We start from the raw sequence: 222,837 nt of genomic DNA, 5'->3' as shown, positions 1-222,837 counted from the left end.
CCCTGCCGCCGGTCTGTACTGGTGTGAAGCAATCTTCTGCACGAATGACAGGTCAACAACGATGGGTTCTAGGGCTGACCTCCTTGGGGTCGGTCATGGTCGCGTTGGACACCCTCGTGGTCGCTGCTGCCCTGACCACGATCCGGAGCGACCTCGGCGCGTCCGCCGAGCAGCTCGAATGGACGGTCAACGCCTATGGGTTGAGTTTTGCGATGCTTCTGATGACGGCCGCCGCGATCGGCGACCGTCTGGGCCGGCGGCGTATGTACGCCGCTGGGCTGGCTTTGTTCACCGCAGCGTCTATCGCGTGCGCGCTGGCCACGACGCTGCCGCTCCTGATCGCGGCCCGGGCCGTGCAGGGTGTCGGCGCGGCGATGGTGATGCCGTTGGCGATGGGCCTGCTCGGTGCGGCGTTCCCGCCCGAGCGACGCGGTCAGGCGATCGGCGTGTTCAGCGGCGTGACCGGTATCGCCGTACTCGGTGGACCGCTGATCGGCGGCGCGGTGACCGAAGGGCTGTCGTGGCAGTGGATCTTCTGGATCAACGTGCCGATCGGCGTGGTCGCGATCGCGTTGGTGCTGGCGAAGATCCCGGAAAGCACCGGGCCCGCGCGGCGGTTGGACCTGATCGGCGCGGTGCTGATCAGCCTCGCCGTACTCGGGCTGGTCTGGGGCACGGTCCGCGGCGAGTCGGCGGACTGGACGAGTGCCGAAGTACTCACGGCGTTCGCGATCGGGGTCGTGATGCTGGTGGCGTTCGGGTTGTGGGAACGGCGGACCGACCACGCGATGGTGCCGCTGGCGTTCTTCCGCAACCGGACCTTCACGGCGTCGAACTCGGCCGGCTTCTTCCTCACCGCTGCGCTGATCAGCGCAGTCTTCTTCCTGTCGCAGTACATGCAGGCCGAGCTCGGATCGGCGCCGTTCAAGGCCGGACTCCAACTGCTGCCGTGGACGGCGACGTTGTTCATCGTCGGGCCGATCGCCGGCCGGCTGGTCGATCGCATCGGTGAGCGTCCGCTGGTCATCATCGGTATGGCGTTGCAAACGATCGGCATGCTTTGGCTGAGCCGAGGCGCCGATCAGTACTACGAACTCGTCGCCCCGCTGATGATCTGCGGCTGCGGGATCTCGTTGGCGATGCCTGCGGCGCAGAGCGCGGCGATGTCGTCGCTACCGCGAGAAGCCGTCGGAATCGCGTCCGGCATCTACAGCATGAACCGTCAGCTCGGCGGCGCGGCCGGGGTCGCCGTACTCGGGTCCGTCTTCACGGCGGCCGGCGGCTACACGGGTAACGGATTCGAGCGGGCGCTCGCGGGCGGCGGCGTACTGTCGTTGCTCGGCGCGCTCTCGGGCTTCGCGATCGCGGCGCGGCGACGTCGGACCGGAACCGATGACCGGGTCGACGACTTGGTGGTGGAAGGAGTCTGATGAACCTCGAGGAGGAGTTCGCACAGCACCGGGGCGGGCTGGTGGCGCACTGCTACCGAATGCTCGGCTCGCTGCACGACGCCGAGGACGCGGTCCAGGAGACGTACCTGCGCGCCTGGCGGGGTCATGCGGACTTCGAGCACCGTTCGACGATCCGCACCTGGCTGTACCGGATCGCCACGAACGTGTGCCTGAACCTCCTGCAGCACAGCAGCCGGCGGGTCGTCCCGTCGGCGCTGGGTGCCCCGGGCAACGACCCGGAGGACCTGCACGCGCAAGCGCTCGAGGTGCCGTGGCTGGAACCGTTCCCGGATCAGTTGCTCGGGGCGGATCCGGCCACGGTGGTCGGCGACCGCCAGAGCTTGCGTCTGGCAATGGTTGCGGCGATGCAGCATCTCCCGCCGCGGCAACGTGCAGTACTGATCCTGCGCGAAGTGCTCACCTGGCCGGCTGCGGACGTCGCATCGTTGCTCGACACAACTACCGCCGCCGTGAACAGTTCGCTGCAGCGGGCGCGCGCCGAGCTCGCCCGGCTGAAGCCTCGTGAGGACGAACTGCGAGAGCCGCCCGAGCCGTTGCGGCGGGCTCTGCTCGACCAGTTCCAGGCGGCGATGGAGAGCAAGGATCTCGTCGTACTGGAAGGGCTGTTCACCGAGGACGCGCAGTGGGAGATGCCGCCGATCCCGACCTGGTTCAGCGGGCGTGCCGACGTACTGCGGTTGCTCGACTCGAAGCTGCGGCCCGGTCCGGATCAACGGGTCCTGGTCGAGACCTCGGCGAACGGTCAGCCTGCGTTCGCGCTCTACATCCGCGGCACCGACGACCAGTACCACGCGCACTCGATCAAGGCGCTGACGGTGACTTCCGCGGGCATCTCGTCGGTGCTCGGCTTCCACCAACCTGCTTTGTTTCCGGCCTTCGGGCTGCCTCTGATCCACAGGAGCTGATTTCGATGTCATTGGCAACTACTCTGCGGGAGCTGCACGTTCCCGGTACTCCGCTCGTCGTACCGAACGCCTGGGACGCGGCGTCGGCGCGGGTCATCGAGGCGGCCGGTTTCGGCGCGGTCGCCACCAGCAGCAACGCCACGGCGGCGATCCTCGGGTACGACGACGGTGAGCACGCGCCGGTCGACGACGTACTCGCCGCTGCGACGCACATCGCGCGCTCGGTGTCCGTGCCGGTCACGGTCGACTTCGAACGCGGGTACCGGCTGGCACCTGCCGAACTGGTCGAACGCTTCCTCGCCACCGGCGCCGTCGGCCTCAACCTCGAGGACTCCGATCCGGCGACCGGAGAGATGGTCGATCCGGCCGAGCAGGCCGACTTCCTCGCCGCGGTTCGGGCCGCGGCCGGCGATGCACTCGTCATCAACGCCCGGATCGATGCCTTCATCCGCAAGGCCGGTTCGGCGGAGGAACAGTTACAGACCGCGCTCGATCGCGCGGACCGCTATCTCGCCGCCGGCGCCGATTGTGTGTACCCGATCGGGGCCGGCGAACTCGACCTGATCAGCACGCTGACGACGCAGATCGACGGCCCGGTGAACGTCGCGTACGGGCAAGGCGCACACTCGATCGCCGACTACACAGCCCGAGGAGTGGCCCGGATCAGCTTCGGCCCGATGTTCCAGCGGCACCTGTACGGCGTGTTCGCGGGCGCCGTACTGCCCGCGCTGCAAGCCGACCGGAATCCGTTTGCCGGTTGATCACCCCTTGTGTGGGATCCCCACGATCGGGTAATAACGGCGGTGGTAGGACAAGGCAACCATCGATAGAAACGGGGAAAGACGATGGGCATGTTCGACAACATGAAGGACAAGGCCGCCGATCTCGTCAACGAGCACGGTGAGCAGGTCGGCGAAGGCCTCGACAAGGCCGGCGACTTCGTCGACGAGAAGACCGGCGGCAAGTACGGCGACAAGATCGACCAAGGCACGGATCTCGCCAAGGACCAACTGGACAACCTCGACGGCGAGAACGACGACATCCCGGACGACCAGTCCTGACGAACCCGGTCCGTTCGAGGGGGATTCATCCCCCTCGAACGGCGGGTCAGCGCCAGACGACGGCTTCGATCTCGCGGCGCTGTTCGGAGAACAGGCCGTTGTCGGCGGCCTTCGTCAATAGCTCGCGCAGGTCCGCCTCGAAGGCGGGCAGCTGCACGCCGAGCTGATGCGGCGTCGAGCTCGACAGCGAGAACACCGCGGCGACGACATCGTCCACGGTGCGCTCCTCGATTTCGTTGCCACCGACGACTACCCGCGTCGGCCCGCGGTACCCGGCGGCGCGCATCACCGTCTCCTCCCCCGGACGCGTCCCGGCGGGCAACACGCTCTTGCCGGCACGCCGTACCGGACCGAGGTAGCGCGCCACCAGTCCCTCGATCGCCTTCCACGGCGGGCGCGGATGCGGCAGATCGTCCGCTCCGTCGAGCCCACGATGGGTGGTCGCACCCACATGGACCCACGCACCGTCGGGCTCGAGCATGCTGCGCACCCGGTCCGCGACCAGCGCCTGATCCATCCAGTGGAACGACTGCGCGAACGACACCACCCGGAACGTCCCGAGCTCCCCCGGCAGCTCTTCCGCGCGCATCTGCTGCCATTTCACAGTGCTCAACTTCTGCTCAGCAGCCCGCGACGCAGCCACCTCGACCATCTCACCGTCCGCATCCAGCCCGACCGCTTCCGCGAAGTACGGCGCCAACAGCAACGTCAGCGAACCCGGACCACAGCCGACGTCCAGCAACCGCCCGCGACCGTCCAGTCCCAGCGCGTCCCTGATCGCCTCGCCCAACGCCACCGGGTAAGCCATCCGCCCCACCGCGTAGTGCCGAGCACTCCCGGCATACAAGCTCGCATCCCACTGCCAGTCCCAGTCGTTGTCCACCGGCCGAGGCTACCGACCGCGCCGAACGAGGCGCACACTCTTTATGGGGGAAGGAGGGGGCTCATGTGGTCATCGGACGGATGGGATGTGCGCACCCGGCTCGGAGTACTGATACCGCACGGCGACGTAGGACCCGAGTCAGAACTGCAGGCCATGGCACCGGACGGTGTCTGCATCCACTCGGCCCGAGTTCCGTTCGGCGCGATGGCGGCCGGCGGAGCGATGGATCCGACGATCCCGCTGGCACCCGTACAGGCCTTCGTCGAACCACCCGCGATCGACGACGCCACGGCTCTGCTGGCCGCCGCACCGATCAATGCCATCGGCATCGGCTTCACCAGTTCGTCGTACGTCGGCGGGCCTGACGGCGAACGCAAGGTAGTCGATCGCTTGACTGAACGCGCCGGTATGCCGGTTGTGGCTCCGTGTGCAGCCGCTGTCGCCGGGCTCGGTGCGCTAGGCATCGATCGCATCGCGTTGTTCGACCCACCGTGGTTCGACGCCGAACTGGACCGCTACGGAGCGGAGTACTTCCGGTCCCAAGGCCTGGAAGTCGTCAGCCACGCATCCTGCGAACTACCGAGCAACCAACGCAGCATCAACCCTTCGGAACTCTTCACCTGGATCGTCCGGCACACCCCCGCAGACGCACATGCGGTCTTCATCGGAGGCAACGGCTTCCGTGCCGTCGGCGTCATCGCCGCCCTGGAAGAGGATCTGCGGATTCCGGTGGTGACAGCGAACTCCGCACTGCTCTGGGGCCTGCTCCAAGCTGCTCGTAGCGCAGCGCGCCCGACCGCCTACGGCCAACTCTTCGCAGTGATGTAGGCAACGACACTCAGCGAACACTCAGCTGGTGGGCAGAAACGCCGGAAGGGGTGCATTTGAAGGGATTTGCGTCGTAGGCTGCTCATCCAAGGGGATGGTGGGGCGCTGCAGGGGGTGCTGCATGATGCTGGATTTCGGCCTGGGCTCGGGGATGGGAAAGTGACTTCGCTGCGGCGGATCCTGATCTGGATTTCGGGAGCCTCCGCAGGGCTGGGGGCTGCGCTGGCCGCGACGATTCCGTTCGAGAACGCGGAGCTGATCGACATCTCGCGTCGTGGTGGTACGGCGGGGGCACATCACGTAGCCGTCGATCTCGCAGAGCCGGCGTCGTGGCCGGTGGTTGACGACGACTTCCAGCAACGGATAGCGACCTGCGATCCGGAACTGGTGATCTTCATCCACAACGCCGGCACACTGACGCCACTCGGATCGGCCGATCACGTCGACACCGCGCAGTACACGCGTAACGTACTGCTCAACTCGGCATCCGCCCAGGTGCTCGGGCACTCGTTCCTGCGCGCGGTGTCCGGCCGGCAGTGCGAGCAGCACCTGATCATGATCTCGTCCGGCGCGGCGATGCGGCCGCACGAAGGTGAGGCGAGCTACTGCGCAGGCAAGGCGGGGATCGACCAGTGGGTGCGCACGGTCGGGTTGGAGCAGCGGCGCCGAAGTCCAGGCTGTCGGGTGATCTCCGTGTCACCCGGCGCACTCGACACCGACATGCAGGCCGAGCTCCGGGCCTCCAATCCCTTCGAAGTCCCGGACTCGACCCGCTTCCGCGAGATGGAGGCGCTCGGCCAACTCTCGAAACCCGAGAACGTTGCCCGCATCATCTGGTCGCTTCTCGACCGCGACCTGGAGAGCGGCGCCGTCCTACACGTTCACGACCTGATCTGATAGCTCAGCGGAACACCTGCGCTGAGTGACACCTGCTGGCGCTGATCGCCGTGCCGAATCACCACGGTCGTGTCCCGATCCGCTGTCAGTACGGCGTTTGCAGCGGCCGGAGACCAGTCCAGGTCGACGCCGACGCCGCCACGCGCACGCAGGCCGGTGATTGCGCCTTCGGCCCACTCGGCCGGAAGCGCGGGAAAGATCTCTAGCTCGTCCGTGTGACTCTGCAGCAGCATCTCCGCGATCCCGGCGGTAGCGCCGAAGTTCCCGTCGATCTGGAAGGGCGGGTGCGCGCAGAAAAGGTTCGGGTACAGGCCGGAACCGTCACCGACGTAGTCCGTCCCGGAGTCGCCGGCGGGCTTGAGCAGCTCGCGGACGAGGCGGTGTGCGGCCGCGCCGTCACGCAGTCTGGCCCAGAGCGAGATCCGCCAGGCGAGCGACCAGCCGGTGCTCTTGTCGCCGCGGAGCTCGAGCGTACGGGCTGCGGCTCGCGCAAGTTCCGGCGTACCGTCCGGGGTGATCTGGTCGCCGGGGTGCAGGCCGATGAGGTGAGAGGTGTGCCGGTGGTGCGGCTCGGCTTCGGGCAGGTCCTCGAGCCACTCCTGTAGTTGCCCTCGGCCACCAATTTGCGGGTCGGGAATGCGCTTGCGGGCGTTCGCCACATCGTCGATGAGCGGGTCGGTCAGATCGAGCTCGTTCGCCGTTCGGGTGCACCGGTCGAACAGATCGGCGATGAGCGACAGGTCCATCGTCGAGGAGGTCGTGACCGAGGCGGGGCTGCCGTCCGCGGCGATGTACTCGTTCTCCGGTGAGGTGGACGGCGCGGTGCCGAGGGTGCCGTCCGGGAGCTCGATCAGCCAGTCGAGGCAGAACTCGGCGGCGCCCCGCAGTACCGGCCAGACGTCCTGGAGGTACTCACGGTCGCCGGTGAACGCGAAGTGGTCCCAGAGGTGGCGGCACATCCAGACGCCGGCCATCGGCCAGTTCGCCCATTTCGGGTTGCCGTCGACAGGCGCGGTCCAGCACCACGCGTCGGCGTTGTGGTGCGCGGCCCAGCCCTTGGCGCCGTACAGGTCCTCGGCGGTACGACGTCCTGCTGCGGCGAGGTTCTTGACGTACGTGAGCAGCGGCTCGTGGCACTCGGACAGAGACGTGGTCTCGGCCGGCCAGTAGTTCATCTCCGTGTTGATGTTCACCGTGTAGTTGCTGCTCCACGGCGGCTGGAGGTGCTCGTTCCAAATGCCTTGCAGGTTGGTCGGCAGGCCGCCGGCGCGGGAGCTGGCGATCATCAGGTAGCGGCCGAAGTTGTAGATCAGCGCGGCGAGGCCGGGATCGTCGGACGCATCCGCGAGCCGACGGTCGGTGGTCAGGTCCGCGGTCGACGGCAGCGTGAGGATCGAACGCCGGAAGAGACTCTGATAGTCGGAGACGTGCTCATCGTTCAGCTCTTCCGATCGGTCCAGCGCGTTGAGTACGGTGGCGTCGGCGGCCTCTCGGCATTCGGGTGCTGTGCGGGTCGGCGCGGTGTGCGGGCCTTCGTAGCCGGTGGCGGTCGAGAGCACGAGCAGGAGTTGCGTCGAGTTGCTGATCGTCAGCGCCTCGTCGGTCGACGTGGTGGATCCGTCGGTGCGGGCGCGGAGTACGACGGCCGCGTTCATCCCACGGTCGTCGCCGTCGGAGTACTCGATCTCCATACCGGCCCTGCCGTGCGGCGGCGGGACGGACGACGGGCAGGCGGCAAGCAGCGCCAGACCGTTGTCGCCGACTGCCTGCGTGGTTGCGCGGAGCTGCGAGGACAGGCGGATCGTCACGTCGAGTGGCTGCGAGGCGCCAAGACGTAGGATCAATGCCTGCGCCGGCGCGCTGACAAAGACCTCCTGCCAGACCTCGACTCCCGCGACCTCGTACTCGGACCGCGCGACCGCGGTGTCCAGATCAAGCCGGCGCTGGTACTTCGTAACCTCGCCGTCGACGCGGAAGTCGAGCAGCAGGTCGCCGAGCGGGAGATAGGCCTGCGAGTGCCCGCTGTGGAACCCGTGCGCGAGTTCCTCGGCCGTGCGTACGTCGCCCGTCGCCAGCGCGGCGCGGATCCGGTCCACCGCAGCGGCGCCGACCTCGCCGACCGGCGTGGCCAGGCGGCGGGTGGTGTCGGGGCTGCCGGACCAGAGGGTCTCGTCGTTCAGCGCGATCCGGTCGTGGCCGGGGCCGCCGAACGCCATCGCGCCGATCCGGCCGTTGCCGAGCGGCAGCGCCTCCAGCCAGTTTGCCGCCGGGGCGTCGTACGTCAGTTCGGTGGCCGCCGCAGTCATCCGATCTCTCATGCGCTGATCCTCCCCCGAGCGCGTGCCGCCACGCGACGGGGGTCCAACTGGCGGTCAGGGCCTGCCTAAGCCGCCTTGGCGAACTGCGTTGCGTACAGGTCGGCGTACAGGCCGCCTGCGGCGAGGAGTTCGTCGTGGGTGCCGCGTTCGCGGATGCGGCCCTCGTCGAGGACGAGGATGACGTCGGCGTTGCGGATCGTCGACAGCCGGTGCGCGATGACGAGCGACGTACGGCCGACCAGCGCGTTGGCCAGTGCGGCCTGGACCGCGGCCTCCGACTCGGAGTCGAGGTGGGCGGTCGCCTCGTCGAGGATGACGATCGACGGGGACTTGAGCAGCAGCCGGGCAATCGCGAGGCGCTGGCGCTCACCACCGGACAGCCGGTAGCCGCGATCGCCGACCACGGTGTCGAGGCCGTCGGGCAGGCTGTTGACGAGCGTCGCGATCTGCGCGCCTTCGAGCGCCTGCCGCAGTTCGTCGTCGGTGGCATCCGGGCGGGCCAGGAGCAGGTTGGCGCGGATCGTGTCGTGGTACATGTGCGAGTCCTGGGTGACGACGCCGATCGCCGCGCGGAGCGAGCTCTGCGTGACTTCGCGTACGTCGTGACCGCCGACGAGGACGGCTCCGCCGGTTGCGTCGTACATGCGGGAGACGAGCGAGGACAGCGTCGACTTGCCGGCACCGGACGGGCCGACGACGGCGACCAGTTGGCCGGGCTCGACGGTGAACGTGACGTCCTTGAGGACCTCTTCACCGGTCTCGGCCGACAGCGTCGCGACCGACTCGAGCGAAGCGAGCGATACCTCCTGGGCGGACGGGTAGTGGAACGACACGTGGTCGAACTCGATCGACGGCTCGACGGTCGGCGGCAGCTCGCGCGCATCCTTGCGATCGGCAACCATCGGCGGGAGGTCGAGGACCTCGAGCACCCGCTCGAAGCTGACCAGTGTGGTCATCACATCGACCTGGATGTTGGACAGCGCGGTCAGCGGGCCGTACAGGCGGTTCAGGTACGCCGTCAGGGCAACGACCGTACCGATGCCGAGGGCACCTTCTACCGCGAAGACGCCGCCGACGCCGTACACGAGGGCGACCGCGAGAGCGGCGACCAAGGTGAGCGAGACGCGAAAGATGCTGCCGTACATGGCCGTGGTGACGCCGATGTCGCGGACGCGGGCAGCCTTGCCGGCGAAGTCACGCGACGAGTCCTGGGTCCGGCCGAAGACCTTGGCCAGCACCGCACCAGCGACGTTGAAGCGCTCGGTCATCGTCTGGGCCATCGTGGCGTTGAGCTTGTACGTCTCGGCGGTTGCCTCACGCAACTTGCCGGCGAGGAGCCGGGCCGGGATGACGAACAGGGGCATGACGACGAGGGCGAGCAGGGTGATCTGCCACGACATCACGAACATCGCGGCGAGGACGAGGGCGACGCTGAGCAGGTTGCTGACGACGTTCGACAGCGTCGAGGTGAAGGCCTGCTGGGCGCCGAGGACGTCACCGTTGAGCCGCTGGATCAGGGCGCCGGTCTGCGTCCGGCTGAAGAAGGCGACAGGCAGTTGCTGCACGTGATCGAAGACGGCGGTGCGGAGGTCGTAGACGAGACCCTCACCGATGCGAGCGGAGAACCAGCGCTCGCCGAGGGTGATCGCGCTGTTCGCGACCGCCAGCATGGCGACGACGAAGGCGAGCCAGACGACGACCTGGGCGTGGCCCGGGACGATCCCCTTGTCGATGATCGCGCGGAACAGCAGCGGGGTGACCGCACCGGTCCCGGCGTCGAACGCGACGAGTACGAGGAAGAAGGCAAGGTAGCCGCGGTACGGACGGGCAAACCCGAGAATCCGCCGGAGCGTGCCGGCGGACAGCTTGTGGTGACGAACGGAGGAGTCTTTCATCAGCGAGCGCATCGCACGCCCGCCGCCGCCTCCCCCGCCGGGAAGTCCAGAAATCTGTGACATACAGACCCTTTCGGCAGGGAACAGTTATACTGAGGTTAACTCACTATGAGACAACCTCACAAGATCCCTCCTTGTTCCCTGGCATGCGCGACGGCCCTACGGGCCGCGCGCCACTAGGTTCTGTCTGGTGATCCAGCGCCGTAGCGAGGAGGTGCTCGGTGCGGTGCATCGGCGCGCGGGGGCGAAGGGGTCGATGCGGAGCATCGTTCCCTTTGCACCCGTGCGGCGAGGTGCCGTGCCGAGTGCCCCGCAGTAGGCGCTGGATCACCAGACAGGACCTAAGCTCTGCTCATGCATGGGCCGGATGATGCTGCGGAACAGATCGCCGCGTTGCTGGACGGGATTGTCCGGCGGCAGCGGCGGGCTTCGCGGGAGGGTTTCGGGGAGAGCGTCACCCACGGGCAGTTCCGCGTACTGCGGACGCTCGACCGCGCGGACCGGGCCCTCCGCCTGAGCGAACTGGCCGCCCAGCTCGGCATCGTCCCGCGCTCAGCCACCTCCGTCGTCGACGACCTCGAAGCGGCCGGCCTGGTCGAACGCCAACCGGACCCCCACGACCGCCGCGCCACCCTCGTCGACCTCACCCCCAACGGCCGCCAGATCCTCAACACCCTCCGCGAGAAGCGCCGGGACGTCATGGTCAGCCAGTTGTCCCGCCTCACCCCCGAGGAGCAGCAGGTCCTCGCCCACCTCCTCCAACGCCTCGCCAACGACTGAGCCGCGCCCCAACCAGCCCTACCGCCGCCGCCCCTCGCCGCCCGGCCCCCTCGGCCCATCCAGCCCTACCGCCGACGCCCCGCCCCTCGGCGCATCCAGCCCTACCGCCGACACCCCGCCTCTCACCCCATCCAGCCCTACCCCCGCCGCCCCGCCGCTCGACGCCCCCGCCTTGCCGTCGCCGCCCCCGGCGGACGTCTCAGGGGTCAACCCCGGAGTTTGCCGGTTCTACCCCCTCCATACGGGGTGCGAAGCGGCAAGCTCCGGGGTTGACCCCTGAGACGAACGGGTGCGGGGCCGCGCTGTACCGGCGATCGAGGCGCTCGGCCGGCGCGGCTACACCCCGGCAGGCGCCGTACTGATGTCAGGCACCGTGGCCTCGCTCGCGATCAACCTGACGGCTGCCGAGGAGCGGCATCGCCCGTACTTCGAGGGTCCGCATCGCCGCGAACTCGAGAAGGTCTACGCCCTGCTCGCCACCGACGAGCTGCTGCTCGCGGCACACCAGGAGCTCCCGCAGATCAGCTCCGAGGCGTACTTCCGAATGGTGATGACCGGCTGCATCCGCGGGCTCGTCTCTGCTGCCCCGCCGAAGCGCTCAGTGATGGACGTCCTCACCAGCCTCGGTCTGGAGTAGCCGCACCGAGCTGCGCGAGTACGGCGTACCCAGGGGCTAGTTGCCTGCGGCGAAGGCTCTGGTGGTGGCCAGGTTGTAGAGGAACGTGTTGACCGGTGTGGGGACGCCTGCCTCGTTGCCCAGGCGGACTACCGCGCCGGTCCAGGCATCGAGCTCGGAAGGGCGGGCGGCGATGAGGTCGCGTTGGAGGGAGGTGGTGCCGTCGGCTGGGAGGCCGTCGATCCAGGCGAGGGTGCGGGGTACGACGTCCTCGGCGAGGTGGATGCCTCGGGCAACGGCGACGTCGCGGATCTCGGTGGTGGCGTCGGTGAGGAGTTGCCGGGCGGCCGGGTGGGTGCGGAGTACGCCGTAGCCGGCGCCGGTCGCGGTGCCGAGGCCGCCGCTCGGGACGACCGAGAGGAACTTGGTCCAGAGCGCGGCCCAGATGTCCTCCGAAACAACGGCTTGCAGCCCGGCGGAGGCGAAGGCCTCCTGGAGCGAGTCAGCGCGCGAGGACTGCCGGTTGTCCCACTCGGCGAACGTCAGCTTGCCGCTGCCGAGGTGCCGGATGATCCCCGGGCCGTCGACGTACGCGATAACCTCGGCCGCACCGGGCAGTACCGCGTCCCGCCCGAACGACTCGGCGACCTGGTCCGGTGCCTCCACGCCGTTCTGCACCGTGACGATCGCAGTATCCGGACCGACGAGCGGCTGGATCGAGTCGACCGCCTCGGACAACTGCCAGGTCTTCACGCTGACCAGAACGTAGTCGACCACGCCGAGCTCGGCCGGCTCGCTCGTGGCCTGCACCGGCAACTGGAGATCGCCGGCAGGGCTACGCACGACCAACCCGTCCGACCTCAGCGCCTCGAGGTGCTTGCCCCGCGCCACGAACCCGACGTCCTGCCCCGCCGCGGCCAGCCGCGCGCCGAAGTACCCACCGACGCCGCCCGCGCCGACGATCCCGATCCTCACAAGCTGCTCCCTTGTTACCGGTTTAACTGGTAACACAAATGATAGGCTACGACCATGAACACGCGCTTCACCTGGGTCGCCGGCCGGCCGTCTGTCGACTTCACCGCGACAGTGGGCAAGCGGGAGCAGGCACCGTTCGAGCGCATGCCGGAGCCGGCGGATCTCGCTCGCTGGTTCCGCGAGGCGGGTCTCACCAACGACGAGGTGCCGGTCTCGCGTCGCACGCGTGAACAAGCAATCCAGCTCCGCGAGGCGCTCTACCGGCTCTTCACCGGCGCGACGCTCCCCGCCGACCTCGAGGTGGTCAACCAGTGGAGCAGCCGCCCACTCGCCGGCCCGCGCCTGACCCCGGACCGCCGCGTGGCCACTGACCTGACCGACGTCCCGGAGCTGCTCACCAGGCTGGCGCGGGACGCCGTCGACCTGCTCACCGGACCGCTGGCCGAGCGGATCCGGGTCTGCGCATCCGACGATTGTTCCTTGCTCTTCGTCGACACGAGCCGCGCCGGACAACGCCGGTGGTGCTCGATGAACACCTGCGGCGCCCGCGCCAAGATGGCGACGTACCGCGCGACGGATTGAGAAGTTCGCGCAATCCACCAGGGCGTGAGCAGTCCGGCTGGTTGATTGTCGGCATGCGTACACCGACTACCACTCCGGCGCAGGCGGCCGGAATGATCCGCCGGGATCAAGAACTCCTGCTGAGCCGGGTCGACGGAAAGAGCGCGGACGAACTGCGGGCGCCGTACGACGTGACCGCCGGCCCGCTCGGGGACTTCTGCGACTCCTTGCACGACCTGGTCGCCCACGTGCTGATGTGGGACGAGATCAACCTCGCCGTACTGCGGGATGCCAAAGCAGGCCGGTTGCACTGGAGCCTCGACCCCCGCTGGGAGACCGCCGAGATCGGCCGAGCGCTCAACCTGGGTGGCGTCGAAGCGGGACGGCGGATCCCGTCCGAGCTGGTTCTCCACAGGTTCGACAGCGTTGGCGCCGCGATGCTGGCCGAGATCGAGCAGTACGACGACCAGGGGTGGGCCGACCCAACGACCGGTGCCGGGTTCGACGGCGGGATCGGGGCCCTGGCTGAATACGTATCCACGACGCCGGACGGGTTCATGTTCGCCCACGCGGCCCGCCATCTGCAGCCGGTCTCCGCATGAACCGGGAGCTGATCGAGAGCCCGGAGTACGGCTCGGAAACCGACGCGCTCCTGAAAGTGCTGGCCGACGCGCCCGAGATCGACGGTTCCTACGAGGCATTGCTTCTGGATCGGGAAGACCTGCCGGATCCCGCGCTGGCCGGCCATCCCGACCCCCGCGTTTCGTTGGACGACCTGACGATCGAACTACCGGGACGCGCACTGGAGGCGCGGGTCTACCGGTACGCGACGCAGCCGCGGCCGATCGTGCTCTGGCTGCACGGCGGCGGTTTCATCGGCGGTCACCTACGCGACATCGAGTATGCGACCTCCGGGATCGCTGCCAACGGCAACGTCACCGTTGTCTCGCTCAACTATCGCCTGGCACCCGAAAACCCCTATCCAGCAGGACTTCACGACACCTACGAGACCCTGCAGTGGATCCGCGAACACACAACCGAGCTCAACGGCGACGGCCGGATCGTCATCGGCGGTCAAAGTGCGGGCGCAGCACTTGCCGCCGGCACCTGCCTGCTGGCGCGGGACGAAGGCACCCCACTCCCCGATCGCCAGATCCTCTGCTACCCAACCCTGGACCTACACCCTGACGCAGACTGGCACGAGTGGTACTTCGCCACGACCGATAACGAGATCCCCGCGACCGCCGTACCACTCCAGGCAGAATCGCTCGCGGGCCTCCCACCGACCCTCATGCTTGCCGCCGGCCGGGACTCCCTGCGACCGGACGCCCTCGCCTACGCCGGCCGTCTCGCAGAGGCCGGTATACCAACCAGGCTGGTCGAGTACGCCGACACCATGCACGCGTTCCTCAACTTCCCCGCCGCACTGTCGGCTGGGCGTCATGCGGTCGAGCTGATCGGCGCAGATCTCCGTTCGACGTTCAGTGCACCCCGCGCATGAGTCGCCGGATGGCAGGCGTCGCCAGCGCGAGCAGCCCGCCCAATACCAGCGCGACCCCGCCGATCACACCGAAGTACGGCGTCTCGTGCTCGGCGCTGTAGAGCTTCGCGAGTACGCCGGACATCGCCGTACCGAGCGCGACCGAGAGGAAGAACAGGGCGACCATCTGGGTGCGGAACGCCTCGGGTGCGAGCTTTGTCGACAAGGAGAGACCGACCGGCGAAAGCAGTAGCTCGGCGATCGTGAAGACCAGCAGGATGCCGGTGAGTCCGAGCAGCGGCGCGCTGTTCGGACCGCCGCCGGCCATGGTCAGGAACAGCAGGAAGGCAACGCCCATGATCGCCAGCCCGGCGCTGAACTTGATCGGCGTCGACGGCTGGCGGGGCCCGAGTTTCGTCCACAGCGCGGCGAACACGCCGGACAGGATGATCACCATCACCGGGTTGATCGACTGCACGAACGACACCGGCATCTCCCAGCCGAAGATGTTCCGGTCGAGCCGTTGGTCGGAGTAGACGGTCACCACGGTGAACTGCTGCTGATAGAGCGACCAGAACGCCGCACTCGCGATGAACAACGGGATGAACGCGAGCACCCGGCTCCGTTCGACCTCGGTCAGCCGGCCGCTGCCGAGAATGACGACGAAGTAGGCGATCGCCGCGAGCGCGCTGATGACCGCGACCGCGAGCGCGTACCGTCCGGCCGGCAGGATGCCGGAGATCAGGATCCCGACGACGACCACCAGCGCCACCGCGGCGCCGATGAGCACCCGGCGCAGCGCGTCGGCGGTCAGCGGGTTCGGCACCCGGCGGGCCTCGTCGCTCAGGCGACGACGGCCGGCGCCGTACTGGACCAGGCCGAGGAACATCCCCGCCGCGGCCAGGCCGAAGCCGTAGTGGAAGCCGACGTTCTTCTGCAGCAGGCCGGTCAGCAGAGGTCCGGCGAAGGCACCGAGATTGATGCCGAGGTAGAACAGGGAGAATCCGGCGTCACGGCGGTCGTCGTCCTCGCTGTACAGCGTCCCGACCAGCGAGGTGGCGTTCGCCTTCACGCCGCCGCTGCCGGTGGCGATCAGCACCAGCCCGACCGCGACCCCGCCCAGGCCGGGGATCAATGCCAGTGCGATATGACCGGCCATCACCACGACCGCGGCGTAGAACAGCGTGCGCTCCGGACCGAGCACCCGGTCGGCCAGCCAGGCGCCGAGGATCGTGGAGAGGTAGACGAGTCCGCCGTACGCGCCGACGATGCTGGTCGCCGTACCTTCGTCGATGCCGAGGCCGCCGCGCTCGGCGGTGTAGTACAGATAGATGAGCAGGATGCCCTGCATGCCGTAGAACGAGAAGCGTTCCCAGAGTTCGACGCCGAAGAGGTTGGCCAGGACGGGCGGTTGACCGAAGAACGTGCGTTGCGGTTGTTCGGTCTCCGGGCTGGTCACGACAAGACTCTCCTCGGTGATTGGCTCAGGTGATCAACGTCAGTGCTCGGCGCGGTGGGTGAAGAAGCGCGCGGGGTTGCCGGCGGCCCGTGGGTTCGAGGCGATCCAGGTCGCGAACCAGTCGGGATGGCGGCGCTCGAGTTCGTCGAGATAGGCACGCCGTACGTCGACCATCGCCTGCCGACGGTCTGCACCGAGGGCCCGCTGGAGCTGGGTGAAGCTCCGCCGCCAGGCCAGGCACAGTTCCTCGTCGCTCAGCTCGCCGACGCTGCGTACGACGGCGGCGAGGTACTTCGGCATCGGCCAGTCCTCCGCCGTACGGCCGTCGGACTGGACCACCTGCAGCAGCTCGGACGATGCCGCGGGCAACTTTATCGGCCGGCGTCGCTGTACCTCACGAGGGGGCCGGTCGGGCGTCCCGGAGCGCAGCCAGCTGACGACGGGCGGGGAGGCGCCGACGACGAGGAGCATGAGCGCAACAGTCCGGGCTCCGACGGCGGCGGCGTACCCGCAGACCGCGAGCACGAACAGTCCGCCGACCACGGCCCAGCGCGGGACGAGGTAGACGAGGTCGCCGGACGGCAGGTCGCGGCCCAGGCCGATACTCAGGCAGACCGCTCCCGCCGTGAACGCGGCGACCATGAACGCGACCAGGTTCGTCGACGGGGAGACGAACACCAGCGACGCAACGACTCCGATCGCGGCCAGCAGTCCCACGGCTGCCCGCCAGATGCGCGAATACCGCAGCTCGACGTCCACCATGTTCTTCCCAGTGCCCCATCGCCCGATCGTCCAACCAGACGTTCCAGTCCCAGTGTTACTCGCCAGTGCCCATCAATGAAGACACCGTGTCCAAAGTCCTGAAGTAGTTCTGCAACCGGTTGCACTATCGTGGGTCTATGTCGCCACGTTTGCAGCGGGTGCCGGGGGTCACGATCGGGGATATCGCTGCCGCAGCTCGGGTCTCGCGGTCGACGGTGTCGCGGGCGTTCACGCGGCCGCAGCTGCTCAGTGCGGAGACCGTCGATCACGTCCGCGCGGTCGCGGTCCGGCTCGGGTACGTCGGAAACCAGGCGGCGCGGGCGCTGTCGACGGGGCGGTTCGGGAACATCGCGGTCGTCGTACCGGATATCGCGAACCCGTTCTTCCCGCCGCTGGTTCGCAGCCTGCAGTCGGCAGCGGAGACGGCCGACCTAGCGGTGTTCCTCGGCGACTCGGACGAGTCTGCGGAGCGGGAGGCGAAGCTGATCGCCCGGCTCGCGCCGCAGGTGGAGGGGTTCGTGCTGGCGTCGCCGCGGCTGTCCGAGGAGCTGATCCGCGAGCTCGCCGCCACTCGTCCGGTTGTCTTGGTGAATCGCGATCTCGAGGGCATTCCCCGCGTGCTGATCGACTCTTCCGGCGGGATGACCGAGGCGGTGATGCTGCTGAAGAAGCTCGGTCACACGCGGATCGCGTACTTGGCCGGCCCGCGAGACTCATGGTCCGACCAGCAGCGCCGGGAAGTTCTGACGTCTGCCGCGTCGGGATTGACCGTGGAGGTGATCGAGGTCGGCCGCCCGAGCTACGCGGCCGGACGGGACTCGGTGTCGGCGGTCGTACGGTCCGGTGCGACGGCCGCGATCGCGTTCGACGATGTGGTCTCACAGGGCGTGCTGGCCGGGCTCGAGCTGCGCGGCATCTCGGTGCCTTCGGACTTCAGCCTCGTCGGCTGCGACGACACCCTCGCCGCGCTCACGACCCCGGCGCTCACCAGCGTCTCAGCGGGCGCGGCAACCGCTGGTACGGCGGCCGCCAAGCTCCTGATCCAGCTGCTGGAGGACCCGACCGCGGAGTGCATCACGATCGCGACCCACCTGGTGATCAGAGCGACGACGGCCGCGGTGACGCGTTGACGTGCAACCGGTTGCATGCTGGAATCACGAGATGACTCGGATCGCCATCGCCGGAGCTGCCCATCCGCACGTGGCCTATGCGACCGCGGAGGTTGACGCCGTCGACTCCCTCGAACTGGTCGCGGTAGCGGATCCGAGCCGGGAGATCGCCGAGCGGTGGGCTGCGCCGTACGACGCGAAGGTGTTCACGGACCACCAGCAGATGCTGCGCGAGGTCGAGCCCGACATCGTCATGGTCGCCGGCATCTACGGCGACCGCGGTCAGGCAGTTGTCGATGCCTTGAACGCCGGTTGCCACGTCATCGCCGACAAGCCGCTCTGCACGACCCTCGAAGACCTCGACGCGATCACCGAAGCCGTGCGACGGACCGGCCGTCACGTCACGCTCCTGCTGGAGAAGCGCTACTACCCCGTCACGCTCGCGGCCCTCGAGATCTCCAGTCAGCTCGGCACGATCCACGGCGTGACCGCATCCGGTCCGCACAAGCTCAACCGCCCGACGCGCCCGGACTGGTTCTTCGACCGAGCGCGGTACGGCGGCTTGCTGAACGATCTCGCCGTACACGACATCGACGCCGGACTGCTCTTCACCGGCCTGACCAGTGGGACCGTGAGCGGCTTCGTGGTGGACAGCTCGTACGGCGTGGCGACGCTGAGCGGACCCGGTGCGCTGATCACCGCCGGTGTGGACTGGATGAATCCGGCCGGCTCGCCGATGCACGGCGACTACCGGATGAAGCTCGTCGGCACCGATGGCACGGCCGAGCTGCTGTGGGCGCGCAACCGTCTCGTCGTCACCACGACCAACCTCGCACCACACGACGTACCGCTGCCGGCCGGCCATCGTCCTGCCGAGCTCCCGCTGCAGGCGCTTGCTGCAGGCAACGAACCGGAGATCACCACGAGTCGCGGTCTGCTCGCTACCCGCTTGGCCCTGCTCGCACAACAGTCCGCCGAGACCGGCGGCGTACCGCTCCCTTGGACGACTCCCTGATCACCTGATCCCCTGATCGAAGAGAGGTCTCATGCGTTTCGCCCTGATCGGTGCCGGCGCGATCGGCACTGTGCACGCTCGCCTCATCGAAGCCCTCGGCACCGAAGCCGAACTGGTCGCGGTCGTCGACCAGAACCTCGACCGCGCCGGCAAGCTCGTCGAGCCGTACGGCGGCCACGCCTACTCCACCCAGGCCGAGGCGTACGCCGATTCTTCCGTCGACGCCGTGGCGATCTGTCTGCCGAGCGCGCTGCACGCGGACAATGCCATCGAGGCGTTGCAGGCCGGCAAACACGTGATCGTCGAGAAGCCCGTGGACATCACGCTCGAGGCCGCGGACCGGCTGATCGAGGCGCAGCGTGCGACGGGTCTCACCGTCTCGGTGATCAGCCAGCGTCGCTTCCAGCCGCCGGTGACCCAGATCCGTACGGCGATCGACGCCGGCGCGCTCGGCCGCGTGACGTCAGGGATCTCCGAGTCGGCGTTCTTCCGGCCGCAGTCGTACTACGACGGCGACGACTGGCGAGGCACGCTCGCGATCGACGGCGGCGGCGCGCTGATGAACCAAGGCATTCACGCGCTCGATCTGCTGGTGTGGATGCTCGGGCGGCCGGTCCAGGTCAGCGCCCAGACCGGCATGCTCGCCCACTCCGGGATCGAGGTCGAGGATCTGGCCGGCGCTTCGATCCTGTTCGAGAGCGGGGCGATCGGGCTGCTGCTCGCCAGCACTGCGGCGTACCCCGGTCGTCCGGTGCGGCTGACGATCCACGGCGATCAAGGTACGGCGGTGCTCGACGACGATCAGCTCGCGTACTTCGCCTCGGCTGAGGGCGGTGAGCCTGAGGCGCCGGTGCTGGAAGGACCGGACGATTGGGGTCCGGTGGAGCTTGCCCACCTCGCGCAGTACCGCGACTTCATCGATGCCGTTCGTGACGGGCGCGCGCCGGCCGTGTCGTTGGAGGCTGGGCGTCGCTCGTTGGCGACGGTGCTCGCCGTGTACGAATCCGCCCGCCTCGGGCGTCCCGTTGAGCTGAAGGAGAACTGATGCGCATCGCCTTGGTCGGGACGGAGAACAGCCACGCGGACCACATCGTCCGTGCCTTGAACGTGGACCAGATCTCGGACGCGCGCGTGGTCGCCCTGGTCGGCGACGACGAGAAGACCCGCAAGCTCGCGGCCCTTGGCGGAATCGCTGACGTCGTACCCACGTCGGGCGAGCTGATCGGCTCGGTCGACGCGCTGATCGTGACCAACCGCGACGGCGCGGTGCACCGCGAGCTCGCCGTACCGTTCCTCGAGGCAGGCACGCCGGTCTGGGTGGACAAGCCGCTTGCGGCCAGTACGGCGGATGCGCGGGCGATCCTCGACGCGGCGCGGCTGGGCGGCGCGCTCGTGACGTCGTACTCCGCTGTGCGGTGGGTCGCGGATGCTGATGTGCTTGCGGAGGCTCAGGTCGGCGAGGTCCAGACAGTCACGGTGACGGGGCCGGCTGATCCGGACAGCGAGTACAGCGGGATCTTCTTCTACGGCATCCACATCGCTGACCTCGCGCAGCGGCTGGCGCCTGGTGAACCCGGGCCGGTTTCGGTCGAACACGTCGGTTCGACTGTGGTGGCGCGGTATCTGTGCAACGGCGTTCTCGTGACGCTGCAGTTCGTGAAGCCGACGGATGACGGGCGGGTGCCGTTCCACGCCACGGTCGTCGGGCGGACCGGGTTGGTGAGCCAAGCGGTGGAGTTGGACGCGGAGTACGTCGTACCCGGTCTGAAGGTTTTCCTGAAGATGCTCGAGACCGGTGAGCGGCCGCTGGACGACGCGACCTTGCTGGCGCCGATCACGGTCCTCTCGCAGTTGTGACGCGGGGCAGCACAGGTACAGCCCGTCGTAGCCCTCACCCGGTCGCGGGCTGCGGCGTTCCATCGGTATGAACAAGTACGAGCGACGAGTGGCCGGAGCGGACTGGGACGCGGTGACGGCCGAGGTGAACGATCTCGGCTGCGCGCTGCTTCCCCAGTTGCTGACGCCGACCGAGGCTGCCCGGATCGCGGCCCTGTACGACGACGTCTCGCGCTTCCGCGCCACGATCGACATGGCGCGGCACCGGTTCGGGGAAGGCCAGTACCGGTACTTCGACCATCCGTTTCCTGACGCCGTCGAGGCGTTGCGGCAGGCGCTGTACCCGCGGCTGCTGCCGATCGCGCGCGATTGGTATTCGAAGCTGGGCCGCTCGGCGGAATGGCCCGACACGCTCGACGAGTGGCTCGACATCTGCCACGCAGCCGGGCAGACGCGGCCTACACCGATCCTCTTGCGATATGGCGCGGGCGACTGGAACGCGCTGCATCGCGACCTGTACGGCGACAAGGTGTTCCCGCTCCAGGTCGTCATCAACCTGAACGACCCCGGCGTAGACCACACCGGCGGCGAATTCCTCCTGGTCGAACAACGCCCGAGAGCCCAGTCCCGAGGCACCGCCACCCTCATCCCCCAAGGCCACGGCCTCCTCTTCACAACCCGGGACCGCCCAGTGAAGTCCACCCGAGGCTGGTCCGCCTCCCCCGTCCGCCACGGCGTCTCCCCCATCAAATCCGGCCAACGCCACACCCTCGGCCTCGTCTTCCACGACGCCAAGTAAAGGAACACCGCTCTGCGGCGACTCGTCCGCTGTGATGGGTCTACGGGTGGGTGGTGTCGCCGGTCAGATCCACGGGGTCGGCGATCATCCAGAAGAAGATCGGTACGTCTGACTCGGCGTTTAGCTTCGCCATCGTGGCCTCTACGGGTGCCGTCGACCACAACGAGACGCTGATTCCGGAGTAGTCGTGATTCGGGCCAGTCGAACTCACGACGTCCCTGTGATCGGCCAGGACTTGCCGTGCCACCGGATCAAGGTCGGCCAGCGAGTAAGTAGCGGCATGGAAGGTCACCGGCACCGGCTGCGCAGCGGCCAGACTTTGTAGCTCGGGCGGCGGCGGACCCTTCCAGTACACCGCCACAGCCTCAGGGTCCCGCAGAATCACAACACCGCCTGCATTCGCATTCGGATTCTCCGAGATCCAGTCGCCCACGGTGTGGGCTGCGGTGGACGCCGGCGTCGGCATCAGCTCCACCGGCACCGAGCCCGAAATCGCCTTCTTCGGGCGACATACACCACCGTCCGCTCCATCCCGAGCCATCAGCTACCGCCCTCCTGCACCAACGCGACGAAAGCCGCATATTCAGTATCACGCCTTCGACGCTGGCCCGATGGCGAGTGGACCATCTCGACAGGAGGTGTTGGGTGTTAGGACCTCGGCAGCCGCGTGCCCAGGCGGGATGTCGGCGGCAGTGGGCGTATACGTCCTGTCGAGACTGTCCCTGAACGGCTCGGCGGATGGGATCAGCCGTGGAGGGTGGGGCGGTAGGTGAGTTCTTGGGTACGGGCGTCGAAGGTGTGGGATTCGAGGAGTTCTAGATCGAAGTCGGCGGCGCCGCCGAAGACGGGCTCTACGCCGGTTTGGCCGGCGATGACCGGGAAGATGGTCAGTTGGACGCGGTCTACCAGGCCGGCCGCCATGAGGGCCCGGTTGAGGGAGAGGCTGCCGTGGGATCGGAGGGGGACGTCGGACTCCTCCTTGAGGCGGGTGATCAGCTCGATGGCGTCGCCGGTTACGACGGTTGCATCGGGCCAGTCGAAGGGGCCTTCGAGGGTTGACGACACGACCGTGGTGGGCATGGGGCGCATTCGCCCGTTCACCGGGTCGAGGTCCTCGGAGGGGATCTTGCTCGGGCCGAACATCTGCATCATCAACCGGAACGTGTCGGCTCCGAACACCATCCGCTGCGGCTCGTCGTACTGCGCGATCCGCCGCTCCAGGAACTCCGGGCCCTGCTTGCCCCAGTACGGACCCCAGTCGGCGTTGTCGTACGACGCGAATCCGTCGAGGCTGGCGAAGACGTCAAAGGTGTAGCTCGCGGTCATCTTGTTCTCCCCTTGAATGCTCTCGGCAACCCCCACGGGCAGCCATCCACCCCTGCGTCGAACACGTCGCCCCTGATTCGACACCAACCACGCAGGTCAGGACCACCCATGCAGCCGACGTCGAAAAGTCGATCGCTCCGGACCGCTAACGACAGCAGCGTGCGTCAGGTGGTTAGTTCGGTGCAGATGTCCCAGGCGGACTGGCGGAGGAGAGAGGCGGTGGTGGGGTCCAGGCCTTTGACGGGGGTCTCGATGCCTACCGGGTCCTCCTGCAGGAGGGCGATCAGGAACACGCAGGCCGCCAAGTAGCTGCCAGCCAGGGCTGGGTGGCTGTTGTCCGGGTCATGGAGGACGGGTTCGTCGTGGGTGGCCAGGAAGCGTTCCCAGACCGGGCCGACCGGGATCAACGCAGCCCCGAGCTCCACGGCCGCCTCGCCGTACGCGTCGGTCAGAGCCTTCTGGGTCTCCGGGGCGTTGCGCCGCGCCCAAGTCAGGTAGAACGCCGTACGCGCGCCAGCCGCGGTGATCGCGGCATCGAAGTCACGGGCGCTGTCGCGGAAGCGGGCCGGGCTCTTGATCGGTAGCGTGCTCTGCTCCTGCAGTACGACGGTGTCGAAACCGCCGCTCGCGATCGCCTCGAGGGCCTTGCCCGCGTTGAGGTGTTGCCGCAGCGAGGCGCCGCCTGCCGAGATCAGCTTGTGCTCGATCTCGATCCCCCGCGCCGCGGCCAGGCCGTTGATCAACCCGGGCAGGTTGTTCCGCGACGTGAAGCTGTTACCCACAAAGAGAATCCGCACACGACGTGACGTTACTATGCCCGGATGACGTCTGGGCTGCGGATCGTGCCGGTGACCGACGACGCCACTCTGCTGGACTGGCAGCGGGTGCACAACGAGATCATCCCGACGGCGCCGTTGTCGGTCGACGACATCCGCGAGCGGCTGACGCGGAACGTGCTCGAGGTCGCGTACGACGGTGACGTGCTGGTCGGCTGCTCGACCGTACGGCCGCCGTCGGAGGAGACCGCAGCGGTGACGGTGATCGCGCGGGTGCTCCCGGCGTACCGACGGCGTGGATTCGGCGACGCGATCTATCAGCACTGTCTGCAACGCGGGCAACGACTGGGCGACACCTTCGAGACGCAGATCCTGGCGAGCAATGAGGACGGGCTGCGGTTCGCGAAGGCGCACGGGTTCGTCGAAGTCGAGACGTACCTGCTGCCCGGCGACACGATTCCTTTTGTCGAACTACGGTTGGGCGAGTGACGATGCGCTTTTCGATCAATATTCCGAACTTCGGGGATTTCGCCGACGCACACACGGTCGCGCGAGTGGCGGCTGCCGCGGAGGAGGCCGGCTGGGACGGGCTCTTCCTGTGGGACCACGTCGTGCACAGCAAGGAGCAGCGACGCGGGCAGCCGTTCGGGGATCCATGGATGCTGATGACGGCGGCCGCGCTGGCGACGTCACGGATCAAGCTCGGCCCGCTGGTCACGCCGGTCGCGCGTCGGCGGCCCGAGCAGCTCGCGCGGCAGGTAGCCACGCTGGACTTGATGAGCAACGGGCGGGTCATCTTCGGCGCGGGTCTCGGCGGTCCGATCGCGGACGAGTTCGGCAGCTTCGGCGACACGACCGATGCGAAGGTGCTGGCCGAGCGGCTCGACGAGGGACTCGATCTGCTGTCGGCGTATTGGGCCGGCGAGCGGGTCAACCACTCCGGAAAGCACTACCAGGTTGACGATGTGGAGATGCTGCCGGCAACGGTTCAGAGCCCGCGGCCGCCGGTGTGGATCGCGGGTTATTGGCCGAAGAAGGCCCCGATGCGGCGCGCCGCGCGCTGGGACGGCGCCGTACCGCTGTTCACGAGCGCCAACCACGGCGAAGCCCCGCCGGTCGACGAGCTGCGGGAGCTGGTTGCCTTCATCGAGGAGCAGCGCGAAGACCGGAGTACGCCGTACGACGTGATCGTCGGCGGGATCAGCCCGGCCGACGCGGCCCGGTCCCGCGCGATCATCGAGCCGCTCGCCGAGGCGGGCGCGACCTGGTGGGACGAGCGGCAGCTGATCCGCGGCAAGGAGTTCTACCGCCTCGAACCGGTCATGCGCCGGATCGAGCAAGGCCCGCCGAGCCTCAGCTGATCCGTACGGCGGCCCGCATCGCCTCGAGCGCCTTCAGTACGCCGGGCAGCGCCTCCGCCGGGATGTCCGCGGTGATCGCGTCGGCGACCTCGTCGAAGATCGGCTTGATCGCGGGAACGAGCTCGCGACCGGCAGACGTCAGGGCCACCGTGATGGTACGCCGGTCGTCCGCGGCCGGCAGGCGGTCGAGGTAGCCCTTCTCCACGAGGCGGTCGACCAGTCGCGTCATCCCGGCGGTGTCGGTCCCGAGCAGATCGGCAAGCTTGCGCGGACTCGTCGTACCGCCGGAGACGTGCAGGAGTACTCCGGCTTGCTGCGACGTCAGACCCAGCTCGCCGAAGCGCTGGTCGAGTGCCGTCCGGACCCCGCGGGCCACCTGGGTCACCAAACTGGTCAGCACGAGCCGTGGACCCGGCATCTCCGGCCTCCTTCAGCATTGCTGTCGCGACAGCTACTGTCTAGACTGCTACCCCGGGCTGATCAAGGGGGTTCGATGAAGGTACGCGATGACGTGGCCGAGTTCTTCGACCGGTTCGCCACAACGAGCGACGGAGCAGGGTTCCATCCCACCCTGCTCACGCTGGACCCGGTGTCGGTGACACCGGTGACCCGCGAGCAGGTGGTTGCCAGTCTGCCCAGACGCAAGGAGTTCTTCGCCGGGCTGGGCATCACCGGAATGACCCTGGACTCGCTCGACGAGTCGCCTGTCGACGACCAACACACGCTGGTGCGGTCGACCTGGCGGCTCGAGCGCACCCCGTCGTCGAGCGTCCCGGAGGGCACGATCTTCACGTCGACCTACCTTCTCCGCAAGGTAGACGGCGAGTGGCAGATCGTGGTCTACCTGAATCATCAGGACCTGAGGACGCTCATTTCGGCGTAAGTTGAGAAGCTTGGTGGTATGAACGACGAGCACCCGTCCTGCTGCGCGCCCTCCCGCGATGAGGCGTCCCCTCCTCCGCCGGTTCCGGTGGGGCGCGGCGAGCACAGGATCGAGCAGGTAGTGCTCGAGGGCGGCTCGTTCTCGATGGGCAACACGAACGGTGACGAGAACGTCGGCGACGGCGAGACACCGGTCCACACGGTCGAGCTCTCGCCGTACAGCATCGATGCGACGAGCGTGACGAATGCGGACTTCGCCCGGTTCGTCGACGCGACCGGCTACCGGACCGAGGCCGAGATCTACGGGTACTCCGCCGTGTTCCATCTCGCCCTCGCCGCCGAGCCCGAGGAGCTGATGGGGCCTGCGTCCGGTACGCCGTGGTGGGCCGGCGTCCGCGGCGCCGACTGGAGGCACCCGGGTGGCTCGCGCTCCGACCTGGACGGCCTCGACGACCATCCCGTCGTCCATGTGAGTTGGAACGACGCGGTCGCGTACTGCAAGTGGGCGCAGCGTCGGCTGCCGACGGAGGCCGAGTGGGAGCACGCGTCCCGCGGCGGCCTCGACGGTGCGCGGTACCCGTGGGGCGACGAACTGATCGACGACGAATGGCGCTGCAACATCTGGCAGGGCGACTTCCCACGGACGAACACCGAGGAGGACGGCTTCCTCACGACGGCCCCCGTCCACACCTTCCAGCCGAACGGCTACGGGATCTGGCAGATGGTCGGGAACGTGTGGGAGTGGTGCGGGGACTGGTTCGGCCCGCGGTACTACAAGTTCTCCCCCGCCGAGAACCCGACCGGACCGTCGCTCGGTGCGGCGCGGGTGATCCGCGGCGGCTCGTACTTGTGCCACGACTCGTACTGCAACCGCTACCGCAACGCGGCCCGCTCGTCGAACACGCCCGAGTCCTCGATGGGGAACGCCGGCTTCCGTACGGTCGGTCTCACGCGTCCTGAGTGACTGCCGGCTTGCGCAATCCCGGCGTACTCGCGGCAACAGCGGCCACAGCTGCGACGCAGAGCAAGGCACCGGATGCGAGGGACGCGACCGGTGAGGTGAGTTGTGCGACCACGCCGCCGCGGAGGTTGCCGAGGTCAGGACCGGCCTGGCCGACGATCTGCTCGGCGGCGCTGACCCGGCCGAGCAACTCGGACGGCGTGTGCAGCTGAACGATCGTGCTGCGCGACACGACGGCGACCGTATCCGCGGCGCCGGCGAACGCCAGCCAGACCAAGGCCAACCACGGGATCGACGAGAACGCGAACAGCAGCAAGGCGATCCCCCAGGCCGCCGAACCGCACAGCATCACGACGCCGTGACGGGGCAGGCGCGTGAACGATCCCGAGAACAGCGAGGCGGCGACCCCGCCGACGGCGATCGCGGTCAGGAACAACCCCAGCGTCCGCGGATTGTTGCCGAACCGCTCGGCATTGATCACCGGGAAGAGGCTGATCGGCATCGACAGAACGGTCGCCGCCAGATCCGTGATCAACGCTCCGCGGATCACCGGCGTCGACGCCACGAACGTCAACCCGTCCCACACGCCACGCAGCCCCGGCTTGGCGGTCCCCTCGATCTGCATCCGGGGAAGTCCGAGTACGCCGTACAGCGCGGCGAGAAAGCTGAGCGCGTCGATGGAGTAGCAGACGCCGACACCCCACGCGCCGATGATCACGCCGCCCAGCGCCGGGCCGAGCAGCATCGCGCCCTGGAACCCGATCCGGTTGAGCGCGATCCCGGCGGCTAGCTGGTCGCGGGAGAGCAGCTGCGGCAGGACGGTCCGCGCAACCGGGCCGGCGGTCGCGCCGAACGATGCCTGTACGGCGATGAGCCCGAGGAGCACGCCGACGGGAACTCGGCCGAACGGCAACTGGCTCGCCATGACGGTTGCTGTGAGCAACTGCCCGCAGGTCGTGATCAGGTAGATCCGGCGGCGTTCGAGCCGGTCGACGAGGGTGCCCGCGAACAGGCCGAGCACGATCAACGGCAACGCCTGCGCCAGGCCGACGGCACCGGTCCAGGCCGGGCTCGACGTCTGGTCCCAGACCTGGAACATGACCGCGACGAACGTCAACTGCCCGCCGAAACCGGACAGCACCTGCCCGATCCACAAGCGCCGGTACGCCGTGACCCGCAGCGGGCCGAGGTCGATGAGCGCATGCTTCACCGGTCGGACTCCTGGAGCTTCTCGGTGATGCGGTCGTGGAAGCTCTTGCGGGCCAGGGCCTGCTCGATGTCGCGGACCACCTGTGTCATCGGATACGGCAGCTCGGCCTCGAGCTCGGCGATGGCGGTCTCGGTCGCCTGCCACTCGGCCGTCAGGAGCTCGACGAGCTTCTTCGACTTGGCCGTGAGCGTGACCTTCTTGCTGCGCGCGTCCGCGCCCGGCACGGTCCGGACCAGGCCGGCCGTGCGCATCGCGGAGACCTTCTGGCTGAGCGCCGAGTGGGTCCGGCCGATCGTATCGGCAAGCTCGGTGATCGTCATCGGGCCCTTGAGGTGCAGCTGGATCAGCTCGCGCACGTAGCTCGGCTTCAGGCCCTTGATCTCCCGATCGGTGTAGATCCGCCCGATCTCGGCATCCATCCGGCCCAGCAACTCGTGCAGCGGCCGCCACAGACTCTGCTCGGTAGGGTCGTCCATGCGGTGATCATAACAGCACTTATATAAGTACTGTTACTTCTGGTCGCGTCAAACCATCGCGTGCTGGTCACCGACCCGCGAGGCGGTCATAGCGCTCCGCCAGGTGAGCGAACGACTGGTCGCGCTCCATGCTCTTCGGATGCGGTCCGCTGGGAGAAGGTTGACAGCCGGAGGGCGGCGAAGGCGGCGGAGAGGATGCTGATCAGGGCGAGTACCGCGAAGCCGTAGCGGGTGTCGGTGTGGCCGGTGACGAGGGACGCGATGAGCATGACGACGATCGTTGCCGCGAGGCCGTAGCCGTTGGCGATCCCGAACGCGTGACCGACTCGCGACTCGTCGACCGAGGTCATGAGCAACGAGCGGGTCGCGATCCGCGCCTGACCGAAGAGGAACGCGCCGAGCAGCACCAGAGCCATCAGCGCGGGCACACCGAACAACGGCTGAAGCACCAACAGACCGCTACACACCAGGAAGCCACCGGTCGCGAGCCTCAGATCACCCAACCGCGCCGCCGACCGCCGGTAGACCGCGGCAGCAAGCAGGAACCCAGCGCCGCCGACTGCATCAACCACGCCAAGCACGGCCGGCCCGCGATGCCACTCCCCGATCAGCAACACAGGAAGCAAGGCGTTGAAGACAGTAACCACAACAAGTCCTTGCCCGAAGAGCAAAGCGAGAGGCGCAAGCGGTAGACCGTTCAGTCTCACCTCATGCTTGATTGCCTGCGGCAACTCTCTTACGGGCCGGCGTTTCGCTCCGACTGCGAGGACCAGGGTGGCCGACAGGGCGAAAGTCAGGGCATTGAAGGTGAAAAGGGGTTGGGGGCCGAAGTACTGGAGGGCTATGCCGCCCAGTGACGCCGAGAGGAGCATGCCGGATTGGAGGGCTATTTCGTAGTGAGCGTTGAAGGGGCGGAGATCCGCGGTGGGGACGCGTTCGCGGATCAGGGCGGCGCTGGCCGGGGCGAACTGGGCGGCGATGATCGCCAGGATGAAGTTGGTGGCGTAGACGAGGGGCTGTTGCGAGACGCCTAGGGCCAGTCCGACGGGAAGTGCGAGGGCGGCTACGGCGCTGATCACATCACAGGTCACCCACAGGCGACGCCGGTCGAAGCGGTCGGCCAGGCGACCGAAGTACGGCGAGAGGACTGCCTGCGGTACTGCGACGGCGATGAACAGCCACCCCACGTCGAGCATCGAACCCTGCGCGCGGACGAGCAGCAGCGCGGCGCCGAGGAGCTGGATGTTGTTGCCGAGGGACGTGATGAACGCTGCGGGCAGAAGCAGGCGGGTTCTCGAAGTCACGGCATCCACGGTGTCAGCAAAACCTGCCAATCTCTGGCAGTGATTCTTTTACGCTACGCCAGTTGCGTAAATCGCGGGCGGCGCGCTAGTCTCATTTCGACACCGCAGTAGCGAAAAGAGGATGGCGATGGTGGGACGAGGGCGGCCGCGCGACGCCGGCGTCGAGGGGCGGGTGCTCGAGGCCGCCATGACCGAGATGCGCGCCCGTGGGTACGACGGCATGTCGGTCGACCGCGTCGCCGAGCGGGCCGGGGTCGCGAAGACCACGATCTACCGGCGCTGGCCGAGCAAGGCGGAGCTGGTGGTCGCGATGATCGCCGGACTGCGCAGCGCCGTACCGTTCGAGCCGAGCGGTGACGCGCGACGTGATCTCACCGAGCTCGTCACCGGCATCGCCGCGACCCTCGAGGTCATCCCGACCACGCTGGTCGCCGACCTCACCGCCGCGGCCGCCCGCGAACCGCGCGTCGGCGACAGCGTCCGCGCTCTCTGGGCCGAGCGCCACGCGGCCGTCACTGCAGTCATCGCCCAAGCCCAGTCGGAAGGGCTGCTGCTCGCGCACGCCGATCCCGGTGTCGTCGTCGACCAGCTCGTCGGACCGCTGTATTACCGGCTCCTCATCACGGGTGAGCCAATCGATCCCGCCTACGTGAGGGCGCTGGTGCACAGCACCCTCGGACCGGAGAACAAGTCATGAAGAAGTTCCTCGTTGCCCTCGGCAGCGTTCTCGTCCTGCTGGCCGGCTACACCGTCTATACGGTGGTCAGGCCGTTCACCTTGCACACCGAGCTCGACATCGATGCGTCACCGGAGCAGGTCTGGAAGGTGCTCACGGACCGCCAGACCTACCCCGAGTGGAACCCGTTCATCGTCTCCTCGACCGGCGACCTGAAGGTCGGGAACAAGATCACCAACGTGCTTCGCGACACCAAGGGCAGCGAAACGAAGTTCACCCCGACGCTGCTGGCAGTCGTCCCCGACCAGGAGCTGCGCTGGGTCGGGAAGGTGCCGCCGGGCGCATTGTTCACCGGCGAGCACTCGTTCCGGTTGACCGCATTGCCGGGCGGCCGCACGCACCTGGTCCAGGAAGAGAAGTTCACCGGCGCGGCGATCCCGTTTACCCAGTCGATGCTGAAGAACACCATCAAGCCGCAGTTCGACGCCATGAACCGCGCGATCGCCGCACGCGCCGAGGGCGCACCGAGGAACGGATAGATCGGCAGCTCGACAGGAGCTATCGGGTCGTTGGACCCAGTTCCCCGCTTGCGCGGGACGGGAGATGGCCGCAGTGGACATATACGTCCTGTCGAGATGGCCTAGCTGAAGGACGCGGTGGTTGCCTGGGAGACGAGGAGTTCGGGGCGAGTGGTGGGGCCGACGGACCAGATGTCCAGGGTGTGGGCCGGGTTGGGGAGTGAGTAGAGGATCGTGGAGTTGCCTTGCCAAACGGGTTGGTCGTCGATGGAGCGGGTTTCCGGCGGGTGTGTGATCTGGTGGGTGGCGAGGTCGAGTACGGCGAGACGCCAGCTACCGGCGGCAACCTTTTGTTTGAACGCGATTCGGCGGCCGTCGGGTGAGAGGGACGGACACTCGACGTTCTCGGCGATCGCAGTTCCGCGGTATGCGCGGTAGTCGGCCTCCATCAGGTACGTCTTCCCCTTGCTGCCGAGGGTCAGGTAGAAACGGTTGCTGTCGGCAGCGAACGTGATCCCCCAATAGTTCACGTCCGAGGCGAAGTACCGCTTGCCGTGGACGAAGACCGCGAGCTCTTCGATGGTCTTGACCAGGCGCCCGGTGTCCACTTCGTACAGACCGGTCCGGGTCGAGAAGCCGGTGGCGGCGTATGAGTCGCCGGTGACGAACAACGTCCAGTTCACGATCCGCCCGTCAGGCGACACCCGGGCGCGACTCGGTGTCCCGGGCAACGTTTCGCGGTGGCGCTCGTGCAGGTTCGCGTCGAGGACGATCATGTCGGTCAGTGGGGGTAACGAACCGGGCTTCAAGCGCAAGCAGATCGCCGTACTGCGGGCCGCGGCGAACCGGTCGCAGCGCAACTCCCCCACGCGCCGAGCCGCGCCTGGATCACCCACGGGCACGGCGGCCAGCTTGCCGGTGTCCGGTCCTTCGGCGAGGTTGCGGAAGTAGAGCGTTCTCGCGTCGAGCGTCATCGGTTGATCGGTGACGACCGGTACGGCGTTCTCGGTCGCGCCGCCGGTGCGGGCGTGGACGACGTACGTGATCGCGCCGCCGAGGAGCGTGATGACGGCGATCGCGGCCAGGAGGAGTCGGCGGCTCATCGGCGTACCTCCAGGGGTTTGAGGACGGCAGCGGCGATGGTGACTGCCAGGAGGGCGAGGGTGATGGTGAGGATTGCGGGGCGGAGGTCCCAGAGGGTCCAGAGGAGGCCGACCATGACGGCGGCGGCCATCCGGGCTAGGGCTTGGCCGGTTTGCAGGACTGCCAGGCCGCTGGCGCGGAGGTGTTCGGGGAGAAGTGGACCGACCGCTGCAGGGAGTACGCCGTCGGTCGCGGCGTAGAAGGCGCCGTGGAGGGCGAGCACGAGCCACCAGGTGCCTGTCGGGCCGCAGATGAGCAGTAAGGCGAGGATCAGGGCAAGGTGGCCGGCGAGAAAGACCTTCCAGCGTCCGATGCGGTCGCCGAGGCGGCCGAGTGGGATGGCGAGGAGCAGGAACGTGCCGGCGGTGCCGAGTGGAAGAAGCGGGAACAGGCTGGTGGTGATGTCCCAACGGCGCTGTACCGCTAGGTAGACGAAGGAGTCGGTGATCGTCAACAGACCGAGCGCTGCCGCCCACAGGCAGCACCGCCGGAAGTCGCGATCACGCAGTAATCCGAAGACGGGCAGCTGAGTTGGTGCAGGTGAGGGTTGTGGGGTGCGGTCGCGGACAAGTGTGGTGAGGAGGATGACCGCGCAGGCTGCCAGGCAGAAGCTGGTGACGAAGACTGAGTTGTAGTCATTGAGGCTGGCCCATAACACCGCCGTGGCTACTAACGGACCCAGGAAGGCGCCGACTGTGTCGAGGGCTCGGTGGACGCCGAAGGAGCGGCCCATCGTTTCGGGCGGACCGCTCAACGAGATGAGTGCATCCCTGGGCGCAGTGCGGATTCCCTTGCCGGCGCGGTCGATTGCCAGGACCGCGCCGATGGCGGGCACCGTGGAACCGGCTGCCAGGAACCCGAGCTTCGAGGTCGCGGAGAGCGCGTAGCCGATGCCGGCGACGGTCTTCAACCGTCGCCAGCGATCGGCCACATGTCCGCCGACCAGTCGCAGTACCGCGGTCGCTCCGGCGTACAGACCGTCGAGCAGACCGAACTGCAGTGGGTTCAGCCCGAGCCCGAAGACCAAGTACAGCGGGAGGATCGCGGTCACCATCTCGGCCGACACATCGGTCACCAAACTGACGATGCCGAGGGCAACAACATTCCCAGGAACTCGCCGGAGCGGTGTCCGCAGCGGGCCGACGGACGCGAGGTACATCAGTGGCAGGTGTACGTCGGGCTGCTGTCCAGGACCTTCCCGTCCAGACCGATCAGCTGGCTGGTGAACGTGGTGTCGGTCATCGACAGCTTCAGCACCCCGAAGTCCGAGATGATCTTGGCCGTCGCCGGGTGCGCGGCATGCACTGGATACAGCGGCGCCCCACCCATCCCGCCGATGATCTGCACCGGTCCGCTCGGATCCGGGTTGCCGTTGGCGTTCTGAGGCAGGAACCGTTCGTAATGATGGTCGTGCCCGTTCAGCACGAGGTCGGCGTGAGCCGACACCAGCGTCTGCCACAGCGGCGCGGCGTCGGGGTTGTCGCCGTGGTCACCCGAGCTGAAGCGCGGGTGGTGGTAGTACGCCGCGATGCAGCCCTTCGTGTTCTTCGCGAGGTCCTGCTTCAGCCAGGTCAGCTGCGCCGGCTCGCGGAGATCCGCTTCCTTCACGAAGTCGTTCGAGTCGAGCGCGATGAAGTGCCAGTTGCCGAGGTCCCAGCTGTAGTAGTTCTTGCCCTGCGGCGTGGCAATCGACCCGAAGTACTTGTGGTATCCCTCGTACGGCACATCGTCGTACGTCTCGTGGTTGCCCGGGATCGGATGCGTGATGTCCTTGAACTTCCCCCACGTCTTCGCGTAGTACTTCTGGAAGTCGGCCAGATGCGCGTCGTCGTACTGGTTGTCGCCGATCGTCAGCACCGCGGCCGGCTTGATCGCCTCGACCAGCTTCGCCGTCTTCGGATGGATGCAGCTCGAGTCGGACGCCGTACACCGATCCGCGATGTCGCCGGCCGCCGCGAGCACGAAGCCGCCCGTCCCGCCCGCACTCGTCGTGACGGTGACCGCCGCGCTCGCCGCAGACACATTGCCGGCCAGGTCCTTCGCCCGTACCGAGTAGCGGTACGACGTGTTCGCGCTCAGCCCGGTGTCGTTGTACTGCGTACCCGGCGTCGACGCGACCACGACGCCATCACGCAGTACGTCGTACCCGCTCACTCCCACGTTGTCGGTCGAGGCGGACCAACTCAGCGCGACCGAGGTCGCCGTGGCACCGGTGCTCTTCAACCCGGTCGGCACCGAAGGCGCCTGCGTGTCGCCGCTCGAGTCCGAGGTCCCGTAGACCTCCAACTCCCACAGCGAATAGCCGTACGACGTCGCGCGTTGCGTGCCGACCAGGCGGAGATAGCGGCCGTGGGCCTGCAGGCCGGTCAGGTCGTCGGTCGCGCCGTTGCCATTCGCAACCTCCTTGACCGAACTGAACGTGGTCCCGTCGTCGGAGACCTCGATCCGGTACGCCTTCGCGTACGCGGCCTCCCAACTGAGCTTCACCCGGCCGATGGCGGCCGGCTGGCCGAGATCGACCCGGATCCACTGCGGATCGGAACCTTCGGCACTGGCCCAGCGGGTCGACGCGCTGCCGTCGACCGCCTTGGATGCGGCGAGCGTGTCGCCTTCGGTGCTTGAGGCAATGACCGGTTTGCCCTGCGAGAGCAGGGTATCGGCGTTCGTGCGGGCATCGGCCGCGGATCCGCCGAGAGCGGCGAGCAGACCGATCGGGAGCACCAGCGCAAGCAGGCGCAGTCTCATGACGTACCTCCGGGGGCGCGGAGCAGAATTGTTAGGAAGGTTACCTAACAGTTGCCGGGAGGTAAACCCCTGGAGTTCGTTATGCACTGGACGCATCAACTGATGGCACAAGATTCATTGGACGGATGAACCGTCGGCTGGTTGAGTCGACGGCATGGATATGCGCGGATTGGGACGAGCAGGGATCGAGGTCAGCCCGGTCGGATTCGGGTGCTGGGCGATCGGCGGTCCGTTCAGCAACCCGGCCGGCGAACCGCTGGGTTGGGGCGAGGTCGACGACGACGAGTCGGTGCGGGCGATCCGGCGGGCGGTCGAGCTCGGAGTGACCTTCTTCGACACCGCCGACGTGTACGGCGCGGGCCACAGCGAGCGCGTGCTCGGCAAGGCTCTCGCCGGGATGCGCGACCAGGTGGTCATCGCCACCAAGTGGGGCAACACGTTCGACGAGTCGACCAGCGTCATGCACCACCAGGACACGACACCTGAATACGTACACAAAGCCGTGCGGGCCTCGCTCGACCGGCTCGGGACCGACTATCTCGACCTGTACCAGCTGCACTTCGACACGACCGACGAGATCGCGTTGCCGCTGCGCGAGGCCTGCGAGGAGCTCGTGCGCGAAGGGCTGATCCGCAGCTACGCGTGGAGCACGGACACGCTGCACAGCGCGGAGCTCTTTGCGCAGGGCAAGCACTGCGCCGCCGTACAGCACGAGGCGAGCGTTCTGCACGACGCGCCGGACTTCTTCGCGCTGTGCGAGCGCGAGGATCTGGCGAGCATCAACCGGACTCCGCTCGGGATGGGCATCCTCGGCCGCCGCGATGCGAGCAGGCCGGCGACCGGCGCCGACATCCGCACGCTGCCGCCGTCCTGGCTGCGGTACTTCGCCGAAGGCGGCGTACCGGCTCCCGAGTGGTGGGACAAGGTGTCCGCGATCCGCGAACTGCTGGAGAGCGACGGCCGGACGCTGGCCCAGGGCGCCCTCGCGTGGCTGTGGGCGCGAAGCCCGAAGACGGTGCCGATCCCCGGCTTCCGGACGGTCGCGCAGGCCGAGGAGAACGCCGGCGCGATGGCGTTCGGGCCGCTCGGAAGTGACCAATTGACGGAGATTGCTGCCCTGATCGAGAACTAGTCGCCCCTGCCCTCGGCCCGGAAACCGCTCAGCGACGGTTCCGGGCCGAGGTCTTGTCACGAGCGAGGTTTATCGATATACCTCTGCGCAACAACTTCCCGCTGCGTGACGAGGTGGACCGTGGTGTCAGACGACAGGCTTGGTGGTGCCGCGCTGGATCAGCCGCGCCGGCGCGATCAGTTCCTGTGGTTCGCCGCCCGGACCGCCGTTGATCTGCGCCATCAGCAGCGCGACGATCGAGTCCGCCATCTCGTCGTGCCCGGGGTTGACGCTGGACAGCGCCGGGACCAGGTACGGCGCCTCGTCGATGTCGTCGAAGCCGATCAGCTGGACGTCCTCGGGCACCCGCAGATCCGCATCGGCCAGGGCCCGGAGCGCGCCCAGGGCCACAACATCGGTCAGTGCGAACACCGCGTCGAAGGCTATGCCGCGATCGAGCAGCGACCGGATCGCGTCGTACCCCTGCTGCATCGTGAAATGGCAGCGGACCGTCAGCTCCGGATCGATCGGTACGCCGGCGTCGGCGTGCGCGAGCCCGTATCCCTCGGCGCGCAGGGCCGGCATGTTCGCGGTCCAGTCGGGGTTGCCGCCGAGCATCGCGATGCGCCGGGCGCCGGTGGCGAGCAGGTGGGCGGTCGCCTGCCGGGCGCCGTCGACGTTGTCCATCATCACGTGGTCGTACTTCGACGGCAGCGCCCGCTCGCCGATCATCACCACGGGCGCGTCGTTGCGGAGCTGGGTCAGCTCGGCCGGGTCGCTGTCGACCACGCTGAGGACGAGCCCGTCGTACATCCGCAGGCGGGAGAACGCGACAGCGTCCGCCTCCCCCTCGCGGCTGGCACCGGTGCGCTCCATCACGATGCGCAGCCCGTGCGCCTCGAACCGGTCCGCGAGCCGGCCGGCCAGCTGGGCGAAGTACGGACGCTCGAGCTCCGGGACCGCGAGACCGACCACTCCGGTCCGGCCGGCACGCAGGTGCCGGGCAGCCAGATTGACCTGGTACCCGAGGTCGCTGATCGCGGCCAGGACCCGTTCGCGCGTCGCGGCGCCGACCCGCGGCCGCCCGTTGATCACGTTCGAAACGGTCATCGTGGACACCCCCGCGGACCGCGCGACATCGGCCATCGTCACCGCGGTCGTGGCAGGCCTCTGTCCTTCCCCACCCCACCGCCCCGGTCGCTTCATGCATCCACCTTACGTAAAAGGAGTCTTCGATGAGACTGCGCCGTACCCTAGCCGCAGTTGCGGCAGTCGCGCTCGCCCTTCCGCTCGCCGCCTGCGGCGGATCCTCCGGGAGCAGCGGCAGCAGCGACGGGAAGCTGACGTTCTTCTCCTGGGACGGACAGGACACGATGAAACCGGTGATCGACAAGTTCCAGCAGGAGAATCCGGGTATCAAGATCGAGTTCTCCAACGCCCCGCCGGTCGCGGAGTACATCTCCACGCTGCAGTCCCGGATCCTGTCGGGTACGGCGGCCGACGTGTTCGCGATCGCGGCCGAGAACAAGACCAACCTGATCAACGGCAAGCATGTCGTGGATCTGAAGGACAAGCCGTTCCTGAAGAACGTGCCGAAGTTCAACCAGACCACGTACGGCGGTCAGGACGGCGCGGTGTACGGCCTGTCGGTCGCGTCGTGGGGCGCGGGAGTCCTTTACAACAAGGACTTGCTGGCCAAGGCGGGCGCCAACGCGATCCCCCAGACCTGGGACGAGTTCCTTGCCCTGTGCCACAAGCTGAAGAACGCCGGCGTCACGCCGTACCTCGAATCCGTCCAGGCGATGTCGACTCCGCTGGCCGCCTTCCTCGGCGCGGAGAGCGCGGCGGACGGCAACTCGATGGACAGCAAGATCTTCGACGGGTCGGCGAAGTTCAAGGACTACTGGGTCGAGCCGCTGACGCAGTGGTCGCGGTTGTGGACCGAGGGCCTGGTGACCCCCGCGGTCGTCGGCCTGACCGGTGACCAGGTCCGGACCGAGTTCGCCAACGGCAAGGTCGCGATGATGATCGCCGGCCCGTGGGACATCCCCGGCGTTCGCAAGGCCGCGCCGAAGCTGAAGATCGAGATGGCGCCGATCCCGGGGATCGCCGGTCGCCCGGCGTACCTGGCGGGTGCGGCGAGCCCGGGCTACGCGATCAATTCGAAGGCGAAGAACCCGGCCGCCGCGGAGAAGTTCCTCGCCTACCTGGACACGCCGGAGGCGATGGCCCTGTACCAGAAGGCCACCGGCGCGATCACGGTGACGACCGACTTCCAGCCCGCGCTCGACCCGGCGTTGCAGCCGATCGTGAAGGACGTCCGGGCCGGGAACATCTACCTGCCGCAGATCGCCTGGAAACGGGCGGAGGACATCCTGAACGTCGAGGCGACCGCGCAGCTGCAGCTGCTGGTCCAGGGCAAGGCTACCCCTGAGCAGGTCGCGACCGCCCTCGACACCAAGCTCGCGAGTACGTCGTGAGCACTCCCCTGCTCACTCGGACCGAGGCCCCCTCACCGGCTCCGGTCCGAGCTGAACGGTCGACCTGGGCGAGGGCGCGCGATGCGTCCGCGAACCAGCTGTTCCTCGTGCCGGTCGCACTCGTCTTCATCGTGCTGCTGGTGATCCCGCTGACACAGACGTTCTACTGGAGTTTCACCGACTTCACCGGCTACTCCGCGGACGTGAAGTTCGTCGGGCTGTCCAACTATCACAAGGTGCTCACGGACCCGTCGATGCTGGCGGGTCTCGGGTTCACGCTGGCGTACACGATCGGTACGGCGGTGCTCATCACGGCCTGCGCGATCCCGCTGGCCGTCGTACTGAACAAGAAGTTCTTCGGGCGGAACTTCGTCCGGTCGGTGTTCTTCTTCCCGGCGATCCCGAGTATCGCGATCCTGGGTCTGGTCTGGGGCTACATCCTGTCACCGCTCGGCTCCGGTGTACTGAACTCGGTGTTGCAGAGTCTGTTCCACGCCGGGCCGTACCCGTGGCTGTCGGACGACACGCTCGCGCGGCTGTCGGTGATCGTGGTTGCGGTCTGGGGCGGCGCGGGATGGCATGCGATGTTGTATCTCGCCTATTTGCAGTCGATCCCGGCGGATTACTACGAGGTGGCAACTATCGACGGTGCGTCGGCGCGGCAACAGTTCTTCCATCTGACGCTGCCGTTGCTCACCCCGGCGATTGTCATCAGCAACTTCTTGCTGATGACCGGCGGTCTCAAGGTGTTCGATCTCCCGTTCACGCTGACCAAGGGCGGGCCGGGGTACTCGACGTACACGATCACGCAGTCGATCATCACCAGCGGTGTCGCGCAGGGGCGGTACGGACTGGCCTCGGCGCTGGCGGTGCTGTTCACGTTCGCGGTCGCGCTGGTGGCGGTCGCGCAGTTGTGGGCCTCGCGCCGGATCGAACGGAGGGTGCTGTGAAGCAACGACGTTCCCCGATCACGAGTGTGGTGATGATCGCGCTCGCGTGTCTGGTCGGCGTACCGCTGTATTACATCGTCGTCAACACGTTCAAGACGCAGCAGGAGATGGCGAAGTCCCCGTTGGCCCTGCCAACGAGCCTGTTCCTGGACAACTACCAGCGGATCTTCGAGACCGTGCCGCTGGGGCGGAGCTTCCTGAACACGCTGGTCGTGACGATCGCCGCGCTCCTGGTCCAGCTGTTCGTCGGCTCGACCGCGGCGTACGCGATGGCGATGCGGGCCAGCCGGTTCAACCGGATCTTCGGCGCACTGCTGCTGCTCGGGTTCATCGTGCCGGGCCAGTCGACGTTGATCCCGCTGTACCGGCTGCTCGTCGGCGCCGAACTGGTCGACACGCTGCGCGGGCTGGTCATCATCTACTCCGGCGGCGCGATCTTCTGCTACTTCCTGATCCAGGCGTACATCAGCCGGCTGCCGTTCGAGATCATCGAGGCCGCCCGGATCGACGGCGCCGGGCCGTTCCAGATCTACTGGCGGATCGTGCTGCCGTTGATCCGGCCGATCCTGGTCACGGTCGGGATCTTCCAGACGATGGGGATCTGGAACGACTTCATCACCCCGAACGTCTTCCTCAGCTCACCGGAGAAGTCCACGCTGGTCCTGCAGGTCTATCGCTCGGTCGGCGAGTTCTCCACCGACTGGCCGGCCTTCATGACGATGAGCGTGCTCGTGCTGGTCCCGATGGTCGTGTTCTTCGTCCTCACCCAACGCCACATCGTCAGCGGCCTGCTCGCAGGAAGCGTGAAATCGTGACCCTTCTGTACACCGACCCGGTCCATCTGGCCCCGACCGATCCGTCGTTGATCGCAGGGCCGGACGGGTCCTGGTGGATGTTCTACACCCAGCGCCGTGCTCGCGAACCCGACGGCGGTCACCGCTGGGTCCACGGCACCGACATCGGCGTGGCGCGCTCGTCCGACGGCCTGACCTGGGAGTACGCCGGTGTTGCCGAGGGCATCGATCCGCATCCGGGCCGGAACACGCTCTGGGCACCCGAGGTGATCCGCGCGGGCGATCGCTTCCACATGTTCACCAGCTACATCCCCGGCGTACCGGACCAATGGGCAGGGCATCCGCGGACGATCCTGCATCACACCTCGACGGACCTGACCCACTGGCGGTACGACGGTGTGCTGCCGCTGTCGTCGGACCGGGTCATCGACGCGTGCGCCTATGAACTGCCCGAAGGCGGCTGGCGGCTCTGGTACAAGGACGAGGCGGCCGGCTCGACCACCTGGTCTGTCGACTCGCCTGATCTGACCCAGTGGTCGGCGCCGGTGCAGGCGATCGGCGGGGACCCGCACGAAGGGCCGAACGTGTTCCGGCTCGGTGAGTTCTACTGGATGATCACCGACGACTGGCGTGGACAGGCGGTGCACCGGTCGGTGGACCTGACGGACTGGGAGCCGGCCGGGCGGATTCTTGACGAGACCGCCCTCGGCTTCGGCCATCATGCTGATGTCGTCGTGGAACGGGACGAAGGATGGATCTTCTACTTCACGCATCGGCGGTTCGGATTCGCCGACGGCGTGCTGGATCCACACCGGCTGACCGACGTCCACGTCGCCGTACTGCGGGCTGAAGGCAACCGACTCGTATGCGACCGAAACGCTCCGGTCGCACCGAACTATCTAGCTCAAGGAGAAATCCGTTGTCCATAGCATCTACTGCCCGGGTCGTCATCGATCTCGACGTACCCGGTCCGACCATCAGCCGGCACCTGTACGGGCACTTCGCCGAGCATCTCGGGCGATGTATCTACGGCGGCTTCTACGTCGGCGAGGACTCCCCGATCCCGAACGAGGGCGGTATCCGGCTCGACGTGGTCGAAGCGCTGCGGGCGCTGGCCATCCCGAACCTGCGCTGGCCGGGCGGGTGTTTCGCGGACGAGTACCACTGGAAGGACGGGATCGGGCCGAAGGCGGACCGGCCGTCGATGGTCAACACGCATTGGGGCAACGTCGAGGAGAACAACCACTTCGGCACCCACGAGTTCATGGCGTTGTGCGAACTGCTCGGCGCAGCGCCGTACGTGAACGGGAATGTCGGCAGCGGGACCGTGCGGGAGATGAGCGAGTGGGTCGAGTACCTGACCCGCAACGGCGACAGCCCGATGGTCCGCGAGCGCAAGGCGAACGGCCGCGACGAGCCGTGGAAGGTCCCGTTCTGGGGTATCGGCAACGAGACCTGGGGCTGCGGCGGCAACATGCGGGCCGACGCATACGCCGATCTGGCCCGGCAGTACGCGACGTTCCTCCGCGATCACGGCGACAACAAGCTGTATCGGATCGCGGCCGGTGCGTCCGACGACGACCTGGCGTGGACCGAGGCGTTGCTCAAGGCGGTCAGCTGCCTCGGTTGCGAGCGGGGTCCGAAGAACCTGTTCCAGGCGATCTCGTTCCACTACTACACGGTCGCGGGGACGTGGGATCAGAAGGGCAGCGCAACCGGCTTCAGTCTCGACGAGTACTACGACACGATCCGCAAGGCGCAGGACATCGACCGGGTCATCCGCGGGCACTCCGCGCTGATGGACGCCTACGACCCGGAACGCAAGCTCGGTCTGGTGCTGGACGAGTGGGGCACGTGGTGGGACGTCGAGCCGGGCACCAACCCGGGCTTCCTGTACCAGCAGAACGCGATGCGGGACGCGCTGGTGGCGAGCCTGCACTTCGACGTGTTCCACAAGCATGCGGAGCGGCTGGTGATGGCGAACATCGCACAGACCGTGAATGTCCTGCAGGCGATGCTGCTGACCGACGACGAAGGCGGGCTGGTGCGGACGCCGACGTACCACGTGTTCGAGATGAACAAGGGGCATCACGACGCGACCGCCGTACCGGTGCATGTGGTCGAGCAGCCGACGTACGAGTCGATGGAGCTGGTATCGGCGTCCGCGTCGGTGAAGGACGGGCGGGCGCTGGTATCGGTCAGCAATCTCGACCCGACAGCATCGCTGGACGTCGTGCTGGATCTGCGCGGTGCCGACGTACGGGAGTCGGTCGGACGGTTGCTGACGGCATCGAAGCCGCAGGCCTACAACACGGTCAGCGATCCGGACGCGGTGGCTCCGGCTCCGCTCACGGTGGAACCGGAGCCGCGCGGGCTACGGGTGACGTTGCCGAGGCATTCTTTTGCGACGGTCAGCTTGGCTTTGTGACCGGGATCTGGAACTCGTGCACCCAGTTCGCCGGGTTGTCCGGGTCGAACTGGAGCGTGACCTCGCGCGCGTACCCCTGGCTGCGATAGCCGTTGTCCTCGATCCATTGCGCCAGCGTCTGCATGCTGCGCTCGGCCTCCATCATGTCGCCGTTGTGGACGATGGTGGCCGCCTGCGTGATCTCGGGCAGCTCGAGGACGTCGACGTCGGCCGCGGTCCTTCCGTCAGCGCCGGCGTCGACGGGTACGGCGGCGTGGACGCGGACCGTCTCGCCGTCGGCCTGCTCGTAGTACGCGACCGGTGAGCCGCACGGGTTGATACCGGCCATCCCGAGTCGTTCGAAGAGCTGGCCGAACAGCGGTTGCAGGACGGGACCGATGTCCTCACCGTCGTAGCTCGGTGAGATCGCGGACAGCTCCGCGACCCGTGTCGGGGCAATGCGTTTGAGGACGACGTCGTCGGTAGGCATGTGACCTTCCTTCTCGATGAGTCGGAGCCTCGCCTCGACGCTGGTCAACCGGGCGGTACTGCGGGCGAGCTCGTCCTCGAGCTGGGCCTGCCGCAACCGAAGCATGCCGCGCAGTTCCTCGGCCGACAGCTTCGCGTCGACGATCTCGCCGACCTGCTGCAGGGTGAAACCAAGGTCCTTGAGCGCGACGATCCGGTTCAGCCGGCCGAACTGCTCGGCCGAGTAGAACCGGTACCCGGTCACCTCGTCGACGACGGCCGGGCGCAACAGCCCGAGCGCGTCGTAGTGCCGCAGCATCCGCGCCGACACCTGACCGAACGCGGCGAAGTCTCCGATAGTGAACATGCCACGACCTTCCGGCTTGACACAGTGTCAAGGTCAAGCCCCGAGCGTACGGCGGTACCTCCCGGGCGTGCTGCCCGTTGCCGAGCGGAACGCCTTGCTGAACGCCGACTCCGAGCGGTACCCGACCCGGCCGGCGACGGTTGCCACCGTCTGGTCGGCGTCGGTCAGCAGATCGGCGGCCACCATCATCCGCAGCTGTGTCACGAAAGCGGCGACGCTGATCGGGGTCAGCCGGGCGAAGTGCCGGACGAAGGTTGCCCTGGACATCGACGCGGTCGCGGCCAGCCGCTCGAGGGTCCAGTCGGCGCCGGGATCGTCGAGGACCGCCTCGACGGCGGCTGCGATCCGCGGTTCGGCCAGTGCGGTCCAGGGGGCTGCGCCAGGCAGTCCGCCGCGACGGAGCATCATCGCGAGCAGCGCGGCACACAGCGAGTCCAGGATCGCCGCCGTACCCCGGCCTTCTTCGCGGGCCTCGGCGCGCAGCAACTCGGCGAGCGTCCGGACCGATTCATCGGTGCCGAACGACACGACCAGCGGATCGGGCAGGCTGCGCAGGAGCAGTACGCCGGAGCCGGATGCGACCGTGTAGTGGCCGCAGAAGATGTCCGTTGTCACCTCGCCGGACGGGCTGTTCACGGTGTCGAACGCCGTACCCGGTGTCTCGACGGACGCCCGCGGCCGGCCCGCGCCCGACGTACGGATGATGTGCGCCGGACTGTCGGACAGCAGGACCGCGTCGCCTGCTGTCAACTGGATCTCGCGGTCGGGCAACTCCAGCGTGCACTCACCGTCGAGGATGAAGTGGAACGCGGCCTCGTCGTCGGCGTACGCGGGAACCTTCATCTCGGTGTCGGCCGCGAACAGGCAGCGCTTGTCGACGGTGGCCCCGATGCGGGCCGGCCCGATGAGATGGCTGATCAGATCCATGAGACGCCTCAGCAGGAAATTGAGCTCTTATCGACTGTTCCGTCTCAAGAATAGGTCGCAGACTCAAGGACATGACTTCCAACCTGACGGCAGATGTCGTCGTGATCGGTTTCGGCAAGGGCGGGAAGGTGACGGCCGCCGCACTCGGCCGGGCCGGTCGTCGGGTGATCCTGATCGAACGCTCCGACCAGATGTACGGCGGGACCTGCCCGAACGTCGGCTGCGTGCCGACCAAGCAACTGGTCCACCACTCCAGCAAGCGGCGGCCGGACGACTCGCCCGAAGAGTGGTTCGAGCGGTCGATCGCCGAGGTCAAGGCGCTGACGTCGACGTTCCGGGCCGGGAACTACAACGCGCTGAACGAGGCCGAGAACATCACCGTGCTCACCGGTACGGCGTCCTTCGTCGACGAGCACACCGTCGCGGTCGGCGACGTACGGATCGTCGCCGAGACCATCCTGATCAACACCGGATCGGAGTCGGTGATCCCGAATATCCCGGGTCTGCGCGAGAGCCCGCGGACCGTCACCAACGTCGACCTGATCCACACCGCGCACCTGCCCGGTCGGCTCGCCGTCATCGGCGGCGGGTACCAGGGCATCGAGTTCGCCTCGATCTACCGCCGGTTCGGGACGCAGGTCACGGTGCTCGAGTCGTCGGACCGGATCCTCGGCCGCGAGGACGACGACGTCGCGGCTGTGGCGGCGGACATCCTGACCGGCGAGGGTGTGGAGATCGTCGCCGGTGCCGAAGTACTGGAGATCCGCGACGAGGACACCGTCGTCTACCGCAAGGGCGGTCGCGAGCACACGCTCACGGTCGACGCGATCCTGGCCGCGACCGGACGGGCGCCTGCCATCGCTGAGTTGAAGCTCGAGAACGCCGGTGTCCGTACGACGGCGGGCGGGGCGGTCGAGGTCGACTCGTACTTGCGGACCAGCCAGCCGCACATCTTCGCGCTGGGTGATGTGAACGGCGGACCGCAGTTCACCTACATCTCGCTCGATGACAGCCGGATCGTGGTGGATCAGTTGCTCGGGAGCGGGAAGCGATCGACGGCCGATCGGGTCGCCGTACCGCAGACGCTGTTCATGTCGCCGCCGCTGGCGACCGTCGGGCTGACCGAGAAGGCCGCGCGTTCGGCGGGGTACCGGGTTCGGATCGGGATGGAGAACGTCGCGGACATCGTCGCCATGCCGCGCGCGTACATCGTCGAGGAGACCCGCGGCGCGATGAAGTTCGTGATCGACGCTGAGACCGACCAGATCCTCGGGGCGGCGCTGCTCAGCGTGGACGCGCAGGAGCTGATCAACGTGGTCACGCTCGCGATGCGGCACCGCATCACGGCCGCCGAACTGCGCGACTCGATCTACACGCACCCGTCCTCGACCGAGGCCTTCAACGAGGTCCTCGGCGCCGTGATCCGCGCCGACGGCGTCCGCTGAGCCCGATGGCGGGTTGTTTCGTCGATGGCGGCTTGTAGCGCGTCAGCGACGGAACAACCCGCCATCGGTGCCTCAGACCGTCAGGAGGAGGGGACGCGGGTGCGGCGGTCGCGGATCGCGGCGACCGCCACGGCCGCAACGATGAGGGCCGCGCCGCCGGCGCCGAAGCCGGTGACCAGGTTGCCGCGGCTGCTCAGCCGGGCGTCGCACTGCATCGGCGTGATGCCCTTGTCGGGCTGGAAGACCGAGCCGCAGCCGTCACCGCCGACATGCACCGGCCGAACAGCGAACACCGCCCCGACGACCAGCAGGAGAAGACCCACCGCGCCGAGGACCTTGCTCAGCACCGGCCGTCCTCTCGGGGCGCGGCAGCAAGGATCGACCACTGTTGCCTGGCCGGATCCCATCTATGCATGCTCACGCTCCCTGGCAGCTCGGTAAGATTTGATCAAATCTAACGCAGCTAGCAGTCAGGTCTGAAGTTCAGCCGGCCCGCCCGGCGGAATCTTCACCGATTTCTAACGCTCACCTATCTAGTTGAAACGTGCCGCGGGGCGATGCGGTTCAACCGTCGAGGACAGCAACCAGAGAGCCGCTCGCGCGACCGTGGGCGACGTCTGCGAGAGCTTCGTCGACCTTGTCGAACGGGACGACCGTCGTGTGCGCTCTGACCGGCAGGCGGGCCACGAGGCGGAACAGTTCCTCGCCGTCGCGTCGGGTGTTGGAGGTGACGCTGCGGAGGTCGCGCTCGTGGAAGAGGTGCCGCTCGTAGTTCAGCACCGGTACGTCCGACAGATAGATGCCGGCGACCGCCACAGTCCCACCCGGCTTCAGCGCTTCAAGCGCCTGCGGAACCACGTCACCGGCCGGCGCGAACACAATCGCCGAATCCAGCGCCACCGGAGGCCGGTCGCCGACATAGGCCGCACCCAACTCGCGGGCAAGCGCGCGGTTCTTCTCACCACGGGTCACCACGAACAGCTCGGCCCCCTGCGCGCTCGCAAGCTGCGCCGTCAGATGCGCGCTGGACCCAAACCCGTAGATCCCCAGACGCCCGCCGGGTGGCAAATTCGCGCGAACCAGGGCGCGGTAGCCGATGATCCCAGCACACAGCAACGGCGCGAGCTCCTCCGCAGGCCGGTCGGTCGGCAGCGCATACGCGTAGTCCTCAGGCACCACGACGTACTCCGCGAACCCACCATCGGCATCCCACCCGGTATACGTCGAACGCGCGCAGAGATTCTCGCTACCTGCCCGACAGAACTCACACACCCCACAAGTCCCCCGCAACCAAGCAACCCCCACCCGATCCCCAACGGCAAACCGCTCACCCGTCGCGAAGCCCTCGCCAGCCGCGACTTGGTCGGCCGTGCCTCGGCGGTCCGTCGTGCCTCGGGCGACCACCGTGCCAACGGCCTGGTGGCCGGGTACGACGCCGGGACGTTTCGGCTGGAGGTCGCCTTCGGTGAGGTGCAGGTCGGTGCGGCAGATCCCGCAGGCCTCGACCTTCACCAGAACCTCACCAGGCCCGGGTTCCGGCACCGTACGCCGCACCTTCCGCAGCGGACCACCGTCGATCGGACCGGGCCGCTCGACAACCCACGCCTGCATCATGCCTCCATCATCCGACCAGACATCATCCGACCTGCCATCAGACGCGACCACCAGGCGCCCGGCCATCAGGCGACCGGCCATCAGGTGACGCGGCGGAGGGCTTGTTCTCGGCGGTCGGTGAGTTTTGAGCCGGATTCGTGGCGGGCTGTGCGGCGCAGTACGGCGGGGGCGAGGAGGAGGCCGGCGACAGCCCAGATGCCGAGGACGGCGGCGGTTTCGAGGTGACGCCAGGAGTTGGCGAGCTCGACGGTCACTGCGTCGGATGGGAGGAGTGCGGAGCGCATGCCGAGACCCATCCAGTAGATCGGGGTGAGCTGGCCGATGAACTGGAGCCAGCCAGGCAGCGCGGTGATCGGGTAGAAGATGCCGGAGATCGCGATCAGGGCGAGCATCGGCAGCTGGATCAGGCCCTGGGAACGCGCGGTGGTTAGCAACGAGCCGAGGACCGCGCCGATCGGCAGCGTCGCGACCAGGCCCAGTAGCAGGACCCACACCAACGTGAACCAGTGCGCCGACCCGAGTGCGATCCCGTCGACGATGATCAGGCCGGGGATCAGCAGGATCGCCAGATCGACCAGCAGCCCGCCCGCGACCGAGACGAGCTTGCCGATGAGGTAGCAGACCATACCGTTTGGTATGGCCTTCGCACGGAGCAGCGTCCCGTCGGCGCGATCGGCCGTGAGGAGTTGACTCATGCTGACCATGCCCATCGCGGCGTTCATGCCGAGGATGCTCGGCAGTGCGAGTGCACCGAGCAGGAGGCCGGTCGAGCCGAAGTCGCGATGCCTGAGGAAGAACAGCGCGATCAGCATCAGGACCGGCCAGAGGAAGTGGCTGGTCAGCTCGGCCGGGTTCGTGAACGACTGCCGCAGCTCGATCAGCCCGCGCTGCCAACCGGGTCGGAATCTCATCGGTGCTCCTGTCGAACCAGGGCCAGATAGGCGTCTTCCAGCGAGCCGACGTCGGCCGCCGCGATCAGCTGGGAGGCAGTACCGGACGCGATGATGCGGCCCGCGGCGAGGACGAGGATGCGGTGCGCGAGCTTGCGCGCCTCGTCGAGATCGTGAGTGGTCAGCAGGATCGTCGTACCCTGATCGACCGCGAGCCCCCGGACCAGCTCGTGGAACTCGTACCGCGCCTCCGGATCGAACCCGGCCGTCGGCTCGTCGAGGAACAGTATGTCGGGGCGACCAACGATCCCGATCGCGACATCGAGCCGCCGGCGCTGGCCTCCTGACAGCGTCCTGATCTTCTGCTTTGCCTGCGCGGCGAGCCCGACCGCGTCGAGCAGTTCGTCCGCCGGCCACGGTGTCGCGTACGGCGCGTAGTACGAACCGAGATGGTGCAGGAGCTCGCGCACGCGCCAGTTGCCGTGGTCGCGCCAGGACTGCAGCACGATGCCGACCCGCGACCGCCACCGTTCATCACCCGCGGCCGGATCGACGCCGAGCACCTCGACCCGGCCCGCCGAACGGAGCCGGAAGCCTTCGAGGATCTCGATCGTCGTGCTCTTGCCCGCGCCGTTGGGGCCGAGCAACGCGATCACCTCGCCGGCACCCGCGTCGAACGAGACGTCATGTAGGACCTCGGTGTCGCCGTACCGCATCCGGAGGCCATCCACTGTTAGAACCATGGCACGGAAGCTACGTTGCGTTCACCAAATCGGCAATCGTCATCGACGGACCTCAGCTCGTAAAACCCTGTAGTACATGGCATTCTGTGCAATGAGGCTGCAAGAGAATGCAATACGTTGCAATGACCTGACGGTAAACGCGCGGAGGTACGGGATGCCCGGAGGCAGGCTGAGTCATCAGGACCGGCTCGACATCGCGGCCGGACTCGCCGACGGATTCGGGTACGCCGAGATCGCGCGGCAACTGCAGCGGCCGACGTCGACGATCAGCCGCGAGGTCGCGCGCAACGGCGGCGCGGGTGGCTATCGGGCGGATCATGCGCACTACGCAACGGCCTCGCGGGCACGACGACGCCGGCCGGACGCGGATCGTCGTACGGCGGGCTCGAGCCGGCTCGGCGATCCGCGGGCGGCGTACGTCGAGCGGTTCGCGGAGATGATGGTGGACGGCGGACTCCCGCGGATGGCGTCGCGGGTGCTCGCACTGCTCTATACATCGGACTCGCGCACGCTCGCGGCAGCCGATCTCGTCCGGGAGTTGCGGGTGAGCCCGGCGTCGATCTCGAAGGCGATCGGATACCTCGAACGGGTGGGCATGGTTCATCGCGAGCCTGACCCGGAGCGTCGGCTCCAGCACTACGTGATCGCCGAGGACGTCTGGCTGATGGCGTGGGAGATCAGCGCGCGGACCAACTTCAACTGGGCCGAGACCGCGGCCGAGGGCGTCGCCCTGGTCGGGCGCGACACCCCGGCAGGCGAGCGGCTGACGCAGATGGCCGAGTTCTTCCAGCGACTCAGCGAGGACATGTCCGGCGGCGCGGGCTTCCAGGACTGTCTCGCGGTTCTCGCTGTCCTCTGGAAGGCAGACCGGCTGCTAACCCCCGACGAGCTCGCGACCAAGTTGGACTGGCCTGTCGAGCGTGTGACTGATGCGGTCGACTATGCCGTCAAGGCAGCAGCTTCCGAAGCAGGCGGCGAGTGAGGTAGCCGTCGGCGAGGCCCAGCTCGACGAGGTCGTCGAAGATGCCCTGGTTGGCGTTTGCCGCACGGATGCCCGCGTCGAGGATCCGGTTGGAGCGGCTGAGCTGCGCGACGAGCGCGGTGTGGCGCAGGTGCTTCGACAGCAGGCGGGACGTGCGGCGACGGTACGGCGTACCCGCGTCCGAGTCGCCTGTCCGCAGCGCGTCCGCGATCGAGCGGCCCGCGAGCAACCCGGTCGCGACGGCGTAATAGATGCCTTCACCGGTCATCGGGTTGATCAGACCGGCCGCGTCGCCGGCGAGCAGCACCGGTCCGCTCTGCGGTCGCCAGGACCAGCCGGCGAGCGGCAGGTGATGGCCCCACCACGACTCGCCGCCGTCGGTCGCTCCCGGCAGGAGCGTCTCGAGGTTCTTGAGCAGGTCGGCTCGCGTGGGGCGGGTGCCGGCGAGGAGTTCGCCGTACCCGACGTTCGACCAGCCGTCGCCGCGATCGAAGGACCACGCGTACGACGGCTGCCGGCCGGGACCGTACGCGATCACCTGACTCGCCGCCCGCGCGGCCGGCGTCGGCGCATAGCCGCGGATCGCGAGCGCGACCGGACCGGGCTTCGTCCCGAGCTCCTGCCGTACGACGGAATGGGCGCCGTCCGCGCCGACCACGAACCGGCCGTGCAGGTCGTCGTCGACCGTGACGGACTGCCGCTGGATCGCGAGGCCGCGGACCCGTCGCCGGATCAAATGAGCCCCGGCCGCTTGCGCCGCCTCGACGAGCCGCTGGTCGAACACCATCCGCGGCACCACCCAGGTCGGGCGCGACATCTCGCGATCCACGCCGGCGCTCCCGCGGTTCAGCACAAACCGCCGTACCGGGGTCCAGTCGTCGAGGATCCCCTTGACGCCGACGTCCGCGAGTAGATCGAGTACGTGCGGCGCGATCCCGTCACCGCATGCCTTGTCCCGCGGAAAGTCGTGCCGATCGACCAGCAGCACCGACAGAGTCGGATCCGCCCCCAACGCCCCCAGCGCGGCCGCGGCTCCCGCCGGGCCGGCGCCCACAATCACCAGATCCCACACAGGATCAGTCTCGCAGCTTACGTCCCGGGGCGACGGCCGGGCTTGTTGCTGCGGCGAGGAGCACGGCGTATGCGGGGAGTGTGGGGCGTGATCTGGCCGGACGGGGTCACCGGGCGGGCCTCCTCCGGATCGACGACCTTGAGGGGTGGCGGGACGAAGACCGGAATGGTCTCTTCCTCATCCTGCGGGGCCACCGGCGGAGGAGGTGGCGGAGCGGGCTGGGCGCGCGCGGCCGACTCCTTGCTCACTCGCGGCCGCGGTGCCAGTAACACCGTCGGAGCCGGGACGGGTCGGCGGCGATGCGGCAACTCGGTGCGCAGTTCGATGCCGAGCGCATCGATCAGTTTGCTGCAGGCAACGATCGAGAGCGCGACGGCGAGCACCGAGCAGGCGGCGAAGAGGACGGACTGGCCACCGGACGACCAGTTCGACGGGTCGGTGCGGGACATCGCGGCGATCATCGCCACCACGATCGAGTTGGTGATGCCGAGGGCGATTGCCAAGCCGACAGTACAAAGAAGCACTCGCCGCTCGAGCCCGACGTCGTCGGCCGCGGCCACGAGTCCCGCGATCAGACCGGCGAGCACCGGCACCGTATAGACGAGTGCCAGCGTGAGGCCGGGGCTTGCGACGAGATAGAAGACGTCGAACACCACGGCGGTGCCGGTCAGCGCGGCCGCGAAGCACACCACCAACGGCGGGTACGCGCGCAGTACCGAGACCGCGTCCGCGGGCACGGTCTTGAACATGCGCAAGGCCAACAGCAACTACGTATCCCCTCGTCCTCTCCCATTGTGCCGCCACCCGCCACCGACGGAGAGGTTCAGCGACCCGCGAGTCTAGAGTTGACCTACTGCTGGATCCGGAGTTTGCCGAGGTGGGAGCTTCTGGCCGTCGAAGCGACCGAGGTCGCCAGGTCCGGCTGGGCGATGACCTCGTGCAGGTGACGTACGTGTCCCGTCGTACAGGTGGTGCGCCGGTCCGCCGCAGTTCTCTGTGGCGACGGACCGACGGCACCTGGCGTCTCTACTACGATCAGGGCACGGTTGCTGCGGGCAACTCTTAGGCCGCGGCCTGGACCGGGGCGAGTTTGTCCCGCAGGTCGTCGAGGATCCGGCGCAGGACCCGCGATACCTGCATCTGGCTGACGCCGATGTCGTTGCCGATCTCCGACTGCGTCCAGCCTTCGATGAAGCGCAGTTGAAGGATCCGGCGGTCACGCTCGCCCAGATCGGCGAGCACAGGCTCCAGCATCTCGACCGTTTCCAGCTGATCGATGCTCGCGTCATCGTCGTCGGCGACCACGTCGGCCAGCGTCAGTTCGGCGTCGGCCTCGGCGGGACGGTCCAGCGACAACACGTTGAAACAGCCCTTCGCCGCGAGCGCCTGCTCGACCTCGATCACCTCGACCTCGAGGTGCTCGGCGATCTCCGCCGGCGTCGGCTCGCGGTTCAGCTGCTGCTCGAGCTCCGGCAGCTTGGTTGCGATCGTTCCCTGCATCTCCTGCAGCCGGCGCGGGATCCGGACCGTCCAGGCGCAGTCGCGGAAGTACCGCTTGACCTCGCCGCGGATGGTCGGGATGGCGAACCCGATGAACGGGGTCTCCGCCTCGAGCCGGTAGTGGTGGGCTGCTTTCACCAGCCCCAGGTACGCGACCTGCTCCAGGTCGTCGGCCTCGGCGCCCCGCCCGCGGAAACGGCGCGCGATGCCCTGTGCCATTTCCAGGTTGAGCTCGACGACCTGTTCGAGAAGTTCCTGCCGTTCGCCTTCGGCGGTACTGGCAGCCCGGCGTTCCATCAGCTCCCGGGTGGCTGCTTCACGTGCGGCCCGATCGGCCGGAGTGGCGCAGCGGGTGGAAACCCGCTCCATGATGCTCGTAACCATTGGTATGACCTCGCGACTGTCTCGTCACGGCGTGGCACTTCGCTGAACCACGGTCATGCCTGCAAGAGAGACCGTACCCCGCCTGGTTGCTTCTCATGCGCGGACTTAGAAACCGTCACTGATCGCGACCGGACACGCCGTCCAACGGGTGTTTGACCGCGACACGGTCACTCGAAGTAAGGGAGCGGACACGTGACCCAAAAGTGTGTACGATGCAGATGCAAGGCCAAATGCACGTGCATATGCCAAGGACGTATGGAAGGTGCAGCTGATGACTGCGATCTACAACGGCATGCCCGGCGACTCGAACAGCGAGCTGATCTGGAAGAAGAGCCAGCGAAGCGGCCCTAACGGCAACTGTGTCGAGGTTGCGAAGCTCTCGGACGGCGGTGTGGCGGTGCGCAACTCGCGCTTCACCGACGGCCCGGCCCTGGTGTTCACCAAGGCCGAGATCGAGGCGTTCCTCGGCGGCGTTCAGGACGGCGAGTTCGACTACCTCGCCTGAGCATCACAGAGCAGTACTGGGCAACACGAAAAGCAAGGGCCCCTTCGCCAGGCGAGTGACGAAGGGGCCCTTTCGTATGCCCTCAGATCGGTCTGAAGGCCGGTACGGCGACTGTGGTCACCAGGTCGGTCGGCGGCTGCGCAGATCCGGCTCTGCGCGGCCGGGACAAGACATGGAAACGCCAGGGCCGACTCTCCGGCGAGAGTCAGCCCTGGCGTGTCTGAGGGGCGAGTACGGAACTACTGGACGGTGAGCGGCCAGAGCTGTTCGCTCGGCAGCTCGGATGCCTTCCCGGTGGCCGCATTGTCAACGGTGATTCGCAATCCGGTGAACTTCGGCGTCATCACCCGCTGGTACCGCGATGCGCGGTCCGGCTCGGCGACGTACTCGGCGATCAGGTGGTCGCCCAGCCAGATCCGCACCATTTTCCGTCCTCCTACTGCTCTGTCGGTGGTCATGGAGCCAGGCTCACGATGGGGTCGCCGTCGAGTTGGCGAACACCGCGCAACCAGCCCTCGAAGGCCCAGCGCTGTTGCTCGGGGCAACGCGCAACCAGATCCTGGATCTCCCGCTCCGTCAGCTCCTCGGGCGCGCGGCCGTCGACCATGCCGGCGGTCTGCTCCACAACTTCACTGTCGTTGTCGTTCATCGACTCGGGTTCCCCAACCAGTCAAGCCAACGGGGGGCCATTGGCGCTCTGTAAGGACCGGCCTGCCGGATCACGCGATGTCACGTTTCGCGAGATTCAGCTCACCTTCTGTGCATGAAGCAATCATGGCGTCGGCACGCGACGAATGCAAGCGCCCGATGCACGTGCATCCGCACGTTTTCCAATTCGAGACCACAACGAACCCCATTCGGTGCTCCTCACGCCTGAAACAGGCTGGATCGACCGTCGCCGAACGGTGTTCGACGGCGTGCTTCTGAGCTAATATGTACTGACAAATCGGGCGGGATGCGGATCGGCTACTCTTACGCTCCGTGATCGCTGCTGCGGATTCGCCGCTCTTTTGTAAGAACTTCGGCAGATCAGAGCCGTGCCGTGCGATGATGTGCACTTGCGGGTGAGGTTGCTGTTGATGGAGACCGCTGGGGCCGCTGGGAGGTTGGGGTGACGGAGTCGGGCGCGCAAAGCGGACCGACCGCGCTGCGCGTCATTCTCGGAGCGCACCTTCGCCGCATGCGGGCGGCCGCCGGTATCAGCCGGTCCGACGCCGGCTGGGAGATCCGCTCGTCGGAGTCCAAGATCAGCCGGATGGAGCTGGGCCGCGTCGGCCTGAAGGAACGCGACGTCGGCGACCTACTCAGTCTTTACGGGCTCGACGACGAGGAAGAGCGCGAGCGGCTCCTTCGTCTCGCGCGCGAGGCGAACAACCCCGGCTGGTGGCACCGGTACGGCGACGTGCTGCCGAGCTGGTTCCACTCTTATCTGGACCTCGAGGCAGCGGCGCAGCTGATCCGTGTCTACGAGTTGCAGTTCATTCCGGGCTTGCTGCAGACACCCGACTACATTCGTGCCGTCGTCCAGCTGGGTCGCGGCATGATCCCCGGCGAAGAGGTCGAGCGTCGCGTGACGCTGCGGACCAACCGCCAGGGCGTCCTGACCCGGCCGGAGCCAGTTCGCCTCTGGGCCGTCGTGGACGAGGCAGTACTTCGGCGGCCGATCGGTGGCGTCAAGAGCATGATCGAGCAGCTCAACCACTTGATCGACGCCTCCCAGCTGCCGAACGTCACCCTCCAGGTGATGCCCTTCAGCGTCGGCGGCCACGCAGCCACCGGCGGCGCCTACAGCATCCTGCGTTTCCCGGAGCAGGACCTGCCCGACATGGTGTACATCGAGCACCTCACCAGCGCCCTGTACCTGGACAAGCTGGAAGACCTCGACCAGTACACAGCCACCATGGAAGCCCGCTGCGTCGCGGCCCCACCCCCGAACAAAACCCGCGACATCCTCACCGACATCCGCAAAGACTTCGAACGCTGAGACCCGCCAGTCCCAGGTCTTCTGGGCCTGATCGACAGTCGCCTGCGGACGTCCGGTCGGCATGTTGGGCATGGCCGGTTCTTCCAATCTGCGAGGTATGGAAAGCGGGACGGGCACGGGTGACAGGAGTCCGGCATGCCCGCCCCGCTGTTCATGGGGTGCGTCCGGTGAAGACGAGTGGGTGGCGGGTGATTTCTTCGAGGAACTGTTGCCACTCGTACGGACGGCCGAGCGGAATCAGGTGTCCGCGATGGGGCACTGCGATCGCAGTACGGCCGGGTTGGGACGACACGGCATCGATGAGCGCCTGCATCGCCGTACCCGAGCTGTCCTCTTCGACGAACAGCGCGCCGAGGACGAAGCCGCGTTCGATCGCGGCCCGGGCTGCGGCTTCCTGAACCGCGACGAGGTCCAGCAGCTTAGGAGCGAGGTGTTCGTGGGCGTAGCAATGGAGCACGCGGTGCGCCCCCGACCTCGGCCCTGTCGAGCTGCCGGCCGAGACCGCCAGGCTCGTCGCTGAGGTCGTCATGCAACGACCGTACGGAGATCAGCACAGGCCGCACCATCCGAATCTCTGCGGGCTGGAGGGGCGAGCCGAACGTCGAATCCGTGTGGCGCAGTACCGTCGGAGAGCTGAAATGCGAGGTTGTGGATAACCTCACTGGGCGATCAGCGTGGCGATGAACGTGCTGGTGTCACGCGGGCTGAGCGCTGTCGCCCGCAGGTGATCGAAGACCAGGCTGTGCCGGTCGATCTCCGCTTCGGCCTCCAAGAAGATGTCACCGGCCACGCTCTCCACGTAGACGATGTCGGGTGCCACGGAACCGAACCTCAGCTGGACGAAGGCGCCGAGCATGCCGGGATGTGTCCCGCGATCGAACGGAATCACTTGCAGCGTGACGTTCGGGCGCTCGCTCACTTCCAGCAGTCGGCCGAGTTGGGCGCGCATGACGGACCGCCCGCCGACCTCTCTGCGCAAGGCGGCTTCGTCGAGGACCGCCCAGAGCTCTAGCGGATCGCGTCCGTCCTCGCGCCGACCAAGAACGCGCTGGCGCTCCATCCTTGTCTGCACACTCAGCTCGAACTTCTCCGAGTCCCTTGGCAGGCCGTCGACGAGAGCCGCGCGGGCATACTCCTCGGTCTGCAGCAGACCTGGCACGAACAGCGATTCGTAGTTGTGCGCGACCTTGGCCTCCGACTCGAAGCTGATGTATGCCGCATAGCTCTGCGGCATCAGGTCCTTGAGTTGGCGGAGCCACCAGGGCTGCTTCCCGCCACGAGCCAGCTCGAGCAGTTCGACGCGGCGGGCTTCGGGCACGTCGTACAGGTCGAAGAGGGTTTCGAGGGTACCGGTGTGGGGTTTGGCCTGGCCTTTTCGATGCGCCAGAGGGTGCCTTGGTTGACGCCGCTCCGCTCCTGGACCTGCTCGCGGGTCAGCTGTGCCTCGGCGCGAAGGCGCTTCAACTCAGCCGCAAGCCGACGAAGCCGAACAGTCGGCGGACCAGCAGCCCTCGGCACTTTCCACAACCTCTCGTTTTCGAGCCCGAGAAGGTACATGTTCGGCGGAATCAGCCGATCCGACGGCCATAGATCCGAGATCCACGGAGTTACGTGTACCCAGATTCGTATGGTACAAGAGCCATCACGCTCCGTACGCTCGTCTCCGGGTCGACACCTTCCCGACCGGCGGGGTCGGGGCGGACCTCATCAAGCCGCCAAAGCTCGCGCTACCCGCGAGCTGCCGATCCCGCCATCTCCGGCGATCGCGAGCCTGTTCGATCGTGGCGGCGGGCGGGACTACCCGCGGTCGGTCGCGAGCGGTAGCGAGTGAAGGGCGGGCGGTAGCCCGCAGGGATGCACGGCGGGAGCCGGGGGTGGGTGGGAGCGCGCGGAGCAGGTGCGCTGAGGAGCGGAGCGACGAAGGAAGCGGCTGCGTAGCGTGCGTGGGGCTGTCCCGCGGATCAGCTGTTGTCGGTTAGCCAGGTTAGGAGGGGTTTGGTGGACTGCCAGTCGGTGCGGATCTGGGTGGCTAGGTCGGGGGTGTGGATGATGGGCTCGAAGCCGTAGGACTTGGAGACCGTGAGGGATTTGTGGCGGAGCAGGTCTATGCGGGGGTGGTCTGCGTCGTAGCCCCGGGGGCTGGTTTTCAGTTTGTCGCCGCCTACGGTCCAGCCGGCTCGGGTCAGTTTGGCGAGGAGTTTTTCCAGTTGTTTGCCTCGGCGGTCGTCGTCGATGGCGGTGCGGACTCTCGCGAGGCGCTCGGAGGTTGCGTCGTAGAAGCCGGCGGCTACTCGTACGCCGGGGGCGGACACCTGGACGTACCAGCCCGTCGCGGGAGCCAGGTCGATGAACGCGCCCTGGTGGGTCTTGTACGGCGTCTTGTCCTTCGCGAAGCGGACGTCGCGGTACGGGCGGAACAGCTTCGCCGTACCGAACTCCTCCTCGAGCTCCGCGAGCAGCGCGGTCATCGGTGCGCGGACCGACTCCTCGTACACCTGCTTGTGCGCCGTCCAGAACGACTTGGTGTTGTCCATTTCGAGATCGTCGTAGAAATCCAGCGCCGCCGCCGGAAAACCGGTAAAACTCATGCGGCAACGATAGTTCGCCCGGCAGAACGGACAGACACCCCCATGCGCGCGATCCAGGTCACCCAGTTCGGCGGTCCCGAGGTCCTCGTCCCGACCGAGCTCGACCCACCGGTCGCGGGACCGGACCAGCTCCTCGTCGAGGTGACCGCGGCCGGGGTGAACTTCGCAGACACGCATCGCACGGATGTTCGTACCGCGGCGGCGTCAAGCTCCCCTTCGTCCCCGGTGTCGAGATCGTCGGCCGCACCGACGCGGGCCGCCGCATCCTCTCCCCCATCTTCGAGACGGGCGGCGGGTACGCCGAGTACGCCGTCGCGCCGGCCGGCCGCGCGGTCGACGTACCGGATGAGGTCAGTGACGGGCAGGCGCTCGCCCTGCTCATCCAAGGACTGACCGCGTGGCACGTGCTGAAGAACAGCGCGCGGCTGAGCCCCGGCGAGACCGTCCTGGTGAACGCAGCCGCGGGCGGGGTCGGGTCGCTGGCCGTTCAGCTTGCGAAGTACTTCGGGGCCGGGCAGGTCATCGCGACAGCGTCGACCAAGGCCAAGCGGGAGCTGGCGATCGAGCTCGGCGCGGATGTTGCTATAGACAACAACCCTGTCGGATACGCCGAAAGAGTGCTCAAGGCAACCGATGGCGTCGACGTCGTGCTGGATTCGACCGGTGGGGCAACAATGTTGGCCGGACTCGAATGCCTCAACGGGTTCGGCCGGTTGGTGAACTACGGCAACGCCGGCCGCGAAGGACGACCGTCCGTCGACCCCAGCGCGCTTGCCCAGCGCAACCTTTCCGTCGCCGGCTTCTGGCTGGTCCCGGCGATGGATCTCCCCGGCGGGTACGTCGAACCGCTGACCGAGCTCCTCGCACTCACCGCTGCCAAGAAGCTCAGCCCGCTCGTCGGTGCGGAGTACCCGCTCGAAGAGGCCCGTCGATCGCATGAGGATCTCCTGGCCCGTCGGACCACCGGCAAGCTGATTCTCAAGCCCTGAAGAACGCCCGGATGTCGGCGGCCAGCACGGCGGGCTGTTCGAGAGCGGCGAAGTGGCCGCCGTGCGGATGGCTGGTCCAGCGGACGACGTTGTCGGTGCGGGCGACCTTGTGCCGCAGCGGGATGAAGTTCTCGTGCGCGAGGTCGAGCAGCGCCGTCGGCGTACGGGATGGCTCGGCGGGCTGGCCCCAGTACGACGCATGCGCGCGCTCGTAATAGATCGCACCGGCCGATCCCGCGGTCCGCGTGAGCCAGTACAGCATGACGTTGGTGAGCAGCGCGTCGCGGTCGATCGGCGACGCCGGATCCGACCAGGTCGCGAACTTCTCCGCGATCCACGCCAGCTGCCCGACGGGCGAATCGGTCAACGCATAAGCCAACGTCTGCGGTCGCGTCGACTGCAGATCGGCGTACCCCTGCTGCTCCGAAGCGAACGACTGCTGCCGACGCCACGACGCCCACGTGCGTTCCCGCTCGGCAGGATCGAGCGGCGCAAGCTCCTCGGAGGTCGGCTCGGACGTAGCGCCCGCACCAGGGATGAGATTGAGGTGTACGCCGATCACGCGCTCGGGATCGATCCGCCCGACCTCGCGGGAGATCGCCGCACCCCAATCACCACCCTGTACGCCGTACCGCTCGTAACCAAGCCGGGTCACCAGCGAAGTCCACGCGCGGGCGACGCGCTTGAACTCCCAGCCGGACTCCTGCACCGGGCCGGACAGCGTGAACCCCGGGATGGTCGGGATCACCAGGTGGAAGTCGGTCAGTAGCTTCGCGACCTCGGTGAACTCGACGACCGACCCCGGCCACCCGTGGGTGAGAACGAGCGGGACCGCCGACGGATCCGACGACGGAACATGCGCGAAATGGACCTGAGCCCCGTCGATCACAGTCGTGTACTGCGGCCACTCGTTCAACCGCGCTTCAGCAGCGCGCCAGTCGTACCCGTCGCGCCAATAGGTAACCAGGTCTTGGAGGTAGGCCAACGGGACGCCGCGGGACCACTCCGCGCCGGGCAGCTCAGCGGGCCAGCGCACCACATCGAGGCGCCGGCGGAGGTCGTCCAGTTCGCTCTCCGGCACATCCAGCCGGAACGGTTCGATCGTCACCCCGGCACCCTGCCACAGCGGCGCCACAACGGGAGCAGCCTGCTTCAGGCGGCGACCTTCGCGTGAGTCCGATCGCGGACCACCTTGACCGCGACGGCGGCGATCAGGCACAGCACACCGACGCTGATCACGATCGTGACCAGCGTGCTCGCACCGTTCAGCGCGTTGTCGCAGGCCATCGGCGTGATCCCGCCGGCCGGCTGGAAGGCCGAACCGCAGCGGGTGCCACTGGCCGAGACCGAGCGGAACCCGAGCAGGCCGCCGACGAGCAGCAGCACCACCCCGGCCGCGCCGAGAATCTTGTTCAGCGTGATCACGGTCAGACCGGATCCGCTGGTTGTGGGCATGCCGGTGGCACGCCCCGTGAGCCCCGTAGCACTTCGTTCACTCCTGACTTCGACGGACCACCCAAGAATCGAACTTACGGTCAGGCCCGCGATGATCCCCACCCGAGCAGGCCGTCAGGACCGATTCTTCACAGAGTCCTTACTCAGAACATGACCGGCTGTGACGGTGATCTCAGATCAAATGAAAGTCACTGTCACTCGGAGCTTTCTTCCGGCACACCGCCGCACGCAGCTCTTGACAGGCCGGGCCGAGATGCTTACTTTCGGACTAAATTTAGTCCTGAAGGAAGTGATTCGGTGAGCGGTCAGAGCCCTCGCGGTGGTGAGCTGGTGCCGTCCGGCATCGTGGTACTGCTCGGCACCCGTGGTCCCACGTCCCGGACCGCCATCGCCCGCAGCCTGGACCTGAGTCCGGCGACCGTCACGCAGGTGACGAAGGATCTGATCGCGCGCGGGATCGTCGAGGAGCTCGAGTCCGTCCCGTCGAACGGCGGCCGGCCGAGGCGCCTTCTCGGTCTGGCCGGCCGGGCCGGCGTCGCACTCGGCGCGAAGGTCACCGCGGACCACGTCGCGGTGGTGACCGTCGAGCTCGACGGCACCGTTCGCTCGAGCCGGTCGCACGACTACGATCCGGCGGCCACCGATGCGCTCGACCGGCTCGGCCGGATCCTGACCTCGGAGGTCGCGGGGCTCGACGACGAGCTGCTCGGCGTCGGCGTCGGCGTCCCCGGGTCCGTCGATTCGCAGGCGTCCGGGATCGTCGACGCGCCGACCCTGGGCTGGCGGGCCGCGCAGGTCGGGCCGATCCTGCGGCAAGCCGTCGGTACGCCGGTGCTCGTCGACAACGACGTGAACACGCTCGCCGCGGCCGAACGCCTGTACGGGATCGGCCGCGAGCACTCGTCGTACCTGGTGGTCACGATCGGGCGCGGGATCGGGTGCGGGATCGTCGTCGACGGTGCGATCTACCGCGGCGCCAACGGCGGGGCCGGCGAGATCGGCCATATCCCGGTCTGGGCCGACGCGGACCAACCGGTCTGCACCTGCGGCTCGACCGGTTGCCTCGAGGCCTACATCGGCGCCGACGGACTCGCCCGCACGGCGCGCGACCGCGGCGTGATCGGTCCGCGCGGCACCCTCGCCGGACTGTTGCGCGCAGCAACAACTGGGGATGGGACGGCCCGGGCGGTGTACGCCGAGGCCGGCGAGCTGCTCGGTCGCGCGCTGGCCGGCGTGATCCACACGGTCGACCCGGAGGTCGTCGTACTGCTTGGTGAAGGGGTGGACGGATGGGAGTTCTGGCAGAGCGGGTTCGAGCCGTCCTTCCGGCGGTCGTTGCTGCCGGCCCGCAAAAACGTGCAGGTACTGGTCGAGCCGTGGACGGAGGACCAGTGGGCCCGCGGAGCGGCGTCGCTGGTGCTGGCGTCACCGTTCGACGCCGCCGGGAACGGGGGCGAGCAGAGCCGTCTGGTCCGCGCCCGGCTGGGAGCCTCGTGAGGGCGAAGAAACTGGGCTGGGTGCTGTTCTTCCTGCTGCCGAGCGCGATCCCGCTGGTCGCGTTCACGCTGGTGCCGATGGTGTCCAGCCTGTGGGTCAGCCTGCACAAATGGAACCTGATCTCACCGATGCAGTGGGTCGGCCTCGACAACTACACCAACCTGCTGACCGACCCGACGACGCGCCAGGTCTTCCTGCACACGCTCGTCTACGTCGTCGGCTACCTCCCTCTGGTGTACGCCGGCGGGCTCGCGCTGGCGCTGGTGCTGAACCAGCGGTTGAAGGGTCGCGCCTTCCTGCGGGCGACGTACTTCCTGCCGGTCGTGACCAGCTGGGTAGTCGTCGCGCTGGTCTGGAAATGGCTGCTGAACCCCGCGAACGGACTGGTCAACCAGATCCTCGGATTCTTCGGAGTGCCGGGACCCGGCTGGTGGACGGACCCGCACTGGGCGCTGCCGGCGGTGATCCTGTCCTCAGCCTGGAAGGATCTCGGGTTCGTCATGGTGATCCTGCTCGCCGGGCTGCAGTCCATACCGTCCGACGTGTACGAGGCCGCGCTCGTGGACGGTGCGAACGCATGGCAACGGTTCTGGCGGATCACTCTGCCGCTGCTGTCGCCGTCGACGTTCTTCGTCGTGGTCATCTCACTGATCAACGGTTTCCAGGTCTTCGACCAGGTGTACGTGATGACCGGCGGCGGACCGTCGGGCAGCAGCCAGGTGGTCGTCGGGCACATCTACGACCTGACGTTCCGGTACGGACGCGCGGGTGAAGCCTCCGCCTTGTCCTGGATCCTGTTCGCGGTGATCCTGCTGATCACCGTGCTCCAGGTCCGCGGCCAGCGGAAGTGGGTGCACTATGCGTAGGTTCTGTCTGTACGCCGCGGTCGTGGCCGGCGCGGCCGTGATGCTCTTCCCGTTCCTGTGGACCGTGATCACCTCGATCACCCCGGACGGTTCCCTGGCCGACGGGCCGAAACTGATCGTGCACAACCCGACCGTGGACGCGTACCGGACGCTGCTCGACGCGATGCCGATCTGGCGGATCCTGGTGAATTCGCTGCTGATCGCGATCGCCTCGACGGGGTTCCAGCTGATCACCGGATCGATGGCGGCGTACGGGTTCGCCCGCCTGCACTTCCCGTTGAAGAACGTGATCTTCGGCTGCTACCTGGCAACGTTGATGGTCCCGCTGCAGGTGCTCGTCGTACCGCTGTTCATCGAGATGAAAACGCTGAATCTGCAGGACACGTACTTCGCCCTGCTCGCGCCGACGATCGCCTCCGCGTTCGGTGTGTTCCTGCTCCGGCAGGCGGTCAGCGCCGTACCCGCCGAACTGGACGAGGCGGCGACCATCGACGGCGCCGGGCATCTGCGCATCTTCACCACGATCGTGCTGCCGCTGATCCGGCCGGCTCTCGCGACGGTCGCGGTCTTCGCCTTCATGGGCAGCTGGAACAGCTTCCTCTGGCCGCTGGTGGTAATCCGGTCACCGGAGTTCATGACGCTGCCGCTCGGCCTGTCCACGCTGCAAGGCCAGTTCACCACCCAATGGAACGTCGTCATGGCAGGTTCGGTCGTCTCGATCGTGCCGATCGCCGTCATCTACCTGCTCGCGCAGCGCCACATCATCGCCGGTGTGGCACACACCGGCATCAAGTAAGAGGGGACACATTCATCATGCGCCTAGTGAAATTCGCGGCCGTCGGGCTGACCGCCGCGCTCGCGTTGACCGCCTGCGGGCAGGGATCCGCGACCAAGCAGGCCGCCGCGCCGGAGGGCAAGTCGGTCGTGCGGTACATGAACTTCTCGTCGAACGACGGTCATGAGAAGGACCTGACCGCGATCGTCAACGCCTTCCAGGCGGCCAACCCGAACATCACGGTGCAGGTCGAGACCGTGCCGTACGCCGACTATTTCACCAAGCTGCAGACGGCGGTCGCCGGCGGCACCGCGGCCGACGCGTTCGAGCTCAACTACGAGAACTTCGTGACGTACGCGAAGAACGGCTCGCTGGCAGAGCTGAAGAGCGTCGACGCGTCGGTCTACAAGAAGTCGCTGTACGACGCCTTCAACTCCGACGGCAAGCAGTACGGCGTACCGGAGTCGTTCTCGAATGTCGTGCTGTTCTACAACAAGGCCCTGTTCAAGCAGGCCGGGGTGGCCGAGCCGACGGCCGACTGGAGCTGGAAGGACGAGCAGGCCGCGGCCGCCAAGCTGACGAACAAGGCGACCAAGGTGTGGGGCGACTACCAGCCGGTGTCGTACAACGAGTTCTACAAGGTGCTCGCGCAGAACGGCGGCGCGTTCCTGAACTCCGATCGCACCGAGGCGACGTTCAACTCTCCGCAGGGTGTCGAGGCGGCGAAGTTCCTGGTGGACAAGGTCGGCAAGACGATGCCGACCGAGGCCGACGGCGCCGGTACGCCGGACTTCGACACGAAGCTGTTCACGTCCGGGAAGCTCGCGATGTGGCACACCGGGATCTGGATGTTCTCCGCGCTGGCCGGCGCGAAGTTCGACTGGGATGTGGTGGTCGAGCCGGGGAACACCCAGAAGGCGTCGGCGATGTTCGCGAACGGCCTGGTGGTGAACGCGGCATCGAAGAACGCGGACGCCGCACAGAAGTGGATCACCTATCTGTCGTCGTCCGACGAGACCACGAAGACGCGGCTCGCGTCGTCGTGGGAGCTGCCGCCGATCGCTGACGAGAGCAAGCTGAAGAGCTACCTCGACCAGCCCAAGCCGGCCAACCGGGAGGCGGTCTTCACGGCGCTCGAGCAGCCGATCCTGCCTCCGGTCATCGAACGTCAGCAGGAGATGCAGGACACCGTGACGCAGGAACTGACCGCGGCCGCAGCAGGCCGGAAGACGGTCGAGAAGGCACTGGCGGACGCCCAGTCCAAGGTGAACGGCCTGCTCAAGAAGTGAAAGAAAGAACAAGGACAAAAGACCCCGCCCCCTCGCTTCGCTCGGGGGCGGGGAACCGCGGAGGAGTAGATGTGAACCGACTGCGTGAGCTGGCCGAGGTCAGCCACGCAATCATCACCGGTAATCAGGATGCGGGTGGGGCGTATCCGGCTGCGCCCACCTTCTCCGCCTACCGCGGGTATGCCTGGTTGCGGGACGGTTCGTTTACCGCGGAGGGGATCTCGCGGTACGGCGACGTCGGGTCGGCGGGGCGCTTCCACGACTGGGTGGACCGCGTACTGCGGAGCCGACGTCGCCAGGTGGATGTGCTGTGTGCGGCGCACGCACGGGGAGAGCGTCCGGACGATGCCGCGATGTTGCCGACCCGGTTCACGTTCGACGGCGCCGACGGGTCGGATCCGTGGTGGGACTTCCAGACCGACGGCTACGGAATCTGGCTGTGGTCGGTGGTCAACCATGCGGTGCGGCACGGGCTGGAGCTCGACCGGTGGCGGGGCGGGATCGATGTCGCGGTCGATTACCTGGTCGCGTTCTGGGACCGCCCTTGTTACGACTGGTGGGAGGAGCACGTCGAGCAGCGGCACGTCTCCACCCTCGGTGCGATCTACGGCGGATTGGTTGCCATTGCGCCGTACACGGACATCGCCGTACTGGATGTTGCCGAGCGCATCCGTTCGCTAGTGCTTGCTGAAGGCATCTATGACGGTCGGCTGACCAAATGGCTCGGGACGTCGGCGGTCGACGGTTCCTTGCCAGCTTGTGTCGTCCCGTTCGGGTTGGTCAACGGCGAGGTCGGCGCGGCAACACTGACCGCTGTGGCTGACGACCTCGACGTGGACGGCGGGGTGCACCGTTTCGCGGCCGATGTGTTCTACGGCGGCGGCCAGTGGATTCTGCTGTCCGCACTGCTCGGCTGGAATCTGGCTGCCGCCGGCGACACCGCCGGCGCGTGGCGACACCTCCGCTGGATCGCCGAGCAGGCCACGCCGGACGGCGAGCTCCCCGAGCAGGTCCCCCATCACCTGCTCCACCCCGGCTCCAGGGACGAGTGGATCGTCCGCTGGGGCACTGTCGCCACTCCCCTGCTCTGGTCCCATGGCATGTACTTGATCCTCGCCGACGAGCTCGGCGTGCTCCCCGAGAAGGTCTGAATGCTCATCCATCGCCCGTACGGCATCGAACATCCCTACGCCAACTCGCCCGACCAGCGGGTGCCGGTGCTCCCGCTCGTCGGGGAACAGGTCCGCCTGGGTGTGGTCGCTCCACCTGACGTCACCGCGGTCGTGTGCGAGTGGGGTTCGCTCACGCTGGACATGTCGCGAGCCGAGACAGCGACGGCCGACGCCGCGGCGCTGGCCGGTGGCGAAGGCCATCTCAGCGAGGCGCAGGCGAAGTCGCTCGGCGCGGATGACGGTTGGTCGGTGGTGACTCCGCCGGTGACCGAGCCGGTGCGCTACCGGTTCCGGACCGAGGCTGGGACGACTGACTGGTTCGAGGTCTCACCGGCGCGATGGACGCAGGAAGGTGGCGAGCTGCGCGGCGGCGAGGATCGCGTCATCGATGTCGAGTGGCTGGTGTCCGCGGAGGGGGTGCATCGAGCGCGGTTCAAGCTGCCGTTGCAGACCGGCGATCACCTGGTCGGCTTCGGCGAGCGGTACGACGAACTTGATCAGCGCGGGAAGCAGCTCGACGCGATGGTGTTCGAGCAGTACAAGGCCCAGGGCGTGCACGGGCGGACGTACCTGCCGATGCCGTTCGCACATGTCGTGAACGGTGGCTGGGGATTCCATGTGCGGACCTCCCGCCGGACCTGGTTCAGCTCCGACGGCGACGGGCTGACTGTAGAGGTTGCCCTGGGCGACGAACCGGTGGTTGACCTCGGCATCTACCAGGGATCGCCGACCGAGGTGCTGACCGCGTTCCTGGACGAGGTGGGCCGGGCGGAGGAGCTGCCGGACTGGATCTTCCGGTTGTGGGCCTCCGGCAACGAGTGGAACACCCAGGACCTGGTGATGGCCCGGATGGACACGCACCGGGAGCTGGAGATCCCGGTGGGCACAGTGGTGATCGAGGCCTGGAGCGACGAGGAGGGCATCACGATCTGGCGCGACGCGCAGTACGCCGTCACGTCGGACGGCACCGCTCATAAGGCCGCGGACTTCAGCTACCCGAAGGACGGCGCCTGGCCGAATCCCGGGGCGATGATCGACGAGTTGCACCGGCGGGGCATCAAGGTCGTGCTCTGGCAGATCCCGCTGCAGAAGAGCGAGTTCGACACCGGGCAGGTCGCCGCCGACGCCGCGGCGATGGTGCAAGCCGGTCACGCTGTGCTGGAGGCGGACGGTACGCCGTACCACAACCGCGGATGGTGGTTCCCGAAGGCGCTGATGCCCGACCTGTCCGTGCAACGCACCCGGGACTGGTGGACCGAGAAGCGCCGCTATCTGGTCGAGGACATCGACGTCGACGGGTTCAAGACCGACGGCGGCGAGCACGCCTGGGGTCACGACCTGAGCTACGCCGACGGTCGCCGTGGCGACGAGGGGAACAACGTGTTCCCGGTGCACTACGCCCGTGCCTTCGGCGACCTGCTGCGGTCGGCGGGCAAGGCGCCGGTGACGTTCTCGCGGGCCGGTTTCACTGGCTCGCAGGCGCACGGCATCTTCTGGGCCGGCGACGAGGACTCGACCTGGGAAGCGTTCCGGTCGTCGATCACAGCCGGTCTGACCGCGGCGTCGTGCGGCATCGTCTACTGGGGTTGGGACCTGGCAGGCTTCTCCGGCCCGGTGCCGGACGCGGAGCTCTACCTCCGCGCCACAGCCGCGTCGACCTTCCTGCCGATCATGCAGTACCACTCGGAGTTCAACCACCACCAGCGTCCACTCCGCGATCGGACGCCGTGGCATGTCGCCGAGACCACCGGCGACGATCGTGTCGTCCCGATCTTCCGCGCGTACGCCGTACTCCGCGAACAGCTCGTCCCCTATCTGGCCGAGCAGGCTGCACGGACCATCGCCACCGACCGTCCGCTGCTCCGGCCGCTCTTCTTCGACCACGCGGACGACCCGGAGATCTGGAACCACCCGTACCAGTACCTGCTGGGTGACGATCTGCTGGTCAACCCGGTCCTGGAGCCGGGTGTCACCACCTGGACGACGTACCTGCCCGAGGGCAGCTGGTACGACGCCTGGACCGGCGAGCCTGTGGCCTGCGGACTCGTCACCCGCGACGTGCCGCTCGAGGTCGTGCCGGTCTACACGCGAACACCTGGAGTGAACCTCAGCCGAGGCGTTCTTCCAGGTAGACCGTGATCTCGTCGCCCGGCTCCTTGCCGAGCAGGGTGCGCAGATCGCCCTTGACGGGCAGTTTGTGGGTGCCGTCGCCGAGCGCCATGAACGAGCTCTCGAACGGGTGGCCGTCCATGGTCCCGCGGACCTTGACCAGGCCGCGGGTGCCGAAGTACTCGGCCGAACCCGGCATCTGCACGTACGTCCAGCCGCCCTTGGCGTCGCTCTTCAGCAGCGGCGCGGTGAAGGTCTTGTCCAGCTTTCCGGTCTTCTGGCTCATGGTGAGCTCCTCTCTACACCTCTAGGTAGAGACTGCAGACGGGCTTTCGACATCCACCGGCCAACCTATTCTGGGGAATGTGCAGATGACGATCCGCCGGGCCGGGCGGGACGACGTACCGGCGGTGCTGGCGCTCCTCGACGGGGCGACCGAGTGGTTGGTCGCGCGCGGGCGCACCGACCAGTGGGGTACGAGGCAGCATTCGACCAGCCCGCGACGGGTAGCGCAGATCACAGGGTTCGCCGACGACGGCGGGCTGTGGGTGGGCGAGACGGACGGCCGCGTAGTCGGTGCCGTTGCGGTCGGTACGGCGCACGCGCACATCCCGCCGGTCGACGAGCCCGAACTGTACGTGCGGCTCCTGGTGTCCGACCGCGCGTCCGCAGGCCAGAACATCGGTGGAATCCTGCTCGACCATGCCCGGAAGCTGGCCCGCCAGGCCGGTGTGGGCCTGCTCCGGGTCGACTGTTTCGCCGGCGGCGACGGTGCCCTGGTCCGGTACTACGAGCGGCAGGGCTTCACCCGCACCGAGCCGTTCACGGAGGTCAGTGGGTCGGAGGAATGGCGGGGCCAGGTGCTTGCCCAGCGGTTGTGATCGACCGATGTACGACGCCGTGCGCGTCGCTGCAGTGCGCCTCACCGGTCGCCGCGGTCGCGTGATCGACCTGGAGCGTGGAGTGCGTCAGGTGGTGGCGCTCGGCCAGCACCTGCTCGATCTGGATCCGGATCTGGTGACAGTCGAGGCCCTCGGCAACCAAGATGTGCGCGGACGCGGCCGGCTCGCCGGAGGTGATCTCCCAGACGTGCAGGTCGTGGACCTCGACGACGCCCTCGATCGCGCACAGCTCGGCGCCGAGCGCCTGCGGGTCGATCGCGCTCGGCGCGGCCTCGAGGAAGATCCGGCCGGAGTCGCGGACCAGTCCGATGCCTGCCTTCAGCATCAGTACGGCGACCACGAGCGCGGCGATCGCGTCCGCCCGGGCGAACCCGGTCAGCAGTACGACGAGACCGGCGATCGCGGTGGCGATGAACGCGAACAGGTCGTTGAGGATGTGCTGGAACGCGCCCTCGACGTTCAGGCTGGACCGATTCGCCTTGCTGATCAGCCAAGTCGCGAGCAGGTTCACCGCGATCCCGACCAGGCCGGTGATCAGCACCAGCGCGCCCTTGACCTCGGGCGGATGGATCATCCGATTGACGGCCTCGTAGACGAAGTACGCCGCGAGCAGCAGCAGCGTGATGCCGTTGGCCTGCGCGGAGAGGATCTCGACCCGCTTGAAGCCGTACGTGAATCCGCCGGCCGGCGGCTTCGCGGCCAGCCGGATCGCGAGCAGTGCGAGGGCGATGGCGATCGCGTCGGTCAGCATGTGGGCCGCGTCGGTGACCAGGGCCAGCGAACCGGCCGCGAATCCGACGATCACCTCGGCGATCATGAAGCCGAGGATCAGCGCGAGCGCTCCGCCGAGCAGTTTCTTGTCCGCGGCAGCGCCCGCGGAGTGACCGTGTCCGTGCCCGTGGCCGGCGCTCACGACTCGGACCTCTCCGGGTGGATGGCGTCCGTGTGCTCGGTGTGCGCGACGGCCAGGTCGACGAGCATCCGGACGTGCGCGTCGTCGAGGCGGTAGAACGCGTTCCGGCCGTCACGCCGCACCGAGACGACTCGGTGCGCGCGGAGCAGGCGGAGGGCATGCGAGGTCGCGGACTCGCTGAGCCCGGTGATCGCGGCGAGATCGCAGACGCACAGCTCCCCGTCGAGCAGGGCGACCAGCAGCTTCAGCCGCCGCGGGTCGCCGAGCAGCCCGAAGACGTCAGCGGTATCGACGATGTCGTCCTCGCCCGGCATCCTGGCGTTGACGCTGGCCACGCGCTCAGGATTGACCAGGCGAACCCGACAGTCGTCGATACCCTGCACATCTGCAGACTTGTTCATACGTCGAGATTAGGCGATCTCCGCCAACCGACGCAACACCTCTCTCTAGCTGGTGAACGTTGCGGGCAGGAACAGAGTCGTGGTCTTGCCGGTGACGATGCCGCTCGCCCACTGCAGCGCGCCGACCCGCCCGGTGCCGTCGTTCTCGTTCAGTGCCAGCGAGATCGCGACCGGCCCGGCCGGTTGACTCGCGAAGCCGAGCGACGTCCACGGGACCTTCACCTGGTACGACGTGACGCCGTCGGCGCGCGTGATCGCAGCGGTTGCGCCGGGCGTGGTCCCGGTCGGGCTGCCGTCCGACGTACCGAACGTGTAGACGGCAGGACCGGTCGGCAGCAGCGCGGTGCCGAGCTCCGTCGCGGTCGCGTTCTCGCCGGGGAGGCCGTTGCTGATCGCGAACTGCAGGCTGTCGCCCCGCCACAGGTTCGGGGCGGTTTCGGTCTGCGAGAAGACGTCGTCCGTGACGGCGGCGTTGATGGTCAGACCAGTTGCGTCGTACTGGAAGTTGGCCGAACCGGAGAGGTCCGCGGCGCCGCCCCAGGGTCGCGTGAAGGCGATCCAGCTGGCGTCGGTGGCGAGGTTGATCGAGCTTGCCGGAGTCGTTGCCGAACCCACGATCGGGTCGAACGCCGTGGTGCCCTTCGCCGAGACTTTGTTGCCGTCGGACGTGGTCAGGTCGACCGTGTACGCGTACGCCTTCCACGGCGCGAGGCCGGTGACCGGGATGCTGATCGTTGCCTTCTGCCCCGGTGCGATCGACTGCCCCGCGGCGGCCGTACCGTGCTGGCCGGCGATGGTCCAGCTCAGGTCCTGGATCGTCGCCGACGAACTGGCTCTCGTATTGGTCAGCTCGACGCCGAGACCGGTCGGCGCGGCCGCTGTGAGCTGCGGGACGACCCGGATCTTCGTCGCCGGTTCGACGCTGGTCCAGGCGACCAGGCGAGAGGTCGTCTTACCGAGCCGGGAGACGGTCGCGACGACGTGCCGCAGACCGAGCGTGTCGCTCGCCGGGACCGGGATCGTGACGGTGGCCTTCTTCCCGGGCAGGACCAGCGCATGCTTGGTCTGACCAGCGACCGTCACGGTTGCCGGGCCGGCGTTGTGGACCGAGCCCTTGATCGTCACCGTGACCGCCGTCGGCTCCTGGGAGTTCGACGGGTCGGCAGCGGCAACCGATGCCTGCGGCGTGGCGGTGACGGCTACACCCGTGGCCGCGCCCTTTACGAACACCGGATCCTGATCGACGGTCATCGTGACCACGCCCGCGGTCGGCGTCAGCGTCGTCTTGTGGCCGTACATGTCGGTGACCTGGAGCGGGACCGTGGTGTTGAGCTGCACCGAGGACGTTCCGGTTCCGGTCGACCACAGCACGCGGGTGGTCGACGTACCGGAGCCGAAGCGGTACGAGTAGAGCGGCGCCGCCAACGTGTCGCGGCCGCTGTAGGCGAGGCCGGTCAGGGCGCGGATCGTGGTCGCCTTCGCGACCAGGCCCGGCTTCGGCGCCATGCCGGCGATCGGTCCGGCCGGAGCCTGCAGGAGGCCGAACGTGCTCTCTTTGTCGTCGAGGTTCGTGCCGTCGTTGAGCGCGTCGTACCAGTAGAACTGGCCGACGTTGTTCGCGATCATGATCGTGTCGTTGCGGATCGACTTGCGGGCCTGGTCGAGCATCGAACCGCCGAAGCTCGCCGCGGTGGGGTAGCCCTCCTCGCTGATCCAGATCGGTTTACCGGCGCCCCCATGCGCGTCGGCCTGGGTACGCAGGCTCTGGATCTGGGTGTCCAGATCACCTTCCGGGCCGCCGAACGTGTAGATGTGCGCGTCGATCGTGTCCACGTAGGCCAGGCCGCCGAGCGACAGGATCTGGTCGCGGAAGGAGGTGTCGCCCTTGTTCGGCCCGATGTCCGCAAGGACGTTCGCGTTCGGGTTGTCGGCATGGGTCTGCTCGTACGCCGCCTTCATCAGCTGGACGAAGCAGGCGCCGGTGATACCGCAGGCGCTGTCGTTGAAGCCGGGCTGGTAGTACTCGTTGTAGGTCCCGATGTCGTTGGTCGTGCCTGCGAAATGCTTCAGCCACCAGCTCTGATAGCGGCCGTACGCTGCGAGGCCTTCCGGAGTGCTCGGCGTGTGACCGCCGTCGTAGAGCGGGTTGCGGTAGCCGGTACCCAGCAGCGGGGTCAGACCGTTCGCCTTGGCGTCGGCGATCACCGCGTCCTCCTGCGGATCGACCGCGTAGTTGCCCGGTGAGCCGGACTCGATCCGCGGCCACTCGAGGCTTTCCCGGATGTGCGAGAAGCCGGTGAGAGCGAGGGTGCGGATCAGGGAGCTGCTGAGGTTGTAGTAGTGGTTCATGTGGGTGTTGACACCCCACTTGCCCTGCGGTGATTGGGTTCCGGCCGGAAGCGGTGGGATGACGGCAAGCGTCGTACCGACGACCGTGTCGCCCGCGGTGAGGCGGAGGTTGTAGAAACCCGGCCCGAGGTTGGCCACATTGACCGAGCCGTTGGTCGTGTTGCCCGAAGCAACAGGCAGGTACTGGTCGTCGGTGATGCTCCAGGCAACCGACGACGCGGTCGACGTGAGCGCGACGCTACCGGTTCCCTGCTGGAACACAAGGCTCTGGTTGGTGACCGTGATACCGGTCGTGTCCGCGAAGGAGACGCTCACCGAACTGATGCAGACCGAGCTGATGACACCACCAGGTGCATTCGCCATCAGCCGGATGTCGGCGCCGTTCGCGCGGTTCTGGAAGTTGACGTTGGACATCCGGAACTGCGTACTCGCCCACGCACCGCTGCCTGGGAACGTGAACCACGGCAGCGGTGTGAATGCGGCACTGACGCTGTCGTACTGCGCTGTCAGCTGCTGGCCCGGGGTGTCGAAGTAGTTGACCGTGAGCACCGCGTCGGTGGCGCCGGCCGGGATCCGGGCCGCGTCGATGTTCAGGTAGATGTACTGGTCCTTGGGGTCGTTGCTCGTCTGCCAGCAGGGCACACCGAGCCTGGTCGACGCGGCGTGCTCCGGAGTCTTGTCCGCGTCGCCGGGCCAGGCGGCGATACCGTCGGCGGCGACCGGGTTGCTGAAGACGATCCCTGGATCACCCGCGGCCTGCGCAGGTACGGCGAGCTGGGTGGCGGCGAGCAGCCCGACCGCCAGCCCTGCCACGAGCTTCCGAATCGAACCGTGCATTGGCGGCCTCATTCCGAATCTACACGAGTAGGCGAAAGCGCTTTCGCAGATCACACACCGAACCTCGGCCGGCTGTCAACGGTTCGATGCCCCGACAGTCAGGCGCGAGTCAGCCGCGAGTCAGCCGAGAGTCAGCGGGCGGCCGACCACTTCTCTTCGATCCGGGCGTACTTCCAGATCGCCTGGGCGGTGATCCAGGTGAGGACGAACAGGCCGACGATCGCGTAGCCGACGTAGTTCAGGTCGACGCCGGCGATCGCCGCGAGCGGGCCGTGGTCGATGTGCAGTTTGTCGGTGAGGATCGAGATCAGCTCGATGCTGCCGATCACCAGCGCGACCGCGACCGACAGGCCGGTGATCGTGATGTTGTAGTAGACCTTGCGGACCGGTTTCGCGAAGGCCCAGCCGTAGGCGAAGTTCATCAGGCAGCCGTCGATGGTGTCGAGCAGGCTCATCCCGGCCGCGAACAGGATCGGCAGCGTGAGGACGGCGTACCACGGCAGGCTGAACGCGGCCGCGCCGCCGGCCAGCACCAGCAGACTGACCTCGGTCGCGGTGTCGAAGCCGAGGCCGAACAGGAAACCGATCGGGTACATCTGCCACGGACGGGTGACCGCCTTGGTGACGCCGGCCAGGATCCGGTTCATCAGGCCGCGCTTGTCGAGATGCTGCTCGAGCGACGCCTCGTCGTACTCGCCGGTGCGCATCCGGCGGAACACCTTGACGACGGCGACCAGGACGGCGAGGTTGAGCGCGGCGATCAGGTACAGGAAGACGCCCGAGACCGCCGTACCGATGACGCCGGTGATCTGCTGCAGCCGGGACGAGTCGTCAGCGACCTGTCCGGCGAGCGTACGGACACCGATCCCGAGCAGGAAGCACAGCAGGAACACCACGGTCGAGTGCCCGAGCGAGAACCAGAACCCGACCGACAACGGCCGCCGCCCGTCCGCCATCAGCTTCCGGGTCGTGTTGTCGATCGCGGCGATATGGTCCGCGTCGAACGCGTGCCGCATCCCCAGCGTGTACGCCGTCACGCCGAGCCCGACCCCGAACACCCCGGCCGATCCGAGCAGGTAATGCCGCGGCGCCACGATCAGCGCCAGCACTCCCCAACCAGCCAGATGCAACAGCAGCACGAACGCCGCCATCCCACCGACCGCACCCCACTCGCGCCGACTGACATCCATCCGCCTCACGATCCGCCAGTAAACGCCGCTCCCCGGCTAGATGCAACCTAGTCGCATATCAGGCGAGACCGAGGCGATAGGCGTAGGCGACGGCCTGGGCTCGGTCGCGGAGGTTGGCTTTGGCGAAGAGGTGGTTGATGTGGGTCTTGACGGTGGCTTCGCTGACGACGAGCTGCCTGGCGATCTCGGTGTTGGACAGGCCCTCGGCGATCAGGCGGAGGACCTCGATTTCGCGCGGAGTGAGACCGGTGTCGGTGGGCTCGGGTGGTCTGGTGCTGGCGCCTGCGATCAGGCGGCGCTGGACCTCGGCGTCGACGATCGACTGGCCGTTGGCGGCGGCCTCGAGCGCGCGGCCGATCGACTCGGCGTCGGCGTCCTTGGTGAGGAACCCGCGGGCCCCGGCCCGGAGCGCGGACAGCACCGAGTCGTCGTCGCTGTACGTCGTGAGTACGACGACCTCGGTCCGTGGATGATCCGCGCGCACCTGACGAGTCGCCTCGACGCCGTCCATCGTCGGCATCCGGAGATCGACGAGCAACACGTCCGGGTCGTGCTCGGCAACAAGCTGGACCGCCTCCTGGCCGTCCGACGCCGCCGCGACCACATCGATGCCGGGCAGCAGTTTGAGCAGCGTGACCAGCCCGTCCCGCACCACGGTCTGGTCGTCAGCGACCACCACTCGCACAGTCATGCCTTCACCTTGAGCTCGACTCGCCAGCCGGTGGATGTCGGCCTGGCCTCCACTGATCCGCCGACCAGGTCGGCCCGTTCGCGCATCCCGACCAGACCATAGCCGCCGGGGGCCGCGCGATCCGGTCGCTTGCCCGGCCTGTCTTCAATGAGCAGGCCGACCCTGTCGCCGTACGAGAGCTTCACCCGCACCGGCGCACCCGGCGCGTGCTTGCGGGTGTTCGCCAGCGCCTCCTGCACAGTCCGGTACAGCGTGCTCATCACGTCAGCCGGCAGCTCCCGCGGCGTACCTTCCACGTCGAACTCCGCCGACGCCCCACTCTCCAGCCGGTACGCCGTGACGAGATCGCCGAGCGCCCGTACGTCGGGAACCGCATCCTCCCGCAGCGCCGCGACCGCCCGCCGCGCTTCGGCCAACCCCTCGGCCGCCAGCCCCTGCGCCCGCGTCACCTGCTCGACAGCCTCCGCCGACGCGCCGTCCCGCACGAGCATCAACCGCGCACCCTGCAGACTCAGCGACAACCCGGCCAACGAATGAGCGAGTACGTCGTGCACGTCGCGCGCGATCCGCGCCCGCTCGGCCAGCGCCGCGGCCCGCTCATGCTCCTCGATCGCGGCCTGCTTACGAGCCAGCGACACCTCGAGGTCCTCCAGCTGCTGCTCCCGGTTCCGCCGGTTGACCGCGGCCAGAGTCAGCGCGACCACGCCGAAGGCGGCCCCGATCGCACCCGGCGCCGACCGCGTGGTGATGTACAGCGGCACGCTTCCACCGATGATGGCGATCGACACGACGATCCACTCGAGCAGCCCGGCGCGGTAGTAGCGGACCGCTATCCGGCTGACCCAGAACGGGACGAAGAGCATCACGCTCTGCGGGAGTGCGTACCACAGCAGCGACCCGGCGATCGCGAACGCCAGCAGGGCGTAGGCAGTCCGGCCGGGCGGTTCGCCGTACCTCAGCCGGAACAGCGAGATGTTGCTAGCGACAACGATCACGCCGAGGGCAACGATCACGCCGTACGGCAGGCGCTGCTGGTCGTTGTCCCGGGCGGCGAAGGCGACCGTGACGATCGTCAGGACGGCGGGGACCGCCCGCAGCAGCAGACCAGGCACGGAGGAAGTCCGCACCTGGTCGGCAAGCCTGGAGCTCATGCCCTCATCATGCCCGGGTCAGACCCGTTCGGCGGCGAAGGGGATGTTCATCGCCAGCGAGCGGCGGTAGATCATCGCGCTCTGGGCGGCGAGGGTGACGCCGATGGTCAGCGCCAGGGTCGACGTACCGAAGTTGTTGTGCGGCCAGAGCGCGGCGGAGGCGAACGACGTACCGACGCGGAGCGCGATCGTCACCAGCCAGAGGACGAGGGTCGCGGCGGTGCCCTTCTGGTACAGGCCTTGGCCGGTCGACGAGAGCCGGACGCTGGCACCGCGGGCGACACCGAAGCCGGCCAGCACAACACAGTCGAGGGCGAGGAACGCGAGCTGGCCGGACGTCGCGCTGTGGACGGCCGACGAGAGCGAGAGCAGGCCGACGCCCAGCAGGATGACGGGCATCAGGAACAGCGACTTCTGGGTGACGAGCGAACCGGTCACCTGCCGGCCGATCACGCGCACCAGCACCAGCAGACCCACCAAGATACCGATCACGGCCGACATTGTTCTGGGTTCCTTCCGAGGAGGTTTCGTTGTCGATGACAACACTCCTCGGAACCGGCCGCCCGAACGTCAGCCCGGAGGTGAGACCCGGGTGGAACCCGAGCCTCAACCCCAGGGTTGACGCGGCCTAAGCCAGCGACACCAGTTCCAGGTAGTCGTCGGACCACAGATCCTCGGTCGCGTCCGGCAGGATCAGCACTCGATCCGGACGGAGCGCCTCGATCGCGCCCTCGTCGTGCGTGACCATCACGATCGCGCCCGGGTAACTGCCGACCGCGCCCAGTACCTCGTCCCGCGACACCGGGTCGAGGTTGTTGGTCGGCTCGTCCAGCAGCAGCACGTTCGCGCTGGAGTGGACCAGCCCGGCGAGTGCGAGCCGCGTCTTCTCGCCGCCGGACAGTACGCCGGCCGGCTTGTCGACGTCGTCGCCGCTGAACAGGAACGAGCCCAGCACGTTCCGGACCTCGCCGTCGGTCAGCCCGGGCGCAACCGCCGCCAGGTTCTGCCGGACGGTACCGGCCAGGTCGAGCGTGTCGTGCTCCTGGGCGAAGTACCCGAGCCGCAGGCCGTGACCGGGTACGACGCGACCGGCGTCCGGCTGTTCGCGGCCCGCGAGGAGCCGGAGCAGGGTGGTCTTGCCGGCGCCGTTCAGACCGAGGATGACGACCCGGCTGCCCCGGTCGACGGACAGGTCGACACCGTTCAGGACCTGCAGTCCGCCGTACGCCTTCTTCAGGCCGACGGCCGACAACGGGGTCTTGCCCGACGGCGCCGGTGCAGGCAGGCGGATCTTGGCGACGCGCGCGGACCGGCGTACCGGCTCCAGGTCGGAGAGCAGCTTGTCCGCGCGACGGGCCATGTTCTTGGCCGCCATGGCGGTGCTCGCACCGGCCTGCATCTTCGCCGCCTGGGCGTGCAGGACCGCGGCCTTGCGCTCGGCGACCGCACGCTCGCGCTGCCGGCGCCGCTCGTCGACCTCCAGCTGTTCCCGGTACTTCTTCCAGCCGGTGTTGTGGATGTCGATCGTGAGCCGCTGCGGGTCCAGGTGGAAGACCCGGTTGACCGTTGCCTTGAGCAACTCGGTGTCGTGGCTGATCACGATCAGGCCGCCGGCGTACGACTGCAGGAACTGCCGCAGCCAGAGCACCGAATCCGCGTCGAGGTGGTTGGTCGGCTCGTCGAGCAGCAGCATGTCGTGCTGCGCGAACAGGATCCGGGCCAGCTCGACCCGGCGGCGCTGACCACCGGACAGGTGACCGACCGGCTGTTCGAGCGCACGGTTGGGCAGGCCGACACCGGCCGCGAGCCTCGCCGCCTCCGCTTCGGCCGCGTAGCCGCCGCCGGCCTGGAAGGCGGCTTCGGCGCGGGCGTACGCCGCCATCGCCTTCTCCTGCGCCTCGCCGGTCGCGGTGCTCATCGCGGTCTCGGCCGCCCGGAGATCGCGTACGGCGGTGTCGAGGCCGCGGGCGGACAGGATCCGATCGGTGACGGTGATCGCGGGATCGGCCGCCCGCGGGTCCTGCGGCAGGTAGCCGACGGAGCCGGTCACGGCGATGCTGCCCGCCGCCGGGCGACGTTCGCCGGCCAGCGTGGTGAGCAGGGTGGTCTTGCCGGCGCCGTTGCGGCCGACGAGCCCGACGCGGTCACCCGCGCCGACTGTGAACGAAAGATCGGCCAGCAGCAGCTGAGCGCCGACACGAATATCAACACCGCGAGCGGTGATCATGATGGTTACTCTCCGTGAATACTAGTAGACGCACTTCACCTGTCAGATGGAGTGCGCCAGCTAGACACAGAGGCAAGTAGCCATGCCCCCAGAGTAGCCGGGGGCCGAAGAACCGTCAGCTGCTTTTCGCGGGGAGCTCGACGATGAAGCGGGCGCCGCCGCCGGGGCGGGTGGTTACCTGGATGGTGCCGTGGTGCCATTGGACGTGGCGGGCGACGATGGCCAGACCCAGGCCTACGCCCCGGCCCCGACCCGAGGTTTCACCGCGGCCGAAGCGTTCGAAGATGCGGGTGCGGTCCTCGGCGGCGATGCCCGGACCGGCGTCGTCGACGGTGATGATGACGCCCAGACCACCGGCCTCGACACCGACGCCCTTGCAGCCGCCGGCGTGGTCCTCGGCGTTCTCGACCAGGTTCGCGATCACCCGCTCGAGCCGGCGTTTGTCAGCCTGCAGCGTGAGCCCCTCGGCTTCGGGCTCGACCGTGGTCACCTCGCGCCCGGCGGTCGCGTCGGCCGCCGCGCGGACCAGGTCGGCGATCCGGACGATCTCCCGGCTCCCCCGGTCACCGCCGTCGTCGCGGGAGATCTCCAGCAGGTCGATCACCAGCCGGCGGAAGCGATCGAGGTCGTCGCCGAGCAGTTCGACCGGCTCCCGTACGGCGGCCGGCAGCTCGGCGCGGTGGTTCTGGATCAGCTGCATCGAGTTGAGCATCGTCATCAACGGCGTCCGCAGCTCATGGCTCACATCACCCGCGAACCGTGCGTCCGCAGCCACCCGGCGCTCCAGCGCCGCCGCCGTCTGGTTGAACGAACGCGCCAGCCCACCGAGATCCCGGTCCTCCTCGGCCAGCAGGCGCGCGTCCAGCTTCCCCCGCGCGACCGCGTCCGCGACCCGGGTCAGCTCGGCCAGCGGCCGCAGCGCCAGCGTGCTCGCCAGCCGTCCGACGGCGAGCCCGACCAGCGCGGTCGCGATCGCCGCAGCGATCAGTGTGAGCTTCAGCCTCAGCAGCGTGTTGTCGAGAGCCGTCAGCGGATGCCACTCGAAGAACGCCTCGTTCGGCCGCCCCACGGGTACGCCGACCGCGAGCACCGGCTGCCCGCTGACCTCGACCCGGCGACTCACGACGTTCCCGTCGAGCGCCGTCTGGATCAGGTCCGGCGGCAGGTCCGACGGCTTGCCGGTCAACGCGTACCAGTGTTTCTCGAAGTACAGCATCGACGCTGCGGCGTCGGTGGACGGCAGGCTGTTCAGCAGGTCCATCGGGTGCACCCCGTCCGCCGCCTGCGGGCTGTCACACTCGCCCCGCACCCGCGCCGGATTACACGGCACGGGTACGCCGAAAAGCCCGTACCGCAGCGCAGCCGCGTTGTCCGACGTGATCGTCACAGCGGAGGAATCCCGCTGGTTGTTGAGGTAGTCGGAGACCACGCCCCAGGTCACGACCGCCAGGACGGTCGACAGCACGAGCGCGAGCAGCCCGTACGCCAGCATGACGCGATTCCGCAGGCTGAACCGTCCGAGCAAGGTCAGCTCACCAGTCGGTAGCCCAGGCCGCGGGCGGTGACGAGATGCTTCGGGCTGGCCGGGTCGCGCTCGATCTTCAGCCGCAGCCGGCGGATATGGACGTCGACGATCCGGCTGTCACCGAAGTACCCGTAGCCCCAGACCTTCGACAGCAGCTGCTCGCGGCTGAGCACCTTGCCCTCGGCGCCGGCCAGCTCGGCGAGCAGCTTGAACTCGGTCCGCGTCAACGGCAGCGCCTCGCCGTCCCGCGTCACCTCGGCACCCGGTATGTCGATGCGGAGGTCACCGACCTCGACCAGCTCGGCCTGCCGCGCGTTGGACGGCTCGACCCGGCGGAGCAACGCCCGGATCCGGGCCGACAGCTCCTTCGCGACCAGCGGTTTGGTCACGTAGTCGTCCGCGCCGGCCTCCAGCCCGGCGACCACGTCGTGGCTGTCGGTCCGAGCGGTCACCATGATCACCGGTACGTCGCTGGACCGCCGGATCTCCCGGCAGACGGTGAATCCGTCCCGGTCGGGCAGCATCAGGTCCAGCAGCACCACGTCCGGCGGCTCGCGGCGCAGCGCGGCGAGGGCGTCGTACCCGTTGGCCGCCTCCGCCACCTCGTAGCCCTCGTCCTCCAGGGCAAGCCGCAGTACCCGCCGGATCCGCGGCTCGTCGTCGACCAGCAGCAAGCTGTGTGCCACGGACCCAGTGTCGCTCACGGACGGGCGCAATGAGGGTTACGGGTGTCATGAATCCGTCATGTTGGGGCGGGCGGCGATTGACATCTGTTTGACGGTTGCGTGACTGCGCGTTCCGGCTGGGCCCGGCAGTCCTAACTTCGGCGCTATCGAGTCCCGGAGGAGGACCAATGGCCAGAAGACGGCTGGCGGCAGTATCCCTTGCCGCCGCCGCGAGCATCGTGCTCGCGGCCTGTAGCAACGGCGGCGGAACACCGTCCGGATCCGGAGGATCCGCCGGCACCCCGGTCAGCGGCGGCACCCTGAACATGCTCGGGGCGGGCGACGTCGACTACATGGACCCCAACATCAGCTACTACTCGATCGGCTACCTGAACCTGCGGATGTGGAGCAGGCAGCTGTTCACGTACCCGGCCGATCAGGGGTCCGACAACACCAAGCCGGTGGCCGACCTCGCCACGGACATCCCGACCACGGGGAACGGCGGCATCAGCGCCGACGGCAAGACCTACACGATCAAGATCCGGCCCGGCGCGAAGTGGAACACCAGCCCGGCCCGGGCGGTCACCGCGGAGGACATGGTCCGCGGCGTGAAGCGGACCGCGAACCCGGTCCAGCCGTTCGGCGGAATCCCGGACTTCGCCAACCTGCTCGTCGGCTACAAGGCGTTCGCCGACGGGTTCGCGAAGGCGCCGAAGACGGTCGCCGGGATCCAGGAGTACATCGACAAGACGCCGCTGCCGGGCGTGGTCGCCAAGGACGCGAGCACGATCGAGTTCCACCTCACCCAGCCGGCCACGTACTTCGTCGACATGCTGACGCTGCCGGCCTTCTCGCCGGCCCCGGTCGAGTCGCTCAAGTATCTGCCCGCCAGCACTGAGCTCGGTAACAACTTCCCGTCCGACGGCCCGTACAAGGTCGACAAGTGGGTTCCGACCAAGTCGATCTCGTACTCGCGCAACACCGCGTGGGACCCGGCCTCCGACCCGGTGCGCAAGGCGTACGTCGACAAGATCGTCGTGAACGAGACGGTCAGCCAGGACTCGATCCAGCAGCAACTGCAGACCGGTACGCCGACCGCCGACCTCGAGTTCGACGTCGGCCCGCCACCGTCGCAGCTACCGGCGCTGATCGCGAAGAAGGATCCGAACCTGAACCTGGGCATGACGGCGTCGAGCAACCCGTACGTCATCTACAACACCGTCTCGCCGAACAACAACAAGGCGCTGGCGAACGTGAAGGTGCGGCAGGCGATCAACTACGCGCTCAACCGCGACCACATCCTCCAGGTCATCGGCGGACCGACGATCAACCCGCCGCTGACCCACGTGCTGCCCGACAGCATCCTCGGCTCGAAGCAGATCGATCCGTACCCGAACAACGTGGACAAGGCCAAGCAGCTGCTGCAGGAGGCGGGCGCCCAGCATCTGACGCTGAAGTTCCTGTACCGCAACGCGTCCGAGGGCAGCAGCAAGGCCTTCCAGACGATCCAGCAGGACCTGTCCAAGGTCGGGATCACGGTCGTCGGCGTACCGTCACCGAACGCGGACTTCTACGTGAAGTACCTGCAGGTGCCGACCGTCGCCCAGCGGGGCGTATGGGATCTCTCGCTGGCCGGCTGGGGTGCTGACTGGTACGGCAACGGGGCGCTGTCGTTCTTCAACCCGCTGTTCTCCGGCGAGCCGTCGTTCCCGCCGGTCGGAAGCAACTTCGGCCTGTACAACAGCCCGGCGACCAACGACCTGATCAAGCAGGCGATCGCCGCGCCGACGCAGGACCAGGCGGTGGATCTGTGGGCCAAGGCCGACGCGCAGGTGATGGCCGACGCGCCGTTCTTCCCGCTGACCAACCCGAAGAACCCGAACTACCACGCATCCCAGGTGCACAACGCGATCTACGTGCCGGCGATGCAGATGTTCGATCCGACCAACGTCTGGCTCGACAAAGACAAGCAGGGCGGATAACACCTCATGGCTCTGCTTGAAGTAAGGGACCTCCGGGTCTCCTTCGACACCCCGGACGGCACCGTCCGCGCCGTCCGGGGCCTGTCGTACGACGTCGAAGCCGGCCAGACACTCGCCGTGGTGGGCGAGTCGGGCTCCGGTAAGAGCGTCTCCACCCAGACCATCACCGGCCTCACCCGCGGCGCCACAGTGTCCGGTACGGCGTTCTTCGACGGCACCGACCTGATCACCGCGGACCAGTCGACGTTGCGCCGGCTGCGGGGCGCCCAGATCGGCATGATCTTCCAGGATCCGTTGTCGAGCCTGCATCCGCAGTACCGGATCGGCTGGCAGATCGTGGAGATGATCCGGGCGCACGACCGCGAGATCAGCAAGCAGGACGCCCGGAAACGGGCCGCCGACCTGCTGACCCTGGTCGGCATCCCCCGGGCCGCGGAGCGGATCGACGACTATCCGCACCAGTTCTCCGGCGGGATGCGGCAGCGGGTGATGATCGCGATGGCGATGGCGCTCGACCCGGCCCTGCTGATCGCGGACGAGCCGACCACCGCGCTCGACGTGACCGTGCAGGCCCAGGTGCTGAACGTCATGCGCCGGCTCCAGGAGCAGTTCGGTACGGCGATCATCCTGATCACGCACGACCTCGGCGTGGTGGCCGAGATGGCCGACGAGGTCGTCGTGATGTACGCCGGCGCGGTGATGGAACGGGCGCCGCGCCGCGACATCTTCTACCGCAACCACCACCCGTACACCCAGGGCCTGCTGGCGTCGTTGCCGGCCCGCAGCGGTGAACGGCTGACCCCGATCCCGGGGACACCGCCGAGCCTGATCAGTCTGCCCAAGGGCTGCCCGTTCGCGGCCCGCTGCCCGCACGTGTTCGACAAGTGCCGCACCGAGGCGCCGCCGCTCGTCGACGTCGCCCGCGATCCCCGGCACCAGTCGGCCTGCTGGCTACCGCATGAGAACAGCGAGGCGATCGCTTCATGACTACGGATGTGTTGCTGAAGGTGGAGAACGTCCGCAAGGAGTTCCCCACGCACTCCAAAGAAGTGGTGCAGGCAGTCGCCGGCGTTTCGCTCGAGGTGCACAAGGGCGAGACGCTCGGCCTGGTCGGCGAGACCGGCTGCGGCAAGTCCACGCTGGCGCGCTGCATGGCCCATCTGTACGACGTCACCTCGGGCTCGGTGACGTTCGAGGGCCAGGACATCACCAAGCTCTCCCGCAAGGCGATGCGTCCGTTGCGGCGCGACGTCCAGGTCATCTTCCAGGACCCGTACGGCTCGCTGAACCCGCGCCGCCGGGTCGGATCCATCATCGGCGACCCGTTCGCGATCCACAACATTGCCTCGGGCAATGAGCGGAAGAAGAAGGTCCAGGAGCTGATGGAGCTGGTCGGGCTCAACCCCGAGCACTACAACAGGTTCCCGGCCGAGTTCAGTGGTGGCCAACGGCAACGGATCGGGGTGGCGCGGGCACTCGCGCTGCGGCCGAAGCTGGTGATCTGCGATGAGCCGGTCTCGGCGTTGGACGTGTCGATCCAGGCGCAGATCATCAACCTGCTCGCGGACCTGCAGAAGGAGTTCGACCTGACCTACGTGTTCATCTCGCACGACCTGTCGGTGGTCCGGCACGTGAGCAACCGGATCGCGGTGATGTACCTGGGCAAGATCGTCGAGCTGGCTCCGACCGACGAACTGTTCAGCCAGACCAGGCATCCGTACACGCGCGCGCTGCTGTCGGCGTTGCCGGTGGCGGACCCGGACACGGCGGACAGTCGCGAGCAGATCATCCTCGGGGGCGACATCCCCTCCGCGACGAACCCGCCGGAGGGGTGCAGGTTCCACACGCGGTGCCCGAAGGCGAGGCTCGACTGCGCGGCCGAGGAGCCGCCGCTCGAGGCCGTCCTCGACGACTCCTGGCAGCATCGCACCGCCTGCTTCTACCCGTTGACGGTGGGCGAGGACCTGTCCACCGCCGTACCTGATCTGAAGGCATCATGACAGTGCTTTTGGCCGGGCCTTCGGCGCCGGCGTGGTCATGGGGCTGTGACTCCCGGTCTTCCCTCGTCGCTCCGGTCGCTTCGCTCCCCCCGCTCCTCAGTCCAGACCGGGAGGCCCCATGACCGCCGCAATAGAAATGGTTGATGTCCTGGACGAGCCGAAGGCGATCGAGGGCCGGAGTCCGTTCGTCCTTGCCGTGCACAGGTTGCGCAAGGACAAGGTGGCGATGATCTCGCTCGCCGTGATCCTGCTGATCGTGCTGATGGCGATCTTCGCGCCGGTGTTCACGGCGATCACCGGGCATCCGCCGAACGAGCAGTACCGCGACATCGGGCTGACACCGGACGGCCTGCCGCGCGGGCCGAACGGGACCTTCTGGCTCGGCACCGACGATCTCGGCCGGGACATCCTGGTCCGGATCGCGTACGGCGCTCGCGTCTCGCTGCTCGTCGGCGTGATCGCGACCGCGATCACCGTCGTCATCGGAGTCGTGCTGGGGCTGGCTGCGGGGTTCCTCGGGGGGATCACCGACACCGTCCTGGCCCGGCTGATCGACGTCGTACTGTCGGTTCCGTTCCTGCTGGTGGCGATCGCGCTGGTGTCGGTGACGGGTCCCAGTCTGACCGTCACGGTGCTGGTGATCGGCTGCTTCAGTTGGGCATCCGTGGCCAGGATCGTCCGCGGCCAGGTGCTGTCGTTACGCGAGCGCGAGTTCGTCGAAGCGGCGCGCTCGCTGGGGGCGGGCGACGGCCGGATCATGTTCGTCGACGTACTGCCGAACGTGATGGCGCCGGTGATCGTCTACACCACGCTGCTGATCCCGGTCGTGATCGTCACCCAGGCGACGTTGTCGTTCCTCGGGCTCGGTCTGCCGCCGCCAACGGCGGACTGGGGCGGGATGATCAGCTCGTCGCAGAACTACTACACGACCGCGTGGTGGTTCATCCTGTTCCCCGGTCTGGCGCTGCTGATCACGACGCTCGCCTTCAACCTGTTCGGTGACGGCGTCCGGGACGCCTTCGACCCCCGCGCAGATCGGACCTGAACCATGGCCATGTTCCTGATTCGCCGGATCGGTCACGGGATCCTGGTCCTGTGGCTGATCAGCGTCGCGGTGTTCGGCCTGTTCTTCGTTGCTCCGAGCAACGTCGCGCAGACGCTGGCCGGCCGGCAGGCGACGCCGGAGACGATCGCGCTGATCAAGCACCGCCTCGGGCTCGATCTGCCGGTCTGGAAGCAGTACCTGCACTTCCTCGGCAACGCACTGAAGGGCAACCTCGGCTACGACTACTACCACCAGGTGGCGGTGACCAAGATCATCGCGCAGGCGCTGCCGATCACGGTGTCGCTCGCCCTCGGTGCGGCCGTGCTGTGGTTGCTGCTGGGCGTGTTCAACGGCGTGATCTCGGCGACGCACCCACGGTCGCTGGCGGACCGCGGACTGACGTTGTTCTCGCTGTTCTTCTACTCGTTCCCCTCGTTCCTGCTCGGGCTGTTGCTGCTGTACTTCCTGTACTTCCGCCTCACCCTCGCAGGGTTCAACTGGTTCCCGGCCGGCGGCTACTCGCCGATCGCCGGCGGCATCGGGCCGTGGGTCCAGCACCTGGTGCTGCCCTGGATCGCGCTCGCCTTGTTGCTGGCGGCAACGTATACCCGGCTGACCCGCGGTTCGATGCTGGACGTGCTCGGCGAGGACTACATCAGGACCGCGCGCTCGAAGGGCATCCGGGAAAGCCGGGTGGTCGTGGTGCACGGTCTGCGGAGTGCACTGACGCCGGTGATCACGCAGTTCGGCATCGACCTCGGTCAGCTGATCGGCGGGGTGGTGGTCACGGAGACCGTGTTCAGCCTGCCCGGGCTCGGTCAGACCGCCGTGGTCGCGATCAACCAGCAGGACCTACCGGTGATCATCGGCATCGTGCTGTTCGCCTCGGCGGCGGTCGTGGTGGCGAACATCCTGGTCGACATCGGCTACGCCGTACTCGATCCACGCGTTCGATTGCATTAGCTCCCGGGGTTCCTTGGTCGGGTTTCGCCCTGGGGTTGGTACCGAGGGACAGGAGGTGTGCGTTCTACCTGGCGGTCTTGGGCGGGCGCCAGGCGGAACCTCCCGAACACCTCCTGTCGTTAGGTACGCGTGCAGTGCAGCAACGAGAACCGCTCGTCGCACGGAACGACCTCCCGCGGCACGAGGCCGGCGGACCGTGCGAGAGCGGCCCACTCCCCTTCGGTCCGGTCGGCTCCGCCCGCGATCGCCAGCATCTCGATGTCGTCGAACTTCGCGTAATGCGGTCCGTTCCCGGGCGGGATCATCGTCTCGACGATCAGCACCGGTCCGCCGGCTCGCGCGAGCACCCGGAGGATCTCGATCACCTGCTCGTCGGCGAAGTTGTGCAGACAGCTCTTGATCAGGTACGCGTCGCCGGGCGGGACCTCGGCGAAGAAGTCTCCCGCAACAAGCTCCACCCGGTCGGCGAGCCCCTCCTTGGCCAGCAGCGCCGATGCCTCCGGGAGCACCTCCGGCAACTCCAGCAGCACGCCGCGAATGCCGGGGGCCGTCCGGAGCACCTCAGCCAGAAGACTGCCCGAGCCGCCGCCGACGTCCACCACCACGCCGTACGCCGAGAAGTCGTGGCTGCTGGCAATCGGGCCCATCGCCTGCCCGTGGAACGCGGCGGCTGCCGCACCGAAGGTCCGGGCCTCATCCGGATGCTCGCCCAGACGCTGATAGATGCTCTGTCCGTAGATCCGGTCGAACGCCGGTTCGCCGGTCCGGGCGGAGTGCCTCAGTTGGGCGTACGGCGTCCAGAACGGCTCGAGAGCGAACATCATCGCCGCGGAACGCAGCGATCCTGGTACGTCGGAACGCAGCACGGCAGCCGTGTCCGTCAGGGCGAAGCGGCCGTCGCCCTCCTCTTCGAACACTCCGACACTCGCCGCCGCGCGAAGCAGCCGGTAGAGAGCACGCGGCTGTGCGCCGACCCGATCGGCCAGCTCGTCCACGGTCAGCGGCTTGTCCACCAGTTCGTCGGCTACGCCCAGCTCTGCGAGCGTCGCCAGCACCGGCGGGATCCACTTGCCAGTGAGGAAGCCCATCACTTGCTGCCTCGCGGTCAGCGTCATTCGTTCCCCCATATGGTCAGGTTGCCTGACCGAAACGGTAAGGTAGCCTGACCCTCATGTCAACGCCACGGTACTTCGGTCTGCTTCGGCTCGCCTTCGACCAGGCGTTGGCCACCGTGCTGGCCGCCGTCGGGCCACGCCATCCGGAGCTGCGCCCCGCGCATCTGCAGCTGTTCCGGTTCGGCGGGATCGACGGATCGCACACGGCTGAGCTTGCCGCGCACGCCGGGATGACGAAGCAGTCCATGCATGAGCTGGTCACCCATCTCGAACGGCACGGCTACCTGGTCCGGGAGGCCGATCCGGTCGACCCGCGAGCCAAGAGGGTCCGACTGACCGCCGCCGGACGCCGGCTGGAACAGCAGATCCACGCCGCCATCGCCGATCTGCTCGAGGACTGGGAAGCTCGGCTCGGCAGCGAGTCCTTCGACCAACTCTGGGCAACGTTGCAGAAACTGACCGGTGAGACCGTCGAGCTACCCGACCGCGCACGCATCCGGTCAGCTGAGGAGATTCGGTGAAGATTGTTGTGTACGGCGCCGGTGGTATCGGGTGTTATGTGGGCGGGCGGCTCGCGGCTTCTGGGACTGGGGTGACGTTCGTCGGCAGGCAGCGGATGGCTGACGAGGTGGCGGCGTACGGGCTGCATCTGACGGACTATCTGGGTGCGGATCTTCGTGTGGCTGATGTGGACTTCGGGACGACGCCTGATGCTGCGGCCGGGGCTGATCTGGTGCTCGTGACGGTGAAGTCGGCTGCCACCGAAGACGCGGCTGCCGAGTTGGCGCCGGTGTTGAAGCCCGGTGCGGTGGTGGTGAGTTTTCAGAACGGCATACGGAACGGGGAGCTGCTGCGGTCGCGGTTGACCGAGCAGATCGTGGTGCCCGGGATGGTTCCGTTCAACGTGCTCAACCGGGGCGCCGGCGTGTTTCACCAAGGCACCGAGGGGGCGCTCGACGTACGGCGGGATGCCGCGTTGGCGCCGTACGTCGAGGCGTTCCAATGGGCCGGGCTGCCGCTGACGCAGCACGACGACATCCTGCCGGTGCAGTGGGCGAAGCTCTTGCTGAACTTGAACAACCCGATCAACGCGCTGTCCAACCTGCCCCTGCGCGACGAGCTCTCCCAGCGTGCGTACCGCCGCTGCCTGGCCGCTGCGCAGGCCGAGACGCTCGGGATTCTGGAGGTTGCCGGGATCGAGCCGGCGCAGTTGCTCGCGGTTCCGATGCGCCGGTTCCCGACGATCCTGCGGCTGCCGGACTTCCTGTTCCGCCGGGTCGCGTCCAAGATGCTCGCGATCGACCCGCTCGCTCGGACCTCGATGTGGGAGGACCTGGAGGCAGGACGGCCGACCGAGATCGACTATCTGAACGGCGAGGTCGTCCGGCTCGCGGAGTCGCTCGGGCGATCCGCGCCGGTCAACAGCAAGCTGGTCGAGCTGATCCGCGCGACCGAGACCGATCGCCGGGCCTGGTCAGGAGCTGAGCTGCTCCGGGAACTCCAGCGGTAGGTTCGCGCGGACGTTGATACTCACGGCGCCGTAGCTGAAGCCGAGGTGCTCGTTGAGCCGTCGCATGTTCGCATTGCCCTGCTGGGTCCACGTGTAGACCTCACTGATGCCGTGCTCGGAGGCCCACGCCATGCTCGTCCGCTTGAGTGTCGACGCGACCGCCTTCCCGCGCCAATCCCGGCGTACGGCGGTGTAAGCAACCTCGGCGCGCTCCGGCTTGTCGGTGTCGAGCATCAGCCCGGCCAGCCCGATCACGTCATCCCCGACCACAGCCAGGAACATCGCCGCCGGCTCGTTGATCCACTCGGTCGCCCACTCCTCTGCCGACACGACGAGCGGCGTCGGAGTGTCCATGTCCGGCAACGTCGGCAACGCAACCTGCTCGTACGCCGCCGCCCACAGCTCCGGGCGCTCCGCAACGGTCACGATCTCGTACTCCGTCGGTCGCGCGGGCCACGTCTCGGCGCCGATCCGGCGTACCTGCTCGACCTGACGCCCCGTCTCGACGAAGCCGAACCGCTGGGCGAACGCGAACGATCCCTCGTCCTCGACCCCCGATCCGACAACCTCGAAGCCCAGCGCACCGGCGTGATCCGCCAGCACCTCGAGCAGCTTCGTGCCGACCCCGCGCCGGCGCGCCTCGGGCCGAACCCGCGGCGACACGAACCCGCGCCCGGCCTCGTCCGAGCTGTCCGCGAGCCCGTTGGCGACGACCGCGCCGTCCAGCTCGGCGAGCACCAGCAGGCGCTCCTCCGTCTCCAGCTCCCGCAGCTCGGCCACGCTCGGACACCGCTCGTGCGGGAGGACCGCGATACGGACCTGACGCCAGGCCTCGTAGTCCGCGTCCGTCGTCACCGGCCGGATCTCGATCATTCGCCCATTAGGCAACCTGCGGTCATCTCACCGCTCGCCAATTTTAGAGTATGAGACGAATCTTCTCGTATATTGATCACATGGACGTAGCGGTGATCGGTGGGAGCCTGGCGGGACTGCAGGCGGCGTTGACGTTGGGCCGGGCGCGGCGGCGGGTCGTGCTGTTCGACGACGGGCAGCCACGGAACCGGGCGGCGGAGCATGTGCACAACTATCTGGGCGCGGAGGATCCCGCGCCGGGTGAGCTGCTCGCAGCCGGGCGTCGGCAGGTCGCGGCGTACGGCGTTGAGATCCGGGACGCACGGGTCGACGACGTGACCGTGAACGATGCCGGGTTCGTGGTCGACGGGGTGCCGGTTCGGGCCGTCGTGCTGGCGACCGGGTTGTGGGACGAGCTGCCCGATGTGCCCGGCGTGGCTGAGGGTTGGGGGCGGTCGGTGGTGGCGTGCCCGCATTGTCACGGGTGGGAGGTGCGGGATCAGCCGCTTGTGCAACTGGGCATGCGCGGTGCGCCGGATCGCTCGGTTGCGCGGGCCTTGTTGCTGAGCCGATGGAGCTCGGACGTCGTGCTGTGCACGGACGGAGACGCATTGACCGACGCGCAGCTCGAGCGGCTGTCCGTGGCCGGGGTGAAGGTCCGGACCGAGCGGGTCGCTGAGGTGTCAGCGCCTCGGGTGGTGCTCGAGAGCGGAGAGGTGCTCGCGCCGGAGCGGGTGTTCGTCGTGGTGCGTCAGCATCAGCAGAGCGATCTCGCCGAGCGGCTCGGTTGCCAGGTCGCCGACGGCGCTGTCGTCGCGGACGAGGGCGGGCGTACGACGGTGCCTGGCGTCTACGCGGTCGGTACGACGGCGGCGCCGGCGCTGCTCGCGATCGGGGCAGCGGGTCATGCGAGCACGGCGGCTGTCGCCGTACACAACGATCTTCTGGAGCTAGACCTGGGCGGCGGGTGGTAGGCGGGTCGGATCGGCGATCGGCCAGTCGGCCGGCGGCGTGCTGAGCACGTCCAGTTGGAGCAGGCACCAGGGCGACAGGTCGGGGAAGTCGCGCAGCTCGTCCCATTCGACCCAGCGGTACGCCGCGACCTCGGCCGGGTTCGGCCTGGGGTCGCCGGTCCACCTGACTCGGTATACCGGGCAGATCTCGTTCTCGACGATGCCGGTCGGCATCTCGGCGCGGTACCGGAACTCGGGCATCACGAGGTCCACCGAGTCCACGACGATCCCCAGCTCGTCGGCCAGCCGTCGCCGTACGGCCTGCTCGACCGGCTCGGTCGGAAGCGGGTGCCCGCAGCAACTATTGGTCCAGACACCAGGCCAGGTGGGCTTCTCGAATGCTCGCTGGGTCAGCAGGACGCGACCGGCCGCGTCGATCACGTAGCTGGAGAACGCGAGATGCAGCGGCGTCGCCGCGTGGTGGACCGTTGCCTTCGCCTCGGTCCCGATCGCCCGCCCGTCCTCGTCCAGCAGCACTACCCGCTCGTCACTCACGCGGTCGAGCTTAGTTGGCTCTGCTAATGTGAGCGTGTGATCAAGCGACGTGTGGCATATCGACCGGCTCTGGGAGGAGCCGGTATTCGGTAGTACCCGCACTCGCTCCACCCAGAGCCTCCGAGGCAGGAACCGTCCGGTTCCTGCCTCTTTCCGTTGCCGGAGGCACTGGCGGTGCCTCGCCGCTGAGAGGAACCCTCACGTGAACTTTGTGATCGAGCGATTACGCCGTACGACCGACACGGTCATCGGTGCAGACGACCTGCGCGAGCGGCTGGACTCCGGACGTCCGCTGCGGATCAAGTACGGCGTCGACTGCACCGCGCCGGATCTGCATCTCGGCCACGCGGTCAACCTGTGGATGATGCGGCAGCTGCAGGACCTCGGGCACCGGGTCGTGTTCCTGCTCGGCGACCTCACCACCCGCGTCGGCGACCCGACCGGCCGCTCCGAGACCCGTCCGGTGCTCACGCCTGCGCAGATCGATGCGAACGCCGCGTCGTTCCTCGAGCAGGTCTCGCTGGTCCTGCGCACCGACCCCGAGGTGTTCGAAGTACGGCGGAACTCCGAGTGGTACGACGGGATGCCGGTGGCCGAGCTGCTGAGCCTGTTCGCGCAGGTGACGCAGGCGCAGTTGATGAGCCGGGACATGTTCCGCGAACGGGTCGCCGCCGGCCGGGAGATCGCCGTCCACGAATTGGTATACCCGGTGTTGCAGGGCTACGACAGCTTCGCGATGGAGAGCGATCTGACGATCGTCGGGTCGGACCAGCTGTTCAACGAGCAGCTGGGACGGCACTTCCAGCAACGGCTGGGCGCGCCGCCGCAGGTGGTGATCACGACGACGATCACGCCCGGAATTGATGGTCGGGCCAAGCAATCCAAATCGCTGAACAACTACATCGGGCTGACCGACAGCCCTCGGGACAAGTTCGGCAAGCTGATGAGCATCCCGGACGAACTGGTCGAGCCGTACGCACGGGTCTACACCGAGCTGCCTCTCGAGACGGTCGCCGCTCTCGCGGACTCCGCATCCTCCGGTGGTCCGGCGGCTCGCGACGCGAAGCTCCGGCTGGCCGCGGCGGTGGTCACGCGGTACCACGGCGCGGGCGTTGCCCGCGCAGAGCTGGCCGCCTTCCGGCAGACCTTCTCGGATCGCGGTCAGCCTGCGGAGATGCCTTCGGTGGTGGTCGCCGGTTCGGCTGTGACCGCCTTCGACCTGCTGCGCGCGGCTCGGCCGGACGACAGCAACTCCGAGCTGCGTCGCCTGCTGCGGCAGGGCGCGGTGACGATCAACGGCGTACGAACGGATGATCCGGCGGCGTCCGTCGACCTCAGCGCCGACGTCGTACTGAAGTCGGGCGCTCGCACTTGGCACCGGATCACGCGACAGTAGGCCGGTGGAATTCAAGACAGTAGAGGCCCTGGTGAGCGTTGGCGCCCGGTACGTCGGCCGGGCGCCGACGTTCGACGTGGAGCCTGGGTGGTGGTCCGAGGTCGAGGCCATCACCCGGCATCTCGATGAGCTGCTGGGCGTTCCGACGTTCGTACTGCGGCTGGTACATGCGGACGAGGCTGTGATCGGACGTGGCGGGCGGGTGGTGTATCACGTCGAGGCGATGGGCGAGCCGCGTCCCGGCGTACTCGATGAGACGCCGTTGCCTGATTGGGATTCGATCATCGCGGCGCAACCTCTTCGGTCTACCTGGGCGGAGGCCGGCGGACCGGCGCGGCTCATCGCATGGGCGGCTGACGTGGTGGGACCGGTCGACGCCGTGCAGGTGAAGACGTGGAACCTGTCGTGTTTGGTGCGGTTTCCGGGCGCGTGGGCGAAGGCGACCAGCCGGTTCGGCAGTATCGACGCTGACATCATCGAGCACGTCCTGCGGTACGACGAGACGCTTGCGCCGGCCGTACTTGCGACGTCGCGTGTCGACCGCTGGTCGCTCCTCGCCCACGCGCCGGGGACGGACTGCTGGGAGCCGGACCGGGCGTCGGTCGAGAGCGTCGTACCTCGTTGGGTCGCGGTGCAGGCTGCTCTCGCCGAGGAGGTCGACGAGCTCGACGCACCTCGGCTGTTGCCGGACGAGTTGGCGGATCAGGTCACGGCGCTGATTCCGCGGGTGGACTTGTCCGACGACGAGGTGAGCGGCCTGGTGAAGCTGGTCGATCGGCTGCCATCGATCGTCGGTGAGCTCGAGTCCGCGGGGTTGCCGATCTCGTTGGTGCACGGGGACTTCCATCCGGGGAACTGGCGGTCGGACGGTACGCATCGGGTGATCGTCGACTGGGCCGACACGTTCGTCGGTCACCCCGCGACCGACATCAGACGCCTGCACGACTTCCTGCCGGCGGAGAAACGCGAGCATGCGCGCGAGGTGTGGTCAGCGGCCTGGCGGCGGGAGCTCCCTGGCTGCGAGCCGCTGCGCGCGCTCCGGCCGATGAGTGTGCTGGGCCCGCTCATGTATGCGCTGATGTACCAGCGCTTCCTCGACAACATCGAACCCGACGAACGGATCTACCACGAGGACGACCCGGGCATCTGCCTGCGGTCGGCCCTCGATATGGCAGGCTGCGAGCTATGACGATCCTGGTGACGGGCGCGACCGGCAACGCGGGTGGCGCGGTCGTGCAATCGCTTGCAGAACAGGGCATCCCGGCGCGGGCGCTGATCCGCTCCGCAACCACCCTGCCGGACGGCATCGAGCCGGTTCTTGGCGATCTGAACAGGCCGGACACCTTCGCGGACGCGCTGACCGGCGTCAGCGCGATCTTCCTGCTGAGCGGCTACGACCGCCTCGAGGAATTACTCACGAATGCGGTAGGTGCCGGGGTTCGGAAAGTCGTGGTGCTGTCGAGCAGCTCCCTCGACGGCGAGCTGACGAACGCGGTCGCGGCGTACCACCATGCAACCGAAGAAGCGGTCCGCGCGGCGAAATTGGAGTGGACCTTCCTACGCCCGAACTCCTTCATGTCGAACACCTTGCGCTGGCTGGACCAGCTCCGCGCCGGCGACGAGGTGCGGGTGCAGTTCCCCGACGTCGCAGTGTCGACCATCCATCCGCGTGACATCGCAGACGTTGCCGTGCAGGCCCTGCAGGGCTCGTCGGACAGCAAGGTACTGCGACTCACCGGCCCGGTCGCTTTGACCCCTGTCGAGCAGGTGGCGATCCTCGGCGAGGGCATCGGACGCACGCTAACGGCGTACCCGATGAGCCGCTCGGAAACCCATGACGCGCTCCACGCGTCGATGCCCGCGCCGTACGCCGAAGCCATCGAATCCTTCTTCGCCGACGCCACCATCGACGAAACCTCCGTCAACAACACGGTCCCAGAAGTCACCGGCCAACCAGCCCGCACCCTACAAACCTGGGTCCAGGAAAACGCCAGACTCTTCGCGTAGTGCGGGCTACTTCAGTGCGTTCAAGTACTCCGTGGTGGTGCAGACCTCGCCGACGCGTGGGAAGACCTGCGAGACCGCGAACTCGTGTGACGCTGCGTCCAGGCCGGTCATTGCGTCTGTGATGAAGAACGTCTCATAGCCGAGATCGGACGCGGCCCGGCCCGTGGACTCGACGCCGAAGTTGGTGGCGATTCCGGTGAGGGCCACGTTGGCGATGCCTCGGGACTGGAGCTCGGCGTCGAGCGGTGAGCGGCCGAAGGCGCCGATCGTGCGCTTGACGATCTCCAGGTCGCCCGGCTGCGGCACGACCTCGGGCGCGAACGCGCTCCCCTCCGGCTGCACCTCGACGCCAGGCCGCTCGACCCGCACATTGACCACCAGCCCGCCCGCCGCCCGCGTCGCTGCGGCCAATGCGACGGACCGCTCAAGCACAACCGGCCCGCTCAAGGGCGCGGTGTCCAGCGCGATGATCCGCGGCATCAGGTCGATCAGGATGAGCGCGGTACGACGGGACTCGAGAGGATTCACGACCTGAGCCTAAGGTCCAGCTGTCCACGAGCTGGCACCCGCTGGACGGCGGGGTTGCCAGGGGCAGCAGACTGGACCTCGCACACAACTTGAGACTGCGGGAGATTCCATGAGTTCTGCCAAAGCCCAGATCGGTGTCACCGGGCTCGCGGTGATGGGTCGCAACCTGGCCCGGAACCTCGCGCGCAACGGGTTCAGCGTCGCTCTGCACAACCGTTCCCAGGCCCGCACGGACTCGCTGGTCGAGGAGTTCGGTTCCGAGGGCGACTTCGTCCCGTCGACGGACCTGGCCGGCTTCGTCGAGTCGCTGGAGCAGCCGCGCAAGATCATCATCATGGTGAAGGCCGGCGCGCCGACCGACGCGGTCATCGACGAACTGGTGCCGCTGCTCGACGAGGGCGACATCGTCGTCGACGCCGGCAACGCGCACTTCCTCGACACCCGGCGCCGCGAGAGCGCGCTGAAGGAGAAGGGTCTGCACTTCGTCGGCAGCGGCGTGTCCGGCGGCGAGGAGGGCGCGCTGAACGGCCCGAGCATCATGCCGGGCGGTTCGCCGGAGTCGTACGCGGCGCTGGAGCCGATGCTGACCAAGATCTCCGCGCACGTGAACGGCGAGCCGTGCTGCGTGCACGTCGGTCCGGACGGCGCCGGCCACTTCGTGAAGATGCTTCACAACGGCATCGAGTACGCCGACATGCAGCTGATCGCCGAGGCGTACGACCTGCTCCGGCACGTGCTCGACCTCAACCCGTCGGAGCTTGCCGACGTGTTCCGCGACTGGAACACCGGCGACCTCGAGTCGTTCCTGATCGAGATCACGGCCGAGGTGCTCAGCCAGACCGACCCGACCACGGGCGGCCCGTTCATCGACATCGTCCTCGACCAGGCGGAGCAGAAGGGCACCGGCCGCTGGACCGTACAGTCCGCGCTCGACCTGGGCATCCCGGTCAGCGGCATGGCCGAGGCCGTGTTCGCCCGCTCCCTGTCGGGTGACGTCGTACGGCGGGAGGCGGCGGCCGGCGTACTGCCCGGGCCCGCGGAGGCGAAGCTGGACATCGACCGGCAGGCGTTCATCGACGACGTACGGCACGCGCTGTACTCGTCGAAGATCGTGGCCTACGCCCAGGGCTTCGACGCGATCCGGGCAGCCAGCGAGGAGTACGACTGGAACATCGACCTCGGCGCGATGGCCAAGATCTGGCGCGGCGGATGCATCATCCGGGCGCGGTTCCTGGACCGCGTCACCGAGGCCTACGACCGGAACCCGGCGCTGCCCTCGCTGCTCGTCGACGACTACTTCAAGGAAGCAGTCGCCAACGGGCAGGAGGCCTGGCGTCGGGTGGTTGCCGCGGCCGCGACTGTCGGCGTACCGGCTCCGGGGTTCTCGGCAGCACTGTCGTACTACGACGGGCTGCGGGCCGAGCGACTGCCGGCTGCGCTGATCCAGGGTCTGCGCGACCTGTTCGGCGCGCACACCTACAAGCGCGTCGACCGTGAGGGCAGCTTCCACCTGGAGTGGTCGGGCGACCGCTCCGAGAGCACCCAGTAGACAGCGACCGCCGCTACGCACAGGAAGCCGGCCGCTCCGAGGCTCGCCACGTTGAACCCGTGGACAGCATCGGAGTGGGCGGCGACCGTGCCGGCGACTGTGCTGAGCAGCGCAGTCCCGAGTGATGCGCCGACCTGCTGAGAGGTCATCACCATGGCGCCGGCCACGGCTGTGTCGGGGCCGGCGCCGAGCGTCGCAGTGCTGTTTGCGGCGATCAGGACCCATCCGGTCCCCAGACCGACGAGCAAGAACACCGGCATGACGTGCAGCCAGTAGCTGCTGTCAGCCCTGAGCAGCCCGAGCAGTGCGAGCCCAGCTGCGATGGTGAGCAGGCCAGGGCAGATGAGGGATCGCACTGGCGTTTTGGCCAGCAGACGGCTCACTGCACGCACACCGACCATCAGCCCCACCGTCAACGGCAGGAAGGCCAGACCGGCCTTCACAGGTGAGTAGTGCTGGATGTTCTGCAGGTAGAACGTGAGGAAGAACAGCGCGGCGAACATGCCGATCGCCAGGCTGAACACGGCCAGGTACGAACCACTCCGCCTGGGGTTCGCCAGAACCCTCAACGGCAGCAGCGGCGACTTCACGCGGGCCTGCGCAGCCAGGAAGCCCGCCAGCAACACCACTCCGCCTGCCAGCGATGCGTACGTCGCCGGCGCGCTCCAACCGTCCGACTCTGCCCGAGCGAACCCGAACACCACCGCCATCAGCCCTGCAGTCGCCAGCAACGCACCTACTAGGTCGACTCGCACTCCGCTAGCCCGCGGGACCGGACGTACGGCGTACAGGACACCTCCTGCTGCCAGTGCGGCGATCGGGAGGTTCACGAACATGCACCACCTCCAGTCGAGGTACTGCGTTAGCACGCCGCCGACCAGCACGCCCAGACCGGACGCACTGCCCATCGCCGTCCCGTAGATGCCGAACGCCTTCCCGCGCTCAGCCGGCAACGGGAACGACGACGCCAGCGTCGCCAGCACCGCCGGAGTCAGCAGCGCACCGAAGGCCCCTTGCAGTGCACGTCCGGTCAGCAACATCGCCGGACCGGTCGCGGCACCGCCAAGCGCTGACGCTGCGGCAAACCCGGTCAGCCCGACGAGCAGTGCACGACGCCGCCCGATCAGGTCGCTCATCCGTCCGCCGAGCAGCAGCAGACCGCCGTACCCGAGCGCGAACAGCGTGATCACCCACTGCCGCGCCGGATCCGACATCCCCAGCGCCCGCTGCATCGACGGCAACGCGATATTCACGATGGTCAGGTCGATCCCGACCATCAACTGAGCCGTGGCCACCGCCCCGAGTGCCCACCACCGCCGCACGTCGAGCTCCGGCGGCGCGATCTGTTCCTTGTGTACGCTCATCGTCATCCTTAAGTGAACAGCTGTAGTGCTACGACTGTAAGGCAACGTGCGTTGCAATACAATCGCCTTTATGGACGCTGGAACGTCGCGGAACCGGAACCGTCGCGGGCAGGGGGAACTGCTGCGGCAGGAGATCATCGAGGCCGCGTTGCGGATGCTGAACGAGCTCGGTGACGACGAGGCGCTCTCGCTCCGCGCGGTCGCCCGCGAGGTCGGGATCGCGGCGACGTCGGTCTACATCCACTTCGCCGACCGCGACGAGCTCGTGTTCGCGGCGCTCGAGAAGTCCACGACCGACCTCCTCCGCGACCTCGAGCAGGCCGAGGACAGCGCCGGAGACGATCCGGTACGCCGGCTACGCGCGCGGCTCATCTTCCTCGGCACGTGGGTGCGCGAGTACTCCGGTCTCTACAAGGTGCTGCACGAAAGCACGCTGAACCGGCGGATGAATCTGGCCTTCAAGGAGGAGTTGGGTGTCCGCGCGAAGGCCGCCGTGCAGGCCTGCATGGATGCCGGCCTGGCGCCCGCGGACGACGCGACCGCGGTGGCGTTCGATCTGCGGGCCGCGGTGCACGGCGCGGTCTCGATCCGGATCAACGAGCCGGAGGCCGATCTCCCGCCGCTGGCAGACCAGATCGACCGCTTCCTGGTGAAGCTGGTTGGCCTACGAATCGAACATGTGTTCTAATAGTCACACAGCGCCAGTCCCAGAAGGAGATCGCCGCAACGATGACTGTAGACACTCTGGCAGTAGAGACGCCGTCCGACCTCGCCGACACTCCCGACCTCGTCAACCCGTCGGCGGCCGCGGCCGAAACGACGCCCGAAACGGCTGAAGCCACGTCCGCTCCGGTCGAGGCTCCGAAGCCGAAGAAGGCGCCGGCGAAGAAGGCCGTCGGCAAGAAGGCGAAGACCATCGAGCTCACGCTCACGCTCACCGTCACCGGGACGGCGGACGGCGAGTGGCACGCCGAGCTCAAGCAGGGTACGACGTACCTGGCCCGCGACCTGGCCGTTGCCGCGGCCGCGGTGTCCCGCGCGGCCAAGGAGCTGCACGAGGACCTCTCGACCCCGATCGACGAGGTCATCGAGGAGGCCCGCTCCCAGCAGGCCGCCAAGGTGGCCGCGCTCGAGGCCGAGCTGGAAGCCGCCAAGAAGGCTCTCGCCGACCTGGACTGAGCCAGACCCGATTGAGCTTGACCTGATCCCGACGCAGGACTCCCCGTGGTAGTCACCTTCCCTGATCACCACGGGCAGCAAATGCAGAACCCGTCCGCAACTGTGTGAGGTGGTTGCGGACGGGTTCTGGGGATCTACTCGGCTTGGGTCTTGAGCACGATGCGGAGGTTCGCCTTGGGCTGGTGTTGCCAGGCATCCTCGGCCTGCTCGAGCGGGAACGTCTCGATGATCGGCCGGATGTCCTTCAGCACCGCGAAGTTCAACGTGTCCTCGGAGTCCTGTGCAACCCCGGAGTACCAGCCGGACACCGACAGCCGGCCCTCGGAGAGCGCGTGGCCGGTGACCTGGATCGGGTCGCTGCCTTCGAGGACGATGAGCTCACCGTTCGGGCGCAGACCTTTGACCAGGTCCGACTGCAGGTCAGCGCGAGGGACAGTCGCGAGTACGAAGGCCGCGCCGCCGAGCGCCTGCAACGCCTCGCCGGCGTCACCCTTGTTGCTGTCGATGTACTCGTCCGCCCCGTACTGGCCCTGATCTGGCCCAAACACACCGCGAACCCGCTACTGCATCGGCTCCTCGAGGAGACCCGGCGCGCCCTGCATCCTTTGCCGACGGCAACGACCTAGCTCAGCGCGGTGGTCAGCGTGATGGTGAGCAGGGTCATCGTTGCCATGACGGCGATCAAGGTCCAGCGGGCTGCAGCGTTACTCATGGATTCATGGTCGGCAGCAGCATCGCCGGTGGGAATGGCTGAGCCGGGGTTTCAGGGGACGGTCCGGGGCGCGGTCCGGTGAAGTCCTGACTGCCGAACCCTCGGCCGCGACCTCGGGGAACGGGAAATGAACGGGGTGTGACCGAAACGGCACGCCGGAGCTGTGGGCGGCGGCGGGTGGTTGGCCTTACCGTGGGTGACCTGGGTCGGTCCGAAGGCCCTGATCTGTTCGAGCGATTTGGCCGCTCCGGGGTGAGAAGGGGTCAGATGAGCACTTTCGAGGACCTGGGTTCGCTGCTGCTGGTGCGCGGCGCCGACGAGATCGACCACGCGGGCGGAAGCCTGTACGTGCACCTGCACCGGGTCGCCAAGCGCCTGCGCTCTCTCGGCGCCTCCGACACGCTGGTGATCGCCGGCCTGGCCCACGCGGCGTACGGGACGGACGGCTTTCCCACCCACCTCTTCGACTGGCAGACCGAACGCCCGGTCCTGGAGTCGGTGATCGGCACCGAGGCCGAGCAGATCGTCTACCGGTACGGCGCGTGCGACCGCGAGACCACGTGGCGCGACCTCGCCGAGCACCGCACGGTCACCGACCGCTTCACCGGTACGTCGGAAGAGCTCGGCTCCGAGGACCTGCGCGACTTCGTCGACCTGACGATCGTCAACGAGCTCGACGTCCTCGACAACGATGCCAAGCGGGCGGTCAAACTCGGTCCGTTCCTCACCGAGCAGATCCCGCGCTGGCAGTCGCTGGCCTCCCCCGCCGTCCTCACCGAGTCGCAGCGCATGCTGCAGCTGTAACATCCTGCTGCTGTAACACTGGGGGCGTGAAACGGTTCCTGTGGCGGGGGTTCCTGGGACTTCTCGGGCTCTGGCTGATCGTCACCGCGGCATCGCTCGGCTACAACCTCGCCACCAACGGGACCGCCGCACCGCCGCCCGGCCTGAAGTACGTCGAAACCGGCGATATCAGCACCCGCTACGAGACCTGGGGTACGTCGGGCACGCCCGTCGTACTCGTCCACGGTGCAGCCGAATCCGTCGACACCTGGTCACGGCTCGTCCCGCTGCTCGCGACGAACCACCGCGTCTACGCGTACGACATCACCGGCTACGGGTACTCCGAGCGCAAAGCGCCGTACACGATCGAGCATCTCGCGGCACAGCTGCTCGGCTTCCTCGACGCGATGCACCTCGGCGGGCCTGGTGAACCGCGGCCGATCCTGGTCGGGCACTCGCTCGGTGCGGGCGTCGTTGCCGAGGCAACGCTGGAGGCGCCGAACCGGATGGCCGGGATCATGTTCCTCGACGGCGACGCGCTGCCGTTGCCCGGCGGGCAGGCGGGACCGCCTCGGTGGCTGATCGTCCCGCCGTACCGGACCTCGCTGTTCAGGCTCGTGCTCGACCAGGGCTGGCTGCTCAAGAAGATCTACAACAGCGTCTGCTCGCCGAACTGCCCGGCGATGAACGTCGACGACTGGACGCGTCCGTTCCGGCAGCCGGGCGCCGAGAAGGCGGTCTGGCAGATGACCGCGCACGGGATCCCGGCCGTGTCAGCTGATCGCCTCGCCAAGCTCCGCGACCTGCCCGTCCCGAAGTCGGTCGTGTTCGGGGCACTCGACACCAACGGCGGCAACGCGATCGAGACGGCCACCCGGATCGGGGCACCCGCGCCGACGCTGATCCCGAACGCGAATCACCTCACGCCGATCTCCAACCCGACCGAGGTGGCGGCGGCGATCAACGAACTTCGTTGATTCCCGGAAACCGGCGACGGATGATCGATTCATGGCCCGTTACGAAGTGGTTGCGCGCGCGAAAACCGATCGACGACTGACCAATTCCGCCTACCTCGAGCTCGCCCTCAAGTCCTGGTCGCTCGACAAGGGCATGCGGTTCCAGCGGGTCGAAGACCTTCCGGACGGGACGATCGCGATCGTCCTCCAGCAGAACCTCTCGCCGCGCAAGCACGACGCCGCGTGTGCGATGGCGAACCGGAGCCTGGCCCAGCTCGGGATCCCGGCCGGCCAGGTCCAGCAGATCGACCTGGTCCGGATGACCCGCAAGGGCGGTCGCGCGCTGGTCCGCTCGTGGGTCGGCCCGGGCAACCCGCCCGGCCCGGGCACCGCCGGCGATCGTGAGCCGCGGCACCCGAAGCCGATGCCTCCGCACCTGAACGCGTACCGCGAGCTCCCTACGGAGTGAAGACCTCGAACCGCGCACCGTACTTCGTGCCCAGCTGAGTGCCGGTCGGACGCGAAACGCCCTCGAGGAACTCCTCCGGGTCGAACGCGCGGTTCAGCCCGTCGATGTAGGCCTGGTGTGCCTTCAACGACTGCAGGCCGAGGTCGAAGCTGTCGGTGGTGTCCACCCCGTGCCGCGAGTTGGGTGAGCCGGCGGCCCAGACCTGCCGTACGCCGTCCCACCTGTCGCCGGCGTCCGGGAAGATCCAGCGGTTCGCGGCGTCCCGGACGGCGTCGACGACCGCGCGGCCGGTGTTGATGTGGTCGGCCTGGTTCAGCGCCACGTCGCCGTCCCAGGTGTCGCGGAAGTTGCCGGTGATGACGATCTCCGGCTGGTGCCGGCGGATCGCGGCGGCGATGACGCGCCGCAGCGGTACGCCGTACTCGATCGTGCCGTCGGGCTGGCCGAGGAACTCGACCGAGGACACGCCGACGATCCGGGCCGACTCGATCTCCTCGGCCTCCCGCAGCGGTCCGCACTCGGCCGGGTCGACACCGTCGATCCCCGCCTCGCCGGACGTCAGCAGGCAGTACACGATCTGCTTGCCCTGGCCGGTCCAGCGCGCGATCGCGGCCGCCGAACCCCACTCGAGGTCATCCGGGTGCGCCACAATCGCCAGCGCCTTCTGCCAATCCTCGGCCAATGGCTCGAGCCCCTCCGCAGTGCTCATCGACGTCCTCGCTTCGCTCCGGGCGCCGATGAGACACAACAGGCGCTGTATTGGATGATGAGCTCACTTCGTTCGCTCATGCACCGAAGGCTAGCGTCCGGCGGGGCGTCAGCCGAAGACCTGACGGGTGTACCGGTTCTCGAAGGTGCGTTGCGGGTCGAGGCGGTCGCGGACGGCGAGGAAGTCGTCGAAGTGCGGATACCGCTCTTGTAGCTCGGTCGCCGTGAGCGTGTGCAGCTTGCCCCAGTGCGGCCGCCCGTCGTACTCGGCAACGATCTTCTCGAACGCCTGGAAGTACGGATCGTGCGGCAGCCGGTGGTACTGGTGGATCGCGATGTACGCCGTCTCGCGCCCTGACGCCGTCGATAACCAGATGTCGTCCGGCGCGGCCACCCGGACCTCGATCGGGAACGGGATCCGCGAGCCCGAGGTGTCGATCCAGTCGCGCAGCCGGCGGATCACCTCGACCACGTGCTCCCGCGGTACCGCGTACTCCGACTCGCGGAAGATCACGTTGCGCTCGGAACAGAACACCTTGTACGACGAGTCGACATACTCTCGCGCCGACAATGCGCGCGAGGCGAGCTGGTTGATCCGCGGAACCATCCCGGGCCGCCGCACGGCGAGGCGGTTGGTCAGCTCGAAGACCTTGTTGGACAGCAGCTCGTCGTCGACCCAGCCGCGGATCCGGCCGACCGGTGACGCGTCGACGCCCGCCGCGACCCGGTTGTTGCGCTTGGTCAGCGCGATATCGGTGTGCGGGAACCAGTAGAACTCGAAGTGATCGTTGCCATCAGCAAGCTCATTGAAACCGTCCAGTACGTCGGCCATCGGCAGCGGCATCTCCTGCGCGCGGAGCAGGAACGCCGGCACGCAGTGCAGCGTCAGCGAGCTGATCACGCCGAGCGCGCCGACCGAGACCCGGGCCGCTGCGAAGACGTCCGGATTCTCCTCGGCCGAGCAATGCAGGACTGAGCCGTCCGCGGTGACCAGGTCGAGCGCGACGACCTGCGTGGCAAGGCCGCCGAGCCCTGCGCCGGTCCCATGCGTGCCGGTAGAGATCGCGCCGGAGATCGTCTGCTTGTCGATATCGCCGAGATTGGCCATCGCGAGGTCGAAGGCGGCCAGCCCGGCGTTGAGCTTCCGCAGGTCGGTCCCCGCGCCGACCGTCACCCGGCCGGAATCCTTGTCGGCGTGGGTGATCGACGACAGGCCGTCGAGGCGGATCATCACCTGCTGCGGCACCGAGCAACCCGTGAACGAGTGCCCCGAGCCGACCGCCTTGAGCTTCTTGCCCTGCTCGGCGGCGGACTTGACCGCCGCGGCGAGCTCGTCGGTCGACCCCGGGCGCAGGGTCTCGATACCGGTCGCCGACTCCGTGCCGGACCAGTTCCGCCAGGTGCTCATCCGAAGTTCTTCCCTTCGCCGCGGTAGGTGACCAGCTCGCTCACCTGATCCCTCGACTCACCTGAGCCGATCGCGTGCACGACGTCGAACCGCTCCAGCATCTCGCCCGCCTTCGCGTAGCGCATCCATACTCTGTCGCCGAGATTCAGCCGATCGGCTGAATGTCCCTGGACCGGAGTCTGCACCTCGCCGGCGCCTTCGGTCCCGAGCAGCTTCAGGCCGGACGGCCAAGCAGGCAAGGGCAACCGCGACTTCTTCGCCGGCCCTGAGGCCACGTATCCGCCGCCGAAGAGCGTGGCGATGCGGGGCGCGGGACGGCGTACGACGTCGAGGGCATAGGCCATCGCGTGCTCCGGCTGGAAGACGTCGTACTTGTCGAAGAGGGTCGGGCCGTAGAGACCGGAGCCGGCGGTGACCTCGGTGACGGACGGGTCGGCGCTGCTGATCTCCAGGCTGCCCGTCCCGCCGCTGTTGACGATCCGCAGCGCGGCGATCTGCTTGACCGCGTCCACGACCGCACCACGGCGATCGGCGAGCTCGGCGGCCGAACGACGCTTGACCCAGCGGACGGCCGGTGAGGTATCGGGCAGGCCGGCGATCTGCGCCTCGTAGAACATCACGCCGGTCAGCTCGAACGCGTCGTCGGCGGCGACGGTGCGGGCGAGGGCCGCGACGTCGGCCGGGGTGCGCAGCGGCGAACGGCGTACGCCGAGGTGCTGGCCGAAGACGCGGAGCGAGGCGTCGACGTCGAGGCAGACCTGGATGCGGGCGGTGCCGGTCGCGGCCGCCTTGATGTACGCGAGGTGCTCCGGCGAGTCGATCATCAGCGTGATCCGGGCCGCCGCTTCCGGGTCCTCGGAGAGCTCGCGCAGAGCGGTGCGGTGGGTGGTCGGGTAGCCGAGCAGGATGTCGTCGACGCCGTTCCGCGCGAGCCAGAGGGCCTCGGGGAGCGCGTAGCTCATCACGCCGTGGAAGCCGGGGCGCTCCAGCGCGGCGGCGATCAGCGCGCGACAGCGGACCGACTTGGAGGCGATCCGGATCGGCGTACCCGCGGCACGGCGGACCAGGTCGTCCGCGTTCCGGCGGAAGGCGTCGAGATCGATCACCGCGTACGGCGCGTCCAGGCCCGCGGTCAGACGGGCATACCGGTCGAAGTCACCCATAACCGGAGTGTAGGTCACGAAATACTGAAAGGTAATACAACTTTAGGATTCGTCTATCACCAGTTCCAGGGCAGGTACGACGGTGTGGGCCCAGTCGGACTGCTTGTCCGGTTGAGCGGAGGTGGTTGCGAGCAGGGCGACTGTGGAGCCGTGGACCACTGAGAGGTCGACGTAGGCCTCGGCTCCGGCGTACGAACGAACTGCGGCAGTTGCCGTGGTGGTTGCCCAGAGCTGTTTGACGGACAGGTCACCGCCCGAGCCGCAGGCCTTCATGCGGGCCTGGTATCCGGCGTAGTAGCTGGTCGCCTGCCCAGAGTCCTTGAAGCGTAGGAGGAGGGCGGTGGCGGGCTGGTTGTCGGCGGTGCGGTAGCTGCCGGTCAGGGCGTACGCCGGGATGGGGAGCGTGCCGGTGACGGGCTTACCTGCGCAGCCGGAGGGCAGAGCCTCGTACGAGGCCTGGTGGGGGTCTCGACGGCGGGTCCAGGTGTTGTTGCCGATGAAACCGGCCTCAGCGCCACCCGGATCGGTGTAGGTCTTCCAGCCCGAGCCGAGCTTGTCGGGAGTCGGCAGGTTGTGGGCGGTGAGCGGTCCGGCGTTGGCAGGCGGCGGTGCGGTCGCCTGCTCCGGCACCTCCGGTGGGACGGCCGCATCCGTGGGCTTGGCGGTGCTCATCGTGGCGGGCGGCACCGGCACGGTCCCACCGACTGTGCTGGGGATGACCGGCGTTGCGGACTGCTTGACGACACCCGGCTGCTGGGCAGCCGAGTTCGAACTGCAGCCTGCGAGCACCAGCATCCCAGCAACCATCACACCGGCGCCCAGGCGCCGGCCGACGCGGCTCACTTCGGCTCGAAGTGCTGGTAGTCGGGCTTGGCCCAGCCGGCGCCCCAGAAGTAGCCCTGCGCAACCAGCGCCTTCGTGGCGACGCTGCTCGCGAACAGCATGCCGGGACGCGCCGGTGTACGCGTGCGGTACGCCAGCCCGTTCGACGGGTACCAGACGCCGTTCGCGGCCAGGTACGGGTTCTCGACGGTGTTGATGTCGATCGCCCACCCGTACGAGTGCGGCGACAGCGAGTACGGATCACCGGTCACCCGCCGGCAGTTGAACGCCGACGTGTTGTCGGCTGCCATCGACTTCACGTCACTGCCGCCGAACACGTCCACCCGCCGCATCTGCCGGATCGGGAACTTCGACGCGAACGTCGTGGTCCAGACCGTGATCATCTTCGCCACGGCGGCGTCCCGCAGGATCAACTCGCCGCGGTGCACGTGGCCGTCGAAACCCCAGTAGTTCAGCTGCAGCAGCCGCAGCGACGCCGGTGCGACCGGGCACCCGGCGCGGTACGTGTTCGGCACCATCGCGGCGGACACGGCGTACACCTTGGGGTTGAGGGCGGCTTTGACGACGATCGTGGCCAGGCCGGAGTACTCCATCGCGGCCTGACTGACATACCTGGTGACGACGCGCACCGTCCGGGTGGCCGGCAGGTCGTCGGGGATCCGGAGCCGGAAGTTGCCCTTGGCATCCATGACCCCGATGTTGAGCAGCTGCCACTTGCCGCTGCCGAGATAGCTCTGCAGCGCGAGCTCCTTGCCCGGCTCGGCCGGCACCATCCGGCCGGTGACCGAGACGCCGGTCAGCGTGGCATACCAGGCCGCCGGGGTGTTGATCAGGATCTTCCGGTCCTGGATCGGCACGGTCCGGTACGCCGAGATCGCGAGCGCGGTCTCCGCCTTCACACCGATCATCGTGCGGAACGCCCAGGTCCCGGTGTACGCCGAGATGTAGCTGAAGCGGTACACGCCGCCGACAGTGGTGCGCGTCGACGCACGCAGTACCCAGGCGCCGGGGACGCGCTGCCACAAGGTGATGTACGACCCGGTGATCGGCTGGCTGATCTTGCCGGTGAAGATCGTCGGCTTGTCCTCCCAGGACGCGGCCGGCTGATCCAGAGTGATCGACCAGGCCGGCGTGGGAGTCGCAGCCGGTGTGGGAATGGCCGCGGGTGTGGGAGTCACCACCGGCTTGGGCGTCGGCGTCGACGCTGGAGTCGACGCTGGAGTCGACACAGCAGTAGACGCCGGCGTCTCGGTCGGTGTGACGCTCGGCGATGGGGAGTCGTCCGCGTGCGCGACACTCACCGGCCCCAGACCCAGCAGCACCGCAACAGCGACCCCAACGAAGCGTCTCATCCGCCTCACCCTCCCCTTGACGACTCCTACCCCCTATAAGAGGCGGCCACACCGGGAGACGTCACAGGGGAGCGGAGACTTTGTTTAGTCCTGCAGCCGCTTGACCGCGGAATCGATGCGTTCGTCGGTCCCAGTGAGCGCGACACGGACGTGCCGCTCACCAGCAGTGCCGTAGAACGCACCGGGAGCGACCAGGATGCCCCGGTCCGCCAGAGCCCCGACGGAACCGTAAGCGTCGTACGACGGGTGCGACGCCCACAGGTAGAGCCCGCCGTTGGACAGCGTGATCTCCCAGCCCGCATCAGTCAGCGCGTCCCGCAGCACCGCACGCCGACGGAGGTAGCGGGCACGCTGCTCCTCCACGTGCACGTCGTCCGCGAACGCGGCAGCCATCGCAGCCTGGATCGGCGACGGCACCATCAGCCCGGCATGCTTGCGTACGGCAAGCAGCTCGGTCACCACGGTCGGGTCACCGGCCACGAAGCCACCGCGGTATCCGGCCAGGTTGGACCGCTTCGACAGCGAGTGCACTGCGAGCAGGTTGTCGAAGCTGCCACCGGACACATCCGGATGCAGCACGGACACCGGCTTCTCGTCCCAGCCGAACTCGGTGTAGCACTCGTCGCTGACCAGCAGTACGTCGTTCGCCCGCGCCCACTCGACCGCACGGCGCAGATCGTCCGCAGGGGTAATCTCACCGGACGGATTACGCGGAGAGTTCAGGTATGCGACCCGCACCGGCCCGTCGTACGTCGTGGGGTCCGCAACCGGCACGCTGGTCGCGCGGGCGAGCGCAGCGCCCGCCTCGTACGTCGGGTACGCCAGGTCCGGGATGAGGACGGTGTCACCTGCGCCGATGCCCAGCAGCGTCGGCAGCATCATGATCAGCTCTTTCGTGCCGATCACGGGCAGTACGCCGCTCTGCGCGTCCACGCCGGTCACGTCGAGACGCCGAGCCATCCAGTCCACAGCCGCCTGCCGCGCAGCCGACGTACCAAGAGTCGTCGGGTACGACGGGGCGTCGGCGGCGTCGGCCAGCGCCTTCTTCACCAGCTCGGGCACCGGGTCCACCGGACTGCCGACGGACAGGTCGACGATGCCGTCGGGATGCTCGGCCGCCTTCTGCTTGTACGGGGCGAGCTTGTCCCACGGGAAGTCTGGCAACCGGCTGGAGGTCTCGAAGATCACGGGCCTATTCTCCCCCGCCCGCCGATCGCGCCGCCTCCGCCTGCCCGCTCCGCGAGAAACTCAGCAGTCCTTGCCCGGGTCGACCTTGGCGAGAATCGTGTCGGCAATGTCCTTCAGCTGCGCCAGTTGCTCCGGGCTGAGCACGTCGACGACGTACTCACGAACGGTCGCGACATGCCCTGGCGCGGCGGCGACGAGGAACTCGTAGCCGCTGTCGGTGATGGTTGCGACGGTGATCCGCCCGTCGTCCTCTGCCGGGCGGCGCTCGACGAACCCGCGCTGCTCGAGGCGCTTGACCACGTGGGAGAGCCGCGACAACGAGCCGTTCGCGAAGCCGGCCAGGTCGCTCATCCGCCGCGACCGCCCCGGCGACTCCGACAGCCCGGCGAGCACGAGGTACTCGAAATGGGTCAGCCCGGAGTCTCGCTGCAGCTGGTAGTCCAGCACTCCGGGCAGCTTGAAGAGCAACGCGGCCAGCGACATCCAGGTCGCCAGCTCCTCCCGCTCGAGCCACTGCGCATCCCCCGGCATGACGCCATTCTACCGAATACTTGACGCTTCAAGTCAGTTGCCTCTAGCTTTGAGTTGACGCATCAACCAATAACCGAGAGTGGGACATGAACGTCTTTCTGTGGATCGTCGCCGGACTGCTGGCCGCCTTCTTCCTCGCCGCGGGCGTGACGAAGCTGAGCCAGAGCCGCCGCAAGCTGCTGGCCAACGGCAACATGAAGTGGGTCGAGGACTTCTCGGCCGGCGCGATCAAGCTGATCGCAACGGCCGAGGTGCTCGGCGCGATCGGCCTGATCCTGCCGGGCGCGCTGGACATCGCGCCGGTGCTCGTCCCGCTCGCCGCGACTGGCCTCGCCGTCATCATGGCCGGCGCGATCATCACCCACGGCCGCCGCAAGGAGCTGCCGCCGATCGCCATCAACACGGTCGTCCTGGTCCTGGCCGTCCTGGTGGCGATCTTCCGGTTCGGCCCCAACAGCTTCTGAGGCTGCCCCGGTCTCCGTACGCTGCTGCAATGACGTACGACGTGGCGGTGGTGGGGGCCGGTGCGATGGGCTCGGCGGCGGCTCGTGCGCTGGCGGCGGCCGGGCGGGAGGTCGTCGTACTGGAGCAGTTCACACTCGGGCACGAGCGGGGTGGGTCGCACGGCGGGACGCGGTTGTTCCGTCCGGCGGCCGATGACGCCGAGGTGGCCGAGCTGACCGAGCGGGCCCGGCCGTTGTGGCGTGAGCTGGAGGCGGACTGCGGCGAGACGCTGCTCGAGGAGACCGGTGGGATCGACCACGGGCTCGGTGACGAGTCGGTCGAGACGTTCCGGTTGTTGCATGCGGCAACCGGGTCGGTGCTCGCCCCGGAGGAGGCTGCCGAGCGGTGGCCCGGGTTCCGGTTCGAGAGTCCGGTGCTCTACCAGCCGGGTTCAGGCCGGCTGTACGCCGATCGCGCCGTGCACGCGCTGCAGACCGTGGCTGCTCGGCTGGGTGCGGAGTTTCGCGTGCAGTCGCCAGTGCGGGCGCTGCGGATGCACGACGAGCTGGTGGAGCTCGACGTACCTGGTGGGGCTGTGCGGGCGCAACAGGTCGTTGTGACTGCTGGACCCTGGACTCCGAAGCTGGTGCGCGGTCTGACGCCGTTGCCGCCGTTCAGGGTGACGCAGGAGCAGCCTCGCTTCTTCACTCCGCTGTCCGAGGACCTGGAGTGGCCGAGCTTCGTGCACTGGGGCCCTGACAGCTATGGCCTCTACGAACCAGGGTCTGGGGTGAAGGTCGGACTGCACGCGAGCGGGCCGGAGGTTGACCCCGACACCAGGGACTTCCGGCCGGAGCCGGAGCGGGACGCGGCCCTGCTGCGGTACGTCGAGCAGTGGTACCCCGGGCTGGATCCAGCCCGGTCCACTGCGATCAGTTGCCTCTACGACAACGCGCCGTCAGCCACCTTCGTGATCGACCGGGCCGGACCGATCACCGTGGCAGCTGGGTTCTCCGGGCAGGGCTTCAAGTTCGTGCCACTGGTGGGCGCGTTCGTCCGTGACCTGGTCACCGGTGGGCCGGCGACGCCGACCCACTTCCGTTTTCAGAGATAGAGGCCGGTCTGACCGTCTTCGAGGCGGCCGGCCGCGACCGCGTGCAGGTCGCGCTCGCGCAGCAGGATGTAGTCGTCGCCGCGCACCTCCACCTCGGCCCGGTCCTCCGGGTCGAAGAGAACGCGGTCGTCGACCTCCACCGTCCGCACGTTCGCGCCGACCGCCACCACCTTGGCCCAGGCGAGCCTGCGGCCCATCTGCGCGGTGGCAGGGATCAAGATGCCGGCCGACGACTTGCGCTCGCCCTCCTGCTCGAGGGAGACCAGGACGCGGTCGTGCAGCATCCGGATCGGGAGTTTGTCGTCGGACAGCCGTTTGCGTGGAGTCACCGGCGACCCACCAGCCGGCGGATCACCAGCAGTACGCCGACGACGCCGACCACCGCACCGGCGACCGCGACGATCTTCTGGGTCCGCAGCTGGCCCTGCTCGTCGAAGACCTGGGCCTTGGCCTGCTCGACCTGCCGCAGGGCCACGTTCTTCGGGTTCGCGCGGTCGACCAGCTCGTCGACGGTCGAAGCCAGGCGCAACCGGGTGGCGGCGATATCCGCCTCGATCTGCTCGGCGGTCCGAGCCTTCGTGTCCGACACCTGTCGACACTCCTTCCATCCGCGGGGCATGCCCCGATCTGCCCCTCGTCACCCACCATCCTCGCAGGTCATCCCTGCAAGTCCACGACCACCTTGATGTCGTCCGGTTCCCGCACCAATGCATCCGGCCACTGCGACAGCGGCACGGTCCGGGTGATCAACCGCTGCAGCCAGGCCCGGTCAGCCGCGAGCAGCACGTCGACAGCGTCCGCGTAGTGCCGTTTGCCCGCATTCACCGTCCCTACCAACGCGGCGTTACGCACCACTAACTGCCGGACCAGCGCGTCCAGCTGTACGTCGACAGTCGCCGGCCCGGGGTGGATCCCGGCCAGGCACATCACACCGGCCGGTGGGAGCAGCGACGCGCAGTCGAACACCAGCTGCCCGGCTCCGGTCGCCTCGATCACTACATCCGGCACAACACCGAGCTGGCTCAGGTCTGTCAGGTACGTCCCGCCCAGCGCCCGTACCAGCTCCGGCTTCGGCCCGTCCGTGACCCTGTCCAGCACATGTACGTCGTACCCGCGCTGCCGGGCGATGAGCGCCGCGAGCAGCCCGATCGGACCAGCACCTGTGACAAGCACGTGCTGCGGACCGAACCACGACCGCGCGCCGACCTGGTCCACCTGCTCCCAGGCCTTGGTCAGGATGCTGGCCGGCTCCACGAGTACGCCGAGCTCTCGCAGCTCAGCAGGCACGAGTACGGCGAAGTACGGGTCGACCCGCCAGCGCTCAGCGCCGTACCCGTCCATCTCCTTGATGCCGCGCTCGGTGTACAGCCCGTTGCGGCAGAAGTCCCACTCGCCGCGCGCACACGCCGGACAGGGCACGGGGTCCGGTCGGCGGACCACTCCGGCCACCAGGTCGCCGGGAGCGAAGCCCGAGCCAATAGGTGCTTCCAGCACGCGCCCGAGCGACTCGTGTCCGATGACGAGGTGGTCCGATCCCGGACGTCCGCTGCCGAACGCCCCGGAGACCAACTCGAGGTCGGTCCCGCAGATGCCTGTCAGCAGGCCCTCCACGAGGATCGAACCGTCGGCAACGGGAGGCTCCGAGACCTCGCCTACTGTCGCCGAGTCGGACTTGCCCGGCGTCACTGTCATGGCCCGCATGGGCTCAGGCTAACCGGGTCATGTCGACGGTCACCTCGATGGCCGTCGCAGCGCCACCGGAGTAGATGCCCTTCAGCGGCGACACGTCGCCGTAGTCCCGCCCGGTCGCCACCCAGACGTGCCGGTGGCCGATCGGGATGTCGTTGGTCGGGTCGAATCCCCACCACTCACCGGTCCACGCCTCCACCCACGCGTGGCTCTCACCGACGACCGTCTCGCCCACTGCCGCATCCGGCTTCGTGTGCAGGTATCCGGAGACATAGCGAGCCGGTACGTCGACCGCCCGCAGCATGGCCAGCGTCAGGTGCGCGTAGTCCTGACAGACGCCCTCACCGGCCTGCCAGGCGTCTACAGCCGACGAGTGCACGCCAGTCGTGCCACGCTGGTACGTCAGCATGTCGTGCACCCTCTCCGACACAGCCAGCACAGTCTCCTGCGGCGTACGGCCCTTGCGTAGCGAGCGCGCAATCGCAGCGAGCTCACGGTGCTTCGGGACGTAGCTGGTCCACTCCAGGTACTCCGCATACGCGTCCAGCACCTCAGGCGACTTGAGCTGGGACCAGGTGGCGTCGACTGACGGTGCGGTCTGGTCGGTCGTCTCGACGACGGAGGCTGCGATCACCTTCAGCTCGGTGTGCGGAGTGTGGAGATCGAAGGAGTTGACCTCAGTACCCCAGTAGTCCGTGTACTTGTAAGCGCGGGTCGCGGGGACTGTCTCCAGCCGCGCCACCATGAGGTTCTGCCGATCGTCGTGACGCGGGGTCAGCCTGGCCTCGTTGTAGGACTGCGTGACGGCAGTCGCGTACCTATAGCCCGTCGTGTGCACCACCCGGAGACGCCAGTTCACAGGTTCACCTCCGCGTTGTTCCACTCGATCCACGGCACCGCATGGAAGTACTGGCGCGACACGGCCTCGCCCACCTCGCGGACTGTGGTCTGCAGGTCCTGCAGTCTGCCGGTGAGGTTGTCCAGCAGGTCCGCCGGTCGCAGGAACTCCAGATCGCTGCGGGCCTTGCCCAGCAACCGCGCCGCCTCCGCACCAGCACCGATCCGCGCGGCCGGCCCGTGGTCGAGGTCGTCGAGACAGGACTCCGCCTGCTGCAGCGCATGGAACACCGACCTTGGGAACAACCGGTCCATCAACAAGAACTGCACGACCCGCGACGCATCCAGTGCACCCCGGTACGTCCGCAAGTAGGTGTCATGCGCACCTGCAGAACGCAGTACGGTCACCCAGCCTGGTGAGGTCGGACGGTCGTCGACTCGGGACATCAGCATCCGGACGATCATGTCGACGCGCTCCACCGAGCGACCGAGCACGAGGAATCGCCAGCCGTCGTCGCGGCTCATCGTGGAGTCGGCCAGTCCGGCGAACATCGCCGCCCGGTCCTCCACGAACGTGAAGAACTCATGCGGCCCCACGCGCCGCGCAGCCCGCTGCCGCTCGGGTACGGCGTTCCACATGGCGTTGATGCACTGCCACAGCTCACTCGACACCACCTCGCGCGCGACGCGGGTGTTCTCGCGAGCGCTGCCGATCGAGGACACGATCGATCCGGTCTCCGGCGACATCGCGACCAGCTCGGTCAGACCCCACACGTCGAGCGTGCTGCCGTCGGGCGGGGTGATGCCGAGGACCGAGAGCAGCCTGCGGCTGGCCGTGTCCGCGTCGACGGTGGCGTCCTCGAGCAGTTGGTGGACCGAGACGTCGAGGATCCGCGCGGTGTCGTCCGCGCGTTCGACGTACCGGCCGATCCAGTACAGCGACTCGGCGTTGCGTGCGAGCATCGTCAGCACCTCCCCATCACTGTTGCTGCTGCTGTTGGGCGACGTTCAGTTCCGGACCGCGCTCCGGCGTCGACGCACCGTCCTGCTTCACCGTCGCCGTACCAAGACCGGGACCGCGGAGCTCGGCGTCCTCGTCGGACGCTCTGGGCGCCAGCACCCACGTGTCCTTGGAGCCGCCGCCCTGTGACGAGTTGACGATCAGACTGCCCTCGGGAATCGCCACTCTGGTCAGTCCACCGGGCAGAACGAACACGTCGTCGCCGTCGTTCACCGCGAATGGCCGCAGGTCCACATGTCGTGGCTGCAACCGTTCACCCACCTTCGTGGGCACAGTGGACAGCTGTACGACGGGCTGCGCGATCCAGCCGCGCGGATTGGCCTTGATACGACGCCGCTGCGCCTGGAGCTCCTTCGGCGAGGCATCCGGCCCGAAGACGATGCCGTACCCGCCGGAGCCCTCCACCGGCTTGGTGACCAGCTCGTCGAGACGGTCCAGTACTTCGGTCTGTTCTGCGGGCAGCCAGCACCGGTACGTGTCGACGTTCGGCAGCAGAGGTGTCTCGCCGAGGTAGTACTTCAGGATCTCGGGCAGGTACGTGTAGATCAGCTTGTCGTCGCCGACGCCGTTGCCGATGGCGTTGGCGATGACGACGTTGCCTGACCGTGCTGCGTTCACCATGCCGGCCACACCGAGCGCTGAGTCGGGCAGGAAATGCACCGGGTCCAGGAACTCGTCGTCGATCCGCCGATAGATCACATCGACTCGTTGCTCGCCCTCCGTGGTCCGCAGGTAGATCACGTTGTTGCGGGCGAACAGGTCCCGCCCCTCGACCAGCTCCACTCCCATCTGGCGAGCCAGCAGCGAGTGCTCGAAGTACGCCGAGTTGTAGACGCCCGGTGTCAGCACTACGACGTTCGGATCGGTCGCACTGGCCGGAGCCGCAGCCCGTAGCGCCCGGAGCAGATGTACTGCGTAGTCGCCGACCGCGCGTACCCGGTGCTTGGCGAACAGGTCCGGGAAGACCCGCGCCATCGTCCGACGGTTCTCCATCACGTACGACACCCCTGACGGGCTGCGCAGGTTGTCCTCGAGCACGCGGAAGTCACCCTGCTCGTCGCGGACCACGTCGATGCCGGCCACGTGGATGCGTACGCCGTTCGGCGGTGCGATACCTGCGGCCTGCCGGTGGAAGTGTTCGCAGGAAGTGATCAGCCGGCGAGGCAGGACTCCGTCCTCGACGATCTGCTGGTCGCCGTAGATGTCAGCGAGGAATGCCTCCAGTGCACGGACACGCTGGACCACGCCGCGCTCCAGCCGCGACCACTCCGCCGCAGTGATCACCCGCGGCACCAGGTCGAGCGGGAACGGCCGCTCCTCCCCCGACAGGCTGAACGTGATCCCCTGGTCGACCAGTGCCCGGTCCAACGCCTCGGCCCGGGTAGTCAGGTCGGCAGGTTGCAGTGGTTCGAGCGAGTCGTGCAGCCGCTTGTACGCCGTACGCACGCCGTCGACCGGGTCGAACATCTCGTCGTACGCCCCCGCGTGCGGGCGGCGCGGATCCAGGTAGCCGTCGAAGAGTTGGCGGGGACTCATGGGCGCATCTTGCCCGTACGATTGCGGCACTTCAATCAATTCCTGGAGGACCTGATGTCCGATCGTCTGTCCGTCGGCGACACCGCACCCGACTTCACCCTGCCCGATGCCGACGGCAACGACGTGGCGCTGAAGGACCTGCGCGGGAAGAACGTGATCGTCTACTTCTACCCGGCCGCGATGACCCCGGGCTGCACCAAGCAGGCCTGCGACTTCCGCGACTCGCTCGACTCGCTGCAGGCCCACGGGTACGCCGTACTCGGAATCTCCCCGGACAAGCCCGCCAAGCTGGCGAAGTTCCGCGAGCGCGACAGCGTGACGTTCCCGCTGCTCAGCGACCCCGACAAAGAGGTCCTGCAGGCGTACGGCGCCTTCGGCGAGAAGACCATGTACGGCAAGAAGGTGACCGGCGTGATCCGGTCCACGTTCGTCGTCGACCCGGACGGCAAGATCGCCGTCGCGCAGTACAACGTGAAGGCCACCGGGCACGTCGCCAAGCTGCGCCGCGACCTAGGGCTGTGAATCCACGCTGTTAAGAACAGTGTGAAAAGGCACCCTGCCCTGGGCCGTTCCGGAGGGAAACCTTCGACCGTTTCACGGAGATGGTCCATGGAACGGTCGTTTGACCAAACTGGTTGATGTGATTTGGATCACACCAGGATCTCACCGGACGGCGACTGCGCCGACACGGTCGGTGAGTTTTACAGCGTTCTTGTGAAAGAGCGGTACTGCGGGGACCACCCGCGTTCAACCACAGCTGTGTCAAGAATCGTCACGGCCTTCGCCCTGACCTGCCGAAACCGGGTAATCTGCGCGCGCAGTCAGCCTCTGGGAGGGAGGGACCTGCCGCGATGGGAAAACATTCCTCTGCGGTGACGGGAAGTAACAACAACCGCCGTTCGGTGTACATCACCGCGGTCGGCTTGTTGGTGCTTTCACTGGGAGCGGTGTTCGTGGTCCGCTCCTTCGGATCGGAATCGGGAGCCGACGGATTCCTCGGCGGCAACAAGGCGTGTGACGACCCGACACAGATCCAGATGGCGACCACGCCCGAGATGCAGTCCTCGCTCGAAGCCGCGGCCAAGTCGCTGGCGGCCAAGGGCGGCAAGGACGGCAACCCGTGCCTGCAGTTCACCATCACGGCGGCCCCGTCGTCCCAGATCGCACGCGACGTCGCACACGGCAGCGACAACCGGCCCGACCTCTGGGTGCCGGACTCCTCGCTGTGGGTCGCCCAGGCCGACGACGGCCAGAGCGTCCCGACTATCGCGGTCCAGTCCATCGCAACCTCGCCGTTGGTGCTCGTCGGCCGGCGGACGAACTTCGCTGACACGTCCTCGTGGCTGCGGATCATGAGCAAGACCCAGCCGGCCCTGCTCGACCCGCTGAGCACCTCGCCCGGCGCGCTCGCGCTGCTCGCGGTGCAGGCGGAGCGGGCGAAGACGTCCGCGTCCGAGACCCAGGTGTCGCAGGTGGTCGTTCCGCTGGCCCAGCGCCTCGGTTCGATGGCCAAGCCGTTCACGGACGCCGAGGCCCTGTTCGGCCGGGCGGACCAGGACGGCAGCACGACCATCGTGCCGGCGTCCGAGCAGAGCTTCGTCAAGTACCAGGAAGACCACCCGGACGCCCAGCTGCGAGCGATCCAACCGGCCACCGGCACGCTGTACCTGGACTACCCGATCGTGGTCACCGCCAAGTCGGACACCGACGCCGCGTCCAACGCCGCCCAGGCGCTGGCCGGTGAGCTGCTGACCGACTCGTCCGCGCAGGCACGTGACCAGGCCGGGTTCCGCGACACCCAGCTGAGCCCGCTCAGCGGCGGGCGCGGCGTCGGCGACGTCAACCAGCTGACCAAGCCGACCAGCGAGGCGATCGACACCACGCTGCAGAACTGGACCCGGCTGTCGCTGCTGACGCACTCGCTGGCAGTCATCGACGTCTCCGGTTCGATGGCCGACAAGGTCGGCACGAAGACCCGGATGCAGCTGACGATCGAGGCGGCGGCGGGCGGCCTGAGCCTGTTCCCGGACAGCGCGTCGCTCGGCCTGTGGACGTTCTCGACCAAGATCGGGACGGACGGCGCCGACTACAAGGAGCTGGTCCCGATCGCACCGCTGTCGAAGCGACAGCGCGGGAAGATCGTCGACCAACTGAAGATCCAGCACCCGATCGCGAACGGTGGCACCGGTCTGTACGACACCGCGATCGCCGCGGTCCGCGCCGTACGGCAGGGCTACGACCAGCGTGCGGTCAACTCGATCCTGCTGTTCACCGACGGCAAGAACGACGACCCGGGCAGCCCGACCCTGGCCCAGGCGGTCAACACCCTGCGCGGCCTGCAGGACCCTGGCCGCCCGGTCCGCATCATCGCGCTCGGCATGGGCCCCGAGGTGAACGCCGACGAGCTCAGCGCCCTGGCCCAGGCCACCGGCGGCCAGGCGTACGTCGCCCGCCAGCCCGGCGACCTGAAGAACGTCTTCATCGACGCCCTGCAGAGCCGCTGACGCAGTCGCCTCCCCTAGGATGTTCGTCTAGGGGAGGCGTCCGCGCCTCTTCAGCCAGAGTGGTGGAACGGCAGACACACCGGCTTTAGGTGCCGGCGCCCCCGGGCGTGCGGGTTCAACTCCCGCCTCTGGCACGACCCCGCATTGTTCACGCCGTCGCAAGCACGTCGACCGTGTACCAGCTCGACAGGACGTATACGTCTACTGCGTTCGCCCGCCCGCCTGGCCCTGCCTCGATTGCAAGCTAGTGGGCATATACGTCCTGTCGAGCTGCCCGCAGTACGCCGGGACCACGGCCCCAAACCTGATGCAGCACTAGGGTTGCGGCCATGCACTTGAACGAGTACCAGCAGGCCGCGCTCCGGACCGCGGCTCCGAAGGACAAGCACAACGAGGTCTTCCACCTGCTGCTCGGACTCGTCGGCGAAGCAGGCGAGCTCGCCGAGAAGGCGAAGAAGATCGTCCGCGACCAGGACAGCGACTTCACCCAGTGGGACCCCGACGACCTCAAGAAGGAACTCGGCGACACCCTCTGGTACATCGCAGTCCTCGCCGACTTCTTCGACATCCCCCTCGAACAGGTTGCCCACCAAAACCTCACCAAACTCGCCGACCGCCAAGCCCGAAGCATGCTCAGCGGCGGCGGCGACAACCGCTGACTCACGCCTGGATCTGGCCGGTGGTGCCGTTGATGGTCAACGGGGTGTTGTTGGGGATCTGGCTGGTGGCGTTTGGGACGGCCAGTACGGCGGGGATGCCTCGTTCTCTCGCGATGATGGCGGCGTGGGAGAGGACGCCGCCTTGTTCGGTGACGACGCCGGCGGCGATGGATAGGAGCGGGGTCCAGGCCGGGTCGGTGAAGGGGCAGACGAGGATGTCGCCAGGGCGGACTTGAGGGAAGTCGACTGGGCCGCGGACGATCCTTGCGGGGCCGGTCGCAGTGCCGTGACTGCCGGGAGTGCCGGTGAGGCTGGCTGGGGTGCCGGGGAGGCTGCCGGGCGTGCCGGTGAGGCTGCCGGGGGTGCCAGGGGTGGCGGTGAGGGTGCCTGCGGTGGCGGTAGGCGGGGCTGGGGTGCGGGTTGCGGGCGTGGATGGGGATGTGGCGGTGGGCGGCAGTTGGACGGTGATGGGGCGGGATTGTAGGAGCCAAGGGGTGTCGGCGGTGATGGCCCACTCGAGGTCTTGAGGGCCGCCTAGGGCGATTGCGGCCTGGTGGGCGAGGGCGGCTAGGTGTACGGCGGTTGCGTCGGAGAGGGTGGGGATCCGGCGGTGGGTGGTGGGGACCTGGTGGGTGCCGGACAGGGTGAGGGTGGTTTGTTTGTCGGCGATCGTGCGGGTGACTCTGCCGTCGGCGACTTGGTATCGGTCGGGGGTCACGCGGCCTTCGACGACGCTCGGACCTAGACCCCAGGAGGCCTCGATCGTCGTCGTGCCGTCGCCGGTGAACATCACCCCGGAGACGTCCGGGTCCAACTGGAGTTGGACGATCACGGCCATCGGCGGGGGCTCGGAGCCGTTGCGGTAAGCGACCGCTCGCGGCGACCACGCCGACGCACGGCAGGCGCGTACGGCGTCGAGAACCGCAGCCAACCCTCGTACGCCGAGGAAGCTGTCGTGCTGACCCGCCGCCGAGGTGTGTGCCGTGTCCTCGTTGGCAGCCGACGACCGTACGGCGACCAGCGGGTCCCCCATCCGCTCGAGCCACCGCCCAAGCTCATCCGCAATCCCACCGCGAGGCACGACCATCCCGTCCACGGCAGCGCCGGCGGGCACGACTACGCCATCCGGGACGGGGAGGCCGGCGCGGATCAAGGCGCCCAGCCCGCCGGCCTTGCCGCCGTAGGCGTCTACCGTCGCGTCTGCGAGCGGCACCAACACAAAGCTCTCCCATCAACGGAACGTTGACAACAGAATGTTGACAACGTTTTGTTGATGATCCACTGTTGGGGGATGCGAAGCAAGCAGGACTCGGATCAGGCTCAGGCTGAGCGGCAGCGTGAGGCCCGCGAACAGCTCCTCGCGAAGGGGGCGAAGGAGCTGCCGGCCCGACCATGGCGGCCGGCGCCGGTTCCGTTGTCGGCCGTGGATCTCACCCAGTTCGCGGCCTGGCGGTCGGCCGAGCTGACGGACGACGACCTGTTGGCCGCGCTCGCCCTACTGCCGGCTGCGCGGGCTGAGGTCGAGGAGGTCGAGTCGGGCCTGCTCTTCCTCGCGAGGAGCTCCGGGCTGACCTGGGCGGAGATGGCCGACGCGATGGGGTTCAGTTCGCCGCAGGCCTGTCAGCAGCGGTTCAACCGGCTCGCCGCGCGGATGGACTCATGATGCACCTGGTGCTGCACGCCGTGCGCCTGCTGGGATTCGCGGACACCCCGGTCGTCGCCCAGCGTTTCGACCTCCCGCAGCAAGCGGTCGAGGACGCACTCGAGGACGCTGAGGCGCAAGGCTGGACAACGCGCAGTACGTTCGCCGGCACCTCAGGCTGGTCGCTGACCGAGAGCGGCCGCGTGGAGAACGAGCGCCGCCTGGCGGCCGAGCTAAAGAACCCAGACGCGATTCATGAGGTGTACGCCGACTTCCTCCCGCTCAACGCCCTTCTCCAGCAGGCCTGCACCGACTGGCAACTACGCCCAACCCCCACCGACCCGCTAGCAGCGAACGACCACACCGACCCCGCCTGGGACGCGGGCGTCCTCCACGAGCTGAAAGCGATCGACACCGCCCTAGCCCCGATCGCCGCCAGACTGACGAGCGTCCTGCCCCGTTTCCAGGGCTACGACACCAGATTCTCCACCGCACTGGAACGCGCCACCGCAGGCGAGACCGCCTGGGTAGACCGCTCCGACGTCGACTCCTGCCACCGCGTCTGGTTCGAGCTCCACGAGGATCTGATAGCAACCCTCAACCTCAAACGCTAGTTGCCCAGAGCATCCAAATACGCCGCGCCACGAGGGCTGAGCTCGTAGCCGACCTCAAGGCTGTGGGTCAGGCCGAGGTTCTTCAGCTTGCGGACGTCGAGCTTGAACGGCGCGGTCTCCCGCCCGACCGAGGCCGCAAGATCTGCCGCCCGAGTAGCAGGCCGGGACTGGATCAGCTGGAGCGTCTCGGTCGTCCAGGCGCCGTGGTGGCTCAGCTGGTCGAACTGGGCGAGGCGGGCGCGGACGTCGGCGAGTTCTTCAGCCGACAAAGAAGATTGCGCGGCCAGCTCCTCCCGCGGATCCGCCCCTTCGACGAGATGGAAGCGGATCAGGAACGTCGGCATCGACTCGTCCCCACGCAACCGTCGCCGCACATCCTTCGCGTTGCGGCGGTCAGCCAGAGCAACTTCGGCATCGGTGTCCGCGATCAACTCCGGGTTGACCGTGCGGATGCTGTCGATCTCGATCCGGCCCGCGTTCGTGCGGTAGATCCGTCCCTCGACCACCCGCGGCTCGGCCCACCGCCGATAGGCGACGGTGATCTTCCCGTCCGCGACCCCATCCCGATCCGATCCTGCGAACAACATGGCTAGCTCCCCAACGCCTTCGCGACCAGCGGCGCGAGCGCGCGCAGCGCCTTGCCGCGGTGGCTGATCGCGTCCTTCTCCTCGATGGACAGTTCGGCCGTGGTCCGGTCGTACCCCTCGGCCTGGAACAGCACGTCGTACCCGAACCCGCCCGTCCCACGCAACGAACGGATGACCGACCCGCGCATCTCGCCGATCACGACCTCGTCGTCGGCATCCGGCCGTACGAACGCCACCGCCGCCACGAACGACGCCCCGCGCCGCTCGTCCGGGACGTCTTCCAACTGACCGAGCAGCAGCAGGTTGTTGGCCTGGTTGTCCTTCAAAGGCCCCGACCAGCGCGCCGACAGTACGCCGGGCATCCCGTTCAGCGCGTCGACGCAGATGCCGCTGTCGTCCGCGATCGACGGCAGCCCGGTCGCGGCCAGCGCGGCATGCGCCTTCAGCAGCGCGTTCCCCTCGAACGTCGGCTCGGTCTCGGCCGGCTCGTCGTACGCCGGTACGTCGCCGAGCCCCAGCACCTCGATGCCGGGCACGATCGGCGTCAGGATCCGCCGCAGCTCCTCGAGCTTCTTCTTGTTGTTCGACGCCAGCAGCACGCGACTCACGCCAGGGCCTCCTGCTGGATCTTGGCGAGCTCGGCGCAGCCCGAAACACCCAGGGAAAGCAGGCTGTCCAGCTCAGCGCGGTCGAACGGCGCGCCCTCGGCCGTGCCCTGCACCTCGATGAACTTGCCTTCGCCGGTGATCACCAGGTTCATGTCGGTCTCGGCCCGGACGTCCTCTTCGTAGCAGAGGTCCAGCATCGGCGCCCTGTCGATGATCCCGACCGACACCGCCGATACCGTCCCGGTCAGCGGCTCGCTCTTCAGCAGCTTCTTCTCGCGCAGGAACGACACCGCGTCCGCCAGTGCGACGTACGCGCCGGTGATCGCCGCGGTCCGCGTCCCGCCGTCGGCCTGCAGTACGTCGCAGTCCAGCAGGATCGTGTTCTCGCCGAGCGCCTTGTAGTCGATCACGGCCCGCAGCGAGCGCCCGATCAGCCGGGAGATCTCGTGCGTACGGCCGCCGATCTTGCCCTTCACGGACTCGCGGTCGGAGCGGGTGTTGGTCGCCCGCGGCAGCATCGCGTACTCCGCGCTGACCCAGCCGAGGCCCGACCCCTTGCGCCAGCGCGGCACGCCCTCGGTCACGCTCGCCGCGCACAGCACCCGGGTCCGCCCGAACTCGACCAGCACCGAGCCCTCGGCGTGGTCGAGCCAGTTCCTGGTGATCGTCACCGGGCGGAGCTGGTCAGCGGTACGTCCATCAATTCGGGCCATGAATCAGACCCTATGCCTCCAGACGCTGGACCTCCGCATTGGACGAAGGCGGGAGGGCGACGGACGACGGCAGGTCAATGGACGACGGCGGGAGGACAAGCGACGGCCGGCTGAGCGGCCGGACCTGCGTGACTGCCATCCTGGCCGCCCACGGCAGCAGGTCGTTGGCCCTGCGCCCGACCCACGGCACGCCTTCGCGTACCAGCCACATCGCGTCCGCCCAGCGACTCGGCGGCCGGTATGCACAGTCCAGATCCGGCCGTACGTCGATCGGCAACCCGCGGATCGCCAACTCGTCGGCGAACGCACGGGCGAGCTTGCGGTGTCCCCGCTCCCCCGGATGCAACCGGTCGATGCTCCAGAAGTCCCGCCGGTACACCTCGGGATAATCGGCCATGTCCAGCCGGATCCCGCCGTACCGCGCGTGCAGATCGTCGAACACGATGTTGACCTGCTCGATCCGGTGCCACAGCGGTCGCCGCAGCCATTTCGGCAGGCCGAACACCTTGCCGTGGTCGTGGAACCGGACCGTCAGCAGCAGCGCGCCGCGGGCGGTCAGTTCGTCCGCGATCTGCTGCAGATGATCCCGGATCCGGCCGGCGTCGAAGGTGGACCGCAAGGTGTCGTTCACCCCGACGATCAACGAGGCGATGTCGATCGGATCATCGCCGGTTTCGGGTAGTTGCTCGGTCGCGACGATCGGCACGGTGGCGCCGCTGGTCGCGAAGTTGGAGAACGTCACACGGTGGGAGCTGGCCAGGGAGTCGGCGAGCAGCGAGGCCCAGCCCCGCCACCCCTCGCCCGGGCGCGCACCGGCACCGGACAGGTCGGTTGTACTGCTGCCGTTCATCGGGTCCCCGACACCTACGGTGGTCGAGTCCCCCAGTGCCACGTAGTGGAGGCTCACATTCCGCCATGGTGGGCGCACAGAGCGAGACCGTGATGTTCGGCGGATGACGAGTGGGGCAACGTCATGGCAAAGGCAGATGATTGAAGATCGGAACTGCTCGGAGTTAGGCTTCTGGAAACAACTATGTGCAGGAGTGCTGGTATGAGTGATCTTCGGTTTGGCGTGGTGGGTCTCGGGTCCCGGAGTCGGATCGCAAACTACGCGCACCGGCCCGGCGAAGGGTCGGAGGTTGTGGCCGTCGCCGACCCGTCCGCACCCCAGCGGGACGCGACGCTCGAGTTGTACCCGCAGGCAACGGGGTACGCCGACCACACCGAGCTGCTGGACGGCAAGCTCGACGGCGTCTTCCTGACGACGCCGGACGACCTGCACGAGGGGCCGGCGATCGACTTCCTCCGGGCCGGGGTCAACGTCTTCGTGGAGAAGCCGCTGGCGATCACCACCGAAGGGTGCGATCGCGTGCTGCAGGCGGCCTACGACTCCGGCGCACGGCTGTACGTCGGCCACAACATGCGCCACATGTCCGTCGTACTGACGATGCGCAAGCTGATCCAGGACGGCGCGATCGGCGACGTGAAGGCGATCTGGTGCCGGCACTTCGTCGGCCACGGCGGTGACTTCTACTTCAAGGACTGGCACGCGGACCGTCGGCGGACCACCGGACTGCTGCTGCAGAAGGGTGCCCACGACATCGACGTGATGCACTGGCTGGCCGGCGGCTACACGACCCGGGTGAACGCGATGGGTGCGCTCACCCTGTACGGCGGGATCGAGGACCGGCAGGATCGCTCGGACCAGCGGTTCAAGGAGTTCGTCAGCGAGAAGAACTGGCCGCCGCTGGAGCAGAAGGGCCTGGCTCCGGTGATGGACGTCGAGGACATCTCGCAGGTGAACCTGCTGCTCGACAACGGCGTGATGATGAACTACGAGCAGTGCCACTACACGCCGGACTACTGGCGCAACTACACCGTGATCGGCACGCACGGCCGGCTGGAGAACTTCGGCGACACCGCGGGCGGCGTGGTGAAGGTCTGGAACAGCCGTCGCTCCGGGTATCGCGAGGACGCCGACCAGGTCGTCGAGATCTCCGGCGAGACCGACCACCACGGCGGCGCCGACCCGCACCTGGTCGCCGAGTTCGTGAACTTCGTCCGCGACGGCGGCGCGACGCTCACCTCCCCGGTCGCCGCCCGCGCCGCGGTGGCCGCCGGCTACGCCGCGACCCAGTCACTCCGCGCGAACGGAGTACCGCAGGACATCCCGCCGCTCGACCCGACCCTGGTCAGCTATTTCGACAATGGCCAGGTTCGCTGAGTGCTACGATCCTCGACGTGACCTGGTACGCCGCTATGCGAATGCTGAGCCCTCGATGCGGGTGACTTCAGCGGCGTAGGCACGTGTGCTTGCAGCGAGAGGCCCCCGATGTCGGGGGCCTCTTTCGTTTCCCAGACAAGCTGCAACCACCAGGAGCCTGCTATGTACCCGATCACCTACATCACCGACTGTCACGACGGTAACGCCCGCGCCAGACTCAGCACCCGGATCGGCGCCCTGTTCGGCCAGTCGCCGACCATCGTCGCCGCCGACGGACCCGATCCGGAGTCGTTCGCCGCGCTGACCCTGCTCGACTGCCTGCTTGCCACTGAGTCCCTTGGCGAGGACGGCCACCCGACCATCACCCTGCTCAACATCGCGCCCCGCGACGGCGTCTGGCCGAACGGCGTACCGTTCTGCTTCTTCTGGTACGGCAAGCACCTGATAGCGAGCACCTTCAACGCCCGCGCCCTCTCCTTGGTACGCCGGGAGCTCGGCATCAGCCACGTCTACGTGACCGATATCCGCGAAGCAGTGACCGCGGCCGGATTCGCGGCGGACGAGATCGACAAGATCGCCGGCACGCAGTTCCGCAGCCTGTGGTACCTGCCGTTGCTGGCGAAATGGGTCGCCGACGATCGCGCCGTACCCGCCGTCGAGACCGTCATCCCCGAAACCCTCGACGCGGACCCGGTCGTTGCCGTCGTCGACAACTTCGGCAACTGCAAACTCGACCGCGATCTCGGCCTCACCCCGGGCGATGTCGTGACTGTTGCCCAGGGCAAGGACGTGACCTGCTACCCGCACCTGACCGCCGTCCCGCGGAACACGCCCGGCATCATCCAGGGCAGCTCAGGCAGCGGGTTCACCGAGCTGGTGATCCGCGGTGGCTCCGCGGCCGCCGCCTTCGGTCTGCGGCCGGGCGATCCGTTGTCCGTGCAGGTGGCCGAGAAGGTGGCCTGACTACAGTGCCCTACTACGGAGCGAGCCGGAGCCCGCCCAGCTGGTCGAAGGCGCGGTCCATCGTCTCGAGGTACTTCGGGAGCGGACCGTCGACCTCCAGCTGCCGGTACGTCGCCATCACGACGCCGACGACCGCTCCGGCCCAGGCCCGTACGGCGATGTCGTCCGGGGCCCGGCCGGTGCGTTCGGCTGCCAGAGAGGCGAGCAGGTCGATGCCTTCGTAGAGCTGGTCGAGCATCCGGACCCGCAGCTCGGGAGCGTTCATCACCAGCTCCTGGCGTTGGGACTCGAGCGCCCACTCGTCCTCGGTCAGGGTGTCGAGGCTCTGCCTGATCGCAGCGCGAAGGGCATCGGTCGGGCTCATCTCGGCAGGCTGGCTGCGGAACAGCTCGATCATCACCGGGTCGAGCCGATCGAGGACGATCGTGTCCTCCTTGGTCGGGAAGTACCGGAAGAACGTCGCCGGCGAGATCTCGGCCGCGGCGGCGATCTCCTGGACGGTCGTCTCGGCGTACCCCTGGTCCCGGAACAACCGCAGCGCATGCTCCTGGATCGCCGCCCTGGTCTTGGCCTTCTTCCGTTCCCGCAGCCCGCTCATGCTCCGATTGTGACAACTTCCCGGTCGGCAACCGCGGTACGGCGTGGCAGAAAGGCCAGCGCGAGCACGATCGAGGCCACCGCGAGCCCACTGCACACCCACAGCGTCACGTCCATGCCGTTGACGAACGCCGCCTGCGCCGAGCGCGTCAGGCCGGGCGAGCCGATCGCGATCGCAGCCGACGCGCTGTCGCGGGCCACATCCGCAGCCGCGGGCGGCAGTCCGCTGACATCCAAGTGACTCCGGTACGCCGCGTTGAGCACCGTCCCGAGGATCGCCACCCCGAGCGTGCCGCCGACCTGCCGTGACGCCTGGATCAGCGCGGACCCGGACCCACTCCGCTCGATCGGCAGTGCCGCCAGCGCCAACCCGTTCATCGGCGGCAGCGTGAACCCGATGCTCACCCCGACCAGACTCACCCAGATCGCCGTGAACCCGTAGCCGTCGCCGGCCTTCGTGAACGCCCCGATCACCAACCCGGCCAGCATCAACGAGAACCCGATCACCACGGTCACTCGCGCTCCGGCCCGCTCGAGCAGCCGCTCGGCCACCTTCGCGCCGATCAGCATCCCGCCGATGATCGGCAGCAACCGCAGCCCGGCCTGGAATGCGTCGGCGCCCTGCACAGCCTGGAACAACTGCGGCAGCACGAACAGCAACCCCACCAAGGCGAACGACGCCAGCGTCGCAAGCACGGTCCCCCACGTGAACCCCGCCGACCGGAACAGCTTCAGGTCGACCAACGGATCCGCCGTACGCCGGGCCCACGCCCAGAACGCGGTCAGCAAGACCACGCCGCCCGCGATCCCACCGAGCGCCCACGCCGAGCCCCACCCGTGCTCTCCCGCCGCGATGAACCCGTACGTCAACGCAACCAGCCCGGCCGCGGTGAGCAGAATCCCAGGTACGTCGATCCGCCGCGACCGGTGTCCGGCCATCGTCGGGATCAACAGCGCCACTGCAACTAGTCCGATTGCAACTAGTGGCAGGTTGATCAGGAAGATCGAGCCCCAGCGGTAGTGGTCGAGCAGCCAGCCGCCGAGCAGCGGACCCAGCGGGATGCCGATCGAGTTCGCCATCAGCCAGATCGTCATCGCCCGCTGCCGTTCCTCCGGCGCGAACAGCAGGTTGAGCAACGACATCGACAGCGGGATCAGGAACGCCGACCCGACCCCGAGCGCCGCCCGGGCCGCGATCAACTGGCCAGGCGAGTTCGCGAACGCGCACGCCGCCGAAGCCAGCCCGAAGACCACGAGCGCCCCGAGCATCAGCCGCTTCGGCCCGAACCGGTCGCCGAGCAGCCCGGCCGGGAGCAGCAGCGAGGCGAGCACCAGCGTGTACGCGTTAGCGAACCACTGGAGCTGACTGGTCGACGCCTTCAGATCGGTGGCCAGCGTCGGCAGCGCGACGTTCAGCACGGTCAGGTCCAGCCCGATCACGATCAGGCTGATGGACATCGCACCCAGCGCCCACCACCGGCGCGGGTCGAGGGTCGTTGCGGTCATGACAGAACACCTTTCTGAGATCAGCTCTAATTTGAGAGTAGATCTCAGAATTGCGAAATGGCTAGTCCCGCTCAGCCGCCAGTCCGGTCAGCACATGCTCGAGACTCCGCGCGAACAGCCGGTCGAACCGGTCGGCCGCGTGCGGCGTCCCGGCCTCGACCATCATCCGGCTCAGGTGGGGGTAGTCGCCGCTCCCTATGACCTGTTCGGCGTACTGCTGCGACTGCTTGGTCAGCCAGTCCGTCATCGTCGAGCCCGCCTCGCGCTCGGTCAGCTCTTCCAGCGCATGACCGCGCACGAAGGTCAGCAAGGTCGCCGCCTGCGCCAGCACCTCGTCGGCATCCAGCCCCGGTACGTCGACCGCGGCGTACGTCGCCTCGAGCCAGGCCAGCGTGTTAGGGCCGAGGACGGGCCTGGTCGCAGGCAGGCGGACGAGCCAGGGATGACGCAGCATCATGGCGCGCTGTGCATGGGCGACCGCCGCCAGGTCGACGCGCCAATCGCCCGTCGGCACCGGCGGCCGGCCGTCGCCCATCGCCCGGTCGACCATCAGGTCGAAGAGCTCGTCCTTGCCGTCGACGTAGCGGTAGAGCGAGGTCGTGCCGGTGCCGAGCTCGGTCGCAACGCGCCGCATCGACACCGCCGCGAGTCCTTCGGCATCCGCGACCCGGACGGCGGCTGCGGCGATCTCCTCGCGACTGTGCGCCGGCCGCGGCCCGCGGGCGGCTCGCTCCGGGCGGAGCCAGATCGGTGGTCGGTCCATGGCGGGAGTTTACTGCGCACGCTGTTCGCAGTACTGTTACTGCGTACAGTGTGCCCGGGTTTTTGGGAGGACAGATGTATCGCAAGGGATCTGTGGTGTCGGCCGATGGCACGACGATCGGCTTTCGTCAGTTCGGAAGTGGGCCGGGGGTGGTCCTGCTGCACGGCTCGATGCTCGCCGCGCAGGACTTCATGAAGCTGGCCGAGGCGCTGGCGGATGACTTCACCGTCACCGTGCCGGACCGCCGGGGACGCGGTCTGAGCGGAGCGCACGGCGCCGACTACGGGATCGAGCGTGAGGTCGAGGACCTGCAGGCGCTCCTCAAGGAAACCGGCGCGTCGCGGGTCTTCGGACTGAGCTCAGGTGCGCTGATCGGCCTTCGTACGGCGCGCGTGACGCCGGCGATCGAGAAGCTCGCGCTCTACGAGCCGCCGCTGTCCATCCACGACTCGGTCCCCGTCGAGTGGTTGCCGCGGTACCGCCGCGAGCTCGCCGACGGCAAGGTCGCGGCGGCGCTGGTGAGCGTGCTCAAGGGTCTCGAAGCGGATCGCGTGTTCCGCACAGTCCCGCGGTTCATCCTCGTCCCGCCGATGAACCTCGCGCTCCGGTTCCAGCGCAAGGCAGTCGGCGACAACGTGCCGATCCCGGACCTCGTCCCGACCATGTCCGCAGACATGCAGCTCGTCGGGCAACTCGCGGACACCATCGACGACTACGCGACGATCGACGCGGACGTCCTCCTGCTCGGCGGATCGCGCAGTCCGGCGTACTTCGAGCGCTCGCTGGAGGCACTGACCGGCGTACTGCCCCGCTCGAAGCGGATCACGATCCCCAAGCTGGACCACTCCGGCCCCACGGACGACGGCGGCCCGGCCGAGGTCGCTCAGTCGCTACGCGCCTTCTTCGCCTGACACGACGCGCCGCAGCACACTCCGAAACAGGTCCGGCTGCTCCAGCCAGGGCGAATGCCCGGCGGACGGGATCAGCTCGAACGTGTGATGCGGGACGTGCGCAGCCAGGTCCTGCACGGTGGACACCGGCCGCGGATCGCCGTCGCCGTGGATGAACGTGACCGGGCACTCGAGACCGGCGGCCAGACCCGGGAGGAATTCGTCCGGCCAACTCCGGATGTCCACCATGAGCGCCCTGTTGGCAGCGAAGTTGATCGGGAGATCCACCGAGGCGCTCCGGTAGGCCCACTCCATCGCGCGGTCCTGGTCGGCATGGTCGGTGAACCACGACAGCATCCGGAACTCGGTCTCCTCGGCCGGACTGCGTTGGCGGCCGGAGAGCTCGTCGAGCTGCGCGATCTGCTCCGCGGTCATCCGGCGCAGCTGCTCCGCGCGGGACGGCGTACTCCAATCGCCGATGCCGACGCCGCCGAGGTAGATCAGACCCGCTGTCTGATCGCCGTACGTCCCGGCGTACAGCAGGGCGAGCGTCGCGCCGAAGGAGTGGCCGAGGACAACGATCCGCTCATGGCCGAAGTACGCGCGGAGCTCGTCGATGTCCTGCGCGTGCCGGGCCATGGTCTGAAGCTCGGACGGATCGGACCGGCCGCAGCCGCGCTGGTCGAAGCGATGGACGACGGTGAGGTCGTCGATCATCTCCGCGAGCACGGCATAGTCGTCCCAGAGACCCGGCCCGCCGTGCAGGATCACAACAGCCGGTCTGGACGTGGCCGTGCCGGTGGTTGCGGTCCACAACCGCACGCCGTCAGATGTCGAAAACGGCATGAGGCGTGGCGATCTCGACCGGACCGGAGAAGGTGCGGCGGGCGTTCTCGGCCTGGGTGACGCGGTCGTACCAGGGTGGGACGTGGGTGATCACGAGCCGCTTCACGCCGGCCTTCTTCGCATGCTCGCCAGCATCCGCCGGTGTCAGGTGCAGGTCAATCGGATTGTGCGGGTCGTTGTCCGGGAGCGCCGCTTCGGAGAGCAGCACGTCGGCGCCGCGGGCGAGATCGATCAACGCGTCGTTCGGCCCGGTGTCGCCGGTGTAGACGAGCGACCTGTTGCCGTGCTCAACGCGGATCGCGTACGCCGGCACCGGATGCACCATCGGCGCGGTCCTGATCGTGAACGGCCCGACGGTCTGGACTTCCTGCCAGGCGTAGAAGTCCAGCTGCTCCTCCATCCCCGGATCGAGCGGCAGGTCGTAGGCGAGCGCCATCCGCTGCGCAGTCCCGGGTGGGCCGAAGACGGGGATCCGCGGGATCGGCGCGCCCGGCGCGTACTTCGCCGCGACGTACAGACCGCACAGATCCATGCAGTGGTCAGGATGCAGATGGGACAGGCCGATCGCCCCGATCTCCGGCACGGCGAGGTGCCGCTGGAGCGAGCCGAGCGCACCGCTGCCGAGATCCAGGATCAGGTTGAACCCGTCGGCAGTGACCAGATAGCTCGAGGCGGCCGAGTCCGGCCCGGGCACGGACCCGGAGCAACCGATCACGGTGAGCTTCATACTTGGAACACTACCGGCGAGTTCCGACGTTTGCAGGCAAGGCCGACGCGTCGATCCGCCTGCCACACAGGCGTTCCGCGGTCGACCGATGCCGGAGACAACATCCGGGTGCGACCCAGGTCACACTTCAGCGGACCCAGGCGAACTGGTCGACGCTCGACAGGACCGGTCCGAGGAAGCGCGAGCCGATCGCCGCGAACTCGTCCGGGCTGCCGGTCGTGACGAAGCGGTGTTGCGGAGCCGGCAGGTTGTCCGGGCGGAGCAGGCCCGTTTTCGTGAGCATGCTGTACACGTCCTTGGCGCATTCGTCGGCGCTGCTGACCAGGGTGACGTTGTCACCCATCACGTACGAGATCACGCCGGTGAGCAGCGGGTAGTGAGTGCAGCCGAGGATCAGCGTGTCGACGCCGGCCTCCACCATCGGGTCGAGGTACTCGTGCGCGGCCTCGATCAGCTCGGGCCCGGACGTCACGCCTGCCTCGACGAACGGCACGAACTTCGGGCACGCCTGCGTGAACAGCTCGATCTGCGGCGCCGCGGCGAAACCGTCTTCATACGCAAGCGATTGAGCTGTTGCCCTGGTGCAGATCACGCCCACACGCTGATTGCGCGTCGCGGCAACCGCTCGCCGGGCCGCAGGCAGGATCACCTCGACGACCGGTACGTCGTACCGCTCGCGGGCGTCGCGCAGCATCGCGGCGCTGGCGGAGTTGCAGGCGATCACGAGCATCTTCACGCCGGCCTCGACCAGGTGATCGAGACACTCGAGCGCGTACTCACGCACCTCGGCGATCGGCTTCGGACCGTAGGGCTGGCGGGCGGTGTCGCCGAGATACAGGATCGGTTCGTGCGGCAACTGATCGAGAACCGCGCGGGCGACGGTGAGTCCCCCGAAGCCTGAATCGAAGATCCCCACCGGTGCGTCTGCCACGGGTGAAAGCTTATACAGGTCCGCGGACGGGCAGACCCGAAGGGAGCCTTACCTAACCTCACCAGGAGACACGCCGAGGTTATCCACATCTTTACGTTATGGAATTGCCTTTTCGCGTGATGCACGCCACTCTGGAGCGATGTTTGTTCGACCGCCCCTCGTGATGCCATGAACTTGGCGCACCACTTCGCGGTGGTACTGGGCACCGCACCAACTCCACAGCCTGACCACGTGACCGCTGCAGGACAGGCGGCCAGTCAGGCCACGGATTCGAACACGGGCACTGCCGCAGACGTGCTGACGGCCATCGGGCCGACCGGCATGCTGGTGCTGCTCCTGATGGCAGCGTTCGCGCTGTACGTCGTCTCACTGTCCCTGCACCCGAACGCGAAATGCGGCCGATGCAAAGGTGCCGGCCGGCACCACGGCAGCATCTTCAGCTACGCCCAACGCCCCTGCAGCAGCTGCAAGGGCCGCGGGATCCAGCCCCGGCTGGGCCGCAAGCTCTTCTTCAAACAACAGTAGGTAGGTGCCAAAGGCAACAAAAGGCACGGACCGGCCCTCCGCCCGCCGGCCCGGCCCCACCGTTCACCCCTGCGTCAGGCCCAGAGCTGGCCCTCGAGGCGATCCTCGGCCTCGTCGATCGTGCCTTCGTAGGCGCCGGTGGACAGGTACTTCCAGCCGCCGTCCGCGACCACGAACGCGATGTCCGCGGTCTCGCCGTCACGCACGCACCTGGCCGCCTGGCCGAGGGCGGCGTGCAGGATCGCGCCCGTCGAGATGCCCGCGAAGATACCTTCGTTGTCGAGCAGCTCGCGGACCCGGCGGACGGCGTCGCGCGGGCCGACCGAGAAACGGGCGTCGATCAGCGTCTCGTCGTACAGCTCGGGGACGAAACCCTCGTCGAGGTTGCGCAGGCCGTAGACGAGTTCGCCGTACCGCGGCTCGGCGGCGACGATCTTCACCTCGGGCTTGTGCTCGCGGAAGAACCGGCCGGCGCCCATCAGCGTGCCGGTCGTGCCGAGGCCGGCGACGAAGTGCGTCACCGACGGGAGGTCGTCGAAGATCTCGCGCGCGGTGCCGTCGTAGTGGGCAAGAGCGTTCGACGGGTTGCCGTACTGGTACAGCATCACCCAGTCCGGGTGGTCCTCCGCGACCTGCTTCGCCACCCGCACGGCCTCGTTGGAACCGCCCGCGGCCGGGGACGAGATGATCTCGGCGCCCCACATCCGCAGGATCTGGCGGCGCTCCTCGGAGGTGTTCTCCGGCATCACGCAGACCATCCGGTAGCCGCGCAGCTTGGCGGCCATCGCCAGCGAGATCCCGGTGTTGCCCGACGTCGGCTCGAGGATCGTGTTGCCCGGGCGGAGCCGGCCGTCCTTCTCCGCGTCCAGCAGCATCCGCAGCGCGGCCCGGTCCTTGATCGAGCCGGTCGGGTTGTGGTCCTCGAGCTTGGCCCACAGGCGCACATCACCCGACGGCGACAGCTTCGGGAGACCGACCAGCGGGGTGCCGCCGACCGAGTCGAGCAGGCTGTCGAAGCGCATCGTCAGACCGTGCTCTTGGAGCCGCCGGCCACCGCCGGAAGTACGACGACGACGTCGCCGTCCTTGACCTCGGTCTTCAGGCCACCGGTGAACCGGACGTCCTCGTCGTTCACGTAGACGTTCACGAACCGGCGCAGCTCCTCCGGCTCACCCTCCACGATGCGCTCCTTGAGGCCCGGGTGGTTGCCGTTCACGTCGTCGATGAACGCGGCCAGGTCAGTACCGTCGCCGGTAACAGCCTTCGCCCCGCCGGTGTAGGTGCGCAGGATCGTCGGCACGCGCAGCTCGATCGCCATCTCAGTCTTCTCCTTCAAGGGTTTCTGTATAGGAACCAACCACGCGTACTTCTTCTTCCGTGACCTCGCCGTCGACGATCCGGTACGAGCGGAACTCGACCGGCCCGTCGTACGCCGGGGCGTCCGCGCCGTCCCGCGTCGACACCAGCACGTAGTGCGCGCCGGGCTCCTGCGCGAGGGTGATGTCGGTGCGTGACGGGTACGCCTCGGTGGCGGTGTGCGAGTGGTAGATCACCACCGGCTCCTCGTCCCGCTCGTCGAGCTCCTTGTACAGCCGGAACAGGTCCCCGGAGTCGAACTCGTAGAACGTCGGCGACATCGCCGCATTCAGCATCGGGATGAACCGGGTAGCCCGATCCGACCCCTCCGCCCCCGCAACCACTCCGCACGCCTCGTCCGGATGATCTTTCCGGGCATGCGCGACGATCGCGTCGTACGTCTCCTTCTCGATGACCAGCACGCCTCCACGGTACGGCGACCGCGTGACCGACCCCGCCAACCGCCAAGTCGGTCCACGATTTGGACAGAGCGTTACCAGCGGTCGTGGATCTGCGGCCGGATCAGCTCGTCGTAGGTGTCGCGCACGGCGGTCAGTTGGTCGTCGGTGAGCGGGGCGAGGGCGGCCGCCGAGACGTTGCCGGCTACCTGCGCGGGGTTGCGGGCGCCGGGGATGACGACCGAGACGCCGGGTTGGTCGAGGATCCAGCGAAGGGCGAACTGGGCCATGGTGGCGCCGGCGGGGAGCCAGGGCATCAGGCGGCGGACGGCTTCCAGGCCGGTCGCGAAGTCCACGCCGGAGAAGGTCTCGCCGACGTCGAAGGCCTCGCCGTGGCGGTTGTACGTGCGATGGTCGTCGGCTGAGAACGTGGTGTGCTCGTCGTACTTGCCGGACAGGAGGCCGCTGGCCAGCGGGACCCGCGCGATGATGCCGACACCGGCCGCGGCGGCCGCGGGGAGCACCTCGTCGAGCGGCTTCAGGCGGAACGCGTTCAGGATGATCTGCACCGACGCGACGTTCGGCCGCGCGATCGCGGTGAGGGCCTCCGCGCAGGTCTCGACGCTCACGCCGTACGCCGCGATGCGACCCTCGTCGACCATCGAGTCGAGCGCGTCGAACACCTCGTCGCTGGAGTACACGGGCGTCGGCGGACAGTGCAGCTGGACCAGGTCGATCGTGTCCACGCCGAGGTTCTGGCGGGAGCGGTCGTTCCACGCGCGGAAGTTCTCAAGCGTGTAGTTCTCCGGCACCTGCTCGACCCGGCGGCCCATCTTCGTCGCGACGGTCAGCCCGTCGTGCGATTTCAGCACCTGCCCGACGAGCCGCTCGCTCCGCCCATCGCCGTACACATCCGCGGTGTCGATGAACGTGACGCCGCCCTCGATCGCCGCCTGCAGTACGCCGAGCGCGTCGCTCTCGTCCACCGCGCCCCAGTCCGCGCCCAACTGCCACGCACCGAGCCCGACCACGCCCACGTCCCGACCGGTCCGTCCAAGCCTCCGCGTCTCCATGAGCGCAACCCTAAGCACTCACGCCGACCGTCAGCTCGCTGCCCTCCACAACCTCCAGCTCAGTCGCCAACGTCTCGCTCATGATCAGCTCACGATGCGTCTGTACGGCGGCCGCCGTCGACGGGTCCGCGGTAACCGTCAGCCGGACCCGATCCGTCACCTCGAACCCGGCATCACGCCGCGCCTGCTGGATCGCCCGTACGACGTCCCGCGCGACACCTTCCGCTTCCAGATCGGGCGTGACGGTGGTGTCCAGTACGACGAACCCGCCGCCCGGAAGCAGCGCGCTCGCCTCATGCCCGTCGGCGAGCGTGGTCTCCAGCGTGTACTCGCCGTCCTGCAATTCGATGCCACCAGCAACTACTAGGCCATCGGCCGAAACCGACCAGTCGCCGCTCTTCGACGCCTTGATCACCTGCTGTACGTCGCGACCGAGCCGCGGACCTGCGGCGCGCGCATTGACCGTCAACCGCTGCGATACCGGCGCATCGACCGAGTCGGCCGAGGTCAGCACGACGTCCCGAACGTTCACCTCGGCGGCGATCAACGGCACCAGCGCCTGCAGATCCGCGGACGTTGCCACGGTCAACTTGAGCAGCGGTTGCCGAGCCCGGATCCCGCTCGCCTTCCGAATCGACGACGCGACCGAACACACCTCACGGGCGCGCTCCATCCGCTCAACCAGCTCAGGATCGTCCGGGAGTTCGGCGTACGACGGCCAGTCGGTCAGATGCACCGACCGTTCACCGGTGAGCCCGCGCCAGATGTCCTCGGTCACCAGCGGGAGCAGCGGTGCCGCCGTACGGCACAAGACCTCGAGGGCGGTGTAGAGCGTGTTGATCGCGTCCTGCGAGCCGGACCAGAAGCGGTCCCTCGAGCGGCGGATGTACCAGTTGGTCAGGATCTCGGTGTAGCCCTGGACCGCGTCACAGGCGGACGCGATGTCGTAGTTGTCGAGGTGGGTCTGGACGTCGACGACCAGCGTCCGGAGGCCGGCGAGGAGGTAGCGGTCCAGGACGTGCGGCGATGTGGTCGACCAGGTGCCTTCGGTGTTGGCGGCGTTGGCGTACAGGGTGAAGAACGACCAGGCGTTCCAGAGCGGGATCAAGGTCTGGCGGACGCCGTCGCGGATGGCCTGTTCGGTGACGATCAGGTTGCCGCCGCGCAGGATCGGGCTCGACATCAGGAACCAGCGCATCGCGTCCGCGCCGTCGCGGTCGAAGACCTCGGTGACGTCCGGGTAGTTCCGCAGCGACTTGCTCATCTTCTGCCCGTCGTTGCCGAGCACGATCCCGTGACTCAGGCACGACCTGAATGCGGGCCGGTCGAACAACGCCGTCGCCAGCACGTGCATCGTGTAGAACCAGCCGCGCGTCTGGCCGATGTACTCGACGATGAAGTCGCCCGGGAAGTGCTCCTCGAACCAGTCGGTGTTCTCGAACGGGTAATGCACCTGCGCGAAACTCATCGACCCCGAGTCGAACCACACGTCCAGCACATCCGGCACCCGCCGCATCGTCGACCGCCCGGTCGGGTCGTCCGGGTTGGGCCGGGTCAGCTCGTCGACATACGGCCGATGCAGATCGCGGACCTCCACCCCGAAGTCCCGCTCCAGCTCCTCGATCGAGCCGTAGACGTCGATCCGCGGGTACGCCGGATCGTCCGACCGCCAGACCGGGATCGGCGAACCCCAGAAGCGGTTCCGGCTGATCGACCAGTCGCGCGCGTTCGACAGCCACTTGCCGAACTGCCCGTGCTTGACGTGCTCCGGCACCCAGGTGATCTGCTCGTTCAGCTCGACCATCCGGTCCCGGATCCGGGTCACCTCGACGAACCAGCTCGAGACCGCCTTGTAGATCAGCGGATTCCGGCACCGCCAGCAGTGCGGGTAGCTGTGCACGATGCTGTCCTCACGCACCAGGGCCCCGGCGGCGCGCAGGTCGCGGATGATCGGCCGGTTCGCCTCGAAGACATGCAGACCTTGGTACGGCGGAACGACCGCGGTGAAATGCGCCGCGTCATCGACGGTCAGCACCGTGGGGATCCCGACGGCGTCGCAGGCGAGCTGGTCTTCCTCGCCGTACGCCGGTGCCATGTGCACCACGCCCGTACCGTCGTCGGTGGTGACGTGGTCGGCCGCGATCACCTGAAAGGCGTTGTCGGTCCCGGCGAGGAAGTCGAACAGCGGGGTGTAGTGAAGCCCGATCAGGTCCGTGCCCTTGAAGCGCCGACGCACCTCGGTGCCCAGGCCGGCGCCGTCGGCGTACGCCGCCAGGCGCGCGTCCGCGAGGATCGTCGGACGTCCCTCGGAATCGTCGACCACGACGTAGTCGAGATCCGGCCCCACCGCCATCGCCAGATTGCTGGGCAACGTCCACGGCGTAGTCGTCCAGGCGAGCAGCCGTTCGCCCGTCTCCAGCTCGACGGCGACCGTCACCGACGGGTCCTGCCGCGGTTGGTAGACGTCGTCGTCCATCCGCAGTTCGTGGTTGGACAACGGCGTCTCGTCGTTCCAGCAGTACGGAAGGACTCGCAGCCCTTCGTACACCAGGCCCTTGTCGTAGAGCGTCTTGAACGCCCAGATCACCGACTCCATGTAGTCGGGATTCAGCGTCTTGTAGTCGTGGTCGAAGTCCACCCACCGCGCCTGCCGAGTCACGTACGAACGCCACTCGTCGGTGTACTTCAGCACCGACGCCCGGCACGCGTCGTTGAACTTCTCGATCCCCAGCTGCAGGATCTCCGCCTTCGTCTTCAGCCCGAGCACCCGCTGGGCCTCCAACTCAGCCGGCAACCCATGCGTATCCCACCCGAACCGCCGCTCCACCCGATGCCCACGCATCGTCTGGTACCGCGGCACCACATCCTTCACATACCCCGTCAGCAAATGCCCGTAATGCGGCAACCCGTTGGCAAACGGCGGCCCGTCATAAAAGACGAACTCGTCCTCACCTTTCAACGACGCCCTGAACGTCCCGTCGACGTCCCAGTACTCGAGCACCCCACGCTCGACCCCGGGAAAGTCCGGCACCCCAACCTTCGGATAGCTCACCTAGCGCATGCTACGCAGCACCCAACGGAGCCTGCGTTACTCCACCAGCGGTGTCCTTTGGTCAGCGCATGTTGTGGAGGAGGGCTGACTGTAGGTAGCCGAGCCAGTCATACAGGTCGTACGTGAGGCGGCGAGGATCTTCGTCGGGGAGTTTTTCCCAGGTGGTGTAGTCGTCCTCGTCCTTGATGTCGAGGCGCGTACCGATGGCCAGGCGCAGGTCGTTCAACGCGCGGAGCCACGAGAGCTGCTCGTCAGGCTCCAGCGCGATCTCGTCGGCGCCGGACTCCTCCAGGGCCGAGAGGACCCGTTTCGCGTCGGTCACCTTGCCCTCGCGCAGCCCGCGCTCGGTGAACCGGCGGAACTCCGACGACGCCATGTCGTCGGTCTTGTAAGCGTCCGGAAGCAGCCGCTGCAGTACGACGTCCTCCGGCGGCGACGTCGGCCCGTCCGACTCCAGCAGCGCCGCGAGCGGATCCGACGACTCGGCCGAGCGCGGGGGCAGGCCGTCGTACAGGAGCTCGACGAGGTTGCGGAGCAGGTTCGCCAGGATGTCCGCCTCGTGTTCGGCGAAACTGACGACGACGGTCTTGCGGCGCTTGCGGAACCGGGTCACGACTTCTCGCAGGTGGCCCACAGGCCGTAGGAGTGCATCGCTTCCACGTCGCGTTCCATCGCTTCCCGGTTGCCGTTCGAGACCGCGGACTTGCCTTCCTGGTGCACTTGCAGCATCAGCTTCTCCGCCTTCTGCTTGGAGTAGCCGAAGTACGTCTGGAACACGAACGTGACGTAGTCCATCAGGTTCACCGGATCGTTCCAGACGATCGTCATCCAGGGCGGGCTCAGCTGGATCGCCTCGGTGACCTCGGGGCTGTCCAACTCGCTCGGTGCGGTGCTCACCCGTCCATTCTCCCCATCATCGGTTCGAGTCTCGCAATAGGCTGCCCCTGTGACAGACACCGCGCCCCACTCGACGGCACTTCTCACGGACCACTACGAGCTGACGATGCTGCAGGCCAGCCTGGCCGACGGCACGGCGCAACGCCGCTCGGTCTTCGAGCTGTTCGCCCGCCGCCTGCCGGACGGCCGCCGGTACGGCGTGGTGGCCGGCGTGAACCGGCTGCTCGACGCGCTCGAGCGGTTCCGTTTCGACGAGCAGACGATCGCCTTCCTGGCCGATCGCGGCGTCGTGGACCAGGCTACCCGGGACTGGCTGGCCGACTACCGGTTCACCGGCGACATCTCCGGTTACGCCGACGGCGAGATCTTCTTCCCGGGCTCCCCGGTGCTGGTGGTCGAGTCCTCGTTCTCCGAGGCAGTCCTCCTGGAAACCGTTTTCCTCTCCACCTTGAACCACGACTCCGCAGTCGCCTCGGCCGCTTCGCGGATGACCTGGTGGGCCGGTGGGCGGCCGTGTATCGAGATGGGCTCACGGCGTACCCACGAAGAAGCCGCGGTCGCCTCCGCGCTGGCGGCGTACATCGCCGGCTTCACCGCGACCTCGAACCTGGAGGCGGCCCGCCGGTTCGGCATCCCGAGCACCGGTACGGCGGCGCACTCGTTCACGCTGCTCCACGACCGCGAGCGGGACGCTTTCCGATCCCAGGTCGACGCGCTCGGCAAGGGCACAACCCTGCTGGTCGACACGTACGACGTCGCCGAGGCCGTCCGGACCGCGATCGAGCTGACCGGCCCCGAACTGGGCGCGGTCCGACTGGACTCGGGCGACCTGCCCTCGCTGGCCGGTCAGGTCCGAGAGCTGCTCGACTCGCTCGGCGCGGCCAAGACCCGGATTATCGTGACAAGCGACCTGGACGAGTACCAGATCGCCGCGCTCGCCCCGGCGCCGGTCGACGGGTACGGCGTGGGTACGTCGCTGGTCACCGGGTCCGGGTACCCGACCTGCGGATTCGTGTACAAGCTGGTCGCCCGCGAGGACGAGAGCGGCACGCTGGTCCCGGTCGCGAAGAAGAGCCCGGACAAGATCTCGATCGGCGGCCGGAAGTGGGCGCTGCGGCGCCGTACGCCGGCCGGGGTCGCGGAGCTCGAGCTGATCGGGGTCGGCGAGCAGCCGGTCGACGACGGTGACGACCGGCTGCTGCTCAAGCAACTGGTCGAGGCCGGGAAGATCGTCGGCCGAACCACGCCGGAGGAGTCGCAGGCGTTCCACCAGAAGGTCCGCGACGAGCTCCCCCGCTCCGCCAGCCAGCTGAGCCGCGGCGAGCCGGCCATCCCGACCGAGTACGAAGGCGACTACGACGCCCGCAACCCGTTCCACCCCCGGAGCCACACATGAGCACTGCACCCGGCCAGGCGGGATGGTCGGCGGACGCGCCCGCTGATGAGGCGGATGTGCTGGTCGCGCTGCGGTTTGCGGAGCGGGCGGCGCGGAAGGCGGTGGCCGAAGAGCTGGCGGGCAGCGGGTTGCACACCGGGCAGGAGTTGGTGCTGGCGAAGCTGCTGCATCACGGCTCGCTTCCGGTGGCGAAACTCGCGAAGGTGCTCGACGTCGAAGTACCGACCGCGACCAAGACCACCCAGCGGATGGAGGCCGCCGGCCTGGTGCGCCGGGTGAAGAGCGCGGCCGACGCCCGCCAGGTCGGCATCGAGCTGACAGACCGCGGAGTCGAGCTCGCCCACACGGTCCAGGAGATCTACGACCGCGCCGGCCGCCGAGCGCTCGCCGCCCTCTCCCCCGAAGACCGCCGCATCATGCGCAACCTCCTCTGGACCATCACGAGCACCCTCGAGCCCTGAGGTGTACGCCTAGATCGGAATCCCGGGGAGGCTCGGCGGTGCGTTGAAGCTCCGCCGCTGCCAAACAGCGATCCCGGCGGCACCGGCGACAAAGACGGCAGCGAACAGCCAGAAGTGGTCGGCCACGTCCCACGGCAGGACCTCGGCGAGGATCAGCAGTAGAACCTCAGAGAAGAGCCCCAGGAGAAGCAGCCCGATGGCGACGACGAAGGCGGCCTCCATCTCCGGGGTCGCACGGCCGCGTCGCAGCCGCCAGCCGCAGACGAAGATCGTGACCAGGCCGCTGGATGCCAGGACCAGCGCCAGAATGTCGGGTCCGCTCCCGTTGACCGGAGCCCTCCTGGTCTCCTGGGCGGCGCCGTGGCCCGTGATCTCGGTCAGCCGGCCTCGCCAGATCGTGCCCGTCACCCGGTCGCCATCGGCGAGTTGCTCCAGGACCGGGCCGCTGTGCCCGTACCCAGTGGTCCACCTGGTGCCGGACGCGCTGGTCAGGACCGCACTGCGGTCGCCCCTCTTGGACTCCGGGACGACCCTAACGTCGGACACGGTGAACTCCTCCGTCCACCGGCATTCGGCCGCTGTGGACGGAGCCACCGGGCAGCGCGGCGCAGTCTGATAGGCGTGGAGCTCGCGGACGTTGTCCGGCGCCACCACCGTGCTGAGGTCGGCAGCGCAACCGACCAGGGCAACACCGGCCAGGAGAGCGAAAATCGTCGTGACAGTTTTGTCGAGGATCCCCACATCTCAATGACGCGGGCGACAGGCTCGGCAGTTGCTGTCCGCCGGTGTGATCCGCGCGACATCCCTCAGTCAGCGGCCGGCGCCGAGCGATTCCGCGTCGCCGGACAGTTTCTGCGCCAGCCAGACCGGGATCACCGAGATCAGGATCAGCGCCGCCGCGACGACGTTGACGATCGGCGCCTGGTTCGGCCGGAAGAGGTTGTTGAAGATCCAGATCGGCAGCGTCTGTACGTCGGCACCCGCGGTGAACGTGGTCACGACGATCTCGTCGAACGACAACGCGAACGCGAGCAACGCACCGGCCAGCAAGGCCGACCGGATCATCGGGAACGTCACCAGGCGGAACGTCGTGAACCCGGACGCACCCAGATCCGCCGAGGCCTGCTCGAGCGCGACGCCGGTACGGCGCAACCGGACGATCACGTTGTTGAACACCGTCACGATGCAGAACGTCGCATGCGCGATCACGATCGTGACGAACCCGAGCTGCCACCCGAAGATGGTCCGGAACGCGTTGTTCAGCGCGATCCCGGTGACGATGCCCGGCAGCGCGATCGGCAGGATCACCAGCAACGACACGACTTCGCGGCCGTAGAACCGGAACCGCTGCAGCGCGAAGGCGATCATCGTGCCGAGCACCAGTGCGACCACGGTCGCGGCCAGCCCGACCCGTACGCTCACCCAGAGGGCGTCCAGCGCGCCCTGACTCTCGGCCGCGCGCCGCCACCACTCGAGGGTGAAGGCCCGCGGCGGCCAGGCGAACGTCTTGTTCACGCTGAACGAGTTCACCAGCACGAGCAGCAGCGGCACATAGATCAGCGCGAGAACGAGCACGGTCAGGATCCGCAGCACGATCCGGGTAGAGCGCGACATCGTCATCAGAGGCTCTCCATCGCTCCGGTACGACGTACCGCGGCCAGGTAGACCAGCATCACGACGACCGGCACCGTCGCCACGGCGGCCGCGAACGGCAGGTTGTTGGCCGCGCCAACGTTGTCGTACACAACGTTGCCCAGCAGCTGATTGGTGCCGCCGACGATCCGCACGGCGATGTAGTCACCCAGCGTCAGGCTGAACGTGAAGATCGAGCCCGCTGCCACAGCTGGCAGGATGGTCGGCAGAACGATCCGCCGCAGCGTCTGCAGAGTCCGGCCGCCCAGGTCAGCCGATGCCTCCAGCAACGAGTTCGGAAGCCGTTCGAGGCCGGCGTAGATCGGCAGGATCATGTACGGCAACCACAGGTAGGCCAGCGTCACCACCGTCGCGGTCAGCCCGTACCCCGGCGACTTCAGGCCGACCGCCTCGAAGGCCGACGACACCAGCCCACCCTCGGAGAACATCCCGCGCCACGCGTACGCCTTCACCAGGTAGCTGGCCCACAACGGCATCAACACCGCCACCAGCAGGAACCGCCGCAACCCCGGACCCGCCACCTTCGACATGTACACAGCGATCGGAAACGCCACCACAGCGGTTCGTCGGCGTGGCCGGGGCCGATGTCCGGGTCTTCACGTTCGAGAAGGCGATCCTGCCGTGCCTGCGGGCGACCCACCGGAAGGTTGCCATCGTCAACGATCAGGGCCGGATCGTGCTCAGCAACAGCGCCCGCCACGTTGGCGGCACGCTGCTGCGGACACCGGCCCCGGCGTACCGGATCGAGGATCTCCCGCTCTCCTTGGTCGAGCTCAGCTCGTAGGCAGGAACGTGTCGAGGTACTCGTTGCGGAACTTGCCCGCTGGGTCGTACTTCGCCGCCAGCGCGATGAAGTCCTTCACCTTGGGGTACCGCTCGGCCAGCGTCGCGGCGTCGGCAGCGAAGACCTTGCCCCAGTGCGGTCGTACGTCGAGCGAGGCGAGCCCCTCCTCGATCGCAGCGACGACCGGCCGGACCGCAGCCTCGTCCTGGATCCACGTGAAGTGCAGCGCGACCGTGTCCCGGCCCTGGCTCGGGCTCAGCCACAGCTCGTCGGCCGCGATCGTCCGCACCTCGGACACCTGGATCACCGGCGCAAACTGGTTGCCCAAGGCCCGTAGTACCTCGATCGCCTCGGCCGCACGCTCCCGGGGTACGAAGTACTCCGACTGCAGCTCGTCGCCGTTGCTCGGGGTGAACTCGAGCCGGAAGTGCGGGAGCCGCTCGTTCCAAGGACCCGGTACGCCGCCCTGCTGGGTCGCGTAGTCGGCCGGCATCACCTTGATCGGGTGCCGCGGCCCATCCGCCAGGCGAGCACCCAGCCACTCCGGCGCAGGCTCGCCGAGATCACGCGACTTCCGCCAGACCATCACATCCGGGTCGACCCAGTCGGTGAACGCGCTGACGCTGTACGCGCTCCCCATCACCTCGCCGAAGTCCGACCCGAGGCGCTCGACCGGCAACCCGTCGTACACCACCTGGCTGATCTGGTACGCCGGTTGCACGTCGAGCGTCATGCTCACCGTCACGCCGAGCGCACCGAGCGAGACGACCGACCCGGCGAAGTCCTCGTCGTCACGGGTCAGCGTCACGAGCTCGCCGCGCGCATCCACGAACGTGATCGCGTTGACCGCATCGGCCAGCGGCCCGTTCCCGTCCCCCGACCCGTGCGTCCCGGTCGCACAGGCGCCGGCCACCGAGATGTGCGGCAACGATCCGAGGTTGTGCAGCGCGAGCCCCTGGGCCTGAAGCGCAGCCGTGATCTCGCCGTACCGCAAGCCGGCCGAGACCGTCACGCCACGCTCGCCGACCTCGACGGCAGCAGGCAGGTCGGCGACGCTCACCAACGTGCCGGTGCTGTCCGCGATCCGGTTGAACGAGTGCCCGGTCCCGAGCACCCGCACCTTCTCCGCCGCCGCGACCAGCTCCTGCAGTTCCTCGACGGACCGAGGCCGCTGCAGCTCACTGGCGAATCTGACGTTGCCGGCCCAGTTAGTCACACCGCTCATGGCGTCAGCCTCGCACATGCGGGACACTCACGAACCCTGCGGTTCCAGGTTCTGGTCAGGCCGCCGTGATTTCATGTGCACGATGTACGCCTTCCTGATCGCCGCGTTCTGGTTCGTCGTGTTTGCGGTCAGCTTCTTGCGGGACCGGCGGCTGTTCAAGAACGGGATCTTTCTGGTCCTGACGCTGATGTTCGCGGGGATCGGGATGATCTTCGTCGTCGACGCGTTCAACAACACCGCGGCCCGCTGGCTCGTGCTGGGGATCCTCGGCATCATTCCGGTGGCGATCGCCGTCCTCGCGGTGTTCCTGGTGGTCAACGGCATCACGATGCTGCGCCGGGAAGGCCGGCGGCCGAAGAACCTGCTGTCGCTGCTCGCGGGGCTGGGCATCATCGGGTTCGTCGTGTTCAGCGTGGCGGTGCAGAAGATCGGCTGGGAGCCGCTGGCGGCGCTGCGCTCGGTGCTGATCGGGGTGCTGACCTACATCGCGTTCCTGTTCGTCTGCTTCCTGGTGTACGCGTTCGTCTACAGCCGGGTCCGCTCGTCCCGGAAGGTCGACTTCGTGATCGTGCTCGGCGCCGGCCTGCGCGGGTCGCGGGTCACGCCGCTGCTCGCGAGCCGGCTGGACCGTGGCAAGCAGGTGTACGACCGGGCGCTGCGCAAGGGTCGTACGCCGATGATGATCACGTCCGGCGGCCAAGGCCCCGACGAGGAGGTTCCGGAGTCGCACGCGATGGCGTCGTACCTGATCGAGCGCGGCGTTCCGGACGACCGGATCCTGCGCGAGGATCGGTCGACCAGCACGCTGGAGAACCTGACCTTCAGCCGGGAGCTGATGGTCGCGCGGACGCCGAAGTACCGCTGCCTGATCGTGACGAACAACTTCCACGCGTTCCGCGCGGCGATGACGGCTCGCAAGGCCAAGGTGAACGGCCAGGTGATCGGCTCCCCCACCGCGGCGTACTACTGGCCGACGGCAACGATCCGCGAGTTCGTCGCGATCCTGTTCAGCCACCCGTACCTGAACGGCGGCATCTGCCTACTGATCGCGGCCGCGGCCATCTCACAGCACGTCTAGCGCAGCATGAGTACGGCGGCGACCACGCCGGCGAGCATGATCAGCACCCTGAGCAAGGTTTCCGGGAGCCGTCGGCCGATGTGGGCCCCGACGTACCCGCCGACGATGGAGCCGGCCGCGAGCAGGCCGCTCGCGGTCAGGTCGAGGTCGGCGATGAAGATGAAGATGATGCTGGCGACGAGGTTGGCCGCGAGGAGCGCGAGCGTCTTGAGACCGTTGACGATCCGCAGCTCCAGGTCGAGCCCGAGGCCGAGGACGGCCATCATCATCACGCCGGCGCCGGCACCGAAGTAGCCGCCGTACACGCCGGTCAACGCGGTGAACACAGTCGTTGCCGGTGACATCGATCTGCGCAGCACGTGCGGGTGGCCGGACCGGGCACGCAGCCAACGGGAGATCCAGGGCTGGACGCCGACGATCAGGCAGGTGAAGAGGATCAGCCAAGGCGCTGCCGATGCGAATACGCGCGACGGCAACGCCAGCAGCAGGGAAGCGCCACCGATCGCGCCGACGGCACAGATCACCACGACGGCAACCACCTGGTGGCGTGGCACCTCGCGCAACTCACGCCGGTACCCGAACGCGCCGCTCAGTGCGCCCGGCAACAGCCCGAGAGTGTTCGACGCGTTGGCGACCACGGGCGGGATTCCCAGCGCGATCAGCACCGGGAAGCTCAGCAGCGACGCGACGCCGACGGTTGAGGTCAGGATGCCTGCACCGAGCCCGGCAGCGATCACCGCCAAGTGCTCCGCGCCCGTCATGCCGACCACCCAATCACACCTGCGCCGGTGAGACGTCCGTTGCCGGGTGATCCGGCAACAAGGCAAACTGCGGTGGGTGACCTCTCAGCTACGGATCGAGCTGCTCGGACCGTTGGGGGTGTACTGGCAAGGTCGCCAACTACCTGTCGGCGCGCAGCGCCTGCAGACGCTGCTGGCCGTGCTCGCGTTGCGGGCGAACGAGGTCTGCACTCCCCAGGAGCTCTTCGATCTCGTCTGGCAAGACAACCCTCCCGGCACCGGTCTCAAGGTGCTGCCGCCGGACGTCTATCGGCTGCGCCGGGTGCTCCCGCCCGATGTCCTCGAGCGTACGCCGGAGGGCTACCGGCTCCGGCTGGACGACGACGCGCTCGACATCACCTCGTTCGAGACCGCGGTCCGGACGGCGACCCTGCATCGCGAACGCGGTGAACTCGACGCCTGCGCGGTCTGATCCAGCAGCAGGCGGCGATCGACTACCTCCACGAAGCGTTGGCGCTGGCCGATGAGCGCTTCCCGGCGTACGCCACCGGGCTGCGAACCAAGCTTTACTCGCTGAACTGACGTAACCGCGCCAGCGGGGACAGGCTCAGGCAGAGCGGGGAGAGAAACAGCGCCAGGGTCGACATCAGCAAGGCAGCCCGGATTCCCAGCGCTCCGGCCGCGGCGCCGCCGAGCAACGCGCCGAACGGAGTCAGCCCCAACCCGAGAAAGTTGATCGTGGCAACGACTCGGCCCTGGACCTCCAATGGTGTTATCAGTTGGCGGATCGCGGTGACCGCGACGTCGACGGACTGGCTGAGCGCGCCGTACAGGATGTTGATGACGATCAGGGCGGCAATCGTCAGCGGTCCGGAGCCGCGCAACGTCGAGGTGGTCAGCATGACGAGATCCGAGATCAATGCGGCGAAGACGACGACCGGGCCGTAGCCGAAGCGTCTCGGCAGCCAGGCGGAGAGCAACGAGCCGATCAGTACGCCGGGGCCGAACGACGCCAGCACCAGGCCGACGACCGCACTCGGCAGGTCGAGGGTGCGGCTCAGGAACAGCAGATAGACCGTGGTCAATGCGGTGAAGCCGAACTGGTACACACAGGTCGCGGCCGAGATCGCCCGCAACGACTTGTCGTGCCGCACGATCCGGAGGCCCTCGCCGATCTGGCGCAGTACACCTGTCCGCGGAACACCGGTTGTTGTCCGATTGCGGATCTGAGCGACGGACAAACTCGAGAACGCGAACAGCGCGGCGCTGGAGAGAATCGCGATCGGTGCGGTCAGCAACGACACGAGTCCACCGCCGAGCGCCGGCCCAGATATCTGAGCAGCGGATCGCGTCGTCTCGAGCATGCTGTTGCCTTGGGCAAGCTGATTCCGCTCGACGAGGCGCGGCAACGCGGATTGGTATGCCACGTCGAAGCAGACCGTGAACGTCCCGGCCACGAAGCCCACGACGTACAGGAACGGCAACCCGAGCCCCAGCCCGAGCGGGACCGATGCGAACACCAGCGCACGGCCCAGATCCGCGGCCACCAGCACTGTCCGGAACCGCCAGCGGTCGACCAGTACGCCGACCACCAGCGAGAACAACAGGATCGGGAGTTGCTGCACGGCACGCAGCACACCGAGTTGTGCGGCGGCGGCGCCGAGTGAGGTGACCGCGACCAGCGGCAGGGTCACCTGAGCGGCGAAGCTTGCGAGTTGAGATGCACTCTGGCCTGTCCAGAGCCGAACGAAATCACGATGCGTCCACAGCGACATGACGAAGCCCCAAGGAAAGGTGCCACTCCGCGACGACTGCTGCAGGCGGCACGCGATGACGGTGACGGTCAGCGCGTGCCCGGTTGACCGGGCATCCCCAACTCCTTGAAGGCTTCGACTCGACGGCCAGCCTAACGGACCTTGACTTTTGCCGTTGGGCTTTTCTGGAGGTTGCGGCCGTCGCTGACCTCGAGGTGGTAGGACAGCGCCTGGCCGCTGGTCAGACGCCCGTCCGTGACGGTCGTGACGGTCGGCTTCGTCCAGGAGTTCGACGTACGCGACCAGCTGCCGATGCGCGTGCTGCCGCGGTACAGCAGGTAGGTGAGGGTGAGGTTGTCGCGGTCGAGCACGGTCGGGAAGCTGATCGTCACCTTGTTGGCCCGGGCGCTGGCGACCTTCGGGGCGGCCGGCCGGACCGGGGCGGCTCCACCCGGGGCGCTGCTGAATCGCGTCAGGCCTTCCTGCGGTAGGCCGTTCACCTCGGTGAAGTCGCCGCCGGCCCACAGGTCGTTGCCGCCGGACGCGAACGCCAGCGGGCCGACGAGAGTCTCCCCGCCCGCATCGGTGTTCGGGAACCACGGGCCGAGCTTGCCGGTGATCGTGCTGTAGACGAGCAGGTGGTGCATCCCGGTCTTGTCCGGGAACCCGCCGTCGGAGCTGCAGTCGTGCGCGTGCGATCCCTTGTACAGCCAGTTGCCGATCGCCTTGATCGCCTCGGTCGCGCCCAGGCAGTGGCTCTGCCAGATCAGCTTGCCTGTCGTCGCGTCCGCGGCCAGGACCCCGTCGTAGCAGCCGATACCCGAGCCGGCGTTGGCCGCGAAGACCTTGTTTCCTTGGACTTCGAGGTCCTTCACCTGGCTGTTGCAGTCATCGGTCTTCGCCGGGATCGCCCCGGACGCGCGCATCGACAGTAGTGCGCCGGTCTTGGCGTTCAGCATCGCGAGGGCGTGATCGTACCGGCCGTCGATCCGGGTGAAGCCGCCGCCGACGAACACCCGATCGCCATCGGTGGACACCTCGATCGCATGGACGTCGTCGTTCGCGTCCGGGCTCCACGGCAGCAGCGTGCCGGTGCTCAGCGTGACCGCGGCGAGACGGCTGCGCGCCATCTTGTCCACCTGGCCGAACGAGCCGCCGAGGTAGACCGTCTTCGCGGTGATCTTCAGGGCCGCGACCCGGAAGTTGACCACCGGGTCCCACCCGGAGACCAGCTTGCCGGTAGCTACGTCGAACATCGCCACCCGCGACCGCGGCACGCCGTCGACGACGGTGAAGTCACCGCCGATCACGACCCACCGGCCGTCCGGCGATGTGGCCACACTCCACACCGGCCCGTTGACCTGCGGCGCGAACCGCGTCGGTACGCCGGTGGTCCGGTTGAGCACCACGAAGTACTTGCGTGCCGCGTCGCCGACACCGCGAGCCTTCCCCGGCGGCCGGACCCGGGTGAACAGGCCGCCCGCGAACACCAGGTTGCCCGCCACGGCGACCGCGTTCACGCTCGCGTTCGTCTGCCACGACTTCTGCTCCACCGACGACAACGCCGAGCCGAAACCAGGCGGGGCGGTATGCGCCCGCCCAGCCGTCTCAGCCGCCTGCACCGCCGGCCCCGATGGAACCAGTGCCGCGGCGACGACGGCCGCGCCGGTGACAACTGCCAGGACAGCCTTCTTCATGAGCGAACCCCCCTCGGTGACTATGCGCCGTCAAACGATAACTGTCAGCGCACAATGCCGCGAACCCAGGTCCGGAGCTTGCCCGGGTTGCGGACGCCCCAGATGTGCTTGATCCGGTCCCCCACGACCTCGAACGCGTACACCGTCACGGTCACTCCGTCCCGCTGGGCCACCAGCCCGGGCTGGCCGTTGACCGTACGTTCCACGATCGTCAGCTCACGGAGCTTGCCGGCGAACTTCTGCATCGACCGCGCGATCCGCTCGGCGCCCTCGATCGGCCCGAGTACGGCGCTGACCAGCCCGCCGCTGTCCGCGACGACCGTGGCGTCGGGATCGAGCAGGCCGACGAGAGCCTCGATGTCCTGGGCCTCCCACGCCTGTTTGAACTGTCTGATGATCTGCGCCTGCCGGGCGGCCGGTATCACGGGCGCCTGCGAGTCGCGAATGCGTCGACGCGCCGACGATGCCAACTGCCGGCAGGCCGCCGGGCTCCGGCCGACGATCCGGGCGACTTCGGCGAACGGATACCGGAAGACGTCGTGCAGGACGAACGCGACGCGCTCGGCCGGAGTCATCGACTCGAGCACGACGAGGAACGCCATGTTCACCGACTCGTCGAGGGTGACCCGATCGGCCGGGTCGAGGCTCGTGGGTTCCGGCAGCGGCTCAGGGATCCATTCGCCGACGTACGTCTCGCGCCGTACCCGTGCCGACGAGAGCAGGTTCAGGCAGAGACGACTGGTGACCGTCGTCAACCACGCGCCCGGCGAGGCGATCGCGTCCCGCTGGTGCGGAGACATGGCATACCAACGGGTGTAGGCCTCCTGGACGACGTCCTCCGCGTCGGCCAGCGAGCCGAGCAGGCGGTAGGCAAGGTTGATCAGCTGGCGCCGTTCGTTCATGACCGTACGACAACGCAGCGCGCCGAAACGTGAGGCCTCACGTTCCGAGGGACTCGCTTGTCGGACTGGTGAGACAACGAAAGGAATGTCCACCATGTCTGAACACAAAGTCGTCGTCATCGGCGGCGGGTACTCCGGAACGCTCGCAGCGAACCATCTGCGGCTTCGCGCCGATATCGACATCACCCTGGTCAACCCCCGCCCCAAGTTCGTCGAACGGATCCGGCTGCACCAGTTCGTCGCGCGGACCGGCGAGGCCACGATCGAGTACGGCACGCTGCTCGGCGAAGGCATCCAGTTGGTCGTGGACAGCGCGACGTACATCGACACCGCCTCCCGCACTGTGCGACTGGCGTCGGGCGAGGCGTTGGACTACGACTATGTGATCTATGCGGTCGGCAGCACCGCGGCGATTCCGTCGTCGGTGCCCGGCGCGGCGCAGTACGCGTTCGACATCGCGGAGTACGAGGCTGCGCAACTCCTACGCGGCCGGCTGGACGAGTTGCCCGGCGATGCTCCGGTCACGGTGGTCGGCGGCGGGCTGACCGGTATCGAGACGGCTGCCGAACTAGCTGAGCAGGGCCGTAAGGTCACGCTGGTGGGTGGCGGAAAGCTTGCGCCGACCTTCAGCGCGCAGGGTCGTCGATACATCACGAAGTGGCTGGCTCGGCACGGGGTCGTCGTACTCGAGGCGGACAGGGTGACCGAAGTACGGGCAGATGCCATCGTGCTGTCCGGCGGGGCCGTGCGTGCGAGTTCGTTGACGATCTGGTCGGCGGGGTTCGGCGTCCCGGAGTTGGCTGCCGCGAGCGGACTGCAGACCGACACGCTCGGTCGGCTGCTCACGGACGAGACGCTGACCAGCGTCGACGACGACCGCATCGTCGCGACCGGCGATGCAGCCGCGCCATCGGGCCGGCCGCTGCGGATGAGCACGTACGCCGCTGGGCCGCTCGGGGCGCAGGCGGCGAACACCGTGCTCAGCCGCATCGCGGGGACGGAGCCGGCGGCGCTCGACCTCGCGTTCACGGGCGCCTGCGTCAGCCTCGGGCGGCACGCCGGCATCCGGCAACTCGCGCGCAAGGACGACACAGCGGTGAACCTCTACATCGCGGGCCGGCTGGGTGCGGTGATCAAGGAGACGGCCTGCAAGTTCGTGATCGAGAAAAGGATCCGCCGCGAGGCGCTGGAGCCCGGCTCGATGGGTTGGCCCAAGGGTGGGCCGCGCGTCTCAACTACTTGAGGCGGCGTACTCGTCGTAGCGGGACTTGGTGTCGTCGGTGAGTTGACGGGTGGCGTCGAGTAGCCAGGTCGGCGGGAGGGTTTCGACGTGGCCGCGGGCGTCGTGGAGGTGGTGCGGGATGACGCCGTGGACGTCGACGGCGGCTCGGGCCATCGAGGTCAGGACGAGTTCGACGGCTTTCGGGCGGAGGGATTCGATCGTGATGCGTTCGACGTCCGGGGACAGGGCGCGGAGTTGCCAGCCGTCGATGCGACGCATCGGGTAGGGTCCGCGAATTGCGCTCAGGACGCGCCCGTAGAGAAGGTCGTCGGATTGCGCACCGATCGGGACGTAGCCGGCGGTGGGTGGACCGACGACCTTCACCTCGCGCGCAATGTCTTTGCCTACAGCAACCATCCGCGGATGACCAAGGGATCCGGTGCCCGCCTGACGATGGTGCCAGGAGGCGTTGTCGATCTTGACGGCTGCCTGGACGCCGGCGGGCAGCACCGACGGGTCCGCCGGCGCGCCCTCACGCAGCTTGCCGTAGTACCGATCGGCGTCGGTCTCTTTGGGCACGAGCGCACGCAGGTGCTCGGCGCCCGGGTCGGCCAGATCGACGGCTCGACCCGGTTTCGCCATGGACCAGGTGTCGAGGAGCAGGCGACAGATCCGCTTCGGGCTGATCGACACCTGCGGCGTCAGCACGGCCGAGACCGCTAGCCGGAGCAGGTCAAGAGCCGGCGAGCCCCAGGCCAGTTCGTCGAGATCGTTGACGCCCCAGCGCCGTACGCCGCGATGGTCGAGCCACGTCCCGAAGTTCTGCACATGCAGGTCACCGACGGCCGGCACCTGCGGACCGTCCAGCACGTAAGGCGCAAGCTCGGTGACGCGCTCGAGCCAGAGGTAGTACGTCCCGCGCAGGAAGCGCAGCGGATCCGCCGCCAGTTCACGATGCTTGAGCTCGAGATCCTCTGGTACGACGGGGATCCGGTCCGCGAGCCAGCGTTCGTACGCCGCAGTCGCCGCCACCGGATCGGCCGTCACCCCGACACCGCCTTCGGCGAGACCAGCCCCCGCCGTACGGCGATGCCGCCCGCGACGACGCCGGCCGCGATCGTCACCAGCGCGCCGAGGATCAGCGCGGACGGCTCCCCCGGCTGGAGCACGTGCAACGTCGTACCGAGCGTCGCCGCCGCGACCGGGACGCCGAGTTGGGCCGACGCCAGAACGCCGAGGCTCATGGGCTGCCGAGTCAGCATCCCGGACAGGTGACTGATCACGGCACCGAGGCCTAGCGCTGCGCCGAGGCCGATGAACTCCGGTTTGGTGAGGAGCTCGCGCAGGTCGAGCGACGCCCCGAGCCAGACGAAGAACACCGGCCCGAGGAACCCTTCGGTCAGCGCGAACAGCTGCCGCGCCAGCCGCCGCGGCTCACCCACGGCCGCGACCGCCAGCCCGAGGACGAATCCGGCCAGCATGATCGACACATGCGTCGCCGTCGCCAGTCCGGCGAGCGCGAACAGCACAATCAGACTGACCCGCAGTTCGATCGCGAACTGGCGGTCCTCCGACACCTTGTGCGCCCGACGCCGAGCGCCGGACCGCTCTGCCCAGTTCAGCAGCACGTACGTCACCGCCCCCGCACCGATGACCGCGAGCGCCCCCAGCGCCGCCCGGCCGGCGTGCGGCGGATCGATCGCCAGCGGCAGCGCCACGATGCAGGCAGCGTCGGCGATCGCGACCTGAGGCAGCAGTTCGACCACCCGCGGCCCGCCGAGCCCGAGCGAGTCGACGATCGGCAGGACCAGCGCCGCGGACGAGGAGGCCATGAGTACGGCGTACAGCGCGACATGCCCGGTGTCGAAGACCGCGTTCAGCGCGTAGGCGAGACCGGTCGCGACGATGCCGGTCACCACGGCGCGGAGCAGCCCGGGCCGGATCGCTTTGCGCAGACTCTCGTCCCGCACCGGAACGTGGGTCCCGGCAACGAACATCACCAGCCCGAACCCGATATCGGCGAGGAACGTGAACTTGTCGTCGGACGCCACGAAGTACCCGAACCCCGTCTTGCCCAGGATGACACCGGCCAGCAGCTCGCCGAGCACGACCGGGATGTGCCAACCGCGCCGCAACGCCAGCAGCGGACCGATCAGTCCGACGGCAATCACCACGGCCAGCACGGTGAAGCTCACCGCTGCTCCTTTCCCCGGAGAGCGCCATTGTGCGCCCGCACGCCTGAGATTCGGCGGACGTGGTCAGGTTGCGTCCGGTTCATTAGTCGGCTAAATTTTCTGCTTAGCCGACTAACAAATACCGGAAGGACGGGTCATGGACCTGGGATTCAAGGACGCGGCGGTGCTGGTGACGGGCGGATCGTCGGGGATCGGGCGGGCGACGGCGATCGCGTACGGCGCGGAGGGAGCGCGGGTCGCGATCACCTACAACTCGCGGAAGGACGCCGCCGAAGCGGTCGCGGCGGAGATCGAGGCGGCGGGCGGTACGGCGTACGTCGTCGGCATGGAGCTGGGTGTGCCCGAGACGATCGCGTCGGCAGTCTCGTCCGTCGTCGAGCACTGGGGTGGGCTCGACGTCGTGGTGGGGAACGCGGTCGACTGGGGTAACGCCGAGTTCCACGAGCGGCCGACGAAGGTCGAGGACGGGCCGCCGGAGTGGTGGGTGCCGATCATGCGGGCCAACCTGGAGGGCAACTTCCACCTCGTCCAGCAGGTCGCGCCGGCGCTGCGGCGGTCCGGACACGGGCGTCTCGTGCTGATCTCGACGGACCTGGCCGAGCGCGGTCTGCCCGGTTCGTGGCCGTACAGCGCGGCCAAGGCCGGCCTGCACGGGTTGGTCGCGAGCGTGCAGCACGACCTGGGTGCGGACGGCGTACTGGTCAACGTCGTCATGCCCGGTATCACGCTCGAGAACGGCGAACACCGGGTGATCCCGCAGGCCGCGCTCGAGCAGATCGCGGCCGGATTCAGCGCGCGGCACCTGCCGGAGACGACCGAACTCGCGGACGCAATCCTGTTCCTGACCTCGCCGCGGACGAAGGCGATCCAGGGCCAGATCCTGCGCGTCACCGGCGGGACCCTGCTTCCCGCCTGACGCGCAATACCGCCGCGACGGCGCCGACGCTTGTACCGTGGGCAGAGGGAACTCCCCGATGAAGGAGCGTCGCGATGGCCCGGGCACTGATCGTGGTGGATGTGCAGAACGACTTCTGCGAGGGCGGAAGCCTGGCCGTCGCGGGCGGCGCCGACGTTGCGTTCCGGATCGGCGAACTCCTCCACCAGTGGCACGAGGCGGAGCCCGACGAGCGCCAGTACGCGTACGTCGTAGCCACTCGCGATCACCACATCGATCCCGGTGACCACTTCTCCAGGGAGCCCGACTTCGTCCAGTCGTGGCCGCGGCATTGCGTGGCCGGGACGGACGGGGTCAGCTTCCACCCGAACCTGGATCCGCAGCCGTTCGACGCGATCTTCGACAAGGGCGAGTATGCGGCGGCGTACTCGGGGTTCGAGGGGAAGTCACACGAAGGCGGTCACGCCCTGGCCGATTGGTTGCGCGGCAAGGGCGTGACCGACGTCGATGTCTGCGGGATCGCTACGGACTATTGCGTCCGGGCCACTGCGTTGGACGCCCGCAAGGAGGGCTTCGACACGACCGTCCTCATCAATCTGACGGCCGGGGTGGCTCCGTCCAGCACCGAGCAGGCACTGACCGACCTACGCACAGCCGGAGTCAACGTCACCTGACGTAGTCCTCTTATCTGACTGGTGCGCCTGGGCCGAGTGGGATGCCTAGGGCCCACCAGGCCAGGAACAGCAGGGTCCATGCGATGGTCATCGACACCGCCAGTGGCACGGTGTACGACGCCAGCGTGCCTACGCCGGCGTCCTTGCGGTAGCGCTGCAGGAAGCCGAGGGCCATCACGAAGTACGGGCTCATCGGGGTGATTGCCGTCGAGCCCGAGTCGGCGATGCGGAAGAGCGCCTGCGTGGTCTCGGCAGGGACGTTGAGCAGCAGCATCATCGGGACCAGGATCGGCGCTGTGAGCGACCACATCGCCGAGCCGCTCGTCACCAGCACGTTGATGATTGTGAGCAGCGCGAGGATGCCTAGGAAGATCACGACTTTCGGGGCGCCCAGATCGCCGAGCCAGCGGGCGGATTCTGCCGACAACAGGTCGCCGATGTTGCTCCAGTCGAAGTACGCGAGGAACTGCGCGATCGCGAAGAACAGCACCAGTACGGGCGCCATCTGTTTGATGCCCTCGGCCATCAACTTCGGTACGTCGGCCGCGCGCTCGATCGCCTTCACGGTGACGCCGTACGTGATGCCGACGAGACCGAACAGCACGGCGACGACCATCGCGATCCCGTCCAGGAACGGGGAGTCGACGATGCTGCCTTCCTTGCCGCGCAGCGGGGAATCGTGCGGCAGCAGTACAGCGACGATCGCCACCGCGGCGACCAGGAACACGATGCCCGCCCTACGCAGACCCTTGCGCTCGGCAACGGATACCGCGAGCTGATCGGGATCGTCGCCTGGCGCGTCCGGGTCGGCGTCGAGGTCGGTTCGCTTGCTCAGCACCAGTCTTGTGACCAGCGTGATGACCAGCGCCAGCAGGACTGACGACGCGATGTTGAAGAACCAGTTAGACAACACTGAGACGTGCGCTGTGGGGTCGATCGTCTTCGCGGCCGCGGTAGTGATGCCGGCGAAGATCGCGTCGTTCGGGGTCGGGATCGGGCTCGCGTCGTACCCGGACGCGATCGCGGTATACGCCACCACGATGCCGAGGATCGGCGACCGCCCCACCGCGCGGAACGCGAGGCCGCCCAGCGGCACCAGGATGATGTACGCCGCCGCGGACGCCACGTGCGCCATCGTGCCGGCGAACGCGACCGCGAACACCACCATCGACGTAGGCACCCGCGACACGCTGACCCGCATCAGCGCCTGCAGGAACCCGGTCCGCTCGGCCAGCGCGACGCCCATGATCACGACGACGATCGTCGCCATCGGCGGGAACTCGGCGAAGTTCGAGATCGCCGTCGAGACCGCCATCTGCAGCCCGTCGCCGGACAGCAGGTTCTGTACGGCGACCTCCTTGCCGTCCTTGGGCGAGAGCACCGAGACATCCAGCGCCGACAGGATCGCGCTGACGACGGCGAGGATCGCGGACAGGATCCAGAACAGCCAGAACGGATGCGGCAGTGCGTTCCCGACCCGCTCGATGACAGCCATCGCCCGAACCAGCCGGGGCAGCTCCCTGCGGTCGGCGGTTGTAGCCGTACTCATGTCAGCTCCTCAACCGGTGCGCTTGGAAGAAGTCGCCGATCAGCTCATGCGCTTCGAAGGTCTGCGTCACGTACCCGGGTCCGGACGTGGAGTCCGAGCCCGGCCAGCTGTGCCCGCCGTCGGTGACCGCGACGTGTACGACGTCAGCCTTGCAGCCCTTGTACGTGAACTTCAGTACGTCGTCACCGAGCTGACTCGTCTTCGGATCGGGATTGCAGTGATCGCGGACCGTCCAGTCGCGGACCCAGGTCTGGACACTCGGCAGGTCCCGCTCGCCGTCACCGCCGTACGGAATCGTCGTGTCGCCGGTGCCGTGGATGTCGAGTACCGGGATCGGACGGCTCGGCGCGCAGTGCGTGCCCTCGATGTAGAACGCGCCGGAGACCGGAGCGATCGCCGCGAACCGGTCGGCCATTTGGCATGCCAAAATCCCGGTGAAGCCGGCGCCGTTGGATTTGCCGGTCGCGTAGACGGCGCGGGTATCGACGCAGTACTTCGACTCCAGGTCGTCCAGCAGGTCGGCGGTGAACTTGACGTCGTCGACGCCCTTCGCGGAGTACGGCGCTCCTTGCCAGGCCTGCTTGTCCTCGTCGCCGAGCACACCGTTGGGATAGGCAACGATCGCGTCGAGTTTCGAGAGGTCGGAGAACGCTTCGGTCTGGGCGCCGGTCTTGCCGCGACCGTGGTATACCAAAATGAGCTCGGACGCCTTGGAACTCTTGTAGTTGTCCGGGACGTGCAGGCGGTAGGTGCGGGTGATCCCGCCACTCTGCACGGTGTAGTCGCCGCTCGGAGCGGCTTGCTTGCCACAGCCTGGCGTGGTGGACGTTGCGGATGCTGTTGCTGTGGGCAACGTGGCGGCGGCGGTCACCAGGGCCGCCGACGCCAGCAGCGCGCCGATCCGCCGGGTGGTATACCAACCGTGCAGGCTGAGGGTTTTCGGGCGTGCGAGGTTCATCAGGGGTGCCTCCTCGGGCAGGCGGCCTGCAGGCGGGCAGGCTCGCGCCTGGACCTCCCTGAGCGAAGGTCCAGCGTCTTGGGGTGGTGCAGCGTCAGGCTGAGAGCAACTCGTCGGCGAAGGCGGCTATCCGGTCGGCGGCGGTCTCCACCAGGAGGCGGCCGTCCTCGGCGGTGGCGCGACGGGGGTCACCCAGTACGCCACGCTTGTGGTACGCGTCGAACCCGACAGACAGCCGCGGTCCGCGCGACTGCCGGGACAGCCGGGCTGTCGTGGTCAGTTCGTCGAGCATGGTGGCGCCCGGCTCCAGGCGATCGGCCTGGACCAGGTCCGGCGCCAGGTACAGCATCTGCGCGGTCTCGGCCTCGCCGGCGTGACCGTGTACCTCGCTGACTCCTGTGATCAGGTCCGACACCACGGACGTGACCGGGGTCCACGCGAACGTGAGCTCGCTGCGGACGTACTCCTGCGCCAGCACGGACAGGGCCGCGTTGTTCCCTCCGTGCCCGGTGATCACCAGGAACCGCTGCCAGCCGTGTTCGTGCAGGCTGGCGACGACATCCCGGAGTACTTGCATGAACGTTGCCGGAGACAACGTCATGGTGCCGGCGAACGCCATGTGGTGCGGCGAAACGCCGTACGGAACGGCCGGCGCGATCACCGCACGACCGGCCAGCCGCTCGGCGACCCGCTCGGCCACGCCGACCGCGCGAACGGTGTCGGTGGACATCGCCATCCCGCCACCGTGCTGCTCCTGCGCCCCGACCGGAACGATCACCAGCGGGGAACGGCGTACAGCGACGAGCGCTTCGTCGGTCGTCATCTCGGCAAGGTTCATGACCACTCCGGGGCGGATTCGATGGCCCGGCGGATGTTGTCGAGGTGCTCGCGGGTCAGACGTTCGGCCTCGGCGGCGTCCTGGGCACGGACGGCTTCGACGATCGCTTGGTGCTCTTCGTGGTCGCGCTCGCGGTTGTCGTACAGCGCGCGGATCTGCTGCTGCTCACGTACGCGCACCTTCAGCAAGGACGACAGAACCTCTTGTAACAAAGGGTTTCCGGACGCAGCGGCGAGCTCGACGTGGAAGTTGAGCGCGAACGCCGGCCCGCCTGGTGGGATGAGCGCGTTGGTGACCGCGGCCTCGAGGCGCTCCAGATTTTCGGGCTGGCGTGCGACCGCGGATTGCGCGGCGACGGCCGGCTCGAGTACGAGACGGGCACTGATCAGCTGCAGCACCGAATCCTTGGTGATCGGCGGCCGGTGCGGATTCGCGAGTACGACGTTGTTGATCGTCGGCCCGACGTACGTCCCAGAGCCGTGCCGGAACTCGACCGCCCCGGTCGCCTCCAGCTTCCGCAACGCCTCGCGCACCGTCGGCGTCGTGATCGCGAACCGCTTCGCGAGCTCCCGCGCCGACGGAATCGCATCCCCCGGCCCCAACCCGCCGTCCCGGATGATCCCGAGAATCGACTCGGTCAACCGGTCCGACAGGCTGGGCGGCACCTCGGCCGCTGAGTAAGTCACAAACTGACTAAATCACTTAGCCTCTGTTGGGTCAAGACCGGGAGCCAAGAGGATCGGCATGTAACGCAGCGTCGAGACTTCCGATGAAGCTGGTGACAGAAAGAGATCGGCGGGATTGTGGCTCGGGGGATGAAAGTGGCAGTCGGCCAAACGACAAGCCGTCAGACAATGACGGCTCATGTCTTGCGAAACATGTCATTACCAGAGCTGCTCGCGGACATCGGCTTCATGGTGTCCGACGCCGATCTCCAGGCAGCCGCGATCGCCGTCGGCGGCCCAGACGTGCTCTTACAGCTGGAGAGTCCGCAGTCCAGCGCGGCAGTGGTCGGGCCGGCGTGGATCTCTTTCCTCGATGCTCTCCGGTCACCGGCCGGCGTGCGGCCGCCGATCGAGCTGCTGATAGAACTGCTCGTCCACACTGCCTTCAACCACGAGTCTAGTGGCGGTGTGAGCCTGACAACCTCGCTGCGATCAGTCGGCTTCGGCTGGCTCGGCACCTGGCGCGAGCTCAATCTGCGACTGGCCGGCCAGCTGTACTCGTACTCTCGGGTGTCGAACGAGGCGCGGGACTACCGCTCGATGCGAGCCTGCCTTGAGGCAGCTCTCGAATGCTGGGAGGTTGTCGAGCAACTCGACAGCCGGAGTAACGCGGACCAGCGACGGATCTGGCGTGGAATGCGGGCGGTGAGCCAGCTGTACCTGGCCCGCCAATCGACAAGCCCCGTTGGTCTCCTCACCGGCGCCAGCGTCGATTTCGGCATCGCCCAGGACAACGGCGACCGGACGTCGCAACACTTCCAGCTCTACTCGGAAACTCGCCAGCGACTGTTCGCCTTGACCGGTGACGACACGCATTTGGCGGGCGCGGCGAGGTGCCTGGACGACGCACGCGCCGAGGGATACGACACCATTGCGCTCACCCAGGAGCGAGCCGATCTCCTGTTCGCTCGCGGCCTGCGAGCGATGGAGGTAGCGGGTGCGCGACTGCGACGGGGTACGGAGGCGAACGCAGCAGACGTGCGCTCCACGACCAGTCCGGACGACCGCGAGGTGAACGGATCCGGGTTGGACATTCTCGACGTCGAGCCCGACCTCGATGCGTCTGCCGCCCCGCGACGCCCGTTCGACGCCAACGCGCTGGCCGCGGCCCGCAGCGCGTTCATCGCAGCGGCGCTGCTCCGGTCCCGGTCTATGACCATGCCTAGGCCCATGCCCATGGCAGACCCTCAGGACACGACGATATCGACCATCAAGCGCGGCCAGGCCTGGCTACGAGCCGCACATGCGGGCCGGCTCCTTGGTCTGCCACGCAACGAGCACGTCCGCGCGGCGGTTCGCGACCTGCGCCGCTGCGGTGAGCCGAACGCACCGATCTCCGGACCGTACTGGCCATGGGCCCTGCTGGAGCGCGCTCGCCTGCTGATCGCCGAGGGGCTCGACACCGCACTCGAGGAAGCCGGCCAGCTCACCCTGATCGGTCTGCAGGCCGCGGAGACCGAGCTTGGTCCGGACGCGGTTCTGACCACCCGCCTCAGAACTCTGCTCGTAGAGGTCGACCTGAGGCGGGCCACAACCTTAGTGGATCGAGCCGGATGCCGAGCAGCCCTACCTGCCGCGCTTGCCGCTGCGTCCGATTCCGGGCGGGTGGCCTCGAGCGCGCTTGCCTACGGCGCTCGCGTTCTCCTCCCCGACGAAGGCATCATCGAGCCCGGCGACCTACCGATCATCCGGCAAGTCGTCGACGAACTGGAATCGCGAACACGCCAGGCACTGGACCAACGCGCCTTCAACGCCAGCCATGCCGCCGCGTTGCTGATCCGAAGCGATGGCGCCGGGCCGGTGACGACCGTCGACAGGAACGTTCAGGAACGGATCCACCGACTCCTCAATCTGGCCATCGACGCCACCGGCACCGCCGACACCACCGACTGGCCTGGCTCGACAGCAATTCAGTTCAACTCGGCACGAGCCGCTCTCCGCCTCGGGCGAATCATCGCTGCCGATGGAACGGACGAGGCGCGGGCATCGGCTCTGCCGCTGTTCAGCGAGGCGGTGAACAAGCTCGAGTCGGTGGCAACGACGATCGATTCCTGGGACACGGACGATCCGCAGCCGGTTCCGGGTTCCGGCGACGAGCCGATCGCAGGCTTTGTACTCGACCGGCGCCAATGTGCCAGTCTGCTCGGCGACGCCTACCTTCGTCGAGATACGCTGCGCCACGACAACGCAGACCTGTCGGCGGCGATCGGATGGCTCACCCGTAGCACGAGCCTCGGCAACGACAGCCCGGAACAGTTGAGTCTGCTGGGACAGGCCTATTTCAAAGTGGGTCGACGGACGAGCGATGCCGACTCGCTCGAACGCGCCGTTGAGCTGAAAGCACGGTCCAGACTTCGCGCCGCCGAAACGCATGGCGATGTCGCGCGTGAAGCGTACTCCGTGGGCGCGGCCGCAGCCTACAGCCTCTGGCGAATGCGCGGGCGGCGGGAAGACTTCGTGACAGCCACCGAGACGGCGATCCTCGGCGCGGAAAGTGACATCACCTGGGCCTGGCCCCTCCTACAGCTCGCAGACCTCGCCTCGGCGTCGCCGGACACGGCAGCTACCCTGCCCGAAGAGCCGCCACATGATCCAGCGACTGGCCAACCGGCGCCGAGGACCATCTGGGCGGCGATGCGCAGAGGCGACCTCGCCGAGTTGCGGACCGAGGCTTGCCGCCGCGTCGTTGGCAACACTGAGTTCATGACGCAGGTACTTGGCGGACGCCGACGGTGGGAGACCTATGTGCTCGACGATCCGCACGGATTGTTGTCGTCGACACTCGTACTGAAACCGGCGCCCAACCGTGCGGATGCCGACCGCGAAAGTAGTCGCACTCGCGCCTTCCGTCAGCATCTGGCAGCCACCAGCGCACCTTCGTGGGCCCGAGCCACCCAGCCTTTGGCCGTTGTCGACCTCCCGGAGAGCGCACGAGCCGTTCTCGTAAGCTATCGCGAGGTTGGAGTTGAGCTCTCGGACCTGATCGCCCAACGGGGAACCGACGGTGGACCGACTGCCGAGGAGGTCATCCGCGCAGTCAAGCGGTCGCTGGAACTGCTTGCCATCATCCACACGTGGCGTGGCCCGATACCGCAGACGGCCGAGCCGGACCGAAATGTTGTCCGCGCGCTCGGTCGGGAACTCAACAGAATGGGCCACCGACACGCCGACAGCGCGGCCGACAGATGGGTCCAACTGATCCCGGAAGGGCTGCCCCGGGTGGGCAAGCGGGACGCACACACGGAGAACTGGCTGGTGACCCGGTACGGCGCCGTTGTTGCCCTCGACCTGGGTTCGAGTTCGCACCTGCCGGTCGGCTTCGAGGTCGCTCAACTACTGGAAGACATGCCGCTGCTTGATTGCACGGAGGAAGGCCAGAATCAACGCCTCGAGTTGGCCGAGGGCTATCTTTCCGCGCTGGCGGGGTACTGGCCGGACATCGCCGGATCGCTTCCTGATGTCCGATCCGACCGTTGGCGGACCGCCTACGCCTGCTTCGCCGCTCGCAGGGCAATCTTTCTCATCGACAGGGAGAATCAGCGGCCGGCAGCCGGCCTCCGAGACCGAGCGCGCCGTGATCATGCCGAGTCGGTACTCCAGTTGGCCATCGAGACAGTTCCCGAGTTGTCGGTCTTGAGCTGGCCAGGTTCGTAACGAATGATCGCCAAGCCATCGGCCCCGCCCAGGGCGATGGTCTGCGGCGCCAGGCCGGCGAGGCAGGCGATCGGAAAGCCCGAAATGATCCGTCCGACCTCGCCGGAGAGCGGATTCCACAATCCGATCGTTCCATCAGCGCAAGCGGTCGCCATCACAACGCCCCCATCGGAACTCTCAGCAGGACCGATCGCCCGCACCGGGGAACGATGGACGAGCGGTCGAAGAACGGGCGTCCCCAGCTCCAGATCCCAGAGGTGTACCGTCCGGTCGTTACCGGCCGCTGCCAGCAACAGACGGGATTGGGCCGGGATCAACGCCATAGCCGATTTACCGGCGCCCTGAGGAAGATCGAGGATTGACGACTCGCCAGTCGCCGGATCCCAGATCCGCGGCCGCACGGTTCGTCCTGCGGTGACAAGCCGCGCGCGGGAGTCTGCGCCGACGTACGAGATCAGCGTGTGGATTGGACCGGAGTCGTCCTTGATTCTTCTGCTGACAGCCAGAGTTTCGGCGTCCCACAACCAAACAGCTCCATCATCCGTGGCACCGGCGATCACCGTCTGGTGATCGCCGCCAGCGAACGAGGTCAAAGCCCGGCCGTGAACTCTCACAACCCGGAGCTTGCGATCGGACCGAAGCTCGACCGCTGTGCGGCTGTTACTGCCCAATACCAAGACGGGTCTCCCGCCTGAGTCCAGGTAGCCGTCCACCGCTGTGATACCGGGTGCCCGGACTGGAGCGGGAAGATCACCATCAGGTCGGTGAGGCGCAGCCGAGATGAATTCGACTCCGCTTGCAGTGCAGACGGCGAGCATCGGCAGTTCGCCACCCAGACGGGCCAGTCCACTGATCGGCAGATTGCTGTCGCTGGCAGGGCGAGCCGACATCGCGTCCCAGATCCGTACGGCGCCATCCTCACCCGCCAGCGCGAGGACCTGGCGGCTCGAATCGGCAGTGAGCACAGCGATATCCCTGATCCGGCCGGCGTTCGTGCTGAGACTGGCAGTAGGTTCGACGCCCGCATCAGCACTCCACAGCGCCACGATTCCCTTGTTGTTGCCTGTCGCAATATACGAGGTGGCGCCGTCGTTCCACGACGCCAGCGCGCGCACCCCGTAGTCCTGCCGGATCCGTGCCTGTCCGCCTTCCGGTGTGGCAGTGAACGCGGTCCACTCCTTGACCTCGCCGTCGTTGCCCGCAGACAAGATCCACGCCTGTTCGCTCGCGCGCGTACCACCGGAGGCCTTGGCCACCGCGGCACGGATACCTCCACGATGTGCCTGAACAGGCGAACCAGGCGCAGCCTCGGACAGCGGCTCCCAACGGCGCAACGAGCCGTCATTACAGCCGATGTGCAAGCCCTTCCCATCAGAGCTTGTCAAGGTTTGCACGCTCGATCCGCGCGGGTGCTGCCACGTACTGAGCGTGTCCCCCGTCCGCACATCTTGCACCAAGACCCTGCCACTGATGTCGCCGGAAGCAAAGATCAGTTTCCCAGCCTGCTCAAGGACGCTGAGTGCTGTCACCGTTGCCTCATGGCACGACAATCGTCGCACCCGGTCCTGGCCGGCCCACGGATCCCAGACGCTCACCGTACCGTCCTGGCGTCCCACGACCAGGGAACTCTGGCCGGCGCCGCTGAGGACCGCAAGTGCTGTAGCGGCAGAGCGAGGGCCACTCCAGGTAACGACCTCGCGGGGCTGGGCCAGTGTGTCCCAGATCCGTACCCTGCCATCAGAACCGGCGCTGGCCACCAGAGTGCGGCCACCGCGCACCACTGGAACCACTGCGTTGACGCCCTTCGTATGAATCGGCAAGACAAGGTGCGCTGCCTGCCACACCATGACCGCCCTCTCCAGCGACCATGCTCCATTCATCGCCGACAAAGGCGGGCTCTCGCCACACTGCCTGGCGAGAGCGAGCTGGAGGATTCCTTTGCGGTCTTCTGGCGCAGCGGAAGCGAGGACATGCCACACCGAGATAACAGCCGAGATTTCCGGCGGCACGGCTGTCGAACCTTTGCCCGACCGCAACGCATCGCCGACCAGGGCCGGCAGCTCCAAGCGGTCGAAGACATCGACCATCTCGGCCAACTGCTCCCAGCCGGCGCCGCCACCCGCCAGCGCGTGCGCCGACACATAGTGGGCGATGTACGGATTCGCGGTGTCGTTCGAAGCGCCTCGAGCACGCAGCGAGTCGGCCAGTACACGGACGATCTTGGCGTGTCCCTCCGCCACCTCGGTTCGATCCGCTTCAAAATGCTCTTCGAAGGTGCGGTGAGCGAGACGGTAAACCGTCTGTCCATGCTCATGATGGACACTCACATAGGGCGCGGCGATGCGGAGAAGATCATGGATGTCATCGCCGTTCGGCAATTGGCCGGCCGAAAGCGCAGAGCCCACCTGCGCCCAAACACCATCGCGTAGTGGCAGACCGCGGCCACGAGCCATGGCTAGTGCGCGCAGCAGAGTACGAGCACTCGAGTGATGTCGCTGCATCCGGGCGACCGCGTCGGCGAACAACGTGCGATGATCCTTCTGCAAGAGCGGTGTGATGCCGTCCTCGGTCAGCGGGCCCGGTGTGGCTCGCAGCTCCGCGATGATCAGGCGAGCTCCCAGGAAGTCGTCGGAGCCGCCACCGATTCTCGCGGAGGTTCGGGCGATCAGGTCCGGGTCCGCAATCAACTCCCCAGCCCGGACCGCGTCGGTCAGCCGGCGCCTCGCATAACCTGCGATCGCGTCGCCGTCCCGCTGGACGGTCACTACATCACTGGGGCGAACCTGCAGGATGGCCAAGAGATCGACGTCGACCGCATTGTCTTCGCCGGCTGCGACTTGCCGGGTCCCGACCACCAGCCGCACCGCTGGGAGGCGGGAAAGACGCCTCAGCGAGGCCGCCATTGCGACGGGATCCGCGGCCTCGTCCAGCGCATCCAGCAGAACGGTCAGCGGAGCGCCGGCATGTCCACTCAGCCTGGCGATCAGCCACTCGACCTGGTGCGGCAACTGCGCGGGCGGTGGCACCAGGTCGAGCAGACCCGCGATCTGAGCCAGCAGATCCGCTGTCGTCATTCCGGTGAGGTGGAGTGACAGATCGAATATGTCGTCCGGTGGTCGGTCACCTTCGGCCGTCTGTATCAGCAATCCGAGCCGTTCCAGAACAGATCGGATCTCGGGGCGGGTACGGACCACCAGTTGCCCCAGCAGCGCAGACTTTCCCGATCCCGGCGGCCCGGTGATCACCAGCAGCCCGCTCCGAGTCGCGGACAACCAATCGACGACGTGTGCGGTCTCGGCTGCTCTCTCCTGGTAATACCAGCTTTCGTCGCCCAATTCGCCGCCCTGGGCCTTCGCAGCGAAATGCCGTCGCTCGTCATCGTTCAGCCTCGCCAACACTGCCTGGACTTCAGCGGCGTGATCGATCGTCATTCCGCTGACGACGGGCGTGCGGCGGACCAGAGCAAAGTTCCTGATGTTCTTGGGTACGACCTCAGCGTCGGGCAGCTCCGAGCGGAGCTCGCCACACAGGTCCCAGAGCGTTATCGACTGGTTGGCGGCAAAGGTGTCAGCGAGAACGGTCCGGAGCACGTGGCTGAAGCGGCCGAGCCTGCTCGCTCCGTCCCCGGATGTACCGATCAGCAGCATTCGGCGTTCATCGGATCTTTTGTCGACCAGAGCACCCAACTCCTTGACGAAAGTCGATGAGCCGCACGCGTCGATGACGACGACCGACCACTCGTGGTCAGTAGCGCCGAGATCCTTCTCCACAATGAACTCGACGAGATTCTCAGGCGTGAAGCAGCCGGCCCAACGGTCCTTCTCACTCATGGAGTGCAGGAGGGCGGCTCTGTCCTGATCAGTGATCCCATGGCCTATCCAGCACAGGAACGTCCTTGGTTCGGGCGACTGACGCCAGGCCCGCAATCGCTCGAACACAGCATCGGAGCCTCGAAAGTCTGGTGCCGTCCAGGGATTCTCTACAGCGCCGAAGTCGGCGAGCACCTGAGAAATGGCTTGCAGTTCCTGATCGACGGACAGCGGCAGATGCGCGGGATCGGTATAGGCGCCGATCCCGATGCCGAAGATCTCCACGCGAGGGCCGTCGCCCGTCATTCTTCCACCGTCGCGGCCACCGCCAGAACGAGCTGGCTCACCGGTGAGGTGCCGCCGCCGGCAACGCTCAATCGGTACATGCCGGGCGCCGGCAACACGACCTCGGCGACGACCGCCTCGCCGGAGCGCTTCAATCGAGGGCGTCCGATCACCTGATTGGTATCAGCATTCACAAGCTTGCATCGCGCCTGGCCGGGCCGTACGCCGGTGACTACCGCGGTCCACGGCGTACCGGGCACCGTGGAATCCGGCATAGCGAGGCCGATGCCGGCCTCGTCATCGGCGCCAAGGCGTGGTCCTAGATCGCCGTCCAGATTCGTCAGGACGTCCCGGACCAGGTCGATCGCCTCCTTGGATCTTGCGAGCGCACCGTGCTGCTGGGCGAGCGGCATCGCGGCGCCCTGCGGCGGACGAGCCGAGTTCCGTGGAACTGTCCCGTCGCCGGCGCCGTAGACCCTGTGGATCAGGCCGTTCGGACGACGGGCAACGTCGCCGTCGGCTTGCGGCACGAAGGTGTAGTCGTGGGCTTCGACGATGCCGTCGCGGATGGTCAGTGTGCTCATCGTTGACTGCCTGATCCCGATCAATGCTCTATGACCGGTCATCGGGCGAGCTGAGCGATGAGTGGCGTAGGCAGCGGCCGCCAGCTCCGCCGAGCCGCCCAAGCGACCCACATCTGCGGGCGTCAATGACCGGACAGAATCACCCTCATCGACACAGCTGTACATCGGCAGCAAAGCGTGGATGCCGGGCATCGTGGCAGCCAGCCTCTGCAACCGTTTCGCCGGCAGCGGCGCGCCGTTGCCTTGGTTCAGCAAAACGGCAGCTTTCGCTGCGCCATCGAATGGAGTGCCCAGCGTGACCACGGCGCGAGTGACATCGGCAAGTCCGGCGTCGAGCGGGATCGCACGGCACAGCAGCCCACCCATCGAGTGTGCGATCAGCACCAGCCCGGCATCGGAATAGCCGGATCGGGCCCGCCAACGCTCGAGGTGATCAGCGGCCGCCGTCGCTAGGAGCTTCGCGTTGAAGTCGACCGCCAGCCGCCAGTCGTAGGCGAAACCCAGGGCTGCGTCAGGGTGAGCAACAATCTCTCGCACGGCCTTCATCAGGCGCGTGTACGGTTCCACGCCGGCAAGTACCGGAGCTATTGCAGGGAACTTCAGCAGGCCGGCCGGCCGCACTCGATCAGTCTTCCCGGCCAGTTCGGCCTCCGTCACCGCGAGCCTGGCCAACCCGTCGCGATGAGACCACGCGCGGGCGTACCACCGAGGCGACAGGCCCCAGAGGCGATCACCGGATTCGGTGTCTACGAGCTCGCTGCCCATGATGCCGGGCACGACCACCACCGCGTCCCTGCAGACAATCTTCGCCGGCCGCAGCGCATCCGGCCACGACTGCTCGATTGAGTGAGTCATCTGCCCCCCAGCGTTCAGATCACGATCCTCAGTTTTTGTACCACACTCTGCGCCGGGAGTCAGGCACCGGCGATCTGGTTTTCGTTCGTAACAAGGCCGGCCCGAGTGCGATAGAGCAGAAGTACGAAGCGACGGCAGCAGGGATCATTCGCTCGCTTGAATCCGTGGCCTGATTTTGGGGGGAATAGCAATGACCGCAGCAAAAGAACTCAATCCGACGAGCAGATCGGTCCTGACGATCGACGTCAGGACGGTCGATACCTTGCACGACCTTGCCGCAATGACAACCCGCGATCCATACAATGATTTCGATGCATACCTGGACGAAGTCCGGACGACAGTGCCACGGTTGCCCGCAGAACTCCGCACGCGATTGTCGGAGTTCGCGGCCGGATCGACGGGTGAAGGAGCCCTGCTGCTTCGCGGCCTGACGTTGCGTGGACAGGTGCCGCCAACGCCCGCCCTGCCGGTCGCCGCGCCGGCCACGAAGAACCAGTTCAGTGAATATGTCATGAGTGTCGTTGCGGCCTCGCTCGGAGAACCCGTCGGCTACGCCGAAGAACGGGACGGACAGATTTTCCAGGACGTTTTTCCGGTCCGCGAGAACGCGGCAGCTCTATCCAGTCAGAGTTCTTCAGCTGACCTGGGCTATCACACCGAGATGGCATTTCACCCGAATCCTCCGGACTATCTCCTCCTCTACACCCTCCGAGGCGACCCGGACGGTACAGCGCTGACCCGCTTCGCCGCCACACGGAATGTGCTACGCGAACTGGATACGGATGTCCTGGCGGCTCTCTCCGCGCGTGACTACATGGTTGTGCTGCGACGGTTGCACAGTCCCTACTTCGCCGGCGGGAAACCGGTGCGGGAAATGGACAGCGGGCCGTGGGTGAGCATCCTTGGCGGCGATCCTTTGGATCCGTCCCTGCGTTATGAGCCGGAACTCATGCAACCGCGACACGAGCGGGCCGCCGAGGCATTGCGGGAACTGACAACGGCGATCGAACGGCGAGCTCACCACGTCGCGCTAGAAGCAGGCGACGCACTGATCCTAGACAACCGGCGCGCGGTCCATGCCAGGTCCAGCTTCCGGGCAAGGTACGACGGTCGCGATCGCTGGCTGCGCCGGATGCACATCACGCGCGAACAGCTGGCCGGATCGGGCCGGATCCTGACCACGGATCTAGCCCCGGGCAGCTACCGATGACCAGAGCCCAAGGCCCGGACGGGCCGAGCACCCGGTTCGGCGGTGCCACGGCTGCCGATCGACTCCCACCGGCGCTCGACGGTACGGCCCTGAGCGGCGAAGCGCTGCGAGTTGCCGTTCAATGCCAGCTCGACTCGGCTCATATCGCACGAGTCCGCGACCTACCGGCTCAGTTGGATCAGTTCATCTGGCTGATCAGCCACTGGGGTGAGCCGTTGGCGTATTACGGAGCGGGTGACCCCGGTGCGCATGTCGCTCATTCCGGAGTTCACCGCGTCCGTTTCGACCCTGAGGCCGCGGCGCGACGGGAACTTCACGCACTCGACGGTCCGCTGGCGGCGCACTCCGCGCAGTCACTCCGGGAGCCCCGGCCACCGTATTTCGCGATGCTCATGGTCCACCAGGGCTGGCAGGACGGCTGTCCCGGCGAGAACGGCGAGTCTGTGCTCGTCGAGTGGCGGCGCGCGTTCGAGGCTCTGGCTCACCGGCACGCTGATCGGTTCGCCGGCTGGATGGAGACCCTGATGGGCGAGGTCCCGTTCCCAGATGGTTCAGCGAAGGCGCTCGTCTACCGGCTCCCGGATCCTGCCAGCGAGTATGACCTTGGCGTACGACTGAAATATGAGCTGCTTGACCATTGGCGCACAATCCCGACCAACCAGGCGAGGCGCGCAGAGGAGGCACTCACAGCGCTGCTCGCCGCGGCGGCCACAGTCGAGCATGAGGTTCAGCTGTCGTCGGGTGAGTGTGTGATTGTCGACAACAACCGCTGGGGGCACGGTCGCCGCTCCGTTCGAGGCATCCGGTCCGGAGCCCACGGGCCAGAGATCAATCCACGTGAACTCTGGAGTGTCACTTTGGGTTGATTCAGGCGGTGATCACGATCGGGGCGCCGTTCGAGACCAACGACCAGTCGACTGTGTGGAAGGTAGTTGGGTCGACCTCGCCGGTGGCGGTGACGTAGTCGATCATCAGTTGGCGGATTTCGACCTGGCGGTTGTAGACGACGGGCGCGGTGGAGACGTGCGGGAAGTTGCCGCCGCCGGACTGGCGGTAGTTGTTGACCGCGACAACGAATTGCTGGTCGGCCGCCACCGCGACCCCGTCGTACGCGAGGTCCGTGATGCGCGCCCCCACGCCCTTGGCGATGTCGATCTTGTAGGTCAGTGGCTTGGTCAGACCGCCGAGTACGTCGTAGTTGTAGTCCGGCGTGCCGGTCGGCGCGGTCGGGGTCGGCGCGTTGGTCACCTGGTCGGACGGGAACGGCCCGGCCCCGGTCACCTGCTTGTAGTACTGCGCAGAGAACTCCAGATAGTCCTTGATGTCCGCGCCGGTCATCGTCACCGCGAGCAGCGTGTTGTCGAAGACGTACAGCCCGGCGACATCGCGGATCGACACGTCGCCGGCAGGAATCGCAGCAGCCCGGTTGAACGGCGCGGCGATCGCCAGCACAGGCAGCGACTCCTGCGGCGTACCGGCCAAAGCCTTCGACACAGCGTCCGCCTGGATGAAGTTGACGAAGTCAAGGGCGGCGGTGTCCTCCCACGGCGCCGTGGCCGCGGACATCGCCTCGGTGCAGGTGCCGATCTTCGAGTTCACGTACTCGACGACTTTGTCGTGATCCTTCTGCAGCAGCCCGACGACCTGCGGATCGGCGTCGACAGTGTTCGCGTTCAGCACCTGGCTGTGGCGACCGACGACCGTCCATCGACCGCGGACCTTCTGCAGGTCGAGGTCGATGAGCGACAGCCGCATGCCCCACTTCAGCGGCTCGGTCAGCACGACCTGCTCGCCGCTGGTCTTGTTCGTGACGAGGCGCTCGGGGATCTCCAGGTGCGCGTGACCCACGAGTACGGCGTCGATCCCGGGCACGGTCTCGGCCATCAGGACGGACGCGTTCTCCGGGTACGGCAGCGCGTCGCCGTACGACGAGGACAGGTCCATGCCCGAGTGCACGGACGCGATCACGATGTCGGCGCCGGCCTTGCGGACCCGCGGTACCCAGATCTTGGCCAGCTCGACGATTCCGCCGAACTTCAGCTTGTTCTCGACGTTCGCCTTGTCCCAGATCGCGATCCCCGGGTTGGTCAGGCCGAGGATGCCGACGGTGATCGGCTTCTCGCCCGGCACGTGCACCCGCTTCAGCACGTACGGCGGGAACGCGGGCAGGCCCGTGGTCCAATCCTGGGCGTTCGCGCCGAGCAGCGGGAACCGCAGCTGCCGCTGGAACTTGCGCAGGATCTCGATCCCGTAGTTGAACTCGTGGTTCCCGAGCGCGGCCGCGTCGTACCCGATCCGGTTCATCGCGGCGGCCATCGGATGCGTGTGACCGCCGGTGATGGGCTCGATCTTGGCGAAGTAGTACGACAGCGGGGTGCCCTGGATGGTGTCACCGGCGTCGAGCAGCAGCGGGCGCGGCGCGTGGCGGTCCGCTCCGATGCGGTCCCGGACCGCGGTGACGAGGGTCGAGATCTTCGCCAGGCCGATGTCGTTGTGCGCGGAGTCGTCGTACTCGGTGTTCTTGAAGTAGTCCCAGTTGAAGACGTTGCCGTGCAGGTCGGTCGTGCCCATCACGCTCAACCGCACGGTCCGGCCGTGGTCGGCTCCACCGGCGTACGCCGGAACGGCCGTGAACCCGGCCGCGGCCAGGGCGGATGCTCCACCGATCAGGGTTCGTCTGGTCATCGTCGTACGCTCACCGCTGTCGGTCATCAGCCGCCTCACTGGTCTGCCGCCGGGATCTCCGGCCTGAGGGCCACCCTAAGGGCGACCCGGTGCCCGGTTGAACCGCCCGGCGCGAGAGGATGCCGTGCATGACCAAGCCGCCCGGCAAACTCCTGCCGTTGGTCGCCGCCCTGCTCTGCGGTGCCGTCCTAGCCCAAGCCGCCAGTCCGTCCAAACACTCGACCACGTCCGCGAAACCCGCGGTCCAGGCGTCGAGTCACGGGCTCCTGAGTACGTCGACAACGTCCAAGCGAGGCGCGCCGTCGTCGACGAAACCCACCCGACCGGCCGTCAAGCCGCCGGCGCCCAAGCCTCCCGTCGACGACTGGAACCTGACCGGCCACGGCAAGGTCCTGTACCTGACCTTCGACGACGGCCCGCAGCACGAGTGGACACCGAAGGTCCTTCAGGTACTGCGGAAGCACCACGCGCAGGCGACGTTCTTCGTCATCGGCATCCAGGTGGCGCAGTTCCCGGAGCTGGTCACGGCCGAGCGCGCCGCCGGGCATCACGTCGGCAACCACACGTACGACCACAAGACGCTGACCCGTCTCCCGGACGCGAAGGTGCGGCAGGAGATCGGTCAAGGCATCAAGTCGAAGTGCCTGCGGCCGCCCGAGGGCGCCACGAACGAGAAGATCCACGCGATCGCGGCGTCGTACCACCAGCACGAGGTGCTCTGGGACGTCGACACCGAGGACTGGGAGAAGCCCGGTATCGCCCACATCGAGCACGCGATCATGTCCGGCGCCCGCCCCGGCGCGATCATCCTGATGCACGACGGCGGCGGCAACCGCTCCCAGACCGTCGCCGCTCTGGACAGCGCGCTCACCAAGCTGACCAAGCTCGGCTACACGTACCGTTCCCTGCCCTGTTAGCGGCGTACTTGTGCAGTTCCGCCCGAGAAATGCTTCATGGCCTCGTCGATGATGTGGACGGGCTGGTCGAGCGCCTTCACCAGGAACAGGCCGGTGGGGCGCAGGAGCGGATTGGGCTTGACGACGCTGCGCACAGGCGCCTGGTCAAGACCGCGGACACCCGCCGTGGTCGCGCTCACACCAGGCACCAGGTCGAGATCCAGCACGTACTGGCCCAGCAGCTTCTGCTGCCGGAAGCCGCGGACCGCGTGCCACTGCAGGACGACCGGGTACGCCGCTCCGTCGCACGCGAGCTCGAGCCCTTTGAGCGACATCCGCATCGCGACCGGTTGCAGCTCGTTGGAGGCGTACCACTGCTGCCGCTCGGCCTGCAGCCGGTACACCATCACCGTGCTGAGGACGAGCGGGATCATTGCCAGGATCAACAAGATCGCGAACGGCCACATCCCCGAACCGCGGAAGGCCAGCAGCGCGTAGATCGCGGCGACGATGCCGACCACGCCGATCGCCAGCGTGATCCAGGCGCCGCGGCGCTCCACGGTCCGCACGACCTCGCGCCGGCGTACCACCGCGTCCCGATCGATGCCCACGACAAATGGCGCCCCGGGATCCCGCGGCGGCACCTGCACGTCCACCTCCGGCGATTCGCCCTGTTGCGATGTGTCCCCGTCCTCACTCACACGGGAAAGAATCCCACAGACCGTTATGACTTGCGGCGACCCGCCCAGGTCCAGGCGTAGACGCCGTCGTCGACGGCCTGGCCGCCCTCGCCCAGTTCGAGCGGGCGGAAGGTGTCGACCATGACCGCCAGTTCCTCGAACCGCTCCGCTCCGAGCGAGGCCTCGATCGCCGACGGCTGCGGACCGTGCGCGTACCCGCCGGGGTGCAGCGAGATCGAGCCGAGCCCGATCCCGGAGCCCTTCCGCGCCTCGTAGTCGCCGCCGCAGTAGAACATCACCTCGTCGGAGTCGACGTTCGAGTGGTAGTACGGCACCGGCACCGAGAGCGGGTGGTAGTCGACCTTCCGCGGCACGAAGTTGCAGACCACGAAGTTGTAGCCCTCGAACACCTGGTGCACGGGCGGCGGCTGGTGCACCCGCCCCGTGATCGGCTCGAAGTCGCTCACGTTGAACGTGTACGGGTACAGACAGCCGTCCCACCCGACCACGTCGAACGGGTGCGTCGCGTACGTCATCCGGCTGCCGACGATCCCGCCGGCCCCGTTCCCGCGGTGCTTCACCAGCACCTCGACATCGGTCCCGTCGACCACGAGCGGCTCGGTGGTGGGGTGGAGGTCGCGTTCGCAGTACGGCGAGTGCTCGAGGAACTGGCCGTACCGGGACAGGTAGCGCTTGGGCGGCGCGATGTGCGAGTTACCCTCGATCGCGTACGCGTGCACGCCCTCGGGTCCGGGCAGCCAGCGGTGCGTGGTCGCGCGCGGGATGATCACGTAGTCGCCCTGGACGGCGTTCAGTACGCCGAACACCGTCTCGACAGTTGCCGAGCCCTTCTCGACGTACACGCATTCGTCGCCGATCGCGTTCCGGTAGTACGGCGAGGGCTGCTCCGCGACGACGTACGAGATCCGGACGTCACCGTTGCCGAGCACCAGCCGACGGTCCTCGACGGCGTTCGACTTGGACGTGTCGGTGAACAGGTCGTGCAGCTTGAGGTGCCGCGGGGTGAGCGGGTGGTTGGCGACGGTGGCCAGGTCGGGGAGGTCCCACACCTGCGAATCGACGATCGCGGACGGCACGCCGGCGTGGTACAGCAGCGACGAGTCCGATGAGAACCCCTCCTCCCCCATCAGCTCCTCGTAGTACAGCCCGCCGTCCGGTTTCCGGAACTGGGTGTGCCGCTTCGGCGGAACTTCCCCGACCTGCCGGTAGAACGCCATCAGAATTGCTCCAGAGTATCCGATAATCGAACGCGTGCGTCCGCTTACCGAAAGCATCCGTTAGGCTCTGGGCCATGTCAACCGTCCCCGCCTTGTTCCGGCACCTGGTCGACGACGCTGCTATGTTCCCGCCGGGGAACCTGCCGATGGCCGAGGCCGTCACCGCACACCGGGCTCACCTGACCTCGCCGTACGCCGAGCTCGTCGGGCCGTTCGTCTGCACGGACGAGGACCTGATGGACGTGGCCGCCGAGGCAGCGCGCTCAGGCGACGGGCCGCTCCGCGTCTCGGTCGTGATCTCCGGCGGCGCCGGCGGGATCGAGCCCGCGATCCGCTGGGGCGACCGCTCGAAGGACGTCGAGGTGACCGCGGTCGAGGTCCGGCTGCGCGACGAGGACGACCTGTCGCGGAACGCGCTGCGCGTCGTACGAGCGTGTGACGACTGCTTCGACGAGGAGACGGCGTACGTCGAGATCGGTCTGAACGGAGCCTGGGAGCGCGCGCTCGACGTGGTCGCCGACGCCGGGTACGCCGCCAAACTGCGGACCGGCGGGCTCGACGCGTCGCTGTTCCCGTCGGCGGATCAGGTGGCGTCGTTCGTCATCGCCTGCCTGGACCGTGAAGTGCCGTTCAAGTGCACCGCCGGGCTGCACAACGCAGTCCGGCACACCGCGGAAGATTCAGGCTTCGAGCACCACGGTTTCCTCAACGTGCTGCTGGCGACGCGGGCGTCGCTCGACGGCGCGGCGCATGACGAGGTGACCTCGGTTCTGAGCGAGCGGGACGGGCAGGCGCTTGCCGCTCGGGCCCGTGAGCTGACCGGCGATCAGGCCATGAGCACCCGGCGCTGGTTCACGTCGTTCGGCTCGTGCAGCATCGACGAACCGCGGCACGACCTGACGGCACTGGGTTTGATGGAGGCCTGATGAGCTGGATCGACATCCAGGACGGTTCGCCGTTCGAGCCGGACAACCTGCCGCTCGGCGTGTTCCGGCACGGGGACGAGGAGCCGCGGGTCGGGGCCGCGATCGGGGACCAGATCATCGACCTGGCGCCGGTCGCGTCGGCGCAGATGCTGGACGGGGCGCAGCTGTTCGCCGAGCCGACGTTGAACGCGTTTCTCGCCCTGGGGCGGCCGGCCTGGCGAGCGACGCGCAGTTGGCTGCTCGAGCTGGTTCGCAATGCCAATGACCGGGACACCGTCGAGCCGCATTTGATCCCGCAATCCGCTGTGACCATGCAGCTTCCGTTCGAGGTCGCGGACTACGTCGACTTCTACGCCTCCGAGCAGCATGCGACCAACCTCGGGCGTCTGTTCCGCCCGGACTCCGAGCCGCTGCTGCCGAACTGGAAACACCTCCCGGTCGGGTACCACGGTCGTGCCGGCACGATCGTTGCCAGCGGCACCGATATCGTCCGGCCCAGCGGTCAGCGGAAGGCGCCGGACGCGGCGGTACCGACGTTCGGTCCGTCGCAGCGGTTGGATATCGAGGTTGAGCTCGGGTACGTCGTCGGTGCGCCGTCGATGCTCGGAAAGCCTGTGTCCGTTGACGATTTCGAGGACCATGTGTACGGCGTGGTGCTCGTGAACGACTGGTCCGCGCGCGACCTGCAGGCCTGGGAGTACGTCCCCCTCGGCCCGTTCCTCGGCAAGTCGTTCGCGACGTCGATCTCCCCGTGGGTCGTCTCCCTCGACGCTCTGGGCACCGTCCCGCTGCCGGCACAGGACCCGCCCGTTCTTCCATACCTGAGCGGACAGAATCTCCCGAACTACGACATCACGTTCGAGGTCCGTCTCAACGGTCACCTCGTCAGTACGCCGCCGTACCGCGACATCTACTGGTCCCCCGCGCAGATGCTCGCCCACATGACCGTCAACGGAGCCAGCGTCCGCACCGGCGACTTGTTCGCGTCCGGCACCGTCAGCGGCCCCGCCAAAAACCAACGGGGCTCGTTCATAGAACTCACCTGGGGCGGCCGCGAGCCCCTCGTCGTAGCCGGCAAGGAACACACCTTCCTGGAGGACGGCGACGAGGTAACCATCGCAGCCTGGGCCACCACCCCCACCGGCACCCGCCTAGGCCTAGGCGAGGTAACCGGCCGCATCGTTCCTGCCTGACCACACCCCGCCTCACCACACCGCCCAACCACACCCTGCGGCGGGCACGGCCCCCGGCCCTCCCGCACCACTCAGGGGTCAACCCCGGAGCTTGCCGGTTGGACACCTGGATTCTGCTTCCGCAACCGGCAAACTCGAGGGTTGACCCCTGAGACGTGCGGGAGCCAGCGGTGCGGGAAGGTGTGGTGAGATCGGACGAGCTTGTTCATTAGTGTTCGTTTCTCTTGACCTGTTAGCTGTTACGTGCGAACTTTCTCCGCATGAAACGTTCAGTGGGGTGTGGAGTACTGGCTGTAGCGTTGGCTGCCGGTGTGCTGAGCGTGCCCTCAGGTGCGCACGCTGATGACACGGACGGCGACCTGACCCTCCGGTCTCATGAACTCACGGTCACCGTCGGGGCGGACTTCCCCCGGGTGATCAAGTACGTCGACAACGCCTCCGGGCAGTCCCTCGGCGGCCAACCGGACGCGATCTCGACAGTCACGATCGACGGCACCGCCCGGACCGCACATCTCGCCGGCCCGGCGACGGTCAGCGGCGCGCGTGCGTCGTACACGCTCGCCTTCGACGCCCTGCCCGATGTGGAGCTCGACGCCAGCCTGAGCCTGTCCGGGCGAGTGACGAAGTTCGCGATAGACGCAGTCCGCGACACCGAGGCAAGTCGCGTGCACACGATCGATATCCCGAACCAGGACCTGGTCTCGGTCGCGAGTACGGACGCCGGCGCCACCACCGCGTTCACCACGCTCGACCCGGACTCGACGCGCACCGCCGACAAGATCACGCCGGTCACCGCGGCGACTCCGGGCGAGACGTCCGCGACCGGAGCGGCGTACGCGTTCGTCAACACGAGCGGGCTGGCCGCGGGCATCGAGTCCAACTCGACGTACGACAAGCCATCCGGTCAATCGGTCGACGACGGCGCCCGGTTCTGGCACCAGGCCCGCAAGGGCGCGGACGGCAGTACGCGCGTCGGCGTCTGGAGCGGTCAGTGGACGTACCGCGCCGACACCTCGCCGTACACCGAGCCGCTCCCCTGGGCGAAGGTCGTGGTGACGCCGGACGCGAACCACGACAAGACCGTCGACTGGGAGGACGGCGCGGTCGCTTTCCGCTCGATCATGGTCGAGCCCAAGGGCGGCGACCAGGTCAAGGACCGGGTCATCACGCACATCCCGTTCAACTTCGCCAGCCAGGCCACGCACCCGTTCCTGCGCACGCTCGACGACGTCAAGCGCATCTCGCTCTCGACCGACGGGCTCGGCCAGATGGCGATCCTCAAGGGGTACGCCTCGGAGGGCCACGACTCGGGTCACCCGGACTACGGCGGCAACTACAACATCCGCGCCGGCGGGCTCACTGATCTGAACACCCTGCTCAAGCAGGGCAAGTCGTGGAACGCGGCGTTCGGCGTCCACGTGAACGCGACCGAGTCCTACCCGGAGGCGAACGCGTTCAGCGAGGATCTGGTCGACAAGACCGCCAAGGGCTGGAACTGGCTGAACCAGAGCTACTACATCAAGCAGCGCCAGGACCTTGCCTCCGGCAACATCGTGAAGCGGTTCCAGCAGCTCCGCGACGAGACCGACAAGAACCTGCAGGAGCTGTACATCGACGTGTACTACCAGTCCGGCTGGCTCGCCGACGGTCTCACCCGTCAGCTGGCCGACCAGGGCTGGCAGATCGCGACCGAGTGGGCCGACCGGCACGAGCGGACGTCGCTGTGGTCGCACTGGGCGAACGACCTCGACTACGGCGGCCCGACGAACAAGGGCCTGAACTCGCAGATCATCCGGTTCGTCCGCAACCACGAGAAGGATGTCTGGAACAACGACCCGATCCTCGGCCAGGCCAGCATCGTCGAGTTCGAAGGCTGGACCGGTGAGACCGACTGGAACAAGTTCTCCGCGAACATCTGGAAGCAGAACCTGCCGACGAAGTTCCTCCAGCAGCAGAAGATCCTCGACTGGAACGCGAACGACATCACGTTCACCGGCGGCGTCCGCGGCGCGGTCGAGAACGGCAAGCGCGCCGTGTACGTCGGGAACGCGAAGGTGCTCGACGGCGACAAGTACCTGCTCCCGTGGGACAACAACAAGAAGCTGTACCACTACAACCCAGCCGGCGGCCGCACCACGTGGCAGGTCCCGTCAGCCTTCGCCGGCGTCAACACCTTCACCGCCTACCAACTGACGGACACCGGCCGGACCAAGCCGACCACCGTCAGGGTGCAGCACGGCGCTGTCACGCTTGATGCGGTCGCAGGCAAGCCGTATGTGCTCTACCCGGTGGCCGCTCCGAAGCCGCGGGACGCCGCCTGGGGTCAAGGCACGCACCTTCAGGACCCCGGGTTCAACGCGGGCAACCTTGCCGCCTGGAACGCGAAGGGCGGCGCGACCATCGACACGCTCGAGAACGGACAGCACGTCGCTTCGCTCGGGACAGGCAAGTCGTCGATCAGCCAGCGCATCACCGGGCTGACGCGCGGTCGGACCTACAGCGCCTCTGCGTGGATCGAGGTCGAGCCGGGGAAGTCCCGTCCGACGACGATCAGCGTCGACGGGGTGAAGAACGTCGTGACCAGATCGACCGCCGAGAACATGGTTGCCTCCGACGACAAACACGAGGCGTACTACCAGCGGACGAGAGTCGTCTTCACGGCCAAGGGAAGCAGCGCCGACCTGGCGCTCGGAGCTGCGGGCGGTGCGGCCCGGGTTCGCCTGGACGATGTGCGGGTCGTCGAGACGACGCGTCCCGCGGCAGGGCTGGTCGATGACTTCGAGAACGTCGACCAGGGCTGGGGGCCGTTCGTGAAGGGCGACGCGGGCGGGGTGACCGATCCGCGGACGGTGCTCGCGAAGAAGCATGTGCCGTACACGCAGGCCGGCTGGAACGGGAAGCTGGTCGACGATGTGCTCGACGGTGATTGGTCGCTGAAGTCGCATGAGGAGAACGCCGGTTTGGTATACCGGACCACCCCGTCGACGGTGAACCTCCAGCCGGGCCACAAGTACAAGGTCAGCTTCGACTACGAGAGCGGTCGCGCCGGCCAGTACGCGTGGGTCCAGGGCGTCGATCGTCCGGACTCGGTCGAGGTCAAGGCGACTCCGATCGGCGAGCAGCGGACCAAGGCGACGTTCAACCAGGAGTTCGTGGCTGGTTGCGGAGGCGACTACTGGGTCGGACTGCGCAAACTCTCCGACGGTGGAGACCAGACCGACTTCATCATGGACAACTTCGCCGTCGCCGATCTCGGTACGACGTCGCAGCCGGCGGACTGCACCTCCGTCGCGGTGTCGGGTGTGACCGGTCTCGTCTCCGGCGAGGCCAACACCGTCACCACGACCTTCACCAACAACGATATGGTTGCTGCCAGCAACATCACGCTGGGACTGACCGCGCCGGACGGCTGGACAGTTACGGCGAGCAGTCCGGCGACCCACGCCACCGTTGCTGCGGGAGCAACCGCGACGACTACGTGGGACGTCACCCCTCCGGCTGGTACACCAGAAGGAAAGTACGTGCTGACGGCAACGGGTGGTCAGGCAACGATCAGTGCGGAGGCGACCGTGCTCCCGCCGGGGATCGTGCCGCAGTCCCGGATCAAGGTGGCGGATGTTGACAGCGAGGACGTCGCCACCGGCGGTGCCGCGACGATGGCGCTGGACGGAAACCCCAGTACCATCTGGCATTCCGCCTGGTCGGAGGTGCCTACTCCGGCCGGCTTCCCGCATCACATCACGCTCGACCTCGGGTCGACGTACAGCGTGAACGGGTTCAGCTACCTGCCCCGGCAGAGCGGAACCAACGGGATGTTCAAGGGCTACGAGCTCTATGTCAGCGCCGACGGTCAGGACTGGGGTACGCCGGTTGCCACGGGCGAGTTCCCCAACTCGACCGCGGTCCAGCGCGTCGATTTCACCGCCAAGCCCGGCCGCTACGTGAAGCTCGTCGGCACCAGTTCATTGAACGGCGCCGTCTTCGGCTCCGCGGCTGAACTGAACGTCTACGGAACTCACTAGGGATACCCAATGGGGACTGTGAACAGGCTATTGCTTGTTCACAGTCCCCATTGCTTGTCACAGCTCCCCTGAAGCTGTTCCCCCCGGGACTACTTGGTGATGGTCACCGAGGCCGCTGCGGAAGCGGTGCCGGCTGCCACGACGCGGAACTTGTTCACGCCGACGCGGCCGCTCTGCACCCACACCGAGTAGGTGGCCTTGCTGGTCACCTTGGTGGTGGCCGGGAAGTTGACCCACTTGCCGTTCTCGAGCCGCTGCACCTGGACCACGGTGTTCTTCGCGATGCCGCTGGCCTTGCCGGTGAACGAGATCTTCGCCCACGCCTTCGCGGTGGCCTTGTCCGACTTGATCGTGATCGACTTCGCCGCGACCGACGCGCTCGCGACGTTGGTGTACGTCGTGGCGGCGTCGGCCTGCAGGGCGCCGGCGATACCGAGGCCCCCACCGGCCAGTGCGAGACCGGCGACGACGGCGGCGGAACGGCGAATGAACTGAGTACGCATGATGTTCTGGTTTCCCCTCGTTTTGTTGGTGTTACGGAGGGGAAGACGCGGTGGCCGTGCGAAAGGTTGTGTTACGACTGCGTCTCAGGCCCGGCCGGCAGGACGAGTCGTGCCAGCGCACCGCCGCCCGGCGCCTCGCCGAAGGTGAGCTCGGCGCCGAGAACCTTCGCGTGCCCGGCGGCGATCGTCAGGCCGAGACCGTGCCCGACACCACGTTCGGCCATCCCGGACCGGAACCGACGCGGGCCCTCGGCAATCAACTCCTCCGGATAACCGTTGCCGTGGTCAACCACCTCGACGGTCCGGCCGCTGACCGTCACCTCGACCGGCGGCTTGCCGTGCCGTAGTCCGTTGACGATCAGGTTGGCCAGGATCCGCTCGATTCGGCGTGAGTCGGTCGATACCGTCTCGTCCGGCCCGAGCAGGAGCACCATCACGCTGTCCGGCGCCAGCGCCTGCTGCATCCGCAACCGCGCAACAGCCGATCCGACGAAGGCGCCGAGACCGACCAGCTCCAGATCCGCCTGCTCGACACCCGAGTCGAACCGCGCGATCTCGAGCAGGTCCTCAACCAGACGCCGCAGCACCTTGGCCCGGTCGCGGACCAGCTCACTCGGTCGCCCCGGCGGAAGTAGCTCGGCCGCAGTGGTCAGCCCGGTCACCGGCGTACGAAGATCGTGGGCCACGTCCGCGGTGAACCGGCGCTCTGCCTCGAGCTGACCACGGAGCGAGCTGGCCATCGTGTCGATCGCTGTCGCCAGCGACTGGACCTCATCCTTGCCTTTGCCAACAGCTCCGGCCGCCGACGCGTCGAGGTCGCCGGCCGCGATCCGCCGCGCCGTACCTGCCACGGCAACGATCCGCTTGGACAGGCTGCCCGCCAGGATCACGCTGACCAAGGCGACCAGCGCGACCGTGCCGATGCCGCCCAGCAGCAACGCCTGCTGCAGGGCCTTCATCGAGTCGTCGCTGGTCTCGTAGTCCTGCTCGATCGAGAGGATCTTGCCGTCCTTGACCGCGACCGCCGCCCACATCTTCGCGTGCGGCGACCCGGTCTTGAACGTGGCCCGCTTGCCCTCGAGCACGGCGTCGCGCAGCTGCGGCGGCAGCTCCGGATCGTCCACCTTCGCCCCGAACACCGGTACGTCGTTGGTGTCGTAGCTCTGCGCCGCGAGCTGGATCCGCTCGTCCGCGAAACTGCGCGTGCGGTCCAGCCGGGCCGACTGGGCCTGGGTGTAGACCGCAACGCACAGCACGAGGATCGCGAGCGCGGAGACCAGCAGGAAGATGAGACCGAGCTTGCCGCGCAGTCCCATCAACTAGGCCCGCAGCTTGTACCCGAAGCCGCGGACGGTTTCGATGCGGTCGGCACCGATCTTGGTCCGCAGCCGCTGCAGGTGTACGTCGACCAGCCGGCCGTCGCCGCCCCACTCGTAGTCCCAGACCCGTTGCAGCAGGGTCGATCGGCTGAGCACGACGCCGGGGTTGTTGGCGAACTCGATCAGCAGCTTGAGCTCGGTCGGCGTCAGCTGCACGGTCGCGCCGCCGCGCCGTACCTCCAATGCTTCCCGGTCCAGCTCGAGGTCGCCGAACGACTCGACGCCGGAACCGGCCGCCGGCGCCGGGCGCTCCGGATCGGACACCGCTCGCCGCATCACCGCCCGCAGCCGAGCCACGAGCACCTGGGTGTCGAAGGGTTTGGTCACATAGTCGTCGGCGCCTGCTTCCAGACCGAGTACGACGTCGAGCGCGTCTCCGCGGGCGGAGACCATCACGATCGGGACCGTGCTGGTCTCCCGGACCCGTCGGCAGACCGAGATGCCGTCCAGCCCGGGCAGCATGATGTCGAGCATCACGACGTCCGGGTGGATCTTCTCGAATCGCTCGATCGCCTCCAGGCCGTCTTCGGCCGTGGTGACGTCGTAGCCGTGTCGCTCGAGGGTCAACTGGGTCGCCTCACGGATCACCGCGTCGTCCTCGACCATGAGAATGCGCGCTGCCGGTTCTTCCGGTACCACCGAACTTCAGTCTCCCTACTGGTCCGTCGAGCTCACCTTGATCATCTGCCGACCGTTCCAACGGTAGACCTCGACCCGTCGGCCCGACGGGCAGCAGACCGGGTCGTTGATCGTAAAGATCTTCGACTCGACCACCAGGTCCCCTTCGGGGCTGGCGTTCACGGTCGGTTGCTCGACGTTCAGGTTCCAGATCGGTCGCGGGCCCGAGGGCTCGATCGCGATCAGGAAGATACCGAAGACGAACTTCTCCAGGGTGTGGATCAGAACGATCTGCTGAGGTGTACCGCTGTGCAATACATCAACGGTCTTACCCCTGCTGAGGCAACGCGAAATCACGGTGCAATTCGAAAGAACTGTCCGCGCGTAGCTGGACAGGTGCCGATCGGCGAGCAGTCTCACCCTGACTTTGGTCAGGTCGACGGCCACCTCGGGAGTCTTCTCCGGGTGCGGCTGGGTGGTGCCGGAGGCAACGGACGGCGTCGGGCTCGACGGCGGCGGGGACTCGGGGCCCTCGACCCGCAGGCCGCCGCCGTTCGCACAGGCCGACAGCGCCGCGGTCGCGACCACGGCCGCGACGGCGGGCAGCACGGTACGGCGCCACAGACCCATCGGGCGCCTCCTACCCTGCATCCAGTCCCCCCGCGAATTCAGCTAACTACCTTCCATAGTGTCGGCCGGACGTCACATTCGACGGGCGTGGACGTCGAATGGCCTCGACAGTTCTATTGCGGTTGCGTCACAGCGTCGACCTGCCTCACTCGGCAACGATCTTGCCGGGGTTGAGCAGGTTTTTCGGGTCCAGCGCCTTCTTGATCGCCCGGTGCACGTCGAGCGAAACCGGCCCCACTTCCTCGGCCAGCCAGGCGCGCTTGAGTACGCCGACGCCGTGCTCACCGGTGATCGTGCCGCCGAGCTCGAGCCCGATCTCCATCACCCGGTCGAACGCCTGCTGCGCCCGCTCGGCCTGGTCCGGGTCGGTCTGATCGAACACCACGGTCGGATGCATGTTGCCGTCGCCGGCATGCCCGAGTACGCCGATGGTGATGTCCAGCTCCGCCGACAGCTGCTCGAGCCGGCCGATGAACTCCGCCAGCCGCGACCGCGGTACGGCGACGTCGTCGATCATCGTCGTACCGAGCTCCTCCAGGGCGGTGAGCGCGACGCGACGCCCTTCGAGGAGGAGCTCGCCCTCAGCGTCGTCCTCGGCCTCGATGCACTCGAGAGCGCCGTTGTCGCGGCACAGCTTCGCGACCGTGGCGACGTCGGAAGCGCCCGCCTCACCGCCCGCATCGGACTGCGCGATCAGCATCGCCGCCGCCTCTTCGGGCAGGTCCATCCGCTTGTACTTGTTGACGGCCTGGATCGTCGTGCGGTCCATGATCTCCAGCAGGCTGAGCGACACGCCGCTGCGGATGATCTCGAGGATCGCGTTACCTGCCTCGACGCCGGAGCCGAACAGTGCTGCCATCGTCTTCGGCTTCGCCGCCTGCGGCCGCAGCGCGAGGGTCGCCTCGGTGATGATGCCGAGCGTGCCCTCGCTGCCGACGATCAGCTTGGCGAGGTCGTACCCCGCGACGCCCTTGACGGTCTTCCGGCCGGTCCGCAGGATCCGTCCGTCCGCGAGCACGACCTCCAGACCCAGCACGTAGTCCGTGGTCACGCCGTACTTGACGCAGCACAGGCCGCCCGAGTTCGTGGACAGGTTGCCGCCGATCGAGCAGAACTCCCAGCTCGACGGGTCCGGCGGATAGAACAGTCCCTGCTCGGCCACGGCACGCGACAGTACGGCGTTGTACACGCCCGGCTGGGTGACGACGTACCGATCGACCGGCTCTATGGCCAGGATCTTGTCCATCTTCTCCAGCGAGATGACGATGCAGCCGTCGAGCGCGTTGGCGGCGCCGGACAGGCCGGACCGCGCGCCCTGCGGAACGATCGGTACGCCGGCCTCGGCCGCGATCCGCACCGCCGCCTGCACGTGCGCGGTCTCCCGCGCCAGCACGACGGCAAGCGGCATCCCGGCCGGGCAGAACATCGCCCGGTCGTACCGGTAGCTCTCCATCCGGTCCGGATCGGTCACCAGTGCTTCGGGCGGCAGGACTTGACGCAACTGCTCGACAACGTCACTCATACCGTCGAGCCTAATAACTACTGCGCGGTACCGTGCAGCGTCCCAGTGTCCGGATCAGGTCAGCGGGTGCGTTTGGTGGCGTTCTCCGAGATTTCCTCGTAGCCGCCGCCGTAGTTGTGGTACTCGCGGCCGATCGCGGCGAACGTGATTCCGCTGCCGCCCTTGACCTTCGGTGTCCGGCAGGTGCGCTGCCCCGCGATCACCGATCCGTTGCCGCCGCTGCTGTCGCAGCTAAGCACCCGGCCGTCGTTACCGCCGCCGTACTGCACCACGAAGGCGTTGGCCTTCGCATTGGCCACCACCGGCGACGCCATGCTGATCTCGGCCCAGTACTGCGAGCAGCTGTCCCGGACCAATCGGACAGTGCCCCAACTCGGTGGTCTGTGGTCGCGCAGCATCGGCGCCGACGCGATGGATCTCGCACCTGAACAGGTGGCCGCTTCGGCCGCCTGGGCCGGCGCAGCGGCGGCGAAGGTGAGCACGCCGACTCCGGCCAGTCCTGCGGTGCTGAGCAGAATGCCCAGTGTCTTCATGACGAAACCCTTCCTGAGTGCACGCCCCGACGCCCACTCAGGAAGGCACACTACGCGAACGGAGCTTGCCCCAACAGTCATTCCGGTAATCGGACGGCGACACGCCGTGTTCAGTTGCATCCGGCAAGGTTCTCGGCGTGCCGCCCGGGGCTCAGAGGTTGCCGCGTCGCTCTTGTTCGCGCTCGATCGCCTCGAACAGCGCCTTGAAGTTGCCCTTGCCGAAGCCGAGCGAGCCGTGCCGCTCGATCAGTTCGTAGAAGACCGTCGGGCGGTCGCCGATCGGGGCGGTGAAGATCTGCAGCAGGTAGCCGTCCTCGTCCCGGTCGACCAGGATGCCGCGCGACTGCAGCTCGTCGATCGGCACGCGGACGTTGCCGATCCGGGACCGCAGCTCGGGGTCCTCGTAGTACGAGTCCGGGGTGTTGAGGAACTCCACGCCGTTGGCCCGCATGATGTCGACGGTGCGCAGGATGTCGTTGGTCGCGAGCGCGATGTGCTGCGCGCCGGCGCCGTCGTAGAACTCCAGGAACTCGTCGATCTGCGACTTCTTCTTCGCCACCGCCGGCTCGTTCAGCGGGAACTTCACCCGGTGGTTGCCGTTGGCGACGACCTTGCTCATCAGCGCCGAGTAGTCGGTGGCGATGTCGTCACCGATGAACTCGGCCATGTTCACGAAGCCCATGACTTTGTTGTAGAAGGCAACCCACTCGTCCATCTTGCCGAGCTCGACGTTGCCGACGACATGGTCGACCGCCTGGAACAGCCGCTTCGGGTGCCCCTCGGGACGGGTGACCTGGGTGGTCGCCGCGACGAAGCCGGGCAGGTACGGCCCGTCGTACTTGCTCCGGTCGATCAGCGTGTGCCGGGTGTCGCCGTACGCCGCGATCGCCGCGCGCCGGACCGTACCGTGCTCGTCGGTGACGTCGTTCGGCTCCTCGAGGACGACGGCGCCGACCTTGCGGGCGTGCTCGATGCACTTGTCCACGTCCGGGACCTCGAGGGCGAGGTCGGAGACGCCGTCGCCGTGCCTGCGGTGGTGGTCGAGCAGCGGGCTCTTCGGGCTCACGCCGCCGGAGATGACGAAGCGGCCGGAGCCGGACTTGAGGACGTAGAACTTGCTGTCCTTGCTACCGGTCTCGGGACCGGAGTACGCGACCAGGTCCATCCCGAACGCGAGCTGGTACCACTTCGCGGTCTGCGTGGCGTTGCCGACCACGAACACCACCGCGTCCATCGCGGTGACCGGGAACGGGTCGGTGCTCTCGTCGTACGGCACCAGGCCGACGAGCTGCTTGAGCTGGTCGAGGTCGAGATCGGCGTCGAGCTCTGCGGGGGTGAGGTCGGTGCTGGTCATCGGGGTCCTCCCGGGTCGGGTACGTGCACCGAGCCTCGCTGGATGGCGACAGGTTGTGCAACAGTTTGTTATTTCACTGGTCAGGTTGCACAGTATGCTGGCGACTTTGCTGGACTATTTGGTCAGGCTGACTATCTCCCCGGAGGTGCCTGGTGTCGGTGGACGAACTGGACAGCCGGATCCTGCGGTTGTTCGCGGCCGAGCCGCGGGTCGGCATACTCGAGGCATCGCGGCGGCTCGGGGTCGCGCGGGGCACTGTGCAAGCGCGGCTGGACCGGTTGCAGCGCGACGGTGTGGTGCGCGGGTGGGGTCCTGACATCGACACGACCGCGATCGGCTATCCGGTGACGGCCTTCGCGACCTTGCAGATCGAGCAGGGCTCAGGTCACACGACGGTCGCCGAGGCGCTGGCCCGGATCCCCGAAGTACTCGAGGTCCACACGATCACCGGCGCCGAGGACCTGTGGTGCCGCATCGTCGCCCGGTCCAACGCGGACCTGCAGCGCGTGATCGACCAGGTCGTCATCGTCCGAGGCATCCAGCGTGCCTCCACCGTCATCGCGTTGGCCGAACAGATCCCCCATCGAGTCCTCCCGTTGGTGGAAGCGGCGACGAAGAACTAGGCGAGGCGTTTGGCTACTTCTACTGCGGCTCGGGCTACTCGGGGGCCGACGAAGTCCCGGTCGAGTTTGCCCAGAACTACGACGCCGATCGAGGCTTCCACGCCTGGGACGCCGAGGACCGGGGAGGAGACGCCCTGGGCGCCTGCCTGGAGTTCGCCTGAGGTGACGACGAACGGGCGGCCGGCGGGGTCGGGTTTGCGGCGCCCGGCGAGGATCGCTTTGCCGGCTGCGCCCTGGTCCAGCGCGTGGCGGGAGCCCATCCGGTACGAGACGTGGAAGTCGGTCCAGCTCGGCTCGATGACTGCGATCGCGAGCGCCTCCTCGCCGTCCGCGACAGTCAGGTGCGCCGTCGCGCCGGTGTCCTCGGCGAGCGAACGCAGCACCGGAAGGGCGGCGTCACGCAGCGTCGGCTGCACGCGACGGCTGTAGTGCAGTACGGCGAGACCGAGCCGAGCCCGCCCCTCGCTGTCACGACGCACCAGCCGATGCAGCTCGAGCGTGTTCACCAGGCGGTACACGACGGTCCGGCTGACCCCGAGCGCGGCGGCCAGTTCGGTGATCGACAGACCGTCCGGCGCGTCCGCGAGCAACTCGAGGACGGTCAGTCCTCGGTCGAGCGTCTGCGAGGTCTCGGCGGGCACGTTGCAAGGGTATCCGTTATTCGGTCGCGGACCGATGGGCCCGTATCTTGCTGCCGTGCGAAATTACTGGTCGCTGCTCCCCGCCGTCGTCGTGGCCGTGGTGCTGATCCTGGTCTATGCCATTCCGACCCTGATCAATCCGCAGTGGACGAGCTCGATCATGGCCCTGTTCCGCACCGCTCCGATCCCCGCCGACGCGACTCCGGAGGAGGCCCGGCGCGCGGCCGGCGTCCTCGGCCCGCAGCAGCTGAGGAGCCGCCGGATGCTCGCGATCGCGCTGGTGGTCGGCGCGTTGATCCTGGTCGGCTTCAACATCTCGTTCAACCGTGAGGCGGTCGGCTGCTACAAGGCCGCGAAGGCGTTCGGCGCGACCGACGGCCCGGACACGAAGGACCCGTGCGTCGACATGGTCTTCGGCACGTTCCTCGGCGACGGCAAAGGCCCCAGCTCGGAGAAGACCCCGCAGCCCGTGCAGTACTACCAGCTGATCAAGGGCAAGAAGCCGCACTACCTGAAGTGGATCCAGAACGCCCCGAAGTACGACGAGTACGACATGGTGATCGGGACGGGCCTGTCCTGCGCCGGCGATCTGCGGGTCGAGGAGCAGGACGACAAGGTGCTGGTGTTCGTCGACGTCGACACCCCGTGCCCGCCGGACAGCAACGCCTCGCTGACCCCGTTCAAGCTGAAGAAGCCGCTGGGCGATCGCAAGATGGTGACCGTCGGCGACAAGCCGATGACCGAGATCAACCCGGACATGGACTCCTGGTTCACGGTCCTGAAGAAGCTCGCGACCGGCGGCTGATCGGTCAGCTGAGCGCGCGGGTCTGCGAGTCGTAGTCCCGGAACGGCCGGTTCCGCGCGAGCAGGATCAGCAGGCCGGTGATGCAGACCGCGGCACCGCCGAGCAGCGCGATCGTGGGGCTGGTCAGGGACGCCGTCGTACCCGCGACGAAGTCACCGAGCCGCGGCCCACCGGCCACGACCACGATGAAGACTCCCTGCAGCCGCCCGCGCATCGCGTCCGGCGCCGCCGACTGCAGCACGGTGTTGCGGTACGCCGAACTCACCATGTCGGCCGCACCGGACATCGCGAGCAGCGCCACCCCCAGCCAGATCGTCCGCGACAACCCGAACAGTCCGACGGCCGTGGCGTACGCCGTGATGGCCAGCACGATCGCGACGCCCTGGCGACGTACCCGGGTCACCCAGCCGGAGAAGATCACGCCGATCAGCGCCCCGATCGCCGGCGCGGCCTGCAGCAGCCCGACCGTCCGTACGCCGCCGCCGAAGAACGCCCCGGCCACCGCCGGGAACAGCGCCCGCGGCTGCGCGAACACCATCGCGAGGATGTCCGCGAGGAACGTCGCGAGCAGCGCCGGCGCGGCCCGCAGGAACGTGAAACCCTCGAGCACCGACCGCAGCCCCGCCCGCCGGATCGCGCCGGTCGGCGGCACCGCCGGTAGCCGGAACAGCGCGTACAGCGCCGCGGTGAACGTGATCACATCGACGAGGTACGCCGCCGCGAACCCGTGCCAGGCGATCACCGCCGCGCCGAGCAACGGCCCGGCGGTGAAGCCCAGGTTGAACGCGGCCTGGCTGAGCGTGTTCGCGGCCGGCAGCAGCTCGGGGCGGATCAGCCGCGGGATGATCGCGGACCGGGCCGGGTTGTTGACCGCGAAGCACGCCGACTGACAGGCCACGACGGCGTACAGGACCCACACCTTGCCCCAGTCCAGATGCGACTGCAGCACCAGGACCATCGACAGCAGCCACAACCCTGCCGACGAGACCAGCGACAGGATCCGCCGGTCGATCGCGTCCGCCATCGCCCCGCCGTACAGCCCGAAGACGACCAGCGGGACCAGCGAGAACAACCCGACGAGCCCGACCGAGAACGTCGAATGCGTGATCGCGTACACCTGGATCGACACCGTCACCGCGGTCATCTGCTGACCGAGCTGCGACACCGTCGACCCGACCCACAACCGCCGGAAATCGGCTGACTCACGTAACGGACGGATGTCGGTCAGCAGACGCACAACGACAACTTATGTCACAACGTGAAAGATTAAACAGTCGGGAACAGCTCGTGGTCGAGCGGGATGCCGACGGTCAGACCGACGCCGTCGGTGACCACATGGCCAGCACCGGTGTACGTCGCCTCGGCGTCGAAGTAGATGTTGACGTGCGCGATCCGGGCGTCGTCGGTGAGGTTCGGCGTGGCCGAGTGCGCGAGATACGCGTTGTGGAAGGTGCAGTCGCCGGCCTGCAGCGGGATCGTCAGCCGCTCCTCCCAGCGCAGATCGGGTGAGGCGCGGAACAGGTCGTCGCGGTCGGACAGATCCTGGCTGCGCAGGTTCTGATGGTCCTGCGAGCCCGGGATGAAGGTCATGCAGCCACGCTCGACCGGTACGTCGACCAGCGCGATCCACGCTGACAGCGACGCGCGGGAGCCGGCGTGCGGCCAGTACGGCGCGTCCTGGTGGAACTCGGTCGCGGCGCCGTTGTGCGGCGGCTTGATCAGCAGCTGGTCGTGCCAGATCCGCAGCGGCACGCCGGCCAGCGCGGTCGCCGCCGCCGCGAGGCGCGGGTCGAGGGTGAGTTCACGCAGTACGTCGTTGTCGCGCCAGACGTTGACGTACTGGTTGAAGATCTTCGACTCCTTGAACAGGTCGTCGGCGTGCGCGGTCGCGGCCACCGCGGCGTCGCGAAACCGGGCCGCTTCCTCGCGGCTGATGATGTTCTTGATCCGCACCACACCGTCGCGGCGGTAGGCGGAAATCGTCTCTTCGTCGAGGGTGAGCGGTGTCGTAGGCTCGGTCGTGGTCATCGCGGCGCTCCTGGATTCCGTTGGCTGGAAGGTGTTTCCAGCCTGACTTCTCGCTGTTGCCGCGGACAGACTGTGGTTGACCAGGACTTGACTGATCTTGACCTCCTGGAGGCGGTCGTGCACAACGTGCTGAGCAGCGAGGTCTTCCCGGACCCGCGGCTACCGGTCGCGGGTGAGCGGCTCGAGCTGGTCGCGGACGTCGCCGCCCACAGCCACGCGTTCTTCGAGATCGCCGTGGTGGTTGGCGGGCGGGGTGTGCATGTGTCGGCGGCCGGGGAGGTCGAGCTGGCGCCGGACTCGGTCGTCGTACTGCGGCCGGGTGAGTGGCACGGGTACGTCGACTGCGCCGGGTTGGTGGTCCGTAACGCTTACCTAGGGCCGGATGTGTTCGGGCTGCTCTCCGGCGCGTTGGTGCCGGGCGCTCCCGCTGCGCAGGCGCCCGCGCACCCTGCCGTTCAGCACGCCATGCGTCTGCTGGAGGCCGACCTCGCCGAGCCTTGGACCCTCGAGCAGTTGGGGGCGCGCGTCAACCTCGCGCCCGGCTATCTGATCCGCCTCTTCGGCAAATCGGTCGGCATGTCCCCGATGGCGTACCTGAACCGCATCCGCGCCGAGCGAGCCGCCGGCCTCCTGATCGAGACCGAACTCCCCGTCGCGACCGTCGGCGCAATGGTCGGCTGGCACGACCCGAGCCACGCGACGAGAAGATTCCGCTCAACATTCGGACTGAGTCCATCCCAGTACCGATCCGCTTTCAGACCGTAAGCGAAGATGTGCTCATGACGTCGTCGCTGCAAACGCCTGACCCGAATCCTGGTTGGCTGTCCGAGTTCGCGCTCGCCGAGACCCGGACGCGGGTCCCGATCCTGTACGTCGAGGCCGTACCGGCCAGGGTCGACGCCCTGGGCCAGATCGAGCACATCGGCGTCCTGCTGCGGACCTCGGCCGCGACCGGCGAGATCATCCGCACGCTGGTCTCCGGCCGGGTCATGCACAACGAGTCGATCCGCGACGCGCTGCAGCGCAACATCGAGAAGGACCTCGGCCCGTCCGCGTTCCCCCGGCTGCCGGCCACGCTGGTCCCGGTCACGATCGCGGAGTACTTCCCGTTCCCCGGCGTGACCCCGCTGCACGACCCGCGCCAGCACGCCGTTGCTCTCGTGTACGTCGTACCGGTGACCGGCGAGTGCAACCCGCGGCAGGACGCCCTCGAGCTCACCTGGCTCACCCCCGAGGAAGCTCTGGCTCCGAGCCTGCTGAACGACCTCGAGGGCGGCCGCGGTCAGCTCCTTAAGCAGGCGCTGGCCTGGTCCGGCGCCATCGTCTGACGCTGACCTACCACGCCAGTCGGCCCTCCTCGGCGTACACGTGGCCGGTCGGGCCGTCTTCGCCTAGCGTCGCGAGTCCGACGGCGACCGCCGCTCCTTGGGCGGGCGTGCGTGCCGCGGTCCAGCCGCCCATGTCGGTTGCGCAGTTGCCGGGGTCGGCGGCGTTCACCAGGATGCCCGTGCCGCGGAGTTCGTTGGCGAGCATGACCGTGACCATGTTCACCGCCGCCTTCGAGGAGTTGTAGCCGAGCGTCAGCACGGTCGACATCCGCGACTCCAGATCCCCCACCTGCTCGAACGACGCCAGAGACGTGGACAGGTTCACGACCCGCGCCGCGTTCGCCTTGTGCAGCAGCGGCAGGAACGCCTGGGTGACCCCGACCAGCCCCAGCACATTCGTCTCGAACGCCTCCCGCAGTACGCCGATCCCGATCCGCGACGCGGCATCGTCGCCTTCCGGGATGATCGCGGCGTTGTTGATCAGCACATCCAATCGCCCGTACGAGTCCTCGACCCGCTCGGCCGCCGCCCGCACCGACGCCTCGTCCGTGACCTCGAGCTGGATCCCGACCGCATCGAGGCCTTCGGCAACCAGTTCCTTCACTGCCAGCTCGCCGCGCTCGACGTCGCGTGACCCGAGCAGCACGGTGAACCCGGCCTGCCCGAGCTGCCGCGCGATCTCCTTGCCGATGCCCTTGTTGGCGCCCGTGACGAGCGCGATCTTGTTCCTGTTCATGTCGTCCACGCTGCGGCGGATCGCGGTGGCCAGGCAGAGCGAGCCGACCCTGGGATCGGCAGTCCCTGGTTAGGCATACACCCAGGCTGCGATCCTGGGATCGTGGATCGGGACGGACTGGCCGAGTTCCTTCGGGTACGCCGGGAGGCGCTGCAACCAGGCGATGTCGGCCTGCCCGCCGGACTGCGCCGCCGTACGCCGGGTCTGCGGCGGGAGGAGGTAGCGAGCCTCGCGACCATGTCGACGGACTACTACACCCGGCTCGAGCAGGGCCGCGGCCCGCGTCCGTCCCGCCCGGTGCTGACCGGGCTGGCACGAGCCCTGCGGTTGTCCGACGACGAGCGTGATCATCTGTTCCGGCTGGCCGGCGAACAGCCCGGTCCGCCGCCAGGACCGCCCGCCGACGTCCGATCCGGCGTACTGCGGATGCTCGCGCGGCTCGACGTACCAGGGCTGGTGCTCGACGCGAAGTACGACGTACTCGCGTGGAACCCGCTGGCCGCGGCGTTGATCACGGACTTCTCCGCGTTGCCGCCGCGGGAACGCAACCTGCTGCGGCTGCGGTTCCTGACGGATCGGCAGGGTCGGCAGGCTCGGCTGTTCGGCGAGGAGGCGACGCGGGAGTTCGCCCGCGAGGTCGCGGCCGATCTGCGGGCCGCGACCAGCACGTACCCGGACGACCCGGAGATCGCCCGGCTGGTGCGTGACCTGCTCGACGGCAGTCCGGAGTTCGCGGAGATCTGGGCCCGGCACGAGGTCGGACGGCAGCAGTCGCTGTGCCAGACGATCTTCCATCCGCAGGTCGGCCGGATCGACGTGATCTGCGAGGTCCTCGTCGTACCGGAGCGCGATCAGCGGGTCGTGCTGTACACGGCCGAGCCCGGGTCGGAGTCCGACCAGGCGATCAGGCTGCTCGACGTGATCGGCATGCAGGTGTTGACAATCCGTTCCTGATCAAGCGACTGTTTGATCCGTTAGTTTCCGACGGAGAGGTCTAGCTGATGCGTAAGTTAATTACTGCCTTGGTGGTGCTCGGCCTGTTCGCCGTACCGATCCGGGCGGCCGACGCGGCGCCGGGAAAGCTGGTGTTCGCCGACGAGTTCGACGGTAAGGCCATCGACCGGACGAAATGGGCGATCCACTCGAACGCGGAAGCCGACCAATGCCTGGGCAACAAGGGCAACCAGCAGCTCGAATGGCATACCTGGGACGCGCTCTCGGTCGGCGACGGGAAGCTGACGATGACGGCCCGGAAGAACAACCCGGTGCCGGGCTATCAGTGGTCCGGCGCGCTGATCACGACCGGGCAGGCCTGCGGGCACGAGCCGGCGCAGTCGTTCGCCGTACAGCCCGGTGACTACATCGAGACGCGGCTGAAACTGCCTGCGGACAAGGGTTTCTGGCCTTCGACCTGGACGTGGAACGGCAACGGGTCGAACGAGCAGGACACCTACGAGTTCTACAGCGACAACCACAACGCGCTGTACCTCACCAACCACCAGTCCCCCGGCGGCGCCTGCACGTACCAGTCGCCCACCGACCTCACCACCGACTGGCACACGATCGCCGAGCAGGTGGGACCAGACCATACGGTTTGGTATGTCGACGGCAAGGAGGTCTGCCGCCAGGGCGCCTACTCCGGCACCGGCGACGCTTTGATCCTCGACCTGTTCGTCTACGGGAAGATCCCGCCGACCGTCGAGTCCGAGTCGATGCAGATCGACTACGTCCGGGTCTACCGCCAGGCCTGAGACAACCCACGAGCTGCACGGGCCGACCAGAAACCGGTCGGGTACGTCGGGACTCTTACAGGCACCCCGAGTCCACTTGAGGGGTTATCCGCGCGTGTTGCTCCTTCTCCGCTGGTGTACAGAGCGAGAAGGAGCAACACGCGCGGATAACCCCTCAAGTGGCCGGCCGTTGGAAGCAGCGGGGCGGCGGGGACGCTCGAGGCTCAGGCGCGACGCTGGGTGGCCCAGTCGCGGATCAGCTCGATGCGCTCCTTGAGCTGGATCGAGGAGGCGTGGGCGGCCGCAGGGCCGCCCAGCTTGCGGCGCAGGTCGTTGTGGATGACGCCGTGGGGCTGGCCGGTGCGGTGATGCCAGGCGGCAACCAGACCGTTCAACTCGCGGCGCAGGAGGGCGATCTGCTCGTGCGTGGCCAGCTCGGTGGGCGTCGGGTCCTCGCGTTCCGGCGCACCGGAGCCACGTTGGCCGCGTTTCTGCGCCGCCAGGGACTTCTGCTGGCGCTTGTGCAGGAGCTCGCGCACCTGGTCCGGCTCCAGCAGACCGGGCAGGCCGAGGAAATCCAGCTCCTCGTCCGACGCCTGGTCGCCGCCCGTCCCGTAGTCGCCGCCGTCGAACACCACCCGGTCGAAGCTCGCGTCCGACCCGAGCGCCTCGAAGGTCCCTTCGAGCTCGTCGCTGGCGCCCTCGGCCTGGTTCGCCTGCTTCAGCAGGTCGTCCTCGAGCGCGAAGATGTCGCCGTCCTCGTTGCTGTTCTTCCGGCCGAGGATGTGGTCCCGCTCGACCTCCATCTCGGCCGCGAACCCGAGGAGCCGGGTCACCGACGGCACGAACACCGACGCCGTCTCACCCCGCTTCCGCGCCCGCACGAACCGCCCGACCGCCTGCGCGAAGAACAGCGGCGTCGAGGTCGGCGTCGCGTAGACCCCGACCGCGAGCCGCGGCACGTCGACACCTTCGGACACCATCCGGACGGCGACCATCCAGCGTGATTCGCCCTCGGAGAACTTCTGGATCTTCTTGCTCGCCGCCTTCTCGTCGGACAGCACGACGGTCGGCGCCTCGCCGGTCAGCTCCCGCAGCGTCTTGGCGTACGCGCGGGCCGTGTTCTGGTCACCCGAGATCACCAGCGCGCCGGCGTCCGGCATATGCCGCCGTACCTCTGTCAGCCGCTTGTCCGCGGCGGCCAGGACGGCCGGCATCCACTCGCCCGCCGGGTCCAGCGCGGTCCGCAGTGCCTGCGCGGTCAGGTCCTTGGTCAGCGGCTCGCCCAGTCGTGCGGCAACCTCGTCACCGGCCTTGGTCCGCCAGCGCATCTCGCCGGAGTACGACATGAAGATCACCGGGCGCACGACGTGATCCTGCAGCGCGTGCCCGTATCCGTAGGTGTAGTCCGCCTTGCTCCGGGAGACCCCGTCGTGACTGTCCTCGTACGTCACGAACGGGATCGGGTTGTCGTCGCTGCGGAACGGCGTACCGGTCAGGCAGAGCCGGCGGGCCGCGGGCTCGAACGCCTCCCGCACACCCTCGCCCCAGCTCAGCGCGTCGCCGCCGTGGTGCACCTCGTCGAGGATGACCAGGGTCTTGAACCGCTCGGTCCGGACGCGGAACGCCAGCGGGTTGACCGCGACCCCGGCGTACGTCACCGCGACGCCCGTGAAGTCCTTGTTGGTCTTGCCGCGCCGCCCGGCGAACGCAGGATCGATCGCGATCCCGGCCTTGTCGGCGGCCTCGGCCCACTGGACCTTGAGGTGCTCGGTCGGCGTGACCACGGTGATCCGCTCGATCACCCGCCGGTGCAGCAACTCGGCGGCCACGGTCAGCGCGAACGTGGTCTTACCTGCGCCCGGCGTCGCCACCGCGAGGAAGTCCCGCGGGTTGGCGTCGAGATACAGCTTCAGCGCCTCGGACTGCCACGCGCGCAGCTTGCTCGCGGTACCCCACGCCGCACGCTCCGGATACGCCGGCGGAAGGACGGGTGGCGCGGCAGGCAGATGCGAATCCACGGACGGCATACTCCCCCGATAGTCGACTGTCGGCCGTGCAGGAACGTTACCTGACGGATGTGACAACCGTCGTACGGCATGTCGGGGTACGGGCAGTCTGTGGATAAAGTTCCCGGATCGTCTGGTGGGACGTCATACACTCGGGGGTATGAGTACTCAGCTGACCCCGGGTGCGGAGACGGTTGTCGATGAGCGCACGCAGCCGCTGGAGGGCGGGGACCACGAGCGGTTCTCGCACTACGTGCCGAAGGACAAGCTGACCGAGGCGATGGTGATGGGCACCCCGGTGGTGGCCCTGTGCGGCAAGGTGTGGGTGCCGAGCCGCGACCCGGAGCGCTTCCCGGTCTGCCCGGAGTGCAAAGAGATCTGGGACTCGCTGAACCCGGATGACGGCAAGGGCGGCGACGACGGCGGCGAGTAGCCTCCGCTAGCTCCTCAGCTAGTTCATCGTCGGGTCGTCGGGGTACGTCGCCAGGTAGGCCATCTGGTCGTTCTGGCGGCGCAGCACCCGGCGCCACAGCGTGTCCGGGTCGTGGCCGAACACGTCCTCGGGCACCGACTCGACGACGTACCAGGCGCCTTCGGCGATCTCGCCCTCGAGCTGACCGCTGGACCATCCGGCGTACCCGGCGAAGATCCGCATCCGGGTGATCGCGCCCTCGAGCAGCACCGGCGGTACGTCGAGGTCGACCAGCCCGATCCGGCCGAAGCACTCACGCCAGCCGGGCGGGTCCGCGGACTCGACCACCTCGGCGACCGCGAGCGCGCTGTCGGTCCCGACCGGCCCGCCCATGAACAGCACGCCGGGCTCGTCGACGGCCGTCGACCAGTCCGGGAGCACCTGGTTCACCGCGAGGTCGGCGGCGCGGTTCACCACCACCCCCAGTGCACCGTCGTCGTCGTGGTCCAGCAGCAGGATCACCGACCGGCGAAAGGGCGGTTCGTCGAGCAACGGGGTCGCCACCAGCAGCGATCCGGTCAGGGTCGAGACCGTCATACCTCCATCATGGCGTACGACGGTTCGCTCTGAACCCCAGCCAAGCTCCGAGTGCGACCCCGGCCAGGTCCGCCAACGCATCCAACGGGTCGCCGTCGCGCTGCGGCAGCAGCCAGTGCTGCACCAGCTCGCTGACGATCGCGTTCGCGGCCAGTGCGCCGAGCAACCATCGCGCCGGTACGCCGACCTTCAGCCCGGTGAACGCGACCGCCGCGAACAGGAAGCAGTGCGCGATCTTGTCGATCTGCGGGATCCCGACATGCGGACCCGCCTCACGCGGCGAGTAGACGCCGTACAGCTGCAGGGCCACCGCCGCGACGAACGCGATCCGCCACAGCCAGACCGACCGTCCCGTCTTCGTCTCGTCCGCCACCTGCACGGTCACGCCGGAGCGTCGTCCGGGTAGCTCTCGTGCGCCGGGGCCTTGCCGCCGGCCGCGTCGCGGACGGCATGCGCGACGCGCGTGTGCACCTCGGGGTGGAAGACGCTCGGCACGATGTACGTCGCGTTCAGCTCGTCGTCCGTGACGACGCCGGCGAGCGCCTTCGCGGCGGCCAGCTCCATCTCGACCGAGACCTTCGAGGACTGCGCGTCGAGCAGACCGCGGAACACACCTGGGAAGACCAGCACGTTGTTGATCTGGTTCGGGTAGTCGCTGCGGCCGGTCGCGACCACGGCCGCGTGCTCGCCGGCTTCGGACGGGTCGACCTCAGGCACCGGGTTCGCCAGCGCGAACACGATCGAGTCGTCGTTCATTGTGGCGATGTCGGCGCCGTTCAGGATGTTCGGCGCGGAGACGCCGATGAACACGTCGGCGCCCGCGAGCGCGCCCTTCAGGTTGCCGCTGTACTTCGCCGCGTTGGTGTTCTCGGCGATCCAGCGCAGCTCCGGCGACAGGCCCTCGCGCTCGGTGTGGATGATGCCGTCGACATCCGCGACGATGGCGTCCTTCACTCCCGCAGCCAGCAGGAGCTTGAGGATCGCCGTACCGGCCGCGCCGGCGCCGGACAGCACCACCCGCACGTTCGTGATGTCCTTGCTGACCACGCGCAACGCGTTGTAGAGAGCAGCCAGTACGACGACCGCCGTGCCGTGCTGGTCGTCGTGGAAGACCGGGATGTCGAGCTCCTCGCGCAGCCGGGCCTCGATCTCGAAGCAGCGCGGCGCGGAGATGTCCTCCAGGTTGATCCCGGCGAACCCGGGGGCGATCGCCTTGACGATCTGGACGATCGCGTCCGGGTCCTGGGTGTCCAGGCACAGCGGCCACGCGTCGATCCCGGCGAACCGCTTGAACAGCGCGGCCTTGCCCTCCATCACCGGCAGCGCAGCCTTCGGGCCGATGTTGCCCAGCCCCAGTACGGCGGAACCGTCGGTGACGACCGCGACGCTGTTGCGCTTGATCGTCAGCCGGCGCGCGTCGTCCGGGTTGGCCGCGATCGCCAGGCAGACCCGCGCGACACCCGGCGTGTAGATCATCGACAGGTCGTCACGGTTGCGGATGGGGTGCTTGGCCTCCATCGAGATCTTGCCGCCGAGGTGCATCAGGAACGTCCGGTCCGAGACCCTGCCGATCTCGACCCCCGGCACGGCCCGCATCGCCTCGACCAGCCGGCCGGCATGCTCGGTGTCGGCCGCGGCGCAGGTGACGTCGATCCGCAGCCGTTCGTGGCCGGACGCGGTCACGTCGAGCGCGGTGACCAGACCGCCGGCCTGCTCGACCGCGGTCGTCAGCTTGCTCACCGTCGAGCCACCCGCGGGCACCTCGAGGCGAACGGTGATGGAGTACGAAACACTCGGCAATGCAGTCACGCGGGTGATCCTCTCACGCTACTGGTTATGCCCCGAGGTTACGTACGTAAAGTGCACGACTAGTCGTCGAGCCAGGCCCGGACGGACTCGTTGTGCTCGCCCAGGCGGGGCGGCGGGAGGTTGGTCTCGCGGGCACCGGCGTACGGGTTGTCGTCGAAGCGGAGGGGCGGGCCGGGGAGCTGGACGGTGCCGAGGGTCGGGTGCTCGACGTCGATCAGCAGACCCTGGGACCTCGTCTGCTCCCACTCGTACACCTGCTGGAAGTCGCGGACCTTGCCTGCCGGGATCCCTTTCTCCGCAAGGCGTTCCAGCCACACATCTGCCGGCGCGGCGGCGAAGGCGGTCTCGATCGCGGCGGTCAGCTCGTCGCGGTGGGCGACTCGTTGGGCATTGACGGCGAAGCGCTCATCGGTTGGATCGAGGCCGACGATCGGCGCGAACGTCCGCCACTGACTCTCGCTACCCACAGCGACCTGGATGCTGGTGTCGGCGGTCCGATACATCCCGTACGGCGCGATCTGCGCGTGGTGATTGCCTACCCGCTCAGGCAACTGATGCGCGACCGTCCACTTCGTACCGTGGAACGCGTGGACGCCGACCACCGACGCGAGCAGGCTCGTCCGTACGACGCGCCCCTTGCCGGTGATCGCTCGCTCGTGCAGTGCCGCGAGCGCACCGTAAGCGCCGTACATGCCGGCCAGTAGGTCCGCGATCGGGGCGCCGACCTTGGTCGGCTCGACCGCGCCGGTGATGCTCATCAGACCGCCTTCGCCCTGCGCGATCTGGTCGTACCCGGCCCGCCCGCCGTCCGGCCCGTCGTGCCCGAAGCCGGTGATCGACAAGATCACGAGGCCGGGGTTGAGCTCGTGCAGGCGCTCCGTGGAGAACCCGAGCCGATCCAGCACGCCCGGCCTGAAGTTCTCGATCAGTACGTCGGCCTTGCGGACCAGTTTGGTCAGGAACTCCTTGCCCTCGGCCGACTTGAGGTCGGCGGTCACGGACTCCTTGTTCCGGTTCGCCGACAGGTAGTACGTCGACTCGCCCTCGACGAACGGCGGACCCCAGCCGCGGCTGTCGTCGCCGCCGTTCGGGGTCTCGACCTTGATCACCCGGGCGCCGAGATCCCCGAGCATCATCGCCGCGTGCGGACCCGCCAGCGCCCTGGTCAGGTCGACGACCACGACATCGGAGAGAAGGTTCTGCACGGCGCCACCCTAGGCGAGTTGCCGTCAGCCGGCCGTGACGCTCTTCTCACCCACGCGGCTCGACCACACTCCGAACGGCGGCCAGCAGCGCGGCCCGATGCTCACTCAGGCGATCGGCGTCCTCGCCGGCCACGGCCCGCAGACCCGCCGGCGCACTCAACCAGCTCTCGGTCATCCGCAGCACGATCGCGAACAGGTCCACCGCCGGGATGTCGGCCCGCAACCGCCCTTCGCGCTGCGCGGCCTCGACCAGCTCGACCCGCTCGCGATAACTCGCCAACTCCGCCTCGGTCGCCTCGGCTCGTTCGAACCCACGCCAGATGGCGATCCGCCGAGCCGCCGGATTGGCCAGGACATAGTCGAACCGGCTGGCCGCGAACGCGGTCAGATCCCCTTCGTCCAGCGGGACGGCCTTGACCACCGTACGCGCCTGCTCGTCCACGACCGCGTCGAACAGCGCATCCTTGTCCCCGAAGTACACGTAGATGAGCCTCTTGTTGGCTCCCGCGCGCTCGGCGATGCGGTCGATCCGGGCACCGGCGAGTCCGTACTCCGCGAATTCCTCGGTCGCGGCTTGCAGCAGCAGCGCCTTGGTCGCCCCGGAATCGCGGGGACGCCGTTTGCGCTCAGCGGTCGGCTCGGCCATGCGGTTCACCCTCTCATCTCTGTCACGCACCGACGATCGCGGTCAGCTCGTCCAGCCCCCGCGCGCCGCCGACAGCCCGCTCGATCACCTCGTGCGCCTGGTCGCCCAGTGCATCGACCGCTCCGCTGAACAGCTGCATGTCGATGAGCTCCAGCGGCTGCAGGTGATGCACGTTCGCGGACGTGATCGAGGGCCCGATCGCCTGCAACGCGAAGCTGCTCGCCGACCCGGAGCGCAGTACGTCGAGCAGCGGCTGGATCGGCAACTCCAGCGCCTGCGCCAGGTGCATCACCTCGAGGACGTTCTGGTGGTTCATCATCATCAAGGTGTTGTTGAACAGCTTGCCGTACTGACCCGATCCGGCCGGGCCGACGTGGATGACCTCCTTGGAGAAGGTCCGGAAGATCGGCGTGAGCCGCTCGACGACCCGCGCGTCGCCGCCGGCGATCGTGGTCAGCTGCCGGGCCAGGGCGACCGCGTGGCCGCCGCTGACCGGGGCATCCACCACCTCGACGCCGTACGGCTCGGCGAGCCGGGCCAGCTCGCGGGCGGCCTGTGGCAGGCCGGTGCCGAGGTTGACCAGCACCGAGCCGCGTCGCAGGTTCGCCAGCAGGCCGCCGTCGACCGCGACCTGCAGATTGTCGGCGTCCTCGCGCAGACAGAGTCCGACGATGTCGACGGCGGCGGCCAGTTCGGCAATGCTCGGCTGGGCGGTGAAGGCATGGCCGTCGAGGACAGCCAGCGACTCGGGGCGCCGGGCCCAGACGTGCAGCGGGTAGCCGCCGTCCGCGATCGCTTGGGCGATCGGGGCGCCCTGGTCACCGAGGCCGATGAAACCGACCCTGGGCCTGGTGTCGGACATGACGGTCACCAGGCCAGCCGGCCGGCGGCGTCGAAGAACTGGCCGGTCGGCCCGTCCGGGCCGAGCTGTGCCAGCCGGACGATGGCTTCCGCGCCCTCCTCGACGGTCTGCGTGCCGGAGTTGTGGTTCAGGTCGGTCTTGGTGAAACCCGGGTCGGCCGCGTTGATCCGGACACCGGGGTACGCCTTCGCGTACTGCACGGTGATCACATTGACTGCCGCCTTCGACGCCGGGTACTCGACGGCCGGGTAGAAGCGGGCCGGGGACTCCGGATCGGCAATCCCCCGCACCAGCGACAGGCCACTGCTGACGTTGACCACGACCGGCGCCTCGGAGCGCTGCAGCAGCGGCAGGAACGCGTGCAGGGTGCGGACCTGGCCGAACACGTTGGTCTCGAACACGCTGCGCATGCCGTCCGCGGTGACCTCGGCGACCGGGACGAAGCCGCCGTCGGCCGCGCGCGGCTCGACACCGGCATTGTTGACCAGGACGTCCAGGCCGCCGTCGGCCTCGATGGCCTTGGCCGCGGCCTCGACCGAGGCGTCGTCGGAGACGTCGAGCTGGATGAAGCGGGCGCCCAGCGTGTCGGCGGCGGCGCGGCCACGGTCGGCGTCGCGCGCTCCGACGTACACGGTGTGGCCGGCGGCGACGAGCTGCCGGGCGGTCTCATAGCCGATGCCCTTGTTCGCGCCGGTGATCAGGACTGTGGACATGATGCTCTCCCCTTCAAGGAAGTAACTAACTGGATATATACAGCATGGCGCGATCCAGGACATAAGTCAATAGTTAGTTACTTAGCGGGCCTTGTGAGCGAGTGAGGCGAGCCGATGGGTGACGTCGCGAGGACGTTCCTGCATGAGCATGTGGCCGGCGCCGGGGTACATCCACAGGCGCGCGCTGGGAAGCTGAGAGGCGATCCGGTTCGCGTGCCGCGGCGGCAGGAGACGGTCGCGGGTGCCGTGCATGACTTCTACGGGCACCTGGTCGAGCACCTTCAGCGCATCGCCGCGGTCGTGCTCCATCATCGTCTCGAAGAACCCGAGGTACGACGGACCGGGCACGATCGCCAGGTCTTGCAGGAACAGCTCGATCTCCGCCGGATCCGCGTGCTTCCCGAACACCAACTGCCGAAGGGCAGGCGCCTGGATGGTGGCAGCAACCGCCGCAGCACGGCGCCGGGCCGCGGCCAACCGCGCCGCGCGATGCGCACCGCGCGGCCCGCCGTCGCCGAGCACGTCCGCTCCCGCGCCGTCCGCTCCCGCGGCAGCTGCGGCAGCTGCGGCAGCTCTCCGTGCCGCTCGTTTCTCCGCTCTGACCCCGACAGCGTTCAGCACTCGGGGAGCGATCCGGGCGGCTGCTGGGTCGAAGCGGGGTGGGATGCCGAGGGCGCCCTCGGTGAGATGCCCCGAGGTCGTGCTGACCAGCGCGGCCGCGCGGATGCGTGAGCCGAAGAGCTCCGGGTACTGATCCGCGGCCGCCATCAACGTCATGCCGCCCATCGAGTGCCCGGCGTACACGACCGGACCGTCCCCGACGACCTCGTCCAGGACCGTCACCAAGTCGTCAGCGAGCTGATCAAGCCGCATCGACCCGGCGGGCGCGGCCTCCGATCGGCCATGCCCGCGGTGGTCGTAGGTGACGACGCGTACGGCATCAGGCCCGAGGACCTCCGGCAGCTTCTCGACCTGGTTGTGCCACGACCGCGTCGAACACGTCCACCCGTGCACGAGCAGCACCGTCACCGGAGCGTCAGCCGGCCCGGTCACCTCGACGTTCAGCCGTACTCCGTCGCGAGCAGTGACCCCGGACCGCTCCAACTGGATCGTCACACAATCTCCCGTTCCCGAACGGCTCTGGCCAGGTGAGCCGCACGCGCCCGCCCGCCGCGGGCACCCACGCCCGACCAGCCAGGCGATCCCGATGATCTCAAGCAGTCCGACCACAGCGAGCAGCGCATAACCGGCGTTCCACATCCATCGTGGCACGTCGGACTTCTCCTCGCGCCGCAGGATCTGCTGCTCGTTGACGAACTCGACCGTCTGCCCGTTCGACACCTGCACCGCGGGCTTCTCGATCGCCGCATCCTCCGGCGCGTACACCCACGCCGCCACCATGTCCCGCTGCCCCTGGTGCAGCCGGATCATCGACTTCCACCTCCCGTACATCGGCAGCGCGCCGGCCGACCGGTACGTGCCGTCGGCAACCTTCTCCATCGGCTGGTATACCAAACCGCCGCCCTGCCAGGCGAGCGCCTCGAACCACCGCGCCCCGTCAACAGCGTCTTCGGGCGACATCGTGATCGTGACGTACGCCGTCGGCTCGGCCCCCGCGGCCACCCGCTCCAACGACACGACACCCGACACGCCTGGGTCCGCTGACCGCGGCACGCAGAAGAACATCGTCGCCGCGACCGCGACCAGCCCGACCGCACCGAGCTGGTGCGTACGCCGGACCGCAACCGGCCGGATGTGCTTGATCCCGACGGCCCGTTCCTCGCCGGCAACCTCGGCGTACCGCGTCGCGAGCCACGCCCCGGCGAGACCGGCTCCGACTCCGACGATCACGCCGTACCCGAGAGCGGACGGCAGCATCGATGACGGCCAGGCGATCGGCATCCAGACGTGGCTCCAGGCGTACTCCGCGACCACGCCGACCGTCCCGATCAACGCACCGGCGACCGCGCCCAGACGGAACCGATTCTTGTTGCCTAGGGCAAATGCGACCAGCTCGACCAGGACCGCCTCGACGATCAGCAACGGGAAGTGCCCGACGATCTGGCCCAGCGGCTCAGCCACGGCCCAGGCGATCCCGCCCCGGATGATCAGGTAGACCGCCAGCGCGGCGAACGCCGTACCCGGCCCACGCCGCGCCCGCAGGATCGTGAATCCCAGCGCGGCGCCGAAGACGATCAGAATCGGCTGCAAAATAAGGGGAAACTGCGGTACGCCGTAGTTGAACTCGGTGCTGAACAGATCCCACGCGATCAGCAGCGCGCCGACCGACACGATCTCCTGGAACAGCCGGCGCCTGTTCGGCCCGACCAACTGCTCGACCTCGGCGATCGCAAGCAGCCGCGCGAAGATCGAGAACACCACCCCGCCGATCATCAGCAGGTGGGTCGGCCCCCAGAGCGTGACGTCCTCACCGAACAGCCGGTGCCACACGTCGTCGAGCGGGAATCCGACCAGCGCGAACGTCCCGCAGACCGTCACCAGCGCAGCACTGCACGGAATCCGCCAGCCCTTGGTCAGCTTGATCGTGCGAGCCGGCAGCGGCTTGCCCGCGAGCGCGATCGGCAACACGCCCGAGATGATCACGCCGAGGATCCCGAAGAAGATCGGATAGTGCGCCGCCGTACCGAACGGGCCGGTGTCGCGGCCGCGGTCGATGTGGATCGCGATGTCCCACCACACCCCGAACGCGCAGGCGAGCAGCGAGACCGCGTGCAGGTACGGCGTCAGCGCGGCCCATCGGGGGACTCCGTCCAGTCTCCCGATGGTGTCCGCAAACCTACCTACCAGCGTGACGCGTCCGGTCCGTTCCCGCCACAGCAGCACGGCGAGTGCGAGGTATACCAAACCCACGACGCCGGTGACGATCGCGATCTGGCCGAAGCTCGCCGTACCGGTGGTCGCCAGCGGGATCGCCATCCAGACTCCTTACATCAGACATGCGCCATGCTTGATGTTACATCTACTATGTAACGTGGAGTCTGGAAGACTGTCAAGGGTGGAAGAGGAGCTCACTGTCGACCAACTGGCCGCCAAGATCGGGATGACGGTCCGCAACGTGCGCGCATACGCCGGACGCGGGCTGATCCCGCCGCCGCGCCTGGTCGGCCGGACCGGCTACTACGGCAACGATCACGTGGCCCGGCTGACACTGGTCCGGGAGCTGCTCGACAAGGGCTACACGCTGGCCGCGGTCGAGCGGATGCTGGGCGAGCTGCCCGATGGCGCGCTCGCGCTCGGCGTCTTCGAGACCCTCGTCAACCCGTGGACGCCGTCCGAGCCGGAGGTGCTCGACGGTGAGCAACTCGCCGACCGGGCCGGCGTGCCGTACGACCCGGCCGTGATCGAGCGCCTGGTCGAGCTGGGGATCGCGGAGCGGCTGGAGGACGGCCGGCTACGCATCCCGAACTCGGACCTGCTCCGCACCGGCCTCGAGGTGATCAAGCTCGGCGTCCCGATGGAAGCGATCTTCGAGATGCTGCCCAAACTGTTCGCGCAGGCCGATGCGGTCGCCAAGACGTACGTCGAACTGTTCCGCTCGACCGTCTGGCGCGACTTCACCAACGCCGGCATGCCCCCGGACGGCTGGCCGGAGATCCAGCGAACGCTCGAAGGAATCATCCCGCTGGCCGGCCAGGCCCTGGTCGCGGCGTTCCGCGAGGCCATGGCCCGCGAGATCGAACAGGTCGCCTACGAAGAACTAGGCCTCGACCCGAAGGCCCTCCCCTCCACCGGCTGAGCCCCTAGGTAGCCCTACACATCGGTCAGCCGATCCCCTACCTCCTCCCCGAGCCCGCATCAGGGATTCCTCGGGAGGTAGATAGGTAATCCTCCGCATGCGTGAACCACCACTCACGCGCGACCGTATAGCTACCAGAACAGACCAGGCAGGAGGACGGCGATGCGCCAGATCCAGATCCGTCGGCGGCCACGCAGCACGACGACACGCCGCCAGACCCAGACCCAGACCCTCGACCTCCGGACCCCGTCCGGCCGTCCACTGCCCTTCTGAACCCAGAGCTGACCCGAGAGCTGAACCCGAGAGCTGAACCGCCATGAAGCTTCGACTGCACGTCCACCACATCCGCTCCGGCGGCTGGTGCGCCGACATCGACGACGACAACGACCGTCAGCCCGACGACCCGTACTGGTGCGTCGACCAGTGGCCCACGCTCGAGGCCGCGCTCAGCGCCGGCTGCTCCGAGCTCGCCAAGCTCGTCTCGATCGCAACACCCACGCGTCTGAGCGGGTACTACGAACCGGCTCTGGCCGCCTAGAGCCACGGGGAAAACGGGGCGAGGCCCGGCGAACCGCAGGGGGTTCTCCGGGCCTCACTTTGTTCAGGTGCGACGGGCCGGGTCGCGCTGCTGCTCCGGCAGGTCGCCGAGGCCTGCGTCCCAGTCGTCGTCCTCGTTGGGAAGGTTGGCCTCGTTGCGGCGGGCGATGCGGATGAAGGCGGCGATCAGCAGGATCGGGCCGAGGACCATCGCGGTCTCGGGGATGCCGCCCATGTGCAGCGCGATCATGAGGCCGTCACCAAGGCGATGCCGCCGGCGGTGAAGGCGACCATCGCGGCGAGCATCGGGTACTGCGCACGTCGCAGCTGCCTGCGGCGGAACAGGTCGGCGGCGCGATCATGCGCGGACACGACCCCGAGTACGTGTCCGAGCACGATCGCACCGATCTGGACCCCCGCGATGAAACCGGTGCTCAGGAACGCGTAGTCGATCCGCATCCCGCTGGTCCCGAGCAGGTCCCATCCGCGCGCGAACGGGTCGGTCGCGAGCAGCCAGCCCTCCTGCCCCTGGAACATCGCGAACGAGAAGTAGTGCGCGACGGCGTACCCGATCGCGATCGGCACCAGCGAGTGAACAAACGCACCAGGCAATCCGGCTGGTCCGATCCCGCCGGGCCTTGTCTGCACCGCCGCGGTTGTCCGGGCGGCCAGCAGGAACAGGCCCGTCACGATCGCGACCGCGCTGATGAGCCCTAGCGTGTAGACCACGAGGTGTTGCGGGCGGCTCAGCTCGCCTGTGCGCTGGGTCCACGCCGACCAACGGGAGATGCCGTCGAAGGCCGTTGACCCGAGCAACAAACACAGCAAGCCGACGACGCCGGGGCGCTGCGGCGTGGTCGCCAGGCCGGCCAACGGGTTCCGCAGTACCAGCTGCCCGTCGGCGCCGCGGCCGATCGGGCTCAGTCGCGCGAGTACTTCGGCGTACACCTCGAAGCTGTCGCCGGTGGTATACCAAGCCGGACCGTAAACGATGCCTGCGGCAACATTCACGGCCGAGTAGATGGTTATCGCGATGGCGACGACGAGTGGCTCGGATCCGTCCTGGTATACCAATTCGAGCCAGAGGAAGCCGGCCAGTCCCCCTACGGCCGGCCAGTAGGCGATCCGATCGGGCAGCTGCCGGTACGACGTACGCCGTACCAGGCCCGCGATCGTGCGTAGCGGATTCGCGAGCCGCCAGATCGGGCCGCAGAGCAGCGACAGCGGGATGATGCCGACCCAGATCCATACGTACAGCCAGGTCGGCGCCGGGTTCCGCGACGGCTCGGAATCGCCGAACCACGCGGCGCCGAGCAGCAACGCGAGCGCCGCGAGACCGGCAACCTTCAGTACGCCGCGGGACGCGCGGCTGTCGACGATCCGGGTCAGTACGCCGAGCGGCCGGCCGGTGATCCGCTCTAAGCGCGGACGCGACCAGAACGCAGCGAGCGCGAAGAACGAGACCGCGACCGCGGCGCCGGCGGAGTAGATCGCCAGCCACATCGGAACCGGCAGGTCCCCTCGACTGCCGATCCCGTGGAGCGGGAGGAGCAACTCCAGCACCGCGCCCTCCGATCAGCCCGGATGATCCGACCGATCGAATGTAACACGCTCGATGTCACATAGCGAGCGTCTGATAATCGCCGGGGTCGAAGCGCCTGGTCAGCCGGCGGAACCGGAACGTGAACGACGGCCAGAGCGTGGTGTTGCGGCCCTCCGAGTCCAGGTACCAGCTGGTGCAGCCGCCGCGGGTCCAGATCGTGTTCCGCATCGACGCGCGGACCCCGTCGACGAACGCGCGCTGCACCTCCCGGCGTACCTCGACCTCCCGCAACCCCTGCGCGTCCATCGTCTTCAGCGCATCGAGGATGTAGGCGATCTGGGACTCGATCATGAAGACCATCGAGCTGTGGCCGAGGCCGGTGTTCGGGCCGATCAGCATGAAGAAGTTCGGGAAGCCGGCGATCGCCGTACCGAGGTGGGCCTCCATGCCGTCGACCCACGCCTCGCGCAGCGAAACGCCGTCGCGGCCGTGCACCATGTCCATCACCGGCAGGTCGGTCACCTTGAAGCCGGTGCCGTAGATGATCGTGTCGACCTCATGCTTCACGCCGTCGTCCGTGACGATGCCGGTCGGCGTGACCTCGGCGATCCCGTCGGTGACCACCTCGACGTTGGGACGCGCGAGCGCAGGGTAGTAGTCGTCGGAGATCAGCACCCGCTTGCAGCCGAGAGTGAAGTCCGGCGTCAGCTTGGCGCGCAGCAGCGGGTCGCGGACCTGGTGCGCGAGATGCTTCTCGGCGACCTTCTGCGCCTGCTTCATGATCGCCGGCAGCTTCGCGAACCCAAGCACCATCGACTCGCGCCCCCAGTAGATGCCCGCCCGAATCGCCTTCTGCACAAGGGGAAACCGCCGGTATACCATTTTCTCGGCCGCGGTGATCTTGCGGTCCGGACGCGGCATCACCCACGGCGGCGTGCGCTGGAACAGGTGCAGTTCCTCGACCTCGGGCTGGATCGCCGGCACGAACTGGATCGCCGACGCACCGGTCCCGATCACCGCGACCTTGCGGCCGCTGAGGCTCAGGTCATGGTTCCACCGCGCCGAGTGGAAGACCTCGCCCTCGAAGTCCTCGATCCCCGGCAGCTTCGGGTACGACGGTTCGGCGAGCGGACCCATGCCGGACAGCAGGATGTCCGTGGTGAACTCGCCCTCGCTTGTCACGATCCGCCAGCCGCCGTCCTCCCAGCTCGCCGACTCGACCGCGTGACCGAAGCGGATATGCGGGCGAACACCGAACGCGTCGGTGACCTTGCGGAGGTAGTCCTCGATCTCGGGCTGCGGCGAGAACGTCGACGACCAGTCCGGGTTCGGCGCGAACGAGAACGAGTACAGGTGCGACGGCACATCACACCGGCAGCCCGGGTACGTGTTGTCGCGCCAGGTGCCGCCGACGTCATCGGCACGCTCCAGTACGACGAAGTCGTCGTACCCGGCCTGCTTCAGCCGGACCGCCATTCCGATCCCGGCGAACCCGGTGCCGATCACCACGATCCGATGCTGCTCAGTCATCCCTGGCCTCCCGCTCGGCTGGAACTTACTCCCAGTAAGTTACTCGGAGTCAGTTAGACTGCGCAAGTGACCTCGACCACTGCCGCCCCGAAGCGCCGTCGCGACCGGGCCGCCCGGGAACGGGAGATCCTCGAGGCGGCCGAGCGGATCTTCGGCGCGCGCGGGTACCAGGGCACGTCGATGGACGACGTCGCCGCGCAGGTCGGCGTCTCGAAGCCGCTGATCTACCAGTACTACGGCTCGAAGGACGGCCTGTTCCTCGCCTGCCTCGCCCGTCTCCGCGGTCAACTGCTGGACACGGTGTCCGATGCGGTGATGGCGGCGCCGGATGCGGAGGATGCGCTGTACGCCGGGTTCGTCGCGTGGTTCCAGTTCCTCGACGACCATCCGCAGGCATGGTCGGTGCTCGTCGACGAGGGCATGCTCAGCGCGGGCCCGGCCGCGGAGGCGACCGACGAGGTACGCGCGGCGTTCATCGAGCTGATCGCCACGATGGTCCGGATGAACCTCCCCGCCGGCCGGCCGGTCGACGAGGACGAGGTCCAGATCGTTGCCCAAAGCATCTCAGGCGCCACCGAACGCCTGGCCATCTGGCGCACCCGCTCCGCCACCCCGCCAAGCCCCGAGAAGGTAGCCCGAACCCTCCAAGACCTCCTCTGGCAGGGCCTCCACACCCTCAAGTCCACCTGATGCACATCGAGTCCCACCCCGAGGCCGCCGTCCCCGCCGACCTTCGCCGCCAGGTCTACACGCTGCAGAACGAAGCGTGGCCGCCCACCGCGGACTCGGTCGACTCGCCTGCCGATGCCCAGGTTCACGACCCGAGCCTCCGCCCGCTGTCAGTTCTCCTCATCGACGACGGAACCGTCGTGGCCGCCCTCGACATCCTCCACAAGGACCTCGACCACGCCGGCAACACGTTCCGCGCCGGCGGACTCAGCACCGTCGTCACCCGCAAGGACCTCCGCGGCCACGGCTACGGCCTCCGACTCGTCACCGCCGCCCGCGCGGCAATGACAAACGGCGACCTGGCCCTCTTCACCTGCGACCGCCCGCTACAACCGTTCTACGAGCGCGCCGGCTTCCACCTCCTCCCCGACACAACCCTCATCGGCGGCACCCCCGATGACCCGTTCCCGAGCGACCAACCAGGCTTCGACAAAGTCACCATGGCCGCCTTCTTCACCCCCGCCGCCCAGCAAGCTGCCGCCACCTTCGACAACGCCCGCATCGCCCTCTACCCCGGACGCATCGACAAACTCTGGTGACTACCGCCCGACGAAGTCGCTGAGAACGTCGGCGATGTACTCCTGACCGCCGCTGATGGCGTCCGGGTCCCGGTGCCGGTAGTACGGAATCGCGATCAGCGACAGCGAAAGCGCCCACCCCCGCGCCCGGAGCCAGGTGTCGTCGTCCACCTCGAGAGCCTCGCGATAGACCCGCCGGGACTCACCGGCAAACAGGAACCACGCCGCCAGCACATCACCGGCCGGATCGGCGGCACGCGCCGTACCGAAGTCGATCACCGCAGAAAGCTTGCCGTCAGCAACCAACACGTTGCCCGCCATCAGATCGCCGTGGATCCAGGTCGGCGTACCGTCCCAGGTGTCCGCCGCCAGCGACTCCTCCCAAGCCGCCAGCAGCAGGCCGGTGTCGAAGTACTCGCGGAGCTCGTCGAGCGCCTCGCGGAACATCGCGTCCCGCGGCGCCAACGGCGTACCGCGATCGAACGGGTTGTCCGACGGCACCGGGGCTCCGGTGGTGTCGACCTCCCGGAGCGACCGCACGAACTCGGCCAACTGCCGCGCCAGCGCAACCGCGTCGTCCGACGAGTCATCGAACGGCCGGCCCGGCAGCCACCGGTAGACGCCCCAGCTGAAGGGATATCCGTGTCCCGGCTCGCCGAGCTGCAGCGGCTCCGGGATCGACACCGGCAGGTGCGGCGCCAACCGCGGCATCCAGGTCAGGTCCTTCTCCACCTGCCCTTGGGTCGACTCGGTCCGCGGCAGCCGTACGGACAGCTCATCCCCCAGCCGGAACGTGACGTTGTCCGTCCCCGACCGCTCCACCACCCGCGCCGGCAGCCCTGCCCACTGCGGGAACTGCTCGGCAACAAGCCGTTCCACCAGGGACGTGTCGATCTCGACCTCGTCGTCGTGCAACTTCGCAACCCGATCCACGCCCCGGACCCTGACACTCCACAACGCCCCGGTCAACGACATTTCCAGCAAGGATGGGTTCATGACGACAGACTCAGCGGACCTCCTGCCCGAAGCGTGGCGGAAGGCCGAGCTGCCGGACTTGCCACCACTCGGCGGCGACGACGTTGCCGGAGAGTTCGCGCGGACCGTCTTCGGGCGGACGCCAGACGGTGGACGGCTGCGTGAGGTGGTGTTGCGGTCACGCGACGAGGGCGTGTTCGGTGGGACGGGTGATCGGCTGCGGCATCGGGCGGTGATCGCCTGTCCGCTCGGCGATCTGGAGCTCGACACCCTCCTGCACCTTCCGGCGCACGCGCGCCCGGCGCCGGTGATCGTGGCGCTCAACTTCGCCGGCAACGACCAGACGATCGACGATTGGCCGTACGCGAAGGTGATGGACGCCGGGTACGCCGTACTCACCGTCGACTACCAGCAGATAGAGCCCGACGACCCGGACGCTCGCGGCGTACGCGCGCTGTTCCCGACCGGCGAACCGTGGGGCGCAGTCGCAGCCTGGGCCTGGGGACTCTCGCGATGCCTGGACGTCGCGGCCGACATCTCCGGCCTGACCACCGACGGCGCGATCGCGCTCGGGCACTCACGCCTCGGCAAGGCCGCCCTCTGGGCCGGTGTACAGGACGAACGCTTCGCGGTCACGGTCTCGAACGACTCCGGCTGCTGCGGCGCCTCCCTCTTCCGCCATCCCGGCGGCGAGGACATCGCCGCGATCACCACGAGGTTCCCGCACTGGTTCGTGCCCTCGTTCTCGGCGTACGCCGGGAGCCCGCCGCCGCACCTAGACCAGCATCAACTGCTCGCCGGCATCGCGCCCCGTCGCGTCTACGTCGCCAGTGCCGAGGACGACGCCTGGGCCGATCCGATCGGCGAGTACCTGGCCGTCGTCGCGGCAACCCCGGCGTTCAAGAACGGCGACATCGGGTACCACGTCCGCCCCGGCGGCCACGCGCTCCTCGAAGAAGACTGGCTGCGCGTGCTGGACTTCGTCCGACCCTGAATACGGCGCTGAATACGGCGCTGAATCAGTCGCCGAACATCTCGTGGATGGCGGATTCCTGGTCGTCGCTCAGGTTGATGTGGATGAGCTTGGCCCGGAGCCTCGTCTTCTGGAACGTCTCCCGGACCTTGTCGGTCACCTCTTCGCTGGACAGCAGGAACAGCGCCGACGTCCCCGGCGTGACCTGGGCCCGCACTTCCTTGATGAAGTCGTCGTCGATCCCGACGTCGATGAGCCTGCCAGCCACCGCACCCGCCGCGGCCCCGATCGCGGCTCCGGCGAACGGCATCAGGAAGATCGTCCCGAACAACATCCCCCAGAACGCCCCGCCGACCGCGCCCGGCCCGGTCATGTTCCGCACCTGCCGGGTCCGCGGCCGCCGCTTCTCCGGCTGCCACGACACGGACGCGGCGTCATGAATCTTGATCAGCTTCTGCTTGGCCAGGCTCTCCAGCGTCCCGATCGCCTGGTTGGCCCCGTCCCAGTTCTCGAACTTCCACACCGTCAACGTCGCCATCTCGCTCCTCCCCTGCCACCCTCCCACTCGTGCCCGTAGTTCGACCACCTCAACCACCCCCTCTTCACCACTGGACGGTCCGTCCCGGCGAATAGTTGGCGCCGTCGGTGAACAACCCTGAGAACCGACCCTGAAAGGCTGCTGACGGATGTCATGGATGGGTCGTGACGAGCGATCCAGGGGGTGCAGAGCGCCCTCCGACAAGCTTCTGGGTATGACGACAACGACTGCAGTCAGCCTGCGGGGTGTGACCAAGAAGTATGCGAGTGTGCAGGCCGTCGCCGGGGTGGATCTGACCATCCGGGCCGGCGAGGTGGTGGCGTTGCTGGGGCCGAACGGCGCCGGCAAGTCGACCACGATCGAGATGCTGCTCGGCCTGGTGAAGCCGGACAACGGCACCGTCCAGGTGTACGGCGGATCGCCGACCGACGCGATCGCCCAGGGCCAGGTCGGCGTGATGCTGCAGAGCGGCGGGATCATCGAGGACGCCAAGGTCGGCGAACTGCTGAACCTGGTCGCCGGTCTGCACCGGGACCCGATGCCCGTCCAGGAGGCGCTCGAGCGCGCCGGCATCGCCGACCTGACCGGCCGCACGATGAAGGCACTGTCCGGCGGTCAGAAGCAGCGGGTGCGGTTCGCGATGGCGATCATCCCGCAGCCCGACCTGATCGTCCTGGACGAGCCGACGACCGGGATGGACGTCGAGTCCCGCCGCGACTTCTGGGCGTCGATGCACGAGGAGACTGCCCGCGGCCGCACGGTCCTGTTCGCCACCCACTACCTCGAAGAGGCCGACTCGTACGCCGACCGCGTCGTGCTGATGCGCAACGGCAAGGTCGTTGCCGACGGCACCGCCGCGCAGATCAAGGCGAGCGTATCCGGCCGCACCATCCGCGCCACCATCCCCGGCGCCGATCTCGCCGCGCTCGCGTCGCTGCCCGGCGTACGGAATGTCGAGACCCGCGGTGAGGTCGTCCTCCTGCAGTGCGCCGACTCCGACAACACGCTGCGGCACCTGCTGGAGAACACCACCGCCCACGACATCGAAGTAACGTCCGCCGACCTGGAGGACGCCGTCCTCGCGATCAGCGCGGCCCAAGAGGAGACGCTGGCATGAACCGCAACTACCTGATCTTCGACATCCGCCGTACCCTGCGGAACCGCCGGGTGCTGATCTTCTCGATCCTGATGCCACTGGTGCTGTTCGCGATCTTCGGCATGACACTTCCGAAGGACGCGAGCGAGGGCGGGATCTCCGCGATCGCCTACGTGATGGTGAGTATGGCGATGTTCGGCTCGATGTCCGCCGCGATGAGCAGCGGCGGCGTGATCGCGGCCGAGCGCGACGGCGGCTGGAACCGGACACTGCGGCTGACCCCGCTGAAGCCCCAGGCGTACGTCGTCAACAAGGTGATCCTGTCCCTGTTGCTGGCGATCCCCCCGCTGCTGGTCGTCTTCGCCTTCGGAATGATGTTCGGCCACGTGCACCTGAGCATCGGCCAGTGGATGACCGTCGCGCTGGTGTCCTGGCTCGGTGCCCTGCCGTTCGCCGCGATCGGCCTGGTCATCGGGTACATCGCCAAGCCGGACAGCGTGCAGCCGATCACCGGTCTCAGCACGATGCTGATCGCGGCCTTCGGCGGACTGTGGCTGCCGGTCGACCAGATGCCGTCGGTCATGAAGCACATCGCGCAACTGACCCCGGCATACTGGACCGGGCTCACCTCCCGCAGCGCCCTGACGCAGGGCGGAATCGACACCCAGGCGCTGCTCGTGGTGCTCGGCTGGACCGTCGTGCTCGGGTTCATCGGCCTCCGCCGGTTCCGCGCGGACACAGCCCGCGCCTGAGCATCAGAGCGGTAGCGTGACCACGTGAAGACCAACCGCGGCCCCAGCGTCATGGACGGAATGGCCGACCGTGTCGGCGCCGGCCCGGGTCGTTGGGGCTGGCTGGCCGCGGGGGTCTGGCTGTTCTACCTGGCGCAGCCGCTGCAGAAGATCGCGGAGCGCCAGGAGGGCATCAACCAGGTCCTCGGGTTCCTCACGGTGATCCTGTTCGCGGCCAGCTACCTGGGGTTCTTCGGAATCCTGCGCCGGATGGCCCGGAAGCACCTGCTGGCGACGTGGCAGCAGGTGGGCTATCTGGTCCTGATGCTGACGCTGTGCCTGCTGATGATCCCGACCGCCGGCCAGACCGCCCTGACCGGGCTGGTCTACATCGCGTCGGTCGCGATGATGCTGCTGGACCTCCGGGCCGCCGTCGCGTTCGTGGCGATCCTGCTCGCGGGCGCCGAGATCTCGATGCGGGTCGTGCCCGGATGGACCGATGACGGCAGCTACGGCTTCGCGATCTTCCTCGGTGCGCTCGCGGTGTTCGGGCTACGGCGGGCCATCCAGCGCAGCCTCGAACTGACCGCGGCGCGCAAGGAGTTCGCCGAGCTCGCCGTGCAGGAGGAGCGGAACCGGTTCGCCCGGGATCTGCACGACGTCCTCGGGCACTCGCTCACCGTCATCACCGTCAAGGCGGAGCTGGCCGGCAAGCTGATCGAGGCCAACCCGACGCGGGCAGCCGCCGAGGTCGCGGACGTCGAGAGCCTGGCGCGGGCGGCGCTGGCCGACGTACGGGCCGCGGTCGCCGGGTACCGCGAGCTGAGCCTGGCCGGCGAGCTGGTCTCGGCGCGGACCGCATTGCAGGCCGCCGAGGTCAAGGCGGATCTCCCGACTACGGTCGACGAAGTACCGGAGGAGAACCGGGAGCTGTTCGCGTGGGTGGTGCGGGAGGGCGTGACGAACGTCGTACGGCACTCCGGTGCGAAGCGTTGCACGATCCGGATCACGGCGACGCAGATCGAAGTACTGGACGACGGGAAAGGACCGACGCCTGGCGGCGGCGCGTCCGGTCACGGGCTGGTCGGGCTGCGGGAGCGGGCGGACCAGGCCGGTGCGAGTGTGCAGGTCGGTCAGGCGCCCGGTGGCGGGTTCCGGCTGGCCGTCCGGGTCGGCCTGTGAGGATGGACCCGTGAGCATCCGATTGCTGATTGCCGACGACCAGGCGCTGGTGCGTGGAGCCCTGGCCGCGCTGCTCGACCTCGAGCCCGACCTGGAGGTGGTGGCCGAGGTCGGTCGGGGCGACGAGGTGATCGACGCCGCGAAGAACTCCCAGCCCGATGTCGCGCTGCTGGACGTGGAGATGCCGGGGCTGGACGGGATCGAGGCGGCCGCCGCGCTGCGCACCGCCGTACCGGGGGTTCGGGTGCTGATGGTGACAACCTTCGGCAGGCCCGGGTACCTGCGGCGCGCGATGGAGGCCGGCGCGGCAGGGTTCGTCGTCAAGGACACGCCTGCGACGCAGCTGGCGGACGCCGTACGGCGGGTGCACCAGGGGCTGCGCGTCGTCGATCCGTCACTCGCTGCCGAGACCCTCGTCGCCGGCACGAGCCCGCTCACCGGCCGCGAGGCCGACGTACTGCGGGCCGCCCGCGAAGGCGGCACCGTCGCCGACATCGCCAAGGAACTACACCTCTCGGAGGGCACGGTCCGGAACCACCTCTCGGCCGCGATCGGCAAGACCGGCGCCCGCACCCGCGCCGAGGCCGCCCGCATCGCCGTGGACAACGGCTGGTTGTAGTAGGCCCCTACCCCCGCCATCCCCGCCCCGAGCGAACCAAGGGGCGGGGGGTTTAGGGTTGTCTCTTGGGGGTGGGATTTGTGAGTTCAATCGAGGAATTCAGCGTCCGGGGGCGGTTGGCGGACACGGGTGAGGGGATCACCGCCGACGAGTTGCAGCTCGCGGCACGGAATCACGGCATGCCGCTGGAGAGCCTGCGGTACGACGTGACGCCGCCGGGGCTGCATTACGTGCTGGTGCACTACGACATACCGGCAACGAATGCGGGCGATTGGCGGCTCGAGCTGAACGGGTGCGTCGAGCAACCGTTGTCGTTCGGGCTGACCGAGATGCGCGCGATGGGACGCCGTACGATCCGGGTCACGCTGGAGTGCGCGGGCAACGGGCGCGCCACGTTGCAGCCGCGGCCGATCAGCCAGCCGTGGTTGTCGGAAGCCGTCGGTACGGCGGAGTGGACCGGGGTGCTGCTGGCGGATCTGCTGCGGTTGGCCGGGATCCGCGAGGATGCCGTGGACGTGGTGTTCACCGGCGCAGATCGCGGGGTCGAGCGTGGCGTCGTCCAGGACTATCAGCGCGGGCTGTCGCTCGCGGAGGCGATCGACTCGGGCGCGATCGTCGCATGGGAGATGAACGGCGGGCCGCTGCCGCCGCAGCACGGGTACCCGCTGCGACTCGTCGTACCAGGGTGGTACGGGATGGCGAGTGTGAAGTGGCTGCGGTCGATCGAGGTGATCGACCACGAGTTCGACGGGTTCCAGAACGCGGTGGCCTACGTGATCCGTCAGCGCCCTGACGATCCGGGCCGGCCGGTGACCCGGATCGAACCGCGGGCGCTGCTCGTGCCGCCGGGGTTCCCCGACTTCATGAGCCGTCACCGCTTCGTTGCCGCAGGCACCGTTCCGCTGTTCGGCCGGGCCTGGTCCGGATGGGCGCCGATCGAACGCGTCGAGGTCAGCACCGACGCCGGCGTCAACTGGCACGAAGCCACGTTGGATGCCCTCGGCAACGACGAGCTCGCCTGGCGCGCTTTCGCCTACGACTGGGAGGCAACACCGGGCGAACACGTGCTCACAGTCCGCGCGTACGACGCCAGCGGCCGCGAACAACCCATCGAAGCCGACTGGAACCGAGGCGGTTTCAGCAACAACACCGCGCAACGCATCACAGTCCTTGTGACCTGAAAACCCGCGTGTCGTTCACCGCCAATGCCTGACCTGCGTCACATCCTGAAGACGTACACGGTTCTCACTCCAGGAGTGGTGGCGGTGAACGACAACCATCTACACGCGCGAGTCTTCAGAACTCTCGACGAGTGGTACGCCGACGTCGACGACGAACTGGACCCCCAACCGGACAACCCTCTCTGGTCCGGCTCCTACACATCCCAACCAGCCGCCATAGAAGCCGCCTGCGCCCGCCTCGCCGCCCTACACCGACAGCCCACCTACCTCACCGACCAAGCCTCCTGAGCCATCAGCCGAACGCAATCGCGAGCCCGATGCCCAGGAGGATCAGGGTGATGACGATGCCGAACGGCCAGGCCCACCACGGCATCGACCAGTCGACCGCCGCG

Annotated in this window: 229 protein-coding genes and 1 tRNA gene (1 of these 230 only partly in view); 102 read left to right on the top strand and 128 right to left on the bottom strand. The window is 67.8% G+C overall.

The genetic code is table 11. The annotated features are described in order from the left end of the window. The first annotated feature begins 95 nt into the window (after positions 1-95). The 4 genes from EV645_RS18320 to EV645_RS18305 all read left to right on the top strand — a co-directional run bounded on the left by EV645_RS18320 (position 96) and on the right by EV645_RS18305 (position 3,438). A complete protein-coding gene (locus tag EV645_RS18320; RefSeq protein WP_242000495.1) occupies positions 96-1,430 on the top strand; it encodes a DHA2 family efflux MFS transporter permease subunit in 1,335 nt (444 codons plus the stop codon). Further along, positions 1,430-2,377, top strand: coding sequence for a sigma-70 family RNA polymerase sigma factor (locus tag EV645_RS18315; protein WP_130445091.1), 948 nt, complete (start codon positions 1,430-1,432; stop codon positions 2,375-2,377). Before EV645_RS18320 ends, EV645_RS18315 begins: the two co-directional genes overlap by 1 nt. A gap of 5 nt (positions 2,378-2,382) precedes the next feature. Beyond that, entirely contained in the window at positions 2,383-3,138 is a 756-nt protein-coding gene (locus tag EV645_RS18310; RefSeq protein ID WP_130445090.1) for an isocitrate lyase/PEP mutase family protein, read from the top strand. A gap of 84 nt (positions 3,139-3,222) precedes the next feature. Then, positions 3,223-3,438, top strand: coding sequence for an antitoxin (locus tag EV645_RS18305; protein WP_130445089.1), 216 nt, complete (start codon positions 3,223-3,225; stop codon positions 3,436-3,438). Between the two features lie 46 nt (positions 3,439-3,484). Here the strand turns inward: EV645_RS18305 and EV645_RS18300 are convergent, their stop codons facing one another. Continuing rightward, positions 3,485-4,321 (bottom strand): class I SAM-dependent methyltransferase, encoded by an 837-nt coding sequence (locus EV645_RS18300; protein WP_242000494.1) that lies wholly within the window; start codon positions 4,319-4,321, stop codon positions 3,485-3,487. Between the two features lie 63 nt (positions 4,322-4,384). On the opposite strand from EV645_RS18300, the gene EV645_RS18295 reads away from it, so the two are divergent. Both EV645_RS18295 and EV645_RS18290 read left to right on the top strand, forming a co-directional pair. Further along, positions 4,385-5,149 carry a maleate cis-trans isomerase family protein gene (locus EV645_RS18295; protein WP_130445088.1) on the top strand — a complete coding sequence of 255 codons (765 nt, stop codon included), beginning with the start codon at positions 4,385-4,387 and terminating at the stop codon, positions 5,147-5,149. Positions 5,150-5,308: 159 nt separating this feature from the next. Further along, positions 5,309-6,046: an SDR family NAD(P)-dependent oxidoreductase gene (locus EV645_RS18290; RefSeq protein ID WP_157997094.1), complete on the top strand. Its 738-nt coding sequence runs from the start codon at positions 5,309-5,311 to the stop codon at positions 6,044-6,046. Here the strand turns inward: EV645_RS18290 and EV645_RS18285 are convergent. Continuing rightward, positions 6,031-8,364, bottom strand: a complete 2,334-nt coding sequence (locus EV645_RS18285; protein WP_130445086.1) for a glycoside hydrolase family 95 protein — start codon at positions 8,362-8,364, stop codon at positions 6,031-6,033. The two genes, EV645_RS18290 and EV645_RS18285, sit on opposite strands and share 16 nt — an antisense overlap. Before the next feature lie 65 nt (positions 8,365-8,429). Further along, positions 8,430-10,259, bottom strand: a complete 1,830-nt coding sequence (locus tag EV645_RS18280; RefSeq protein ID WP_242000493.1) for an ABC transporter ATP-binding protein — start codon at positions 10,257-10,259, stop codon at positions 8,430-8,432. A 354-nt stretch (positions 10,260-10,613) separates the two neighbouring features. Here EV645_RS18280 and EV645_RS18275 point away from each other — a divergent pair, with 354 nt between their 5' ends. Both EV645_RS18275 and EV645_RS18270 read left to right on the top strand, forming a co-directional pair. Further along, on the top strand, positions 10,614-11,039 hold the full coding sequence (locus tag EV645_RS18275) for a MarR family winged helix-turn-helix transcriptional regulator (RefSeq protein ID WP_130445084.1): 426 nt from the start codon (positions 10,614-10,616) through the stop codon (positions 11,037-11,039). Between the two features lie 289 nt (positions 11,040-11,328). After that, positions 11,329-11,676 (top strand): hypothetical protein, encoded by a 348-nt coding sequence (locus EV645_RS18270; protein ID WP_130445083.1) that lies wholly within the window; start codon positions 11,329-11,331, stop codon positions 11,674-11,676. Between the two features lie 36 nt (positions 11,677-11,712). Here the strand turns inward: EV645_RS18270 and EV645_RS18265 are convergent, their stop codons facing one another. Next, on the bottom strand, positions 11,713-12,630 hold the full coding sequence (locus EV645_RS18265) for a 2-dehydropantoate 2-reductase (protein ID WP_130445082.1): 918 nt from the start codon (positions 12,628-12,630) through the stop codon (positions 11,713-11,715). A gap of 54 nt (positions 12,631-12,684) precedes the next feature. On the opposite strand from EV645_RS18265, the gene EV645_RS42520 reads away from it, so the two are divergent. From EV645_RS42520 to EV645_RS18250, 3 genes are read left to right on the top strand one after another with little or no spacing between them, the layout of a single operon-like run. Further along, positions 12,685-13,212 (top strand): CGNR zinc finger domain-containing protein, encoded by a 528-nt coding sequence (locus EV645_RS42520; RefSeq protein ID WP_130445081.1) that lies wholly within the window; start codon positions 12,685-12,687, stop codon positions 13,210-13,212. A 53-nt stretch (positions 13,213-13,265) separates the two neighbouring features. Beyond that, entirely contained in the window at positions 13,266-13,793 is a 528-nt protein-coding gene (locus EV645_RS18255; RefSeq protein ID WP_130445080.1) for a hypothetical protein, read from the top strand. Beyond that, on the top strand, positions 13,790-14,692 hold the full coding sequence (locus EV645_RS18250; RefSeq protein WP_130445079.1) for an alpha/beta hydrolase: 903 nt from the start codon (positions 13,790-13,792) through the stop codon (positions 14,690-14,692). Before EV645_RS18255 ends, EV645_RS18250 begins: the two co-directional genes overlap by 4 nt. Here EV645_RS18250 and EV645_RS18245 read toward each other — a convergent pair. Together EV645_RS18245 and EV645_RS18240 are read right to left on the bottom strand one after the other, a co-directional pair. Continuing rightward, a complete protein-coding gene (locus EV645_RS18245) occupies positions 14,673-16,130 on the bottom strand; it encodes a peptide MFS transporter (protein WP_198681678.1) in 1,458 nt (485 codons plus the stop codon). The genes EV645_RS18250 and EV645_RS18245 overlap by 20 nt on opposite strands. A gap of 39 nt (positions 16,131-16,169) precedes the next feature. After that, complete coding sequence (locus EV645_RS18240) at positions 16,170-16,892, bottom strand: hypothetical protein (protein ID WP_130445077.1); 723 nt, start codon at positions 16,890-16,892, stop codon at positions 16,170-16,172. 137 nt (positions 16,893-17,029) lie between these two features. On the opposite strand from EV645_RS18240, the gene EV645_RS18235 reads away from it, so the two are divergent. The 5 genes from EV645_RS18235 (at position 17,030) to EV645_RS18215 (ending at position 21,651) form a co-directional block, all read left to right on the top strand. Continuing rightward, positions 17,030-18,022: a LacI family DNA-binding transcriptional regulator gene (locus EV645_RS18235; protein ID WP_130445076.1), complete on the top strand. Its 993-nt coding sequence runs from the start codon at positions 17,030-17,032 to the stop codon at positions 18,020-18,022. A 31-nt stretch (positions 18,023-18,053) separates the two neighbouring features. Beyond that, entirely contained in the window at positions 18,054-19,016 is a 963-nt protein-coding gene (locus EV645_RS18230; protein ID WP_130445075.1) for a Gfo/Idh/MocA family protein, read from the top strand. A 31-nt stretch (positions 19,017-19,047) separates the two neighbouring features. Further along, positions 19,048-20,061, top strand: a complete 1,014-nt coding sequence (locus tag EV645_RS18225) for a Gfo/Idh/MocA family protein (protein WP_130445074.1) — start codon at positions 19,048-19,050, stop codon at positions 20,059-20,061. Then, entirely contained in the window at positions 20,061-20,873 is an 813-nt protein-coding gene (locus EV645_RS18220) for a Gfo/Idh/MocA family protein (protein ID WP_130445073.1), read from the top strand. The genes EV645_RS18225 and EV645_RS18220 overlap by 1 nt, the downstream gene beginning before the upstream one ends. Positions 20,874-20,940: 67 nt before the next feature. Further along, on the top strand, positions 20,941-21,651 hold the full coding sequence (locus EV645_RS18215; protein ID WP_130445072.1) for a 2OG-Fe(II) oxygenase: 711 nt from the start codon (positions 20,941-20,943) through the stop codon (positions 21,649-21,651). Positions 21,652-21,691: 40 nt separating this feature from the next. Here the strand turns inward: EV645_RS18215 and EV645_RS18210 are convergent, their stop codons facing one another. From EV645_RS18210 to EV645_RS18200, 3 genes are all read right to left on the bottom strand, one after another. Continuing rightward, positions 21,692-22,192 (bottom strand): hypothetical protein, encoded by a 501-nt coding sequence (locus EV645_RS18210; RefSeq protein WP_130445071.1) that lies wholly within the window; start codon positions 22,190-22,192, stop codon positions 21,692-21,694. A gap of 203 nt (positions 22,193-22,395) precedes the next feature. Then, the gene (locus tag EV645_RS18205) at positions 22,396-22,977 is read right to left on the bottom strand and encodes a dihydrofolate reductase family protein (RefSeq protein ID WP_130445070.1); all 582 of its coding nucleotides are present in this window, start codon (positions 22,975-22,977) and stop codon (positions 22,396-22,398) included. 164 nt (positions 22,978-23,141) lie between these two features. Further along, positions 23,142-23,774: an SGNH/GDSL hydrolase family protein gene (locus EV645_RS18200; RefSeq protein WP_130445069.1), complete on the bottom strand. Its 633-nt coding sequence runs from the start codon at positions 23,772-23,774 to the stop codon at positions 23,142-23,144. A gap of 24 nt (positions 23,775-23,798) precedes the next feature. Between EV645_RS18200 and EV645_RS18195 the strand changes: the two genes are divergently transcribed. Beyond that, the gene (locus EV645_RS18195) at positions 23,799-24,242 is read left to right on the top strand and encodes a GNAT family N-acetyltransferase (protein WP_130445068.1); all 444 of its coding nucleotides are present in this window, start codon (positions 23,799-23,801) and stop codon (positions 24,240-24,242) included. A gap of 2 nt (positions 24,243-24,244) precedes the next feature. Further along, positions 24,245-25,114 carry an LLM class flavin-dependent oxidoreductase gene (locus tag EV645_RS18190; protein WP_130445464.1) on the top strand — a complete coding sequence of 290 codons (870 nt, stop codon included), beginning with the start codon at positions 24,245-24,247 and terminating at the stop codon, positions 25,112-25,114. Here EV645_RS18190 and EV645_RS18185 read toward each other — a convergent pair. Beyond that, a complete protein-coding gene (locus EV645_RS18185) occupies positions 25,107-25,532 on the bottom strand; it encodes a MarR family winged helix-turn-helix transcriptional regulator (protein ID WP_130445067.1) in 426 nt (141 codons plus the stop codon). The genes EV645_RS18190 and EV645_RS18185 overlap by 8 nt on opposite strands. Before the next feature lie 75 nt (positions 25,533-25,607). Between EV645_RS18185 and EV645_RS18180 the strand changes: the two genes are divergently transcribed. Together EV645_RS18180 and EV645_RS18175 are read left to right on the top strand one after the other, a co-directional pair. Continuing rightward, the gene (locus EV645_RS18180) at positions 25,608-25,997 is read left to right on the top strand and encodes a hypothetical protein (RefSeq protein WP_130445066.1); all 390 of its coding nucleotides are present in this window, start codon (positions 25,608-25,610) and stop codon (positions 25,995-25,997) included. 18 nt (positions 25,998-26,015) lie between these two features. Continuing rightward, complete coding sequence (locus tag EV645_RS18175; RefSeq protein ID WP_130445065.1) at positions 26,016-26,960, top strand: formylglycine-generating enzyme family protein; 945 nt, start codon at positions 26,016-26,018, stop codon at positions 26,958-26,960. On the opposite strand, the gene EV645_RS18170 is transcribed toward EV645_RS18175, so the two are convergent. The 3 genes from EV645_RS18170 to EV645_RS18160 all read right to left on the bottom strand — a co-directional run bounded on the left by EV645_RS18170 (position 26,944) and on the right by EV645_RS18160 (position 29,947). Then, positions 26,944-28,167, bottom strand: a complete 1,224-nt coding sequence (locus EV645_RS18170; protein WP_130445064.1) for an MFS transporter — start codon at positions 28,165-28,167, stop codon at positions 26,944-26,946. The genes EV645_RS18175 and EV645_RS18170 overlap by 17 nt on opposite strands. Continuing rightward, positions 28,164-28,643 carry a MarR family winged helix-turn-helix transcriptional regulator gene (locus tag EV645_RS18165; RefSeq protein ID WP_198681676.1) on the bottom strand — a complete coding sequence of 160 codons (480 nt, stop codon included), beginning with the start codon at positions 28,641-28,643 and terminating at the stop codon, positions 28,164-28,166. Before EV645_RS18165 ends, EV645_RS18170 begins: the two co-directional genes overlap by 4 nt. 86 nt (positions 28,644-28,729) lie before the next feature. After that, positions 28,730-29,947, bottom strand: coding sequence for an MFS transporter (locus EV645_RS18160; protein ID WP_130445063.1), 1,218 nt, complete (start codon positions 29,945-29,947; stop codon positions 28,730-28,732). A 127-nt stretch (positions 29,948-30,074) separates the two neighbouring features. Here EV645_RS18160 and EV645_RS18155 point away from each other — a divergent pair, with 127 nt between their 5' ends. Beyond that, complete coding sequence (locus EV645_RS18155) at positions 30,075-30,644, top strand: TetR/AcrR family transcriptional regulator (RefSeq protein WP_130445062.1); 570 nt, start codon at positions 30,075-30,077, stop codon at positions 30,642-30,644. Then, positions 30,641-31,162 carry an SRPBCC domain-containing protein gene (locus tag EV645_RS18150; RefSeq protein WP_130445061.1) on the top strand — a complete coding sequence of 174 codons (522 nt, stop codon included), beginning with the start codon at positions 30,641-30,643 and terminating at the stop codon, positions 31,160-31,162. The genes EV645_RS18155 and EV645_RS18150 overlap by 4 nt, the downstream gene beginning before the upstream one ends. A gap of 101 nt (positions 31,163-31,263) precedes the next feature. On the opposite strand, the gene EV645_RS18145 is transcribed toward EV645_RS18150, so the two are convergent. Genes EV645_RS18145 through EV645_RS18135 form a run of 3 tightly spaced genes read right to left on the bottom strand, consistent with a single transcriptional unit; the run spans position 31,264 to position 35,029 of the window. After that, on the bottom strand, positions 31,264-32,244 hold the full coding sequence (locus EV645_RS18145) for a TolB-like translocation protein (RefSeq protein ID WP_130445060.1): 981 nt from the start codon (positions 32,242-32,244) through the stop codon (positions 31,264-31,266). Beyond that, a complete protein-coding gene (locus EV645_RS18140) occupies positions 32,241-33,443 on the bottom strand; it encodes an MFS transporter (protein ID WP_130445059.1) in 1,203 nt (400 codons plus the stop codon). Before EV645_RS18140 ends, EV645_RS18145 begins: the two co-directional genes overlap by 4 nt. Then, positions 33,443-35,029: a discoidin domain-containing protein gene (locus EV645_RS18135; RefSeq protein ID WP_130445058.1), complete on the bottom strand. Its 1,587-nt coding sequence runs from the start codon at positions 35,027-35,029 to the stop codon at positions 33,443-33,445. Before EV645_RS18135 ends, EV645_RS18140 begins: the two co-directional genes overlap by 1 nt. Before the next feature lie 154 nt (positions 35,030-35,183). Between EV645_RS18135 and EV645_RS18130 the strand changes: the two genes are divergently transcribed. Beyond that, positions 35,184-36,161, top strand: coding sequence for an aldo/keto reductase (locus EV645_RS18130; RefSeq protein ID WP_130445057.1), 978 nt, complete (start codon positions 35,184-35,186; stop codon positions 36,159-36,161). Positions 36,162-36,287: 126 nt separating this feature from the next. Here EV645_RS18130 and EV645_RS18125 read toward each other — a convergent pair whose 3' ends face one another. Further along, positions 36,288-37,346 carry a LacI family DNA-binding transcriptional regulator gene (locus EV645_RS18125; protein ID WP_198681675.1) on the bottom strand — a complete coding sequence of 353 codons (1,059 nt, stop codon included), beginning with the start codon at positions 37,344-37,346 and terminating at the stop codon, positions 36,288-36,290. Positions 37,347-37,375: 29 nt separating this feature from the next. Here EV645_RS18125 and EV645_RS18120 point away from each other — a divergent pair, with 29 nt between their 5' ends. From EV645_RS18120 to EV645_RS18100, 5 genes are read left to right on the top strand one after another with little or no spacing between them, the layout of a single operon-like run. Next, positions 37,376-38,620: an ABC transporter substrate-binding protein gene (locus EV645_RS18120; protein ID WP_130445056.1), complete on the top strand. Its 1,245-nt coding sequence runs from the start codon at positions 37,376-37,378 to the stop codon at positions 38,618-38,620. After that, positions 38,617-39,570 carry a carbohydrate ABC transporter permease gene (locus EV645_RS18115; protein ID WP_198681674.1) on the top strand — a complete coding sequence of 318 codons (954 nt, stop codon included), beginning with the start codon at positions 38,617-38,619 and terminating at the stop codon, positions 39,568-39,570. Before EV645_RS18120 ends, EV645_RS18115 begins: the two co-directional genes overlap by 4 nt. Then, positions 39,567-40,385 carry a carbohydrate ABC transporter permease gene (locus EV645_RS18110; protein ID WP_198681673.1) on the top strand — a complete coding sequence of 273 codons (819 nt, stop codon included), beginning with the start codon at positions 39,567-39,569 and terminating at the stop codon, positions 40,383-40,385. Before EV645_RS18115 ends, EV645_RS18110 begins: the two co-directional genes overlap by 4 nt. Continuing rightward, positions 40,382-41,293 carry a glycoside hydrolase family protein gene (locus EV645_RS18105; RefSeq protein ID WP_198681672.1) on the top strand — a complete coding sequence of 304 codons (912 nt, stop codon included), beginning with the start codon at positions 40,382-40,384 and terminating at the stop codon, positions 41,291-41,293. The genes EV645_RS18110 and EV645_RS18105 overlap by 4 nt, the downstream gene beginning before the upstream one ends. Beyond that, positions 41,284-42,792: an alpha-N-arabinofuranosidase gene (locus tag EV645_RS18100; RefSeq protein ID WP_198681671.1), complete on the top strand. Its 1,509-nt coding sequence runs from the start codon at positions 41,284-41,286 to the stop codon at positions 42,790-42,792. Before EV645_RS18105 ends, EV645_RS18100 begins: the two co-directional genes overlap by 10 nt. Here EV645_RS18100 and EV645_RS18095 read toward each other — a convergent pair. Together EV645_RS18095 and EV645_RS18090 are read right to left on the bottom strand one after the other, a co-directional pair. Then, positions 42,776-43,606, bottom strand: coding sequence for a MerR family transcriptional regulator (locus EV645_RS18095; RefSeq protein ID WP_130445054.1), 831 nt, complete (start codon positions 43,604-43,606; stop codon positions 42,776-42,778). The two genes, EV645_RS18100 and EV645_RS18095, sit on opposite strands and share 17 nt — an antisense overlap. Before the next feature lie 33 nt (positions 43,607-43,639). Then, positions 43,640-44,533: an AraC family transcriptional regulator gene (locus EV645_RS18090; protein WP_130445053.1), complete on the bottom strand. Its 894-nt coding sequence runs from the start codon at positions 44,531-44,533 to the stop codon at positions 43,640-43,642. A gap of 71 nt (positions 44,534-44,604) precedes the next feature. Here EV645_RS18090 and EV645_RS18085 point away from each other — a divergent pair, with 71 nt between their 5' ends. Next, entirely contained in the window at positions 44,605-45,978 is a 1,374-nt protein-coding gene (locus EV645_RS18085; RefSeq protein ID WP_130445052.1) for an FAD-dependent oxidoreductase, read from the top strand. Between the two features lie 80 nt (positions 45,979-46,058). Here EV645_RS18085 and EV645_RS18080 read toward each other — a convergent pair whose 3' ends face one another. The 4 genes from EV645_RS18080 to EV645_RS18065 form a co-directional block, all read right to left on the bottom strand. Continuing rightward, a complete protein-coding gene (locus EV645_RS18080) occupies positions 46,059-46,325 on the bottom strand; it encodes a hypothetical protein (protein WP_130445051.1) in 267 nt (88 codons plus the stop codon). A gap of 217 nt (positions 46,326-46,542) precedes the next feature. Then, entirely contained in the window at positions 46,543-47,592 is a 1,050-nt protein-coding gene (locus tag EV645_RS18075) for a zinc-dependent alcohol dehydrogenase family protein (protein ID WP_242000491.1), read from the bottom strand. A gap of 80 nt (positions 47,593-47,672) precedes the next feature. Beyond that, positions 47,673-48,503 carry an ABC transporter permease gene (locus EV645_RS18070; protein ID WP_130445050.1) on the bottom strand — a complete coding sequence of 277 codons (831 nt, stop codon included), beginning with the start codon at positions 48,501-48,503 and terminating at the stop codon, positions 47,673-47,675. Further along, on the bottom strand, positions 48,500-49,225 hold the full coding sequence (locus tag EV645_RS18065; RefSeq protein WP_130445049.1) for an ABC transporter ATP-binding protein: 726 nt from the start codon (positions 49,223-49,225) through the stop codon (positions 48,500-48,502). Before EV645_RS18065 ends, EV645_RS18070 begins: the two co-directional genes overlap by 4 nt. 154 nt (positions 49,226-49,379) lie before the next feature. Between EV645_RS18065 and EV645_RS18060 the strand changes: the two genes are divergently transcribed. Continuing rightward, positions 49,380-50,207 (top strand): GbsR/MarR family transcriptional regulator, encoded by an 828-nt coding sequence (locus tag EV645_RS18060; RefSeq protein WP_130445048.1) that lies wholly within the window; start codon positions 49,380-49,382, stop codon positions 50,205-50,207. Here the strand turns inward: EV645_RS18060 and EV645_RS18055 are convergent. The 3 genes from EV645_RS18055 to EV645_RS18040 all read right to left on the bottom strand — a co-directional run bounded on the left by EV645_RS18055 (position 50,173) and on the right by EV645_RS18040 (position 53,163). Further along, positions 50,173-51,279: an NAD(P)/FAD-dependent oxidoreductase gene (locus EV645_RS18055; protein WP_198681670.1), complete on the bottom strand. Its 1,107-nt coding sequence runs from the start codon at positions 51,277-51,279 to the stop codon at positions 50,173-50,175. The two genes, EV645_RS18060 and EV645_RS18055, sit on opposite strands and share 35 nt — an antisense overlap. A gap of 17 nt (positions 51,280-51,296) precedes the next feature. Beyond that, positions 51,297-52,028: a hypothetical protein gene (locus EV645_RS18050; protein WP_130445047.1), complete on the bottom strand. Its 732-nt coding sequence runs from the start codon at positions 52,026-52,028 to the stop codon at positions 51,297-51,299. Between the two features lie 313 nt (positions 52,029-52,341). Beyond that, positions 52,342-53,163, bottom strand: coding sequence for a SigB/SigF/SigG family RNA polymerase sigma factor (locus tag EV645_RS18040; protein WP_130445046.1), 822 nt, complete (start codon positions 53,161-53,163; stop codon positions 52,342-52,344). Positions 53,164-53,434: 271 nt separating this feature from the next. Here EV645_RS18040 and EV645_RS18035 point away from each other — a divergent pair, with 271 nt between their 5' ends. After that, positions 53,435-53,668 (top strand): DUF397 domain-containing protein, encoded by a 234-nt coding sequence (locus tag EV645_RS18035; protein ID WP_130445045.1) that lies wholly within the window; start codon positions 53,435-53,437, stop codon positions 53,666-53,668. A gap of 239 nt (positions 53,669-53,907) precedes the next feature. On the opposite strand, the gene EV645_RS18030 is transcribed toward EV645_RS18035, so the two are convergent. Both EV645_RS18030 and EV645_RS18025 read right to left on the bottom strand, forming a co-directional pair. Next, entirely contained in the window at positions 53,908-54,126 is a 219-nt protein-coding gene (locus EV645_RS18030) for a hypothetical protein (protein ID WP_233714578.1), read from the bottom strand. After that, positions 54,123-54,317: a hypothetical protein gene (locus EV645_RS18025; protein WP_130445044.1), complete on the bottom strand. Its 195-nt coding sequence runs from the start codon at positions 54,315-54,317 to the stop codon at positions 54,123-54,125. Before EV645_RS18025 ends, EV645_RS18030 begins: the two co-directional genes overlap by 4 nt. A gap of 462 nt (positions 54,318-54,779) precedes the next feature. Between EV645_RS18025 and EV645_RS18020 the strand changes: the two genes are divergently transcribed. Continuing rightward, positions 54,780-55,652, top strand: a complete 873-nt coding sequence (locus tag EV645_RS18020) for a helix-turn-helix domain-containing protein (protein ID WP_130445043.1) — start codon at positions 54,780-54,782, stop codon at positions 55,650-55,652. A 151-nt stretch (positions 55,653-55,803) separates the two neighbouring features. Here EV645_RS18020 and EV645_RS18015 read toward each other — a convergent pair whose 3' ends face one another. From EV645_RS18015 to EV645_RS42775, 5 genes are all read right to left on the bottom strand, one after another. Next, the gene (locus EV645_RS18015; protein WP_130445042.1) at positions 55,804-56,181 is read right to left on the bottom strand and encodes a hypothetical protein; all 378 of its coding nucleotides are present in this window, start codon (positions 56,179-56,181) and stop codon (positions 55,804-55,806) included. Between the two features lie 129 nt (positions 56,182-56,310). Beyond that, positions 56,311-56,970 carry a DUF5753 domain-containing protein gene (locus EV645_RS18010; protein WP_198681669.1) on the bottom strand — a complete coding sequence of 220 codons (660 nt, stop codon included), beginning with the start codon at positions 56,968-56,970 and terminating at the stop codon, positions 56,311-56,313. Beyond that, positions 56,886-57,209, bottom strand: coding sequence for a helix-turn-helix transcriptional regulator (locus EV645_RS43370; RefSeq protein WP_198681668.1), 324 nt, complete (start codon positions 57,207-57,209; stop codon positions 56,886-56,888). Before EV645_RS43370 ends, EV645_RS18010 begins: the two co-directional genes overlap by 85 nt. Before the next feature lie 404 nt (positions 57,210-57,613). Continuing rightward, positions 57,614-58,240, bottom strand: coding sequence for a DUF2461 domain-containing protein (locus tag EV645_RS18005; RefSeq protein WP_130445041.1), 627 nt, complete (start codon positions 58,238-58,240; stop codon positions 57,614-57,616). Then, on the bottom strand, positions 58,237-58,626 hold the full coding sequence (locus EV645_RS42775) for a hypothetical protein (RefSeq protein ID WP_242000490.1): 390 nt from the start codon (positions 58,624-58,626) through the stop codon (positions 58,237-58,239). Before EV645_RS42775 ends, EV645_RS18005 begins: the two co-directional genes overlap by 4 nt. Positions 58,627-58,644: 18 nt before the next feature. On the opposite strand from EV645_RS42775, the gene EV645_RS42770 reads away from it, so the two are divergent. After that, a complete protein-coding gene (locus EV645_RS42770) occupies positions 58,645-59,229 on the top strand; it encodes a quinone oxidoreductase family protein (RefSeq protein WP_242000489.1) in 585 nt (194 codons plus the stop codon). Here EV645_RS42770 and EV645_RS17995 read toward each other — a convergent pair. Together EV645_RS17995 and EV645_RS17990 are read right to left on the bottom strand one after the other, a co-directional pair. Further along, positions 59,219-60,337: an epoxide hydrolase family protein gene (locus EV645_RS17995; protein WP_130445040.1), complete on the bottom strand. Its 1,119-nt coding sequence runs from the start codon at positions 60,335-60,337 to the stop codon at positions 59,219-59,221. The genes EV645_RS42770 and EV645_RS17995 overlap by 11 nt on opposite strands. Positions 60,338-60,381: 44 nt before the next feature. Next, a complete protein-coding gene (locus EV645_RS17990; protein ID WP_130445039.1) occupies positions 60,382-60,684 on the bottom strand; it encodes a hypothetical protein in 303 nt (100 codons plus the stop codon). A 297-nt stretch (positions 60,685-60,981) separates the two neighbouring features. Here EV645_RS17990 and EV645_RS17985 point away from each other — a divergent pair, with 297 nt between their 5' ends. From EV645_RS17985 to EV645_RS17960, 6 genes are all read left to right on the top strand, one after another. Beyond that, positions 60,982-62,181: an ROK family transcriptional regulator gene (locus EV645_RS17985; RefSeq protein ID WP_242000488.1), complete on the top strand. Its 1,200-nt coding sequence runs from the start codon at positions 60,982-60,984 to the stop codon at positions 62,179-62,181. Then, positions 62,178-63,047: a carbohydrate ABC transporter permease gene (locus tag EV645_RS17980; RefSeq protein ID WP_130445037.1), complete on the top strand. Its 870-nt coding sequence runs from the start codon at positions 62,178-62,180 to the stop codon at positions 63,045-63,047. Before EV645_RS17985 ends, EV645_RS17980 begins: the two co-directional genes overlap by 4 nt. Next, complete coding sequence (locus tag EV645_RS17975) at positions 63,040-63,843, top strand: carbohydrate ABC transporter permease (protein ID WP_130445036.1); 804 nt, start codon at positions 63,040-63,042, stop codon at positions 63,841-63,843. Before EV645_RS17980 ends, EV645_RS17975 begins: the two co-directional genes overlap by 8 nt. A 17-nt stretch (positions 63,844-63,860) precedes the next feature. Then, positions 63,861-65,111, top strand: coding sequence for an ABC transporter substrate-binding protein (locus EV645_RS17970; RefSeq protein WP_130445035.1), 1,251 nt, complete (start codon positions 63,861-63,863; stop codon positions 65,109-65,111). Between the two features lie 71 nt (positions 65,112-65,182). Continuing rightward, complete coding sequence (locus tag EV645_RS17965; protein ID WP_242000487.1) at positions 65,183-66,262, top strand: glycoside hydrolase family 15 protein; 1,080 nt, start codon at positions 65,183-65,185, stop codon at positions 66,260-66,262. Further along, positions 66,263-68,422 carry a glycoside hydrolase family 31 protein gene (locus tag EV645_RS17960; protein ID WP_130445033.1) on the top strand — a complete coding sequence of 720 codons (2,160 nt, stop codon included), beginning with the start codon at positions 66,263-66,265 and terminating at the stop codon, positions 68,420-68,422. It begins immediately after the preceding gene. Here EV645_RS17960 and EV645_RS17955 read toward each other — a convergent pair. Continuing rightward, positions 68,391-68,678: a DUF1905 domain-containing protein gene (locus EV645_RS17955; protein ID WP_130445032.1), complete on the bottom strand. Its 288-nt coding sequence runs from the start codon at positions 68,676-68,678 to the stop codon at positions 68,391-68,393. The genes EV645_RS17960 and EV645_RS17955 overlap by 32 nt on opposite strands. Before the next feature lie 85 nt (positions 68,679-68,763). Between EV645_RS17955 and EV645_RS17950 the strand changes: the two genes are divergently transcribed. Continuing rightward, a complete protein-coding gene (locus EV645_RS17950; protein ID WP_130445456.1) occupies positions 68,764-69,273 on the top strand; it encodes a GNAT family N-acetyltransferase in 510 nt (169 codons plus the stop codon). Here EV645_RS17950 and EV645_RS17945 read toward each other — a convergent pair. The 10 genes from EV645_RS17945 to EV645_RS17900 form a co-directional block, all read right to left on the bottom strand. Then, on the bottom strand, positions 69,224-70,207 hold the full coding sequence (locus EV645_RS17945; protein WP_130445031.1) for a cation diffusion facilitator family transporter: 984 nt from the start codon (positions 70,205-70,207) through the stop codon (positions 69,224-69,226). The genes EV645_RS17950 and EV645_RS17945 overlap by 50 nt on opposite strands. After that, on the bottom strand, positions 70,204-70,608 hold the full coding sequence (locus tag EV645_RS17940) for an ArsR/SmtB family transcription factor (protein WP_130445030.1): 405 nt from the start codon (positions 70,606-70,608) through the stop codon (positions 70,204-70,206). The genes EV645_RS17945 and EV645_RS17940 overlap by 4 nt, the downstream gene beginning before the upstream one ends. 45 nt (positions 70,609-70,653) lie before the next feature. Then, positions 70,654-73,794 (bottom strand): sugar-binding protein, encoded by a 3,141-nt coding sequence (locus EV645_RS17935; RefSeq protein WP_130445029.1) that lies wholly within the window; start codon positions 73,792-73,794, stop codon positions 70,654-70,656. A 131-nt stretch (positions 73,795-73,925) separates the two neighbouring features. Then, on the bottom strand, positions 73,926-74,984 hold the full coding sequence (gene nicT / locus EV645_RS17930; protein WP_198681667.1) for a Nickel transporter NicT: 1,059 nt from the start codon (positions 74,982-74,984) through the stop codon (positions 73,926-73,928). A gap of 58 nt (positions 74,985-75,042) precedes the next feature. Beyond that, complete coding sequence (locus EV645_RS17925; protein ID WP_130445028.1) at positions 75,043-75,675, bottom strand: response regulator; 633 nt, start codon at positions 75,673-75,675, stop codon at positions 75,043-75,045. Further along, positions 75,672-76,826 (bottom strand): sensor histidine kinase, encoded by a 1,155-nt coding sequence (locus EV645_RS17920; protein ID WP_242000486.1) that lies wholly within the window; start codon positions 76,824-76,826, stop codon positions 75,672-75,674. Before EV645_RS17920 ends, EV645_RS17925 begins: the two co-directional genes overlap by 4 nt. An 18-nt stretch (positions 76,827-76,844) precedes the next feature. Then, positions 76,845-77,318, bottom strand: a complete 474-nt coding sequence (locus tag EV645_RS17915; RefSeq protein WP_130445027.1) for a hypothetical protein — start codon at positions 77,316-77,318, stop codon at positions 76,845-76,847. 136 nt (positions 77,319-77,454) lie between these two features. Continuing rightward, entirely contained in the window at positions 77,455-79,053 is a 1,599-nt protein-coding gene (locus tag EV645_RS17910; RefSeq protein WP_130445026.1) for an ABC-F family ATP-binding cassette domain-containing protein, read from the bottom strand. A gap of 115 nt (positions 79,054-79,168) precedes the next feature. Beyond that, positions 79,169-80,545, bottom strand: coding sequence for a HAMP domain-containing sensor histidine kinase (locus EV645_RS17905; protein ID WP_130445025.1), 1,377 nt, complete (start codon positions 80,543-80,545; stop codon positions 79,169-79,171). Between the two features lie 35 nt (positions 80,546-80,580). Beyond that, the gene (locus tag EV645_RS17900) at positions 80,581-81,264 is read right to left on the bottom strand and encodes a response regulator transcription factor (protein ID WP_130445024.1); all 684 of its coding nucleotides are present in this window, start codon (positions 81,262-81,264) and stop codon (positions 80,581-80,583) included. Between the two features lie 167 nt (positions 81,265-81,431). Here EV645_RS17900 and EV645_RS17895 point away from each other — a divergent pair, with 167 nt between their 5' ends. The 5 genes from EV645_RS17895 (at position 81,432) to EV645_RS17875 (ending at position 87,233) form a co-directional block, all read left to right on the top strand. After that, positions 81,432-83,225, top strand: a complete 1,794-nt coding sequence (locus EV645_RS17895) for an ABC transporter substrate-binding protein (protein ID WP_130445023.1) — start codon at positions 81,432-81,434, stop codon at positions 83,223-83,225. 6 nt (positions 83,226-83,231) lie between these two features. Then, positions 83,232-84,212: an ABC transporter ATP-binding protein gene (locus EV645_RS17890; RefSeq protein WP_130445022.1), complete on the top strand. Its 981-nt coding sequence runs from the start codon at positions 83,232-83,234 to the stop codon at positions 84,210-84,212. Continuing rightward, positions 84,209-85,225: an ABC transporter ATP-binding protein gene (locus EV645_RS17885; protein ID WP_130445021.1), complete on the top strand. Its 1,017-nt coding sequence runs from the start codon at positions 84,209-84,211 to the stop codon at positions 85,223-85,225. The genes EV645_RS17890 and EV645_RS17885 overlap by 4 nt, the downstream gene beginning before the upstream one ends. 118 nt (positions 85,226-85,343) lie before the next feature. Further along, on the top strand, positions 85,344-86,270 hold the full coding sequence (locus EV645_RS17880; RefSeq protein ID WP_130445020.1) for an ABC transporter permease: 927 nt from the start codon (positions 85,344-85,346) through the stop codon (positions 86,268-86,270). 3 nt (positions 86,271-86,273) lie between these two features. Next, entirely contained in the window at positions 86,274-87,233 is a 960-nt protein-coding gene (locus EV645_RS17875; protein WP_130445019.1) for an ABC transporter permease, read from the top strand. Positions 87,234-87,352: 119 nt separating this feature from the next. Here EV645_RS17875 and EV645_RS17870 read toward each other — a convergent pair whose 3' ends face one another. After that, positions 87,353-88,360: a methyltransferase gene (locus EV645_RS17870; protein ID WP_130445018.1), complete on the bottom strand. Its 1,008-nt coding sequence runs from the start codon at positions 88,358-88,360 to the stop codon at positions 87,353-87,355. Positions 88,361-88,404: 44 nt separating this feature from the next. Between EV645_RS17870 and EV645_RS17865 the strand changes: the two genes are divergently transcribed. Both EV645_RS17865 and EV645_RS17860 read left to right on the top strand, forming a co-directional pair. Continuing rightward, positions 88,405-88,869: a MarR family winged helix-turn-helix transcriptional regulator gene (locus EV645_RS17865; RefSeq protein ID WP_130445017.1), complete on the top strand. Its 465-nt coding sequence runs from the start codon at positions 88,405-88,407 to the stop codon at positions 88,867-88,869. Continuing rightward, positions 88,866-89,858 (top strand): 2-dehydropantoate 2-reductase, encoded by a 993-nt coding sequence (locus tag EV645_RS17860; RefSeq protein WP_130445016.1) that lies wholly within the window; start codon positions 88,866-88,868, stop codon positions 89,856-89,858. Before EV645_RS17865 ends, EV645_RS17860 begins: the two co-directional genes overlap by 4 nt. Here EV645_RS17860 and EV645_RS17855 read toward each other — a convergent pair. Continuing rightward, entirely contained in the window at positions 89,823-90,731 is a 909-nt protein-coding gene (locus EV645_RS17855; RefSeq protein ID WP_130445015.1) for a GNAT family N-acetyltransferase, read from the bottom strand. The genes EV645_RS17860 and EV645_RS17855 overlap by 36 nt on opposite strands. Positions 90,732-90,811: 80 nt before the next feature. On the opposite strand from EV645_RS17855, the gene EV645_RS17850 reads away from it, so the two are divergent. Next, complete coding sequence (locus EV645_RS17850) at positions 90,812-91,684, top strand: NAD(P)/FAD-dependent oxidoreductase (RefSeq protein ID WP_157997093.1); 873 nt, start codon at positions 90,812-90,814, stop codon at positions 91,682-91,684. On the opposite strand, the gene idi is transcribed toward EV645_RS17850, so the two are convergent. Further along, positions 91,661-92,218: an isopentenyl-diphosphate Delta-isomerase gene (gene idi / locus EV645_RS17845; protein WP_130445013.1), complete on the bottom strand. Its 558-nt coding sequence runs from the start codon at positions 92,216-92,218 to the stop codon at positions 91,661-91,663. The two genes, EV645_RS17850 and idi, sit on opposite strands and share 24 nt — an antisense overlap. 202 nt (positions 92,219-92,420) lie before the next feature. Between idi and tyrS the strand changes: the two genes are divergently transcribed. The 3 genes from tyrS to EV645_RS17830 are packed head-to-tail and all read left to right on the top strand — an operon-like array spanning position 92,421 to position 95,621. Further along, on the top strand, positions 92,421-93,614 hold the full coding sequence (tyrS, locus tag EV645_RS17840; RefSeq protein ID WP_130445012.1) for a tyrosine--tRNA ligase: 1,194 nt from the start codon (positions 92,421-92,423) through the stop codon (positions 93,612-93,614). Positions 93,615-93,618: 4 nt separating this feature from the next. Continuing rightward, complete coding sequence (locus tag EV645_RS17835) at positions 93,619-94,803, top strand: aminoglycoside phosphotransferase family protein (RefSeq protein WP_130445011.1); 1,185 nt, start codon at positions 93,619-93,621, stop codon at positions 94,801-94,803. Next, positions 94,800-95,621, top strand: a complete 822-nt coding sequence (locus EV645_RS17830; RefSeq protein ID WP_130445010.1) for an NAD(P)H-binding protein — start codon at positions 94,800-94,802, stop codon at positions 95,619-95,621. The genes EV645_RS17835 and EV645_RS17830 overlap by 4 nt, the downstream gene beginning before the upstream one ends. Before the next feature lie 6 nt (positions 95,622-95,627). Here the strand turns inward: EV645_RS17830 and EV645_RS17825 are convergent, their stop codons facing one another. After that, positions 95,628-96,149 (bottom strand): isochorismatase family protein, encoded by a 522-nt coding sequence (locus EV645_RS17825; RefSeq protein WP_198681666.1) that lies wholly within the window; start codon positions 96,147-96,149, stop codon positions 95,628-95,630. A 109-nt stretch (positions 96,150-96,258) separates the two neighbouring features. On the opposite strand from EV645_RS17825, the gene gndA reads away from it, so the two are divergent. Further along, on the top strand, positions 96,259-97,698 hold the full coding sequence (gene gndA / locus EV645_RS17820) for an NADP-dependent phosphogluconate dehydrogenase (RefSeq protein WP_130445009.1): 1,440 nt from the start codon (positions 96,259-96,261) through the stop codon (positions 97,696-97,698). On the opposite strand, the gene EV645_RS17815 is transcribed toward gndA, so the two are convergent. Then, entirely contained in the window at positions 97,626-99,062 is a 1,437-nt protein-coding gene (locus EV645_RS17815) for an MFS transporter (RefSeq protein WP_198681665.1), read from the bottom strand. The genes gndA and EV645_RS17815 overlap by 73 nt on opposite strands. A 70-nt stretch (positions 99,063-99,132) precedes the next feature. Between EV645_RS17815 and EV645_RS17810 the strand changes: the two genes are divergently transcribed. After that, on the top strand, positions 99,133-99,750 hold the full coding sequence (locus tag EV645_RS17810) for a TetR/AcrR family transcriptional regulator (RefSeq protein WP_130445007.1): 618 nt from the start codon (positions 99,133-99,135) through the stop codon (positions 99,748-99,750). A 41-nt stretch (positions 99,751-99,791) separates the two neighbouring features. Further along, positions 99,792-100,241 carry a DUF6319 family protein gene (locus EV645_RS17805; protein WP_130445006.1) on the top strand — a complete coding sequence of 150 codons (450 nt, stop codon included), beginning with the start codon at positions 99,792-99,794 and terminating at the stop codon, positions 100,239-100,241. A 134-nt stretch (positions 100,242-100,375) separates the two neighbouring features. Here the strand turns inward: EV645_RS17805 and EV645_RS17800 are convergent, their stop codons facing one another. Continuing rightward, positions 100,376-100,789, bottom strand: coding sequence for a zinc-binding dehydrogenase (locus EV645_RS17800; protein ID WP_130445005.1), 414 nt, complete (start codon positions 100,787-100,789; stop codon positions 100,376-100,378). Positions 100,790-101,220: 431 nt separating this feature from the next. On the opposite strand from EV645_RS17800, the gene EV645_RS17795 reads away from it, so the two are divergent. The 3 genes from EV645_RS17795 to EV645_RS17785 are packed head-to-tail and all read left to right on the top strand — an operon-like array spanning position 101,221 to position 103,161. Beyond that, positions 101,221-101,757 (top strand): DUF6817 domain-containing protein, encoded by a 537-nt coding sequence (locus tag EV645_RS17795; protein WP_130445004.1) that lies wholly within the window; start codon positions 101,221-101,223, stop codon positions 101,755-101,757. 26 nt (positions 101,758-101,783) lie between these two features. Continuing rightward, complete coding sequence (locus EV645_RS17790) at positions 101,784-102,713, top strand: alpha/beta fold hydrolase (RefSeq protein WP_157997092.1); 930 nt, start codon at positions 101,784-101,786, stop codon at positions 102,711-102,713. Positions 102,714-102,744: 31 nt separating this feature from the next. Then, the gene (locus EV645_RS17785) at positions 102,745-103,161 is read left to right on the top strand and encodes a hypothetical protein (protein WP_130445002.1); all 417 of its coding nucleotides are present in this window, start codon (positions 102,745-102,747) and stop codon (positions 103,159-103,161) included. On the opposite strand, the gene EV645_RS17780 is transcribed toward EV645_RS17785, so the two are convergent. The 7 genes from EV645_RS17780 to EV645_RS17750 all read right to left on the bottom strand — a co-directional run bounded on the left by EV645_RS17780 (position 103,151) and on the right by EV645_RS17750 (position 110,354). Beyond that, the gene (locus tag EV645_RS17780; protein ID WP_130445001.1) at positions 103,151-103,870 is read right to left on the bottom strand and encodes a PIG-L deacetylase family protein; all 720 of its coding nucleotides are present in this window, start codon (positions 103,868-103,870) and stop codon (positions 103,151-103,153) included. The genes EV645_RS17785 and EV645_RS17780 overlap by 11 nt on opposite strands. A 108-nt stretch (positions 103,871-103,978) precedes the next feature. After that, positions 103,979-105,277, bottom strand: coding sequence for a D-arabinono-1,4-lactone oxidase (locus tag EV645_RS17775; RefSeq protein WP_130445000.1), 1,299 nt, complete (start codon positions 105,275-105,277; stop codon positions 103,979-103,981). Beyond that, on the bottom strand, positions 105,274-106,440 hold the full coding sequence (locus EV645_RS17770; protein WP_130444999.1) for an amino acid deaminase/aldolase: 1,167 nt from the start codon (positions 106,438-106,440) through the stop codon (positions 105,274-105,276). Before EV645_RS17770 ends, EV645_RS17775 begins: the two co-directional genes overlap by 4 nt. Before the next feature lie 42 nt (positions 106,441-106,482). Beyond that, the gene (locus tag EV645_RS17765; RefSeq protein WP_130444998.1) at positions 106,483-107,283 is read right to left on the bottom strand and encodes a hypothetical protein; all 801 of its coding nucleotides are present in this window, start codon (positions 107,281-107,283) and stop codon (positions 106,483-106,485) included. After that, positions 107,280-108,635 carry a M15 family metallopeptidase gene (locus tag EV645_RS17760; RefSeq protein ID WP_242000485.1) on the bottom strand — a complete coding sequence of 452 codons (1,356 nt, stop codon included), beginning with the start codon at positions 108,633-108,635 and terminating at the stop codon, positions 107,280-107,282. The genes EV645_RS17765 and EV645_RS17760 overlap by 4 nt, the downstream gene beginning before the upstream one ends. Positions 108,636-108,719: 84 nt before the next feature. Continuing rightward, complete coding sequence (dapC, locus tag EV645_RS17755; RefSeq protein WP_198681743.1) at positions 108,720-109,820, bottom strand: succinyldiaminopimelate transaminase; 1,101 nt, start codon at positions 109,818-109,820, stop codon at positions 108,720-108,722. 63 nt (positions 109,821-109,883) lie between these two features. Next, positions 109,884-110,354 (bottom strand): MarR family winged helix-turn-helix transcriptional regulator, encoded by a 471-nt coding sequence (locus tag EV645_RS17750; RefSeq protein ID WP_130444996.1) that lies wholly within the window; start codon positions 110,352-110,354, stop codon positions 109,884-109,886. Between the two features lie 86 nt (positions 110,355-110,440). Here EV645_RS17750 and EV645_RS17745 point away from each other — a divergent pair, with 86 nt between their 5' ends. Together EV645_RS17745 and EV645_RS17740 are read left to right on the top strand one after the other, a co-directional pair. Then, on the top strand, positions 110,441-110,818 hold the full coding sequence (locus EV645_RS17745; RefSeq protein WP_130444995.1) for a DoxX family protein: 378 nt from the start codon (positions 110,441-110,443) through the stop codon (positions 110,816-110,818). Positions 110,819-110,847: 29 nt separating this feature from the next. Further along, positions 110,848-111,912 carry an FAD-dependent oxidoreductase gene (locus EV645_RS17740; protein WP_130444994.1) on the top strand — a complete coding sequence of 355 codons (1,065 nt, stop codon included), beginning with the start codon at positions 110,848-110,850 and terminating at the stop codon, positions 111,910-111,912. Here EV645_RS17740 and EV645_RS17735 read toward each other — a convergent pair. The 6 genes from EV645_RS17735 to EV645_RS17710 form a co-directional block, all read right to left on the bottom strand. After that, a complete protein-coding gene (locus EV645_RS17735) occupies positions 111,903-112,241 on the bottom strand; it encodes a GroES family chaperonin (protein ID WP_132210994.1) in 339 nt (112 codons plus the stop codon). The two genes, EV645_RS17740 and EV645_RS17735, sit on opposite strands and share 10 nt — an antisense overlap. Beyond that, positions 112,238-112,501 carry a DUF3618 domain-containing protein gene (locus EV645_RS17730; protein WP_130444993.1) on the bottom strand — a complete coding sequence of 88 codons (264 nt, stop codon included), beginning with the start codon at positions 112,499-112,501 and terminating at the stop codon, positions 112,238-112,240. Before EV645_RS17730 ends, EV645_RS17735 begins: the two co-directional genes overlap by 4 nt. A gap of 68 nt (positions 112,502-112,569) precedes the next feature. After that, positions 112,570-113,613: a glucose 1-dehydrogenase gene (locus EV645_RS17725; RefSeq protein WP_130444992.1), complete on the bottom strand. Its 1,044-nt coding sequence runs from the start codon at positions 113,611-113,613 to the stop codon at positions 112,570-112,572. Positions 113,614-113,617: 4 nt separating this feature from the next. Continuing rightward, positions 113,618-114,460 carry a transglutaminase family protein gene (locus EV645_RS17720; RefSeq protein ID WP_130444991.1) on the bottom strand — a complete coding sequence of 281 codons (843 nt, stop codon included), beginning with the start codon at positions 114,458-114,460 and terminating at the stop codon, positions 113,618-113,620. Continuing rightward, positions 114,457-115,401 carry an alpha-E domain-containing protein gene (locus EV645_RS17715; protein ID WP_130444990.1) on the bottom strand — a complete coding sequence of 315 codons (945 nt, stop codon included), beginning with the start codon at positions 115,399-115,401 and terminating at the stop codon, positions 114,457-114,459. Before EV645_RS17715 ends, EV645_RS17720 begins: the two co-directional genes overlap by 4 nt. Positions 115,402-115,417: 16 nt before the next feature. After that, entirely contained in the window at positions 115,418-116,995 is a 1,578-nt protein-coding gene (locus EV645_RS17710; RefSeq protein WP_130444989.1) for a circularly permuted type 2 ATP-grasp protein, read from the bottom strand. Positions 116,996-117,049: 54 nt separating this feature from the next. Here EV645_RS17710 and bcp point away from each other — a divergent pair, with 54 nt between their 5' ends. From bcp to EV645_RS17690, 4 genes are all read left to right on the top strand, one after another. Continuing rightward, positions 117,050-117,517 (top strand): thioredoxin-dependent thiol peroxidase, encoded by a 468-nt coding sequence (bcp, locus tag EV645_RS17705; protein ID WP_130444988.1) that lies wholly within the window; start codon positions 117,050-117,052, stop codon positions 117,515-117,517. A 350-nt stretch (positions 117,518-117,867) separates the two neighbouring features. After that, positions 117,868-119,499 (top strand): substrate-binding domain-containing protein, encoded by a 1,632-nt coding sequence (locus tag EV645_RS17700; protein WP_242000484.1) that lies wholly within the window; start codon positions 117,868-117,870, stop codon positions 119,497-119,499. A 53-nt stretch (positions 119,500-119,552) separates the two neighbouring features. After that, a tRNA-Leu gene (locus EV645_RS17695) sits at positions 119,553-119,633 on the top strand. 195 nt (positions 119,634-119,828) lie between these two features. Next, a complete protein-coding gene (locus EV645_RS17690; protein ID WP_130444986.1) occupies positions 119,829-120,158 on the top strand; it encodes a nucleoside triphosphate pyrophosphohydrolase family protein in 330 nt (109 codons plus the stop codon). A 1-nt stretch (position 120,159) separates the two neighbouring features. On the opposite strand, the gene EV645_RS17685 is transcribed toward EV645_RS17690, so the two are convergent. Continuing rightward, positions 120,160-121,371 carry a PEP/pyruvate-binding domain-containing protein gene (locus EV645_RS17685; protein ID WP_242000483.1) on the bottom strand — a complete coding sequence of 404 codons (1,212 nt, stop codon included), beginning with the start codon at positions 121,369-121,371 and terminating at the stop codon, positions 120,160-120,162. A 78-nt stretch (positions 121,372-121,449) separates the two neighbouring features. On the opposite strand from EV645_RS17685, the gene EV645_RS17680 reads away from it, so the two are divergent. After that, entirely contained in the window at positions 121,450-121,821 is a 372-nt protein-coding gene (locus EV645_RS17680) for a hypothetical protein (protein WP_242000482.1), read from the top strand. Next, positions 121,818-122,414, top strand: coding sequence for a transcriptional regulator (locus tag EV645_RS17675; protein WP_130444983.1), 597 nt, complete (start codon positions 121,818-121,820; stop codon positions 122,412-122,414). Before EV645_RS17680 ends, EV645_RS17675 begins: the two co-directional genes overlap by 4 nt. Here the strand turns inward: EV645_RS17675 and EV645_RS17670 are convergent. From EV645_RS17670 to EV645_RS17655, 4 genes are read right to left on the bottom strand one after another with little or no spacing between them, the layout of a single operon-like run. Continuing rightward, entirely contained in the window at positions 122,411-123,001 is a 591-nt protein-coding gene (locus tag EV645_RS17670; RefSeq protein WP_130444982.1) for an ASCH domain-containing protein, read from the bottom strand. The genes EV645_RS17675 and EV645_RS17670 overlap by 4 nt on opposite strands. Before the next feature lie 2 nt (positions 123,002-123,003). Continuing rightward, entirely contained in the window at positions 123,004-123,609 is a 606-nt protein-coding gene (rdgB, locus tag EV645_RS17665) for an RdgB/HAM1 family non-canonical purine NTP pyrophosphatase (RefSeq protein ID WP_130444981.1), read from the bottom strand. Beyond that, positions 123,606-124,322, bottom strand: a complete 717-nt coding sequence (gene rph, locus EV645_RS17660; RefSeq protein ID WP_130444980.1) for a ribonuclease PH — start codon at positions 124,320-124,322, stop codon at positions 123,606-123,608. The genes rdgB and rph overlap by 4 nt, the downstream gene beginning before the upstream one ends. Positions 124,323-124,332: 10 nt before the next feature. Further along, positions 124,333-125,214: an SGNH/GDSL hydrolase family protein gene (locus EV645_RS17655; protein WP_277877062.1), complete on the bottom strand. Its 882-nt coding sequence runs from the start codon at positions 125,212-125,214 to the stop codon at positions 124,333-124,335. A gap of 159 nt (positions 125,215-125,373) precedes the next feature. Here EV645_RS17655 and EV645_RS17650 point away from each other — a divergent pair, with 159 nt between their 5' ends. Beyond that, complete coding sequence (locus EV645_RS17650) at positions 125,374-126,546, top strand: Gfo/Idh/MocA family protein (RefSeq protein ID WP_130444978.1); 1,173 nt, start codon at positions 125,374-125,376, stop codon at positions 126,544-126,546. 162 nt (positions 126,547-126,708) lie between these two features. Beyond that, a complete protein-coding gene (locus EV645_RS17645; RefSeq protein ID WP_130444977.1) occupies positions 126,709-127,509 on the top strand; it encodes an SAM hydroxide adenosyltransferase in 801 nt (266 codons plus the stop codon). A gap of 13 nt (positions 127,510-127,522) precedes the next feature. Here the strand turns inward: EV645_RS17645 and EV645_RS17640 are convergent, their stop codons facing one another. The 3 genes from EV645_RS17640 to EV645_RS17630 all read right to left on the bottom strand — a co-directional run bounded on the left by EV645_RS17640 (position 127,523) and on the right by EV645_RS17630 (position 130,375). Then, positions 127,523-128,107, bottom strand: a complete 585-nt coding sequence (locus tag EV645_RS17640) for an acyl-CoA-like ligand-binding transcription factor (protein WP_130444976.1) — start codon at positions 128,105-128,107, stop codon at positions 127,523-127,525. Beyond that, the gene (locus EV645_RS17635; protein ID WP_198681663.1) at positions 128,104-129,612 is read right to left on the bottom strand and encodes a DHA2 family efflux MFS transporter permease subunit; all 1,509 of its coding nucleotides are present in this window, start codon (positions 129,610-129,612) and stop codon (positions 128,104-128,106) included. Before EV645_RS17635 ends, EV645_RS17640 begins: the two co-directional genes overlap by 4 nt. Positions 129,613-129,673: 61 nt before the next feature. Beyond that, on the bottom strand, positions 129,674-130,375 hold the full coding sequence (locus EV645_RS17630) for a TetR/AcrR family transcriptional regulator (protein ID WP_130444975.1): 702 nt from the start codon (positions 130,373-130,375) through the stop codon (positions 129,674-129,676). A 74-nt stretch (positions 130,376-130,449) separates the two neighbouring features. On the opposite strand from EV645_RS17630, the gene EV645_RS17625 reads away from it, so the two are divergent. After that, a complete protein-coding gene (locus EV645_RS17625) occupies positions 130,450-131,286 on the top strand; it encodes an alpha/beta fold hydrolase (RefSeq protein ID WP_130444974.1) in 837 nt (278 codons plus the stop codon). On the opposite strand, the gene EV645_RS17620 is transcribed toward EV645_RS17625, so the two are convergent. From EV645_RS17620 to murI, 3 genes are all read right to left on the bottom strand, one after another. Continuing rightward, complete coding sequence (locus tag EV645_RS17620) at positions 131,266-132,111, bottom strand: alpha/beta fold hydrolase (RefSeq protein WP_130444973.1); 846 nt, start codon at positions 132,109-132,111, stop codon at positions 131,266-131,268. The two genes, EV645_RS17625 and EV645_RS17620, sit on opposite strands and share 21 nt — an antisense overlap. Beyond that, entirely contained in the window at positions 132,092-132,838 is a 747-nt protein-coding gene (locus tag EV645_RS17615; protein WP_130444972.1) for an MBL fold metallo-hydrolase, read from the bottom strand. Before EV645_RS17615 ends, EV645_RS17620 begins: the two co-directional genes overlap by 20 nt. 127 nt (positions 132,839-132,965) lie before the next feature. Further along, positions 132,966-133,769, bottom strand: a complete 804-nt coding sequence (murI, locus tag EV645_RS17610; protein ID WP_130444971.1) for a glutamate racemase — start codon at positions 133,767-133,769, stop codon at positions 132,966-132,968. A 231-nt stretch (positions 133,770-134,000) separates the two neighbouring features. Here murI and EV645_RS17605 point away from each other — a divergent pair, with 231 nt between their 5' ends. After that, positions 134,001-134,294, top strand: coding sequence for a hypothetical protein (locus EV645_RS17605; protein ID WP_242000480.1), 294 nt, complete (start codon positions 134,001-134,003; stop codon positions 134,292-134,294). 74 nt (positions 134,295-134,368) lie between these two features. On the opposite strand, the gene EV645_RS17600 is transcribed toward EV645_RS17605, so the two are convergent. From EV645_RS17600 to clpS, 7 genes are all read right to left on the bottom strand, one after another. Further along, entirely contained in the window at positions 134,369-135,316 is a 948-nt protein-coding gene (locus EV645_RS17600; protein ID WP_130444969.1) for a PLP-dependent cysteine synthase family protein, read from the bottom strand. A gap of 2 nt (positions 135,317-135,318) precedes the next feature. Beyond that, positions 135,319-135,612: a MoaD/ThiS family protein gene (locus tag EV645_RS17595; RefSeq protein WP_130444968.1), complete on the bottom strand. Its 294-nt coding sequence runs from the start codon at positions 135,610-135,612 to the stop codon at positions 135,319-135,321. 1 nt (position 135,613) lies between these two features. Beyond that, complete coding sequence (locus EV645_RS17590) at positions 135,614-136,072, bottom strand: M67 family metallopeptidase (RefSeq protein WP_130444967.1); 459 nt, start codon at positions 136,070-136,072, stop codon at positions 135,614-135,616. Between the two features lie 71 nt (positions 136,073-136,143). Then, positions 136,144-137,121 carry an aldo/keto reductase gene (locus EV645_RS17585; protein WP_130444966.1) on the bottom strand — a complete coding sequence of 326 codons (978 nt, stop codon included), beginning with the start codon at positions 137,119-137,121 and terminating at the stop codon, positions 136,144-136,146. Between the two features lie 10 nt (positions 137,122-137,131). Then, positions 137,132-140,173 (bottom strand): isoleucine--tRNA ligase, encoded by a 3,042-nt coding sequence (ileS, locus tag EV645_RS17580; RefSeq protein ID WP_130444965.1) that lies wholly within the window; start codon positions 140,171-140,173, stop codon positions 137,132-137,134. Between the two features lie 61 nt (positions 140,174-140,234). Then, positions 140,235-140,786 (bottom strand): DUF2017 domain-containing protein, encoded by a 552-nt coding sequence (locus tag EV645_RS17575; protein ID WP_130444964.1) that lies wholly within the window; start codon positions 140,784-140,786, stop codon positions 140,235-140,237. After that, a complete protein-coding gene (clpS, locus tag EV645_RS17570; protein WP_130444963.1) occupies positions 140,783-141,070 on the bottom strand; it encodes an ATP-dependent Clp protease adapter ClpS in 288 nt (95 codons plus the stop codon). Before clpS ends, EV645_RS17575 begins: the two co-directional genes overlap by 4 nt. A 106-nt stretch (positions 141,071-141,176) precedes the next feature. Here clpS and EV645_RS17565 point away from each other — a divergent pair, with 106 nt between their 5' ends. Beyond that, the gene (locus EV645_RS17565; RefSeq protein WP_198681742.1) at positions 141,177-142,466 is read left to right on the top strand and encodes a nicotinate phosphoribosyltransferase; all 1,290 of its coding nucleotides are present in this window, start codon (positions 141,177-141,179) and stop codon (positions 142,464-142,466) included. Beyond that, positions 142,463-142,927 (top strand): MarR family winged helix-turn-helix transcriptional regulator, encoded by a 465-nt coding sequence (locus EV645_RS17560; protein WP_130444961.1) that lies wholly within the window; start codon positions 142,463-142,465, stop codon positions 142,925-142,927. Before EV645_RS17565 ends, EV645_RS17560 begins: the two co-directional genes overlap by 4 nt. Positions 142,928-142,936: 9 nt before the next feature. On the opposite strand, the gene EV645_RS17555 is transcribed toward EV645_RS17560, so the two are convergent. The 3 genes from EV645_RS17555 to EV645_RS17545 all read right to left on the bottom strand — a co-directional run bounded on the left by EV645_RS17555 (position 142,937) and on the right by EV645_RS17545 (position 145,134). Further along, complete coding sequence (locus EV645_RS17555; protein ID WP_130444960.1) at positions 142,937-143,473, bottom strand: hypothetical protein; 537 nt, start codon at positions 143,471-143,473, stop codon at positions 142,937-142,939. A 264-nt stretch (positions 143,474-143,737) separates the two neighbouring features. After that, positions 143,738-144,547, bottom strand: coding sequence for an ABC transporter permease (locus tag EV645_RS17550; protein ID WP_130444959.1), 810 nt, complete (start codon positions 144,545-144,547; stop codon positions 143,738-143,740). Next, on the bottom strand, positions 144,547-145,134 hold the full coding sequence (locus tag EV645_RS17545) for an ABC transporter permease (RefSeq protein WP_242000479.1): 588 nt from the start codon (positions 145,132-145,134) through the stop codon (positions 144,547-144,549). Before EV645_RS17545 ends, EV645_RS17550 begins: the two co-directional genes overlap by 1 nt. Before the next feature lie 17 nt (positions 145,135-145,151). Between EV645_RS17545 and EV645_RS17540 the strand changes: the two genes are divergently transcribed. Further along, positions 145,152-145,364 carry a hypothetical protein gene (locus tag EV645_RS17540; protein ID WP_130444957.1) on the top strand — a complete coding sequence of 71 codons (213 nt, stop codon included), beginning with the start codon at positions 145,152-145,154 and terminating at the stop codon, positions 145,362-145,364. On the opposite strand, the gene EV645_RS17535 is transcribed toward EV645_RS17540, so the two are convergent. Then, entirely contained in the window at positions 145,354-146,589 is a 1,236-nt protein-coding gene (locus tag EV645_RS17535) for a D-arabinono-1,4-lactone oxidase (protein ID WP_130444956.1), read from the bottom strand. The genes EV645_RS17540 and EV645_RS17535 overlap by 11 nt on opposite strands. Positions 146,590-146,671: 82 nt before the next feature. Between EV645_RS17535 and EV645_RS17530 the strand changes: the two genes are divergently transcribed. After that, the gene (locus tag EV645_RS17530; protein ID WP_130444955.1) at positions 146,672-147,667 is read left to right on the top strand and encodes an ElyC/SanA/YdcF family protein; all 996 of its coding nucleotides are present in this window, start codon (positions 146,672-146,674) and stop codon (positions 147,665-147,667) included. Here the strand turns inward: EV645_RS17530 and EV645_RS17525 are convergent. Next, positions 147,664-148,428: a sulfite exporter TauE/SafE family protein gene (locus EV645_RS17525; protein ID WP_130444954.1), complete on the bottom strand. Its 765-nt coding sequence runs from the start codon at positions 148,426-148,428 to the stop codon at positions 147,664-147,666. The genes EV645_RS17530 and EV645_RS17525 overlap by 4 nt on opposite strands. Before the next feature lie 76 nt (positions 148,429-148,504). Here EV645_RS17525 and EV645_RS17520 point away from each other — a divergent pair, with 76 nt between their 5' ends. Continuing rightward, entirely contained in the window at positions 148,505-148,879 is a 375-nt protein-coding gene (locus EV645_RS17520; protein ID WP_157997091.1) for an AfsR/SARP family transcriptional regulator, read from the top strand. A 94-nt stretch (positions 148,880-148,973) separates the two neighbouring features. Here EV645_RS17520 and EV645_RS17515 read toward each other — a convergent pair whose 3' ends face one another. The 3 genes from EV645_RS17515 to sigJ all read right to left on the bottom strand — a co-directional run bounded on the left by EV645_RS17515 (position 148,974) and on the right by sigJ (position 152,760). Continuing rightward, a complete protein-coding gene (locus EV645_RS17515) occupies positions 148,974-150,182 on the bottom strand; it encodes an MFS transporter (protein ID WP_130444952.1) in 1,209 nt (402 codons plus the stop codon). A gap of 131 nt (positions 150,183-150,313) precedes the next feature. Then, positions 150,314-151,858, bottom strand: coding sequence for a WD40 repeat domain-containing protein (locus EV645_RS17510; protein WP_130444951.1), 1,545 nt, complete (start codon positions 151,856-151,858; stop codon positions 150,314-150,316). Between the two features lie 44 nt (positions 151,859-151,902). Further along, positions 151,903-152,760 carry an RNA polymerase sigma factor SigJ gene (gene sigJ, locus EV645_RS17505; RefSeq protein WP_242000478.1) on the bottom strand — a complete coding sequence of 286 codons (858 nt, stop codon included), beginning with the start codon at positions 152,758-152,760 and terminating at the stop codon, positions 151,903-151,905. Between the two features lie 94 nt (positions 152,761-152,854). Between sigJ and EV645_RS17500 the strand changes: the two genes are divergently transcribed. Further along, positions 152,855-154,003 (top strand): NAD(P)/FAD-dependent oxidoreductase, encoded by a 1,149-nt coding sequence (locus EV645_RS17500; RefSeq protein WP_130444949.1) that lies wholly within the window; start codon positions 152,855-152,857, stop codon positions 154,001-154,003. Here the strand turns inward: EV645_RS17500 and EV645_RS17495 are convergent. Then, positions 153,992-155,029, bottom strand: a complete 1,038-nt coding sequence (locus tag EV645_RS17495) for a DUF2252 family protein (protein WP_130444948.1) — start codon at positions 155,027-155,029, stop codon at positions 153,992-153,994. The two genes, EV645_RS17500 and EV645_RS17495, sit on opposite strands and share 12 nt — an antisense overlap. Further along, complete coding sequence (locus tag EV645_RS17490) at positions 155,026-156,177, bottom strand: cation:proton antiporter (protein WP_130444947.1); 1,152 nt, start codon at positions 156,175-156,177, stop codon at positions 155,026-155,028. The genes EV645_RS17495 and EV645_RS17490 overlap by 4 nt, the downstream gene beginning before the upstream one ends. Before the next feature lie 136 nt (positions 156,178-156,313). On the opposite strand from EV645_RS17490, the gene EV645_RS17485 reads away from it, so the two are divergent. Next, positions 156,314-157,093 carry an SDR family NAD(P)-dependent oxidoreductase gene (locus tag EV645_RS17485; protein ID WP_130444946.1) on the top strand — a complete coding sequence of 260 codons (780 nt, stop codon included), beginning with the start codon at positions 156,314-156,316 and terminating at the stop codon, positions 157,091-157,093. Positions 157,094-157,167: 74 nt separating this feature from the next. Then, entirely contained in the window at positions 157,168-157,746 is a 579-nt protein-coding gene (locus EV645_RS17480; RefSeq protein ID WP_130444945.1) for a nicotinamidase, read from the top strand. Between the two features lie 10 nt (positions 157,747-157,756). Here the strand turns inward: EV645_RS17480 and EV645_RS17475 are convergent, their stop codons facing one another. The 4 genes from EV645_RS17475 to EV645_RS17460 all read right to left on the bottom strand — a co-directional run bounded on the left by EV645_RS17475 (position 157,757) and on the right by EV645_RS17460 (position 161,777). Further along, entirely contained in the window at positions 157,757-159,295 is a 1,539-nt protein-coding gene (locus EV645_RS17475) for an AbgT family transporter (RefSeq protein ID WP_130444944.1), read from the bottom strand. 1 nt (position 159,296) lies between these two features. Next, the gene (locus tag EV645_RS17470; protein ID WP_130444943.1) at positions 159,297-160,253 is read right to left on the bottom strand and encodes a CE1 family esterase; all 957 of its coding nucleotides are present in this window, start codon (positions 160,251-160,253) and stop codon (positions 159,297-159,299) included. Positions 160,254-160,347: 94 nt separating this feature from the next. Next, positions 160,348-161,091, bottom strand: a complete 744-nt coding sequence (locus EV645_RS17465) for a creatininase family protein (RefSeq protein ID WP_130444942.1) — start codon at positions 161,089-161,091, stop codon at positions 160,348-160,350. After that, positions 161,088-161,777: a FadR/GntR family transcriptional regulator gene (locus EV645_RS17460; protein WP_233714572.1), complete on the bottom strand. Its 690-nt coding sequence runs from the start codon at positions 161,775-161,777 to the stop codon at positions 161,088-161,090. Before EV645_RS17460 ends, EV645_RS17465 begins: the two co-directional genes overlap by 4 nt. Before the next feature lie 129 nt (positions 161,778-161,906). Between EV645_RS17460 and EV645_RS17455 the strand changes: the two genes are divergently transcribed. Further along, on the top strand, positions 161,907-165,470 hold the full coding sequence (locus EV645_RS17455) for a hypothetical protein (RefSeq protein ID WP_130444941.1): 3,564 nt from the start codon (positions 161,907-161,909) through the stop codon (positions 165,468-165,470). Here the strand turns inward: EV645_RS17455 and EV645_RS17450 are convergent. Further along, the gene (locus EV645_RS17450) at positions 165,395-169,585 is read right to left on the bottom strand and encodes a hypothetical protein (RefSeq protein WP_130444940.1); all 4,191 of its coding nucleotides are present in this window, start codon (positions 169,583-169,585) and stop codon (positions 165,395-165,397) included. The genes EV645_RS17455 and EV645_RS17450 overlap by 76 nt on opposite strands. Continuing rightward, positions 169,582-171,003 carry an esterase/lipase family protein gene (locus EV645_RS17445; protein WP_130444939.1) on the bottom strand — a complete coding sequence of 474 codons (1,422 nt, stop codon included), beginning with the start codon at positions 171,001-171,003 and terminating at the stop codon, positions 169,582-169,584. The genes EV645_RS17450 and EV645_RS17445 overlap by 4 nt, the downstream gene beginning before the upstream one ends. A 190-nt stretch (positions 171,004-171,193) precedes the next feature. Here EV645_RS17445 and EV645_RS17440 point away from each other — a divergent pair, with 190 nt between their 5' ends. After that, positions 171,194-172,213, top strand: coding sequence for a TauD/TfdA family dioxygenase (locus EV645_RS17440; protein ID WP_130444938.1), 1,020 nt, complete (start codon positions 171,194-171,196; stop codon positions 172,211-172,213). Beyond that, on the top strand, positions 172,210-173,079 hold the full coding sequence (locus tag EV645_RS17435; RefSeq protein ID WP_130444937.1) for a TauD/TfdA family dioxygenase: 870 nt from the start codon (positions 172,210-172,212) through the stop codon (positions 173,077-173,079). The genes EV645_RS17440 and EV645_RS17435 overlap by 4 nt, the downstream gene beginning before the upstream one ends. Position 173,080: 1 nt before the next feature. On the opposite strand, the gene EV645_RS17430 is transcribed toward EV645_RS17435, so the two are convergent. Next, positions 173,081-174,898, bottom strand: a complete 1,818-nt coding sequence (locus EV645_RS17430; protein ID WP_130444936.1) for a bifunctional metallophosphatase/5'-nucleotidase — start codon at positions 174,896-174,898, stop codon at positions 173,081-173,083. 128 nt (positions 174,899-175,026) lie between these two features. Here EV645_RS17430 and EV645_RS17425 point away from each other — a divergent pair, with 128 nt between their 5' ends. After that, positions 175,027-175,815 carry a polysaccharide deacetylase family protein gene (locus tag EV645_RS17425; protein WP_130444935.1) on the top strand — a complete coding sequence of 263 codons (789 nt, stop codon included), beginning with the start codon at positions 175,027-175,029 and terminating at the stop codon, positions 175,813-175,815. On the opposite strand, the gene EV645_RS17420 is transcribed toward EV645_RS17425, so the two are convergent. Together EV645_RS17420 and EV645_RS17415 are read right to left on the bottom strand one after the other, a co-directional pair. Continuing rightward, positions 175,812-176,495: a hypothetical protein gene (locus tag EV645_RS17420; RefSeq protein ID WP_242000477.1), complete on the bottom strand. Its 684-nt coding sequence runs from the start codon at positions 176,493-176,495 to the stop codon at positions 175,812-175,814. The two genes, EV645_RS17425 and EV645_RS17420, sit on opposite strands and share 4 nt — an antisense overlap. Before the next feature lie 23 nt (positions 176,496-176,518). Next, positions 176,519-177,712, bottom strand: coding sequence for a homogentisate 1,2-dioxygenase (locus tag EV645_RS17415; protein WP_130444934.1), 1,194 nt, complete (start codon positions 177,710-177,712; stop codon positions 176,519-176,521). 74 nt (positions 177,713-177,786) lie between these two features. Between EV645_RS17415 and EV645_RS17410 the strand changes: the two genes are divergently transcribed. The 3 genes from EV645_RS17410 to EV645_RS17400 all read left to right on the top strand — a co-directional run bounded on the left by EV645_RS17410 (position 177,787) and on the right by EV645_RS17400 (position 183,853). Beyond that, positions 177,787-178,638 carry a hypothetical protein gene (locus EV645_RS17410; RefSeq protein ID WP_130444933.1) on the top strand — a complete coding sequence of 284 codons (852 nt, stop codon included), beginning with the start codon at positions 177,787-177,789 and terminating at the stop codon, positions 178,636-178,638. Further along, entirely contained in the window at positions 178,638-179,831 is a 1,194-nt protein-coding gene (gene fahA, locus EV645_RS17405; protein ID WP_130444932.1) for a fumarylacetoacetase, read from the top strand. Before EV645_RS17410 ends, fahA begins: the two co-directional genes overlap by 1 nt. A gap of 260 nt (positions 179,832-180,091) precedes the next feature. Then, positions 180,092-183,853 (top strand): endo-alpha-N-acetylgalactosaminidase family protein, encoded by a 3,762-nt coding sequence (locus EV645_RS17400; protein ID WP_130444931.1) that lies wholly within the window; start codon positions 180,092-180,094, stop codon positions 183,851-183,853. An 89-nt stretch (positions 183,854-183,942) separates the two neighbouring features. Here EV645_RS17400 and EV645_RS17395 read toward each other — a convergent pair whose 3' ends face one another. The 7 genes from EV645_RS17395 to hppD all read right to left on the bottom strand — a co-directional run bounded on the left by EV645_RS17395 (position 183,943) and on the right by hppD (position 190,392). After that, positions 183,943-184,356, bottom strand: coding sequence for a hypothetical protein (locus tag EV645_RS17395; protein ID WP_130444930.1), 414 nt, complete (start codon positions 184,354-184,356; stop codon positions 183,943-183,945). A gap of 71 nt (positions 184,357-184,427) precedes the next feature. Next, positions 184,428-185,672 carry a HAMP domain-containing sensor histidine kinase gene (locus EV645_RS17390; RefSeq protein ID WP_130444929.1) on the bottom strand — a complete coding sequence of 415 codons (1,245 nt, stop codon included), beginning with the start codon at positions 185,670-185,672 and terminating at the stop codon, positions 184,428-184,430. 3 nt (positions 185,673-185,675) lie between these two features. Next, positions 185,676-186,374 (bottom strand): two-component system response regulator CseB, encoded by a 699-nt coding sequence (gene cseB / locus EV645_RS17385; RefSeq protein WP_130444928.1) that lies wholly within the window; start codon positions 186,372-186,374, stop codon positions 185,676-185,678. 15 nt (positions 186,375-186,389) lie between these two features. Then, a complete protein-coding gene (locus EV645_RS17380; RefSeq protein WP_130444927.1) occupies positions 186,390-186,983 on the bottom strand; it encodes a hypothetical protein in 594 nt (197 codons plus the stop codon). A 145-nt stretch (positions 186,984-187,128) separates the two neighbouring features. Continuing rightward, entirely contained in the window at positions 187,129-188,505 is a 1,377-nt protein-coding gene (locus EV645_RS17375) for an FAD-binding oxidoreductase (RefSeq protein WP_130444926.1), read from the bottom strand. Between the two features lie 59 nt (positions 188,506-188,564). Continuing rightward, positions 188,565-189,038 carry a DUF2690 domain-containing protein gene (locus EV645_RS17370; protein WP_130444925.1) on the bottom strand — a complete coding sequence of 158 codons (474 nt, stop codon included), beginning with the start codon at positions 189,036-189,038 and terminating at the stop codon, positions 188,565-188,567. Positions 189,039-189,189: 151 nt separating this feature from the next. Next, positions 189,190-190,392 carry a 4-hydroxyphenylpyruvate dioxygenase gene (gene hppD, locus EV645_RS17365; RefSeq protein WP_130444924.1) on the bottom strand — a complete coding sequence of 401 codons (1,203 nt, stop codon included), beginning with the start codon at positions 190,390-190,392 and terminating at the stop codon, positions 189,190-189,192. Positions 190,393-190,550: 158 nt separating this feature from the next. Here hppD and EV645_RS17360 point away from each other — a divergent pair, with 158 nt between their 5' ends. Next, positions 190,551-191,015: an Lrp/AsnC family transcriptional regulator gene (locus tag EV645_RS17360; RefSeq protein ID WP_242000476.1), complete on the top strand. Its 465-nt coding sequence runs from the start codon at positions 190,551-190,553 to the stop codon at positions 191,013-191,015. Here EV645_RS17360 and EV645_RS17355 read toward each other — a convergent pair. Further along, a complete protein-coding gene (locus EV645_RS17355; RefSeq protein WP_130444922.1) occupies positions 191,012-191,656 on the bottom strand; it encodes an IclR family transcriptional regulator in 645 nt (214 codons plus the stop codon). The genes EV645_RS17360 and EV645_RS17355 overlap by 4 nt on opposite strands. A 55-nt stretch (positions 191,657-191,711) precedes the next feature. Between EV645_RS17355 and EV645_RS17350 the strand changes: the two genes are divergently transcribed. Beyond that, positions 191,712-192,461: a hypothetical protein gene (locus tag EV645_RS17350; protein ID WP_242000475.1), complete on the top strand. Its 750-nt coding sequence runs from the start codon at positions 191,712-191,714 to the stop codon at positions 192,459-192,461. A 4-nt stretch (positions 192,462-192,465) separates the two neighbouring features. Here the strand turns inward: EV645_RS17350 and EV645_RS17345 are convergent, their stop codons facing one another. After that, positions 192,466-193,698 carry an MFS transporter gene (locus EV645_RS17345; RefSeq protein ID WP_130444920.1) on the bottom strand — a complete coding sequence of 411 codons (1,233 nt, stop codon included), beginning with the start codon at positions 193,696-193,698 and terminating at the stop codon, positions 192,466-192,468. A 29-nt stretch (positions 193,699-193,727) separates the two neighbouring features. Continuing rightward, entirely contained in the window at positions 193,728-194,489 is a 762-nt protein-coding gene (locus EV645_RS17340) for a phytanoyl-CoA dioxygenase family protein (protein WP_130444919.1), read from the bottom strand. Positions 194,490-194,576: 87 nt separating this feature from the next. Between EV645_RS17340 and EV645_RS17335 the strand changes: the two genes are divergently transcribed. Then, positions 194,577-195,254 (top strand): helix-turn-helix transcriptional regulator, encoded by a 678-nt coding sequence (locus EV645_RS17335; RefSeq protein ID WP_157997090.1) that lies wholly within the window; start codon positions 194,577-194,579, stop codon positions 195,252-195,254. Between the two features lie 14 nt (positions 195,255-195,268). After that, positions 195,269-195,817, top strand: a complete 549-nt coding sequence (locus EV645_RS17330; RefSeq protein ID WP_130444917.1) for an NUDIX hydrolase family protein — start codon at positions 195,269-195,271, stop codon at positions 195,815-195,817. Positions 195,818-195,824: 7 nt separating this feature from the next. Here the strand turns inward: EV645_RS17330 and EV645_RS17325 are convergent, their stop codons facing one another. Beyond that, entirely contained in the window at positions 195,825-196,553 is a 729-nt protein-coding gene (locus EV645_RS17325; RefSeq protein WP_130444916.1) for an SDR family oxidoreductase, read from the bottom strand. A 102-nt stretch (positions 196,554-196,655) separates the two neighbouring features. Here EV645_RS17325 and EV645_RS17320 point away from each other — a divergent pair, with 102 nt between their 5' ends. Beyond that, positions 196,656-197,507 (top strand): helix-turn-helix transcriptional regulator, encoded by an 852-nt coding sequence (locus EV645_RS17320; RefSeq protein ID WP_130444915.1) that lies wholly within the window; start codon positions 196,656-196,658, stop codon positions 197,505-197,507. Positions 197,508-197,554: 47 nt separating this feature from the next. After that, positions 197,555-198,304, top strand: a complete 750-nt coding sequence (locus EV645_RS17315; RefSeq protein ID WP_130444914.1) for a glycoside hydrolase family 16 protein — start codon at positions 197,555-197,557, stop codon at positions 198,302-198,304. Between the two features lie 203 nt (positions 198,305-198,507). On the opposite strand, the gene EV645_RS17310 is transcribed toward EV645_RS17315, so the two are convergent. After that, a complete protein-coding gene (locus EV645_RS17310) occupies positions 198,508-200,313 on the bottom strand; it encodes a DEAD/DEAH box helicase (protein WP_130444913.1) in 1,806 nt (601 codons plus the stop codon). Positions 200,314-200,452: 139 nt separating this feature from the next. Between EV645_RS17310 and EV645_RS17305 the strand changes: the two genes are divergently transcribed. After that, complete coding sequence (locus EV645_RS17305) at positions 200,453-200,725, top strand: DUF3039 domain-containing protein (RefSeq protein ID WP_130444912.1); 273 nt, start codon at positions 200,453-200,455, stop codon at positions 200,723-200,725. 18 nt (positions 200,726-200,743) lie between these two features. Here the strand turns inward: EV645_RS17305 and EV645_RS17300 are convergent, their stop codons facing one another. The 8 genes from EV645_RS17300 to EV645_RS42765 form a co-directional block, all read right to left on the bottom strand. Next, a complete protein-coding gene (locus EV645_RS17300) occupies positions 200,744-201,301 on the bottom strand; it encodes a YqgE/AlgH family protein (RefSeq protein ID WP_130444911.1) in 558 nt (185 codons plus the stop codon). A 7-nt stretch (positions 201,302-201,308) separates the two neighbouring features. Then, a complete protein-coding gene (locus EV645_RS17295) occupies positions 201,309-201,686 on the bottom strand; it encodes a VanZ family protein (protein ID WP_242000474.1) in 378 nt (125 codons plus the stop codon). Continuing rightward, positions 201,683-203,110 (bottom strand): NAD-dependent malic enzyme, encoded by a 1,428-nt coding sequence (locus EV645_RS17290; RefSeq protein ID WP_130444910.1) that lies wholly within the window; start codon positions 203,108-203,110, stop codon positions 201,683-201,685. The genes EV645_RS17295 and EV645_RS17290 overlap by 4 nt, the downstream gene beginning before the upstream one ends. Positions 203,111-203,169: 59 nt before the next feature. Then, positions 203,170-204,315 (bottom strand): CaiB/BaiF CoA transferase family protein, encoded by a 1,146-nt coding sequence (locus tag EV645_RS17285; protein ID WP_130444909.1) that lies wholly within the window; start codon positions 204,313-204,315, stop codon positions 203,170-203,172. Positions 204,316-204,361: 46 nt separating this feature from the next. Beyond that, positions 204,362-204,961: a TetR family transcriptional regulator gene (locus tag EV645_RS17280; protein WP_130444908.1), complete on the bottom strand. Its 600-nt coding sequence runs from the start codon at positions 204,959-204,961 to the stop codon at positions 204,362-204,364. Between the two features lie 22 nt (positions 204,962-204,983). Continuing rightward, entirely contained in the window at positions 204,984-205,823 is an 840-nt protein-coding gene (locus EV645_RS17275) for an NAD(P)-dependent oxidoreductase (protein ID WP_130444907.1), read from the bottom strand. A 5-nt stretch (positions 205,824-205,828) separates the two neighbouring features. Continuing rightward, the gene (locus tag EV645_RS17270; RefSeq protein ID WP_130444905.1) at positions 205,829-206,536 is read right to left on the bottom strand and encodes an SDR family NAD(P)-dependent oxidoreductase; all 708 of its coding nucleotides are present in this window, start codon (positions 206,534-206,536) and stop codon (positions 205,829-205,831) included. An 81-nt stretch (positions 206,537-206,617) separates the two neighbouring features. After that, positions 206,618-209,473, bottom strand: a complete 2,856-nt coding sequence (locus EV645_RS42765) for an alpha/beta fold hydrolase (RefSeq protein ID WP_242000473.1) — start codon at positions 209,471-209,473, stop codon at positions 206,618-206,620. A 79-nt stretch (positions 209,474-209,552) separates the two neighbouring features. Here EV645_RS42765 and EV645_RS17255 point away from each other — a divergent pair, with 79 nt between their 5' ends. Continuing rightward, on the top strand, positions 209,553-210,293 hold the full coding sequence (locus tag EV645_RS17255) for a MerR family transcriptional regulator (RefSeq protein ID WP_242000472.1): 741 nt from the start codon (positions 209,553-209,555) through the stop codon (positions 210,291-210,293). 316 nt (positions 210,294-210,609) lie between these two features. Further along, entirely contained in the window at positions 210,610-210,831 is a 222-nt protein-coding gene (locus EV645_RS17250; protein ID WP_130444901.1) for a hypothetical protein, read from the top strand. A gap of 63 nt (positions 210,832-210,894) precedes the next feature. On the opposite strand, the gene EV645_RS17245 is transcribed toward EV645_RS17250, so the two are convergent. Genes EV645_RS17245 through EV645_RS17235 form a run of 3 tightly spaced genes read right to left on the bottom strand, consistent with a single transcriptional unit; the run spans position 210,895 to position 213,903 of the window. Next, positions 210,895-211,080, bottom strand: a complete 186-nt coding sequence (locus EV645_RS17245; RefSeq protein ID WP_130444899.1) for a hypothetical protein — start codon at positions 211,078-211,080, stop codon at positions 210,895-210,897. Further along, positions 211,077-212,393, bottom strand: a complete 1,317-nt coding sequence (locus EV645_RS17240; protein WP_242000471.1) for a hypothetical protein — start codon at positions 212,391-212,393, stop codon at positions 211,077-211,079. Before EV645_RS17240 ends, EV645_RS17245 begins: the two co-directional genes overlap by 4 nt. Positions 212,394-212,448: 55 nt before the next feature. Then, complete coding sequence (locus tag EV645_RS17235) at positions 212,449-213,903, bottom strand: flavin-containing monooxygenase (RefSeq protein WP_130444897.1); 1,455 nt, start codon at positions 213,901-213,903, stop codon at positions 212,449-212,451. A gap of 66 nt (positions 213,904-213,969) precedes the next feature. On the opposite strand from EV645_RS17235, the gene EV645_RS17230 reads away from it, so the two are divergent. Both EV645_RS17230 and EV645_RS17225 read left to right on the top strand, forming a co-directional pair. Continuing rightward, positions 213,970-214,593, top strand: coding sequence for a TetR/AcrR family transcriptional regulator (locus EV645_RS17230; RefSeq protein WP_130444895.1), 624 nt, complete (start codon positions 213,970-213,972; stop codon positions 214,591-214,593). After that, entirely contained in the window at positions 214,593-215,171 is a 579-nt protein-coding gene (locus EV645_RS17225; RefSeq protein ID WP_130444893.1) for a GNAT family N-acetyltransferase, read from the top strand. Before EV645_RS17230 ends, EV645_RS17225 begins: the two co-directional genes overlap by 1 nt. On the opposite strand, the gene EV645_RS17220 is transcribed toward EV645_RS17225, so the two are convergent. Further along, positions 215,172-216,083 (bottom strand): aminoglycoside phosphotransferase family protein, encoded by a 912-nt coding sequence (locus tag EV645_RS17220; protein ID WP_242000470.1) that lies wholly within the window; start codon positions 216,081-216,083, stop codon positions 215,172-215,174. It abuts the gene before it with no gap. Positions 216,084-216,144: 61 nt separating this feature from the next. On the opposite strand from EV645_RS17220, the gene EV645_RS17215 reads away from it, so the two are divergent. Beyond that, complete coding sequence (locus EV645_RS17215; protein ID WP_130444891.1) at positions 216,145-217,119, top strand: glucuronyl esterase domain-containing protein; 975 nt, start codon at positions 216,145-216,147, stop codon at positions 217,117-217,119. A gap of 25 nt (positions 217,120-217,144) precedes the next feature. On the opposite strand, the gene EV645_RS17210 is transcribed toward EV645_RS17215, so the two are convergent. Further along, entirely contained in the window at positions 217,145-217,636 is a 492-nt protein-coding gene (locus EV645_RS17210; RefSeq protein WP_130444889.1) for a DUF1269 domain-containing protein, read from the bottom strand. A 214-nt stretch (positions 217,637-217,850) separates the two neighbouring features. On the opposite strand from EV645_RS17210, the gene EV645_RS17205 reads away from it, so the two are divergent. From EV645_RS17205 to EV645_RS17180, 6 genes are all read left to right on the top strand, one after another. After that, positions 217,851-218,753 (top strand): ABC transporter ATP-binding protein, encoded by a 903-nt coding sequence (locus tag EV645_RS17205; protein WP_130444887.1) that lies wholly within the window; start codon positions 217,851-217,853, stop codon positions 218,751-218,753. Next, positions 218,750-219,484: an ABC transporter permease gene (locus tag EV645_RS17200; protein ID WP_130444885.1), complete on the top strand. Its 735-nt coding sequence runs from the start codon at positions 218,750-218,752 to the stop codon at positions 219,482-219,484. The genes EV645_RS17205 and EV645_RS17200 overlap by 4 nt, the downstream gene beginning before the upstream one ends. Positions 219,485-219,508: 24 nt before the next feature. Further along, a complete protein-coding gene (locus EV645_RS17195) occupies positions 219,509-220,645 on the top strand; it encodes a sensor histidine kinase (RefSeq protein WP_130444883.1) in 1,137 nt (378 codons plus the stop codon). A 10-nt stretch (positions 220,646-220,655) separates the two neighbouring features. Continuing rightward, on the top strand, positions 220,656-221,264 hold the full coding sequence (locus EV645_RS17190) for a response regulator transcription factor (RefSeq protein ID WP_130444881.1): 609 nt from the start codon (positions 220,656-220,658) through the stop codon (positions 221,262-221,264). 80 nt (positions 221,265-221,344) lie between these two features. Further along, complete coding sequence (locus EV645_RS17185) at positions 221,345-222,445, top strand: sulfite oxidase (protein WP_130444879.1); 1,101 nt, start codon at positions 221,345-221,347, stop codon at positions 222,443-222,445. 24 nt (positions 222,446-222,469) lie between these two features. After that, positions 222,470-222,733 carry a hypothetical protein gene (locus EV645_RS17180; RefSeq protein ID WP_242000469.1) on the top strand — a complete coding sequence of 88 codons (264 nt, stop codon included), beginning with the start codon at positions 222,470-222,472 and terminating at the stop codon, positions 222,731-222,733. A gap of 4 nt (positions 222,734-222,737) precedes the next feature. Here EV645_RS17180 and EV645_RS17175 read toward each other — a convergent pair whose 3' ends face one another. Beyond that, positions 222,738-222,837: the final stretch of a DUF3592 domain-containing protein gene (locus tag EV645_RS17175; protein WP_130444877.1), read on the bottom strand. Its footprint extends 635 nt past the window's final position; only the last 100 of its 735 coding nucleotides appear in the window; its start codon lies off the right edge, out of view; its stop codon occupies positions 222,738-222,740.

Source organism: Kribbella rubisoli, from assembly GCF_004217145.1.
In the GTDB taxonomy this organism is placed as follows: domain Bacteria; phylum Actinomycetota; class Actinomycetes; order Propionibacteriales; family Kribbellaceae; genus Kribbella; species Kribbella rubisoli.
The sequence above is the reverse complement of the archived record's forward strand: the minus strand, read 5'-3'. Positions and strand labels throughout refer to the sequence as shown.

What these genes read in the sequence shown, in the direction of transcription:
- EV645_RS18320 (WP_242000495.1), top strand. Translation starts at nt 96, where the DNA reads ATGGTCGCGTTGGACACCCTCGTGGTCGCTGCTGCCCTGACCACGATC.
- EV645_RS18315 (WP_130445091.1), top strand. Translation starts at nt 1,430, where the DNA reads ATGAACCTCGAGGAGGAGTTCGCACAGCACCGGGGCGGGCTGGTGGCG.
- EV645_RS18310 (WP_130445090.1), top strand. Translation starts at nt 2,383, where the DNA reads ATGTCATTGGCAACTACTCTGCGGGAGCTGCACGTTCCCGGTACTCCG.
- EV645_RS18305 (WP_130445089.1), top strand. Translation starts at nt 3,223, where the DNA reads ATGGGCATGTTCGACAACATGAAGGACAAGGCCGCCGATCTCGTCAAC.
- EV645_RS18295 (WP_130445088.1), top strand. Translation starts at nt 4,385, where the DNA reads ATGTGGTCATCGGACGGATGGGATGTGCGCACCCGGCTCGGAGTACTG.
- EV645_RS18285 (WP_130445086.1), bottom strand. Translation starts at nt 8,364, where the DNA reads ATGAGAGATCGGATGACTGCGGCGGCCACCGAACTGACGTACGACGCC.
- EV645_RS18280 (WP_242000493.1), bottom strand. Translation starts at nt 10,259, where the DNA reads ATGAAAGACTCCTCCGTTCGTCACCACAAGCTGTCCGCCGGCACGCTC.
- EV645_RS18275 (WP_130445084.1), top strand. Translation starts at nt 10,614, where the DNA reads ATGCATGGGCCGGATGATGCTGCGGAACAGATCGCCGCGTTGCTGGAC.
- EV645_RS42520 (WP_130445081.1), top strand. Translation starts at nt 12,685, where the DNA reads ATGAACACGCGCTTCACCTGGGTCGCCGGCCGGCCGTCTGTCGACTTC.
- EV645_RS18255 (WP_130445080.1), top strand. Translation starts at nt 13,266, where the DNA reads ATGCGTACACCGACTACCACTCCGGCGCAGGCGGCCGGAATGATCCGC.
- EV645_RS18250 (WP_130445079.1), top strand. Translation starts at nt 13,790, where the DNA reads ATGAACCGGGAGCTGATCGAGAGCCCGGAGTACGGCTCGGAAACCGAC.
- EV645_RS18240 (WP_130445077.1), bottom strand. Translation starts at nt 16,892, where the DNA reads ATGGTGGACGTCGAGCTGCGGTATTCGCGCATCTGGCGGGCAGCCGTG.
- EV645_RS18235 (WP_130445076.1), top strand. Translation starts at nt 17,030, where the DNA reads ATGTCGCCACGTTTGCAGCGGGTGCCGGGGGTCACGATCGGGGATATC.
- EV645_RS18230 (WP_130445075.1), top strand. Translation starts at nt 18,054, where the DNA reads ATGACTCGGATCGCCATCGCCGGAGCTGCCCATCCGCACGTGGCCTAT.
- EV645_RS18225 (WP_130445074.1), top strand. Translation starts at nt 19,048, where the DNA reads ATGCGTTTCGCCCTGATCGGTGCCGGCGCGATCGGCACTGTGCACGCT.
- EV645_RS18220 (WP_130445073.1), top strand. Translation starts at nt 20,061, where the DNA reads ATGCGCATCGCCTTGGTCGGGACGGAGAACAGCCACGCGGACCACATC.
- EV645_RS18215 (WP_130445072.1), top strand. Translation starts at nt 20,941, where the DNA reads ATGAACAAGTACGAGCGACGAGTGGCCGGAGCGGACTGGGACGCGGTG.
- EV645_RS18210 (WP_130445071.1), bottom strand. Translation starts at nt 22,192, where the DNA reads ATGGCTCGGGATGGAGCGGACGGTGGTGTATGTCGCCCGAAGAAGGCG.
- EV645_RS18205 (WP_130445070.1), bottom strand. Translation starts at nt 22,977, where the DNA reads ATGACCGCGAGCTACACCTTTGACGTCTTCGCCAGCCTCGACGGATTC.
- EV645_RS18195 (WP_130445068.1), top strand. Translation starts at nt 23,799, where the DNA reads ATGACGTCTGGGCTGCGGATCGTGCCGGTGACCGACGACGCCACTCTG.
- EV645_RS18190 (WP_130445464.1), top strand. Translation starts at nt 24,245, where the DNA reads ATGCGCTTTTCGATCAATATTCCGAACTTCGGGGATTTCGCCGACGCA.
- EV645_RS18185 (WP_130445067.1), bottom strand. Translation starts at nt 25,532, where the DNA reads ATGCCGGGTCCACGGCTCGTGCTGACCAGTTTGGTGACCCAGGTGGCC.
- EV645_RS18180 (WP_130445066.1), top strand. Translation starts at nt 25,608, where the DNA reads ATGAAGGTACGCGATGACGTGGCCGAGTTCTTCGACCGGTTCGCCACA.
- EV645_RS18175 (WP_130445065.1), top strand. Translation starts at nt 26,016, where the DNA reads ATGAACGACGAGCACCCGTCCTGCTGCGCGCCCTCCCGCGATGAGGCG.
- EV645_RS18165 (WP_198681676.1), bottom strand. Translation starts at nt 28,643, where the DNA reads ATGGACGACCCTACCGAGCAGAGTCTGTGGCGGCCGCTGCACGAGTTG.
- EV645_RS18155 (WP_130445062.1), top strand. Translation starts at nt 30,075, where the DNA reads ATGGTGGGACGAGGGCGGCCGCGCGACGCCGGCGTCGAGGGGCGGGTG.
- EV645_RS18150 (WP_130445061.1), top strand. Translation starts at nt 30,641, where the DNA reads ATGAAGAAGTTCCTCGTTGCCCTCGGCAGCGTTCTCGTCCTGCTGGCC.
- EV645_RS18145 (WP_130445060.1), bottom strand. Translation starts at nt 32,244, where the DNA reads ATGAGCCGCCGACTCCTCCTGGCCGCGATCGCCGTCATCACGCTCCTC.
- EV645_RS18140 (WP_130445059.1), bottom strand. Translation starts at nt 33,443, where the DNA reads ATGTACCTCGCGTCCGTCGGCCCGCTGCGGACACCGCTCCGGCGAGTT.
- EV645_RS18135 (WP_130445058.1), bottom strand. Translation starts at nt 35,029, where the DNA reads ATGAGACTGCGCCTGCTTGCGCTGGTGCTCCCGATCGGTCTGCTCGCC.
- EV645_RS18130 (WP_130445057.1), top strand. Translation starts at nt 35,184, where the DNA reads ATGGATATGCGCGGATTGGGACGAGCAGGGATCGAGGTCAGCCCGGTC.
- EV645_RS18125 (WP_198681675.1), bottom strand. Translation starts at nt 37,346, where the DNA reads ATGAAGCGACCGGGGCGGTGGGGTGGGGAAGGACAGAGGCCTGCCACG.
- EV645_RS18120 (WP_130445056.1), top strand. Translation starts at nt 37,376, where the DNA reads ATGAGACTGCGCCGTACCCTAGCCGCAGTTGCGGCAGTCGCGCTCGCC.
- EV645_RS18095 (WP_130445054.1), bottom strand. Translation starts at nt 43,606, where the DNA reads ATGTTCACTATCGGAGACTTCGCCGCGTTCGGTCAGGTGTCGGCGCGG.
- EV645_RS18090 (WP_130445053.1), bottom strand. Translation starts at nt 44,533, where the DNA reads ATGGATCTGATCAGCCATCTCATCGGGCCGGCCCGCATCGGGGCCACC.
- EV645_RS18085 (WP_130445052.1), top strand. Translation starts at nt 44,605, where the DNA reads ATGACTTCCAACCTGACGGCAGATGTCGTCGTGATCGGTTTCGGCAAG.
- EV645_RS18075 (WP_242000491.1), bottom strand. Translation starts at nt 47,592, where the DNA reads ATGATGCAGGCGTGGGTTGTCGAGCGGCCCGGTCCGATCGACGGTGGT.
- EV645_RS18070 (WP_130445050.1), bottom strand. Translation starts at nt 48,503, where the DNA reads ATGAGATTCCGACCCGGTTGGCAGCGCGGGCTGATCGAGCTGCGGCAG.
- EV645_RS18065 (WP_130445049.1), bottom strand. Translation starts at nt 49,225, where the DNA reads ATGGTTCTAACAGTGGATGGCCTCCGGATGCGGTACGGCGACACCGAG.
- EV645_RS18060 (WP_130445048.1), top strand. Translation starts at nt 49,380, where the DNA reads ATGCCCGGAGGCAGGCTGAGTCATCAGGACCGGCTCGACATCGCGGCC.
- EV645_RS18050 (WP_130445047.1), bottom strand. Translation starts at nt 52,028, where the DNA reads ATGTTCAAGACCGTGCCCGCGGACGCGGTCTCGGTACTGCGCGCGTAC.
- EV645_RS18040 (WP_130445046.1), bottom strand. Translation starts at nt 53,163, where the DNA reads ATGGTTACGAGCATCATGGAGCGGGTTTCCACCCGCTGCGCCACTCCG.
- EV645_RS18035 (WP_130445045.1), top strand. Translation starts at nt 53,435, where the DNA reads ATGACTGCGATCTACAACGGCATGCCCGGCGACTCGAACAGCGAGCTG.
- EV645_RS18030 (WP_233714578.1), bottom strand. Translation starts at nt 54,126, where the DNA reads ATGACCACCGACAGAGCAGTAGGAGGACGGAAAATGGTGCGGATCTGG.
- EV645_RS18025 (WP_130445044.1), bottom strand. Translation starts at nt 54,317, where the DNA reads ATGAACGACAACGACAGTGAAGTTGTGGAGCAGACCGCCGGCATGGTC.
- EV645_RS18015 (WP_130445042.1), bottom strand. Translation starts at nt 56,181, where the DNA reads ATGACGACCTCAGCGACGAGCCTGGCGGTCTCGGCCGGCAGCTCGACA.
- EV645_RS43370 (WP_198681668.1), bottom strand. Translation starts at nt 57,209, where the DNA reads ATGTACCTTCTCGGGCTCGAAAACGAGAGGTTGTGGAAAGTGCCGAGG.
- EV645_RS18005 (WP_130445041.1), bottom strand. Translation starts at nt 58,240, where the DNA reads ATGAGTTTTACCGGTTTTCCGGCGGCGGCGCTGGATTTCTACGACGAT.
- EV645_RS17990 (WP_130445039.1), bottom strand. Translation starts at nt 60,684, where the DNA reads ATGCCCACAACCAGCGGATCCGGTCTGACCGTGATCACGCTGAACAAG.
- EV645_RS17975 (WP_130445036.1), top strand. Translation starts at nt 63,040, where the DNA reads ATGCGTAGGTTCTGTCTGTACGCCGCGGTCGTGGCCGGCGCGGCCGTG.
- EV645_RS17970 (WP_130445035.1), top strand. Translation starts at nt 63,861, where the DNA reads ATGCGCCTAGTGAAATTCGCGGCCGTCGGGCTGACCGCCGCGCTCGCG.
- EV645_RS17960 (WP_130445033.1), top strand. Translation starts at nt 66,263, where the DNA reads ATGCTCATCCATCGCCCGTACGGCATCGAACATCCCTACGCCAACTCG.
- EV645_RS17955 (WP_130445032.1), bottom strand. Translation starts at nt 68,678, where the DNA reads ATGAGCCAGAAGACCGGAAAGCTGGACAAGACCTTCACCGCGCCGCTG.
- EV645_RS17950 (WP_130445456.1), top strand. Translation starts at nt 68,764, where the DNA reads ATGACGATCCGCCGGGCCGGGCGGGACGACGTACCGGCGGTGCTGGCG.
- EV645_RS17940 (WP_130445030.1), bottom strand. Translation starts at nt 70,608, where the DNA reads ATGAACAAGTCTGCAGATGTGCAGGGTATCGACGACTGTCGGGTTCGC.
- EV645_RS17935 (WP_130445029.1), bottom strand. Translation starts at nt 73,794, where the DNA reads ATGCACGGTTCGATTCGGAAGCTCGTGGCAGGGCTGGCGGTCGGGCTG.
- nicT (WP_198681667.1), bottom strand. Translation starts at nt 74,984, where the DNA reads ATGGATGTCAGTCGGCGCGAGTGGGGTGCGGTCGGTGGGATGGCGGCG.
- EV645_RS17925 (WP_130445028.1), bottom strand. Translation starts at nt 75,675, where the DNA reads ATGACTGTGCGAGTGGTGGTCGCTGACGACCAGACCGTGGTGCGGGAC.
- EV645_RS17920 (WP_242000486.1), bottom strand. Translation starts at nt 76,826, where the DNA reads ATGAGCTCCAGGCTTGCCGACCAGGTGCGGACTTCCTCCGTGCCTGGT.
- EV645_RS17910 (WP_130445026.1), bottom strand. Translation starts at nt 79,053, where the DNA reads ATGATCACCGCTCGCGGTGTTGATATTCGTGTCGGCGCTCAGCTGCTG.
- EV645_RS17905 (WP_130445025.1), bottom strand. Translation starts at nt 80,545, where the DNA reads ATGCTGGCGTACGGGCTGCTCGCGCTCGTGCTGTCGACCGTCCTGGCG.
- EV645_RS17895 (WP_130445023.1), top strand. Translation starts at nt 81,432, where the DNA reads ATGGCCAGAAGACGGCTGGCGGCAGTATCCCTTGCCGCCGCCGCGAGC.
- EV645_RS17890 (WP_130445022.1), top strand. Translation starts at nt 83,232, where the DNA reads ATGGCTCTGCTTGAAGTAAGGGACCTCCGGGTCTCCTTCGACACCCCG.
- EV645_RS17885 (WP_130445021.1), top strand. Translation starts at nt 84,209, where the DNA reads ATGACTACGGATGTGTTGCTGAAGGTGGAGAACGTCCGCAAGGAGTTC.
- EV645_RS17880 (WP_130445020.1), top strand. Translation starts at nt 85,344, where the DNA reads ATGACCGCCGCAATAGAAATGGTTGATGTCCTGGACGAGCCGAAGGCG.
- EV645_RS17875 (WP_130445019.1), top strand. Translation starts at nt 86,274, where the DNA reads ATGGCCATGTTCCTGATTCGCCGGATCGGTCACGGGATCCTGGTCCTG.
- EV645_RS17870 (WP_130445018.1), bottom strand. Translation starts at nt 88,360, where the DNA reads ATGGGGGAACGAATGACGCTGACCGCGAGGCAGCAAGTGATGGGCTTC.
- EV645_RS17865 (WP_130445017.1), top strand. Translation starts at nt 88,405, where the DNA reads ATGTCAACGCCACGGTACTTCGGTCTGCTTCGGCTCGCCTTCGACCAG.
- EV645_RS17855 (WP_130445015.1), bottom strand. Translation starts at nt 90,731, where the DNA reads ATGATCGAGATCCGGCCGGTGACGACGGACGCGGACTACGAGGCCTGG.
- EV645_RS17850 (WP_157997093.1), top strand. Translation starts at nt 90,812, where the DNA reads ATGGACGTAGCGGTGATCGGTGGGAGCCTGGCGGGACTGCAGGCGGCG.
- EV645_RS17830 (WP_130445010.1), top strand. Translation starts at nt 94,800, where the DNA reads ATGACGATCCTGGTGACGGGCGCGACCGGCAACGCGGGTGGCGCGGTC.
- gndA (WP_130445009.1), top strand. Translation starts at nt 96,259, where the DNA reads ATGAGTTCTGCCAAAGCCCAGATCGGTGTCACCGGGCTCGCGGTGATG.
- EV645_RS17815 (WP_198681665.1), bottom strand. Translation starts at nt 99,062, where the DNA reads ATGAGCGTACACAAGGAACAGATCGCGCCGCCGGAGCTCGACGTGCGG.
- EV645_RS17810 (WP_130445007.1), top strand. Translation starts at nt 99,133, where the DNA reads ATGGACGCTGGAACGTCGCGGAACCGGAACCGTCGCGGGCAGGGGGAA.
- EV645_RS17805 (WP_130445006.1), top strand. Translation starts at nt 99,792, where the DNA reads ATGACTGTAGACACTCTGGCAGTAGAGACGCCGTCCGACCTCGCCGAC.
- EV645_RS17795 (WP_130445004.1), top strand. Translation starts at nt 101,221, where the DNA reads ATGAGCACTTTCGAGGACCTGGGTTCGCTGCTGCTGGTGCGCGGCGCC.
- EV645_RS17785 (WP_130445002.1), top strand. Translation starts at nt 102,745, where the DNA reads ATGGCCCGTTACGAAGTGGTTGCGCGCGCGAAAACCGATCGACGACTG.
- EV645_RS17780 (WP_130445001.1), bottom strand. Translation starts at nt 103,870, where the DNA reads ATGAGCACTGCGGAGGGGCTCGAGCCATTGGCCGAGGATTGGCAGAAG.
- EV645_RS17775 (WP_130445000.1), bottom strand. Translation starts at nt 105,277, where the DNA reads ATGAGCACCTGGCGGAACTGGTCCGGCACGGAGTCGGCGACCGGTATC.
- EV645_RS17770 (WP_130444999.1), bottom strand. Translation starts at nt 106,440, where the DNA reads ATGGGTGACTTCGACCGGTATGCCCGTCTGACCGCGGGCCTGGACGCG.
- EV645_RS17760 (WP_242000485.1), bottom strand. Translation starts at nt 108,635, where the DNA reads ATGAGACGCTTCGTTGGGGTCGCTGTTGCGGTGCTGCTGGGTCTGGGG.
- EV645_RS17750 (WP_130444996.1), bottom strand. Translation starts at nt 110,354, where the DNA reads ATGCCGGGGGATGCGCAGTGGCTCGAGCGGGAGGAGCTGGCGACCTGG.
- EV645_RS17745 (WP_130444995.1), top strand. Translation starts at nt 110,441, where the DNA reads ATGAACGTCTTTCTGTGGATCGTCGCCGGACTGCTGGCCGCCTTCTTC.
- EV645_RS17740 (WP_130444994.1), top strand. Translation starts at nt 110,848, where the DNA reads ATGACGTACGACGTGGCGGTGGTGGGGGCCGGTGCGATGGGCTCGGCG.
- EV645_RS17725 (WP_130444992.1), bottom strand. Translation starts at nt 113,613, where the DNA reads ATGCGGGCCATGACAGTGACGCCGGGCAAGTCCGACTCGGCGACAGTA.
- EV645_RS17715 (WP_130444990.1), bottom strand. Translation starts at nt 115,401, where the DNA reads ATGCTCGCACGCAACGCCGAGTCGCTGTACTGGATCGGCCGGTACGTC.
- EV645_RS17710 (WP_130444989.1), bottom strand. Translation starts at nt 116,995, where the DNA reads ATGAGTCCCCGCCAACTCTTCGACGGCTACCTGGATCCGCGCCGCCCG.
- bcp (WP_130444988.1), top strand. Translation starts at nt 117,050, where the DNA reads ATGTCCGATCGTCTGTCCGTCGGCGACACCGCACCCGACTTCACCCTG.
- EV645_RS17690 (WP_130444986.1), top strand. Translation starts at nt 119,829, where the DNA reads ATGCACTTGAACGAGTACCAGCAGGCCGCGCTCCGGACCGCGGCTCCG.
- EV645_RS17680 (WP_242000482.1), top strand. Translation starts at nt 121,450, where the DNA reads ATGCGAAGCAAGCAGGACTCGGATCAGGCTCAGGCTGAGCGGCAGCGT.
- EV645_RS17675 (WP_130444983.1), top strand. Translation starts at nt 121,818, where the DNA reads ATGATGCACCTGGTGCTGCACGCCGTGCGCCTGCTGGGATTCGCGGAC.
- EV645_RS17670 (WP_130444982.1), bottom strand. Translation starts at nt 123,001, where the DNA reads ATGTTGTTCGCAGGATCGGATCGGGATGGGGTCGCGGACGGGAAGATC.
- rph (WP_130444980.1), bottom strand. Translation starts at nt 124,322, where the DNA reads ATGGCCCGAATTGATGGACGTACCGCTGACCAGCTCCGCCCGGTGACG.
- EV645_RS17650 (WP_130444978.1), top strand. Translation starts at nt 125,374, where the DNA reads ATGAGTGATCTTCGGTTTGGCGTGGTGGGTCTCGGGTCCCGGAGTCGG.
- EV645_RS17645 (WP_130444977.1), top strand. Translation starts at nt 126,709, where the DNA reads ATGTACCCGATCACCTACATCACCGACTGTCACGACGGTAACGCCCGC.
- EV645_RS17640 (WP_130444976.1), bottom strand. Translation starts at nt 128,107, where the DNA reads ATGAGCGGGCTGCGGGAACGGAAGAAGGCCAAGACCAGGGCGGCGATC.
- EV645_RS17635 (WP_198681663.1), bottom strand. Translation starts at nt 129,612, where the DNA reads ATGACCGCAACGACCCTCGACCCGCGCCGGTGGTGGGCGCTGGGTGCG.
- EV645_RS17630 (WP_130444975.1), bottom strand. Translation starts at nt 130,375, where the DNA reads ATGGACCGACCACCGATCTGGCTCCGCCCGGAGCGAGCCGCCCGCGGG.
- EV645_RS17625 (WP_130444974.1), top strand. Translation starts at nt 130,450, where the DNA reads ATGTATCGCAAGGGATCTGTGGTGTCGGCCGATGGCACGACGATCGGC.
- EV645_RS17620 (WP_130444973.1), bottom strand. Translation starts at nt 132,111, where the DNA reads ATGCCGTTTTCGACATCTGACGGCGTGCGGTTGTGGACCGCAACCACC.
- EV645_RS17615 (WP_130444972.1), bottom strand. Translation starts at nt 132,838, where the DNA reads ATGAAGCTCACCGTGATCGGTTGCTCCGGGTCCGTGCCCGGGCCGGAC.
- EV645_RS17600 (WP_130444969.1), bottom strand. Translation starts at nt 135,316, where the DNA reads ATGCGCTTCGACAGCCTGCTCGACTCGGTCGGCGGCACCCCGCTGGTC.
- EV645_RS17595 (WP_130444968.1), bottom strand. Translation starts at nt 135,612, where the DNA reads ATGGCGATCGAGCTGCGCGTGCCGACGATCCTGCGCACCTACACCGGC.
- EV645_RS17585 (WP_130444966.1), bottom strand. Translation starts at nt 137,121, where the DNA reads ATGGAGACGCGGAGGCTTGGACGGACCGGTCGGGACGTGGGCGTGGTC.
- EV645_RS17565 (WP_198681742.1), top strand. Translation starts at nt 141,177, where the DNA reads ATGCTGCAGGCCAGCCTGGCCGACGGCACGGCGCAACGCCGCTCGGTC.
- EV645_RS17560 (WP_130444961.1), top strand. Translation starts at nt 142,463, where the DNA reads ATGAGCACTGCACCCGGCCAGGCGGGATGGTCGGCGGACGCGCCCGCT.
- EV645_RS17550 (WP_130444959.1), bottom strand. Translation starts at nt 144,547, where the DNA reads ATGACGATGTCGCGCTCTACCCGGATCGTGCTGCGGATCCTGACCGTG.
- EV645_RS17535 (WP_130444956.1), bottom strand. Translation starts at nt 146,589, where the DNA reads ATGAGCGGTGTGACTAACTGGGCCGGCAACGTCAGATTCGCCAGTGAG.
- EV645_RS17530 (WP_130444955.1), top strand. Translation starts at nt 146,672, where the DNA reads ATGTACGCCTTCCTGATCGCCGCGTTCTGGTTCGTCGTGTTTGCGGTC.
- EV645_RS17525 (WP_130444954.1), bottom strand. Translation starts at nt 148,428, where the DNA reads ATGACGGGCGCGGAGCACTTGGCGGTGATCGCTGCCGGGCTCGGTGCA.
- EV645_RS17515 (WP_130444952.1), bottom strand. Translation starts at nt 150,182, where the DNA reads ATGTCGCTGTGGACGCATCGTGATTTCGTTCGGCTCTGGACAGGCCAG.
- EV645_RS17510 (WP_130444951.1), bottom strand. Translation starts at nt 151,858, where the DNA reads ATGAAGAAGGCTGTCCTGGCAGTTGTCACCGGCGCGGCCGTCGTCGCC.
- sigJ (WP_242000478.1), bottom strand. Translation starts at nt 152,760, where the DNA reads ATGAACGAACGGCGCCAGCTGATCAACCTTGCCTACCGCCTGCTCGGC.
- EV645_RS17500 (WP_130444949.1), top strand. Translation starts at nt 152,855, where the DNA reads ATGTCTGAACACAAAGTCGTCGTCATCGGCGGCGGGTACTCCGGAACG.
- EV645_RS17485 (WP_130444946.1), top strand. Translation starts at nt 156,314, where the DNA reads ATGGACCTGGGATTCAAGGACGCGGCGGTGCTGGTGACGGGCGGATCG.
- EV645_RS17480 (WP_130444945.1), top strand. Translation starts at nt 157,168, where the DNA reads ATGGCCCGGGCACTGATCGTGGTGGATGTGCAGAACGACTTCTGCGAG.
- EV645_RS17475 (WP_130444944.1), bottom strand. Translation starts at nt 159,295, where the DNA reads ATGAGTACGGCTACAACCGCCGACCGCAGGGAGCTGCCCCGGCTGGTT.
- EV645_RS17470 (WP_130444943.1), bottom strand. Translation starts at nt 160,253, where the DNA reads ATGAACCTCGCACGCCCGAAAACCCTCAGCCTGCACGGTTGGTATACC.
- EV645_RS17465 (WP_130444942.1), bottom strand. Translation starts at nt 161,091, where the DNA reads ATGAACCTTGCCGAGATGACGACCGACGAAGCGCTCGTCGCTGTACGC.
- EV645_RS17455 (WP_130444941.1), top strand. Translation starts at nt 161,907, where the DNA reads ATGAAAGTGGCAGTCGGCCAAACGACAAGCCGTCAGACAATGACGGCT.
- EV645_RS17450 (WP_130444940.1), bottom strand. Translation starts at nt 169,585, where the DNA reads ATGACGGGCGACGGCCCTCGCGTGGAGATCTTCGGCATCGGGATCGGC.
- EV645_RS17445 (WP_130444939.1), bottom strand. Translation starts at nt 171,003, where the DNA reads ATGACTCACTCAATCGAGCAGTCGTGGCCGGATGCGCTGCGGCCGGCG.
- EV645_RS17440 (WP_130444938.1), top strand. Translation starts at nt 171,194, where the DNA reads ATGACCGCAGCAAAAGAACTCAATCCGACGAGCAGATCGGTCCTGACG.
- EV645_RS17435 (WP_130444937.1), top strand. Translation starts at nt 172,210, where the DNA reads ATGACCAGAGCCCAAGGCCCGGACGGGCCGAGCACCCGGTTCGGCGGT.
- EV645_RS17430 (WP_130444936.1), bottom strand. Translation starts at nt 174,898, where the DNA reads ATGACCAGACGAACCCTGATCGGTGGAGCATCCGCCCTGGCCGCGGCC.
- EV645_RS17425 (WP_130444935.1), top strand. Translation starts at nt 175,027, where the DNA reads ATGACCAAGCCGCCCGGCAAACTCCTGCCGTTGGTCGCCGCCCTGCTC.
- EV645_RS17415 (WP_130444934.1), bottom strand. Translation starts at nt 177,712, where the DNA reads ATGGCGTTCTACCGGCAGGTCGGGGAAGTTCCGCCGAAGCGGCACACC.
- EV645_RS17410 (WP_130444933.1), top strand. Translation starts at nt 177,787, where the DNA reads ATGTCAACCGTCCCCGCCTTGTTCCGGCACCTGGTCGACGACGCTGCT.
- fahA (WP_130444932.1), top strand. Translation starts at nt 178,638, where the DNA reads ATGAGCTGGATCGACATCCAGGACGGTTCGCCGTTCGAGCCGGACAAC.
- EV645_RS17400 (WP_130444931.1), top strand. Translation starts at nt 180,092, where the DNA reads ATGAAACGTTCAGTGGGGTGTGGAGTACTGGCTGTAGCGTTGGCTGCC.
- EV645_RS17395 (WP_130444930.1), bottom strand. Translation starts at nt 184,356, where the DNA reads ATGCGTACTCAGTTCATTCGCCGTTCCGCCGCCGTCGTCGCCGGTCTC.
- EV645_RS17390 (WP_130444929.1), bottom strand. Translation starts at nt 185,672, where the DNA reads ATGGGACTGCGCGGCAAGCTCGGTCTCATCTTCCTGCTGGTCTCCGCG.
- EV645_RS17380 (WP_130444927.1), bottom strand. Translation starts at nt 186,983, where the DNA reads ATGGGTCTGTGGCGCCGTACCGTGCTGCCCGCCGTCGCGGCCGTGGTC.
- EV645_RS17375 (WP_130444926.1), bottom strand. Translation starts at nt 188,505, where the DNA reads ATGAGTGACGTTGTCGAGCAGTTGCGTCAAGTCCTGCCGCCCGAAGCA.
- EV645_RS17370 (WP_130444925.1), bottom strand. Translation starts at nt 189,038, where the DNA reads ATGAAGACACTGGGCATTCTGCTCAGCACCGCAGGACTGGCCGGAGTC.
- hppD (WP_130444924.1), bottom strand. Translation starts at nt 190,392, where the DNA reads ATGACCAGCACCGACCTCACCCCCGCAGAGCTCGACGCCGATCTCGAC.
- EV645_RS17340 (WP_130444919.1), bottom strand. Translation starts at nt 194,489, where the DNA reads ATGACCACGACCGAGCCTACGACACCGCTCACCCTCGACGAAGAGACG.
- EV645_RS17330 (WP_130444917.1), top strand. Translation starts at nt 195,269, where the DNA reads ATGACGTCGTCGCTGCAAACGCCTGACCCGAATCCTGGTTGGCTGTCC.
- EV645_RS17325 (WP_130444916.1), bottom strand. Translation starts at nt 196,553, where the DNA reads ATGAACAGGAACAAGATCGCGCTCGTCACGGGCGCCAACAAGGGCATC.
- EV645_RS17315 (WP_130444914.1), top strand. Translation starts at nt 197,555, where the DNA reads ATGCGTAAGTTAATTACTGCCTTGGTGGTGCTCGGCCTGTTCGCCGTA.
- EV645_RS17310 (WP_130444913.1), bottom strand. Translation starts at nt 200,313, where the DNA reads ATGCCGTCCGTGGATTCGCATCTGCCTGCCGCGCCACCCGTCCTTCCG.
- EV645_RS17305 (WP_130444912.1), top strand. Translation starts at nt 200,453, where the DNA reads ATGAGTACTCAGCTGACCCCGGGTGCGGAGACGGTTGTCGATGAGCGC.
- EV645_RS17300 (WP_130444911.1), bottom strand. Translation starts at nt 201,301, where the DNA reads ATGACGGTCTCGACCCTGACCGGATCGCTGCTGGTGGCGACCCCGTTG.
- EV645_RS17280 (WP_130444908.1), bottom strand. Translation starts at nt 204,961, where the DNA reads ATGGCCGAGCCGACCGCTGAGCGCAAACGGCGTCCCCGCGATTCCGGG.
- EV645_RS17275 (WP_130444907.1), bottom strand. Translation starts at nt 205,823, where the DNA reads ATGTCCGACACCAGGCCCAGGGTCGGTTTCATCGGCCTCGGTGACCAG.
- EV645_RS17270 (WP_130444905.1), bottom strand. Translation starts at nt 206,536, where the DNA reads ATGTCCACAGTCCTGATCACCGGCGCGAACAAGGGCATCGGCTATGAG.
- EV645_RS42765 (WP_242000473.1), bottom strand. Translation starts at nt 209,473, where the DNA reads ATGGCGATCCCGCTGGCGACCACCGGTACGGCGAGCTTCGGCCAGATC.
- EV645_RS17250 (WP_130444901.1), top strand. Translation starts at nt 210,610, where the DNA reads ATGAAGCTTCGACTGCACGTCCACCACATCCGCTCCGGCGGCTGGTGC.
- EV645_RS17245 (WP_130444899.1), bottom strand. Translation starts at nt 211,080, where the DNA reads ATGATCGCGCTGCACATGGGCGGCATCCCCGAGACCGCGATGGTCCTC.
- EV645_RS17235 (WP_130444897.1), bottom strand. Translation starts at nt 213,903, where the DNA reads ATGACTGAGCAGCATCGGATCGTGGTGATCGGCACCGGGTTCGCCGGG.
- EV645_RS17225 (WP_130444893.1), top strand. Translation starts at nt 214,593, where the DNA reads ATGCACATCGAGTCCCACCCCGAGGCCGCCGTCCCCGCCGACCTTCGC.
- EV645_RS17215 (WP_130444891.1), top strand. Translation starts at nt 216,145, where the DNA reads ATGACGACAGACTCAGCGGACCTCCTGCCCGAAGCGTGGCGGAAGGCC.
- EV645_RS17210 (WP_130444889.1), bottom strand. Translation starts at nt 217,636, where the DNA reads ATGGCGACGTTGACGGTGTGGAAGTTCGAGAACTGGGACGGGGCCAAC.
- EV645_RS17205 (WP_130444887.1), top strand. Translation starts at nt 217,851, where the DNA reads ATGACGACAACGACTGCAGTCAGCCTGCGGGGTGTGACCAAGAAGTAT.
- EV645_RS17200 (WP_130444885.1), top strand. Translation starts at nt 218,750, where the DNA reads ATGAACCGCAACTACCTGATCTTCGACATCCGCCGTACCCTGCGGAAC.
- EV645_RS17180 (WP_242000469.1), top strand. Translation starts at nt 222,470, where the DNA reads ATGCCTGACCTGCGTCACATCCTGAAGACGTACACGGTTCTCACTCCA.